The following is a 224,396-nucleotide window of genomic DNA, read 5'->3' on the forward strand; positions in this document are numbered from 1 at the left end:
TTCCGGCATCAGGCTGATGAAGTCCCAGAAATTGTCGTGCGCCGTCTGTGCCTGCGGGAAGGCACGGTCCGGCTCCTGTTTGGCGGCGTGGATCAGATCGGGAAACTTGATGGCGTCCTGGATGAAGAAGACCGGGATGTTGTTGCCGACCAGATCCCAATTGCCCTCCTTGGTGTAGAGCTTGACCGCGAAGCCGCGCACGTCGCGGGCGAGATCGAACGAGCCCTTGTTGCCGGCAACAGTCGAGAAACGAACAAATGCCGGCGTCTTTTCGCCAACTCGCTGGAAAATGTCGGCACGTGTGTATTTGGCAAGTGACTCGTAGGTCTCGAAAAAACCATGCGCGCCATAGCCGCGGGCATGAACGACCCTTTCCGGGATGCGTTCGTGGTCGAAGTGGAAAATCTTCTCGCGAAAGTGAAAGTCTTCGATCAGCGATGGTCCGCGCTCACCGATCCGCAATGTGTTTTGGTCGTCGGAGACAGGCGTTCCGAGCGCCGTCGTGAGCGCAGGCGTTTCGTCCCCCGCGATCTGGTGCAACTCGCCGCCATTTCCGCGCGCGCTATTCTGATCCAGTCCACTTGCCGATTGGCGAGCGGAGGGGCGAGCGGATTTGGCCATGACAGGTCCTCGATCGATACCGGAAGGTTGAAGTGGTCAAGCCATCAAACTGCCGGTGAGCGGCTTTGTTCCCGTAAAAATGGACGCTGAAGACACCGCTGTCGGTGGAGCCGTGACTGCTGCGGCGATGGTGCGCGCCAATCGGATGACAGATATCTCCGCCTGCGCAGAATTTATGAAGAGTTGCCTCCAGCAGGAGGAACGAACCAAACTTCCATGCATTTAGCTGGGGCTGCGTTCACACACTCTTTCTTCTGGGAGCTGGACCATTGTCATCCGGAGGCTGCCTTTTGGCCGACCAGGAAACCAATGAAGTTTCCATCGTTGACCTGATACCTGCTCTGCGGGCATTCGCGCGCACCTTCTGCCGCGTCCCCGACGACGCCGACGATCTCGTGCAGGAGACACTGACCAAGGGTCTCGCCAACATCGACAAGTTCGAACCCGGTACGCGCATGAAGTCGTGGCTCTTCACCATCATGCGCAACACTTATTATACCCGGGTCAAGATCGCTGCCCGGGAATCGCCAGGCTTGCTCGACTGCGCGTCTTCGAGACCAATTTCGGAAGCCACCCAGGAATGGACCGTTCAGAGCAAGGAAGTTCACGGCGCCATTCAAAGGCTGCCTGAACACCAACGCGAGGTCCTGATGCTGATCGGCGTTTTGGGAGTGAGCTACGAGGAAACCGCCGACATATGCGGTTGCGCGGTCGGGACGGTCAAAAGCCGCCTGAACCGTGCGCGCGCCAACATCCTTGAATTCCTGGGGGAGAGTTCGCTGCAGACATTGATGGAAAGACGAAACCAGCTGTCGGATGGTCAGCTCGATGTCGAGGTCGACGGCCGGAGATAGTCAGTTCTTCACGTCGCGCCGACGTTTCCCGACGAGCGCGTTCTGCAATTCGATCGCCAGCTTGGTCAGGCGGTCTGGAATTTTTTCCTGCTCTATGGCGGCCAGCAGGGAAGCAATCTCCTGATCCACAGCCATCTCGACATGCGGATCCGGGGTATCGTCGCTCGAACGAGACATCACATTCTCTTGATAGCGGGTCCCTTGATCCTAGTGTGGTGATAAGCGCCTGGCATTACAAGGCGGTGTCCGCCGCCAAGAAGCTCACCAGCGGCCCCTTGCACAGATTTATTTCCTTGCTGCTCCTTCGTCGTCCCGGGCCATGGACGCGCGGCGGTGGCGTTCAATCCCTAGGCAATCGGTCAGCGGCGTGATCCTGATATTGATCGGGCTTGATCCGATTGCCGTCCAGCCCGCGCTCCTGGCCATGCTGCTTCTTGTTGCGATGCGACAAGACCGCGTTTTCTTCGATCTTGTCCCTCTCCAGGGAGGTCATCGCGCCGGCGCCGGCACTCTTGCCTGGCTGCTGCGGCCGAATTGTTTTTTACCGCCGGATGCCATGATTATCCTCCTTCAAATAGGGTACACTCGTCGGTGCCCGTTGTTCGACGTCCGAACTGGCATCGCGCTGTAATGTTCCGCTTCACCCAGCGAGCAGAAAGGCGCTGCCATCCCACGACCGAAACGGCTTCTCGCCGTCGATGAGGACCCGCAATTGATGAGCTTGCGCCAGACGGCCGATATCATCGCGGTCTGAGAGAAGTGATCCGCGATAGGAATAGTTCAGCAAGGCGAGCCAGCCCGGCCGTTTCAGAACGCGCGCAATTTCGTCGAAATGCCGATCAGCCATGCCGGCCAGAACCAGATAGGGAAAGCTGTCCACCGCCAGCACGCAATCGAAACTGGCATCGGCGAATTCGGACAGATCGAGACCGGAGGTTTGTCGCAACTCGACATTGCCGAGTGCGGCGCATTGCTCGGAGGCGATGGAGATCATCCGCGGCGATATGTCGATGCCGACCATCCACTTGAAGGATTTGCACAGCGCGCGCTCGAAACGGCCGATGCCGCAACCGATGTCGAGAATGCTCCGTTCCCTTCCGGTGAATCCTCGCGCTTCCAGCCATGCGACGATTTCGTTGGTCGTGACTGTGAGCCTTGCCTCATCGCCGAGGGATGCCAGTTGGACACTCGCGGCTCCCGAAATCGCTGCCGCGGCATCGAAGCTGGAGGCCAGCCGCATGACGACAGCGACATTCGTCTCGTCCTCATCGCGCTCATGCCGAACGGCGCCACCCGTTGCCCGCAACATGGCGAAGACGTCTGGTTTGCAGCGCAGCAGTCCGGCGACCTTTCGCAGCCTTGCTGCGTCGCCGGCATCCGCCGGCTGGACCTTCAGCACGACCTCCGCCAATTCCGCCGCTCCAATTGTGGGCGGCAGGTGGAGCGCCAGCCTGACGAGAACACCTTCGGCGCAAATGCCATCGGCCATGCAGTCTTCAACCGCCAGCCTGACCGATGTCGTGCGCCGGGCGGCTTTCGGTGCGGTTACACTCATGCATCAACTCCGCGTCCAGACCCTGCGCATCGTCCACCTGTCGACGGCGCCCCAGCCATATTTATAGGCCTCCTGGCCGCGCAGAAAATCGAACTCGCGCGCATCTTCGCGGATCGCTTCCGCGATTGCGTGGCCAATCAGGATCGCACCTGGGCTCTCCTCGGCATAAGCAGGGTCGAAACCACCGAGATAAGCATAGGCACGGCCGCGGTGGTGAAATCCGTAATAGGCGCCGACGGTTCCGCCATCGATCGCGAACAGCCAGCATCGCACCAGACCGTGAGCGTCGAGCAAGGGAAGTGAGAGCCGATGGAATTGCTCGACGGCGGCGTTGGCCAACACACCGCCTCCTTGTTCGGCCCAGCGCATATTGTGCAGGCGGATCAATTGATCGAGGAAAGTTTGCGGACTGCCGCTTGCCGACAACAGCGCGATCCGGCCGCATCTTGATGCGGCTTGACGCGCCCGACGCAACTGGCGTCTGCGTCTTGCGGGGACGCAGCCTGCAAGCGTTTCGTCGCCGGCGAGGGCGAGCACGGGGCAGGCGGCATGGGCGGTCGGCCAATCGATCTCGGGATGCGTCATCGCAAGGGAGAGGCTGTCCTGCGGCAAGTCCGACAAGATCCATTGCGCCCACCCGATCGAGAGGATCGACTCGGCGACAATGTCGACGACCTCGGCTTCGCTCCCAGGGACAGCCAGAATGTCCAGATAATCGCTGAGCGAAATGCCGACCGGAAGCAGCTTCGAACCGGATATCCCATGCTCGAGGTAGAATGGCGCCAGCCCGACCAGATCGTCGCCACGCCAGACCGCGACCGTCGCCAGTTCACCAGGTGCGAATGCGTGCCACCACGGCACCAGCCAGGCGGGAGATTGAAACGGAGTCGCCGAGGGACTCTGCTGCCACAGTTTCCACCAGTGCGGCGTCAAGGCGTCCAATTGTGCGAGGTCACCGATGATTTCGCTGCGCAGCACAGTTTAGCTCACGGCGTCGCCGCGAAGCGCCGGCGACCAGTGCCAAGCTGTGCCAGCGCCTGATAGGCGTCCATGTAAGACGAGATCATCCGTTCCAGCGAAAACCGCCGTCGCGCTTCGGCCCTGCATGTCTCGGCATCCAAGCTGGGCGCCGCAAGAATGGCTTGGGCCATCTCGTCGACCGTGTCGACGAGAAAGCCCGTTCTGCCGTGCTCTATGACATCGGGAAGCGCACCATTTGGAAAGGCGACCACCGGGGTACCGCAGGCGAGGGCCTCCATGGCCACAAGCGAGCTGGTCTCGGCTGCGAGACTCGGAATGACCAGACAGCGCGCTGCATTGAGAATGCGTCGCTTGGCGATGAAGCCGAGCGGACCAAGGAAGCGGCGGCGGCCATCGAGGCGAGGTTGGACCTCATCGCGAAAGTACCGCGTATGCATTTCATAGGGATAGACCTTGCCGCCGATGACCAGTTGCACATCTGCCTGTTTGGCTGCGTCGAGCGCCAGGTGGACGCCCTTTTCCGGACAAACCCGGCTTAGAACAAGGGCAAAGTCGCGCTTCGACTGCAGCAGGGTCAGTGCTTCGATGTCAACGCCGTTCGGAATCGGCGCCGTCAGCCGGGCGTCTGATGGCGCGGTTTTCTGCTGGGTGGGCGAGACCGCATGGAGCCAGAGGTCACCGCGCGTCGGGCGCAATGCCGCGGCCGGATACCAATCCAATGGCAGGTGGAGGGTCACCAAGGTCGGACCATCGTCGGGCAGATAAGCGTCGAAATCTATGCCGTGCAGATGAACCACGTCGATGGGCCATCGGGCACGGGCAGCCGCGATCGCCTCGCGATGGGCCTGTTGCGCGCGGCTCTTCGCCGCCTCGTCGAGTACGCCGTTTTCGGCCGGTATTTCCACAAGCGTGCCGCTCGTTCTGGAGCCTCGGCAGCCAATGACGATAGATCGATGACCGGCCTGAACCAGTGCCCGATCGAGCATCGACAGAACCTGTTCGGCACCGCCGACAGCGTCGGGGCCGACGGGCGCGAGAGGGTAGGCAACATTGAGGACGGTGAGTGTCTCGCCTGGGCACGTCTCGTTGCCCTGCGCCGTATCCCCACCCGTCAACGGCGTCGCGAAGTCCTGCATCTGATGCATGGGCAGCATGACATTTCACGCGGCCGAGGCCCGCTGCGTGGGGAGCGAGGCGGATGTCATGCCAGGCGCATAGCGGCGGATCATGGTTGAACAGAATTCAGCGAACTCCTCCGGCACCAGGGGCGGGCTGGTGTGGTGGGGCATCATTCCGCGGTGCTGAGGTGTGAAGCAGAAGGTGACCGTCACATCGAAATCGGCGAGTGCTTCCATCTGCCGGTCGAACCAGTCCAGCGCATTCGGCCGAAAACTGTCCGCCCAGGAAAGCCCGGTACGCATATTGGTGACACCCAGCCGCTTCATCCAGGCGACGGCATCGTCCAGCCGCGGGTCTTCGAAATGAAACCACTGCACCAGGCCCATTGCGGGTGTATGGCGCAGGAATTCCTCCAGCGCGGGCTTTGGCGTGCCGTCCTGGCGTAGCAGCCCCATATGGAAATGCCGGTAATAAGAGGAGCCCTCGGCTTCGCGGTGACGCGTCGTTGCTTCCCATTCACGCGGAAGATCGTAGAGGCTGTACCATTGGATGCGTGGCGCATTGCCGAGCAGCAATTCAGCTGTGCGCTTGAGCCCCCAGACTTGGATTTCCTCGGCGCCGAAGGTCGATACGCCGACTTCGCTGACCCAGATGGGAAGATCGGTGACGGTCGCGATCTCGCCGATCTTCTGCGGCCATTCCTGGATCTGCCACAGATTCCAGTCGAGGGGAAAGCCGTGCACGGCGACGGCATCGACATGATCCAGCACGCCGAATTCCTTCATGCGGGTGATGAACCCCGGATCTATCGGCGAGATGCCACCGAGCACTTTGGTCAAAGCCGGGTTTTCAGATGCGATTGCGTCCGCCGCCAGGATTGCCATCCTGGCGAAGCGGCTCCAATCTGGATCGAGCTCGGGATCCCAATGCGATTTGTTGTTGGGCTCGTTCCAGATCATCGCGGCTTCAATCATGGCGCTGTCCTTTCGAGGGGTAGACGGGACCCCCACTGGCCGCGCCGCCGGCGGCGCGGCAGAAATAGACCTCCTGCTCCGGATGCAGGACGATTTCAAAGCCGGCGCTGCGCAGCATCGCTTCGGTGCAGGCGCGGTTGGGTATCCACCAGTTGGTCGGGTCATCGGCATAGCGGTGCTCGATGAAATGGAGCTTGGGAAATTCCGGCCGGTCGAACAGGTCATGCGTCCAGAAATGATAGTTCTCTTCCATCTCGGGCAGATCTGTGCTGCCGCGCTGCATGGACTGGAAGATCATCAGGTCACCGGCGACGTGCTCACGGATAAGGTCGAGCGCGAGCAAGGGGTGGCGCAGGTGATAAAGCACCCCCATGAACAGCACGACATCGAACGTTTCACTCAGGGCGCCGACGTCGTAGACCGAAAGTTTCTGGAATTCGATCTCGCAATCGGCGATCTCGGCGGCAAAGCGGGCCTGCGCCAGATAGGCCTCATCGAAATCGATGCCGAGGACACGGGCAGCACCTCGCCGTTTCATCTCGATGGAATAGAAACCGGCATTGCAACCAATATCCAACACCGTCTTGCCTGTCAGATCGGCGGGAATGGCCTCGGCGAATTTGCGCCATTTGATCAGCGGATAATTGCCGAGAAAATGGTTGGGAGCGGTTTCGACGCCCGCCGCGGGTTGGTGATGGACGGGTGCGGCGCCGTCCTCGAGCAGCCGCAGGGCCGTGCGATAGCCGTTGAAAGTGCCGACATCGACATAGGCGGACCCAGCCTTGATGCCGGAGGCTTGACCTCCGGCCGCAAGGTAGGCGTTGACCAACGTGCCGATATATTCGTCACGGCATTCCCGTTCACGCCAGAGTGCCGCAAGCTGATGCAGGATCTGGCCCGGCATCTTGAACGCACCCCAAACCCAGTTCGTGGCGGCGTCCTGTTGCTTGACCTGGATTTCGATCACGCGCTCGTGGTCATCGACAACGACGGCGTCGAAGAATTCGGGACGATCCACCGGGAAGAGCAGAAATGAAAGCTGATCGTCAGGCAAATGACAGAAGCCGTCCTCGGGAAACCAGATCGTGTCGGGAAGGCCGACCAGGACGACCTCATCGGACGCGACGAGAGGCGCTGCCCGAAAAATCGCATCGCAAAGTCCAACGGGAATGGGCTGCACCACGAAGAGAGCCGCGGCCTCACCATAGCCGGCAGCGTAATATTCGAGGATGTCGGATTTGCCCGATCCAATGATGAAACAGATCTTGTCGACGCCAGCGCGCACCATCCGCCGCACCAGATACTCGCTCACGGCGCAGGGACGCTCGGTCTGTCCATCGATCCGGCTGCCGACCGGCAGCAGCTCTTTCGAGAAGCCGAGCGGTTGAATGCGGCTGCCGCGCCCGGCAGCGGGCACAATGCCCAACATCAGACTGCTTCCATCATCGGTTCGCCGGGAGATCTTTGAAAGGCGTCGTTTAGAATCTGGTCCAGCTCCGCCGCGCGCCGGCCAGAAGTGTGTTCGTCGAGAACCCGTTGGCGCGCACGGGTTTTGATAGCATCGAGTTCTCCTGCGGGTAAGGCGAGCGCCGCGACCACGTCATCGGTGTCGTGGGCCAGCAGGATCTCGCTGCCGGGTTCGAAGAAGCTGCTTAGGCCCGGCCATGTGTCGGTTACGATAGGCACTCCACATGCCGCTGCTTCGAACAACCGGCCCGAAGGGCACCAGCCCTTTTGCGCCATCGCCTCGCGGGTCACATTCAGTGTCAGACGAGAGGATGAGAAAAACGCCGGGTGATCGGCCGGCGGAAGGTGCCTGACGAAGAAGATGTTGTCGCTCCACGGGAATTCCTGCGGATATTGTGCGCCGCCGATGATGAAGCGCTGGTCCGCCAAGCGCGCAGCTGGGCGAACCAGCAGATTCTCGACGGCCGCCTGGCGATCGGGCGCGTAGGTTCCGAGATAGGAGAGATCGGCCTTGAACTCGGCCCGCGGCGTAGCCGGCCGGTGTTGATCCGGATCGACATGCCCATAGAGCGGCACCACGTGACGCGCGCCCAGAACCGCCTTCAGCGCGTCGACCGCCGAGCCGCCTGTGTAGCTCAGGACGAGGTCGAAATCGGCAAGACCCTCGGGGCCGAAATAGGGTGGACGCTCACCTTGTTCGATGCGGGCAAGCGTGACCGGAGTGTCCAGATCGTAGAAGACCCGCAGTCCGCGCCCTGCCTGCTGCGCCAGCCGCGAGGCGTCCACGGCATCGGGACAATAAGAGGTGACGATAACGACATCCGATCGTTTGATCGTTTGCTCCGCGACCCGGCGGATATCCTCCCAGTCCGGATAGAGCACGATGTTGCCGCCGTCCAGATGATCAACATCGCGCGTTCCGGCATAGTAGGGTGTGTCGCGTTCGAAGAAGGTGATGGACCAGCCGCGCCGGGCGAGGGCTCTGATCAGTCCCCTCCATAAGGTGGCATGGCCGTTACCCCATGAAGACGTGACGGTAAGACCGAAAATGACCATCTGCATCCGGCAAATCCTCGTCAGGCAACTTCGTTCAATCGGATCAGCTTCGCCCCCCAGTCGCCCGACACGATCGTGGTGATCGAGGCGGGATCGATGTCGAAGCGAAAGCAGTCGCCGGCCGGCAAGCCAAGGACTTTGCAAACGGCGGCCTTGATCACATCGGCGTGGCTGACCAGGGCGACACACTGATTCTGATGCTGCTCGTGGACAGCGTTCATCACCGCGACGACGCGCTGCTGGACATCCAGCATGGTTTCGCCGTTTGGTGTCCTGGCCTCCTGCCGCTGGTCGTTCCAGGCTCGCCAGCCGGCGTTGCCGCTCAACTCATCGAAGGTCTTTCCCGACCAGTCGCCGAAGTCGATCTCGTCGAGTTCGGCACAGATCGCGATTTCCCCGACGCCGCAGGCGAGCGCGATTGGCAGGGCCGTCTCCCGGGTCCGCTCGCGCGGGCTGCACAAGATCGCTGCAATCGGCTCCCGGGCCATGCGGCAGCCAAGCTGCGTTGCCTGCGCCTTACCAGCATCCCCGAGGCAAACGCCGTCCATACGGCCTGCCAGATAGGAGCCGACATTGTCGTGTGCCGCATGGCGGATCAGAAAGAAGGTCGTCGTCGTCATTCCGCGGCATCGAGCAAAGGCTCGTCCTTGCCGGCGATGAACGCAAGCGTGCGCTGCCGCGCTTCGGCGTCGGTGAACTGTTCGGGAGGCGACTTCATGAAATAACTGCAGGGACCGGTCAGCGCTCCGGCCATGCCGCGATCGAGCGCCAGTTTGGCGCAGCGTACCGCATCGATCACCACGCCGGCCGAGTTGGGCGAATCCCAGACTTCCAGCTTGAGCTCGGCGTTGAGCGGCACGCCGCCGAAAGTCGTGCCTTCCACCCTTATATAGGCCCACTTGCGATCGGTCAGCCACGGTACGTGGTCGCTGGGCCCAACGTGGATATTGCCTGGCTCCAGGGGAACATCGAACTGGCTGGCCACGGACTGTGTCTTCGAGATTTTCTTCGATTCCAGCCGCTCGCGTTCCAGCATGTTGAGAAAATCGGTGTTGCCGCCGAAATTCAGCTGATAGGTGCGGTCGATGCGTACGCCGCGTTCGCGGAAGAGATTGGCCAGCAGCCGGTGCACGATGGTCGCGCCGACCTGGCTCTTGATATCGTCGCCGACCAGCGGCAGTCCTCGCTGCTCAAAGCGCCGGCGCCATTCCGGGCGTGAGGCGATGAAAACTGGTATGCAATTGACGAAGGCGCAGCCGGCCTCGAGCGCGCATTCGGCATAGAAGCAAGTTGCCTCCTCAGAACCCACCGGCAGGTAGGAAACCAGCACGTCAGCGTTGCTGTCGCGCAGGATCTCGCTGACATTGGCTACGGGATCCGGAGCTTCTTCAATCTCGTCGCGCAGATATTTACCGATCCCGTCCAACGTCGGCCCGCGCTCGACGCGAACGCCGGTTGTCAGCGCGTCGGCGAAGCGGAACGTGTTGTTCGGGGCGGCGTAGATCGCTTCCGCGACGTCGCGGCCAACCTTGCTCCTGGCGACATCGAATGCGCAGACAATCTCAATGTCGTCGACATGATAGCCGCCTAGGTCGGCATGCATCAGCCCAGGGATTGGTTCGTTGCTTTTCGCGTGACGATAAAAGGAGAGGCCCTGCACCAGGGAGGATGCGCAGTTGCCGACCCCAACGATACCAACACGAACCTTTTTCGATCCCACGAAACCGCCACCCTATGTTGTTCAAAGGTAAGTTCCTGGCGCCGAACCATCAGCGTGCCGGAATGTTCCTCCGCCCATCGAAAAATTGCGCGAGACTGCATGGATCGAAGCTGCATTCGATGCGTTGCCGCACGGCAACATTGGAAAACCGATCGATGATCGTCTACGGCGACCACAGGCAGACCGAGAGCGCAGAGCAGCTTCGGGAAGCAGCAAACGAAATGGCCGAAAGCCTGGATCGGATGTCTCATGGCGTCCAACGCCATGCTGCATTGGTCGGACTATTCATCAGCGTGTCGGAGCTGGTTCAGGCGCTTGCCGATGTCGATTTCCAAACCAGCGGCATCGACATCTTTTCGCCGCGACAACAGCAAGGCGCCAGGTTGTTGGTCGGACTTGCGGCAGAGGTGGCGAAGTCGTGGCAAAGCGGTTTCGGCGTCGGCGGTGGCATCGATCCGGGACTTCTCAAACAGCTGGCCGGGCTCGACTGCAAGGCCGAGGTTGTGACCGGCTCTGCCGAGGGTTATGCGCACTATGCGCTTTATCCCGAAAGCTATTTGGACGCGGCGCAGAAGTCGGGTCTCGATGCGAACACATGTGTGATCGGCGTCCGCAGCATCGGCCTCGGGCTGGCAGCTATGGTGGCGGCCTCGATTGGTGCGCCGGCACCGTTCAGCGTTCGCCCGATCGGCCATCCCTTCCGCAGGTATATCAACGCCGATCCGCAGTCGATCGCCACTTGGATGAACAATCCGTCGGCGCGTTTCGCCGTTGTCGACGAGGGTCCTGGCCTGTCCGGCAGTTCGATGCATGCGGTTATCATGTGGCTGCGTGAACTGGGTATCGATACGGACCGCATTCACCTGTTTCCCAGCCATTCAGGCGGCCCGGGCATCGAAGCGTCGCGGGAGGCTCGGGAGACATGGTCGCGCTGTCCGAAGCATGTGGCGACGGCGTTTGAATGCACCTTCTCCGAAAGCTCGAAAATTCCCACGTTGCGCGATTGGGTGGCCGAGGCGGTCGGCAGGCCGGAATTAGGCCTGACCGAGCTATCTGGCGGCGAGTGGCGGGCCGCCCACTACGCCGACGAAGGGCGCTGGCCGCCGAGCCCTCGCGGTACCGAGCGGCGTAAATTCCTGGCGTCCGCCGGGCGTGACCGCTGGCTCGTCAAATTCGCGGGCCTCGGCGAAACCGGACGGCGCAAGAAACGAACCGCGACGATGTTGCATGAAGCCGAGTTCGGATCGCAAGTTGTCGCGCTTTGCCATGGCTTTCTGGTTGAACGGTGGATTGACGGCACCACGATGGATCAGGCGCCGCTACCCAGGGAAAGACTGATCGCGGAGTTCACAAATTACCTGGCCTGGCGTGCGCTCAATCTTCGAACTTGCGAACCGGGTGCATCATTGCTTGCACTCGCGGAGATGGCTGTTTCCAATACGTCGGAAGCCTTGGGCGAAAAACGCGCGGCAGCCTTGCGCGGTTGGCTCTCGAAACAGGCCCCCGCGAGCGGGCTGCAGCGCGTTGAAATCGATGGAAAGCTCCAACCATGGGAGTTTCTCGTTCGCGCCGACGGCAGGGTGCTTAAGACAGATGCCGTCGACCATTGCCGGGCACACGATTTGATCGGCTGCCAGCCAATAGAGTGGGACATTGCCGGCGCCCGTGTCGAGTACGGGCTATCCGACAGCGATGTGAGGACCCTGGTCCAAGGAATGAAGCTTGCCATCGACAACTGCCACATCGGCTTTTTCGAACCGTGCTATTTGGCATTCCAGCTCGGGCTCTGGAGCACGGCTGCGCAATCCGAAAATGGCCGGGAAAAAGCAAGGCTCGCCGCGACGGCAGACCGATATAGGATGCGACTGATAGGATTCCTGGACGAATGCCTGATATGATCGTTCCGATCAGTCCAGCCTTCGCAGCATGTCTGCTTCCTTCTCGAGAATAGCGGCCACTTCCTCGCGCTGCAGATGCGTCATCATCAAGCTGACGCAGCACTCGAGATAGGTGATCGAGGCGCGCCGCAGATAGGCAGCCGTCTCGCGTTCGGCCATCTGGTCGATATCCCTCGTGGGTCGCTTGGGTTGCATGAGGATGATCCTCCGTATCTGGTCCTCCCACCGAACCACAAGCTGGGGCGGATGTTCCGCGCGATCTCGGGAAAGATTCGGCGGCCGTCTCGCATCACGCCGGAAGGTTCTGTAGCCCGCCGGATGCCGGCCTCGCTCTTTTGGCAAAGCCTGTCATCTGATCGCCGATGCGACTGCCTTCGAGCGCCGCGAAATAATCGATCGTCAGCTTGAGCCCTTCATTGAGGGGCACCTTCGGCGTCCAGCCGAGCAGCGCTTTTGCACGCGAAATATCGGGCTGCCTGCGCCGAGGATCGTCTTGCGGCAGCGGCAGAAATCTCAAATCCGATTTGGTGCCGGTCATCGCCTTCACCAGTGCCGCCAGTCGCACGATGGTGAATTCTCCGGGATTGCCCAGATTGACCGGCTTGCCCGGATTGGGATCGATATCCATCAGTCGCCTCAATCCATCGATCTGATCGGAGACATAGCAGAAGGACCGCGTTTGCAAGCCGTCGCCGAAGATCGTCAGAGGACGTTTTTCTAACGCCTGCATGATCAGGTTTGAGACGATGCGGCCGTCCGCCGGATCCATTCTCGGACCGTAGGTGTTGAAGATGCGCGCGACGCGCACGTCGGCTTTGCCGGCTCTAAGATAGTCGAAGCAAAGCGTTTCGGCGGTGCGCTTGCCCTCGTCGTAGCAGGCGCGTGGGCCGGTGCAGTTCACATGGCCAACATAGTCCTCCCTCTGGGGATGTTGCTCCGGATCGCCATACACTTCGCTCGTCGAGGCCTGTAGCAGCCGCGCGCCATATCGGACAGCGAGTTCGAGCAGGTTGAGCGTGCCGATCACGCAGGTTCGCGTGGTGTGTATCGGGTCGGCCTGGTAACGCGGCGGCGAGGCAGCGCATGCCAGGTTGTAGATGCGATCCACGGGCTCGCCGAGATCCAATGGCCGGCAGATGTCCTGCTCGATCAATCGGAAACCCGGCTGATCCATGATCGAGATGATGTTTTCCATGCGCCCAGTCAGGAAATTGTCGGCGCAGATCACGCGCCAGCCGTCGCGGAGCAATGCTTCGCAAAGATGCGAACCGAGGAATCCCGCACCGCCGGCAACAAGCACTGCCTTTGCCCTTTGCGCGTTTCTTTTTTGTCGCATCGTCGTTTTCTCCTGTATGCCGGTCATGCTGCGCTTCCGATGTCGAAATTGAGGGCCGCCGCCCTTGGCTGTGTCAACGCCGTCACGAATTCGCGGGCTCTGGCCGCACCGGTGTGGGATGCGAGGACGCGTTCGCGGGCCCGGCGGGCCATGGCGAGGCGTGTGCGCTCGGACTCGCCGAAGAGGATTTCGATGACATCGTCCGTTTCCCCGGCGTTGTGGATCGCCGATGCGGGAAAGAAGCTGTCGAGCCCTGGCCAGCGATCGCTGATGATGGGCGTGCCGCAAGCAGCCGCTTCGAACAGGCGCACACTGGGTGACCATCCGGCAGCGATCATGGAACTGCGTGTGACGTTCAGCGTGTAACGCTGACGGCTGTAGAACGCGGCATGATCGGCCGGCGGCAAATGTTCGATGCGTTCGACATTGTCCGGCCAGATGATGTCGGATGGGTATTGCGAGCCGGCTACGACGAAACGGCGGTCCGGCATATGCCGTGCTGGTTCGAGCAGCAGCGCGTTCAGCGTTGCCTGCCGGTCGGCACTGTAGGTGCCGAGATAGCCGAGATCCCAGCGGATCGGATCGCCGGTCCGGTGGTGCCGTTCCGGGTCGACCGAGCAGTAGAGCGGTTCGGCGCGGCGCGCGCCGAACTCCTCCACCAGACGGCCAAGCATCGGCCCGCCGGTGAACGAGAAGTAGACGTCGAAATACGGAATCTGCCGCCAGCTCAGGTAATCGCAATCATCGGCTGAAAGCTGCGCCACGGTTACCGGCGTGTCGATGTCGTAGAAGCAGAAGCGCCCCTTGCAAAATGAAGCGACGATGTCGATGACCACGCGCCCTTCCGGCACGAAGGAGCCGATGACGACGATGTCGGCCTGCTCCAGGCACCGGGCGTAGTCGCGTTGCAATTCCGCTGTGGTTTCGTAGTAGCGCAAGGCGCAGAAATCCGGATCGCGCAGATCGCGGTGGTTGGCGTACCACGGCACGTCGCGCTCCAGAAAGGTCACGCGGTGGCCGAGTTCGTGCAGACCTTTCAGCAGGCCTCGAAACGTCGTGGCGTGGCCGTTTCCCCAGGACGAGGACAGCGACAGGCCGAGAAAGACGATGTCCAATTGCTTGGTCATTCCGCTGCCTCCACGGTCCCCTGCTCGAAATGACGTTTGAAGACGGCATCGGCCACGTCCGCCCGCAGCGCGTAGGTATGGTCGGCCAGCACGCGGCAAAGTGCGGCCTGGCCGATTGCTTTTGCGCGACTGGAGGTCAGCGAGTGCATGATCTCGGCGACATCGCCGCCGTCGCGCGCCACCAGGATCTCCTCGCCTGGTTTCAGGAACAGTTCCACGCCCAGCCACGCATCGGTGATGAGGCAGGCACCGGCGCCGGCTGCCTCGAAGACACGCGTGGCCGGTGAAAAACCGTTTACGGCCATGCTGTCGCGACTGATGTTCAGCACGGCCTTGGGAGTGACGTTGAAGGCATTATGATCGCGGGTGCCAACGTGACCGAGCCAGCCGACATTGGCGGGAAGCGGCTTGTCCCCCCAGCCCGATCCACCGAGCAGAAAGCGCTGTTTCGGCAACTGGCTTGCGGGATCGAGGAAGAATGCTTCGACACGCGCCTCACGATCCGGCAGCCGGTTGCCGAGGAACGCCAGATCGCAAGCGAAACGCGCATTGCTGGCGACCGGGTGATGCGTTTGAGGATCGAGCGCATTGTAAATCGGCACGCATTCGTTCGCCCCCATGGCACGGTAGGCCCAGACGACGGGGTCGCCGCCGCCATAGGTCAGCACAAGGTCGATTTCTTGCAGGGCGCCATGGAGCGGATGGTCCGGTTCGTCGCGCAACTGGGCAAGGGTTGCCGGAGCGTCCACGTCCCAGAATACCACCAGCGCGTCGCTGCGGGCATGGTCGAGAACGGCGCGCAGCAGCGCCTCGTCCTCGAAACCGACGCCACTCGCCTTGACGACGATGTCGGCGCTGGCGGCGCGTGCCGCGACCTGCATCAACGCGTGCTGGGTCGCTTCATAAACTACCACAGTGCACCAGTCAGGGGCCTCGATGTCGCGGTTCTTCTGCCGGTCGTAGACGTCGGGCTCATAGAAGGTGATTTCGTAGCCCAGTTGGGCAAGCGCCTTCAGCAAGCCGCGATAGTAGGTCGCGGCACCGTTCCAGTAGGACGACAAGAGGCTCGATCCATAGAATGCCATCTTCATGCGGCGGCTTCCTTTGCGGTGGTCTTGTTGATGGTATGTTCGGTTGTGCATTCCATGAGCACGCCGAACAACTCGTCGACGCGGTGCTGGCAGGTGTGCCGCGAGCGGATGGTCTCGAGACCCGAAGTCACCAGGGAAGCCGCGAAATCCGCATCGGCCAACACCGCCCGCAGGTGTTGCCGCATTTGCGAGCCATTGTGGGCGAACAGGAAGTCGACGCCGGGCCTGAACAGCTGCTCGACATCGGACCATGGTGCTGAAATCAGCGGAATGCCGCAGGCGAGTGCCTCGAACATGCGGATCGTCGGAATTCCAGGCAAACCCTCACGATAGGGGCGCCGCGGGATGTGGACGGTGACACGATGCGCGGCGAACGCCTTCGGCACGTCGGCATTGGCGATCCATCCGTCATAGCGCAGTCCGGCGGTGGCCAGATCCGCAAGTGCGGGCTTGGGGTAGCGTACTCCGTGCACGGTGGCATCGAGACCGAGATCGTGTACCGGCTCGATTAGAAACTCCTTGAGTTCGGCGGTCCTCTCATCGTCGCCCCAGTTTCCAATCCAGACCAGATCGGACGTGGGGTGGATCTCCGGGTGTGGCTTGAACAGGCGATCGTCCGCGGCTTCATGCCAAGTGAAGACGCGCTTGCCCCAGCCGGCGCGCAGATAGCTCTCGCGCAAGGCCTCGCCAAAGGCGAGAACGCCGTCATAGTGCTCCAACCGCAGCGCCGAGATTGCCTCGGTCGCCGATACCGCCCGGTGGTGGGTGTCATGAAACAGAAGGATGAAGTTGCCGCCAGCGGCCCTGGCACGGCCGATGCGTGCGACAAGCTCCGGATCCGTCCACTCATGAACGATCACAACGTCGGCCTCAGCGATCCAGGCCTCGTGATCGAACCCGGCATCGTAGGTCACCGGCATCAGTTCTGGGAAATCCTTGCGGAAGCGTTCGATGGCGAAGGATCCCTTCTCAGCCAGCAGGTTCGAACGGCTCCAGCTGTCGGACGGCTCCAGCGCGACCGCCTGGTGCCGGCGCGCGACCAGTTCCCGCATGATACCGCGCAGGAAATGGGCATTGCCGTGGTTCCAGTCGGAAACGACCGAGTGGGTGTAGAACAGAAAGCGCATGGTCAGCGCCCCGCCATGGCCAGGGCCGCCTTGTCGTAGACGCCTCGCATGGCCGCCGCTTGCCTGGCCAGTGTAAACCGGCGGCTTCGTCGCATGGCTGCCTGACCGAGCTCTCGCCTGAGCTCGGCATCGCTGGAGAGACGATTGAGGCAGGCAGCGAGGTCGTGGGGATTGCGCGCGTCAAAGAACATCGCGGCCCCATCCCATAGTTCGCGATAGGTTGCGATGTCGGAAAGCACCAGGGGCGTCGCCGACATGGCAGCTTCCAGCGCGGCCAGACCGAATGGCTCATAGATTGATGGCGACACGAAAATGCCGGCGCGCGCCATCAAGGAGCGCACCTCGTGAGACGGCAGTGCTCCCAGAGGAACAGCATAGCTGAAGCTGGTACGCCCGCCGTTGGGACCGTGCATCGAACCGGCGGCAAAAACGGGCCATTGCGTCAGCGACGCGGCCTGGTCGATCACCGCCGCATTCTTGCCCTCGTCCCACCAGCGGGCAGCGGCGAAGACGAGCGGTTGGCGCTTTTCGGTCTTCGGCACCGGACTTGCACTATTTCCGACCACACTCAGACGCGCGATCGGGCCATAGCAGGTCTCAAGCATGTCGGCATGGCTGCGGCTCGGCACGATGACTGCGTCGGCCCGATCCAAGCCGCGCCTGTTGCGCTCCTTCTGCCAGGCCCATGCGCCATCCACCGCCTGTTTCCTGACGGCGTGGAACCATGTCGTCACGCAGGAATGGGAGACCACCACGGCTGGGCATGGCGCATCGAATCCCGATGCCTGCGTCGGCGCGTTGAAATGGACTAGGTCGATGGCGTGGTCGCGCATGGGCGCAAGCAATTCCCGCGGCAGCGCGTCGAGGTCGCCGCCGCTGCTGGTCATCCAATCCGGCGGCGTATTCAACCAGATCAGCGTCGTGAAAGCCTCCGCCTCCTCGGCCTGCTGCCTTGACGGTTGCGGACCGAGGCCGGCAAGCACCACGCTGTCGCCGCCGTTCACAAGTTCCCCTGCCAGATCAAGGGCATAGCGCCATACGCCGCCCACGGCATCGACGGTCATCAGGATGCGCCGCGAGCGCGGCGTCAGTGTCCGCAACATGTCGCCTCCAGTTCCGCCAGCGGCCGCGGCCGCCTCTCCTGGATGTCACTGAATTTCTGGAAAGATGCGAGGTAGTGGTCATGGGCGCGTTCCCAAGCAAGGTCGTCGGGTTCGCCCCAAAGCTCGCGGTAGCTGGGCGAACTCGGATACGGATAAAGCGGCACAGGTTCGTTAGCCCATACGCCGTGGTCGATCAGGTGGGTTCGCCAGTGCTCGACCAGGGCGGGATCATCCTCGACCACGCCGATCAGATTGGCCTGAACGAATGGAACGTGACGTCTGGCATCGACGAGCAGCGCGGCGAGTTCCTCGGTACCCAGCCGGCAGCGCTTGGCCAGCATTGCCCGACCTTCGACGGTCAGGCTTTCGAGACCGGCCTCGATGGAGACGCAGCCTGCGGCGCCCAGCAATTCCAGTAGCTCGGGCTTCCACAGATCGATGCGGGTCTGTACGCCGAATTTCACATCGCGATCGACCAAGGCTTCCAGCAACGCTTTTTGCGGCAGGAAGATCTCGTCGATGAAGTAGATGTAGCCGACACCTTGGGCAATCAGCCGATCGATCTCCGCTACCACCGCTTCGTGGTTTCGACGGCGATAGGCATCACGGAAATCGATCTTGGCGCAGAAACTGCAGTTATAGGGACAGCCGCGCGATGCCTCGACTTCCGCACCGAACCCCACCTGATTGTCATCGAACCTGTGATGGTGGTGCGAATGGGCTGCGATCCAGTCCGCTGGCCATTCGAGTGGCGGATGATCGACAAACGAGCTGGCGTGGACGCCTCCGTTCGAAACCACCCTGGCATCCCGCAGATAAGCGGTTGAGGGCACGGCGCTCCAATCGTCGCGCCGGGCAAGTTGCTCGACGACTTCTTCACATTCGCCGCGCACGACGATGTCGACGCCGAGCTTGCGCAAGGTCGGCGCGGGCGTCGCCGAGCCGTGCGGCCCGACCGCGACCGTGCGTCCACCGCGCCCGGCGAGACGGTTGAGGAAATCGGCCGGCACACGCAATTCCGGCGGTGCGCAGCGCCAGAACAGATAGGTCGGGGCGGTACTGACGACGGTCATAGCCGGGGCGAAATCAGCCACCCGCTCGCAGAGACCGGAATTGTCGAGCTTCTGCAACTGCCCATCCAGCATCAGCACCTCATGTCCGGCGGCTTCGAGCAGGGCCTTCGAATAGCCGAGTTCCAGCGGCAGATGCGGTTGGCGGCAGCCGAAATAAATGCTGTCGTCATACGTCCAGGACGGGTTCACCAGGGCGATTTTCATGCAACGTACCTCACGGCTTCAGGGCGAGGCTCGAGCCGATGGCGCTGCAGCCAGTCGGCGAGGTCGCGGATGCCTTCGCGCCATGAAACATGGGCCATCCACCCAAGCGCGGTTTTGATCTTGCGGGTGTCGGCGACGAAGAAGGGCTGGTCGCCGGTGCGTTCCCCATCATGGCGAATCGAGAGCTCAAGGCCGGTCAGGCTACGGATCTCGCTCAACAGCCTGCGCAGGCTGACCGCATTTTCCGGGCCGCCGCCAAGATTGAATGCCTGGCCTTTGGTGGTCTCGATGCGATCGAGCACGGCCCTGTAGGCGGCGACGGCATCGGAGACATGCAGGATATCGCGCACTTGCCTGCCGTCGCCGTAAATGGTGATTGGGCGTCGCGTCAGCGCGCTGAGCAGGAAGTGTGCGACCCAGCCCTGGTCCTCGGTTCCGAACTGGCGCGGTCCATAGATGCAGCTCATCCGCAGCACCGCCGTCGGCATGCCGTAAGATTTGGCATAGTCGAGCACATACTGATCCGCCGCGCCTTTGGAGCAACCGTAGGGCGTGCAGAAGTCCAGGCCCCGAGCCTCATCGATGCCGTGCGCTTGGATGACGCTGTCGCAAGGCACATAGCGATCGCCGTCCTCGCGGACCGCGACGTCAGGCAGGCTGCCATAGACCTTGTTGGTGCTGGCGAAGATCACCGGGATACGCTCGCCGCTCAGTCGTGCCGCCTCCAGAACGTTGAACGTTCCCCGAAGGTTGATGTCGAAATCCTCGCCCGGCTGGACCAGGCTTGTGGTGACGGCGGTTTGCGCGGCCAGATGGAAAATTGCCTTCGAAACCATCAAGACAGGCGCCAGGGCGTTGGCGTCTCGCACGTCGATCGTCTCCACCGTGAGGCGACCGCCGTGTTTTTGCGCCAGCCATTCAAGGTTCTGCTCGACGCCCGGACGGCTGAGATTGTCGATCACCAGTACCGGCTCGCCATCCGACAACAGGCTGTCGGCGAGGTTCGATCCTATGAAGCCGCTGCCGCCGATGATGGCGACCGGCGCGTCGCGTCGATTGCGTGTGTTCATGAGACCAACCCGCGTTCTTCGAGCTCGCGCTTCATGTCGGCGCCGCGGTCGACGGCGGACGTGTTACGCACCCAGGAAACGAACTCGCCGAGCGAATTCTCCAGTTGCCGCACCGGCTCGAAACCGAGCAACTCACGGGCCTTGGAAATATCGGCGAAGCAGTTGCGGATGTCGCCGGAGCGGGCTTTGCCGAGCAGTTCCGGCGAGCGATTCGGTGTCCCCATGGCCTCGGCCAGCAATCGCGCGACTTCGCTGATCGCATAGGCGCGGCCGCTGCCGATGTTGATGACATGACCCTTTGCCTGGCGTTGCTGCAGAGCAAGGCGAAAGGCGCGGGCGACGTCCTGCACATGGACGAAATCGCGCTTCTGTTCGCCATCCTCGAAGATCATTGGCCGTTGGCCGTTGGCGAGACGCGAAGCGAAGTTGGCCAGCACGCCGGTATAGGGATTCGACAACGCCTGGCCGGCGCCGAAGACATTGAACAGGCGCAGCGCGACCGCATCGATGCCATAGGCCTCGCCGAAGATCAGCACGGCGCGTTCCTGGGCGTATTTTGTCAGCGCATAGATGGAGGCGAGATCGACCGGCTTTTCTTCGTCCGTCGGCAGCGGCGAGAGGGCGTCTCCACCTGGCGACAGCGGGTTCCATTGCCCGCTCCTGATGTCGCTCGCCTTGCGCCGAGCATTGTCGATACGCCGGCCGTCTGGCGTTGCATAGAGCCCTTCGCCATAGACGCTCATCGACGAGGCGACGACGATCCGTTCGACCGGGTGTTTGATCAGCGCCTCGAGCAGCGTTGCGGTGCCGAGATCGTTGGCGCCGACATAGCGCGCGATCTCATACATCGATTGCCCGACGCCGACTTCCGCCGCCAGATGAATGACCGCGTCAACGCCTTCCAGCGCATTGGCGACCGCCTCCCGGTCCCGGACATCGCCCTTGATCAGCTCGGTCCCGGCGGGAAGCGCGACGGCTTCGCCCGCATGCACCTGCTCCAGCAAGGCATCGAGGATGCGAACCGAATAATCCTGCTCGACGAGTTCCTGTGCGACATGCCGGCCGATGAAGCCGCAGCCTCCTGTAACCAATATGCGTTTCACGACGACTCCTCAGACAAGCAACCTCGGCGCCCCGAACTTTTCGGCAAAAGGTTTGTTCCCTTTGCTTCAACAAAGTTCCTTTGGCCGGCTTCGTTGGGAGCCGGCGCCGCGATCACCGCGCTGTGCTGGAACATTGACGCCCTTGTGCTGTTAGGACGCCCGACAGCCCGCGCGTCCCATGTGGCAACGCCGATCAAAGGAGATTTCAATGTCTCAGTCGCAAACGACCACCAACCATGACGAAATTCGCAAATGGGCCGAGGAGCGGGACGGCCGGCCGGCGGTGGTGCGCACCAAAGGCGAGGGCGGTATACTGCGGATCGACTTCGGCGAGCCCGAGGAAGCATTCGAGCCCATCGAATGGGACGAGTTCTTCCGGATATTCGACGAGAATGATCTGGCCTTTCTGTATCAGGCCAAGACCGGTGAGGGGAAAGCCAGCCGTTTCAACAAATTCGTCGAGCGCAATCAGAAGGGCTGATGACGCCGGTCAAGCGGCCTATCTGTACGGCCAAGTTTTCGAGATGTGGTGAACGATGTGGTGAACAATGACGGCCCCGCGGCTTGGAACTTCAGCCTGAGAGGCCTTGGAAGGTAAAATTAATGCATCAGTTTTGCGCCGCGGGTTTTCGCCATCTCTCGCATGATGCCGTTGAGCCAGTTTTCAGTGGATTGACCAAGCTGTCTGCGGTCGACATCCAGGATCGCTTGCTCGAGCGTCCTCTCGACGAGCCGATCCGATGCGTCGACGTCTCCCAGCAAAAGGCGCGCCGCAAGTCGCAGTTTGGGCAAAAGCGCGAAGACGTCGTCGGACGGGTCCGGTCCGGGGGTCGCCCGTCCCGATGCCGGCGGGGGAAAGAGTGCGTTGAACACCGCCTGGCTGCCCGAGGATTTCCGCAAATTGCTGGCGTAGCGGAGATGATCGGGAATGGCGATGTCGTCATCGCCACTGAAGAACACGAAGGGGACACCCCGGCGCATCAACTCATCGGCGATTGGAAACACGCGTCGGCCATTGAGATTGACGTCGAGAATTGCAGCTTCGGCCGTCCCGGTGTGTTTGGAAGCCTGTTCGACGGTCGCTGCGGGACCAAGGATTATGGCGCCCATATTGCTGAAAAACCGCGCAAGATCTCCCGCCATCGTCCATTCGTCTTCGACTATCAGAATATGCAGCCCCCGCAGGTCGCGCACGTCGTCATCCTTTCTTGGAACGGAGGTTAGAATGCAGCGGATTTGCTTTCCGAATTCTGTCATCCAAGGCCGCCTGCAACCGTTTCGCAAGCGTCAGCATGCGATCCGGGACGGGCCCCGCATGGGAAGCTTCGAGCGATCCAGGCGCTCCTGATACCACCGGCGTCGGGAGTTTTATGTCAGCAGATCGTTTTGCCATTGAACCACCATTGATATCGGGTTCAACGTCATCCCTGACGTCTTGTTCCATCCGTCTTGCGCGCTATATGGTTGTGTCCTGTTCGATCCGGCCTTGAGGAGACTTCATGTCGGGTCGGCGAAAGGGGGACATGCCGTGACTGCCCGATCGACTAGATTTCCCATCGTGGGCATAGGCGCGTCCGCGGGCGGCATTCCCGCGATGGAGGGCCTTTTCAAGGGCGTGACCGGCCAGCCCGGCATGGCGTTCGTCATCATCACGCATCTCAGCCCCAACAGGGAGAGTCTGTTGCATGAGGTTGTCAGCCGCTACACCGAGATGCCTGTTTCGGTGGTCGAGGATGGCACGGTGGTTCAACCTGACCACGTCTATGTGATGCCGCAAAACGTGACATTGGCCATTGAATCGGGGGTGCTGCACCTGCGTCGGCCCAATGGGCTTACCCAGGAGCGCAAGCCCATCGATATCTTCTTCAGCGCACTGGGTGAAGACCAGGGCGAATATGCCGTCGGCGTTATCCTGTCGGGCGGTGATTCCGATGGAACCCTGGGCGCCAAGGCCATCAAGGAGCGGGGCGGGTTTATCGTCGCGCAAGCGCCGGACGGCTACGGGCCGCGCAATCCCGACATGCCGCAGAGCGCTATTGCCAGTGGGCTCGTCGATGTCGCAGTGACTGCCGAGGAGATCGGGGCGAAGCTGGAGGCTTTCGCCCGCGGCTTCGACACGCTGAACGGGTTGGCGGAAGACGATGGCGATGAAACGCCCGACATCGACAAGGTGCGAGAACAAATCTACGCCATTCTGCGCAGCCACTCCGGCCATGACTTCTCGGGCTATAAGACCAAGACGTTCCTGCGCCGCGTGAAGCGACGCATGCAGATCGCCCAGGTCCATTCCATCAGCGGCTATATAGACTGGCTGAAAAAGGATGCTCGCGAGGTGATGAACCTTTTTCGCGATTTGCTGATCAATGTCACCAACTTCTTTCGCGACCCCGATGCCTTCGAGTTGCTCGAGCGAAAAATCGTACCACAACTGTTCGAAGGCAAGACAGCCAGCGACACTGTCCGGGTCTGGGTTCCCGGATGCGCCACGGGCGAGGAGGTGTTCTCCATCGGCATGCTGCTGCGCGAACACATGGAGACGCTTACGGTCGTTCCGCGCGTCCAGATATTCGCCACCGACATAGACGAGCCGGCGCTGGCGGTGGCGCGGGCGGCACGCTATCCGGAAGCCTTGCTGCAAGGTCTTTCTCCCGAACGCAAACAGCGGTTTTTCAACGGCGATGGCGAAAGCTATGTCCTCAGCAATGAGATACGCGAACTGTGCATCTTCTCGCCGCACAGCGTCATTCGCGATCCACCCTTCTCGCGCATGGACTTGGTCTCCTGCCGCAATCTGCTGATCTATTTCGGCCCGATCATCCAAAGCCGCGTCATCCCTGTCTTCCATTATGCGCTGAAGCCGGGCGGTTACCTTTTCCTCGGCACCTCAGAAAGCGTCGGGCAGCACGACGATCTGTTCGCCACCATCGACAAGAAACATCGCATCTTCCAAGCGCGGGAGCATGCCTCACCGCACATCAGACTGCCGGCCCTGCTCGGGGAGAGCCATTCCAACCTCTTCCCATCGGAAAGCGCCGGCTCGAAGAAGGGACTTGTCGGCTATCCCATGCGGCAGGCGGTCGAGGCGCAGGTGCTGGAACGATTCGCGCCGCCGCATGTCCTGGTCAACGCCGACGGCGATGTCGTCTATTATTCGGCCAGAACCGGCAGATATCTCGAAGCGTCACAAGGGATTCCCAGCCGGCAGTTGCTGACGATGGCAAGGCGTGGGCTGCGGCTGGACCTCCGCGCCGCACTGCGCGAAGCGACGACCACACGCCGCACAGTGGTGCGGGAAAACCTGACCGTGGAGGAAGACGACGAACGGGTCCAGCCGATCAGGCTGACGATCGAGCCCCTCGCCGAACGCGGCAATGGCGAGCCGCTTTATCTCGTCCTGTTCGAACCGTCGGGGCCGACCCAGGCCCGGTCCAACGAAGGTGGCGGCAGCCGTGACAGTGACACCACCGCCGATCTCGAGAGGGAACTGCGCGACACCAGAGAGCGCCTGCAATCGACGATCGAGGAATACGAGACCGCGCTGGAGGAGGTCAAATCGTCGAACGAGGAACTCGTCTCCGTCAATGAGGAGGCGCAATCCACCAATGAGGAACTCGAAGCCTCGAAGGAGGAGATGCAGTCGCTCAACGAGGAGCTCAACACGATCAACGCCGAGTTGACGGCCAAGATAGAAGAGCTCGACCACGCCAACGGCGATCTGCGCAACCTGTTCGAAAGCACCGACATCGCGACTATTTTCCTCGACCGCAGCCTTGTAGTCCGCACCTTCACGCCGGCGGCGTCATCCTTCTTCAGCCTGCGCCCCTCCGATGTCGGCCGGCCGCTGACGGATCTGTCGAGCCAACTCGACTATCCCGAGTTGAAGCAGCACATCGACAAGGTGTTCGAGACGGGCGAGGTCCTGAATCACCATCTGGCACGCGATGCCAGGGGCCTGTTCCACATGGTCCGCATCAATCCCTATCGCGACAAGGGAAACAGGATCCAGGGCGTGGTGGTGACACTTGTCGATGTCACCACGCTGGCACAGGCGGAAGAGCATCAACAGGTGCTCATCTCGGAACTCAACCACCGGGTCAAGAACATGCTTGCGGTGATCGCCAGCATTGCAAGCCGCACGCGGGAAAGTTCTGATACGAAGGAGGAGTTCGCGGACGCGCTGATCGGTCGCCTGCATGCCATGTCGCGGGCCTACGGCCTGCTGACCCGGGAGAGATGGAAGGAAGCCTCGGTCAGGGAATTGCTCCAGCAGGAGCTCGAACCATTCGGCATCGAGCGGATCGAACTCGATGGCGAGGATGTCAAACTAGGTCCGCAACAGGGGCTTTCCCTGAGTATGGCCATTCATGAACTGGCCACCAACGCGGCCAAGTACGGCGCTTTGTCAAAAACCGATGGCAAGGTCAGTGTGCAATGGTCGATCGAGGACGACAGTTTCACATTTGGCTGGCGAGAAAAGGACGGCCCTCTTGTCAAGGCGCCGTTGGAGAACGGCTTTGGCCTGACCCTGCTGCAGGGAGAAATCGGTTACAGGCTCGGCGGCAATGTCGAGACCGTGTTCCACAAGGACGGCCTCAGTGTCCAGATCGCGTTTCCAGCAAACCACAAGGAGGCGCCGTGAGCGACGACAGGCCGCGCGTTCTGGTGGTCGAGGACGAATGGCTGATCGCCGAAGACATCGCGTCACGCCTGCGTGCGGCGGGTTATCCGGTGATCGGCCCGGTCTCGTCGGCCGCCGCGGCTCGTCAGCTTATCGATGCAGGCAAAGCCGACGTGGCGCTGCTGGACATTCAATTGAACGGTGAAACAAGTCTGCCCGTGGCCGAAACATTGCTGGCTCGCGGCATCCCCTTCGCCTTCATGACCGGATTTGGGCCGCGCGACGTTCCCACACCCTTCCGAAACTGCAAATTCGTGCCGAAGCCGGCAGGCGACGCTGCACTTCTCAACACCCTGGCCGACCTGGCATCGCTTCGTCCCGACAAACACTCGCTGTGATTTCAAGAGGCCGGTTTCGATCAGTCCAGGGGCTTGTCCGTCGGCCTAGGCGTGGTGCTCGCCTGACGCGGCCGCCCCGCGTTTCGATTGGCAACCGGATTGTCCAGCGGCGGAGCCGATGGCCGGGACGTGCCGGCGGTTTTCGGCGTCAGCGGCTTGGCACCGGCATCCGTGTCACTGGCGTCCCGTCTCGGGTGCGGCAGAGCATCGGGGTTTGGCGACCGGACGCTGGGTTTCGATGTGGAATTCTCATTGCTCATGGCGATAGCTTCCTTCGCAGCGGGCGGGCACGACAGTCTCGTCGCCCTGAGTTTATTCTGCGGGTCAACCGCCGCCACGGTCGAAAGTTCCAGGTTCCTCGGCGTCGGTGCTATCCTTGGCGGGGAATCCGCGCAAGGTGGACCCCGTGCAAGATGCCGACATCTCAGCCATGCGGTCGCATTACCACCTTGATGCAGCCATCCTGCTTGTCACGGAACGTCTTGTAGAGGTCTGGTCCCGCTTCGAGGTCTGCCCGGTGCGTGATCACGAAGGAGGGATCGATGTCGCCCTTCTGCACCATGGCCAGGAGCGGTTCGAGATAGCGTTGAGTGTGCGTCTGACCCATCCGGAAGGTCAGGCCCTTGTTCATGGCGGCGCCGAACGGGATATGGTCGACGAGGCCGATATAGACGCCGGGGACCGAGATGGTGCCGCCTTTGCGGCACGAGTAGATTGCTTCGCGCAGCACATGCGGTCGGTCGGTGCCGAGGTAGACCGCGGCCTTGACCTTGTCGAGCATGGAGTCCGCACTGGCGCCGGGATCGGACTCCGTACCGACACAGTCTATGCAGCGATCCGGACCGCGGCCATCGGTCATCGCCATCAAGGCGTCGTAGATATCGGAGTTGCTGAAGTCGAGCGTCTCGGCCTTGCCGTGCTCGCGCGCCATCGCCAGCCGCTCCGGCACCTTGTCTATAGCAATGACGCGGCCGGCGCCGAGCATCCATGCGCTCTGGATGGCGAACTGGCCGACCGGACCGCAGCCCCATATAGCGACGGTATCGCCTGGCTCGATGCCGGCATTTTCGGCCGCCATATAGCCGGTTGGGAAGATGTCGGAGAGGAACAGCACCTGTTCGTCGTCCATTCCGTCCGGCACCTTTATCGGACCGACATCGGCGAAGGGCACGCGCAGATATTCGGCTTGCCCTCCCCAATAGCCGCCGACCAGATGCGAATAGCCGAACAGGCCAGCCGGGGATTGTCCCATCACTTCGGCAGCCTGTTTGGCATTGGGATTGGACCTGTCGCAAAGCGAGAACAGCCCCTTCTGGCAAAACCAGCACTCGCCGCATGAGATGTTGAAAGGCACCACGATGCGGTCGCCCTTTCTAAATTTCGAATGGCCGCTGCCGACTTCGACGACCTCGCCCATCGTCTCGTGTCCGAGCACATCGCCAGATTCCATGGTCGGCATATATCCGTTCATCAGATGCAGGTCCGAGCCGCATATAGCGCAACAGGTGACTTTGATGATGACGTCGCGATCATCCTCGATGGCGGGATCAGCCACCTGATCGCATCGAATGTCGCCTTTGCCGTGCCATGTGAGCGCTTTCATGATGGTGCTCCTGTCTTGGAAGAAGATCGCCGGACTTTTTTGGGGTTGGCGTGAAGGCCGAAGGTCAGTCTTTGGACGCCGAACCCGGCTCGGCCATCTTGCGGTGCTGTTCGGCCAGCGTGCCTGCCGGCGTCACATGCGCTGCGGCGACCTGCAGCTTGTTCTTCCAACCGCTGATGACCTGTTCCTCACCGTCCATCATCGCCTCGTAGCCGGCCTCGGCGACATCGGCGGGATTGTCCTTCTCGTCGGTGCCGACCTTGGTATCCATCATTTCGGCGCGTTCGAAGAACCGCGTCTGCGTTGCCCCGGGCATCAGCACGGAGCCTGTGACTCCTGTGTCCCGCAATTCATGACGCAGTGCGATCGAGAAGGAATCGATGAATGCCTTGGTGCCGTTGTAGACCGCCTGGAAAGTGCCGGGCATGAAACCAGCGATCGATCCTGTGAAGAGGATGCGGCCTCGGCCGCGGCGTGCCATCCTGGCTCCGAGTTGATGCGCGAGATAGACGGTCCCGGTGATGTTGGTGTCGATGATGCGGCGGACTTTTTTCCAATCCTGATCGACGAAACCACGGCCGAGCCCACGTCCGGCATTCAGGAACAACAGGTCGACATCGCGATCGCCGATCCCGGCGATCAAACGATCGACACCTTCCTCGGTCGCCAGATCGGCCTCGATGGCTTCGACAGTCACACCATGCGAACCGAGCGCCTCGGCGGCCTGCTGGATCGCAGGTTCGTCAGCGGCTATGATCAGATGGTAGCCGTCCCTTGCGCACAGTTTGGCAAGTTCCTTCCCAATGCCGCTTGAGGCGCCCGTCACCACGGACAACTTTTCATTCTTCATCACGTCCTCCGAACCTCGCTTCGGCCGAACCACTATCGGGGTTGATTGTTCCGTGCGGGTTGATGCGCGGCCATCCGAGCCATGAACGATGCGGCGTGGAGAGGTGGAACAACTCAGGTCGATGCGAGTTCGATGTCCGTGCAGCGTCGTTGCTCCCCCTTTTTGATGCTGCATGATCGGGTCCCCTCAGCCTGGTCCAGCCCGCGCGTGCCCTGTCCGGGAGGCGCGGGCTTTTCGTGATGGCGACGGTGATGTTTTGAGATCCAGGAGGGAACAACAAACCCGTTCGGCAGTTCGGGGCGCAGGAGGAATAAAATGCAATACGCCGAAGAAATCGCGCTCAGGCGCGTAAAGATGCTGGTCGAACAATATGTTGTCGCCAGGAGCAGGAGATATGATTTCGTCTCGACGGAACTTGCCTGCAAGGCCATTCGCCAGGTCGTACGAAGCCCGATCGAAGACGCCGAACTGGACCATTTGCTGGCTAGAAGCGCGGTCAAACAAGGGCTCTCGGTGCGGTTCGACCGGATAGGTCATTGGCAGGCGGCTTCGCCCGGACTCAGCCAGGAGAAATCAGCATGAGGGCAGTGCTTTTGATGTCGGCGGCATTGCTCGCCTTGGCGGGGTGCAACGACAATGCCGATCCAGTCAAGTCCAAGACGGATACTACCAACAGCCAGCCGGTCGACAAGAATCCCACGACGGACACCAACCCAACACCGCAGACCAGCACCGGCGGCGACCAGCAAGGTACGCAGCCAACCCAGCCGGCATCTCCCAAGCCAAGTGGTGGCTAGGCCTATGGAGCGGCGCAACGCAATAATCTCGCTGGTGATAGCGGCGGTCATCATTGTCGGTTTCGTCGTCGGCTTTTTCTACGTTGATATGGGCTGGCAGACCTCGCCGCTGAAACGTGCGCCGGAGCAGAACCAGGGCGGCAATGCTCCGGCGGATACCGCCCCAGCCGCGGGCGTCCAGAAAAATCCCAGGGAAAACACGGAAATGCCGGGGCAGCAGTGATCGACGGCCGGCAGCAACAGGCGAGGCGACGTCGCGGTGACGGTGCCGAAGTGAGTTCGATACAGCACGGATCTGGAGTGTGGATGATGGGCATCCTTTCCGACCTCGACAAGAAACTGACGGACAACATGTACGAGCATGGCAGCGAATTCACCGATGCGGGTTCGGATCTGCCCGAAGCAGTCGTTGAAGCGGTCGAACGGCTGATGTTTTTCATCCAGCCCGACGCGCGCGACACAGTCAGAACTCAGGTTCTCGGCCTCATTCACGAATACAGAATCCAAGACGCTCCGAACGGGGATCGCCCCGCCTGACCTTCAGCTTACGCTGATGCGGCAATTGAAACCGATCGGGACCTGGCTCGCCGCCTCGTGCTCCGGATCGGCGGGCGCGGTCGTTGACGGACCCGACGAGCGCTCTAGATCAGATTTACGCCGGCCACGGCTTTGTTGGGTCCCGGGAGACTATTCGGTGGCGCACCAAACGCCTGATTTGATCGTTAGACACCGCTATCTCAGGCTCGAGTGCTTGTGCTTGCTGTCGATGATGTTGTCGGCATGCTCATCTTCCGATCAGATCGAGCAGCAATCACGAACAGCGGCCTCCGCATCGCAGACCGTGTTGATGGCGCTGGACGCCTGGGCGGCAGGGGCGGCGCCGACCGCATACACGGCGGGTACGCTGCAATCGATCGGCAAGACGCTTGCCGATGCCGGGGCGCAAATCCGGTCCGCCGAAACCAGCGAACCCGCCGAGCAAGCTTCGCTGACGAAGGCAGTCAACGATTTGTCGGTCGCGGTGGCACGTGCAGAGGCCGGATTGCAGGCGGGCGACCGGCCGGAAGTCCAAGATGCGCAACAGGATCTACGGCTGGCGTCGCGTTCGCTCGCTACCGCCTACGCCAACTATTTCGCGCCAAAGCCATGAAGAAGCTCATGGAAATATCCCTCGGCGTCGTCACCAGCGTCGGCGGCTTCCTCGAAGTTGGGTCCATGGCGACGGCGGCGCAGGCAGGCGCGATGTTTGGCTTCCAGTTGATCTGGGCGGTGGTGCTCGGCACCATCTGCATCATCTTCCTTGTCGAAATGTCCGGCCGGTTCGCGGCCGTGAGCCATCACACAATCTCCGACGGTATCCGCGAGAGATTCGGCTTCAACGTCTTTCTATGGCCGTTGCTTGCCGCCCTGCTGGTCAATTTCCTGGTGCTGTCCGCCGAGATCGGCGGCGTCGCCATTGCACTCGAATTTGCCACCGGCATAGGCTTCCAGTGGTGGGCACTGCCGGTGGCTTTGTTGGCGTGGCTGCTGCTTTGGAAAGGCACGTTCGGCTTCATCGAGAAGGGCGTATCTATTCTCGGTCTGGTGACGCTGTGTTTCGTCGTCGGAGCGGTGATGCTGAGACCCGATTGGACGGCAGTCGCAAGGGGCGCCGTGCCTTCGCTGCCGGTCCACGATGCCGCCAATTACTGGTTCATGGCGGTCAGCATTCTCGGCGCCTCGATATCGCCCTACCTCTTCATGTTCTATTCCTCGGGGGCCATCGAGGACCGGTGGGACAAAAGCTATCTCGGAGCCAATCGGGCCATAGCGGGGTTGGGCATGACTTTCGGGGGGACCATCTCGATCGGCGTGTTGATCGTGGCCGCTCTCGTGCTCGCCACGCATGGCGTCACCCAAGTGGATGACTATCACCAGTTGCCGTTGATGCTGATACCTATATTCGGCTTCTGGGGCTTCGTGCTGTTTGTTGCCTCCCTCGCCATTGCCTGCTTCGGCGCCGCACTCGAGGTCGGGTTGCAACAGGCCTATCTTGTGGCCCAGGGTTTCGGCTGGAATTGGGGCGAGGATCGCAAGCCGCGCGACGATCCGGGTTTCAGCGCCACCTACACGATATCATTGCTTTTGGCGGCTATTCCCATCGCGCTTGGTCTCGATCCGCTGAGGCTCACCATCTTCTCCATGGCGCTGACGGCAGCCAGCCTGCCGCTGACGGTCGTTCCTTTCCTGTTTCTGCTGAACGACAAACGTTATGTCGGCGAGCATCGCAATGGCATTTTGTCGAATGCCGCCGTCATCTTCATCATCGCGCTCGGCTTCGTACTGGCGGTGGTGACCATCCCGCTGCAGATATTCGGAGGCACATGATGAAGTTGCTGCGTGATCTCCTGGACAAGCAGGTGGTCGACCGCGAGCAGGTCAAGATCGGCAAGGTCGACGGGTTGGTGGCGGAGTTGCGGCCCGGCAAGCCGCCTCGGATCATTGCGATCGAGCTCGGCTCCATCACCCTGGCGCGTCGTCTCGGCGCACGGCCTGGGCGCTGGATAGCGCGGCTCGCGGTCAAGCTGGGTGGCAGGCAACATGGCGAGCCGCATCGGATCGCCTGGCAGAAGGTGAAAGATATCGGCATCGATATCGAGTTCGACATCGACGTGCGAGAAACGTCGATCTTCGCCTGGCAGGACTGGTTGCGCGACCATGTCATCGGGCGCATTCCGGGAGCTTGATGATGACCACGGTCAATCTCGAGCATCTGTCAGGGCGACGCGTACTCTCGCAACGCGGCAAGAATGTCGGCTATATCGAGGAGATCCGCGCCGAACGGGACGGTGACGATTTCGTCGTCACCGAATTCCACGTCGGGGTCTACGCCGCTTTCGAGCGTCTTTCGGCCTCGGCCATAGGTGTGGCGGTGCTGGATCTTTTCCGATTGCGCCGCCGCGACGGTCTATACCGCATCCCTTGGGACAAGCTCGACATCTCCGATCCCGCGCGACCGCGGCTGCTGTGCCCAATGACCGAACTCTCAGGCATGAAGGGCGCACCAGACCTCCAGGAATAGGTCGTGGAGCCGCATCGTCGGGATCATTCTCAGCGCAGCATGCTTGCCGTCAGGAAAACCACGGCTGCTATCAAAACGACAGCTGCAATTACCAACACCGGCCAGTTGCCGCCGGGCCGCAGTTCCGGCTCGCCTTCGACCGGGCGCATGGCATTGGCAAAGCTGGCATCGTTTTCGAAATTTGGGCGAGTGCGCGGCGGACTTGTCCCAGCGACCGGATTTTGCGTGTCCGCGGCTTCGGCGTCTGTCTCAAGCGGGGCAATGGCGGGATCGAACCCCGGCGTTTTGTCCTGCGTTGCTCCTGCCTGCACTTCGCTTCTGGCCGCGGCAGGCGTGGGACTTGAAACCTTGATCATGATTTCTCCCTTTCGAACCAATCTCGGCAGAGTCGCACTTGCAGGCACCGGCGAGGCGACCCACCACGGTCAGACTTGCTCGCTCAGCAGAATCTTGGCGTCCTTGGCCGCAACGATGAACGCCTGTCGTGCGGTCTTTGTAGGCTTTTCGCCTCGCATGACGGCAAGGCACGCTCTGATCGCGGCAAGACGCCTCTCGGATGTCGGCTTTGGCCAGTCCCGCAGCAGCACTTCGGCTGCGTCCGACACCGAAACCACAACCCTGTCGCGGTCTATCCGGCCAGGTTGAATGATAATCGGCTTTCTGAAATGTCCAGTACGCACATTGCCTCTCCGGCGGGATGCACTCTATTCGACACGTCGCTGCAAGACTGCGCGTCGCGACGCGTTTAACTCCGCACTCGTCGATTTGTTCCAGAGCATCTGGCGTTTGAAACAACTAGCCGATGGCCATCCGTGCGCCCTGTCCCAAGACTTACAGCAGATCTTTCCGAAGGAAGACTCGGGCATGTCCAGGGATCCCGAATTCGACTTTGCCGAATTCCTCGAACCCGTGCTGCATGTAGAATAGCGGCGCCTGGAAACTGCTCGTCTCCACGACGGCCTTCTTGCAGCCCCGCCGGATGGCTTCTTCCTCGATCGTCGTGAGAAGTTGTGAGCCAAAGGATTGGCCACGCAACTGCTCAGGCAGGAAGAACATGTCGAGAAACAGGAGCCCAAGCTCCGTCCTGCCCCAAAGCCCGCCCCAGGTCTTTCCTGACTGGTCGCGAAGCTCCGCTCCGATATCAGCTCGGTCGTCGATCCCGGTCTGTGCGATGTTGTATCGATAGAGCGCTGCGGCGGACTGCGCTCTTTCATCGTCGCTATAGGTCAAAGTGGTTGTAAATCTCTCGGATCGGAATGACATGCATTTTCCTCCTGGTGGGCACAGGCATGAGATCCGCCGGCAACGTCGGTCACGGCCAAGATGAACTCGTTGCCAACGCCAGAAATAAATCCGGCATCCATCTCGGGCGCCTTCGAACGCCGTGGGCTTTGTCTGATGGTCTTCACAAAATATTACGTGAGGGAACGTTCGCGCCTGACTCGTCTTAGGCAATCGAGGCGGTTGTCGCCTCGCGGATTGTGAAGGAGAAGAACAATGCCTAATCAAGGTGGTAGCCACGAACAGCACGTGAAGGCAGGCCAGCAGAGCCACAAGAACGCCGACAACAAAAACCGTCAGCAACAGCAGGCCTCTGGTGGTGGTCAACGGCAGCAGGGCGATGGATCCGGCATGCGTGGTGGAACCCACGAACAGCATGTGAAAGCTGGCGAACAAAGCCACAAAAACCGCTGATCGCGTGTGATTTCAGCAGACCCACCCCGAAGTATCGGGGTGGGTCTGATTGCATCTGAAGGGTACCGACGAAGAGGGCGCGAGGCCGGGTCGCGAAGTCGCCCGGCGGCTTGGCGCCGGCGCGACGACGCCCAGTCAGGCAGCTTGCTGCAGGGCGCGCTCATTGACACCGCCTTCGCCCAGCCCGGAAAGCGCTTCGTCCGTCGCGACCTCCTCTTTCAATGTCTCGTTGAGGAGCTTGACCACGTCGCTCTTGCCAAGCTGTTCAGCCCACGCGACCAACGTGCCATAACGCGCGATTTCATAGTGCTCGACGGCCTGTGCCGCGCCGACCAGTCCTGCATCCAGCGCCGGGTCACCCTTGTATTCGTCGAGAATTTCCGACCCTTCCTCAAGAATGCCGTCGATCGCCGGACAGGTCTTGCCGCGGGCCGGTTTGTCCATAAGTTCGAACACTTGCTCGAGCCGATCGACCTGGCCTTCGGTTTCCATGCGATGTTTCTCAAAGGCCGCGGCCACCTCCTCGGATTCGGCGCCCTTTGCCATCTTCGGCAAGGCTTTGAGTATTTTCTTTTCAGCGTAGTAAATGTCCTTCAGCCCATCGAGGAACAAAGCCTCCAGTCCTTTTGTCGTCGCTCTTTTTGCAGTCGCCATGATTTGTCTCCCTTGGATTGTCATGAAAGCTCACCGGCGGTGTAGCCATGGACTAACTTTCCATGGAAGCAGTTGTTCCCTGGGCGCGACTCGGAAGGGGCAGCACGCCAAATACCGCTTTTGTCGAGAGCCGATCGCTATCAAAAGGCGATGGACGATGACGGTGTGAGAATCGCCGGCAGTGACGGAGAGCACCGGGGTTCGTCGCGCCATATGGAGTAGATGGGAGTTCATATACGAAATCATATTTACATATAAAACAAATCATGATGATCTTGCAGTCGTGCAGCGCGGCTAAGGTGGTTGGCTCCGGCGTACATCGCTGAGCCTGAATGCCAGCAGATGATCGTGCGCAAATGAAATCAACATGATGTCGCGGTCGAGTCAGCCGTGCATTGATCGGATGTAGGGAGTGCGGCATGCCCTTTGATGTCATCGTTATCGGAGCCGGCGCAGCCGGAGCTGTTCTTGCTGCCCGGCTAACCGAAGATGCTGCCACGAACGTGCTTTTGCTGGAAGCGGGGCCGGACTACCGGAGCGGCGAGCAACCTGCCGAGATGGCGAGCCCAAATCCCTTCAACCTGCTTCTTCCCGACCATTTTCAGCAACAATACATGTATCCCGACCTGATGGCTCGTCGCACGAAGCGGCAGGAACACCGGGTCTACTGGCGCGGCAAGGGGCTTGGCGGTTCGACGGCCGTCAATGGGCAGATTGCCATTCGCGGTGTGCTCCATGCATTCGACCGCTGGGAGGAAATCGGATGCAAGGGCTGGTCGGGAGCCGACGTGCTGCCCTTCTTCTGCCGCCTGGAGGATGACCCGATCGCGGCCAATTTTCACGGCAGCGGCGGCCCGATTCCGATCTACCGCGCGCCTGTCGAAAGCTGGGGCAGCGTCGACAAGGCCATGCGCCAAAGCGCGATGGCTCTCGGCCATCCCTGGCATGACGATCTCAATGCTCCGGATGCCGAAGGGGCTTGCACCTATCCCATCAACAGTCGAGCCGGCAAGCGCGTGTCGGTCAATGACGGCTATCTGGAAGCTGCCCGCGACCGGCCGAACCTTACCATCATCGGGCAGGCGACGGTGGACAAGGTGCTTTTCGATGGCAGGAAAGCGATCGGCGTTTTGGCCATCGTGGCCGGGCTAGTTCGCAAATTCGAGGCGCCGCTGGTCATCGTCTCGGCCGGCGCCATCCACTCTCCGGTCATCCTGCAGCGCTCGGGCATCGGTCCTGCGGCTCTCTTGAAACGAAAGGACATCGAGGTGCTTGCCGACCTGCCGGTCGGCGAAGGTTTCTTCGACCATCCTTATTGCCGCATCGAACTGAAGCTGAAGCCGGGATTCAAGGCGACCGATGTCGACGCGCGGCATACCAACTGCTGTGTGCGGATGAGTTCGGGCGTGCCGGGCGCTGAGCGCGACGACATTCTCTACGTCGCCATGAACCATGGCGGCATCGGCGTGGAGTCCGACAGCGCCCAGTTCGGCGAGGCGATGGTCAATCTGATCCTGATGGAGGCCAAGAGCCGCGGCACCGTGCAACTGCGTTCCGCCAACCCTTTCGACCAGCCGCTCGTGGAAGAGAACATGCTGGACGATCCAATGGATCTCCAGCGCATGCGTATCGCCTATCGCCACCTTGGCGAGATTGCCCGGCAGGCGCCGATCCAGGCGATCGCCGAGCGCGTCCTGCTGGGGGATTCCGATCTGCCTTTGTCATGGCTCGAAACGGCAAGCGACGAGGAGGTCGACAATTTCCTGCTGGCGCAGTCTTCCGATGCGCAGCATGGGATCGGAGGCTGTTGCATGGGAAGGCCCGGCGAGGCCGTGGTCGATCCGGAATGCCGGGTCTACGGTTTGGAAGGACTGCGGGTTATCGATGCGTCGATCATGCCGCTCGATTGCCAGGCAAACACCAATCTCACCTCGATCATGATTGGCGAGAAAATGGCCGACAGCCTGCGCCGGTCCACCTGACAGCTCGAGGGCAAGCCCGCGCACAAGGCGCGGGCCTTGGAGTCAGCGGGTGATATCCACGGTAATCGTCTTCAGGTCGCACATTTCCATCAGCGTGTGCCGACCCCCGGTGCGGCCGAGGCCGCTCTGCGTCCCGGCGGCGCCGCCGGCAGGAATATGCGGCTCCCAATAACAGCTCATCTCGTTGATGTTGACGATGCCGACCTTCAGGCTTTCAGCAAAGGCAAAGGCGTTCTTGATGGTGCTGGTGAAGACCGCGGCCGACAGGCCGTAGGGGCTGGACGCCGCAAGTTCCATCGCCTCCTCATCGGTCTCGAAGATCAGCACGGGTGCGATCGGCCCGAAGGATTCCTCGACATTGAGCAGGCTTTCCCGGGTCAGTCCTGTGACGATCGACGGCTCGAAATAGAGATTGGTGGCAAAACCCGACGCCACATTGCCGCCGGTGACGATCTCGGCGCCACGCGCGCGGGCGTCCGCGATGTGGCTGAGTACCTTGTCGACGGCCACCGCATTGTTGATCGGACCCATCGTCGTCGCGGGATCGAAAGGGTCGCCCATTTTCACCTGCGCGGCCGCTTTCACGAGACCTTCTATGAAACGGTCATGGACGGATTTATGCACCAGCACGCGTTCGGTGGCCGTGCAGATCTGCCCGGCATTGGCAAAGCAGCCGGCCCCGACCTGGGCGGCGGCCATGTCGATATCGGCATCGGCCAGCACGATGGTCGGACCGTTGCCGCCCATTTCGAGCAGAAGCGGCTTGCCCGCTCCACGCCGGGCGATCGTCGCGCCTGTGACAGAACTGCCGGTGAAGCCGATGGCATGGGTGCCCGGATGAACGACCGCCTCGTCGCCCACCTCCGCACCGTCACCCAGAACGAGATTGATGGCGCCGTCCGGCAGGCCCGCCTCGATGAAGCATTCGACAAGTGCCGTGGCAATCAGCGACGTCGTCGGCGCCGGCACCCAGACGACGGTGTTGCCCGTTGCGATGGCCGGTCCGAGATAATAGAGGCAGGGCAGGGCGAGCGGGAAATTCCAAGGTGTGATGATGGCAAAGACACCCTTCGGCTGCAGGAAGCTGAAGGCGCGCTTGTTGGCATCGGCAAGCGGAAACGCCGCCGTCTCCAGCCACTTCATCTGCTCTGCCGCATTGCGGAAACCGAGAGCTGCCGCCGATGCTTCGGCCTTTGCCTCGCTGTGGAAGGGTTTACCCTGTTCCAGGCAGAGCAGGCGCGCGAGTTCCTCGGCGCGCCTGTCGATCGCGTCGGCGATGCGCATGCACAGTTGAGCGCGTGCGAAGGTTCCCATCTTGCGCATGGCCTCGCGTGCGCCTTCGGCGGCTTTCACCGCGCGGCCGACATCGGCGCGGGTGGAAAGTGAGAGATAGCCGAGGTGCTCGCCCGTCGACGGACTGTCGATTTTCAGGAACTTGCCGGAGCTGCCGGCAATCCACTCGCCGCCGATACGGTTGATGCCGATGCGGGCGGCTGCTTCCGGCTCCGAGACGATCGCCATGCCGCGCAGGTTGGGGCCTTCGAGAGAAGATTTGAAATGGACTGTCATCATGCGTTCCTTTGGCCGAATTCGGATTGGATGTTCAAAATGGCGGCGCGGCTGCGTTCCACGGCTGCGATGAAAAGTCTGCTGCCGGCCTCCGCGCCCGCCTGCGACGGCGTACCGATGACGCCGTTGCCGCGGATGGCTTCGAAACGGCGCCAGACGGTGACGGCCGGCGCGGCGTAAAGGTGAGGATCCGGCCAGGATGGCGGGGTGCCGCCCGGCGGGATGAGATCGCGGCGAACGCTGTCGCCAAGCACATGCATCATCAACGAGGTTTCAAGCGCGCAAGCGTGACCGGTGCCTGTAGCGGCATCGGGCAGGGCCTCCGCCGCCACGTCGGCGATGAGATCGAAATACGAGAAACCCGCGGTGACGATGCCACGCTGGCCAAGGGTGGTGATCGCCACCTGGATCGCGGCGCGGTTTCCGCCATGGCCGTTCAGCATGACCGGCAGGAAGCCGTCTTCGGCAAGGCAGGTGCAGAGATCGACGAGAACGGCGATGAAGGTCTGCGGGCTGAGGCTCATGGTGCCGGAGAAGGAGCGATGATGCTCGGACGAGCCATAGGCGAAAGGTTCGGCGACACGCATGGAGGCCTGTCCTTCCGCCGCGGCGAGCGCAACCGCTTCCGCAAGCCAGCAATCGACGCCGAGCGGCAGATGGGGGCCATGTTGCTCGACAGCGCCGAGCGGCAGAATGACGACGGGTTTATGCACGCCGGCTGTCGCGTGTCTTTCCGTATCCGGCGAGGTCATCAGCGCAAAGCTGGACCCAGGCGGGATCGGCAATGCCGGAACTGGCTCGCTCATCGTGCTGCCTCGACAAGCCGGGCCTTGGCGTAGGTCATGCCGGAATCGGCCAGGAGAGCGACCATGATGATTGCCCCCTTGTAGAGTTCGAGGCTGGACGGGTCCGTGCCGAACACCCGAAGCGCCGTCGTCAGCAGGCTGACGATCAGGGCGCCGACGACCGCGCCCCACACCGTTCCCCGTCCGCCGAAGATACTGGTGCCGCCGAGCACGGCAGCGGCGATCGCGTCCAGAAGCAGCGAGGTACCACCGATATTGGGCGTCACGACAGGCACCCGGCTGATCATGATCACAGCCGTCAGGAAGACGAAGATACTGGAGGCGCAATAGACGAGGATCGTGTGTTTCGTCACCGGGATGCCGGCAAGTTCCGCGGCCCCGGCATCCGACCCGAGCGCATAGGTACGCAGCCCGAAACGGCTGTGCCGCATCAGGATTGCTGCTACGGCGACGATCAGCAGTGTTGCGAAGATGACATTGGGAATGCCGAAGCTGCGCTCGATGCCGACCGCGCGAAGCGTCGGATCCTTCAGCATCAGGACGCCTTTGGAGGCAACCGCAAGCGTTGCGCCCTGCAGCGCGACCATTGTGGCCAGTGTCGTCACGAAGGGCGGTATCTTCAACAATGCGATAACGGCGCCGTTCGCGAGGCCGATCACCACCATCACGGCAAAGCCGACGAGCAGGGCAAGCGGCAGGCCGGCGCCGCCGTCGATCAGGCTGGCGATGAAGACGGCGCAGAAGGCGACGCCGACGCCGGCGGACAGGTCGATGCCCGCCGTCAGCAGAACGATCAGAGCCCCAAGCGCCAGGATGGCGATCGGGGTCGCCTGGGCGACGATGTTGATGAGGCTGGCGGTTGAAACGATGCGGGCGTCGATGAGCGCGAAGATCGCCAGCAGGATGACCAGCAGGATCAACGGCGAGAGGTCGAGAAAGCGCCTGCACCAGATGTTCTGTTGGCGGGTCATGAGGATCCTCTCATCGGATGTGCCAATCTTCGACCGGTTCGCGCAGGCCTGATTTGACGCTGCGCAGGATGGCATCATTGACGGCGACGGCGCGCAGGGCGTCGCCGACCGGCATCACGAAAGGGGTGTCGTCGCGAACCGCCGAAATGAAATGGTGGACCTCCTCGAAGAGATCCCCGGTGATACGGCCATTGACGGTCGGCCAGTGCAGGGCGTCGGGTTGCGACCACTGTCCACGCGACAGGATGCGTAGACCGTGGTCGCGCACGTCGAGGTCGATCATGCCTTCCGTGCCGATGATTTCCGTGCGTGCCCAGATGCCGGTCGGAACGGTCGGTGGCAGCGTCCAGCCGAAATAGAGCTGTCCGCTCATTCCGTTCGACAGCTCGACGGTGGAGAAGATCGCGTCTTCGGAGCGAACCCCGAGCGAAGGCATGAGCTTGGCGACGGGCCGAGAGTAGACGGCGATGATGTCCGAACCTGAGATCCATTGCAGCGCATCGACGTCGTGCACGCCGAGGTAGAAGCAGACGCTCGAGTTTCCGTTCATGCGAAGACCGACTTCGCGATTGGTGAAACGGCCGCTGCTGCCGTGGATCGGCTCGCCGATCCGCCCGGATTTCACCGCTGCCGCGGCCTCGCAATAGCGCGGGTCGAACCGCAGGATGTGGCCGACCAACAGGCGCGCGCCGTTTCTCTCCGCCGCTCTGGCAATCGCCTTGGCAGCGGAAAGATCGTGAGCCATCGGTTTTTCGAGCAGCACCGGCTTGCCGGCATCGAGCAGCGTGCGGCAGACGTCTTCATGCAGCGCGTCGGGTGCCGCCACGATATAGGCGTCGGCGGCATTGGCGGCCAGCGCGGTGGCGGCATCGCGGAAATGCCGGGCACCGAAATCCGACGCGGCCTTGCTCCCCGTGGCAGCATTCGGATCAACGAATGCCGACAGTTCCGCGACAGGGCTCGCGGCAACCACCTGCGCATGCAGGAGACCCATGTAGCCGGCACCGACGATGGCGATCTTCAGCTTGCTCAAAGGGTTCTCCTTACAGGCATGGTGCAAGGTTGGATGCTGGCCGGGGTGCGCAGGCTGGTGGCGTGATCGTGCGATCACCGAAGGCCAGCGTCATCACGTCTTCTTCCGTCGCCCCACGAGCCAGCGTGCCGACAGAGTGGCCTTCGCGCATGACGACGATGCGGTCGGCAACGCCGAGAACCTCGGGCAACTCGCTCGACACCATGAGGATCGCCGCGCCCTCGGCCTTCAATCTTGCGATCAGGTGATGGAGTTCGGACTTCGCGCCGACGTCGACGCCCCGTGTCGGCTCGTCGAGCAGGATGATCTTCGGTTTGGTGGCAAGCCATTTGCCGATGACGACCTTCTGCTGATTGCCGCCCGAAAGCTCGATGGTCATTTTGTCGGGCTGGGCCGGCCGCACGCCGAGTGAGCCGATGAGATCGCGGGCGAGTGCCAGGATGCGGCGAGGTCTCAGCAGGCCGAAGTGACTGTTGTCGCGAATCCAGGCGAGGGACAGGTTGTCCCTGATCGACATCGTGCCGACGAATCCTTCCAGGTGCCGGTCTTCCGGTATGTAGACGATGCCGGCGCGATTGGCGGCCTTGGTGTCGCCGCCGGTCTGCTGCCCGCCGAAAATTCTGAGCGTGCCGCCATGCATGGTCTCGAGGCCGGCAATCAGCCTGAGCACCTCGGAGCGGCCGCTTCCCATCAGGCCGGCGAGCGCGACGATTTCGCCCCTGCACACGCTGAGCGTGGCCGACTTCAAGAGCTTGCCATCGGAGATGTTGCTGATTTCGATCGCGGTTTCGCCGACTTGCGCTTCGAGATAGGGGAAGATGTCGCCGACATCGCGCCCGACCATCATCGAGACGATCTCGGCCTCGCTGGTCTGGCGGGTCTGGCGCTCGCCGATGAAGCGCCCGTCACGCAGAACGACGACGCGGTCGCACTGGCTGAAGATCTCTTCCATCTTGTGCGAGATGTAGAGGATGCCGGCGCCGCGAGCTCTCAGCCTGTCGATCAGGTCGTAGAGCTGGTCGCGCTCGCGGTTGGAGAGCGCGCTGGTCGGCTCGTCCATGATGAAGAACCAGGCATCGGACAGAACGGCACGGGCAATTTCCACCATCTGCCGGTGCCCGACGGAAAGTGTTCGCAGCTCCGCGCCAATGTCGATATCGAGCGACAGCTCGTCCATGATGGATTTTGCATCGCGCCGCATCCGAGCCCGGTCGAGAAATCCCAGGCGGGTATGCGGTTCGCGGCCGATGAAGAGATTCTCGGCCACCGTCAGGTCCGGCGAAAGGCTGAAATGCTGATGGATGACGCTGATGCCCCTGGCGTCGCTGGGGGAGTGGAACTGGACGGCGTTGCCGTCGATGATGATCTCACCCTCGTCCGGGCGATGCAGACCGGAAATGCACTTCACCAGCGTCGATTTCCCGGCCCCGTTCTCGCCGGCAAGTCCCACCACCTCACCGGCCGAGACGGCAAAGCTGACACCGTCGAGTGCTTTGACGCCCGGAAAAGACTTGCCAAGCCCGCGCAAGGCGATGCTGTGTTTGCCGACCGGTGTTGCGGCGATGTTGCGGGGCGACGGGGTGGACTTGCGGCCACCGGTCTTGAACAGGGCGGCGACACTCTCCGGCTGGCTGGTAAGAACGGCCACCAGAATGAGGCTCGCGGTCACGAAATAGATCAGGATCTGCGGCACCTGCAGGAAGGACAGGCCGGTGTTGATGACGCCCAGCAGCAGCGCCCCGATCGCCGTTCCCCAGATGGAGCCCTGGCCGCCGGACAGTTTCGTGCCGCCGATGATCGCGGCTGTAATGGCTGTAAATTCGAGCCCGGTGCCGGCAAGCGGCTGTGCCGAACCGAGACGACCGATGGTGAGTATCGCGCCGAGCCCGGCCGTCGCACCGGCAATCAGGTAGACGGAGATGCGCACGAGGTCGACGGGAACCAGTGAGGCCCGCGCCGCGCCCGCATTGCCGCCGACCGCATAGATCCAGCGTCCGTAGACCGTACGATTGAGCACGAACCACCAGAGGCCCAGGCAGATGGCGGCGATGATGACGGAGACCGGCAGGAGGCCGATCGTCTCGCGTCCCGCGAAAAGCAGGACCGGATCGGCGACCGCGATGCTGGATGCGCCGGAGAGGCTGAGCGCCAGGCCGCGCGCAAACGCCATGGTGGCGAGCGTTGCGATGAATGGGGAGATGCCGGCAAAGCCGATCAACGTTCCATTGAGCAGACCGATTGCGGCACCGCCACCGATCGCGGCGAGAAGGCTCAAGCTCGCCGAGCCGGTTGCCGTGTAGGCAAGACCCGCGGCGATGCCGGAACAGGCAAGATTGCTGCCGACGGAAATATCAATGCCGCGCGCGATGATCACGGCCGTCATGGCAAAAGAGATGAGGGCGATGACCGCACTCTGCTGCGCGATGCTGACAAGATTGCCGGTCGACAGAAAACGCGGATCGATCCAGCCGAAGACGGCGATGGCGACCAGCAGCACCGCGATGAGAACCGGTTCGTTGCGCCGCAGTAACGGAGAGGTCCAGGACTGGAACATGGGTCGGTCCTCTTATCGAGCATCATGCGCGGTCACCACGGAGCGGCGACGGCGATCGTCAGGAAAAGGGGACGCCGGATGATACGTCATCCGGCGCTTGAGCCGCTCTAGGCTGTTACTTTGCCAGGGTCATGGCGGTCGCCGGAACCTTGGGACCGAGTTGCTCGGTATAGTTCTTGGCTTCCACCGCCTCTTTGTCGGTGTTGATGTATTCGAAGGTGAGGCCATCCGCCTTGAGCTTCGCGGCCGTCGCATCCGAGGTCACGAAATAGGTCGGCATGTAGAGATCCTGCGGCAGCTTTTCGCCGTTGGCCAGACGAGCGGCAACGGCGATGTTCCAGTAGCCGACACGATAGGCGCCGGTCAGCACGTCCATCACCATCTTGCCGTCGTCGATCAGCGGCTTCATCTCGGCGTCGCCGTCATAGCCGCCGTAGAGCAACTGAGTTCCCATCGAGCTGGCAACGGAATCGGCGGCCAGGCAAAGGCTGTCGGAGATGCAGCCGATGGCCTTCAGATCCGGATAGGTGGTGAGCCAGGTCTGGGCGGCATTGGTTGCCTTGGCTGCGTCCCAGCCGGTCGGCTCGATGCCGACAACCTTGATGTCCGGAAACTCCTTTTTCAGGGTTTCGACAAAGCCTTTTTCGCGCGTGTCGGACACGAAGTTGCCACGCGAACCGACGAGCAGGGCGACTTCGCCCTTGCCGCCAAGCGACTTGCCGAGCGCGCGGGCAACCATCGACATGTTGTCGTAGTCCGGATAGAGCGTCGAGTAGTTCGAGCCGGCCTCGACCTTGTTGCCCATGGTGATCACCGGAATGCCGGCGGCGGTGGCTTTCTGGATGACCGGAATGACCGCGTTCTTGTCGATCGGATCGATCAGGATCGCGCTGACGCCCTGATTGATGAAATTCTCGATGATGCTGACCTGTTTTTCCAGACTGCCCTCGGCGCTCTGCCAGGTGGATTTCACCCCATAGTCGGCAGCAGCCACGTCGCCCGCTTCCTTCATGCGGACGAAGAAGGAGTTCTGCAGGTCGATTGCCGCAAGCCCCAAAACCTTTTCCGCGGCAAGCGAGGGCGTCGCGATGGCGAGTGCGAGCAGAGCAATGGATGCTTTCAGGGAAATGCGCATGTATCAGTTCTCCTCTTGTTGCGACAGGACGATTCTTCGCCTCTTTTTCATGTCCCGCACGACGACCGTCCCAGTGACAGGCATTCCGGCGGTATTTCGCGGCACTCGTGCCGTATCCATGTCAGGGCCGCGTCTGCGTGGACCGGCCTTGCTCAACCTCAGCCATTCAGGCCCTCGACACCGGCGCCACAGACAAGCCCGGCGATGCGAGCGCCGCGCGGTGGCTTGAAAGCGCCGCTCATCAAGGCGGCCAGCGATGCCGCGCCGCTGAGGTCGGCGGCGATGCCGAATTCGAACCAGAGCAATTCAGCGGCCTTCTGCATGTCCGCATCCTCGACAAGGACGATGTCGTCGACGTGCTTGGCGACGATCTCGTAGATGCTTTCGTCCGTGCGGCCGCAGGCCATGGTCGCCACCTTCGTCGTTATCTCGGGCAAGCGAACCACACGGCCGGCAGCCAGGGAGGCGTGAAGGGTCGGTGAACCGGTCGGCTCGACACCGATGATCCTGGCTTCGGGTTTGACGTGCTTCAGGGCTTCGGACATGCCGCTGATGAGCCCGCCACCGCCGATCGCGACGATATAGATGTCGGCATCGGGCATCTGATCGACCATCTCCAGCGCCACGGTTCCCTGACCGGACACGATCTGCGCATCGGCGAAGGGATGCATGTAGAAGGCGCCGCTCGCCTTTGCCTCGGCCAATGCCGCCTCATGCGCTTCATCCCAGACATTGCCTTCGAAGCGAACGTCAGCCCCCCATTTGCGCAGCTTTTCCGCCTTCAGCGGGCTTGCATTGTTCGGCAGGTAGATGGTGGCGGGAACGCCGGCCCGGGCAGCCACATAGGCGGTGGCCAGGCCGTGATTGCCACCGGATGCGGCGATCAGTCCGTTTTCGATCCGGCTTGGCTCGAGCGTTTTCACCCGGTTCGTGGCGCCCCTGATCTTGAAGGAGCCGCTCACCTGGAGGCATTCGAGTTTCAAATAGACATCATTTTGAAGGTTTGCCCCCGTGGCATGGTCGAGCTTGACGACCGGGGTGCGCCGTATGAAGGGGGCAATGCGCCGGGCAGCCGCTTCGATGTCCTTATGGCCCATCGGTCAGTGCCTCCGGATATTCGTTGGCAAGCACGAAACAGCAATTCCCCGGGCGCACGCGGCCGGGCTGACGCTTGGCGAAAACGATACCGTCGATGGGGTGAAGGAGATCGATGGGCGCGCGTGACGGCGTGTGGAGGAAGTGAATGCGTCCGGCAAGGTCGCCCTTGCTGACGGCACTGCCGAGCGGGCTCAAGGGCTCGAAGACACCGTCCTCCTCGGAAAGCAGATAGCCTTCGCTTCCGGGAACCTTGAGCACGCGTGCGTTGGCGCCAGGGGCGATGTCAGGCGCGCCCGTCAGAACGCCTGCATGTTTCAGCACATTGCGGATGCCCCTGCGGCAGATGGCCAGCGCATCCGGACTGACAAGGCCGCCGCCGGCCATCTCACTGCCGATGACGATCAGCCCCTGGTGGTTGGCGGACGCGGTCGAGGTCCGGGTTTCACCGAGATTGTCGACCATGACAACGGTCGGCGCCCCGAAGGCGAGCGTCGCCTTGATGTTCTTGCGATGCCCTTGCGCGGTCGGGGAGGGCTCGATGATCGCGCTCGGCAGGATCATCAGGGACGAACCGCCGGAATGGAGATCCAGGAAGTAGTCGGCCATCGGAAACAGGACGTCATGCACGTAAGCCGCGATCTGGCTTGTCAGCGTGCCGTTGAAATCGCCCGGGAAACTGCGGTTGAAATTCAACCCGTCGACCGGGGAGGTGCGGGTGCCGGCCTCGACGGCCCGAATGTTGATGGCCGGAATCGCAATGATGCGTCCGGCAATATCCCGTGGATCGATCTCGCGCAGAAGCTCGCCGAGCGCGATCGGCCCCTCATATTCGTCGCCGTGGTTGCCACCCTCGATCAGGACCGTCGGACCGTCACCGTTCTTGATGACGGCGAGCGGAACGCGGACCGTGCCCCAGGCATCGTCGTGCGGCGATTGAGGCACATGGAAGAAACCGATCTGCTTGCCCTCGCGATCGAAATCGACCGACGTGTAAACACTGTTGTTCCGGGGAATGATGGTTGCGCGCACAGTGTTTGCAGGTCTCTGGACGGTCATCGGGTCGGCCTCGAAATTCATTGTCCCCGTCATCATGTCAGTTTTATATATGGTGTCAAGTTTGGATATAAAACCAATGGCAATTCCGATTTCTTGTCTCTATCGTGCGGGACCACCGGGGATTCTTCGAATGGCAGATGATGCAAAAGAGAGTGGCAAACCGACCTATTCGGCCCCGGCGCTGACCAAGGGTCTGGATGTCCTGGAACTGCTGGCGGAGGCGCGGGCGCCCCTGACGATGAAGGAGATCGCGGAAGGCCTCGGCCGTTCGAAGAATGAGATTTTCCGGATGCTGATCGCGCTGCAGGAGCGTCAATATATCGAGCGCAACGCCGAGACCGACGCCTATTCGTTGACCGACAAGCTTTTCAAGCTGGGGCTGCACACGCCGAGCGCTCAGGATCTCATGTCCGCCGCCATGCCCGAGCTGACGCAGATTGCCGGGGACTCAAATCAGTCGCCGCACCTGGTCGTCTTCAATCATGGCTTGACCGTCGTGACCGCGGCCGCTCCCGGCGGCGAGGACATGGCGTTCACGCTGCGCCTCGGCTACGGCCGCCTGGCCACCGACGCGACCTCCGGCCATGTGATACTTGCCTTCCAGTCACCAAAGGTCGCAGCGCGGATGATCGATGAATGTGCGGCGCATTCACCGGCGCCGCTGGATCGTGACGCGCTGGAAAAGCAGCTTCGTACCATCCGCGCGGACGGCTACTGGATGCGCGAGAGCCGTGACTTCGTCGGCATCACCGATATCTGCTGTCCGGTCATCGGGCCGGACGGCAGTGCCGTCGCCTCCATCATCGTCGCCTATATCAATCGCCATACGCGTGAAAGCCGCCATGCCTATACTCTGGAGGTCCTGCGGGCTGCCTGCGATCGCATCTCCATGAAGCTGTCACCGAGGGTTCGCTAAGGGATCGTGATGCGCTGAGGGCGCGGCGAAGCACCGTCCGCTGGCCGTTTGCACCGGATTGATAATACCAGTATAGGTCCAGTCAGGAATGTTTTGATCCTGGGTGCTTCTCGCGCGGGAGGAAGGGCAATGACAACCGTGAACCTGATCGGGCTTGTCAGTCGGGAAATGGAAGCGACAGCGTCCGATGTGCCGCTTTACAGACGGTTGAAATCGGCGATCGAGGCGGCGATCCGCTCCAACGCGTTGAAAGCCGGCGCGGTTCTGCCAGGCGAGCGGGTTCTGGCGGAAGCCCTGTCGATCTCGCGAGTCACTGTGAGAAAGGCCCTGGCGCTGCTCGAAGAGGAAGGGCAGCTCAATCGCCGGCACGGTTCCAAAACCGAGATCGGGTCGCGGGTCGAGAAATCGCTTTCGACGCTGACGAGCTTTTCGGAGGACATTCTGGCGCGCGGCCTGAAGCCTGGATGTCTATGGCTTTCCAAGCAGATAAGCCGTCCATCCCCGGCCGAAATGATGGCCCTGGGTATTGCGGGCAATACCAATGTGGTTCGCATGCGTCGTGTGAGGACGGCCGATGGCGCGCCGATCGCCGTCGAGGTCTCGGCCGTGCCGGTTCGCTTCCTTCCTTCGCCCGAGATGGTTCAGGATTCCCTTTATGAAGCGCTTGATGCACGCGGCTTCCTGCCTCAGAGGGCAATCCAGCGCATGCGCTCGCGCGGCGCGTCGCTGGAGGATGCAAAGCACCTTCATTGTGACGCGGGCGCACCGCTGCTGATGACCGAGCGCCGCTGCTTTCTCGCCGACGGACAGATCGTGGAATACTGCGAGACACGCTACAAAGGCGACGTCTACGATTTCGTCTTCGAGCTGCAAAGATAATACCAGTTATGAACTGGTTGTAATCTGGTATTTTCCATTTATCGTGATGGCGACAAGGGAGTGCCGACGTGCAGCGGGAAGACATCGCCAACAGTCTCATCGTGTCCTGCCAGCCGGTTCCCGGCGGCCCGATGGACAGTGCGCAATTCGTGACGGGCTTTGCCAGGGCCGCTGTTGAAGCCGGAGCCAAGGCCCTCCGCATCGAATCCGTGCCCTATGTCGCGGCCGCCCGCCTGGCCGTCCGCGTGCCGATCATCGGTATCGTCAAGCGCGATCTCACCGACAGCCCCGTGCGCATCACACCCTATCCGGCCGATGTCGAGGCCCTGGCCGAGGCGGGCGCCGATATCATCGCTTTCGATGCGACGGAGCGTGTCCGTCCCGTTCCTGTCGAAGCGCTTGTGAAAGCCGTCAAGGCCAGGAACAAGCTGACCATGGCCGATTGCTCTTGCCTTGACGATGCGCGCCGGGCCCTTGCCGCGGGTGTCGATTTCGTCGGCACGACGCTTTCCGGCTATGTCGGCGGGCCGGAGCCGCAGGATCCGGATATCGCCCTCATCGCTGAAATGCGAACCCTGACCCCCTACGTCATTGCCGAAGGGCGTATCCGGTCGCCTGAGCAGGCGGCTGCCGCCGCGCGCGCCGGCGCCTGTGCCGTGGTTGTCGGCTCGGCGATCACCCGTACCGAGCACGTCACCTCATGGTTCCACCAGGCGCTTTCCGACGCCTATGCGGCGAGGGGCGCGCAAACCGCCCTTGGCACAAGTGTCCTGGGCCCAACCGTTCTGGGCCCATCCGTCCTGGGCATCGACATCGGGGGAACCAAGACGATGGCCGCGCTGGTCAACGATGGCACGGTGGTCGAGGACATGATCGTGCCGACTGCGCGAGAGGCTGGACCCGAGGCCTGGCTTGCGTCCTTGGCGCAAAGTACGTCGGCCTGGTCGAGCCGCTTCAGCCGCATCGGCATTGCGGTGACCGGACTGGTGCAGGATGGACGCTGGTCGGCATTGAATCCGGCAACCCTTGGCATTCCCGACGGCTACCCGCTGGTCGAAAGAGCATCCGCTGTTTTCGGCAAGCCGGTCTGTGCGTTCAACGATGCCCAGGCGGCTGCCTGGGGCGAATACAAATTCGGCGCCGGGCAAGGTCGCGACATCGTCTTTCTGACCATCTCTACCGGAATTGGCGGCGGCATCGTTTGCAACGGCCGATTGCTGTCCGGTCTAGCCGGTCACTTCGGTCTGATCCGTGGTCTGTCTGAAGACCGGGCTCCGCTCGAAGACAGCACGTCCGGCCGCTGGATCGCTTCGGAGGCCCTCAAGGCCGGTTCCAAGGCGGACGCCGCCGATGTGTTCGGACACGCGCTGAAGGGCGAGGACTGGGCCGGCGCCATCGTCTCGCGAAGCGCCTCGCGGGTCGCGGCGCTGTGCCGGGACATTCAGATGATGTTCGATCCGAAATTGATCGTCATCGGTGGCAGCATCGGTCTTGCAGAAGGCTATCTCGACCGGGTGCGCGCACATCTGAGCGAGGTCCCGCCGCGCCTTTCCCCCCATCTCGTGGCGGCGAAGCTCGGAGGCCACGCCGGCGTCATCGGTGTTGCCGATCTTGCCGAATGGGCAAGGTAACGGCGCCCCGGTCGTGTCATGCAAAAATCATCAAAAAAGAAGGGAACGATCATGAAATTGAGCAGGACATCTTTTGCGCTTATGGCCACCCTCCTTGCGGGGACGGCTTTGCCGACCTTTGCCAACGCAACCGTGACCGTGCTCGGCTGGCCTGGCGGCTCCGAGGAAACCGCACTGCGGGCAACCGTGGAAACCTACAACAAGCAGGCCAGCGATGCCGACAAGGTGGAACTGCTGTTCTTCAACCGGGAAGGCTTTTACGACAAGCTGCAGGCTGACATGGCGGCCGGATCCAGTGCCTTCGACGTGAACCTCGTCGCCACCTACTCGCTCGGTCGCTACGCGCCCTATATGGAGCCGGTCGATCTTGGCGCGGACGCGGCCAAGATTTTCGGCGAATCCGTTCTCAAGACGATGCAGTTCGACGGCAAGCAATACGGCGTCCCGACAGACCTTTCGTTGCACTTCATGTACCACCGCAAGGATCTCATCGACGCCTTGATCAGGGATGACGCCGCCAGGAAGACCTATGGTGAAATCGCCCGGAAATATCTCGGCAAGCCCCTGCAGCCGAAAGACCCGGATAGCTGGACCTGGGACGACTGGGCGGCCACCGCCCTCTATTTCACCAAGCAGGTGAACCCCGACAGCCCGGTGCGTTATGGCACGGTCCTGCAGATGAAGAACCTGCTGTTCAACATGATGGTCTTCCAGTCCCTGCCGCGTTCCTACGGCGGCGACTGGATGGACAAGGACGGCAATGTCACGGTGGATTCCGATGCCTACAAGACCGGCCTCGAACTCTACAAGAAGCTCTATGATGCCGGTTCTTCGCCCAAGGATTCGCTGAGCTACGAATATGCGGAAACCAACGCGGCCTTCGCATCCGGCCAGGCCGCGACGGCGCTGCAGTGGAATGCCGCGGCGGCGGATCTGACCAGCACCGAAAAATCCCCGGCCGTCGCCGAGGTGACCGGGATCGTCGCGCCACCGGCAGGTCCCGACGGACGCGCCGATCACATCCACGGCCTTGGTTTGGGCCTTAACAAGAACGCCAAGAACAAGGAAGGCGCCGTCAAGTTCCTGAAGTGGCTCGCCACCGAGGATGCGGCCTTGCTCTATGCGCGCAGCGGCGGTTCGCCGGCATTGTCTCCCGATGTCGTCGCCAAGGTTGCGAAGGAACGTCCCGACCTCGTCAAGCTCGGCGAATTCGCCAGCAAGTACGGCTATGTCATGACCGGAGCGACGTCCGCGAGTGCGCTCCCGGTCTATGAGCTGCAGGCAAAGGAGTTCACCGGCTACTGGTCCGGCCAGCAGAGCCTCGAGGATGCGCTCGCCCACACCAAGGCGGGCATGCAGGACCTTCTGAAGAAATAAATTATTGGCCGGATGCCGGGCCGAGGCCCGGTATCCGGCGCGTTTGGCGGATCGACATGGCCCTTGTGACACGTGCCGAAGGCAGGATGTATCTGACGCCGCTGGTCGGCTTCTTGCTTCTGTTCCTCGGCTTTCCGGCGATCGTCAATCTGATCTATTCCGTTTCGACCGTCACATTCGAGACCTTGCGCAGTCCGGTGTTGAGCGGTTTCGGTAACTATGTCGCGGTGTTGAACGACCGCGAATTCTGGAGCTCGGCCTGGTTCTCGCTGCGCTTCGGTATTCTTACCGCATCGGCGGAATGTCTGATCGGCCTTTTCCTTGCCATCTTCCTGGCGCCGCTTCTGAGCAAGCGTCCAGTCCTGATGGCGCCGTTGATGCTGCCGCTGATGGTCGCACCGGCCATGGTCGGTCTCATGTACCGGCTGGTGCTGCATGAATTCGCGGGCCCCGTCCCCTACTATCTCTTCGAATGGTTTGGCGACAGCCCGGCCTTCCTCGACATCAACAATGCCTTCCGCACCCTTGTCGTCGTGGAGACGCTACAATGGACGCCTTTCGCCTTCCTGCTCTTCTACATGGCCTATTCGGCCATACCGCTCGACGTGCGCGAAGCCTCCTCGCTCGATGGCGCATCACCGTTTGAGATCGTCCGCTGGATCGATCTGCCCTTGATGAAGCCGACGCTGGTCATCGCGTTTTTCATCCGTTTCATCGACGGTTTCCGGGTGTTCGACAATGTCTATGCGCTGACCGGCAGTGGCGCTGGCGGTTCAACGACGTCCTTGTCGATCTACATCTATCAGGCCTTCTTCAAGGAAGGGGCTATCGGCAAGGCGGTCGCCGCTTCGGTTATCCTGTTCCTGGCGTCGTTCATCGTTCTCCACGGCCTTAACCGGCTTGCCGGCCGCAGGAAGCGTTGACGATGGTCAGGGCACTGCGCTGGATCGTTTTTGCCATCGCCGTGCTGGCGATGAATTTCCCCATTATCGTGACGCTGATCACATCGCTCAAAAGCCAGCGCGAGCTTTCGACGAACCCCGGTTTGTGGATCAGCCAACCGACGCTCGACAACTATCTGGAGGTTCTGACGCAGACCAGCCGCTTCAACATCTATGCCTACCTGCTGAACAGCACCGTGGCGGCGCTGATCGGAACCGGCCTTGCGATCGTGCTCGCGTTCCCGGCTGCCTATGCGATCGCGCGTAGCGAGGCGGGAAAGCGCTTGGTCCTGCCGATCGTCATCAATCTTCGCGCCGTGCCGCTGATCATCTTCGCGATCCCGCTTTACATGATGTACCAGTGGCTGGGCCTGCTCGATACGCGGATCGGGCTCGGGCTCATCCTGACCATCGTCAACGCGCCGCTTGCGCTCGTCATCCTGGTGAACGCGATTTCAGATGTACCGGTCGAACTCGACGAGGCGGCGAAAGTCGATGGCGCAAGTTCCTTGCAGGTGATGATGATGATCGTCCGGCCCGTCATCCGACCGGCGCTGGTCACGACCCTCATCTTCGGCTTCATCACCGCCTGGAACGAATTCCTCTTCGGCCTCATGCTGACAACCAGCCGTGCCGTCCCGATGACGGTCGGCGCATCGTTTTTTTTCGCCGCAAGCGGCGGCGGCGTAAAATGGGGAACCGCTTCCGCGGTCATGATGCTGGGCGCCTTGCCGCCGGCCTTGCTGGGTCTTGTGATGTATCGGCAGATATCAGGATCCATGACCGCTGGAGCGGTCAAAGGCTAAAGCAAGACGAAGTTCGTCGTTCTGACTAGTTGGGCAACCCTATCCGACAGGGCGAGCGCACTTGTCAGGCCAGGTGACTCGATTCCGAAAAGACTGATCAGCCGTCCGGACTGATCTGCCAGAATGTCGAAATCGCCGAACTGCAACCCGTTCGTTTTAGGCCGCAGCCCGCAATAGCTCGGCTCCAGTTCCCCGTCCCTCAGCCCCGGCCAATAGCGTCGGATGGCCGCGTAAAATGGTGTGGCCCGAGTTGCGTCGACCGCGTAGCCGACCTCATCGACGGGCTCGACGTCCGGCCCGAAACGAACCGATCCGGCCATATCCAGCGTCAGGTGAACTCCGAGGCCGCCTGGTTCCGGAACCGGATAAACAAGATGGTTGAAGGACGGGCGGCGTCCAAGCGCAAAGTAATTGCCTTTGACGTAGGTGACATCTGGGATTTTGCCGCCATGCCCGCCCGCAAGGCTCCGGGCAACCAGATGGGCTAACAATCCGGCCGCATTGATGACCAGATTTGCGGCGATCCTATAGCCTTCCATATCGCCGCCAAACTGGAGCTCGCAGCCCGTTTCGGCGACGCTGCCGCCGAGAACCGGCGCGCGAAACGCAAAGGTGGCACCGGCATTCTCGGCATCGCCCTGTAGCCCCAGCATCAGCGCGCGGCTGTCGACGATCCCCGTGCTTGGGGACAAAAGCGCGCCGGCAACCTCCAGTTCAGGCTCAAGCCGTTCCACATCCGCGCGGCTGAGCATCTCCAGGTCCGCAACACCATCGTCCGCAGCCTTGGTCCGGATCCCCTCCAGGATCGGCAATTCCGCGTCGCTGGTAGCGACGATCAGCTTGCCGATGCGTTGGTGCGGAATCCCGCGCGCTTCGCAATAGCGGTAAAGCGCGTTCTTTCCTTCGACGCATAGCTGCGCTTTCAGGCTGCCCTTAGGATAGTAGATGCCGGCATGGATGACCTCGCTGTTGCGGCTCGACGTGCCCAGCCCGGGGCTGTCCTCGGCCTCCACGACAAGAACTTCGCGTCCCTCGAGCGCCAGCCGCCGCGCAATCGCCAGGCCGACGACGCCGGCGCCGATGACGATGCAATCGACTTTCTCGTCGGGGACCCCCATCGTCATTCGCCAGCCCCTGGGGCACAATGCAGGACGTGCAAGCAGGCCTCACCAGAATTCCGGCCCGCCGAAAGCACCACAAGCATGACATGTCACTCCATCGGCCGTTTCTGTCCGAGCGTGCAACGAAATAAGCACCGCGATTGCGGCAAATACCATAATGTTGGTGATCGACGAAGCGCATAGAGCTCCGGCTTGACGCCATAGCGCAGTGCGCTCCAGGCGACCGATGGCATGGTAGGCGTGGCGCCGGGTAGAACGAGATATTCGGGCCATTGAGCGACAGCACGAAGGCTACGATCAGGCTGCCAAATAAGCCCGACCATGCAGGAATGCGTCATCGCCATCGATTATCGAGGCACGCCGAGGAAGGCCGCTGCACGCCTTTCCTGGAGGTGCGCTACAGAAACTATCCCCGGCCCAGGATCATCTCCGCTGCCCGCTGCCCGATCATCATGCTGGGGGCATTGGTGTTGCCGCCGATCAGCTTCGGCATCACGGACGCATCCGCGACCCGCAAGCCACCGATGCCGCGCACCTTGAGCGTTGCCGGGTCGACGACGGCCATCGCGTCGGTCCCCATCTTGCACGTCCCCACCGGATGATAGACGGTGAGCGCTTCGGCACGCAGATAGGCGAGGATCTCGTCATCGCTGCGAACATCCTTGCCCGGCAGCATCTCCGTCCCCCTGATCGGGTCGAACTCGGATGCGGCAAAGATTTGACGCGCGATCTTGATGCCTTCGACCAACACCCTGGCGTCCTCGTCGCTCGAGAAGAAGCGATGATCGATCAGCACATCCCGGTTCGATGCCTGGCCTGACAGTTTGAGTTCGCCGACGCTTTTGGGCCTGAGCACGCAGGTGTGGATTGCGTAGCCATGGCCGTACTCCACCAGCCTGCCGCGATGGCTGCGATAGCCGGGCACGAAGTGGAACTGGATGTCGGGAATGCCGTTCGCATACTTCGTCCGGGCAAAGCCGCCGGCTTCGACGTAGTTGGTGGTGAGCATGCCCTTGCGGCCGGCAAAATACCGGAAGGGCGCAGCCAGCACGCGGGGCAAGTTGGGCAGCGACAGGCCGAGCGTCTTCGTGCTCGAGGAGCGGACCGTGATCATGCCGTCGATATGGTCCTGAAGGTTCTTGCCCACGCCCGGCAGATCGACAACCGGCTTTATACCGATCGCCTGCAGCTCGGCGGCTGCGCCGATGCCGGACGCCAGCAAGATCTTCGGTGAATTGATCGCCCCGGCCGAAAGCACGATTTCGCGGCGGGCCGACAGCGTCTTCTGCTCGCCCTTGTACCGCACCCGTACCCCTGTCGCGCGCCCCTCGGCTATATCGAGGTCGATCACTTCGCATTCGCTGAGGATTGTGAGATTCTTGCGATCGAGCACCGGGCGCATGAAGGCGGTGAAACTGCTGAAGCGCTGGCCGCGATCCTGGGTGACATTGTAGATGCCGAGGCCGAACTGGCTTTCGGCATTGAAGTCGCTGTTGGCCGGAAGACCGGCATTGTTGCCGGCCTTGACGAACATCGACGACAGCACATTCGGATCGCGCGGCTTGTCGACCAGCAGTTCCCCGCCTGTACCGTGGTAGTGCGGGTCCTGGCCAAGCAGGTTGCGCTCGAGCTTCTTGAAGACGGGAAGCACGTCGCTGAATGCCCAGCCTGCGCAGCCGAGTCGCGACCACTCGTCATAGTCCTGCGCGGCGCCCCTGATGTAGACCATCGAGTTGATGGAACTGGAGCCGCCCAGCGCCTTGCCGCGATTGACCGGAATCCTGCGGCCGTTGAGGTTGGGCTGAGGCACGCCGACATAGCAGTAGTCATAGTTCGGATTGCCGTAGAGCGAGAGGATGCCGGCAGGCACCTTGACCCGCAGCCCGCTATCGCTGCCGCCGGCTTCGATCAGGCACACTTTGTGGGACGGGTTGGCGCTCAGGCGATTGGCAAGGACACAACCGGCCGAGCCTGCGCCGATGACGATATAATCGTAGTCAAGATTTTCGGTCTGCATGGCCAGCCCCTTTGAGAATGGAGATGCCGGGGCGGCGCGCGCCCCGGCTGAGCGGCTCATTGCAGAAGCTGCGTCCAGACCTTGGTGACGAGTTCCTGCGCCGCCGGCGAGCAGGCCTGGCCCATCTTGACGGGAACGGTCGGGAACAGCTCCGGAGCGTTCTCCTTGTTGTAGAGCGCCTTGCTCTCGTCGATCTTCACCGGCGAAGAGTGGCCGTAATAATTGTACTGCGCCGTCGCGTTGTCGATCTGGGTCATGAAATCGATGAACTTCTTGGCGTTCTCGATATTGGCCGCGCCCTTCGGCACGACATAGGAATCCAGCCAGCCGACCAGACCTTCTTTCGGCATCGCGTATTCGACATTGGCCTTGTCGTTGCGGCGAAGCCTCATGGTGTTGCCGTCCCACCAGAAATGGGCGGCAACCTCGCCGCTGCCGATGCGGTTTTCGATGTTGTCGCTGGAATAGGCCGCCACGAATGGCTTCTGCGCCAGCAAGAGGTCGAGCACGCGCTTCATCTCCTGCGGGTCTTCGCTGCAATATTTGATGCCGAGATAGTTTTCCGCTGCCGGAATGACTTCGTCGGGCTGCGCCAGGCTGGCGATCTTGCCGCGCAGCTCCGCCGGTGGCTCGAAGTAGGTCTTCCAGCTGTCGACCGGGCCTTTGTAGAGGTCGCGGTTGACGGTGTAGCCGGCATTGCCGAAGGCGAGCGGGATCGAATGATTGCCTGTCGCATCCCACCACGGTTTCTGCCAGTCCGGCAGGACTTGGCTGTAGGCCGCCATCGAGCTGGCGCCGAAATCCTCAAGCAGCCCGCTGTCGATCATGATCTTCACGAAGTGCTGCGAAGGCGTGACGATGTCGTAGCCCGACGAGCCGGCCTGCAGCTTGGTCAGCAGGTCCTCGTTGGATGAGAAGGCGTCGACCGTGACCTTTATGCCGGTTTCCTTCTCGAATTTCGTGACCATCTCGGGCGAGATGGAATCCGCCCATGCGTAGATGGCCAGGCTGCCCTCGGCGACAGCGGGCACGCTAAAGGCGAGGCTCATGGCACCGGCCATGGCGAGCGCTGCAATTTTGGTCGTCATGTCATTCCCCTGTTTGTTGTTCTCCCAGGGGCGACGATAACAAACCGTCGGGTTCGATAAATTCGATTTGCCCGACGCCTTGATTAGGAAAAACTACGCCGCTGCTACTGCCGTCGCTGAAGCAGGAAGGCCACGGTCGCCAGCACCACCGAAACAATCATGATCAAGGTCGAGATTGCGTTGAGCTGCGGCGACACGCCCTGCTTGATCAGCGAGAAAATGTAGACCGGCAGCGTGGTGGCGCCGCCGGAATTCAACAGGTTGCTGGTGATGAAATCATCCATCGAGATGACGAAGGCGAGCATGGCGCCGGCGAAAACACCCGGCAGGATGAGCGGCAGCGTGACGCGACGAAAGGCGACCCAACCGGTTGCATAGAGATCGCGGGCGGCTTCCTCCAGATCGAAGTCCATTCCCTGCAGGCGGGCGCGTATCGGCAGGAAGGCGAACGGGATGCAGAAGGTGGTGTGGGCGATCATCAGCTTCACCATTCCGTTGGCGAGCCCGATCTCGGAGAAGAGGATCAGGACGGCGACAGCAACGACGATTTCGGGCAGGAGCAGCGGCAGGTTCACCACCGCTTCGGAGATGCGGCGGAACCGGACATCGCGGCCGCGCACCAGCACCAATGCCGCCATCAACGCGACAAGGGTCGAGGCGACTGTGGCGACCGTGGCGACGAGCAGGGAGGTCTTCACCGCTGTCATCAGGTTGGCGTTGGACAAAGCGGTGGCGTACCAGTGCAATGAGAAGCCGCCCCAATTGGAGACGATCCGGTTCGCATTGAAAGAGTAGAACACCACGACGGCGATGGGCAAATAGAGATAGGCGAAGAAGATCGCGCTGAAGAGACCGAAGCCCGGATAGCGCCTGACATCATCGTCCGCGTTCATGCCGCACGCTCCAGGCCTTCGGTGCGCATCGAGCGCAGACCCTGGAAAATCAGGAAGACCATGACCGCGGCCATCAGCACGATGGCGACGGCGGCGCCGAGCGGCCAGTTGCGGGCGCCACCGAACTGCAGCTGGATGAGATTGCCCATCATCATTGTCTTGCCGCCGCCGAGCAGGGTCGGCTCCAGGACCGCGCCGAGGCTTGGAACGAACACCAGGATCGCGCCGGCGATCATGCCGGGCCGGGTGAGGGGCAGGATAACGCGGCGCAATGTGGTGACGCGGTTGCCATAGAGATCATGCGACGCCTCGATGAGCGCAGGGTCGAGTTTCTCGATAGAGGCGAAGATCGGCAGGATCATCAGCGGAATGTAGCTGTAGACGAGACCGAGCAGCATGGCGGTGTTGCCGAACAGCAGCGAGTCCATGTTGTCGACGAGGCCGAGACCGCGAAGGGTCTTTTCGACGACACCATCCTTGCCAAGGATGATGATCCAGGAATAGACGCGCACGATCATCGAAACCCAGAATGGCAGCGTGACGAGATAGATCAGCAGCACTTTGATCGCCGGCCGCTGCAGCGCGATGAAATAGGCGACCGGGAAGCTCAGAAGCAGGCAGATCGATGTTGTCACGGCCGACAGGACCAGCGTTCTGGCAACAACGATGAGATATTGCGGATTGAACTCCATCTCGCCGGTCCAGCCTTCGTTGAACAAAAGCTGCTTGTAGGGCGCTGTGGTGAACACATATTCGAACCCGCCGTAAGGTCCGCGCGTCGAGAACGACACCACGATGATGATACCGATCGGGATGATCAGCGTCAGCAGCATGATGAGATGGGCCGGCAGCAGGCCGAGGACATTCCAGTCAGGACTTTTTGTGCGTGCCTTCATGCGCCGAGGATCCGCACGGATTCGGCGGCAAAGCCGACTTTTACCGATTGCCCGATTTCGAACATCTGGCCGCGGCTGACGCTGTTGCGCTTGGAGATGCGCAGCTTGGTGCCGCCCGCTTCAATCAGATAGTATGTGTAGCCGCCAAGATAATTGGTGCTCATGATCGTGCCATCGACAGCGATCGGGTTGTCCTGGGCGGGCAGGCTAATTTTCTCCGGACGTATTGAGATGAAGGCCTTCTGGCCGGCGACCGCTTTCTTGTGAGAGGCCGTCAAAGTCATGCCGAGCTGCGTTTTCACGGTTGCCTGCTCGCCGTCCACGGCAATCACGTCAGCATCGAGGAAGTTGGTCTCGCCGATGAAATCGGCGACGAAGCGGTTCGACGGCTCCTCGTAGATCGCCGCGGGTGTGCCAAGCTGCTGGATCTCGCCATCGCCGAGAACGCAGATGCGATCCGACATGTCGAGCGCTTCTTCCTGGTCGTGGGTGACGAAGACGAAGGTGATGCCGGTCTTGCGCTGCAGGATGCGCAGCTCGTCGCGCATGGCCTGGCGCAGCTTCAGGTCGAGTGCGGAGAGCGGTTCGTCGAGCAGCAGCACTTCCGGTTCCGGCGCCAGGGCGCGGGCGAGCGCGACGCGCTGGCGCTGGCCGCCCGACAATTGCTGCGGCTTGCGCCCGGCAAAGGCCTCCATATGGACGAGACGAAGCATATCGGCGACGCGCGCATCGCGGCGGCCCTTTGACCAGCCGAGGTTTTCGAGCCCGAAGCCGATGTTCTGTTCGACGCTCATATGCGGAAACAGGGCGTAGCTCTGGAAGACGGTGTTGACCCGCCGCTTATGCGGGGGGAGTCCCTGTATGTCCGAGCCGTGCAGGAAAATCTGCCCCGCCGTCGGCTGCTCGAAACCGGCGATCATGCGCAGCAGGGTGGTCTTGCCGCAGCCGCTCGGGCCGAGCAGCGTGAAGAACTCGTTGTCGTAGATGTCGAAGGAAACAGGCTTCAGCGCCTGATAGGTGCCGAACACCTTGGAGACGCCCTTGATCTCGACGGCCTTTCGAGGTGCGCCGTGGCCAGCCTCGTCATTCATGGTCAGGCGCTCCGGTCAGGACTTTTGCGAGCTCGGCGATGAAGGTGATCGACGCCGCGCCACTGAGAACGGGCGCGGCGTCGGTCAGGTGGTTACATCTTCTCCCATTTGCCGCTGCGGACGACGAACATGTCGATGTCGATGGCCATGTTGGTCTGTCCGTTGGCATCGAACGAGACGTCTCCCAGAATGCCGTCGTGGTGGATGTCACGAATGGCCTTGCTCAGCGCCTCCTTGTCGTCGAGGCCTTTTTCCTTGATGACCTGAAGCAGGATCTGCGTCGCCTCGTAGGCATATTTCGCATAGGAGCCGGCAGGATCGGGATAAGCCTTGGTTTCATAGGCCTTGTTGAATTCCTCGAGCTTGGGGTTCGACTGGACGGCCGGAGTTCCGGCGATGGTGCCCTCGGCGGCAGCTCCCGCGATCTCGATGAATTTCGGGTCGTAGATGCCTGAAATTCCGTACATCGGCAGATTGCCCATGCCGAGGTCGGCCATCTGGCTGCGCACCAGCGCTGCTTCGGTGACGACGCCGCCGAAATAGACCGCGTCGGGCGACGCTGCCTTCGCGGTAGTCAGCATGGCGCGGAAATCGGTCGTGCCGACAGCCGCGGCATCCGAAGAAACGACCTCGCCGCCGGCCGCCTTGAAGAAATCGCCGAACCATTTGGTGTTGGCCGCACCGTAGTCGGTGGTGTCGGAGATGATGGCGATCTTCTTGATCTTGCCTTGCTTGGCGATGGCTTCGGCCAGCGGTTTGTTCTCGTTGACCAGCGTCGGCGTCACGCGGGTCACGTTGGGGAAGTTCTGTTCGGTAATCTTCGGGCTGACCGCGCCCCAGACGATGAACGGCATCTGCGAGCGGTTGAAGACCGGGATCGTCGCCAACGCGACCGAGCTGTTCCAATGCCCCGTTGCCGCGACCACCGCGGGATCGTTGACCAGCTTCTGCGCCGCCGAAACGCCGACGGCCGGATCGGAGGCGTCATCGAGCACGACGCCTTCCACCTGGTGCGGGTAGCCGCTGGCATTGGCCTGCTCGATGGCGAGCAGGAAGCCGTTGCGGGCGCCGAGGCCCTGCTGGGCGTTGCCGCCGGAGAGCGGCCCGATGAAGCCGAGCTTGATCTGGTCGGCCTGCGCCTGGGCGGCGCCCAGGGCAATGGCAAACAGAGAGCCGGCCAGAATTGACGATACGCGGATAAGCGCACTGCGCCTGTTTTGCATGGTTCCACCTCAAACAGAATTATCTGCCGCCGTCGTAGCGACCCGGCCGATCGTGATCGTCGGCTGATCATCAGTGTACGGGCGCGTATTCAGTGACGAAATTCGGAAATTGTGACTCGTGAGTTCGGAGATTCGTTCTGTCCGCCCGGGATGGCGGTTGATACCTGTCGGCTTCAATCGAGAGACGGACCGCATGGCGGAACTGCTTGTCCAGCAACTGGTGAACTGGATAACCCTTGGCTGCATCTATGCCTTGCTGGCGATCGGATTCAGCCTGATCTTCGGTGTCTTGAACGTCATTCATTTCTCGCATGGCGATGTCGCGATGACGGCGCCGTTCATCACGCTGGCGCTTGCCCAGGCGTTGGCGACCGCTCTTGGCGCCTCGGGCCCCGCCTGGCTGGTGCTTGCGGTTCCGGTCGCCGTGCTCGCCGTCGGTTTGATCGGCGTCCTGCTGGACAAGGTGGTCATCAGGCGCTTCCGCGATGCGCCCGCCATAATGGCGCTGGTGGCGACCGTGGCGCTCGGCATCGTCATCCGCGAGCTGATCCGCCATCTCTATCCGCAGGGATCGAACCCGCATGCCTTCCCGCGCCTGGTGTCGGGCATGGCTTTCGAAATCTCCGGCGTTGCCATCAGCTGGTTCGCGCTGCTGGTGGTGGTGCTGACCGTCGCGCTGGTTGCCATGCTGTTTGTCTTCCTGCGCATGACCCCGCTCGGGCTGCGCATCCGGGCGGCCTCGGAGGACCGGGTCGTGGCGCGCATGATGGGCATCCGCGATGCACGCGTCTTCCGTGCGACGTTCTTCATTGCCTCGGCTATCGGCGCCATCGCAGGACTTCTGTTCGCAAGCTATGCCGGCGTGACACGGTTCGACTTCGGCGTCATGGCCGGCCTGCTCGGCTTTTCCGCCGCGGTCATCGGCGGCCTCGGCTCGATGCCGGGCGCCATACTGGGCGGACTGATCATTGCCGGCATCGAAGTGCTGGCGCAGACATTCGTGCCGGACGGCGCTTCCTACCGGCTGGTCTTCGTCTTCCTGCTGGTCATCGCCGTGCTCATCTTCCGCCCCGCCGGCCTGCTTGGGCGCACCGTCATGGAGAAAGTCTAGCATGCAGGGTCGTGCTTCACCCGACGTGCCGGGCATAGCCGCGGCCACGGTCTTCGCCATCGCCTCGCAAATCATCGGGGCAGCGTTCCTGTACCTCATCCTCAGAGTCGACGGCGGCTGGCAGGTGGTCGGCCTGCTGGCCTTGCTCGGCCTCGGTTTCTACCTGCTGGAGAGGCTGCCGTGGATCGCCGACTATGCGTTGGCGAGCTTTGCCCGGGTTCCGCTCGTGGCGATGATCACTGCGGCGGTCATCGTCCTGGCCTTTCCGTTCTTCGTCGGATCCAACACCTATATCCTCCATCTGCTGATCGTCGCCGAGCTTTATGCGGTGCTGGCGCTGGCGCTCAATTTCCAGCTCGGCAGCGCCAACATTCCGAACTTCGCCACCGGCGCTTCCTACGGCATCGGCGCCTACGTGTCGGCGCTGCTGGCGATCAATTTCGGCGTCAGCTTCTGGCTGACGCTGCCGGTCGCGGCGCTGGCGGCGACCCTGTTCGGTTTCATCATCGGCATCCCGTCGATGCGCACGCGCGACACTTATCTGGCGCTTGTCACCATCGCCTTCGGTGTCGTGGTCCAGCAATTGCTGAACAATTTCAGCTGGACCGGCGGACCCAACGGACTGGTCGGCATTCCGGCGCCCAGCCTGTTCGGCCATTCCTTTGCCGATCCGCTGGTGATCTTCGGCTGGAAGCTGCCGAGCCAGGCGAATTTCTATTATCTGTCGGCCGCACTGGTCGTCGTCGCCATCGTCACCGCGCACCGGCTGCACGGCTCGCGCATCGGTCTGGCCTGGAACGCGCTGCGCGCCGACGAGATCGCCGCCAAGGCGCAAGGCATCAATGTGGCGTGGTTCAAAGTGCTGGCCTTCGCCGTCGACGCCTTTCTCGCCGCCTTCGCCGGCACGATCTACGCCTTCTACGTCTCCTACATTTCTCCCGACAATTTCACCTTCCTGGTCTCCGTCACCATCATGACCATGGTCATCGTCGGCGGCATGGACAATATTTTCGGTGTCATCGTCGGTGCGTTCCTGCTGACCATCCTGCCGGAGAAATTGCGCGCGTTCGCCGACTACCGCCTGCTGTTCTTCGGCGTCGTCATCATCGGCTTCCTGATGATCCGGCCGCAAGGTCTGTTCCCGCAACGCATGCGGCGCTACGGAGGCGAGCCGTGAGCGCGCTTCTCAAGGTCGAGAATTTGACGATGCGCTTCGGCGGCCTGGTCGCGCTCAACGATGTCAGCCTGTCGATCGACAAGGGCGCGGTGCTCGCCGTCATCGGCCCGAACGGCGCCGGCAAGTCGACGCTGTTCAATGTCGTGACCGGCGTCTACCGGCCAACCTCCGGTCGCGTGACCTTCGACGGTGCCGAGATCACCGGCCGCCCGTCCTACGAAGTTGTCGACCGCGGCATCGCCCGCACATTCCAGTCGTCGCGTCTGTTCTCCGACCTCAGTGTCCTCGACAACGTCATCATCGGCATGCACACCCGCACCAGGACCGGCGTGCTGACCGCGCTGTTTAGGCCTGGCGCATCGCGCCGCGAGATGGCGGCTTGCGTGGAAAAGGCCGAAACCCTGCTCAAGCTCGGCTCCGGCGACCTGTTCGAACAACGCTACCGGCCAGCGGGTACACTGGCCCAAGCCGACAGGCGGCGCCTGGAAATTGCCCGAGCGCTCGCATCGCAGCCCAAGCTCTTGCTGCTCGACGAACCTTCGGTCGGCATGGACGATACGGAAACCGACGCGCTGGTGGCCGACATCACGCGGCTGCGCGTACAAAACCCTGCTCTGTCGGTGGTCCTGATCGAGCACGACATGCGGGTGGTCGAAGCGTTCCCGCAGCATGTCACCTGCATCGACTATGGCAGCAAGATCGCCGAGGGCGACTTCGCGGCGGTGCGCGCCGACCCGCGCGTCCAGGAAGCCTATCTCGGGAAGGCGGTCGCCCATGCTTGAACTCAGGGATGTCGATACTTCCTATGGCGCGGTGCCGATGCTGCGCGGCGTGGCGATGAGCGTGCGCCCCGGCGAACTGGTCTGCCTGCTGGGGCCGAACGGCGCCGGCAAGACGACAACCTTCATGACCGTCTGCGGCGTCGTGCGGGCGCAGCGCGGCAAGGTCGAGGTGATGGGCAGGGACATGGCGACGCTCGGCACGGAAAACCTGGCGTCGCTCGGCGTCGGGCTCGTTCCCGAAGGGCGCCGGCTGTTCCCCGGCCTGACCGTGATGGAGAATTTGCGTCTGGGCTATGATGCGGTGTCGGGCAGGGGACCCAATTTCAGGGTGCAACTGGACAAGATGTGCAAGCTGTTTCCGCGCATCCATGAGCGTTTGCGCCAAGTCGCCGGCACGCTGTCCGGCGGCGAACAGGCGATGGTGGCGCTGGCGCGCGCGCTGATCGGCGAACCCAGACTGGTGATCATGGACGAGCCGTCGCTCGGTCTCTCGCCAAAACTCATCGGCGAGTATTTCGAGATCACAAGGGAGATCCATCGCCAAGGCACGACCATCCTGTTGATCGAACAGAATGCCGAAATGGGGCTGGGCATCGCCGATCGCGGCTATGTGCTGGTCAAGGGTAGGGTCGCCCAGGAGGGGCCGGCAAAGGAGTTGCTCTCGTCCAAGGCGGCCAGAAGCCTTTATCTCTGAGCCGTCCGTTTCTTCTGACTCAACAGTGATGATCCACGCCCCGCGCTCCACATCTTCGGCCATGCTTCCCGGCATTTAGGGACAAGCTAACCACTGCCACATGAAATCATAATTTTCGCTGCCCGGTGCCTCCAGTAAACCAAACGATCAGATCTCCGCCACATCCGCAGACACTCCCGGGGAGAGCCAGAAAGGGCCGCTGAAATGCCAGTCGAAACGGTAGACACGCTTGTTGTTGGCGGCGGCCAGGCGGGGCTGGCCATGAGCGAGCATCTGAGCAAGTGCGGGGTGCCGCATCTCGTGCTCGAGCGGAGCCGCATCGCCGAACGCTGGCGTACCGAAAGATGGGACTCGCTGGTTGCCAATGGTCCCGCCTGGCATGATCGTTTTCCCGGCATGGAATTTCCGGACGCCGGTCCCGACGCCTTTGTCGGCAAGGAGAAGGTCGCCGACTATTTTGTCGCTTACGCCGGCATGATCGCTGCCCCCATCCGCTGCGGCGTGGAGGTCAGGAGCGTGGAAAGGCTTGTCGGCCGTCCCGGCTTCCGGGTCGAAACCTCGGATGGCGTGATCGAGGCCAGGAGCGTGGTTGCCGCTACCGGGGCTTTCCAGCATCCGGTCATTCCGGCGGTTGTCCCCGGGGATGCCGGAGCGATGCAGATCCATTCCAGCGCCTATCGCAATCCGGGCCAGTTGCCCGAAGGTGCGGTGCTGGTGGTCGGCTCCGGGTCCTCGGGGGTGCAGATCGCCGACGAACTCCAGCGCGCGGGACGGCGCGTCTACCTCTCGGTCGGGCCGCATGATCGGCCGCCGCGGGCGTATCGCGAGCGTGACTTCTGCTGGTGGCTGGGGGTTTTGGGCAAATGGGACGCCCAAGCGCCGGCGCCTGGCACCGAACACGTCACCATCGCGGTGAGCGGCGCGCGGGGCGGCCAGACGATCGACTTCCGGCGTCTTGCCGCGCAAGGGATGACGCTGGTTGGCCGGACGGAATCCTACAAGGAAGGGGTCATGACCTTCGCTCCGGATCTGGCTAAAAATATCGCGCGCGGCGATGCGAACTACATGTCGGTGCTGGACGAGGCCGACGCCTATGTCGCTCGCAACGGCCTCGACCTTCCCGAGGAGCCCGCGGCCCGCGAGATCGGACCGGACCCGCAATGCATGACTGATCCCATTCTCGAGCTGAACCTGGCGGAAGCCGGGATAGGTTCGATCATCTGGGCAACGGGATTCACCGTCGATTACAACTGGCTGAAGGTCGATGTGTTTGACGAAAAGGGCAAGCCGAAGCACCAGCGCGGCGTGTCGACCGAGCCGGGAATCTATTTCCTGGGACTGCCGTGGCAATCGCGGCGGGGGTCGAGCTTCATCTGGGGCGTCTGGCACGACGCCCAGCATGTGGCGGACCATATCTCCACGCAGCGCAAGTACCTGGCCTACCATGCGTCCGCAAAGCGCGAGACCAAAGTGGCATAGAAACGGACGTCCCGACCTCGAGCCGACTGACGGAGACCAAGATGGCCCATACAAGAATTCGCAAGTTCAACACCAAGGACACCTATCCCGAGCAGAAGCTCGACAATGATCTGTGCCAGGCGGTCGTTACGCGGGGCGGCAGGACCGTCTACCTGCGCGGCCAATGCCCGCAGGACCTCGACACGGCCAAGAATATCGAAAGCCATGATCCGGTCGAACAGACGCACAAGGTCATGCAGAACATCCGCCAGCTGATCGAGGAGTGCGGCGGCACCATCGAGCATTTGGTCAAGGTGGTGGTCTACATTACCGATGTCCGCCATCGCGAGGCGGTCTACCGCACCATGGGCGAGTATATCAAAGGCGTGCATCCCGTCTCGACCGGCCTTGTCGTGCAGGCCCTGGCGCGGCCGGACTGGCTGGTCGAGATCGACGGCACCGCAGTTATCCCGGATTAAAGTCATGACATTCTCCATCGTCGCGCGGTGCAGCCGCACCGGCATGTTCGGGGTCGCGGTGTCCTCCTCGTCGCCTGCTGTGGCGGCGCGCTGCGCCTATGCGCAGGCGGGCGCCGGCGCCATTGCCAGCCAGAACGTCACCGATCCCACGCTGGGACTGCGCGGTCTCGAATTGCTGGCGCGCGGCGCGTCGGCGGCAGAGGCGATAGCCATATTGAAGCGCACCGGCGCCTATCCCGAATACCGGCAGGTGCTGGCTGTCGATGCCGCCGGGACGACCGCTATCCACTCAGGGCCCAAGGCGCTTGGCATCTGGGCGGAGGCGCGTGCGGACAATGTCGCCTGCGGCGGCAACATGCTGGCCCATGACGGCGTTCCGCAAGCCATGGTCGAGGCGTTCCTGGCGTCGGAAGGGCATCTCGGCGACCGCCTCATCGCGACCATGCGCGCCGCGCTGAAAGCGGGCGGCGAGGCCGGCCCGGTCCATTCGGCTGGCATGAAGCTGGTGCGCGAGGTGGCGTGGCCAGTCGCCGATCTGCGCTGCGACTGGACCGACGACTGCCCGATCGAGCAATTGGCGACGCTGTGGGAACTCTACAAACCGCAGCTCGATGCCTATGTGACCCGCGCGATAAACCCATCCGATGCGCCGAGCTACGGCGTGCCGGGCGACGAATAGTCAAGACAGGGGTCACCTGCGATGAGCGAACTCAGTCACAAGGACTGGATCGGCAAGGCGTCCGCGATCCGTTTTCGCGACAAGGCGTTCATCGACGGCAAGACGGTCGCAGCGCGTTCGGGCCGGACTTTTGCCAGCGTCAATCCGGCAACAGGCGAGGTGCTGGCCGAAGTGGCGTCCTGCGGTGAGGAAGACATCGATCTGGCGGTTGCCGCAGCGCGGCGCAGTTTCAACGCCGGCGTCTGGTCGCGGACCAGCCCGGCGCACCGTAAGGAGGTGCTGCTGCGGCTGGCGCAATTGCTGCGCGAAAACCTGCATGACCTGGCTCTGCTGGAATCGCTCGACATGGGCAAACTGGTCAGGGATGCGGCCGCGGTCGACGTTCCCGGCTCGGCAGCGATCTTCCAATGGTATGGCGAGGCCATCGACAAGATCTATGGCGAAGTGGCGCCGACCGGCGAAGGCGATCTGGTGCTGGTGCGGCGCGAACCGCTTGGCGTGGTCGGCGCGGTGGTACCGTGGAATTTCCCGCTCGACATGGCGACCTGGAAATGCGCGCCGGCACTGGCGGCAGGCAATTCGGTGGTGCTGAAACCCGCCGAGCAGTCGCCCTTGTCGGCCCTGCTTCTGGCGGAACTGGCAATGGAAGCGGGCCTGCCTGCAGGCGTGCTCAATGTCGTGCCCGGCCTTGGCGAAACCGCCGGCCAGGCGCTTGGCCGTCACATGGATGTGGACTGCCTTGCCTTCACCGGTTCGACCGCCGTCGGTAAGCTGTTCCTGCAATATTCCGGTCAGTCGAACATGAAGCAGGTCTGGTTGGAAACCGGCGGCAAGAGCCCGAACCTCATCTTTGCCGATTGCGGCGATCTCGGCGCGGCAGCCGATATGGCGGCCTTCGGCATCTTCTTCAACCAGGGCGAGGTCTGTTCGGCCAATTCACGCGTGCTCGTCCAGCGCGGCATCAAGGATGCCCTGGTGGAGAAACTGGTGCAGCGTGCGGCGGCCACGCAGCCCGGCGATCCGCTCGATCCGGCTTCGAAAATGGGCGCGATGGTCGATGCCCGCCACGCGGCCAATGTCATGCGGTTCGTCGAGGCCGGCAAGAAAACCGCGCGCCTGGTCGCGGGCGGCGACCTGGTCACGGTCAATGGGCGCGGCAGCTTTGTCCAGCCGACCATCTTCGACGATGTCGCACCTGCCGATCCGATTGCTCGCGACGAGATCTTCGGGCCGGTGCTTTCGGTCATCGCCTTCGACGACGAGGCCGACGCGATCCGCATCGCCAATGACAGCCCTTATGGGCTGGCCGCATCGCTCTGGACCGACAGCCTGTCGCGCGCGCATCGTATCGCCGGCCGGCTGCATGCCGGCACGGTTTCCGTCAACACGGTCGACGCGCTGAGCCCGATGACGCCGTTCGGCGGTTTCAAGCAATCCGGCTTCGGCCGCGACCTGTCGCTGCATGCGCTCGACAAATACACCGCGCTCAAAACGACATGGATCAAATACTGATGGGCGCCTAAAGCGCATCGCGATTGAACGGATTCAAGCGATGCGCTTTAGGCTTTTGCTCTATGCATGTCATTTGCGCAAAACCGGGGCCACTTTTGCGCGACATGCATTAGGCTTGATCGAAGCCCTCAAACCAGCAACATAGCCAGCCATGCCGCTACGCTTCACGCTCAGACAGCTGGAATATTTCGTCGCCGTGGGCGAAGCCGGCTCCATCGCCAAGGCGGCCGAACAGGTCAATGTGTCGCCGCCGTCGATTTCGGCCTCCATCGCACAACTGGAAACCGAGTTCGGCGTCCAGCTTTTTGTCCGCAAGCATTCGCACGGCCTGTCGCTGACAGCCGGCGGCCGCATCTTCCTCAAGGAAGCCGCAAGGCTGCTCAACGATGCCGACGCCTTGCATGACGTCGCCGGCGATTTTGCCGAAAAGGTGCGCGGCCCGCTGGCGGTGGGATGTCTGCTGACGTTCGCGCAGATCGTGCTGCCGGCGCTGCGCATGCGGTTCGAGCGTGCCTATCCCGATGTGCGGGTGCGCCAGTTCGAGCGCAATCAGGGGCAATTGCTCGAGATGCTGCAGCGCGGTGAAATCGACCTTGCCTTGACCTACGATCTCGAACTGTCGCAGGACATGACCTTCGAGCCGCTGATGCTGGTGCCGGCGTACGTCATGCTGCCGGCGGGGCATCGCTTCGCGGCAAAGGCGTCGATCACGACGGAGGAGCTGGCCGACGAGCCGATGGTGCTGCTCGACCTGCCGTTCAGCCGCGAATATTTTCTGTCGGCATTCCACCAGCGGGGAATCCGCCCCAACATTGCCGAGCGTACCGGCGACATCGCCGTCATGCGTTCCATGGTGGCCAACGGCTTCGGCTACGGCATCGCCAATATGCGGCCGCTCAACACGCTGGCGCCGGACGGCAAGCCGCTGGTCTTCGTGCCGCTGGACGGCGATCTGCGGCCGCTGACCATGGGCGTCGCCTTGCCCAGTTCCGAACACCGCACGCAAACCGTCCAGGCGTTCATCGACCACTGCCGGCATTTCGTCGTCGAGCAAGGCGTGTTCGGCGCCGAGCGGGCTGTCGGCCAGGCAGCACTTCCACAGAAGTAGCCCCGGTTAAGCCAACTGCTGGTCGGCAAGCCGCTGCAGCAATTTTTCCAGCATGCCATCGCAACGGCGCATCTGCTCGACGCTGACGAACTCATCCGGCTTGTGTCCCTGCGCCATCGATCCCGGTCCGCACACGACCGTCGGCGTGCCGAGATCGCGGCTGAACAGGCCGCCCTCCGTGCCGTAGGCAACCTTGATGGTGTTGTTGGCGCCGGTCAGCGATTTGATGAAAGCGACGGCTTGCGAACTGGCCGGCGTGTCCAGGCCGGGATAGGTGTTGGTGATGTCGATGTCGATTGCCGCCTCAGGCGCGATAGCCGAGGCTTCGGTGGAAATGCGCGCGGCCTCCACGCGCAGGCGCTCGAGAATCTCATGCGGGTCGTCGGCCGCGACATTGCGGATCTCGAAGTCGACCTGGCAGAGGTTCGGCACGATGTTCAGCGCCACGCCGGCGTTGATCTTGCCGACATGGACGGTTGTGTAGGCAATGTCGTAGTCGCCGTCGCGGGCGCCATCGCGCACCAGCCGGTCCTGCTCGCGGCGCAAGGCGGCGACGAAGTCGCAGCCGAGATGGATGGCGTTGAGCGCCAACGGGGCTAGCGCCGAATGGCCCTCGCGTCCCTTGCAAAGCGCGCGTGCGGCAAGCTTGCCCTTGTGGCCCGTCGCCACCTGCATGTCGGTGGGCTCGCCCACGATGCACAGCAAGGGCCGCTGCGGGGCCGCTTGCAGCATGTCGATCAGACTGCGCACACCAATGCAGCCGATCTCCTCGTCGTAGGAGAGTGCCAAATGCAACGGCGTCTTCAGCGTCATTTTCGCGGCCTTGAGGCACGTGGCGAGCGCGCAGGCGACGAAGCCCTTCATGTCGGCCGCGCCGCGTCCGTAAAGCTTGCCGTCGCGGTTGGTCATCTCGAAGGGCGGCAGCGTCCAGGCCTGGCCGTCGACCGGAACGACGTCGGTGTGGCCGGACAGCATGATGCCGGAAGCATCAGTCGGTCCGATGGTGGCAAACAAATTGGCTTTATGGCCGTCCTCGCTGCGGATGATCTGGCAAGCAATGCCATGCGCCTCCAGCAGCTCCGCCACATAACCGATGAGGACGAGGTTCGAGTCGCGGCTCACCGTCGGGAAGGCGATCAGCTTTTCTAGGATCTGGATGCTGTCCATGCGTTTATGTCTCGTTGGCCGTGGGCGCTATCTAACATCGCGCAGCGGCGGCCTTGAAGTCGCATTTGGCTCAGCCGAAATTCAGCGGATGCTAATCCGGGTGAACGCGATTAGGCGCGGCCTAACCGGCACAGAAGAAATCTGTTGTTTTCCGGCGCTTGCCGCAACTTATGAATGGTCTCACGGCATCAACCCACTGGGCTGGCCGGCTTGCGCCTTGGCTCGAACCATGATCGGGCAAGTTGCAAGGCTGAGCTGGCAGGAAGGCACGTTCCATGCGCGATCCGCGCTACGACATTCTGTTCGAGCCCGTGAAGATCGGTCCGGTGACCGCCAAGAACCGCTTCTATCAGGTGCCGCATTGCAATGGCGGGGGCTATCGCGATCCTTCGGCCGCGGCCGAGATGCGCCGCATCAAGTCGGAAGGCGGCTGGGGCGTCATCTTCACCGAGCAGACCGAGATGCACCACACATCGGAGATCACGCCCTTCATCGAGCTCAGGCTGTGGGACGACGCCGATATCCCGGCGCTGGCGAAGATGGCAGAGGCCATGCACCAGCATGGCGCGCTGGCCGGCATCCAGCTGGCCTATTCGGGCATCAACGGTCCCAACCTCTACACCAAGGAGGTACCGCGCGGACCCTCGGCCCTGCCGATCCGAACCTTCACCAACGATCCGGTCCAAGCGCGCGCCATGGACAAGCAGGATATACGCGACCTGCGCCGCTGGCACCGCAATGCCTTCAAACGGGCCAGGCTGGCGGGCTTCGATCTGGTCTGCCTCTACGGCGCGCATGGCTTCGGCATCATCCAGCACTTCCTGTCCACCGCCACCAACCAGCGCAGCGACGAATATGGGGGCTCGCTGGAGAACCGCTCGCGGTTGATGCGTGAGCTGATCGAAGAGGGCAGGGACGCCATCGGCGACACGTGCGGCCTGACGCTGCGGCTGTCGCTGGACGAGATGATCGGCGAGCTCGGCTTTGCCAATTCCGAAGTGCGCGACATGATCGAGATGCATGCCGATCTGCCCGACCTCTGGGACCTGGCGCATGGCGCCTGGGAGGACTGCTCGGGGCCGTCGCGGTTCAAGGAGGAGGGCGCGCAGGAGAGCCTGGTGTCCGGAATCAAGACGCTGACCTCCAAGCCGGTCGTCGGTGTCGGCCGCTTCACCTCGCCGGATGTGATGGTGAAGATGATCAAGTCCGGCACGCTGGACTTCATTGGCTGCGCGCGGCCGTCGATCGCTGATCCCTTCCTGCCGAAGAAGGTGGAAGAGGGGCGGATCGAGGACATTCGCGAATGCATCGGCTGCAACATCTGCATCACCGGCGACATGACCATGTCGATCTCGCGCTGCACGCAGAACCCGACCTTCATGGAGGAGTGGCGCAAGGGTTGGCATCCCGAACGCATGCAGGCCAAGGGCGACAGCGACAGCGTGCTGATCGTCGGAGCCGGCCCCGCCGGGCTGGAAGCCGCCAGGGCACTCGGCCTGCGCGGCTACCAGGTGGCCATCGCCGAAGCCGGAACCGAACTCGGCGGCCGCGTGGCGCGCGAGTGCCGCTTGCCTGGTCTCTCGGCATGGGGGCGTGTGCGCGACTACCGCCAGTACCAGATCAGCCAGATGTCCAATGTCGACGTCTATTTCGAAAGCCGGCTGTCGGCCGAGGAAATCCTCGCCTTCGGCTTCCAGAACATTGCCATCGCCACCGGCTCGACATGGCGCCGCGATGGCGTGGCGCGCGCGCATGTCGTGCCGATGCCGGCGGACCGGGCCATGCCGGTCTACACGCCGGACGATTTGATGGGCGGCAATGTGCCGACCGGAACTGTCGTGCTGTTCGACGACGATCACTATTACATGGGCGGCGTTCTGGCCGAGCTGATGGCGCGCCAGGGCGCGAGGGTGACGCTGGTGACACCGTCGGCCTATGTGTCCGACTGGACCCGCAACACGCTGGAGCAGGGCGCCATCCACCGCCGGCTGGCCGAACTCGGCGTCGATATCGTGCTGAACCGGACCGTGACCCGCATCGTGGCGGGTGGGGTTGTCACTGCGTGCGCCTATACGGGCGCCCGAAGCGACATTGCCGCGGACGCCGTGGTGCTGGTGACGTCGCGCCAACAGGACGACGGCGTCTGGCGCGAGTTGAAGGCGCGGCGGGACGAATGGGCCGATAGCGGCATCCGCTCGATCAAGGTCATCGGCGACGCCGAAGCGCCGGGTCCGATCGCCTGGGCAACCTATGCCGGCCACCGCTTTGCGCGCGAGCTGGATGAAGCCGATATCGGCGACGCACTGCCCTTCCGCCGCGAGGTCACGGCGCTGGCGGTGGATTAGGCGCCTGCGGCGCGGTCAGCGAATATTGGGTTGTTCAACCATACTGCATTGCACAATTCCTTCGCTTGGTCACAATGCAGGCATGGTTCGAACCGCACTCGCCGTCCTGGTGATCGATGAAAACCGCATCCGCGCCGCGATCATCGAGGCGGGGTTGCGCGAGGCCGGCCATGAGCGAGTCACCGTCATTCATGACGTGACCGGCATTGCGCGGCGGATCGCCGAGGTCGAGCCCGACGTCATCGTCATCGATCTCGAGAATCCGAACCGGGACATGCTGGAAAACATGTTCCAGCTGTCGCGCGCCGTGAAACGGCCGATCGCCATGTTCGTCGACCGCTCCGACCAGGCCTCGATCGAGGCGGCGGTCGATGCCGGCGTTTCGGCCTATGTCGTCGACGGTCTGCGGCAAGAGCGCGTCAAGCCGATCCTCGACATGGCGGTCAGCCGTTTCAACGCTTTTTCGCGCATGGCGCGCGAACTGGAAGAGGTTCGCGGCGAACTCGAGAGCCGCAAGGTGATCGACCGCGCCAAGGGCATCCTGATGAAGTCGCGCGGCCTCTCCGAAGAGGCCGCCTACACGCTGCTGCGCAAGACGGCGATGAACCAGAACCGCAAGATCGGCGACATCGCCCAGAGCCTGGTGACTGCCGCCGGGCTGCTCGGACCGGCGGAGGATGAATGAGCATGGGCGCCGCGCACCAGATCACCGCCGGTTTCATGCCGCTTTTCGACAGCGCCGTGCTGGTCGCGGCCGGGGAGCTTGGCTTTGCCGCACGAGAAGGCATCGACCTCACCCTACACCGCGAGACGTCCTGGGCCAACATCCGCGACCGCATCGCCATCGGTCACTTTCATCTCGCGCATATGCTGGGACCGATGCCGCTCGCCTGCAATCTCGGGCTGACGCCACTCGCTTCGGAAACCATCGTGCCGTTCTCGCTCGGGCTCGGCGGCAATTGCGTCACCGTCTCCAACACCGTCTGGGCCGGAATGGTGGCGCACGGCGCCGAAGCCGATCTTGATCCGGCGCGCGCCGGTGCGGCGTTGCGCGCGCTCATTCGCGAGCGCGCTGCGGCCGGTGGCGACCCGCTGCGCTTCGCCGTGGTGCATCCGCATTCCGGGCACAATTACGAACTCCGCTACTGGCTCGCCGCCTGCGGCATCGATCCGGGGCGCGAAATCGAGATCGTCATCGTGCCGCCGCCCTTCATGGCGGATGCGCTGGCCACCGGCCGCATCGACGGGTACTGCGCAGGCGAACCTTGGAACAGTGCTGCGGTTGCCGCCGGCACCGGGCATATCGTCACCGTCAAGGCGCGGATATGGCGTAACAGCCCGGAGAAGGTGATCGGCGTGCGCAAGGCGTGGGCAGACGAAAACCCCGAGGCACTGGCGGCGCTGCTGCGTGCGCTGCATCACTCGGCGCGCTGGTGCCAGGATCCGGCCAACCGTGGCGAATTGGCAGCTGTGATGGCGCAGGCCGGCTTTCTCGGCCTGCCGCCGGCCGTGCAGATGCCGATCCTGACCGGTCATCTCCGACTGGGCGGCGGCGCGGAGCGGACCATCGACGACTTCTTCCTCCCGTTCGACAAGGCAGCGAACTTTCCATGGAAGAGCCATGCGCTGTGGTTCTACACGCAGATGGTGCGCTGGGGGCACGTGGCGCACACGCCGGAAAACCTTGCCATCGCCCGCAACTGCTACCGGCCCGACCTCTACCGTTCGGCTCTGAAGCCGCTTGGTGTGGCGCTTCCCGGCGCCAATTCGAAAGTCGAGGGTGCGCTCCAAGTTGCCACCGCAGTCGGCGCGACAGGCGCCGGCCTTGTGCTCGGTCCGGACGGTTTCTTCGACGGCCAGATCTTCGATCCGGACGAGGTCGACGCGTACATTACCGGCCAGAAATCGGCTCGCGCGGAAGCCTGATCATTTCCGCGTCATTCTTGTGCATTGCACAAAAATTGTGCGCGCGATTGCCCGAATGAACAATCTTTGGCCTTCCGGCTATACGACCCGGTGCGTCCGCGATCGGCGCGGGTTGCTGATTTAATTGATCTTTTTCACCTCTCTCAAAACTGGCACGGTTCCTGCTTTGAAATAGACAGGCCCTTCGCGGGTCACGGAACAGGCGTCCAACGACGGGCGCCACAGGCAAAGCTGCCGCTCAGGTTAATGCGCGCTCCCGGTCACCCGGACGCGAAGACCTGGCTGGCGGCTTTTTTGTTTTGATCAACACGCAATCGACGACGCGGATCCCAAGCCGCGCCCAACCGGAGACGACGATGACGAAACGGATCAGGACTGGAACGACCCTCAAGGACATGACGCGCCGCGATTTTCTCGTCAGCAGCGCGATGACGGCCGGCCTGTTCGTGGCGGCCCGCAAGCTCTTCCCTTCCGGCGCCTATGCTGCGACCGCCACTCCGGAGGTCACCGGGGCCAAGCTCGGCTTCATTGCCCTCACCGATGCGGCACCGCTGATGATCGCCAAGGAGAAGGGGCTGTTCGCCAAGTTCGGCATGCCCGATGTCGAGGTGCTCAAGCAGGCCTCCTGGGGTGCGACACGCGACAATCTGATGCTCGGCGGCGCGGCCAACGGCATCGACGGCGCCCATATCCTGACGCCGCTGCCTTACCTCATGCACACGGGCAAGGTGACGCAGAACAACCAGCCGATGCCGATGGCGATCGTGGCGCGGCTCAACTACGACTGCCAAGGCATTTCGGTCGCCCAGGAATATGCCGGCACCGGTGTCGGTCTCGACGCCTCGAAGCTGAAAGACGCTTTTGCCGCCAAGAAAGCGGCTGGCAAGGAAATCAAGGCCGCCATGACCTTCCCGGGCGGCACGCATGATTTGTGGCTGCGCTACTGGCTGGCGGCCGGTGGCATCGATCCCGACAAAGACGTCTCGACCATCGTCGTGCCGCCGCCGCAGATGGTGGCCAACATGAAGGTCGGCAACATGGACGTGTTCTGCGTCGGCGAGCCGTGGAACGAGCAGCTCGTCCATCAGGGCGTCGGCTTCACCGCCGCCACGACGGGCGAATTGTGGAAGGGCCATCCGGAAAAGGCGCTCGGCCTGCGTGCCGAATTCATCGAGAAAAACCCGAACGCCACCAAGGCGATCCTGATGGCCGTCATGGAAGCCCAGCAATGGTGCGAGGCCAGCGACAACAAGGACGAGATGGCCGCCATCATCGGCAAGCGGCAATGGATGAACGTGCCCGTCGCCGACATCATCGGCCGCCTCAAGGGCGACATCAACTACGGCAATGGCCGCGTCGCCAACGGCACCGATCTTTCCATGAAGTTCTGGAAGGGCGGCGTCTCCTATCCGTTCAAGAGCCACGATACGTGGTTCCTCGCCGAGAACATCCGTTGGGGCAAGTTCGCGCCGACCACCGACATCAAGGCGGTGGTCGATCAGGTCAACCGCGAGGATCTGTGGCGCGAGGCGGCCAAGGATCTCGGCGTTGCGGCTGCCGACGTTCCGGCGTCGTCGTCGCGCGGCGTCGAGACCTTCTTCGACGGCAAGATCTTCGATCCGGCCAACCCGTCCGCCTATCTCGATAGCCTGAAGATCAAGGCATCGGCCTGAACCCCTGCGCAAACGGCGCATTGCGCCGTTTGTCGCTCGAATTATCTGCCCCACGGAGTTTTCCCCAGACATGTCGATCCAGACTATCGAGGACACCAAGGTGAAGGCCTTTCCTGCCAAGCCGGCGGAGGTCATCGCCTTCACTGCCAAGGCACGGCGTCGCTTCGAGCCGCTAGCCATCGCCGGCAAACTGGCAAGCGCGCTGGTGCCGCCCATCATCGTGATCGCGCTGATGCTGGTCGTCTGGCAGATCGCCTGTTCGTCGCCGACATCAAGCCTGCCGCCGCCGACCCAGGTGTGGAACGAGGCCTACGATTTGATCGCGCATCCGTTCTTCGACAATGGCCCGCAGGATATCGGTCTGGCATGGCGCGTGCTGATCTCGCTGCAGCGTGTTGCCATCGGCTTCGGCCTGGCGGCGGTGGTCGGCGTCGCGCTCGGCGCGCTGGTCGGCCAGTCGATCTGGGCGATGCGCGGCCTCGACCCAGTGTTCCAGATCCTGCGCACGGTGCCGCCGCTGGCCTGGCTGCCGCTGTCGCTGGCGGCGTTCCGCGATTCCAGCCCGTCGGCGATCTTCGTCATCTTCATCACGTCGATCTGGCCAATCATCATCAACACTGCGGTTGGCGTGCGTAACATCCCAGAGGATTATCGCAACGTCTCGCGCATCCTGCGGCTCAACCAGTTCGAGTTCTTCGTGAAGATCATGGTGCCGGCCGCCGCGCCTTACATCTTTACCGGCCTGAGGATCGGCATCGGCCTGTCCTGGCTTGCCATCGTCGCCGCCGAAATGCTGACCGGCGGCGTCGGCATCGGCTTCTTCATCTGGGACGCGTGGAACTCGTCGCGGCTGCCCGACATCATCGTCGCGCTCGCCTATATCGGCGTCACCGGCTTCTGCCTCGACCGTCTGGTCGCGGCGGTCGGCGCCTTCGTCACCCGCGGCACAACGGCAAAGTGAGGAGAGGGGCGATGACGGCCTATCTGAAGCTCGACCATATCGACAAATCCTTCACGCGTGGTGCCCAGGTCAGCGAGGTGTTGAAGGACATCAGGCTGACCATCGACAACGGCGAATTCGTCTCCATCATCGGCCATTCCGGCTGTGGCAAGTCGACCTTGCTCAATCTGATCGCCGGGCTGACCAAGGTGTCCGCCGGCGCCGTGCTGCTCGAGGACAAGGAGGTCGACAGCCCAGGACCGGAACGCGCCGTGGTGTTCCAGAACCACAGCCTTTTGCCGTGGCTGACCGTCTACGAAAACATCAATCTGGCGGTGTCGAAGGTCTTCGGTCGTTCGAAGAGCAAGGCCGAGCGGCATGACTGGATCATGCGCAATCTTGACCTCGTGCAGATGGCGCATGCCAAGGATAAACGCCCGGCAGAAATATCGGGCGGCATGAAGCAGCGCGTCGGCATCGCCCGGGCGCTGGCCATGGAGCCGAAGATCCTGCTGCTCGACGAGCCGTTCGGCGCGCTCGATGCGCTGACGCGCGCCCATCTGCAGGACGCGGTGATGGACATCCACTCCAGGCTCGGCTCGACGACGATCATGATCACCCACGATGTCGACGAGGCGGTGCTGCTTTCCGACCGCATCGTCATGATGACCAATGGCCCGGCGGCAACCATCGGCGAAGTGCTTCCCGTGCCGCTGGCGCGGCCGCGCCGGCGCGTCGAACTCTCTTCCGACCGGACCTTCCTGCGCTGCCGCGAGGCGGTGCTGAAGTTCCTCTACGAACGCCACCGCTTCGTCGAAGCCGCGGAGTAGCACCATGAGCGAAAGACTTGTCATCATCGGCAATGGCATGGCCCCCGGGCGCATGCTCGAGCACCTGCTGGAACAGGCGCCGGGCCGCTACACCGTCACCATCTTCAACGCCGAGCCGCGCGTCAATTACGACCGCATCATGCTGTCGCCGGTTCTGTCGGGCGAGAAAGCCTATGAGGAGATCATCATCCACGGCGACGGCTGGTACATCGCCAACAACATCACCCTCTACAAGGGCCACAAGATCATTGCCATCGACCGGACGGCAAAGACCGTCACGTCAGATCATGGCGTCACCGAGCCTTACGACAAGCTCGTCATCGCCACCGGTTCGGTGCCGTTCATCATTCCGGTGCCCGGCCATGATCTGCCGGGCGTGCTGACCTATCGCGACCTCGATGACGTCCAGGCGATGATGCTTGCCGCCCAGTCGCGCGCCAAGGCGGTGGTCATCGGCGGCGGCCTGCTCGGGCTGGAGGCGGCAGCAGGGCTGAACGCGCAAGGCATGGACGTCACCGTGCTGCATGTCATGCCGACGCTGATGGAGCGCCAGCTCGATCCCGCGGCCGGCTATCTGCTGCAGCGTGCCGTGGAGCAGCGCGGCATCAAGGTGATCACCAAGGCTAACACACAGGCGATCACAGGCAACGGCAAGGTCGGGCAGGTGGAGCTTGCTGACGGCACCATCATTCCGGCGACGCTTGTGGTGATGGCTGTCGGCATCAGGCCGAATTCGGCGCTGGCGAAACAGGCGGGCATCGCCGTCAATAGGGGCATCGTCGTCGACGCCGGCATGCGCAGCAACGATCCCGACATCTACGCGCTCGGCGAATGTGCCGAGGTCAACGGCCAGGTCTATGGCCTCGTCGCGCCGCTCTACGAGATGGCGCGCGTCACCGCCAGCCAGCTTGCCGGCAACGAGGCGACGGCCTTCGTCCATATGGACACGCCAACCAAGCTCAAGGTCACCGGCATCGACCTGTTCTCGCTCGGCGACTTCGCCGAGGGCGAGGACCGCCAGGAGATCGTGCTGCGCGACGCGGCGGCCGGCGTCTACAAGCGCCTGGTGCTGAAGGACGACCGCATCATCGGCACCGTGCTCTATGGCGAGACGGCCGATGGAGCCTGGTTCAACGACCTGAAGAAGAAGCAGACCGATATTTCCGAAATGCGCGACACGCTCATCTTCGGCCAGTCCTACCAGGGGGGTGCCCCGCTGGACCCTATGGCGGCCGTTGCAGCCTTGCCGGATGATGCGGAAATCTGCGGCTGCAACGGCGTTTGCAAGGGAAAGATCACTGGTGCAATCACGGCCAAGGGCCTGACCTCGCTGGACGACGTGCGCGCCCACACCAAGGCATCGGCCTCCTGCGGCTCCTGCACCGGGCTGGTCGAGAAGCTGATGGTGCTGACCATCGGCGACAAATACAATCCGGCGGCAGTGCAGCCGATGTGCGGCTGCACGACGCTCGGCCATGACGAGGTGCGCCGGCTGATCATCGCCAAGAGCCTGAAGACGATTCCGGCGGTTATGCAGGAACTGGAGTGGACGACCTCCTGCGGCTGCGCCAAATGCCGGCCGGCGCTGAACTACTACCTCGTCTGCGACTGGCCGGACGACTATGCCGACGACTACCAGTCGCGCTTCATCAATGAGCGCGTCCATGCCAACATCCAGAAGGATGGCACCTATTCTGTGGTGCCGCGCATGTGGGGCGGCGTCACCAATGCGGCGGAGTTGCGCGCCATCGCCGACGTCGTCGACAAGTTCGAAATCCCGATGGTTAAGGTCACCGGCGGCCAGCGCATCGACATGCTCGGCATCCGCAAGGAGGACCTGCCGGCAGTGTGGGCCGATCTCGGTCAGGCCGGCTTCGTCTCCGGCCACGCCTATGCCAAGGGGTTGCGCACGGTGAAGACCTGCGTCGGCTCGGACTGGTGCCGCTTCGGCACGCAGGATTCGACAGGGCTTGGCGTCCGCATCGAAAAATTCATGTGGGGCTCGTGGACGCCGGCCAAGGTCAAGATGGCGGTGTCGGGCTGTCCGCGCAACTGCGCCGAGGCGACCTGCAAGGATGTCGGCGTGATCTGTGTCGACAGTGGTTACGAGATCCATTTTGCCGGCGCGGCCGGCCTCGACATCAAGGGCACCGAGGTGCTCGGCCTGGTCAAGACCGAGGATGAGGCGCTGGAGCATATCGTGGCGCTGACGCAGATGTATCGCGAGCAGGGCCGCTATCTCGAGCGCATCTACAAATGGGCCAAGCGCATCGGCATCCCCGAGATCAAGCGTCAGATCATGGACGATGGCGAGAAGCGCAAGGCTTATTACGACCGCTTCGTCTTCAGCCAGAAATTCGCCCAGGTCGATCCGTGGTCGGAACGCGTTTCCGGCAAGGACAAGCATGAATTCAGGCCGATGGCCTCTGTCGGGTTTGCGCAGGCGGCGGAGTGACAATCATGAACTGGGTATCAATCGGCTCTATCTCGGACATCCCCCGCCGCGGCGCGCGCTGCGTCGCCACCCCGGAAGGCAAGATCGCAGTGTTCCGCACCGCCGACGATCAGGTCTATGCCATCGACGACCATTGCCCGCACAAGGGTGGACCGCTCAGCCAGGGCATCGTGCACGGTGCGGCGGTGACCTGTCCCTTGCACAACTGGGTGATTTCGCTGGAGACGGGCAAAGCGCTCGGCGCCGACGAGGGCGCGGTGCGCACCATTCCGGTGCGGGTCGAAGGCGAGCATCTGTTCATTGCGCTGGAAGCGCTGGCCAGCCGCGCGGCCTGACCAATGGAGATCGACGAAGCGCGCGAGGTGAGGACCACCTGCCCCTATTGCGGGGTGGGCTGCGGCGTGCTGGCGAAGGTCGCCGCGGACGGTGAGGTGTCCGTGCGTGGCGACCCCGACCACCCGGCCAATTTCGGCCGGCTCTGCTCCAAGGGCTCGGCACTGGCCGAGACCATCGACCTCGACGGCAGGCTGCTTCGTCCGGAGATCCATGGCCGCCGCGCCGGCTGGGACGAGGCGCTCGACCTGGTCGCTTCGACCTTCTCGCAGACCATCGCCGAGCATGGGCCCGATGCGGTCGCCTTCTATGTCTCCGGCCAGTTGCTGACCGAGGACTATTATGTCGCCAACAAACTGATGAAGGGTTTTGTCGGCTCGGCTAACATCGACACCAATTCGCGCCTGTGCATGGCCTCCTCGGTCGCCGGCCACCGCCGCGCTTTCGGCTCCGACACCGTGCCGGGAACCTATGAGGATCTGGAGCTGGCCGACCTGATCGTGCTGGTCGGCTCCAACCTCGCCTGGTGCCATCCGGTGCTCTACCAGCGCATCGCGGCTGCCCGGGAAAAGCGGCCGGAGGTGAAGATCGTCCTGGTCGACCCGCGTCGCACCATGACCGCTGACATCGCCGACATGCATCTGGCGATCGCGCCGGATGGCGACGTCGCCCTGTTCACCGGGCTGCTCGCCTATCTCGGCCAGCACAACGCGCTCGACCGTGCCTATATCACGACGCACACGACCGGCTTCGGGCAAGCACTTTTCGCCGCATCGGCGCTCGACCTGGCCGACGTCGCCGCCGCCGCGGGCCTTAGCGAGGACGAGCTTGGCCGGTTCTACAGCCTGTTCGCGGCGACGCCGAAAACGGTGACGGTTTACAGCCAGGGTGTGAACCAGTCGTCTTCGGGCACCGACAAGGTCAACGCCATCATCAACTGCCATCTCGCGACCGGCCGCATCGGCAAACCCGGCGCAGGGCCGTTTTCGGTGACCGGCCAGCCCAACGCGATGGGCGGGCGTGAGGTCGGTGGCATGGCCAACATGCTGGCCGCGCATATGGAGATCGAAAACCCCGATCATCGCGACCGCGTGCAGCGCTTCTGGAACGCGCCGACTGTGGCCGAAAAAACCGGCCTGAAGGCGGTTGAGATGTTTCAGGCCGTGGCCGACGGGCGCATCAAGGCGCTGTGGATTATGGCCACCAACCCGGTCGATTCGATGCCGGACGCCGATGCCGTCGAAGCGGCGATCAAGGCGTGCCCCTTCGTCGTGGTGTCGGACGTGCTGGCCCGGACCGACACCGTCCGCCACGCCCATGTCCGGCTGCCCGCCGCCGCCTGGGGCGAGAAGGATGGCACCGTCACCAATTCCGAACGCCGGGTGTCGCGCCAGCGCGCGTTTTTGGAGCTGCCCGGCGAGGTGCTGCCCGACTGGCGGATCGTCGCCGAGGTGGGCAAGCGGATGGGGTTCGGCGAGGCGTTTTCCTATGCGACGCCAGGGGAGGTGTTTGCCGAGCATGCCGCGCTGTCGGGGTTCGAGAATGATGGTGCGCGGGATTTCGATATTGGCGTCTACGGCGGAGTTGATGGCGAGACCTACGCAATGCTTGAGCCGTTCCAGTGGCCGGCGCCCGGTCGTGCCGACCCCTTCTGGCCTGCCGGCCATCTCCCCCTCAAGGGGGGAGATGAGCCTGCCGCTCGGCTTTCGCCAATCGCCAACGCTGCGGAAGAAGCGCCGGTGTCAAAGCTGCTAGTCTCCCCCCTTTGGGGGGAGATGGCCGGCAGGCCAGAAGGGGTCGGCACGACTGGGCTCCAGGTTCGCTTCTTCGCCGACGGCAATTTCTACACACCCGATCGCAAGGCGCGCTTCATCGCCATCCGCCCGACCACGGAAGTCCGCACCAGTCCCGACTATCCGCTGATCCTCAACACCGGCCGTATCCGCGACCATTGGCACACCATGACGCGGACCGGCAAAAGCCCGCGGCTTTCGCAGCACATCGCCGAGCCCTTCGTCGAGATCCACCCGGTGGATGCGCAGCGCTTCGGCATCGGTGACGCCGACATCGTGCGCGTTTCCAGCCCGCGCGGTGACGTGCTGGTGCGCGCGCTGGTGACGATACGCCAGCGCCAGGGCAGCCTGTTTGCGCCGATGCACTGGACCGATCAGTTCTCGGCAAAGGGCCGGCTCGACACGCTGACCGCGCCGCTGACCGATCCCATTTCCGGCCAGCCGGCGCTGAAACATGTCGCCGCCCGCATCGAGAAATTCGCCGCAAAAGCCTTCGGCTTTGCGGTGACGCGGCATAGGCTGTCGCCCGATGCCGCGGCCTATTGGGCCGTGGCCAAATGCAAGGGCGGCTGGCGGGTCGAGCTTGCCTTTGCCGAAGACGACATCGACTGGGCCGGCTTTGCCGGGTCACTGTTCGGCGCGTCACCGGGTGCGGAAATGCTCGCCTATCATGACCGCGACGCCGGCCAGTATCGCATCGCCGCCTTCGACGGCGATCAACTGTCAGGCGCCTTGTTCGTCGCGCCCGGCCCGGTCGCCGTGTCGCGCGGCTGGGCGGCGGAACAGTTAAGTGCCGATCATGTCGACCGGCGCGGAAGGCTGGCGATCGTGGCCGGACGGCCGGGCGGGGTCGACGTCGATCGCGGCGCCATTGTCTGCTCCTGTTTCGGCGTCGGCGCCAACCAGATCGTCGAAGCGGTGCGCCGCGGCTGCGGCAGCGTCGCGGCAATCGGCGCTGCCCTGCATGCCGGCACGAATTGCGGCTCCTGCCGCGCCGAGATCAGGGTCATCATCGAGGCGCAGAGTCTTCAAGCAGCCGAGTGATTGTCCCGACCAAATGGGCCTGCGCGACGGCGCTGGTTGGGCTATGGTGGCGCAAGCGTGCTGCGCACGAATCGTCTTCAGTCAGGGTCATCCCAATGGCAAATCCCCCGCGCCGACCGACAAATCCGATGGCGGCCGCCGAGGCGGCTTTCAAGCCGGTGAAGAAGCCGGCCGCGCCGGTTCGTGAGCCCTCCGCCGCTCCAGGCGTCAGGGAGCTTGTTTCGATCCGGATCGACCGCGCCGTGCTGGACCACTTCCAGGAGGATGGGCCGGGCTGGCAGGACCGCATCAACGACGCCTTGCGGCAGGCGATAGAAGGCAAGCCGACGGCCGGCGGTTTGGACGACGAGTAGCGCCCATCGCTTCGTCATCCACGGGCGGAGCAAGGAGCGTAGCGACGCGGCGCAGACCCCTGGAGCTGCTCCGCAGCCCAAAGGATACATGCCGCGACCTCAAAGCGCTGCAGCGGTGCAGAATTCTGTTCCGCTGCATTCCTCGATGGCTGTCGCAGAATGGATCCCAGGGTCTCCGCGACGGAGCTTCGCTCCTGCTTCGCCCTAGGATGACGAAGTTGGGGAGGCTTCGGCCAAAGCGGACGTCGCTCACGCCTCGAAGTGCAGGATATAGAGCTTCCGCGTCTTCTCGTGGATCGTCCATTCGCCTTTCCACCCTTTCGGCAGCACCAGCATTTCGCCCGGGCCGACGTCCTTGCCGCGGCCATTGGGACCATGCAGCGAGACCCGGCCTGACACGATGTGGCACGTTTCGGAATTGCTGTCGCGCGATGCGGTGAAGCGGCCCGGCGTGCACTCCCAGACGCCGACTTCCAACGTGCCGTCGGGCGAGGTCCACAGCGTCTTCGCTGCTTCGAACTGATTGCCGCTGATCGAGGTCGGCTTGGGCTCGGGCTCGCCGAGATCGATCGAGGCGAGATGGGCGAAGGTCTGGAAATCGGTCATGGCAGTCTCCGGGCAGGCACTGAAAAAGCAGAAAGTTTTGGAGTCGCTCCGAGGCTCAATGCCCGGTGATGCGGTCGGCGATCGCGGCGAGTTTCGACGTGTGCTGGAGGCCGGCCTCCTCGCGTTCGTCGGCGACGCGATAGAGTTGATACATTGAGTGGACTCCGAGCCAGCGCATCGGCTCGGGCTCCCACTTGCTGACCTGGCGGTTGACCCAGGGCAGTCGGGTCAGTTCGGTGTCGCGCCGCAGGATGAGGTCGCGCAGCGTGCGGCCCGACAGGTTGGAACTGGATACGCCGAGCCCGACATAGCCGCCGGCCCAGCCGATGCCGGTCTCAGGGTCGAGACCGGCCGTCGTGCACCAGTCGCGAGGCACGCCCAGCACGCCGCACCAGGCGTGGTCGATGCGAAGCTTGGCTGTCTGTGGCAGAAGGCGGATGAGGATCGCGTGCAGGCTTTCGATCGTCGCCTGCTGCGTCTGGCCGCGCACGTCGGTCTGCGAGCCGTAGCGGTAGGGCACGCCGCGTCCGCCCATGGTGATGCGGCCTTCCCTGGTGCGCTGTGCATAGCAATAGGCGTGCGCGGCGTCGCCGAGAAGCTCATGGCCCTCCCAGCCGATCTCGTCCCATAGCGATTGCGGCAGCGGCTCGGTGATGATCTGCGCGCTGTTGAGCGCCAGCCAGAGCCGCTCATTGCCTGGTATGCCGGCCGTGAACCCTTCCGTGGCACGGATGATGATTGGCGCGCGCACGGTGCCGCGGCTCGTCGTGACCTTGCCCTTCTCGATGCCGGTCACGGTGGTCTGCTCGTAGATCGGCACGCCAATGCGTTCGACGGCTTCGGACAGGCCGCGCACCAGCTTGGCCGGCTGCACGCGCGCGGTGCCGTGGTGGATATAGCCGCCAAGCACATTTCTGATGTTGATGCGGGCTCTGGCCTCTTCCTGACCGATCAGGCTGACACGCTCGCTCGGCACGCTCCAGCCGATCGCATCGGCATAGGCGGCCTTGATCCGTTCGAGCTGCGGCGGGTTGGTGGCGACCGTCAGATTGTCGACCCGGCGGATGTCGGCATCGATGCCTTCGGTCTCGGTCACCGCGATCACTTCGTCGACCGTGCCATGCATGGCGGTTTCCATGTCGATGACGGCGCCGCGCGTCGAGGTCTGCAGATATTTTTCGCGCGACCAGCTGAAGCCGCCGGACAGCCAGCCGCCATTTCGGCCCGACGCGCCGAAGCCGGCGAACTCCCTCTCGACGATGGCGATGCGGATCGAAGGATCGGCCTTCTTCAGATAATAAGCCGTCCACAAGCCGGTGTAGCCGGCGCCGACGATGCAGACATCGGCTTCGAGATCACCTGGAAGCGGCGCGCGGTAGGCCGGCAGACCGATGTCGGCATACCAGAACGAGACGTTGCCGTTGACTTTGGCGTCCATGTCTAAAAACCCTGCGGGGAAAAGCGGTCAGGTCATCGTCATGTCGGCGCGGTCGTCGTCGGCAAGAAGTTTTGCATCGACGACGGACCAGCGCAGATCGACCGTGTCACCAATCGAGAACGGTGTGGCTTCCAGCGACGAGCGCACGATGGCGACCGAGCCGTCGCGAAGCGTCACCTGGTATTTCGAACCCGACCCCAGATAGATCGCTTCGCTGACCTCACCAGTGAGGCTGTTCTGCCCGGCGGCGGGAGGCGTGTTGGTGCCGGCAAGCGACAGCTTCTCCGGCCGCAGCAGGACCACCGGTTTGCGGCCGCCGGCGAGCTTGCCGTAGGCCACGATCTTCTGGCCGGCGATCGTCAGGCTGGTCTGGTCTCCGGACGCCTGGGCCTCGCCGCGCAAACTGGTCGATTCGCCGATGAACTTCGCCACGAACAAGGTCGTCGGCTCGTCGTAGAGCTGGCGGCCGGTTCCGACCTGTTCGATGCGGCCCTGATTGAACACAGCGATGCGGTCGGAGAGCACCAGCGCTTCTTCCTGGTCGTGCGTCACATAGACGAAGGTGGTGCCGAGTTCGCGGTGGATCCGCTTGATCTCCAGCTGCAGCCATTCGCGCAGTTTCTTGTCGAGCGCGCCGAGCGGTTCGTCCATCAACAGCAGCGGCGGATCGAAGACGATGGCACGCGCCAGCGCCACGCGCTGCTGCTGGCCGCCGGAAAGTTCGGAGGGATAGCGATGCGCGAAATCGGCCATCTTGACCATGTCCAGTGCTCGTACGACGAGACGGTCGCGCGCCTGCTTGTCCATGCCGCGCAAGGTGAGGGGATAGGCGACGTTCTTGCCGACCGTCATGTGCGGAAACAGCGCGTAGTGCTGGAAGACGACGCCGATGTTGCGCTTGTGCGCCGGCAGGGCGACGATGCTCTTGCCGCCGACGGCAAGATCGCCTGCGGTGAGGTCGGTGAAGCCCGCAACGACGTTGAGCGTGGTCGTCTTGCCGGAGCCGCTGGGCCCCAGCAGCGTCATGAACTCGCCCGGCTCGATATGCAGGCTGACATCGTCGAGCGCGGTGAAATTGCCGTAACGCTTGGTTGCGCCCTTGATGTCGATGGCCGCGCCACGTTCCCTCGCAGTCATCTCAACTCCTCGTCGATTTCGAGCTGATGATCAGCCCGGCGCTGATGATCAGCGTCGTGGCAATGAAGATGATGGTTCCGACGGCCGTCACCGTCGGGTCGGCGTCGCGGGTGATGCTGGTGAAGATCTGCACCGGCAAGGTCTTGAGGTAGGGACTGGTGATGAACAGCGCGACGATGATTTCATCGAAGGAGGTGACGAAGGCAAACAAAAGCCCGGACAGGATACCGGGCGCGATCAGCGGCAAGGTCACGGTGCGGAATGTGGTGAAGCGGTTGGCGCCGAGGCTGGCCGCCGCCGTTTCCAGCCGCACGTCGAAGACTTCGAGGCTTGCCGATACGGCGATGATGACGAAGGGGATCGCCAGCATCGTGTGCGCGATGACGAAGCCGGTGGTGGTGCCGACAAGCTGGTAGTCGAGGTAAACGGCATAGATGCCGATCGCCAGCACCACGCCGGGCACGATCATCGGCGTGATCAGGATAGCGCGCAGCAGGCCGGCGCCGGAATGTTTCATGCGGCTGAGGCCAAGCGACGCCAGCGTGCCGATCAGCGTGGCGGCAACGGCGACGAGGCCCGCGACCCTCAGCGAATTGAAGAAGCTCGACAGCCAATCGGGATTGGTGAAGAAATTCGCGTACCACTGCCAGGAGAAGCCGGAGGGCGGGAAGGCAAGCGACTTCTTCTCGTTGAACGACATCGGGATGATGACCAGCGTCGGCATCACCAGCCAGACGGCGACCAGCAGGCAGAACAGGCCGAGCAGAATGCGGAACGGCGTTTGTCTCATGATCTGGACGCCTGCTTGTGGCGCTGGCGTATCAGCGGGGCGGCGAGTGCCAGAAGCACGAAGGTCGCGACCAGCAGGACGACCCCCATGGCGCCGCCGCGTCCCCAGTTGAGCAGGCTGAGCACCTGGCTCTGCACCAGCGTCGACAGCATGGTGCTGCGCGGGCCGCCGAGCAGGGCAGGGGTGATGTAGAAGCCGAGCGACAGGATGAAGACGATGATGGCGCCGGCGAAGACGCCTGGCAGCGACAGCGGCAGATAGATCTGCAGGAAGGCACGTGCGGGCCGCGCGCCGAGGCTGCGCGCCGCCTGCACGAGGCGCAAATCGATGCCGCGCATGACAGAATAGAGCGGCAGGATCATGAACGGCAGCAACACCTGCGCCATGCCGATGACGACTCCGGTCTGCGTGCGGATCAGCTTCACGCCGTCAAAGCCGAGCAGCCTGATGACCGAATTGATGATGCCGGAATCCTGCAGCAGGATGACCCAGGCCAGGGTACGCACCACGCCGCTGACCCAGAACGGTACGAGCACGCACAGGATGAGGACCAGCCGCAGGCGCGGCCCGACCGCCGTCATGAGATAGGCGTAGGGATAGGCTGCGATGACGCAGACGATGGTGACCCAGGCGGCGATGGAAAAGGTGCGCCACAGGACGGTGACGTTCACCGGCGTGGAGAAGAACCAGACGTAGTTCTGCAGGCCCCAGGCCGGGTCCGAAAAACTGCGCAGCGTGACGGTCAGCAAGGGATAGCCCATAGCCGCGACAAGCAGGAGCAGGGCCGGCATCGCCAGCAGCGACGGATAGGCGGCAAGGCGCAGGCGCCGCTGCGGCCCCTGCACGGCACCTGACGGCCGGGGATAATCACCCCCGGCCGTCGGCGTATGCGATGTCTGGCTCACGCCGTCACCTCAGTGGTAGCCGGCTCAGTTGCCGGCCATCAGCGCCGTCCACTTGTCGGACGCAGCGGCGAAGTTGGCGACCCAGAACTTGATGTTCTGCTGATAGCCGAGCTTGGCGTGGTCCGGCGTGTTGGTCAGGAAGGCGGCGACGGACGCGTCGACCTTTGGCTGTGCCTCGTTGTTGATCGGCGAGTAGGAGGTCTGCTCGGTCAGGATCTCCTGCGACTTCTTGCCGAGATAGGCGTTGATCAGCGCGTAGGAGGCATCGGGGTCCTTGGCGCCGACCGGGATGGTCAGCTGATCCATGACGACCAGCCAGTCCTTCCACACCGGCGTGTAGGCAGCGCCATTCTTGACCGCCGTCATGGCGCGGCCGGTCCACATGATGATCATGTCGGCCTCGCCGGATTCGGCAAGCTGCTGGGATTCGGCGCCGGTTTTCCAGAAGATGGTGTCGGGGCCGATCGCCTTGATCTTGGCGATGCCCTTGTCGATATCGGCAGGCGTCATGGCGTCGACCTTGCCGCCGTCGGCCAGGATGGCCTGTTCGATCAGGCCGCCGAGCGGGCTGCCGCTGCCGTCGATGGCGCGGGTGCCGGGGAATTTCGCGGTGTCGAAGAAATCCTTCCAGTCCTTTGGCGGATTGTCCTTGTAGGTGTCGTTCTTGTACATCAGGACCATGCCGTAATTCATCGCCGGCACGCTGCATTCGCCGACCTGTCCGGGCGGGATGTGCGAGATATCGAGCTTGGTCAGATCGAGTTTCTGGAACAGTTTTCCGCAATGCACGAAGGGCGGAAAATCGTCCGTGTCGACGACATCCCAGGTCACATTGCCTGATTCGACCTGCGCCTGAAGCTTGGCGATTTCGGTCGGTCCGTCGTTCAAAAGCTTGACGCCGCTCTTGTCGACGAACTCCTTGAGCGCGGCAACCTGGCCGTCCTGGTAGATGCCGCCATAGGAGACGAAGGTCAGCGTCTTGCCCTTCAGCGACCCGTCCACCACGGTCCCGGCCGGCGGCGCGTTCTGCGCGTGAGCGGCGGCCGCAAGCAAGGCCAGTGCGGCGGCGCCGAAAAACCCGGCCAATCTTGATCTGCTTCCCATTTTCTAACCCTCCGATGGCTCGCTGTTTGATTTTGGCAGACCGGGCGCGAGCGTTTTCCGGGCTACATATTGGTCGAGGTCGACGGCGCCGCTTGTCGGCGGCGCGATGATCCACAGCACTTCGGCCACCGTATCGCCGACATTGATCGTCCGGTGCGGCGTCGAGGTCGAATATTCGATGCTGTCGCCCTCTTCGAGCGTGAAGCTCTCGTCGCCGAGCGTCAGTTGCACGCGTCCGCGCAGCACGAGGAACATCTCGTTCGCGTTGCCATGCGTGTAGGGCACGTCGCCGGTGGAGCCGCCGACGGCGAACTCGCCGCAATAGACTTCCATCTCGCGGATCGGCCGGCGCGACAGCAGCGTCTTGCGGTAGCCTTCGCTGGTCGGCAGCGCCGGCCGTTCGGCCCGTGTCAGCACCGCGTGCGGCGACACCTCGCGTTCGTCGAAAAGATCGGCGAGGCTGATGCCGAGCGCGTTGGCGATCAGTATCAGCGTGCTGGTGTTGGCACCCGAAAGGCCGCGCTCGAGCTGGCTCAGGAAGCTGGCGGTGGTGCCGATCATGTCGCCGAGCTGGCGCAGCGTCAGGCGCCGCGTGGTGCGATAGGCCTTGATGCGATCGCCCAATACCGTCGAGCGGCGCGCTTCGGCGCTGGTTGCGGCATTGTCGTTGAGTGCGTGATCCGCAGCGATTTTCATGGCGATCTCAGGGTTCACTTAACATGCTATTAAGTGAGGCGTCCTGGCAAGCGGAATCGCCTTGTCATTTGAAAATCATCGATGGACCTGCAGAGAGCCCGTAATCGGCCGACCGGCAACGCCGGTTCGGCTCGATCACTGGATCATGAAGCGCGAACTGAATGGCAGGCTTGCCGCGCCGACGGCCTTCGGGCTGATGCTGACCCGCGCGGGCAGCGCTTCGATGCCGGGGAATTCCCGGCCGATGTCGGCGCACAAGGCCTTGGCGATCTTCTGCGGCGCGTAGCTGGACAGGACGACCGTCCTGAATTCGACAAACTGGGTCAGTGCGGAAATAGAGGCTTTCAGGCGGTTGGAGCATTCCCCTAGCCATTCGCTGTAGGCCTCGCCAAGGTCAGGCCACTCGGGGCTGCTGCTCCAGATGATTTCGGACGGGCGCCCGCGCATGGTCAGTTCGCTTTCCAGGCGCACAAGGCCATGATCGAAGCTGGCGCTGGAGTTTCCCTTGTAGATCTGGTGGTTGAGGATGAGCCTGCTCTGCAGCCGTGCTCCCAGATAGAAGAACAAATAGTCGTTGAGCGGCTTGGCGACGCCGAACATGCTCTCGCCGCCGGCCGCCGCGGTGATGTCGTTCTGCACGAAAACCGGCAGCTTGATCTGTTCCTCGATCTCCCCCTGCAAGGCTTTCAGCGAGGTGCTCGATCCGTTGCGGGTTGCAGCCATCGTGTCGACATCGTCGGGAACGGCCAGGCCGATGCCGGCAACCCGGCTGCGCGCCTCGACCGGCAGGCTGGTCATGGCTTGCCTGATCGCGCCGAACAGATCGCTGCTTTGCGGAAAGGGATTGGCTTCATCCGCCGGCAATTGCGTGTGGAAGCGCACGGTGCCGATGAAATCGATGAGTGCGATGTCGATCCTGCGCCGGCTGAAGCCGACGCCAACCGCATAGGCGCCCTCCGGATTGAGTGAAAGCGGGATGGTGGGCGGCCCGACGCGGCCGCGCTGCGCTTCGCCTTGCGAGACCAGGCCTTCCTGCTCGAGCGAACGGACGATGACCGAGGCCGTCTGCGCCGACAGGCCGGTCTTTTCGCCGATTTCCATCCGCGAAATGCCCTCGTTCTGAAGCAGCAGCGACAGCACCAGCCGCTCATTGTAGCTGCGGACGCTCAACGCATTCAGCCCGCTTGCACGATCGGCGATGCGCAAGGGATTAGGTGGTGCGAACCTCATGTCAGGCAAGGGTCGCCCCGTCGGTAAGAGCGCGCTGCCTCGCGGCGGTATGGTTGCTCATGTCGAGCGGCTCCAGCCGATGGCATCGACCGCGCGGGCAAGTGCGGTGCCCAGCAATCTGTGCGCCTCGGCATCGATGTGAAAGCCGTCCGCTTCGCTGCACGAGACCACCGAGCCGGCATCGAAAAAGTGGAGTTCGAGCGAGTCCGCTAGAACCTCGAACTCGAGCGCGAGCAGGCGCGATTTCTCCGGCGCACCGGCGAAGATGGACTTCCATTCCTTGACGTCGTCCTGCATCGGCGGCGGCGCCACGATCATGATCTCGGGCGTCGAGCCGCCTGGCCCAGGCGCCAGCTCCTTGATGTCGTAGACGAGGCAGCCGATCCCCATCGCCACTTCCGACGGCGGCTTGTTGAAGCGGATCTTTAAATCGTTAGTGCCGAGCATGATGATGACGAGGTCGAGCGTCGCATGGCTCTGCAGGCAGGGGCGAAGATAGGTTCTGCCGTTTTTGTGGGCGCCCTCGATCGGGTCGTCGTGGACGGTGGTGCGGCCGCTCAATCCTTCCTCGATGACATACCAGTCGGGGCCTAGCTGAGAACGCAATATCCCCGGCCAGCGTTCACCCGGCCCATAGCGCTCGAGCGGCCCCCTGCCGGGGATCTGGCCGTGCGTGTTGGAGTCGCCGTAGCACAAGACTGATCGCATGTTTTTCCCGCCGGGACTGACAGCGCGCCGAAGCCGGCGAGCGCCAATCATGATGGATAGAGGAGCGATGAAAGGCAAGCAAGGGAATAGTCATTCAACATGACTAACTATTGACAGGGCGAATCCGCTGTGCTTCTAAAGTGCCCGGAGGAGTTCTCGACCGTCATCATCGTCCAGCAGGAATTGGGCTTCGGCACGCATGTGTTCGGGGGCGGGAGAATTGCGTGCATCGGTCGGTTTGCGACAACGAGCATGCATTGGGAGAGCGTCTCATGGCCGTACGCATTCGTACGGCCGGCCATACGAATTCGTAGGCCGGGGCAACCACAAGGAGGAGAGTTTAATGTTAGGATTGCTGAAAACCGTCGGCCTGGGGATGCTCGTTGCGTCCACGCTTGCCGTGACGTCGCTGGCGCATGCGGAAGACATCAAGCTGATGGACGGCGTGGCGCCGCGCCCCGACGACACGCGCATGACCGCGGCCGGTGCGTTCAAGAAGGACCCGCCCTGGGTCATCGGCATGAGCGACTTCGGCGTCAACGCCAACACCTGGACAGTACAGGTGGCGCATGAGGCGGAGAACGCCGCGGCCAAGGACAAGCGCATCTCGAAATTCATCCTGCTCGATGCCGGCTTCGACCAGAAAAAGCAGGTGGCCGACATCGAGGACCTGATCGCGCAGCATGTCGACGCGATCATCGTTCAGCCGGTGACCAGCACATCGGCCAATGCCAGCATCGCCAAGGCGGTCGCCGCCGGCATCCCGGTCATCCTTCACACCGGCCGCATCGATTCCGACGCCTACACCACCGAAATCCAGGGCGGCGCCGAGCATTTCGGCAAGGTGATGGGCGACTGGCTGGTCAAGACCGTCGGCGACAACGGCAAGATCTGGGTCCTGCGTGGCCTGGCCGGCCATCCGGAAGACACCAACCGCTACAACGGCTTACTGGAATCACTTAAAGGCACCCATGTGCAGATCATCGCCGAGGAGCATGGTGACTGGCAGTACGACAAGGCCAAGAAGCTGTGCGAGACGCTTTATCTGAACAACCCACAGGTTGACGGCATCTGGTCGTCCGGCGCTGACATGACGCGCGCCTGCGTCGATGTCTTCAAGCAGTTCGGCACGCCCGTTCCGCCGATTTCGGGCGAGGGCAACAATGGCTATTTCGGCCAGTGGATCACGGACGGGTTCAAGTCGATCTCGCCGGAATACAGCCCCGCCCAAGGTGCGGCCGGCGTGCGCGCCGCCGTTGCCCTTCTGGAAGGCAATCAGCTCTACAAACGCTATGTCTATAATCCCGACGGATGGGACCAGGACAAGGCCAAAAAATACTATCGCGACGACCTCACCGCCAATGTCTGGTGGCCGAGCGAACTGCCAGAAGACAAGCTCAAGGAATATTACGGCAAGAAGTGACGGCGCCGTGGCTGGCGGGAGTGGACAAGCATTCCCCGCAGGCCATTCCATCTGTCGAATCCGGTTCGTTCGAGGGTTTCGTGACCAATCTTATCGAGATGTCCCACATTTCGAAGGCGTTCGGAGGGAGCAGGGCGCTCCATTCCGTTTCCCTCGATCTCAAGGCAGGCAGCGTCCACGCCCTGATGGGCGAGAACGGCGCCGGCAAATCGACGTTGATGAAGATCCTGGCGGGCGTGCATCAGCCCGATTCCGGTGAGATCTTCATGAACGGGGAGAAGCTCGATCTGAAATCGCCGCGAGCCGCACTCGATGCCGGCATTTCGACCGTTTTCCAGGAGCACTCGCTGCTGCCCAATCTGTCGATCGCCGAAAACATGTTTCTGGGCCGGGAGCCGACGACCCGGTTCGGCTCGATCGATTATCGGGTGATGAGCAGCCAGACCGCCAAGGCGCTTGGCGAACTCGGCCTCACGCTCGACCCGTCGCAACTCGTTTCAAACCTGGCCATAGCCGAGCGGCAATTCGTCGAGATCGCGCATTGCATCCAGGCCGACGCCGGCGTGCTCATCCTCGATGAACCGACGGCGGCGCTCAACGCGGCCGATGTCGATGTGCTCAACCGCAACATCCGCCGGCTGCGCGATAAGGGGAAGGCTGTCGTCTACATCTCGCATCGCATGGAGGAGATCTTCGAGCTGTGCGACACGGTGACGGTGCTGAAGGACGGCGCACTGGTCGGCACCAGAATGGTGTCCGAGATCACCACCGACGACCTCATCACCATGATGGTCGGACGCGAGCTTCAGGACCTTTTTCCCGATCGTACTGATAACAAAGGCGACGAGATCCTGCGCGTCGAGAACCTGAGGATCACCGAGACATCGCGGCCGCTGTCGCTGACATTGCACAAGGGCGAGATCGTCGCCCTGGCCGGCCTGGAGGGACAGGGCCAGCAGCGCTTCCTGAGATCGCTGATCGGCCGCTATCATCCCTCCGCCGGGACGATTTCCGTCAACGGCAAAGCGCTGAAAATGCCGCTCCCGCCATCATCAGGCGTTCGCCATTTGCAGCAGCTGAGGGTCGGCTTCGTTCCCGAGGACCGCAAGGAAGAGGGGCTCTTCCTCGCTTTGCCAATCGCCCACAACATCGCCATCGGATTGCATTCGAGGCGATCCGAGCTCGCGCCGGCGCGGCCGTATCGAAACGTGATCGCTCGCATGATGGAGGTCATGAACATAAAGGCGGCAGGGCCGTCCGCGCCGGTCGGCTCCCTGTCCGGCGGCAACCAGCAAAAGGTTCTGCTCGGCCGCTACCTGGCCGCCGATCTCGATCTTCTGCTGGTCGAGGAGCCGACCCGCGGCGTCGACATCGGCGCCAAGTCCGAGATCTACCACCTGCTGCGCGACTTTATCGCCAAGGGCGGCGCCGTGCTGGTGCTGTCGCGCGAGACGATCGAATTGATCGGGCTCTGCGACCGCATCTACGTCGTCCATGACGACACCATCGTTGCCGAAATGCCGGCAGCGCAGGCGACAGAACACAAGATCCTCGACGCGGCCCTGACGGGCGGCTCCGCGCGCCAGCATTAGGGGCCTCCATGCATCGTTCGCTTTTCAACATCCTGAGTGGCCGGAACACGCGGCAAGGCCTGTGGGGCCTGCCACTGCTGGTCGCCTTGCTCATTTCGCTGTGGCTGACCGTCGAGACGACGCAGTTCGCCACGGCCGAGAACCTCTTCAACCTGGTTGCCCAGGCGATGCCGCTGATCATCGCGGCGATAGGACAGCTCGTCGTCGTGCTCATCGGCGGGCTCGACCTGTCGGTCGGCTCGGTCATCAGCTTCACCACCGCGGTGCTGGCGCTCGACCAGCCGGCGATCGTGCTGATCCCGGCGGTCTTCGTGCTGGCGGCACTCATCGGGCTGATCAACGGCATGGCGATCACCCGCTTCAACGTCCATCCGATCATCGCGACGCTGTCGACGCAGTACATCGTGCTCGGCATCACGCGCATCCTGCGGCCCGTCTCCGGCGGCACCGTGCCGGAGATCGTCATCGATGCCGTCTCGGGCAGTTTCCTCGGCATTCCCTATCCGGTTTTCTGGGGCATCATCGTGATCCTGGCAGCGTGGAAACTGCTCTACGGATCCCGGTACGGGCTGCATCTGTTTGCGATCGGCGGCGGCATCGCGTCCGGCGCCGAAAGCGCTGCCCGCAATTTCGGCGTCTCCGACCGCCGCAACATTATCCTTGCCTATGTGGTCTGCTCCTGTTTCGCGGCCGCTGCCGGTGTCTTCCTGGCCGGGCGCATCGTGTCGGGCGATCCGAATGTCGGTCTGCTTTTCGAACTCGATACCGTCACCGCCGTGGCGCTCGGAGGCACCCAGCTCTCCGGCGGCATCGGCAGCCTGCACGGCACAGTGATCGGCGCGCTGGTCATGGCGCTGCTGGCTAACGGCATGAACCTCGCCAACGTCTCGCCCTTTGTTCAGACAGCGATCAAGGGCGGCATCCTGCTGGCGGTGGTCGGGTTGCAATCCCGCAAGAAAATGGGGCTCTGAGCGATGGCCGCCGTTCTCGCAAATCCGATCGCCCGGCGTCTGCTGCGCATCCCGCCGTCCTATTTTGTCTTCATCGTGCTGCTGGCGACGCTGTGGATCGCGCGGCCGAACATGCTCAACCTCAACATCATGGGCATCTTCGTCAGGCAGATCGTGCCGCTCGGCATCCTGGTGCTGGGGCAGCTCGTCGTCATGCGGGTGAAGTCGATCGACCTCTCTGGCGGCGGCATCATCCTGCTCATCAACTATTTCATCTCGTCGGGCACTTTCCCCGGCGCGTCGATGCCTTTCTTCGTCGTGCTGGCGCTCGCCACCGGCCTCGTCATCGGCCTGTTCAACGGCTTCATGATCGGCAACCGGCGGGTGTCGGCGGTCATCGTCACGCTGGCGGTCAGCATCATCCTGGTCGGGCTGGTGCAGTTCCTGTCGAGCGGCAATCCGCCCGGCGATGTGCCGAAGCTGTTCAACGACCTATACAACACGAAATTCCTGTCGGTTCCGACGCCGGTGCTGTTCTGGGTCCTGCTGACCGCTTCGGTGTGGCTGCTTCTGTCGCGGACCATCTTTGGCCGCTACGTCGCTTCGGTCGGGGAGAATGCCGAAGCCGCGCATTTTTCCGGCGTGCCGGTCCAGCGCACGGTCATCCTGGCGCATACGCTCGCCGGCCTGATAGCGGCGATCGCCGCCCTGGTGCAGACCGGTTCCATCGCCGTCGGCAGCGTCCGTATCGGCCTCGACCTGCCGATCCTGGCGGTCGCGGCAACGATCCTCGGCGGCGTCGTCTTCGGTCGTGGCGACGGCGGCGTCTGGGGGCCTTTCTTCGGGGCGCTGTGTTTTGCGCTGCTGTTCGTGGTGATGACGGTGCTCGGCATCGACGAGCCCGGCAAGCTCATCGCGCAGGGCGTCATCATCCTCGGCGCGGCGATCTTCTACGGAGTGCGCGTGCGAAACCCCTGATTTGAAACGGCGAAGAGCAAGTGCGCCGGCGTTCAGACAATTGCAAACAGATGGAGAAACATGGATGTCACCGCCAAAAAACATCATGTGCTACGGCGACTCGCTGACCTGGGGCTGGGTTCCGGTCAAGGAAGGGTCGCCGACCTACCGCTACCCTTATGATCAGCGCTGGACCGGTGTGATGGCGGCGGCGCTGGGGGCGGGCTACCACATCATCGAAGAAGGCCTGAGCGCGCGCACGACCTGTCTCGACGACCCCAACGATCCGCGCCTGAACGGGGCGAACTATCTGCCCTCGGCCATCGCCAGCCATCTGCCGCTCGACCTGGTCATCGTCATGCTCGGCACCAACGACACCAAGTCTTATTTCCGCCGGACGCCTTATGAGATCGCCAATGGAATGGCGAAACTGGTCGGGCAGATCCTGACCAGTGCCGGCGGCATCGGCACCCCTTATCCGGCTCCCAAGGCGCTGGTCATTGCGCCGCCGCCGCTGACCCCGATGCCCGATCCGTGGTTCGAGGGCATGTTTGGTGGCGGGCACGAAAAATCCAGGGATCTGGCCAGGCAGTACAAGGCGATGGCGGATTTCATGAAGATCGATTTCCTCAATGCCGGCGATTACCTCACCACGGATGGTGTTGACGGCATCCATTTTACTGCCGGAAACAACGCCGATCTGGGACGCGCCGTCGCCGACAAGGTCAAGTCGATCCTTGAGCCGGGCAAGGTCAGCACTGCCGCCTGAAGCCGCCACGCCCGTCGGCTCGCGGCACACAGGCCTACGGCGCGGGTGTATCGCTCGTTGCTCCGGCGATGCACATCGATACGGGGCCGTTTGGCCCCGTATCGATGTGGCGCTCGACGCCTGCAGACCTGCGTTGATCTAGGGCCTTGTGCCCCGAGGAACATGATCGGCAGACGATTTGGTTTGGCGGTCGAAAACGACCGCCAGGCCGTTCTTCACGGCAAGCGAGGCGACCATGTCGTCGAGTTCGCGATCGGGAATGGCGGGTTTGAGGACCTGCCGGATGGCCCGATAGGCCTGCTCGGTCGACACATAGTCGTAGCGCTTTTTGCGCGCTTCCACATATTGCTCGATGAGAATGCTCAATCGGCGGGCGGCGATGCCATCTGGTTGCTGCAAGGGAGCCTCCTCAGCGTCGATCGTTTGCAGACCCCCGAGATGTAAAAACCCACGCCGCGAAAGTTAAGGCCTGCTGTCGGCTTGAAGCCCAAAAAATCTATTGCCTTCGTTCAACGAACTGCACCGCAGAGTGACATCGTGTCCGAACTGGCACATCGCAGCCGCAAGGCGCGGGTCAACTTGCCCGTCCGAATCCCGACCAAAGCGTGTATTCACAACAGCTCCGACAGAACGGCCATGAAATGGTCGTTCTCCGCTGTCGAGCCGATGCTGACTCGCACATAGGTGTCAAAACCCTGCTGCTTCCACGGCTTGACGATGACGCCGTGACGCAGCAGGCCTTCGACGAAGGCGGAAGCATCTTGCCGGCAGTTGAAGAACAGGAAGTTGCCCCTGGAGGCAGCGACATCGAGGCCCTTGCTCGCCAGGAAAGTCTCGACGCGTTTTCTCTCTGCATTGGCCAGCGCGACGACCCTGGCAAGGTGTTCGTCGTCGGCCAGTGCCGCGAGTGCGGCCGCCTGGGCCATCGCGTTGGCGTTGAAAGGCGTGCGGACGCGATCGAGCAGCGCGCGCAGCTCCGGGTCACCGACGATGCCGAAGCCGATCCGCAATCCGGCCAGACCGAACGCCTTGGAAAAGGTCCGCAGCACGATCCAGGGCCGGCCCAGCTTTTCGAGATAGGGCAGGGACGATGCATAATCGTCGCCCTTGGCATATTCGGCATAGGCTTCGTCGATGACGATCAGCGTCTCGTCGCCGACCGCATCCAGAACCCTCGACAGATCGCCGCCGGAGAGCCAGCTGCCGACCGGGTTCATCGGGTTCGAAAACAGCAGCATGCGCGGCCGCTCGCGCACCGCCTCGACCAGCGCATCGACATTGATGGTGAGATCGTCGTTGACGACAACGCGTTTGACGGTCGCCCCCATCAGCGTTGCGTAGTCCTCATGCAGCGGGAACGACGGATAGAGCGTGACGACCGCGTCGCCCGGCCGCAACACGGCACGGCTGATGACGGAGAGAAGGTCTTCGGAACCGTTGCCGAGGATGATCTGGCCCTCGGCGACGGCATATTTGTCGCCGATCGCCTGGCGCAGCTTGCGCCCGGCGGGGTCGGGATAGAGGCGGAACATCTCGGAGCCGGCATGCATCGTCGTGGCTAGCTTCGGGCTGGGCCCGAGCGGGTTTTCGTTGGAGCCCAGTTTGGCGATCCTGGCCGGTGCGTATCGCTCCATGACCTCGTCAATGGTGAGCCCGGAATTGTAGGGCGACAAACGGTTGACTTCGGTGCGGACCATATCCGAGGCTTTCGACACGGGTGGGCTCCTTTGCAGCGGATTTCGTCATCAGTACCGCAGCTGAAATGCTTTGTATATGCTTGTATATGTAACCTGCGATCTGATAGCATTGATACCGGCGCCGAGGCCAACACCGATCAGGAGGATCACATGCGCAACGCTTCTCTCTTCGATCTGTCCGGCAGGAAGGCGCTTGTCACCGGTGCAAGCCGGGGCATCGGGCGCAGCATCGCCGAGGCGCTGAGTGCTGCCGGCGCCGACGTCGCGGTCACGGCGCGCAGCCTGGCCTCGCTGGAGGCCACCACGGCAGCCATCCGCGCCGCCGGCGGAGTGGCGCACGCCATCGCTCTCGACGTCACCGATGTCGGCCGCTGCCGCGCAGCCACCAACGAGGCTGCCGGCCTGCTTGGCGGTCTCGACATTCTCGTAAACAATGCCGGGATGGAGGAGGTGCGGCCCTCGCTCGATGTCGACGAGGCGCTGTGGGACAGGATCGTCGACACGAATCTCAAGGGAGCGTTCTTCTGCGCCCAGGCCGCCGCGCGGCAGATGCGCGATGCCGGCCGTCCTGGTGCCATCATCAATCTGTGCTCGCTGACATCCGAAGTCGGAATCCCCACCGCGGTGCCGTATGGCTCGTCGAAGTCGGGCCTGCTCGGCATGACCCGCGCCCTTGCGGCGGAGTGGGCGGAGCTCGGCATAAGGGTCAATGCAATCGCGCCGGGCTATTTCAGGACGGCGATGACCGATGTTTTCTACAGCAACGAGGCATGGCAGCACTCCATGCTGGCCAAGATCCCGCAGCGGCGTTTCGGTGATCTCTCCGATTTGCACGGCATCGCAGTGTTCCTCGCTTCGGATGCGGCGGCTTACATAACCGGCCAGTCCATTCCGGTCGATGGCGGCTTTCTCGCCTCGATCTGAGGAGGCAGGTTTGTCTCCGCAGTTTCGAAGGGAAGGACGATAGAAAAACTGCTGGCGACTGTCATACATACATGTATATACTTTTGCCCGGGTGAAGCCTCTCGACGGCTTTGATCCTTGCCCCGGTCGGCCTGTCGACCCGCAGAACTATGGCCATCCACGGGCCAACCGTCATTGCGTTCCAAGAGTTCCAGGAGACGAGCAACCATGTCCGACATCAGCTTCCACGATTTGTCATCCATCGATGCCGACCAGCGCGCCAGTCTGCTGAAGCGCGCCGAGGCCGATCTGACGGTCTTCGTCGAGAAGGTCCGGCCGATCATCCAGGCCGTCAAGGACGAAGGCGACGCCGCCTTGATCCGCTTCGCCAGGGAACTCGACAAGGCCAATGTCGCCGAGGGCGAACTGCAGGTGTCGGAAGCCGAGTTCGAAGCGGCGTTCGACAAGGTGGAAAAGGATGTGGTCGAGAGCATCCAGTTCGGCATCGACAACATCAGGCATTTCCATGAGGAGCAGAAGCCGGAGACGATGTGGCTCAAGGAAGTCCGGCCGGGCGCCTATGCCGGCGACCGGTACACGCCGATCGCGTCCGTTGCGCTCTACGTTCCGCGCGGCAAGGGCGCCTTTCCTTCGGTGACGATGATGACGTCGGTGCCGGCGGTGATTGCCGGTGTGCCGCAGATCGCCATCGTGACGCCGCCGACACCGGATGGGTCGGTGGACGCGGCAACGCTGGTCGCCGCGCGCCTCGCCGGCGTGGGAACCGTCTACAAATGCGGCGGCGCGCAAGCGGTCGCCGCCGTCGCCTACGGCACGGAGACGGTGAAGCCCGCGCTCAAGATCGTCGGCCCCGGCAGCCCGTGGGTGGTGGCGGCCAAGAGCGTGCTGTCCTCGGTCATCAACACAGGCCTTCCGGCCGGCCCGTCGGAAGCGATCATCTTTGCCGATGACAGCGTCGACGGCGGCCTTGCCGCGCTCGACCTGTTGATCGAAGCCGAGCACGGGCCGGATTCCTCGGCCTATCTGGTGACGCACAGCCGCAAAGTTGCAGAAGCAGCGCTCGCTGCACTTCCCGAGCATTGGTCGCGGATGACCGAGCAGCGTGTCGAGTTTTCGCGCGCCGTGCTGACCGGCAAGCGCGGCGGCATGGTGCTGACCGCGTCGCTGGAAGACAGCTACCGCTTCATCAACGACTATGCGCCCGAACATCTCGAGATCCTGTCGAAGGAGCCGTTCGCGCATCTCGGGCGCATCACCGAGGCGGCCGAGATACTGATGGGTCCGCACACGCCGGTGACGCTTGCCAACTTCGTCCTCGGTCCCAATGCTGTACTGCCGACCAGCCGCTGGGCGCGAACCTACGGGCCGCTTTCGGTAACGGATTTCGTCAAACGCTCGTCGATCGGCTATGTCACCTCGGTGGCCTATCCGGAACTCGCTCTGCACGCCCGCAGGCTCGCCCGCTACGAGGGCTTCAGCTCGCATGAGAACGCGGTCTCGGAAATCCGCGACCGCTATCTCGCCGGCTGAGCGGAAGCGATCGCGATGAAGGCCGCACGACTGTATGGACCTGGTGACCTGCGTGTCGAGGACATCGCCCCGCCAGGCGTGCCGGGTGCGGGCTGGGTGAAGCTCAGGGTCGACGCCGCCGGCATTTGCGGTTCGGACCTGCACAATTTCCGCACGGGACGGTGGATAAGCCGGTCGCCTTCGACGGCCGGCCATGAGCTGACCGGCACGGTGACTGCCATCGGCGCGGGCGTGGACGCCTTCGCCGTCGGCGACAGGGTGGTCGCTGATTCTCGGTTCTGGTGCGGAGACTGCGCGCAATGTCATGGCGGCAGGCGGCAGCTCTGCGCGTCACTGGGCTTCGTCGGAGAGGTCTGCGACGGCGGGTTTGCCGAACAGGCGGTGCTGCCCGCACGGCTCTTGCATATCATCGATGCCGGGCTCGACGAGCGGGTCGCGGCGATGGCCGAGCCGCTGGCGGTGGCGCTGCACGCGGTGCGGCGCCTGCCGAAAACGGCCGGCTCGGTGCTGGTCGTCGGCTGCGGGCCGATCGGCGGTCTTGCCGCGCTATTGCTGTCGCGAACCTTCGCCGGCACCGTGCTCGTCGCCGACCGCAACCAAGCTCGCAGCGCCCGCGTGTCGCAGGTGACGGGTGCCAGGATCGTCGATCTGAACCGAGATGCCGTTGCCGCCGCAACCGCCAATGCCCCGCTGCTCGCGGCCATTGAGGCGACCGGCAGCGTCGCGGCGCTCAACCAGTTGCTTGGCGTTGTCGATCCCGGCGGCACGATCGCCATGGTGGGCATCTTCCATGGCCGCCTCGACATTGATCCCAATACGCTGGTCGAACGCGAAATCGGCTTGCTGGGATGCCACGCCTTTGCCGATGAGCTGCCCGAGGCGGTGCGGATGCTAGGTGAACTCAGCGAACCGCTGTTGGCGCTGATCGACCAGGAGATCGGCCTGGATGACATTCCGGCTGCCTATGAGCGGCTGTTGGCGGGACACAGCGACGGCTTGAAAACAATCATCCGCATGCGGCAACCTGTCGAGCAGTCGTGATTTCCGATGAATCGCCGGAAAGGACTTTTGAAATGATCACTTTGCCCGACACGGCCAGCCCTCTTTACGAGAAGGTGAAGGACTACATCCTGGCGAACATCGGAACGGGCCGGTGGGGCAAGGATCGCAAGCTGCCGTCCGAGAACGAGTTGGTGGCGTCGCTCGGCGTGTCGCGGATGACGGTTCACCGGGCGCTCAGAGAGTTGACCTCGGCCGGGTTCCTGATCCGCCTGCAAGGTGTGGGAACCTTCATCGCGCCGCCGCGGCCGCAATCGACGCTGATCGAGATCAACAACATCGCAGCCGAGATCGTCGAGCGCGGCAACAGGCATCGTTCCGAAGTCCTCGTCCTCGAAACCATCATGCCGACAAAGGAGCTGGCGCTGTCGTTCGAGTTTCCAAAGCGCGTCTCGATCTATCATTCCGTCGTCGTCAATTTCGAGAATGATCTGCCGGTGCAGCTGGAAGAGCGCTTCGTCAATCCGAGCCTCATTCCCGATTACGACAAGCAGGATTTTTCGAAGACGGCGACCTACGACTATCTCATGCAGAAAACCCCGGTGACCGAAGTCGAGCATATCATCTCGGCGATCCCGGCCGACGCCGAGACGGCGCGGCATCTGGGCATCGATGTCGGCGCCTGCTGCCTTTTCCTGCACCGCCGGACATGGACAGGCGCGGTGGTGGCCACCATCAGCAAGCTGACTTATGCCGGCAGCCGCTACTCGCTCGGCAGCCGCTATTCCCCTTCAAAAAGCAGCTAACGGAAGCAGGACGAATGCAAGTCGGAGCGGTTTCGTTGTCAATGTATATACATGTGCTGACGAGAACGCTTTCGCTCTCGAATGGACGGGCCAAGAAGGACAACAGATGACGCAGACACCGAGTCGCACGGCGCAGATCCGGGCACTCGCGCAGCATGATGTTGCCGAAGCACAAAGCGCGCTGGCGGCATTGCTGGGCGACCTGTTCGCGATGAGTCCCCGCAATGTGCGCATCAACTTCGACAAATACAGCCTCAATTCCCTGAACGGCTTCTTCGAAGACGACGGCAAGGCCTACTTCTTCAAGTTCCATCAGGAGGAGCGGGAGGAGGCGATGACGGGCGAGTATTACCGCGCCGAGATTCTGTCGCGCGCCGGCCTGCCGGTCGACCAACCCGTACACATGTCGGCGCAGCCCGGCGAGCAGATCCTTGTCTACCGCCGCCGCACGGATCCGAGGTTTTCGGATGTGCTGTTCGCGCTGGATGCGCAGGACGATGCCGGCAAGCGGCAAGAAGCCGTTCTTGCCGAGCGCGGCCTGTCGGCCAGGCTGCTCAAGGTCTATCTCGAGACGCTGCATCCGGTGACTGTCGCGGAGGTCTCGGCGGAGCCGATCCACAGGCTGTTTCATGAGCGGCTGATCGATGCAAACACACGCTTGTCGCCAGGCGGCCGGCTGGCCGATTTCTATGTCGGCAAGCCGTTCGTCTTTCCCGGTGCCGAGCTGGATTGGGATCGGTTTTCCCGGCTGAAATTCGTCATCAACGGCCAGCAGTACACCCACAGCGTCGGTGAGCTTTTCGATGCCGCCGCGGTGCGCTTGCGGCCCGACCGGCTTGCCGATGCCGGCGGCGTGGTCGCGCATGGCGACGCCCACAACGCCAATGTCTGGTACACGGCTAAGGCGGGGAGGGCGGAACTGTCCTTCTTCGATCCCGCCTTTGCCGGCTCGCATATCCCGACGCTGCTGGCGGAGGTGAAGGCGACGTTCCACAACATCTTTGCCCATCCGTTCTGGCTCTATGATCCGGCGACCGCGACAGAGGCTTTTCGCGCCCAGGCGCGGCTGGACGGAAATCTGCTCCATGTCGACACGGACTGGGACCTGAGCCCCGTCCGCCGCGACCTGCTGGAGGTCAAGGCGACAGCGCTGTGGCGGCCATTGCTGCTGGAGCTCAAACGGCGCGGCATGCTGCCGGCCGATTGGCGCGCGGTGCTGCGGGCCGGTCTTTTCCTGTCGCCGACGCTGGTCATGAACCTGCGGGCCGACGCGCGCAGCCATACGCGGGTCTCCTCCCTCATTGCCTTCTCAGTCGCGGTCATGGTCGGCAGCGAACCCGTTGCCGGAGCCGATCGGGTGACGGGTTTCCTCGATCGGATCGATCCGGAAAAGCGTGAAAATTGAGTCTTTCCAACTTGTATATGCATGTATGTATTTTAGCCTTGACATCCGCTCCCGCTGACGCTGAAATATCCTCGCACTTCACCATGAAGTGGCAGGTAAGACGCCGAGGCACAGTGCCGCAAGAGCAGAAACCCGCAGTCTCACCAGACCGGCTGCCTGGGTTAGAAAAAGCGGTCTGATCATCAAGGGGAACAAAGATGATGCGTAACCTAACAGGACAATTTCGCGCGCTCGTGATGGCCGCCGCCATCGGGCTGGCCACCGCCCCGGCAGCCTACGCAGCCGACGCGGCCATTCCCACCACGCCCGAGGCAGGAGCGTTCAAGATCGGCATCGAGCCCTGGCTTGGCTATGGCCAATGGCATGTCGCCGAGGCCAAGGGCCTGTTCAAGACAAACGGGCTGAGCGACGTCCAGATCGTCAATTTCGCCGAGGACAAGGACATCAACGCAGCACTTGCAAGCGGCCAGCTCGACGCCGCCAACATCGCGACCCACACAGCGATGGGCATGGTTGCGGCCGGCCTGCCGGTGAAGATCGTGCTGCTGCTCGACGTCTCCATGACCGCCGACGCCATCATCGCCGGCAAGGACGTCACCTCCATCGCGGACCTCAAGGGCAAGCAGGTGGCCTTCGAGGAAGGCACGACGAGCGACATCCTGCTCAAATACGCGCTCGCCAGGAACGGCATGTCGATCGACGATGTGAAGCCGGTTCCGATGCCGGCGTCCGATGCCGGCAGCGCCTTGATCGCCGGCCAGGTGCCGGTTGCGGTGACCTATGAACCGTACCTCACCGTCGCCATGGCGCAGAACAAGGACCTCAAGCTGCTGTTCACCGCCGGCGAGGATCCCGGCCTGATCAGCGACGTGCTGGTGGTGCGTGACGAGGTGATCAAGTCGCGGCCCGGCCAGGTGCTGGCCATGATCAAGAGCTGGGACGCGGCGCTCAAGAACTACAATGCCGACACGCCCGGTGGACGCGCCATCATCGCCAAGGCCGTCGGTTCGGACGTCAAGGACCTCAACACCGCCTTTGACGGCGTACGCTACTACTCACTCGCCGAAAACAAGACGGCGCTGACAGGCGACTTCACCACCAAGACCTTCGCCGATGTCGAAGCCGCCGCCAAGAACGCCAAGCTGCTGCAGGCCGATGTGACGCCGGAGCAGATGATCGACCCGGCCTTCGTCAAGGCAGCGGAATGACCAAGGCCGGATCGCGGTGGTGACACAGATGCCCCGGGAGCGACCGGCGGCAGGACCGGTCACGAAACCGGCGAGGCGCCGCCGATCCTCCGGGATCGGCGTGCCCATCGCCAGGTCGCGCTTCCTGGTCATCGCGGTGGCCGTGTTCATCGGGCTCGGCCTTGCCTGGTGGGCGGCGACCGGACTGGGGTTGGTAAAGCCGATCTTCCTGCCGTCGCCGGGCAGCGTAGCTATGCAGATCGCCAAGCTCGCGACCGACGGCACGTTGTGGCTGGACCTCAAAGCCTCGATGTATCGTATCTCCATCGGCTTCCTCATCGCCTCGGCACTGTCGATACCGATCGGCGTGCTGATCGGCAGTTTCCGGTCCTGGGAAGCGGCCATCGAGCCGCTGGTTGATTTCATCCGCTACATGCCGGTCGTAGCCTTCGTGCCGCTCTCCATCCTGTGGGCGGGCACCGGCGATTCGCAGAAGTTCCTGATCATCTTCATCGGCACCTTCTTCCAGCAGGTGCTGATGATCATGGACAATGTGAAACGGGTTCCAGCCGATTTCATTGGCCTTGGGCGTACACTCGGCTTGCCGGATCGCAAGATCCTGACGCGCATCGTCGTTCCCAGCGCCTTGCCGGGCATCTGGGATACGCTGCGCATCAGCCTGGGCTGGGCATGGACCTGGCTGGTGCTGGCCGAACTTGTCGCCGCGACTTCGGGGCTCGGCTATCGCATCACCGTGTCGCAGCGGTATTTCCAGACCAACACGATCATCGGCTACATCCTGCTGCTTGGCCTGCTCGGCCTCATCACCGACCAGGTGATGAAGGCGCTGGAAAAGGTGCTGTTCAAGCAAGAGGGCCGCTCGCAATGAGGTCCAGCCGATGAGCCCCCCCAAATTGCGGATCGCCGGCCTCCACAAGAGCTTCGGCACCGGCGAGCGGCGCACGGAAGTGCTGCGCGACATCAATCTCGATCTTGCCGACAACGAGTTTGTCTCCCTGGTCGGCACGTCGGGCTGCGGCAAGAGCACGCTGCTGTCGATCGTGGCCGGACTGCAGGACTTCGACGCCGGCGATCTCAGCATCGATGGCGCGCCGATCCTGCAGCCGGGTCTCGACCGTGGCGTCGTCTTCCAGTCCTACACGCTGCTTCCCTGGCTGACGGCGCGGCAGAACATCGAATTTGCCCTCAAGGCCGCCGGTTACGATCGCCCGACCTGCCGCAGGATCGCGCTGGAACATCTCGAACTCGTCAAGCTGTCCGACAGCGCCGACCGCTATCCGGCCGAACTCTCGGGCGGCATGAAACAGCGCGTCGCCATTGCGCGCGCGCTTTCCTACCGGCCCAAGATGCTGTTGATGGACGAGCCCTTCGGCGCGCTCGATGCCTTGACCCGGCATCAGATGCAGGAACTGCTCACCCAGATCTGGGAGGAACACAGGTTGACCGTCCTGTTTGTCACTCATGATGTGGAGGAGGCCGTCTATCTGTCGGACCGCATCGTCGTCATGGGGATCGGCCCGGGACGCATCACGCAGACCTTCAACGTCGATATCGAGCGCCCGCGCCGCGAAGAGGTGATGGAAAGCCCTGCATTCATGGATCTGCAGCGCGGCGTGCACAAGGCCATCCGCGAAGGTTCAAAACGCCCCGAAATGGCGTAGGCGCCTGTGGTCATCAGTAGGCCCAATCACGTCGCCTTGCCGACCGCCGCATCCAACTCCAGCTCGCCTTCGGAAATATCGTCGAACGAGGCGTAGTTCATGTTGTAGAGGCGGGCGTAGAGGCCTTTTCGGCCCATCAATTGGTCGTGGTTGCCGCTTTCGACGATCTCGCCGTTCTGCAGCACGATGATGCGGTCGGCGCCGCGGATGGTCGCAAGACGGTGGGCGATGACCAGCCCGGTGCGGCCTTCCAGCAGCGTGATCAGCGCCTTCTGGATCAGCATTTCGGTGTAGGAATCGATGCTGGCCGTGGCTTCGTCGAGCACCAGGATCTTGGCATCCGCCACCAGCGCGCGCGCAAAACTGATCAGCTGGCGCTGGCCGAGCGAGAGATTGCCGCCGCGCTGCTCGAGTTCGGCATCGTAGCCATCTGGCAGGTTCTCGATGAAATCGTGCGCGCCGACGGCCTGTGCGGCGCGCACCACCTCTTCGCGGCTGGCTGATGTCTTGTGGTAGCGGATGTTTTCCAGCACCGAGCCGGAGAACAGGAACGGCTCCTGCAGAACCATCGCCACCTGATCGCCGAGCGAATCCTGGGTCAGGTCACGCACATCATGGCCGCCGACCAGAACCTCGCCCGACCAGACATCATAGAAGCGGTGCACCAGCGCCATAGAGCTGGACTTGCCCGATCCGGTAGGGCCGACAAGGGCCACGGTCTCGCCCGGATTGACGCGAAAGGAGATGTTCTTCAGCACCGACTGGTTCGGCCTATAGCCGAAGGTGACGTTCCTGAACTCGACCGAGCCGTCCATGTCGCGCGACAGCGCGATAGCACCGTCCTTGTCGCTGACGTCGACCGGCACGTCGAGCACTTCGGAGATGCGCTGGCCCGAAGCCATGGCGCGCTGCATGACGCTGTATTGCATGGTCAGCGAGCGGATCGGGTCGAAGAAGCGCTGGATGTAGAACAGGAACGCCACCATGACGCCGATGTCGAGGCTGTGCGACAGCACCATCGAACCGCCGACGACGATGACGGTCGCCATGGCGATGCCGGTCAGCGTGTCGACGATCGGCACCATCACCTGCGCGTATTTCGCCGAGGTCAGATGGGCATTGAGATTGGCCAGCACCTTCTCGTCGTAGAGGTCGAAATTGACGTGCTGGCGCTCCAGGCTCTGCACCGTGCGCACGCCATGGATGCCTTCGGCCAGCGCGCCATTGGCGATCGAGTTGGTTTCGTGCGCGGCCATGAAGGCGACCTTGGCGCGCGGCAGCCAGAACAGGCGCACGATGAACAGCACCGGCATGGTCGACAGCGTCAGCAGGCCGAGCCGGAAATCCAGCCACAAAAGCACGCTGACGATGCCGAACAGCAGCACGATGTCGCCCACCGACATGACCGACGTTTCGAGGAATTCCTGCATCGAATTGACGTCGCCCTGCAGGCGCGACATCAGCCGCCCGACCTCGGTCTTGTCCATGAAGCTCAGCGAGACACGCTGCAGATGGCTGAACATGGCGCGGCGCAAATCGGAGAGCACGTTCTCGGCCACCTTGCCGACGACGCTTTCCTGCACATAGCTTGCGGCATAGTTGATCAGGATGATGACGGTGAAAGTGATGATCGCTGCGATCATCACCGATTGATCGAGCTTGCCTGCCGTCATGCCGTGGTCGATGGCGTAGCGGATGACCAGCGGGATCGCCAACTGCGTCAGCGTGAACACAAGCACCGCGGCGACCGAGATGAAGATCCGGCTCTGATACGGTTTCACGAAGCTCCAGATGCGCCTGACGATGCGCGGGTCGTAGGCTTTGCCGAAAACCTCTTCGTCGTCGCGGTGCGAGCCTACGACCGCCTTCGTCGGCCGGCCGTTGGTGTCTTCCTTGTCGTCGTCGCTCTGTGTCGACATCACGCGGCTCCCATGGCCGCAGGCCGGTCGTCTTCCGGCCGCAGCTGCAGGTCGTACAGCGCGCGATAGCGTCCACCCAGCGCCAGCAATTCCTCATGCGTGCCGCGCTCGACGATCCGGCCGCCTTCGACGAACAGGATCTGGTCGGCATGCATCAGGGAGCTCAGCCGGTGCGAGATGATGAGTGTGACGCGGTCCCTGGCGAAGCGCTTCATCGCCGCCCGGATGCGCTGTTCGGTACCGGCATCTATTGCCGCGGTCGAATCGTCGAAGACCAGCACCGATGGCCGCAGCATCAGGCTCCGCGCAATGGTCAGGCGCTGCCGCTGGCCACCGGAAAGCGACGCGCCGCGCTCGCCGACAACCGTGGTGTAACCGGCCGGGAGGCCCATGATGTAATTGTGCAGCTGGGCGTACTCGGCTGCCTGCCCGATGCGGGTCTCGCGCGCCCAGGGATTGCCATAGGCGATGTTGTTCTCGATCGAGGTGGTGAACAGGAACGCATCCTGCTGCACGACGCCGACGGCCTTGCGCAGCGATTTCAGCGTCACCTCACGAATGTCCTGGCCGTCGATGGTGATCGAACCCGAAGTGACGTCGTAGAAACGCGGGATCAGATGCGCGATGGTCGACTTGCCGCTGCCCGGTGGGCCGACAATGCCGATGGTCTCGCCAGACCGGGCCTCGAAGGAGATGCCGGACAGTGTCGACCGGCCGCCCGCGCCCTCATAGCGAAAGCCGACATTGTCGAAGCGCAGCACGCCGTCGCTGACGACGAGATCCCTGGCGCCGGGCGCGTCCTCGATGTCGAGTTCGGCGTCGAGCAGTTCGAACAGGCGGGTGCCGCAGGTCGAGGCGCGGGCGAAGGAATTGACCATCAGCCCGAGCTGGCGCACCGGCATCTGCAGGATGGTCATGAAGGTGAGGAACTGCGCCAGCGTGCCGACGCTGATCTGGCCTGCGATCACCTTCTGACCGCCGAACCACAGGACCAGCCCCATGGCAGCCAGGAACGAGAAGTTCATGGCGCTGGTGTTGGCGACGCGGATGTCGACGCGCTGATTGGCGAGGTCCAGTGCATCGCGCTTGGCGCGATCGAATTTTTCCAGCTCATGCCGCTGCGCTGCGAAAGCGCGCACGACACGGATACCGCCGAGGTTCTCATCCATCACCCGGCTCAGCACCGAGAGGCGCTCCTGCAACGTCAGCCAGGTGCTGCGCAGTTTGAGCTGGGTGACCGAGGACCGCCAGGCGACGAAGGGCACGAAACTCAGGCTGAGCAGCCCGAGCATGGGATCGGTGCTGATCAGGAGATAGGCGCCGACGCCGATCAGCACGCCGAGCAGCACCACGCGCAAAATGCCAGTGGAAAAGAACATGCGCACGCCGTCGAGATCGAGCAGGCCGAGCGTGATGAGATCGCCGGTGTGGACCCTGTCGTGGTAGGCGAAGCTCAGGCGCTGGATCTTCTCGTAGAAAGCCAGGCGCAGTTCATAGCCGGTGCGGTGGCCGACGGCCTCGCCATAGTAGTTCTGCGCCATTGTGAAGAGGCCGCGCAGGATCGAGACAACGAGCAGCGTCAGCGCCGTATTCCACAGCGCCTGTTCCGCGGCAGCGCCGGCACCCGCGGCCATGACGCCCTGCGCCTGGTCGATGGCGCGGCCCAGCAGGCGGGGAATGAAAAGCTGCAAGGTCGCGGCAATAAAGGTCGAGACGATGGTGATGGCGACCTGCCAGGGATGGCGCAGCGTCATGCGCACGATGCGGAGCAAGGTGCTGAGGCCCTTGCCCCAAGAGGCTTCCGCCACATGGGCAAACGATTTGCCGCGCTCCGGCGCGCCGCCGATTGCTTGCGTGTTCAAGGGAAATATCCAAACCAATCCGGAGGTTAGTCCGGACTAATAAAGCAGACTCAATTCAGATGGCGCGATGTTACGCGTGTCCGACTTGGCCGTTCAAGAGCCAATTCCGGTATCGCACTGTGCCTGAACGGAAAGCGAGCATGCGACTGCGATCCGGCTGGCACCAGCGACGGAATCCTCTTGCTGAAGGGCGTTGGCCGGACGAGGCCAGCATCCGGCTGTACGCAAGCGACGGCCGGACGGCGTGCGATCTTCCATCCGGCCGGAATCCGGTCTGCTAGAGCCGGATGATTTCAGGTCGAATCGAGCTGAAATCTGAATCCGTCTCTAAATCAAAGAGATAGAGTATGATGTCGTCCGAAAACCGCTTCACACTTTTCGGCATCATGCTCTAGGCAGGTATCAGGACGGCGATACGATGGACGCCGACCTCCTTGCTTGTATTCGTCGCCTCGTCGGTCTTGCCCTTGGCGCAGGTGTACATGTCGCCTTCCTTGAGCTTGAATTCCTTGTCGGCTTTCTTGATCGTGAACGCGCCTGAAGTAATGGTGCAGACCATGTCATTGTCCATCACCATCTGAGGCGCGTGTGCGCCGGGCTGGAACACCACGTCGACGATTGCGATGCTCTTGTAGGCGGGAATGTCGGAGTCGCCGGTGCTGACCTCAACCACCCTGACACCGGGCGCAATCTCCTTGCCTTCCTTCGGGCCGTATTTCTTGACCTTCGCTGACGCCGCCAGGGTGAACAGAGGCGTTATCGCGGCAGCCGTCACACCCAGAGCAATTGCAGACCTGCGATTCATGGTTTTCATCGCATCCTCCCACATGTTCGTCACGAACGAATGTGCATGACCGCAATATATTAGCACAGACGAATATATTTGTATGCGAGGAAGCGCCCAACTAAAGCATGGCCGCGTGAACTTCGCAGTAGCCGTCGGAGAGGTTCCATACATCGACGATTTGCTTGCCGCTAAACCCCGCTGCTGCGGACCTTCGTACTGCTGTTGAGCCGTTCAAAAACCCTGGCCGTGCCGCCAGCAGGCGATCCGGTGGCCGGGCGCGACCTCGTTGGCGGGCGGTTCTGCCTTTCTGCAGTCGGGCAGGACCAGGGGGCAGCGATCGGCGAAGGCGCATCCGGTGTTCGGGACACCGGTGGCCTCGATCTCGGCTGGAGCGGATAGTTTCGGCTCGGCCTCATCGGAAGAAGCGGCCAGCAGCAGGGCCGTATAGGGGTGGTTGGGACCTTTGAAAATCTGGTCGGATGAACCGGTTTCGACCAGGCGTCCGCGATAGAGCACGCCGATCCTGTCGGCCATGTAGCGCACCACCCTGAGGTCGTGGCTGATGAACAGATAGGTCGTGTCCTTGTCGCGCTGCAGGTCGTTGAGCAGGTTGAGAACGGTCGCCTGGACGGAGACGTCGAGCGCGGAGGTCGGTTCATCGAGCACGACGACCTTCGGCACGCCGGCGAAGGCGCGCGCGATCGCCGCCCGCTGCCGCTGGCCGCCGGACAGCGAGCGCGACTTCTGCTCGGCGGTAGTGCCGGCGAGGCGAACCGAGCCCAGCAGGTCGCCGACGCGGGCTCTCACCTCGCTGCGGCGCAGGCCGGCGAGCCGGCGCAGCGGGCGGCCGAGGATGCGGCCGATCCGCTGGCGCGGGTTGAGCGTGCGATCCGGCGACTGGAAGACCATCTGCACGTCGCGGCGTTCGGCAAGGTTTCTCTTCTCGACGCGCGGCGCGACCGTCCTGCCGAACAGCTCGACCGATCCGGCATTGGGCATCTGCAGGCCGGTGACGATGCGTGCCAGGGTCGACTTGCCCGAACCGGACTCACCTATCAGCCCGAAGGTTTCGCCCTGGCCGATGTCGAGATCGATGCCGTGCAGCACTGGCTGGCTGCCGAAGACATGGCTGATGCCTTTGCAGGCGATCGCGATCCGGCGTTCTTTTGGCAAGCCGGCGTCTTCGCCTTGCGCTGTGGGGTGCGCTGGCATGCCGTCCTCCGCCAGTCTTCCGTCCCGCTTGGTGTAGTTGAGCGCCGGGATCGAGGCGATGAGCGCCTTGGTGTAGGCGTGAGAGGGGTTGTCGAAGACATCGCCCGCAACGCCGCTTTCGACCACGGTTCCCGCCTGCATCACCGCCACCCGGTCGCAGGAGCGGCGGATCATGTTGATGTCGTGGCTGATCAGCAGGATGCTGGTTTTGTGATCCTTGCGCAGGTCGGAGAGGATGGCGATGATCTCGGACTGGACGCTGGCGTCGAGCGCCGTCGTCGGCTCATCCAGCACCAGCAGCGACGGGTCGAGCGCAATCGCGATGGCGATGTTGGCGCGCTGCTGCATGCCGCCGGAGAGTTCGTGCGGATAGAGATCCAGCACACGCTCCGGATGGCTGACGCGGACCCGGCCGAGCAGTTCGGCCGCACGCTCGCGCGCCTCGTCGAGGCGAACCGGGCGGTGCCGCATGATCGTCTCGGTGATCTGCCGGCCGATCGTCATGCTTGGATTGAGCGCCGCGCCCGGATGCTGGTAGACGGCCGCGATTTGATTTCCCCTGAGCCGGCGGAGCTGCTCGGCGGAAAGGTCGCGGATTTCGCGGCCCTGGAATTCAAGCGCTGAGGCCGCGATACGGGCGTTCTTCGGCAGATAACGCAGGATGGCGAGCGCCACAGAGCTTTTGCCCGATCCTGACTCGCCGACCAGGCCGAGCGCCTCGCCTTGGCCTATGTGCAGCGACACGCCGCTGACGGCGGGATGTGATCCCTTGCGCCCGTCATAGGCGACGGACAGCTGGTCTACGTTCAGAACCGAGGAGGACATGGGGACTTGAAACCACTTTCTTCCAGCGCCGCCATCGAGGGCAATCGCTTCCGCTTTCGGAGTGCATTATCTCTATAAAATTACTCGGATTAAGCCGAAGCGCAATCTACCTTTCATGCCTCAGGAGAGATTGTCGCCGTCTGCCGAGGCAGCGCGACGGTCTCCGGAGCAGATCTGGAAGGAGGCCGTCATGGCTCGAGACCACATGATCCTCAGCGCATTCTTCTTCAACCCGCAGGGCGATCACCGGATGTCGTGGCGCCATCCCAGGGCGCCGGAACGGGAGGTGCTGGACTTCGAATTCTACCGCGATCTCGTGCAGGCGGCCGAGCGCGCCAGGATCGACACCATCTTCGTCGCCGACCACGTTTCGATTTGGGATTCGGTCAAGAGCGGCGTCGCCCACTACGCCAATGCGCGCCTCGAACCGCTGACGCTGCTCTCGGCGCTGGCGGGCGTGACCAAGCATATCGGCCTGATCACCACGGCATCGAGTTCCTACAGCGAGCCCTACAATGTGGCGCGCATGTTCGCCTCGCTCGACCACATCAGCAAGGGCAGGGCGTCGTGGAACGTCGTCACCTCGGCGATGGACGAGGAGGCGCGCAATTTCGGCCGCGACGGCAATATCGAACATGCGTTCCGCTACGAGCGTGCGGCCGAATTCCTCGATATCGTCAAAGCGCTGTGGGACAGCTGGGAAGACGAGGCGCTGCTGATCGACAAGGCGTCGGGCTATTTCGCCGACCCCGACAAGGTCCACCCCGTCGACCACAAGGGCAAGCATTTCAAGGTGCGCGGGCCGCTCAACGTCTCGCGGCCGCCGCAAGGCCATCCGCTGATCGTCCAGGCCGGATCCTCCGAAGACGGCAAGAACTTCGCCACCGCACAGGCCGATGCGCACTTCGCCATCTACAGCACCAAGGAGGATGGCATCAAATACCGTCAGGATATCAACGAGCGGCTGGCCCGCCACGGCAGGCGGCCGGAGAGCTTCAAGATCCTGCCCGGCATCCTGCCTGTTGTCGCCGCCTCCGAAGCAGAAGGCCGGGAAAAGCAGGAATACCTGCAGACCTTGCTGCCGGATCAGGTCGGCATCGACCTTCTGTCCAGCTGGAGCGGGTTGGACCTGTCGCTGTTCCCGCCGGACGGGCCATTGCCGCCGCTGCCGGACGAGAGCACGTTCAACGGCGGACGCACGTCGCTCAACCGGGTCAAGCAATGGGCGAAGCAGAATCTCAGCCTGCGCGAGATCGCCCGCAAACTCGCCAACAGCGGTTCGGTGCCGACCGTCGCCGGCACGCCGGTACAGATCGCCGACCAGTTGCAGGACTGGTTCGTTTCCGGTGCCGCCGACGGCTTCAACCTGATGTTCCCACTGCTGCCCGAGGACTGGGTGAATTTCGCCGAACAGGTGGTTCCGGAGCTGCAGCGGCGCGGCGTGTTCCCGACCGAATACGCGCCGGGAACGTTGCGCGACCGCTTCGGCCTGGCGCGACCAGCCAATCGCTTCGCCGAACAACGCGACAATGCGCGCGCGGTGTCCTGACGTCAGGCCGGGAGAACGATCATGACCGTTGCACCAAGATTGCAGCCCCGCGAAGCCACCGCGCCGCAGCTCGTCAATGTCCTGCACAGCCCCAAGCGCGTGCGCGTCAAGTTCGGCGGCCGCACCATCGCCGACAGCCGCAACGTGCTCGTGCTGCGCTCCAACCATTTCCTGCCGATCTATTTCTTCCCGCCGTCAGCGGTCGACCCGTCGGTGCTGAGACCCTCACTGCATCGCGAACCGCACCCGGTCGGTGGCGAAACCGCCTATTGGGATATCGACAGCGGTGACAGGCGCAGCGCCAACGCGGCCTGGGCGTTCGTGTCGCCACCGGATGAAAACCTGGCGCCTCTGGCCGGCCGCATCGCCTTCACCTGGAAAGCCGTCGACCAATGGTTCGAGGAGGAAGAGGAAGTCTTCGTCCACGCCCGCGATCCCTACGCACGCATCGATGTGCTGCAGAGCTCCAGCCATGTGCAGGTCTGGTTCGACGGCGAGCCGATCGCCGACAGCCACCGCCCGGTTCTGCTGTTCGAGACGCATCTGCCAACGCGTTTTTATCTGCCCGCGGAAGACATCCGGCTGGAGCGGCTGACGGCGTCCGTCACAACGACGCGATGTCCTTACAAGGGCATCGCCTCCTATTGGTCCGGCCTGCTGAGCGACGGCTCGGTGCGCCCTGACATCGCCTGGAGCTACCGGGATCCCATAGAGGAAATACCCAAGATCAAGGGCCTCATCGCCTTCTATCCGCAGGCCGTCGACCGCATCCATCTCGACGGCGAACCCGTCGCATAGGTTTTCAATCTTCATTTCAGAGCAGGGGTTTGACATGACCAAACGCAGAGATATCGACGCAGTTCGCAACCTGTCGGGGGACATCTGGAATGTCGCCGTCGATGAATATCAGGGCGGCTTTCTCAAACGCCGCGATCTCCTGAAATATGCAGCACTGCTCGGCTTGACCGGCTTTGCCGCCTCGCAGGGGCTTGGAGGTGCGCGCGCCGCGGCCGCTGCCGGCGGCACGGTTCGCGTCGGGCTCGGCCAGCCGACCAAGGCGATCGATCCGGTTTCGGTCACCGATCCGGCCAGCATCGGGGTGATCAGCCAGGTCGGCGAGTATCTGATCCTCGACGATCCGAAGGATGGTCTGCAGCCGAAGCTGGCTCTGTCCTGGGAAGCAAACGAGACGGCCAGTCGCTGGACCTTCAAATTGCGGCCAGGGGTGAAATTCCACGATGGCCGCGCGGTCACCGCTAGGGATGTTGTGGCGAGCTTCGAGCGGCTGGTCGATCCGGCCAGCGGCTCGTCGGCGCTGTCCGCCTACAAGGGCATCCTGTCCAAGGGCGGCGCCAAGCTGGTCGACGACGAAACCGTCGCCTTCGACCTCGATGGCCCAAACAGCAACTTCCCCTTCTATGTCTCCTCAGACGTCTACAACGCCGTCATCCTGCCGGCCGACTATGCCGGCGATTTCGAGAAGAATTTCAACGGCACGGGTCCGTTCAAGCTAAAATCCTTTCGTCCCAAGCAAGGCGCCAGCTTCGTTCGCAATGAAGACTACTGGGGCGACAAGGCGCTGCCCGACCGGGTCGAGATCAAGTTTTTCGACGACGAGCAGGCGCAGGTGCTGGCGCTGCAGGCCGGCCAGCTCGACGTCATCCCGAGCACGACGCGCCTGGAGCTGGCGATCGAGGGCAATCCCAATTTCAAGCTGCTGAGCGTGCAGGCAAGCTCGCATGACCAGGTGCATCTCAGAACCGACCAGGCGCCGTTCACCGACAAGCGCATCCGCCGCGCGCTGGCGCTCACCATCGACCGCGAGGCGGTGGTCAAGGGCCTGCTGAAGGGCCGCGCCATCGTCGGCAACGACACCCCGTTCGCGCCGATCTTCCCATCGGCGGATCCGTCGGTGCCGCAGCGCAAGCAGGACATTGCGGAAGCCAAGCGGCTGCTCGGCGAGGCGGGTGTGCCGAACGGCTTCGAGGTGACGCTGACCACCGAGCGCGCCTATGACATTCCCGACTATGCGGTGATCATCCAGAACTTCGCCAAAAAGGCCGGCATCGACGTCAAGCTCAATGTCCTGCCACAGGACGCCTATTACGGCTCGGCCACCTTCGGCAGCTCGCCCTGGCTGGATTCGGTGCTCGGCATCACCGACTACGGCCATCGCGGCACGCCCGACATCTTCCTCAACGCCACGCTGAAGAGTTCGGGAGCTTGGAACGCGGCGCATTTCAACAACCCGGCCTATGATGCGCTGCTGCTCGACTACTCTAAGGCGCGTGATCTGCAGGCACAGCGCCTCGTTGCCGGCAAGATCCAGACCTTGCTGCTTGACGAGACGCCGGCGATCATCAGCTACTTCTCGCAATACAGCCGGATCGTCAGCTCGAAGGTCGAGGGCGTGCGCTTCACCGCGATCTCGCATCTGCTGCTCGACCGCGTTTCCTTCGTCCAGGCATGATCGCGACATGCTGACCGGTCGCATTCTGTCAGCGCGTCTGGGCACACTTGTCCTCACGCTGTGGCTGGTCAGCATCCTGGTGTTCTTCGCCGGGCAGGTCCTGCCCGGCGATGTCGGCCGTGTGATGCTCGGGCCTTTTGCCGATGCGCAGGCGGTGGCGGAACTGAACAAGCGGCTGGGCGCCGATCAGCCGGTTCTCGTCCAGTACTGGCTCTGGTTCAGCAAGGCCGTCACCGGTGACTTCGGCACCTCGCTGTCGATGCGCGGGCCGGTGGCGCCCTTCGTGCTGGAAAGCCTCAAGCGCTCCGCCGCCCTTGCCGGCATTATTCTGATTTTTCTCATTCCGCTTGGCGTTGGTGCCGGCGTCGTTGCCGGTCTCAATGCGGGCCGCTTGATCGACCGGCTGATCGTGATGGCAGGCGTCTCCTTCGGCATTGTGCCTGATTTCGTTTCTGGCCTGATGCTGCTCATCGTTTTCGGCCTGTGGCTGAACTGGTTCCCGATCTCCGGTGTTGCGCCCGATGGCGCGGGCTTCTGGACGCATGGCTATTATCTGATCCTGCCGGCGCTGCCGCTGGTGCTGAACCTTGCCGGCTACATCGCCCGGATGACGCGGGCAGGGGTGATCGAGGCAATGGCCGCCGATTATACGCGCACCGCCGTCCTGAAAGGGCTCGAGCGGCGCGAGATCATCTTTCGGCACGTGCTGCGCAACGCGCTGACGCCGACCATCGCGGTGCTGGCGACGCAGACCGGCTACATGCTTGGCGGGCTGGTGGTGATCGAGGCGCTGTTCGGCATCCAGGGGCTTGGCAATCTGGTTCTGAATGCGGCCAAGGCACGCGATTTCCCGATGCTCGAGGCCGGGGTGCTGGTGATGGCGGCAATCTTCGTGCTGTCGGCGGCGGCCGGCGACCTCGTACTGGCGCTGCTCGATCCGCGGCAACGCCGCCGGACCTCGCCATGACAGATCTGGCGGAGTTTCCCGCACCACCGCGCTCCGTGGCCGGCTTTCCGGCAGTGCGCCGGATACGCAGTGCTTTCGCCGGATTGCCGCCGTCGGTCGTGGTCGGATCGCTGCTGCTTCTGTTCTGGGTCGTGTGCGCCATAGCAGGCAACCTCTTCGTTCCCTACGATCCCTATGCCGAGGATTTCCTGGCGATGCTGACGCCGCCCGACGCGCTGCACTGGTTCGGGACCGATCAGCTCGGCCGCGACGTGCTGTCCCGCATAGTCGTCGGATCGCGCGACATCCTGCTGGTTGCGCCGCTGGCGACGCTGGCCGGTGTCGCCGCCGGCAGCATCATCGGGTTGGTGCTCGGCTATTTCGACGGCCTGGTCGATGCCATCGGCGCGCGGCTGCTCGATACGCTGATGGCGTTTCCGTTCATCGTTCTCGTCACCATGACGCTGGTGGCCATCGGCCCGTCCAATCTAACGGTCATCCTGGTGATCGGCATCGCCTACGCGCCGCTGGTGGCGCGCACCGTCCGCGCCGCCGTGCGCGAGCAGAAGGAGCGCGACTATGTCAGCGCTGCGCGGCTTGGCGGCGAGGGCCCGCTCGCCATCATGTTTCTGGAGATACTGCCCAACATCAGGGAAACGATCTTGATCGAGCTGGTCACAAGGCTGGGCTACGCGTTCTTCTCGATCGCGACGCTGAGCTTTCTCGGCCTCGGCATTCAGCCGCCATCGGCCGATTGGGGGCTGGCCGTCGCCGACGGCTATGGTTTCCTGACCGGCGGCAAATGGTGGGTCGTCGTCTTCAATTCCGCGGCAATCGTCTCGCTGGTGATGGCAACCAATCTGATCGCACAAGGCATCGGCGCCTTCGAGAATAGCGATGCATGAGCCTTGATCGGGCGTGTCGAAAAATCTCTTTTGTATTGAAGCCTGACGCGCATCCTTATATCGCATGGCTATGAAGAAAATCGGTTTCCTGTCATTCGGGCACTGGACGCCCTCGTCGCAATCGCAAGTGCGCTCGGCTTCGGACGCGCTTTTGCAATCCATCGAGCTGGCGATCGCCGCCGAGCAACTGGGGGCGGATGGCGCCTATTTCCGCGTGCATCATTTCGCCCGCCAGCTCGCGTCGCCGTTCCCGTTGCTGGCAGCCGTCGGCGCCAAGACCAGCCGCATCGAGATCGGCACCGCCGTCATCGACATGCGCTACGAGAACCCGCTCTACATGGCCGAGGATGCGGGCGCTGCCGACATCATCGCCGGCGGCCGCCTGCAGCTTGGCATCAGCCGTGGCTCGCCCGAGCAGGTGATCGATGGCTGGCGCCATTTCGGCTACGCGCCGCCGGAAGGCCAGAGCGACGCCGACATGGCGCGGCATCACGCCGAGGTCTTCCTCGAGACGCTGCGGGGCGAGGGGTTCGCCCAACCCAATCCGCGGCCGATGTTCCCCAATCCGCCCGGCCTCTTACGCCTCGAGCCGCATTCGGAGGGTTTGCGCGAGCGGATCTGGTGGGGTGCGGCCACCAACGCCACGTCGGAATGGGCGGCCAAGCTCGGCATGAACCTGCAGAGTTCGACGCTCAAATTCGACGAGAGCGGCAAGCCGTTCCATATCCAGCAGGCCGAGCAGATCCGCATCTATCGCGAGGCCTGGAAAGCGGCCGGTCACAGTCGCGAGCCGCGCGTCTCGGTCAGCCGCAGCATCTTTGCGCTGGTCGACGATCGCGACCGTGCCTATTTCGGCCACGGCAATGAGAGCCGCGACCAGATCGGCTTCATCGAGGAGAACACCAAGGCGATCTTCGGGCGCAGCTACGCGGCCGAGCCGGATGTGCTGATCAAGGAATTGGCGCAGGACGAGGCGATCGCCGAGGCCGACACGCTGCTGCTCACCGTTCCGAACCAACTTGGCGTCGACTACAATGCGCATGTCATCGAGGCGATCCTGACCCATGTCGCGCCGGCGCTTGGCTGGCGCTGACGCCGGATCGATCAGGGCGGAGTTCCAGGGAGGTACACAATGCCAAAGAAGGCCTTGATCGCCTGGGGCGGCTGGGAGGGCCACACGCCGGAGCAGAGCGCGAATATCGTTCGCACCTTGCTTGAGCGAAACGGCTTCGACGTCACGCTCGGCCAAGGCACCGCGATTTTCGCCGATCCGGAGCTTGCTTCCTTCGATCTCATCGTGCCCGTCATCACGATGTCGACGATCGAAAAGGCCGAGTTGCAGAACCTGACGCTTGCCGTTCGCGGGGGAAGCGGGCTCGGCGGTTTCCACGGCACTATGGGCGACAGTTTTCGCAACGAGCCCGACTATCAGTTCATGACCGGCGGCCAATGGGTGGCGCATCCCGGCAACATCATCGACTATACTGTCGCGATCACCCGGCCGGACGATCCGATCACAAAAGGCATCAGCGATTTCGCCTACCGGTCGGAGCAATATTACATGCATGTCGACCCAAGCAATGAGGTGCTGGCGACCACCACCTTTACCGACGCGCATTTTCCGGGCATCGGCGGCGTTGTCATGCCGGTCGTCTGGAAACGGCGCTATGGAGCGGGGAAGGTTTTCTACAGTTCCCTTGGTCACACGGCGGATGAGTTCGCGGTGCCGGAAATGGCGCTGATGGTGGAGCGGGGTTTGCTTTGGGCGGCGCGGGGGTAGCCTCTGTCAGTCACCAATTGCGAAAGGCGAGCGGCGAACTGCGGAGGCAGCGAGGTCTGAATTCCTGCAATGGCTAGAAAGTCGGCCGCTGTCGAACTACCATCCGGTGAACAGCAAAGGGGGGTGGAATGGATCATCAGCGGACAGTATTCTTGGTCGGAGGGGGCACGGGCGGAGACGAGGAAGCCGTGTTTACGCTGCATGTAGAGGGCGCCGTCTGCAGCCTGACATGCGGCTACCGGGACAAGGTGATCAGGGCCGAAGAGGAAGATTTTTTCGAAGCTCTGTTCCAGATCCGTCAGGGGCTCGAAGCCGATGGTTTGCTGCCCTTCTGCTACGGGGCGAGTGCCAATGTTTATCCCGAAAATACCGTGATGGAGAAGAGTCGCGGATTGATGGCCTGCAAGGTGACGATGGGGCGATTTCCCCAAGAGACGGATCTGGTCGACATATTTGACGATGGCGTCGACGTGGTTCCGGTTTTCGTCCACATTCAGCAGGAATTTTGGGAAGAATGGCTGGCCTCTCTGCCCTCCTAGTGCCCAGCACTCATTTTATCCCGCCGGTGACCGCAAAGGCGCCAGCGGTGCGCCCATCCTCCAGCCGCACCACCGCCGTCACGATCGAACCGTAGGAGCCACGCCAGACGCTGTGGAAGCGCTGATGCTCGGCGGCCGGAATGAGGGCATGCCCGCTGAGGCGCGCACCGCTTCGCTGCAGCACGACGACCTCTCCGTTGACATGCACCTGGATGTTGGCCGTTTCGGCGGCCTCGCCGGGCAGTTCGAGCGTGATGACGATCTCGTCCTGATCGCCGGAAGGCCGCGTCTCGGCGGCAAGCGTGATCGCGAACGCTGGCACCTTGCTGTCGCCGGCTCGGGCAGGACGGCCTGAAAACACATCGTCGTCAAGTTCCGGCGTGCGCGGCGGGCGGGTGCGGCGCTGCGTGGAGCGTTCGAAGTCGCCGGCCATGCGCAGCAGTCTCTCATCGTCATAGGCCTTGCCGGCAAAGGTGAGGCCGACCGGCATGCCGATATCGGCCATGGTTCCCATCGGCACGGTGACGGTGGGGATGCCGAAATGGCGCCAGACCAGATTGCCGTTGGCGACCCAGGTGCCATTGCGCCAGGCAAGGGCGGCGGACGCCTCGTCGATGTCTGCATCGGCCGGTCCGACATCGGCGGCCGCGGGCAGCACCACGGCGTCGATGCCATGGGCGTCCAGCCAGTCCTCGAAATCGATCCGCCTTGTCGCTTCGAGGCCCTTCAGGCCTTCTTCAATCGTCGGGATTTCCGTGACGGGCGTGACGCCGGACCGCGCCCGCTCGACATATTCCCTCAGGTCGAAGCCGCCCTCATAGCGGTCGGGCAGCGTGCCCGGCGGCTGCGGGAAGATCTTTGGGCCGTCGACCGAGACGAGATCGGGCAAAGACGGGTCGGCATTGGCGCGCAAAAAGTCGTCCCAGCCCCAGATGCTGAGATCCCAGAGCTCGCGGTCGGCGAACTCTGGGGGCACCAGCCCGCGCTCGACCATGGTGCGCGTGCCGGGGCGGTCGCGCTCATAGTTGGAAACGACGGGAAAATCGACCTCGACCACCTCGGCGCCAAGCCGCGTGAGATCGGCCGCGGCCCGCTCCCACAGGGCAAGCACCGAGGCGCGGGTTTCGATCGGCGCATCGGCCTCGCTGTCGCGGCCGATATACATTCTGGGCACGCCGAGCCGCTTGCCTTTCAACGACCCCGCCAGTGCGAGATCGGTATAGCGGGGCGGCCGCACAGCGGAGCTTTTCGGCAGCTCGACCCAGGGCTGCGCGCGCCAGAAATCGCCTCGCGTCTCGGGATCGTCGGCGACGATCACATCGAGCAGTTCGAGCATGTCGGGCATTGTCCGCGCGTGCGGCACCACGACATCCATGGTCGGCACCAGGGGCCAGTTGCCGCGCACCGAAATGACGCCGCGCGACGGGGTGTAGGCGACCACTGCATTGTTGGTGGCCGGCGCGCGGCCGGACGACCAGGTTTCTTCGCCAAGCCCGAAGGCGCAGAAGCTGGCCGCCGTCGCCGTGCCGGAGCCATTGGACGAGCCCGACGCGAAGGCGGCGGTCAGATAGTCGCCATTGTAGGGGCTCTCGGCGCGACCGTAGACGCCGCGCTGCATGCCGCCATTGGCCATTGGCGGCATGTTGGTCAGCCCGATCAGCACGGCGCCGCCGGCGCGCAGCCGGGCGATGGTGAAGGCGTCCTCATTGGCGATGAGATGCTCGAAGGCGGGCGAACCGGCGGCCACCGTCACGCCTGACACCTTGTAACTGTCCTTGGCGGTGTAGGGGATGCCGTCGAGCGGTCCGAGCACGGCGCCGTTGCGGCGGCGCTGGTCGGAGGCCACCGCCTCCTCAAACATGTCAGGGTTGAGCACTGGGACGGCATTAAGGCTGATGCCGTGGCGGTCAAAATGCGCGATGCGCCTCAGATACGCCCCGACCAGTTCGACGCTGGTGGCGGTGCCGTCATCGAGCGCTCGGCGCAGTTGGTCTATCGTCGCTTCGACGAGGTGAAGGCTGGCGTCGGTCATCACTGGTTCCAGGCTTTCGTTACAATCCTATGGATGAGCGAGGCAGCTGGCTTCGGCAAGAGCCTATCGCGGTCTTCTCGGAACTTTTGTCCGGCTGGCGGTTTTGGATGTATGGTGTGATTCTGGAATGGCCAGGAGGGTATTGGCGATGACCATGAAATGCGTTGCGATCCTAGCTCTCGCTGTCGCCATGGGCTCAAGCGTTTGCGCCGCGGCGTTCGCTGGCGACCGGCATCACGACCGCCGGGTCCACTCCGAACGCTACGTTCCCGCCGAAGGCGATCTCATCGACATCCTGTTCGGCGGCCCGCGCTACTACGATCAGCAGTTGGTGACGACGGCGGCCGGCGCGTGCTCCTACCATCGCGTCGGACCCGACGCGAATGCGGTGAACAAGATCAACGATCATCACTGTGGGAAGTAGGCGGCAGGCAGCGCCTCAGCGCCCGTCACTCTCCTTCATCCGCTCGATGATCTCGGCCATCAGCGCCAGGTCGCGGCGTGAATCGGCGAGGTCGGTCAGAGGCTTTGTGCCTTCGGTGATGTGGCGGTGGAAAATCTCGAGTTCATTCGAGAAAGCATCGCCGTAGAGAGGCCCGAAGGTTTTCGTCACCGGGCCGAGCGGGCCGGCATCGGTGACCTCCAGCCGCGTCGGCAGGCTTCGGATGTAGGGCGTGTCGTAGAGAATGCGCACACGCCTGGTGTTCGAGCGCACCTCGATCATGGCGTCGAACAGGCCGAGATCGTCGACCACCGCGTCGTAGAGACAAGCGAAATGGCCGTAGTCGAAGGTGACTGATGTGTTGGCGCCGCCATTGGTGCGGTGCGCGGCCAGCACGCGCGCCGGCTCGCCGATCAGCCCGCGCATCGCCGAAATGTGATGCGAGGAAAGTGCCGTCAGCCCGCGATAGGCGCGCACCAGATCGGCCGGCGCGTCGGCGCCGACCACCTCGCGGATCAGCGCGTCGCGTTCGCTTGCGCCACGCGCCAGCAGGGTAGGGTCTATGTCGTTGGGATAGAGGACGTTCTGGCTCTTCTTGAGAAAGTGCCGGCCTTCCGAGATCAGGTCGAAGATTCGGACATGGGTGATGTCGGCGTATGCCGGCAGTTCGTCCCTGGCCGCCAGATAGGCCGGCGCGTAGCGGCGCATATAGCCGACGAACAGGGTCTTGTCGTAGCCCGGCATCAGCGCCAGCAGATCGTCGATTTCGCGCACCGTCAGGCAGGCGGGCTTTTCCAGCAGGATATGCTTGTTGGCTGCAATCGCCGCCCGCACGAAGCGGCTGTGGGTGTCGTCGGACGACAGCACGAACACCGCGTCGATGTCGGGCGAACTAATCAGCGCCTCGGCCGTGTCGAAGGCCTTTGCCGTCGTAAATTCAGAGGTGACGAGTGACACCAGGCTGGGCGACACGTCGTACACGCCCGCGATCACCCAGCGGTCGCGCTGATCGCCCAGCACAGGCAGATGGATCGACTGCGCGACCTCTCCAAGACCTATCAGTCCGACACGAATTGGTGCCACAGGCGAACTCCCTTTGATTTCAAGTCTGATGCTGCAGGACTATGCCGCGCCGGTTACCAGCGCGACGAGCTCGTTTCCGGACGTTTCGGAAGCGCGCACGGTCGCCGCCATCTTTCCCGCCCGCATCACCCAGATCTGGTCGGACAGGCGGCGGACCTGATCGAAATTGTGGCTGACCAGGATGACTGAGACCGACTGCTCGCGCAGACGCCGGATCAGAGCCTCGACATTGGCGGTCTCCTGCACGCCGAGTGCTGCCGTCGGTTCGTCCATCACCACCAGCTTGGCGCCGGAGCCGACAGCGCGGCAGATCGAGATCGCCTGCCGCTGGCCGCCCGACAAGCGCCGCACACGCTGGTTGATCGACGGCACGTTGATCGACAGCCGCGACAGCATGGAACGGGCCTCGCGCTTCATCGCCTTGCGATCGAGGAAAGCGAACGGCCCGATGCGGCGCACGATCTCGCGGTTGAGGAACAGGTTCTGCGCGACCGTCAATTCGTCGATCAGCGCCAGGTTCTGGTGCACGGTCTCGATGCCGGCCTTGCGTGCCTCGTCGGGGTTGGCGAAGGGCCGCGCCCGGCCGTCGAAGAACAAATTGCCGGTGTCCGGCTGATGCACGCCGACCAGGCTGCGGATCAGCGTCGACTTGCCGGCGCCATTGTCGCCGATGACGGCGGTGACCTCGCCGCGACGGGCCTGGAAGGCGACGTCGGTGAAGGCGCGGATGCCGCCGAAATGCTTGCTCAGCCCTTCGCAGGCGATGATCGCCTCAGCGGCGGGGATGTGATGGGGCGCGCTCATTTCTGATACCGCATGATCAGGGCCGCCAGCACCACGATGGCGCCCACGGCAAGCGGTTGGTAGAAGGCCGAGACGTTGAGCAAGGTCAGGCCGTTGACGAGTGCTGTGAGCATCAGCGCGCCGATCGCCGGTCCCAGAATGCTGGCGCGGCCGCCGAACAGGCTGACGCCGCCCAGCACCACCGCCGCCACCGAGTTCAAGAGCAGGCTGGTGTTGATCTGCGGTTCGGCCGAGCCGATGCGGGCGACCAGAAGAATGGCCGCGATGCCGGCGCAGAAGCCCGAGATTGTATAGGCGGCGATCTTGACCCGGTTGGTGCGGATGCCCAGCGCGCCGGCACTTTCGGTCTGGCCGCCGGTCGCCAGCAGATGCACGCCGAAGCGTGTGTGGTAGAGTGCGATATGCGCGACGATGACGGCTGCGATTGCTACCCAGACCGGATAACCGAACGGTCCGAGCGAGCCGGAAGCGAGCCTGAGCAGGAAGGTCGAGCCGACCATGGTCGGTTCGCCGCCCGACAGGATGAGGCCAAGGCCGGTGATGCCTGACAGCGTGCCGAGCGTCACCACGAAGTCGGGGATCTTGCCTGCGGTGATGATCAGCCCGTTGAGGAAACCGACGGCGCTGGTGGCGAGAACCGCGAGCCCGCAGGCGACGAAGATGCCGTAGCCGGCGGCGTTGACGAGGCCGAGGATGATGGCGCCGAGCATGACGGCTGCCGCCAGCGACAGGTCGATGCCCGAGGTGGCGATGACGAAGGTCTGGCCGATCGACAGCACCACCAGGATCGCCGCCGCCAACAGCAGCGCCTGCAGATTGGCGACGCTGAGAAAGACCGGCTGGGCGATGCCGAAGACGATGACGAGGCCGACCAGGCCGACGACGGATGCCCAGTCGGCCCAGAAGGACGGATCGAGGAGGAGAGCCGCCAGGGAGGGACGGCTCTCCTCAGCACCCGCCGAATGGGCGGCGGGTGCGTTGTCTGCTGGTGTGCTCACTTCAGCATCTCGCGGAAGGGATCGGGATAGTCGCCGCCCGGCCGCGGGAAGTTCTTCAGCGAGGCTTCGGCATTGTCCTTGTTGATCAACAGCACCGGCGCCGGCACGTTGGCCGGCAGTTCCTTGCCCTTGGCGGCCACTGCACAGGCCTCGAGGCCCATGGCGCCGACAACATAGGGATATTGGGCGACGGTGGCGGTGAGTTCGCCTGCCGCAATCGACTTGAGCGCGTCGACGATGCCGTCGAGGCCGATCACCTTGACGTCCTTGCCCGAGGTCCGCACGGCGCGCTCGACGCCGAGCGCCATGATGTCGTTGGCGGCGAAGAAGCCGGCGAGATCCGGGTGCGCGGCGAGAATATCGGTGGCGGCGGTCAGCGCCTTTTCGCGATCCCAGTCGGCGCTGACCATCACCACGATGTCGAGTTTGCCTTCCACCGCCTGCTTGAAGCCCTTGATGCGGGCGTTGGAGCCGACATCGCCGATGATGCCGGCGACCAGCGCGACCTTGGAGCCCTTCGGCACCAGCTTCAGCATCTCTTCGCCGGCCAGCGCGCCGGCGGCGACATTGTCGGTGCCGATATAGGTCGAGACGGCAAAGCCGGCGGCCTTGGCCTGTTCGGGGTCTATGGTCGAGTCGATGTTGACGATCGGCTTCTTCTTCTGGGCGACCGGCACCAGCGCCTGGACGAGATTGGAGACGCTGATCGGGTTGACCAGGTAGCAATCGAAATCCTGCATGGCCATGGCGGTCAGGCGGTCGGCCTGGCCGGTGGCGTCACCCATATTGGCGGCGGCCTGGACGCTGACATTCACGCCGTTTGCCTTGGCCTGTTCCTCGATGCCCTTCTGCATGGTCTGGAAGAACGGATTGTCGAGGCCTTTGACGATGGCCGCGACTTTCGCCGTATCCTCGGCATGGGCGGGCGCTGCGACGATGGCTGCAAGCATGCCTGCGCCAAGCAGGTTCGTGCCAAGCTTCAGGCAATTGAACATACGCATGGTTTTTCCTCCTCCTGATTGTTTTATGGGCTGCATCAATGTCGCTGTCCGGTGACTGCAATGTTAGACGGCGCGCAAGCGACCCCGGCGCCTGGCGCGATGGTCCCGCCAACAGATTGCTGCCCGCTTTGGAATGTGCGGACTGCAGCCGAGGTTTGGGCACTTTTCGATGTCAGGCATTGCTCCTCCCAGAGCGCCGGCCGATGCCAATCCGGCGTTTGCGCATGTTTTATAAAAAATTGACACGCGTCAAGATTTAAAAGTGGTGCGTACCGATTTTGACGATGCACCCTGGGGGCATGACTGTCCTACCGGCATGCGCTACAACCAAGGCGCGAAAAAATGTGCCGGCCTAGGGAACCACTTGGGGATAGCGGCGTTAGTCGCTACTTTTGCGCAAGAGGAGGTTTCGGGTGGGGCGTTTCGAGAACCTGGAAGAACCAACGGGTACATTTCCGATTTTCGACGCAATCACGGAATTGCCGGCAAGGGTCGAAGGGGGCGTATGCACCGGGCTTTATCGGCAGGAAGTGCCGCAGGAGCTGCTTGCAGCGGTTGAAACGGTCCAACCCGGCCATTTTTCGCTGCTGCCTTCATTGGCGGCTTTGAACGACTGCCAGGTCGATAAAGACGATCTGCTGGCGTGAGCAAAGCCGCCCGCGATCGCATCAAAAAACATACCGTATGGGAAAATCACGCACGTTGTCGAAAGCGGCGGTGAGGCATGGAAAGCAAGGAGAGGTTGCAGTGCGTCGGGAGGTGAAGCATGTCTGATCAGGACGAGCTGATCCGGGCTGCCATCGGACGGCTGCTCGCCGAGAAGACAGGCGCCGCCGTCATATCGATGAGAGAGAGCATTACCGAGCTTCTGGCGCTGACCGGTGCCGCGCTGGACGACAGACTGCAGGACCTGCTGCTGGAAATGGCCGAAGTCCGTGGCATGATGGTTGCTCTCGACTTCTGAGCAATATCGGCTGAGGTCGATGCGCATCAGTCCGCTACGCCCGCAACGCCTTCACCGGCAGTTCAACACACTTACTGCGCCGGCTTCAATGCTGAACCAAGCACCCGGGGTTAAAGATCGAGCGAAACCGCGCCCTTAGGGTGGCTGCAGCATGCCAGGACATAGCCGGCCGACTTCTCTTCAGGGGCCAGCCCGCCGAGATCCTCCATGGCGACTTCGCCGGACAGCTTGGCGATGCGGCATGTGCCGCAAACTCCCTGCTGGCAGGCGGTTGGGACGTAGACGCCACATTGGCGCGCCGCCTCCAGCAGCGTCTCTCCGGGCAAGCAGTTATGCACGATCCCGGAGCGGACGAAACGGACCGAAGATAGTATTGTCGGGGCCGGTTCCAACTGGGGGCTGCTGCCGCCGCCGAAGCTCTCCTGGTGGTACCGTGACGGAGCCACGCCAATCGCATCCAGGCAGGCACGTGCGGCTTTCATGTACGCTTCAGGGCCACAGGCAAAGATAGTGCGGTTGTGGAGATCGGGAACGAGGGTCAGCAGCATCTGACTGTCTATTCTGCCAGTCGGCCCCCTCCAGGTGGGATCTTCCTGGCTACAAACGCACGTTACTTTTACGTTGGGAAAGCGAGAGGCAAGTGCGTCCAATTCCCGTCGAAAGACTATATCACCAGGCGTTCTGGCACTATGAACGAATGAGATATCCTGGTCGGCCGCGCGGTCGGTAAGCGCACGCAGCATGGACATCACCGGCGTTATCCCGCTGCCGCCCGAAAGGAAGAGCGGCTTTTCATAGGGTAGGTCATCGAGATTGAATGAGCCGAGCGGCCCTTCGATCTCGATCTCGTCGCCCGCCCCCAAATTGTCGTGGAGCCAATTCGAAACCAGGCCGCCCGGTGTTCGCTTCACCGTGATCTGCAGGTCGAGCGGTCGCGTCGGTGGTGACGAAACAGAGTAGGAGCGCGTCACCGCGGCACCCTCGATCTTGAGGTGCACGAGTACATACTGGCCCGCGCTGAAGCAGAACATCCGATCCGTCGGGGATGTGAAAACGAAAGTTTTCACATCGGGCGTTTCCTCGATTACACGACGGCAGAGTACAAGCTGCGATGTGGTTTGTGCCCATTGCCGATGATGCCTCATCGGCAGGAGGTCGGGGGCCCCCAAGGAAACGTGTGCGTTCATCATTCATCTCGGTTCGAAGTCGAACCCAAGATGCCAGTTCCAGGCCCCCCGCAACAGAAGCATCCCTCCCGAGTTATGATCGATTATTTCGATTACATATCCAGTGACATCACGGCAACGTGAAGGGCACGGATTCCCTTGCGGATGATCGGTTCGTGTTTGCGGCGCGCCAGGATGGCCGTATGGACCGGCTGATGCAGCGTCGGAGCGCCTTCGACGATGAACGATGGGCGTTCGAGGGCGAACCTGCGCGCATCGTCACTTCTCATATAGCAGGTGCCGCCCGTGCGCCGTAGCATCATCTCCGCCAAGGTTTCCGATCCCATGGAAAGGCGACAGATCGCCAACTCGCCGAGCAATTCGGCATGGGCCTTCTCCAGCAGGACCGTATAGCCCGGACGAATGTAGGTTTCGGGATCGACCTCGGAGAGGGTTCTGGCCACCGTGGAAACCATCACATATTCCTCAACCATCAAATGCTCATAGGAGATTTCGGGTAGGTATCGCGGGGCATAAAGCACTGCGATATCGAGATTTCCCATGCTCAGGTCGCTGACCATCTGGTTTGAATAATCCGACTCGACATGGATCGACGATTTGGGAAGAGCCTGACACAGCGTCTCCACCCAACCCGGCAAAACCGAGCGGGTCATCCCGACCTGCGCGGCGACGCGCAAGGTGCCTTCGAAACGATTGAACGCCCGGACATCGTGGCGAGCCTGCGACCATGTGGACAGCAAGGATCTTGCATAAGCTTCGAACCGGCGCCCTGCGGCGGTCGGCTCCGCCCCGGCGCGTCCGCGCTGGAACAGTTCGGACCCGATTGCGCTCTCGAGGTTCTTGATGCGGGTGCTGATCGTCGACTGGGTCAATCCTAGCCGATCCGCGGTGCGATTGAAGTTTCTCGATTCGATGATGTCGAGAAAGGTCTCGATGTGATCAAGTTGCATGAAATCTCCAATCGAAAAACTCGATCATATTCCACGTATCATAAGCTTGATCAAACAATACTCAAGGCGGAAGCTGCAGCAGATCAACGGCCGGCAGCGCCGCCGGGACGAGATACGGATACGGAGCGGAAGAAGTGTTCATAGTCGACTGCGACTGTCATAATTACTGGTCAAGCGCCACCGTGTTGGAGCCCTATCTCTCCGGCTTGTGGAAAGACATGTTCATCGAGGGCGAGAAAACAGGTCCCGTTGGCGCCTTTCCGCATGGCCATCGGCCCTGGTTCCACCCGCAGGACTTCTCCCGCAAGGACATCCGTCCGAAAACGGAAGCCGACAACTATCTCATCATGAAAGAGAAGCACCTCGACAAATACAAAGTCGACGTGGCGATCCTGACCGGCGATGAGCCTATCGAGGCGTCGACCCTGGCTAACCCTTACTATGCCAGCGCTCTGGTCAGCGCGTACAACGATTATCAGATCGATCAGTGGTTGCCGAAAGACGATCGTTTCATGGGCTCGATCATCATCGCGCCACAGGATCCGAAGCTCGCTGCCGCCGAGATTCGCCGTCTTGGCAGTCATCCGCGCATGGTCCAGGTTCTCGCCTCCCAGGGGTCCGTCAAGCCGTATGGCGACCCGTTTTACCACCCGATCTACGAAGCCTGCGCGGAAGTGGGGTTGCCATTCGCCATTCATCTGGGCGGGCATGGCGGCGTGAATTCAACTGCCATTGCTCCCGCCCCGACAACATTCTTCTGGGAAACGCATGCCATTCTGCACATGTCGGCGATGTCGCACGTGGCAAGCATGATCGCCCATGGCGTCTTCGAGAAATGGCCGGACCTCTACTTCGTGATCATCGAATGCGGCGTCGCCTGGGTTCCGTCGGTCCTTTGGCGCCTGGACGCCGACTACAAAGCGCTGCGCAAGGAGACGCCATGGCTGAAGATGCTGCCGTCTGAATATTGCCGGCGCAACATCCGCTTTTCCACGCAGCCGCTGGAGCAGCCTGCAAACATCCAACATCTCTGGTCCACGCTCGAAGCGATGGACGGAGAAAACACGCTGATGTTTGCATCGGACTATCCGCACTGGGATTACGACGATGCCAACACGCTGCAAATCCCTCCTGCCTGGAGGAGCAAGATCATGGGACTGAACGCGCTGGAAGTCTACAAACGCATCCCCCGCGCGCAAGCCGCGAATGCCGCCTGAGGAAGCATACGATGCCCGAGAAGACATATATCTGCCGCGTCGACGAGATCGAAACAGGGTCTCCGTTCATCGCCAAGATCCGCAGCCTTTCGGTCGGGATTTTCCGCATCGGAGATTCATTCCACGCGCTGCTGAATGTCTGTCCGCACCGTGGCGCTCCGCTTTGCGAGGGGCCGCAATGCGGCACAACCGCGCCCGTTGAACAGGCGCAATTCATCTATCATCGCGAAAACGAGATCGTTCGATGCGCCTGGCACGGCTGGGAGTTCGACATCAAGTCAGGCGCGGCCTTGGTCGATCCGTCCGTTCGCGCGCGCACATTTCCAGTCACCGTCGAAGCCGGTGGCATCTACGTGACGGCCTGATTGGCGCAAGCCGATTGGGATTGGAAAAATTCGAAGGAAAGGTGGCGGGAGCCGATAAGCAGATTTGTTCGCCGGTGCTTGACGAGAAATAACGCGGAGAACTCCGCAATGGGAGAGTCAAATGTCAGAATCTGAATACAAGCTTGGTATCGCGCAAAGCCTGATCGGAGGCGGCAAGGTTTCCCGTCGCGATTTCATTCATCTTGGGCTGGCCGCGGGCCTGACCGTTGCCGCCGCCGACCGGCTGTTCGTGAGCACGGCGCGGGCCGAACCGATGCAGGGCGGCTTCGCCAAGCTCGGCATGGCTCATGGCGCGACGACGGATTCGATCGATCCGGCCGGCTACCCCGACACGTTCACACAAACCGCATTTTCGGGCTCGCTGTCCAACAGCCTCACTGAGGTCGACGCCAAAGGCAATGTCCAACCGGACCTCGCCGAGAGCTTTGAAACTTCGGATGGGGCCAAAACCTGGGCCTTCAAGCTGCGCAAAGGCGCAACCTTTCACAACGGCAAGACCGTGACGGCGGATGACGTCGTGACCTCCTTGCAATATCACATGGGCAAGGACACCAAATCGGCGGCGAAATCGCTGTTGGACTCCGTCGCCGACATCAAGGCGGATGGCCCGGAAACGGTGGTTTTCACGCTCAAGAGCGGCAACGCCGATTTCCCTTACATTATGAGTGACTACCATCTGGTCATCATGCCGGCCAAGGATGGCAAGGCGGATTGGGCTTCAGGCGTTCGCACCGGTGCTTTCGTCGTCGAGAATTTCCAGCCCGGCGTTTCGGCCAAGCTCAAGCGCAATCCAAACTACTTCAAGAACGGCAAGCCCTATCTCGATGAGGTGGAGTTCATCGCCATCACGGATCTTGCCGCTCGCATGGCGGCGCTGTCGACGGGGGAGGTGGACTATATCGGCCGCGCCGACCTGAAGACCCTCGGCATGTTGAAACGCAATCCCAAGGTGGAGATCGTCGAAGTCACTGGTTATGGGCACTATACCTTGCCGATGAATGTCACGATGGCGCCATTTGATAATCCAGACGTGCGAATGGCATTGAAATGGGCGATCAATCGCCAAGAAATCGTCGACAAGATCTTTCTTGGCCACGCCACTGTGGCCAACGACAACCCGATCGCGCCGGCCATCAAATTCGCCAAGGATCCGCAACCGCAACACAGCTTCGATCCGGAAAAAGCCAAGCACTACCTGAAAAAGGCCGGAATGGAGAACCTGAAGGTGGACCTCTCGGTCGCCGATGCCGCTTTTGCCGGCGCCGTGGACGCGGCTTCGCTCATTCGCGAAACGGCAGCCCAATGCGGCATCGACGTCAATGTCGTGCGTGAGGCCGAGGACGCTTATTGGGACAATGTCTGGCTGAAGAAACCCTGGTGCGCTTCCTATTGGAGCGGTCGGGCGACGGCCGACTGGATGTTCACGCAAGCCTTCGCCGCCGACTCCAGTTGGAATGAATCCTTCTGGAAAAATCCCCATTTCAACGAACTACTTGTCCAGGCGCGCGCCGAGACGGACGAGGCCAAGCGAGCGGCGATGTATGCCGAGATGCAGCAGTTAACCCACGATGACGGCGGCAGCATCGTGCTGGTCTTCAACAATTTCGTCAGCGCCCAATCCAAAAAGCTCGCACACGGTGATGTGGCGCCCAACTGGGAGAACGATGGACTGAAAATGGCCGAACGCTGGTGGATCGCCACGGCATGAGATGGCGGGCCGGAGCCGCGATGGTTTTGAGGCTCCGGCCAGCTGGCTCCGAGTGCAGGGCTGCCGCCCAAAGGGAAACGCCACGCACATGAACCCCGTCGCAAGAACGGTCCTGCAGCGCCTTGGCCTCGGCCTGGTCACTTTGTTCATCGTGTCCATCATTATCTTCTCTGCGATCGCGATGCTTCCAGGCGACTTCGCCAAGGCCACGCTCGGGCAATCGGCGACGCCCGAAACGGTCGCCGCGTTCCAGCGGGAAATCGGCATCGATCGCCCGCCTGTCGAGCGCTACTTCGTTTGGGTCGCCCAGATGCTCCATGGCGATTTCGGCTCTTCGTTTGCGAGCCGCACCGGATATCGGCGTACCGTGGCCGAGATCATCGCACCACGCCTCTACAACACGATGTTCCTTGCAGCGGTGACTGCGCTGATAGCTGTTCCTCTGGCCTTGGGGCTTGGCATTCTGGCTGCGCTGTACCGCAACGGCTGGTTCGACCGGCTGGTGAATGTCGCGACACTGACAACCATTTCATTCCCGGAATTTTTCGTCGCCTATATGCTCGCCTACCTGGTGATCTCGCGCGACACGTTCATCGGATCCGATTTCGCTCAAACGCTGCCTCATTGGCTCACTGTCTTGCTGAACTGGATGCTCAATGCGGTTCCCAAATTTCCGACATTGTCGAATGTGAACGGTCAGACGCCATTTTGGGAGCATCTCTGGAAAATCGCCCTGCCGGCAATCACGCTTACGCTCGTAATCGTGGCCCACATGATGCGCATGACCCGAGCGGCCATCATCAACATGCTGGCAAGCCCCTACATCGATATGGCGCGCCTCAAGGGAATGTCCCCGATGGTGATCGTGCTGAGGCATGCCCTGCCCAATGCCTGGGCTCCGATCGTCACTGTGGTGGCGTTCAACCTGGCGTATCTCATCGTCGGAGTGGTCGTGGTCGAGGTCGTTTTCGTCTACCCCGGCATCGGCCAGCTGATGGTTGACGCGGTGAAATCCAGGGATGTTCCGGTTGTCCAGGCCTGCGCCCTGATTTTCGCCGCGACTTACATCCTTCTCAACCTGCTAGCCGACATTATTTCCATCGCCACCAATCCCAGGCTCTTGCACCCGCGATGACCAGATCCGAATCTGTCGCGGCGGTTCAAAGGCTGAGGCGCTCGCGTGCCACCCGGGCGAAAACTGCGCTGAAGAAGGCACCGTTCAGCGCATGGTTCGGCATCGTCGTGATCCTCGGCTACGTCTTTGTTGCGGTCTTCGCGCACTGGATAGCCCCATATGGCGAGACGCAGGTTTTCAGCGAAGCCTTCGCGCCGTGGAGCCAGGAGTTCAAATTGGGAACCGATCAGCTCGGCCGCGACATGCTCACCCGCTTGATCTACGGTGCGCGCAACACCATCGCTATCGCGGTCGCGACCACGTTGCTGTCCTTCGCGGTCGGCGTCTCGCTCGGCCTTCTTGCCGCATTGTACAGGGGGTGGCTCGACCAGATCTTGTCGCGTGCGGTGGACGTGCTGATGTCAATCCCGAGTCTGATCTTCGCGCTGGTGCTGCTGACGATCTTCGGCTCGTCGATCACGAGCCTGATTGTCATCATTGCGCTTCTGGATTCCACCCGGGTCTTTCGGCTTTCTCGCGCCGTCGGGCTTAACGTGGCGGTGATGGAATATGTCGAGGTGGCACGATTACGCGGCGAGGGACCGAAATGGATCATCGCCAGGGAAATCCTTCCCAATGTCATGCCGCCACTGGTCGCCGAGTTCGGCTTGCGATTCTGCTTCGTGTTCCTGACAGTCGCGGCGCTGTCGTTTCTCGGCGTCGGTATTCAGCCGCCGACGGCCGATTGGGGATCAATGGTGCGCGAGAACGCGACCCTAATCACCTACGGCGATGTCACCCCGCTACTTCCGGCCGGCGCGATTGCTCTCCTTACCGTGTCCGTGAATTTCGTGGTGGACTGGTTCCTGCAAGCAACAAGCGGGTTGCGGGATGAAAAGTAGCGGCCCAGGCCCACGCGAAAAAGGAAAGGATCTGCTTCAAATCCGCAATCTGCATGTGGAGGGGTTCTCGGATGAGCGGTGGCATCCCATTGTCCACGGGGTCGATCTGACGCTGAAGCGGGGCCAGGTTCTTGGGCTGATCGGAGAGTCAGGCGCCGGCAAGTCCACCATTGGCCTTGCCGCAATGGGTTATGCCAAGCCGGGCTGCCGGATCATGCAAGGCTCGGTCCTGTTCGACGGGATTGATCTTCTGGCAGTCAATGAAAAAGGGCGCCGTCGCCTCAGGGGCTCCCGCATTGCCTATGTCGCGCAAAGCGCGGCTGCCTCTTTCAATCCGGCACATCGGCTCTTGGAACAAACCGTCGAAACCGCGGTGGCGCATGGAATTGCCGGCCGGGAAGAGGCGAACCGGAGCGCCGTCGATCTTTATCGACGCCTTCAGCTCCCAGAACCGGAGACCATAGGCTTTCGTTATCCTCATCAGGTCTCCGGCGGGCAGTTGCAACGGGCAATGACAGCGATGGCAATGGCTTGTCGTCCGGACCTCATAATATTCGACGAGCCAACAACGGCGCTCGACGTGACCACGCAGGTTGAAGTTCTAGCTTCCATTCGCAACATCGTGGAGGAATTCAGCACCGCTGCAATCTACGTGACGCATGACCTGGCGGTGGTGGCGCAAATGGCGGATCGTATCATGGTTCTGCGCCACGGACGTACCGTGGAGGAGGCTGATACACGCCAGATGCTGGCCTCGCCCAGCCAGGAATATACAAAAACGCTCTGGGCCGTACGCAAGCTCGCCAAGCCCGAAGTTCCAGCCGATGACTATCTGCTGACGATAGACAACGTTACCGCGGCCTATGCAGGAAAGGTCAAGGTGCTCCAGGATGTCTCCATCAAGGTTCCGCGCGGAAGAACCGTGGCTGTGGTCGGCGAATCCGGTTCGGGGAAATCGACGCTCGCTCGAGTCGTCACCGGCCTTTTGCCGCCAATTTCAGGTTCGATTTCTTTTGCCGGCCAGCTTCTTTCTACGAGCCTGAAGACGCGGCCGAAAGAGGTCCTGCGCCGCATACAGATGATCTATCAGATGCCCGACAACGCCCTTAATCCGCGCCAAACGGTCGAAGAAGTCATCGCTCGGCCGCTCGAATTCTACCTCGGCCTTAAGGGCGCGCGGAGGGATCGCCGGATCGGCGAACTTATGCACATGGTCGAGATGAGCGAGGATTTTCTGGAACGCCTGCCTGGCGAGCTGTCGGGTGGCCAAAAACAGCGCGTCTGCATTGCCCGGGCGTTGGCTGCCGATCCGGAGCTTATCATCTGCGACGAGATCACGTCCGCGCTCGACCAGATCGTCCAAGAGGAAATTCTCAAGCTTCTCATACGTCTCCAACGTGAACTCGGAATGAGCTACATCTTCATTACCCATGACATTGCTACCGTGCGCGCGATAGCCGACGAAATCGTCGTGATGCACCGCGGCAAAGTCGTCGAGCAGGGATTGAAGAGCGAAGTTCTCACGCCACCGCACGCGGCCTATACCGAACGGCTTTTGTCCTCTGTTCCGGAAATGAATCCGGACTGGCTGACAAGGCTGCTGGCCAGCCGGAAGATCTGACGGATCGGCTATCCGCGCCCGGCATGTTCCTCACTGTCAGCTTCCTGGAGCGCTAACGCTGCTCGATCAGCGTCTTCGCCGCATCTTTCCCCACCGAGAGGATGCGATCGGACAATTCCGTTCCGCCCACGGCGCGGGCCATTTGCAGCGTGCCGAGGAGCGTTGCGAAGACAGCCAGCGCCACGCCCTCCGGATCCTTGGCCTGCGGTAGCGCTTGCGCCAACTGGCGCACCAAAGCCAGCAGGTGGTCTGTATAGGCTTCACGCGTCTCAGGCGGCTGACGGGCGAGCTCCGGCAGCAGCGCGGCTGACGCGCAGCCCTTTCCGGGATTGTCCCGGTGCTCGGCCGACAGATACGTGCCGATGGCCATCTCCACGCCCGAAGCCAATGCTTCTGCCAGTTGCTGCGCCTGAAGCTCCATCGCCGCCGCCACGCTTTCGCGGACAAGCTGCGCCTTGGAATGAAAGTGCGGATAGAAGGCGCCGTTCGTCAGCCCGGCGTCGCTCATGATGGTCGCCAGTCCGGACGCGGCGATGCCGTCGCCGCGAAAGCGTTCTGCCGCGACCTCCAGGATCCGTCCGCGCGAGGCGTCCTTCCGGCCCTTTTCGTAGCGCATGGCTGCTATTCCTTTCTGCTATTGCATTATGAGTGTAATCTGATATTACGACTGTAATTCAACGGGCGCAAAAAAGCTAGCCCTCATGATTTTGGAGCACGAAATGAATGCGAATTCCGAAAAAACCGCTGTTGTGACGGGAGCCTCTTCGGGCATTGGCCGCGCCAGTGCCGAGGCTCTGGCAAAGGCGGGGTTCACTGTCTTCGGAACCAGCCGGCGCAAGGCCGACAACGGCCCGGACGGGGTGACCATGCTGGTTTGCGACGTGACCGACGGTGAGGCCGTTGCCGCACTCGTTTCGACGGTGCTGTCGCAGACCGGCCGGATCGACCTCTTGGTCAACAATGCCGGCGTCGGCCAGCTTGGAGGCGCCGAGGAATTCTCGATTGCACAGGTGCAGGCCTTGTTCGACGTCAATCTGTTCGGCGTCATCCGCATGACCAATGCGGTGCTGCCGTCGATGCGGCGGCGTGGCGAGGGGCGCATCGTCAATATCGGCTCTGTGCTGGGACTGGTGCCGGCGCCGTATTCAGCGCATTATTCGGCGGTCAAGCACGCGCTCGAGGGCTATTCGGAATCGCTCGACCACGAGGTTCGTGCCTTCAATATCCGCGTCTCGGTCATCGAGCCGGCATTCGTTCGCACTGTCTTCGACCAGAACGGGATCCAACCGGATTCGCCGTTGCAGGAATACGATCAGGCTCGAGCTACGCTGGAAGCGCTGCTTCGCGATGTGATGCCCGTAGCCGATCGGCCCGAAGTGGTGGCGCAGGTGGTCGTCAAAGCAGCGACCGATGCCCGTCCGCAACGGCGCTACACCGCCGGCAGGGCAGCGCACCAAGTCAGCCTGCTGCGTCGCTTTGCTCCCGCGGGGATATTCGACAAGAGCCTGCGCAAACAGTTCCGCCTGCCGGTTTGACCAAAAGCGAGCAGAGGATTTTACGCACATGCGACTGGCAACGACAACACGATTGGCCAGCCCCCGCAAGGCGGAGGTGCCAAGCATGACACATGGGTTCAAGCGGTCGCCCCACTTACGGGCATCGTTCCAGGACACGCCAACGCACTCCGTCGATGTCGGCGGCACGGCATTCGTCTATCGGCAGCTCGGACCAAGGACGGGCGTGCCGGTAATCCTGCTGAACCATCTCGGCGCTCAACTGGACAATTTCGATCCACGCATCGTCGATGGCCTCGCCGCGACCCGGTGGGTGATTGCCTTCGACAACAGGGGCGTTGGTGCTTCAGGCGGCAAAACGCCGTCACGCATCGCCGAGATGGCACGGGATGCGGTCGCCTTTGTCCGGGCGCTGGGGTTCGATCAAGTCGATCTCTTCGGTTTCTCACTCGGCGGCTTCGTGGCGCAGGAGATCGTGCTGACCGAGCCCGGGCTTGTGCGCAAGCTCATCCTGGCCGGCACCGGGCCGGCCGGCGGCCAAGGCATCGACAAGATGACGCCACTGACGATCGTGGACATGATCAAGGGTGCGCTGACTTTTCGGGATCCGAAATACTATCTGTTTTTCACCAGAACGGTGAACGGGCGCCGCGCCGCGAAGGCGTTCCTGCAGCGGCTGACAGAGCGCAAGGCCGACCGCGACAGGCCGATATCGCTTAGCGCGTTCGGCGCGCAACTCCGGGCGGTGAAGGCTTATGGACTACAGGCGCCGCAAGATTTGAGCGCCATCCGCGTCCCTGCGCTGATCGCAAATGGCGATCACGACAGGATGGTGCCGAGCGTCAATACCCACGATCTCGCCCGCCGCATTCCGGGGGCGCAATTGGTGATCTATGCGGATGCCGGCCATGGCGGGGTGTTCCAGAACCACGCGAATTTCGTTCCGAAAGCATTGGCCTTTCTCGAGGCCTGACACCTCTCACCGGGCGGCTTTCGTCCCGAACATCAACAATCTCTCAGAAAGTCACTGCCATGAAGGCATTCGTCGTCGACAAATACAGCAAGAACGGCACGCTGCGGCTGGCCGAAATGCCGGAGCCGAAACTCGGGGACAGCGATGTCCTGGTCGAGGTCCACGCCGCGGCGGTGAACCTGCTCGATTCCAAGGTCAAAACCGGAGAGTTCAAGCTGATCCTGCCCTATCGCCGGCCGTTCATCCTGGGTCACGACGTGGCCGGGAGGGTTGTCCGCGTGGGATCGAAAGTCCGCAAGTTCAAACTCGGCGACGACGTCTATGCGCGGCCGCGCGATGGCCGGATCGGGACGTTCGCCGAGTTCATAGCCATGGATGAAGCCGACGTGGCCCTGAAGCCCGGGAACCTCAGCATGGAGGAGGCGGCCTCGATCCCGCTGGTCGGCCTGACCGCCTGGCAGGCGCTCATCGAAAGGGCCAACCTGAAGAGGGGACAGAAGGTCTTCATTCAAGCCGGATCCGGCGGCGTTGGGACATTCGCCATCCAACTGGCAAAGCATCTCGGCGCGACCGTTGCGACCACCGCCAGCGCGGCGAGTGCCGGCCTGGTCAAGGGGCTCGGCGCCGATGTCGTCGTCGACTACAGGAAAGACGATTTCGAAAAAGTCCTGTCGGGCTACGACGTCGTCTTGAACAGCCAGGACGCCAAGACACTTGAAAAGTCACTGAATGTGCTGAAACCGGGAGGCAAGCTCATCTCCATCTCCGGCCCACCGGATCCGGACTTCGCCAGGGAAAAGGGACTGAACATGGTGCTGAGGCTGGTGCTTCGCCTGCTGAGCCGCGGTATTCGAGCGAGAGCCAAGCGCCGTGGCGTGACGTTCTCGTTTCTCTTCATGTGGGCGCAGGGCGAGCAGTTGAGCAAGATCGCATCGCTCATCGAAGCCGGCGCGATCCGCCCGGTCGTCGATCGGGTCTTTCCCTTCGAGGCGACCAACGAGGCGCTGGCCTATGTCGAAACAGGACGCGCCAAGGGCAAGGTCGTCATCAAGGTCCGATAGCAACTCAGCTGCGATCGAGGTCAGCCGCGCCGGGCTGCATCGATCGCCGCAACGTCGATCTTCGTCATCTCCATCATTGCATCAAAGGCGCGTTTGGCTTCCTCGCCGCCGGCCGCCATGGCCTCGGTCAACGTGCGCGGCGTGATTTGCCAGGACACGCCCCATTTGTCCTTGCACCAGCCGCACGCGCTCTCCTGGCCGCCATTGCCGACGATGGCATTCCAGTAGCGGTCGGTTTCCTGCTGATCGTCTGTGGCGATCTGGAACGAGAAGGCCTCGCTCTGCTTGAATGTGGAGCCGCCGTTCAATCCGATGCAGGGAATGCCGGCAACGGTAAATTCGACCGTCAACACGTCGCCTTTCTTGCCGGACGGAAAGTCGCTCGGCGCACGGTGAACGGCGCCCACCCTGGTGTCGGGAAAGGTCTCCGCGTAGAAGCGCGCCGCAGCCTCGGCGTCCTTGTCGAACCAGAGGCAAATCGTGTTCTTTGGCATCTTTGGCATTGCGTGTTCCTTTCGGCGTTGGAATTGGCGGAGGTCAGCCCAGGAGATTGCGTGCCGTGCGCATGAAGATCCTTGACCCGATCGGGATCAGGTCATCGGGAAAGTCATAGTCGGGATTGTGCAAGGCAGGATGCCGCTCGCCTGCACCGAGGAAGAACATCGCCGATTTGGCACTACGGCCGAACAGGCCGAAATCTTCCGAGGCGCGCATCGGCAGGGCTTCTTCGCCGTGCGCGACGCCCTCTTCATCGAGCGCGCGCCGCAGATGCTCCACCGCGTCCGGCGCGTTGACGCTGGCGACGAAGATCTCGTGATAGTCCCAGCGGGCGGAAAGGCGATGCTCGCCCGCGATCCTGGCGACCAGTGCTTCGGCAGCAGCGCAAAGGTTCGCCATGCGCTCGTCACGCCGGGTGCGCAGCGTGGCCCACACCTCGGCGTGAGCCGGCGCGATGCCGAACACGGCTTCGCCCATCGCGGCATGGGTGACCGTCAGCATGGAGAAGCCGTCGTCGGCGAAGGTCCCGCGCCCGAGCGCCGGCAGCGCCGGCATCAGCTCACTGATCGCCAGCATCGGCGAAATGCCGGTCTCCGGCATGGACGAATGGGCGGTCTTGCCCTCCAGCACGATGCGCATGCCGCGTGAAGCACAGTTGACCACGCCGGCTTTGAGCCGCACCTCGCCAAATGGCACGCCGGGCAGGTTGTGCAATGAGAAAGCGAAATCCGGCGCGATCTCGCCGAAGCGCGGATCGGCGACGACGCCTGCCGCGCCATTGCCGGTTTCCTCCGCCGGCTGGAACATCAGCACGACGCGGCCGCTCGCAGGCCTTTCGCGCCCCAACTGACGGCCGAGGGATGCCAGGATCGCGGTGTGTCCGTCATGGCCGCACATATGCGACTTGCCCGGCACGCGCGACGAATGCGGTACGCCTGAAAGTTCTTCGATAGGCAAGGCATCGAGTTCCGAACGGAACAGCACCGTCGGCCCCGCTTTGCCGCTGTCATATATGGCCGCGACGCCGTGCCCGCCGAGTTGTGTCAGCACCTTGTCCGGCCCCGTATCGGCGAGGAAGGCGACAACCTCCTTTGCCGTCTTTTCCTCTTCATTCGAGATTTCCGGGGCCTGGTGCAGCTGGCGTCGCCACGCGGTCAACTCGATGATGTCTCGGTTGGTCAGAGTCATGCTTTTTCAGCCTCCGCTGCATTCTTCATTGACACGTCCAGTCACAGGGGATGTCGATGATGAATTGCTAGCGACAAAGGGCAGTTCCCGCCACAGTCCAAGTCTCACGCTTCGGCAGGCCAGAAACGACCCGTTCTTCCGGCCCCAGCCTATTGATTGATTTCGGGTTCGACGAGCTTTGCCAGGTTTCTGAGCGACTCCTGCCAGCCGAGATAGCAGGCCTCGACCGGAATGACGTCCGGAATGCCGGCCTGGGTGATGTCGATTTCGGTGCCGACCGACACCTTTTTCAAGATCACGGTCACCCGGATCTCGCCGGGCAGGTTGGGATCGTCGAACCTGTCGGTGTAGAGCAGGCGCTCGCCCGGAACGAGTTCGAGATACTCGCCGCCGAAGGAGTGGCTGTCGCCCGTGGTGAAATTGCGGAACGACATCTTGAACGTGCCGCCGACCTTTGCCTCGAAATTATGAACCGTGCAAGTGAAGCCGTTTGGCGGAAGCCACTTGGCCAGCGCGTCCGCTTCAACGAAGGCGCGATAGACCTTTTCCGGGCTGGTCGTCAGGACGCGGTGCAAACGTACGGTGCCGGGCATTGCTGGATCCTTTCATGAATGCCTGTTCGATACCCCAAGGACGGACGAAGCCTGGCCAGTCCGACATTGGTTTGCGAATTTTTTGACAGCGTGCGGCCTGTGTACGCCGCGGGCCTGCCGTTCGACCAGCGCTTATCAACACCAGGCTCGGGCGAGGCGGCTCTGGAGCTGGCGTCATCTGCTAAATTGAGCTCCTGAGCCATCTTGTTGTTCAGGCGCGGTTTTCCCGATTGGCGCGAACAGGCAGCGCGTCCCGGCCAATGCTTCGAACGCCGCTAAATAGGGCAGCGCGTCTTTGCCGTCCATGTGCCGATCATTCGAATTTGCATCTGATCAGAGTTGATTTCCTATCAGGCCGTTAACGCGGCCATGCTGTTAATCAGCATTTGCTAATGAGTCTTTCGAACCCGAGGCAAGCAATGACCAAGAATCTCGGCAATGCACGTCATACGCCGGCGAAGGACCTGCAGGTCTCCCTTCTAGGCAAAGCCGCGCCGGCACTGTTTCCGCTGGTCGTAGCGGCGCTGGGCTACATGGTTGGCAAGCAGTTCTTCGGCATCTAGGCGCGCAGTTCCGTTCTCCCAAACGTTTCGGCGGACCGACCATGTCAACGCGCGGACCGCCGTTTGCATTGCAGCGGCGTGTCGCCGGACATCAACGTCAAACATGCACGTCGCCAAAGGACAGTTCGCCGTCGTCATCGGCCGTGAAAAAGACGATGGCAAGCAACCCGACATAGAATGCGGCCACGACAACCACGATCGCCACACCGGGAACGGGGCCAAGGGCGGCGCTGTCCACGGCTTGGCGAAGCGAGCCGGCAAAGCCGGTCCTGACGCCCACGGTTTGAAGGCTGGGTGTGGATATCTTGAGCACCCAGGCCAGCCAGAGGATCAAGAACAGGTAGATGTAATTCCGCCGCAGCCGACGGGCTAGCGCGACGCGCTGCGACAGCAGGAATTTCGGCGCGCGCAGGCCTTCGCCGACGATGAGCAGCCAGTCCGAGGCGAAGTCGGGCTGTGGGGAAAAGATCTGCGCGAAATAGTGGCGTTCGAACTGGCGTACGCGCGCCCGATAGAAATCGAAGAACCGATAGCGGCGCGCCTCGATCCACAGCAGCAGCAGGATCAGCAGCATGGCGAACAGCAGCACGCCGTGATGCGCACTGGCCGTCGAGAGTGATACCGAAAGCAGCGCCGCCACCACCGTGATTGCCCAATTGGTCGTCAGGTCGAGCCGGTCGCGCCATCCCGCCATGCGAGCGATCTCGGCGCGGTGGAAATGGGACAGCGTGTTGACGCGCTCCGCCGATGAAAGGACGGGGCCAGCGGGCTGTGCCGACGCGTCGTTCATGGCATCCTCCGGCAAGGAACAGAACAGTTTGCCGGCAACATCGTTCCAAGACGCATCACGCAAGAGCGGCATCGGCCACTCGTGATCTATCTCGGCTGCACGGCCCTTGAGAATCCTTCAGCCTTCGGCAACATGGCGGTAGGGCTGGGAGTTCGAAGATGAGCAAGGCCATTTCCACCGCATCGTCGAGGGTCCCGCGCAACACGCCGATGGCGCTGACCGAGGCGTTGGTCGCGCGCACCATGCGTGCTGTCGAGGATGCCGGGCCGACGCCGGGCATGGTTCACATGACCGATGCCGACTATGCGCGCATCCGCGACGAGGTGCTGGCCGGCGCTCCGGCCGGGCCGCTGAAATTATTTGCCTATGGCTCGCTGTTGTGGAAGCCCGCCGGCGAGGTGAGGGGCGGAGAACGCGCGGTGGCCAGCGGCTGGCATCGTTCGTTCTGCTTCACGGTGCAGCGTTTTCGCGGCACGGTCGAGCAGCCCGGCCTGATGATGGCGCTCGATCGCGGCGGCCAGTGCCAGGGCATGGTGTTCGAGATCGCGGAACCGGTGGCGGCTAACCTCGAAGCGCTCCTGCGCCGCGAAATGACCATCCTGCCCGCCGTCAACGTGCCGCGCTGGCTGCAGGTCAGGACCGAAGGCGGCCCATGTCGCGCGCTTGGCTTCGTCGTCGATCCCGCCAATCCGCGTTATGCCGGCAACCTCGACAAGCAGGCGATCGCGGCGACGCTGGTGACAGCCGTTGGTCATTGGGGCTCGGGCGCGCAATATCTTTTCGAGACGATCCGCCACCTCGAAGCCTGCGGCATCCGCGACCGCAATTTGTGGCGGCTGCAGGAACTGGTGGCCGAAGAGATCGGGCTGACCGTCGCCCAGAAGTGATCCGCTCAGGCGCGGCACGCTTCAGTCGTGTTTGGCCCCGGATGCTTGCAGGCCACAGCACCTTGCGAAGCAAATCTCTGATTTCGGAAGTCTCTGCAGTGAGGATTTAATGAATTGAAAACAGTTCTGGCCCAACGATGACCTGAACACCGGCGCAGGACACGGTGCGCGTGGGCCAATCATGAAATCCTCGACCGGAGAGCATTACCCAGCGCTAGATCAGGTTCGTGGCCTGGCGGCCTTTCTTGTCTTTACCTGGCATTTCCTTCATGCGTCTCCTGCAGGCCCCGTGCCTTATGACTTTGTGCCGGCTCTTCCTATCTTCAGCGTTCTGGATGAAGGGCATACTGGCGTTTCCCTGTTCATGGCGCTTTCCGGCTACCTGTTCGCCAAGCTGCTCGATGGAAAACAGATCAGCTATCTGCCCTTCTTTGCCAACAGGGCCCTCAGGCTGCTTCCGCTTCTCCTGGTCGTGATATGTATCGAGGCTTGCCGCAGGTACCTGGCCGGCCAGTCCCTCGACGGGTATTTCACGAGCGTCGGATTGGGGGTTCTTTTTCCCGCCCTCCCGAATGGCGGCTGGTCGGTAACGATCGAAGCGCACTTCTACCTGTTGCTGCCGTTCTTGCTGATGGCATCCAAGCGGTTTGTGTTCGCGCCCTTGCTGTTCATCGCGGCAGCCATTGTGCTGAGGTCTGTCCTGTATGTGCAGATCGGCGAAGTGCAGTCGGCGGGGTCCGTAACCATCATAGGCCATGCGGATCAGTTCCTGGCCGGCATTCTTGCCTTCCACCTGCGTGCCCGCGCGAAGAACCAGCACTGGCTGGCGCTGGCCGTTCTCATGGCTTTTTCCGGGTTCTTCTGGTGGTTCGATGCAGCCGGCGGATTTTACCAACTGGGCGGCTATCCGTCGCCTCATTGGATATGGATCATCCTGCCGACCCTGGAGGCGGCAGCCTATTCATTCGGCATCGCCTACTACGACACGAGCTTTTCGAAAAAGCGAACAAGCCCGCCGTTCAGGATACTGGAGAAGGCGGGGGCCTACAGCTATTCGATCTATCTTCTGCACCTGTTCTTCGTCATGCAATTGGCGGCGTTCATAGACACGCATGTCATGAGCATCAGCAATTTTTACGTCGCATGCCTCTGGTCCGCATTGTGCTTCGTGGCGACGATCCCGATCGGTTATCTCAGCTACACCTGCGTCGAGGCGCCATTCCTGCGCCTGCGCCAGCGCTATGTGGACCGAGAGCCCGAAACCGCGGCATCGACCGCGGCTGAGCTTGGATCGGCCATCGCCGATAGACCGACCTCCTTCAGCCGTCCCTGAGCCATACCAGCATCTCGCCGGGCTCGCGGTTGTCCCAGGCGAAATAAGGAATGGCGGTCAGGCGCGTCTCGGCGGTGGCCGGCGGCTCGGGCCTGTACAGCCCGTCCCGCCACCCGTCGGCGGCATCGGCAAGTGCCGCGGTCGACAGCGTCACCACACCGCCGAGAAGTTCCGGCCGGTGCTGCGCTTCGATGGTGGCCGTCCGCGGCAGCGTCAGGCGATGCGGCTGGCTGTCATTGTCTGATGCCTCGACGCAATAGATCAGCGGGCCGCGCGACAGCGCGACGCGGCCGGCATCCTGGCGCACCTGCGGGTTGGCATAGAGCCGCTCGATCGGCATTTCGAGATCGAGCCGGATATTGTCGCCCTTCTTCCATGTCCGCTTGATCGCGGCGTAGCCGTCGCTGGTGATCTCAGCCAGCTTGATGGCCTCGCCGTTCACCTTCAACTGGGCACTGGCGCTCCAGGCTGGAATGCGCAGGTGCAAGGTGAATTCGACCGGCGCCTGCGGTTCGAGCGCGATCTCGACGGCGCCGTCCCAGGGATAGCGGCTCGTCTGCGTCACGCCGACCGGGACGCCCGATATGTCGAAACGGGCGCTCGAGTCGCCATAGAGGTGGATGGCCAACGCGTCGTCGGCCAGGCTGTAGAAATAGCTGCCGATCGAGGCGACCATGCGCCCGATATTGGGTGGGCAGCACGGGCAGCGGTGCCATTTCCACCTGTTGTGCTTGCCCCGGCTTTCCAATGGATTCTCGTAGAAAAACAGCGAGCCGTCGAGCGACAGCCCCGAGATCGAACCGTTGTAGAGGGCGCGTTCCATCATGTCGGCGTAGCGCGCATTCGGCCCCATGCCGAGCATGCGGCTGGCCCAGAACACCAGGCCCACCGCTGCACAGGTCTCGGCATAGGCGCTCTCGTTGGGCAGGTCATAGTCGCTGGTGAACCCCTCATTGTGCGCCGATGGCCCGAGCCCGCCGGTGATATAGAGGCTCTTGGTGGTGAGATCGTCCCACAGAAGGTCGAGCGCCGACCGCAGCGTGTCGTCGCCATATTCGGTGGCGATGTCGGCCATGCCGGAATAGAGGTACATCGCTCTGACCGCGTGGCCGACGACCTTGTCCTGCTCGCGCACCGGGATGTGCGACTGGCTGTATTCATAGGTCTTGAAATGATAGGCCTTCGGGTCGGCGCCGCGGGCGCGGGCCTCCTCGTCGAAATAATGCGGCTGCTGCCCGCGCTGGTCGATGAAGTATTTGGCCAGCTCCATGTATTTCCGCTCGCCTGTCACCCGCGCCAGCTTGACCAGCGCCAGCTCGATCTCCTCATGTCCGCAATAGCCCTTCTTCTTGCCGGGCTCGGGGCCGAGCACCGACGCGATATGGTCGGCATAGCGGCACATGATGTCGAGCAGCTTGCGTTTTCCCGTCGCCTGGTAATAGGCGACCGCGCCCTCGATCAGGTGGCCGGCGCAATAGAGCTCGTGGCAGTCGCGCAGATTGGTCCAGCGCTTGCCGGGCTGGATGCGCTGATACCAGCTCGAGAGATAGCCGTCCTCCTGCTGCAGCTTGCCATACATGTCGATGACGGCATCGATCTTCTTCTCCAGTTCGGGGTTCTTGCGCCGGTAAAGCGAATAGGCCGCGGTCTCGATCGTCTTGCCGAGATCGGAATCCCAGAACATCTGCGTGGTCACCGTCGATCCGGTGAATTCCGCGCCCTGGCGGTCGGCTTCGTCGGGAGAGGGCGAGTGGAAGGGGATGACTATGCCGGGCGAGGGGCGGTCCGGATCGATCTGCTCCAGCATGCGGGCCTCGACGCAGCGCTCGTAGAGGATGTCGGCGGTGCGGGTGGCGACAGCGTCGGCGCGGTCGCCCCAGAAGCCGTGCACGTCGACCTGCGGCACCGGCAGCGGGCGGAAGGCGAGCTTCGGTTTTCCGGTTTTTGCGGATGGCGATGCGGTCATGAACTTACTCCATTCTATTTGACGGCCCCGGCCATCAGGCCGCGGATGTAGAAGCGCTGCAGCGCCAGGAAGAGGATGAGGCACGGCACCATCATCACGGTGACGCCCGCCTGCACCGCGCCCCAGTCGATGGCGCCGAAGCGGCCCGACTGCAGTGCGGTCATCATCACCGGCAGCGTGAACTTGGACTGGTCGGTCATCAGCACGAGGGCGGCGAGGAATTCGTTCCAGGCGCCGAGGAAGGCAAACAGGGCGATGGTGACCACGCCCGGCCAGACCAGCGGCAGCATCACTTTCAAAAGCATGGTGAGATTGCTGGCGCCGTCCATGCGGGCGGCCTCCTCGATTTCGCGCGGCACCGCGTCGAAGGCGTTGCGCATCATGAAGATCGAGAACGGCAGTTGCAGCGTCACATAGACGCCGACCAGGCCGGTCAGGGTGTTGTGCAGGCCAAGCTTGGTCAGCACCAGGAAGATCGGCGTCAGGATCGACTGGAACGGGATCATGATCGTCGACAGGATGAGGATGAAGAACAGGTCCTTGAACGGAAACCGGAACCGCGAAAAGCCGTAGCCGGCCAGCACGCTGACGGCGACCGACAGCACCACCGTCATCACCGAGACATAGATGCTGTTTTGCGCCGAGACCCACAGCCCGTCGCCGAAGCTGTTGAGCGTGGCGTAATTCTCCAGCGAGAAGCCTGATGTCGGCCAGGGCGGCAGCGGCGGCAGGCGTGCTTCGGCCGCCGGCTTGAACGCCGACAGCACCGCCCAAACAATCGGCGCGGCGAACAGCACCGAGGCGATGATGCCGATAGAATGCTCTGCGACGCGGCTCAGGAGCCGGCGGCTACGGGAGGCGGCCTGCGCCATCAGTCGAGACCCTCCGGCTTGCGCAACAACCATAGCTGGACGAGGCTGAGCGCCACCAGGATGACCAGCAGCACCATGGAAAGTGCCGCGCCATAGCCGAGCTTGAACGACACAAAGGACTGGTTGAAGATCCAGTAGACCGCCGTCAGCGTCTGGTTGCGCGGGCCGCCACGCAGGATGATGTAGAACTGGTCGAAGGCGAGGATCGAGCCGGCGACCGACAGGATCAGCGCCAGCGCCAGCGTGCGGCGCATCAGCGGCAAGGTGATCGCCCTGAACCTGGCGAAAGGCCCGGCACCGTCGATGACGGCCGCCTCCTGCAGGTCCTGCGGGATCGATTGCAGGCCGGCCATCAGGATGATCATGGTGAAGCCGGCGACCTTCCAGACGACCATGGCGATGATCGACCAGAAGGCCGGCTGGAAGGTGGCCAGAAGGTTGAACTTCCTGTCGATCAGTCCGAGGTCGTAGGCAGCCGGGCTGAACAGGCCGGAATCGACATTCAGCAACCACGACCAGAGCAGGCTGGCCGAGGCGAAACCGACAACCGCCGGCATGAAGAACATGGTGCGGTAGAGATTGGTCAGCGGCCGCGGCCGTTCGACGAACAGCGCCAGCGGAAAGGCCACCACGAAGATCGCGATGGTGACGATCACCGTGTAGAAGGCGGTGAAGCGCAGCGCGTTCCAGAACCTGGTGTCGCGCAGGATGGCGACGTAATTGCCGAGGCCGATAAAGCTGTGCTCGCCCATCAGCGGCCAGTTGTGCAGCGACATCCACGCCGTCATGCCGAGCGGGATCAGGAAAAAGACGACGACCAGCGCGACAGCCGGCGCGACATAGAGCAGGCCGATCCATTGTTGGCGGCTGGCGACCCTGCGGGCGCGGGGCGGGGCAGGGGTTGCTGCGGTGATGACGGTCATGGCTGCTCCCTTGGCGCTGCGTCCCCCTCCCCCTTGAGGGGAGGGTCCGGCCGTAGGCCGGGGGTGGGGTCCTCTGCGGAGCGCGCCGACATCAAGAAACGTCGAGCACTGCGGTGGCGACCCCACCCGGACCTGCGGTCCGACCTCCCCTCGAGGGGGAGGTGGGGTTGGCGCTTATTTCTGCGGCGCCTGGTCGATGATCGATTGCATCGTCTCTTGTGCGTTGGCTATGGCGCCGTCGACATCGTCGCCGAAGAAGACCTCGTTGATCATCTGCGTCCACGGCCCGTTGGCGGAGTTGATCAGGTCGTTGAACACCACCGAATAGGGCGTCTTGCCCTTGGTCATGGCCTCGGCGGCGACCTGGTAGCGCGGATCGAGATCCTTCAGCGCCTCCTTGGCGATGTCGCCGCGCACCGGCAGGCTGCCGTATTTGGCAAGGATGGTCTGGCCTTCGAGCGAATAGGCGAAGTCGAGGAACTCCTTCACCACGGGCAGTTTCGTGGTGCCCTTGGTGACGACGAAATTGTCGCCGCCGGCAAAGGACGACCAGCCGCGGTCCTTGCCCGGCAGGAAGGTGACGCCGTAGTCGATATCGGGATACTGGGTGTTGAGCGCGCCGATGGCGAAGGCGCCGGACGGCGAGATGCCGATATTGCCGGCGGCAAATGCCGCAAAGAAGTTGGCGCCGGTATCGGTCTGCGCGCCCGCCGGCACCAGGTCCTTCTTGACCATCGAGCGGTAGAGATCGATGGCGCCGCGCAGTTGCGGGCTGTCCAGCGTCGCCTTCGAGCCGTCTTCGCTCAGGATGTCGCCGCCCGACGCCCAGATCAGGGGCGTGAAGGTGAAGATGTTGCAGCCGCCGCAATTGCCGGAGAAGTAGAAGCCCTTGATGTTGCCGCCGAGCGCGTTGACCTTCTCGGCATCGGCCGCGATCTCGGCCCAGTTGGCCGGGCCTTTTTCAGGGTCGAGGCCGGCCTGCTTGAACAGCTTCTTGTTCCAGATCAGCACCGAGGCGTCGGCGGAGAAGGGCAGGCCGTAGATGTGGCCCTTGTAGGTGCCGGTCTTCACATGCGCAGGCGACAGGCTGGCAAAATAGGGCAGGGACTTTGCCCAGTCGGTAATGTCCTCCAATTGGCCGGCTGCGGCGAATGAGGGCGTGTAGATCAAGTCGAGCGACAGCGCGTCGGGCGCCGTGCCGCCGGCGGCCGCGGCGCCGTATTTCGGGATGATCTCGGCATTGGGAATGATGTCGAGTTTGACCTGGTTGGTGTGCGCCTTGTTGTAGGCATCGACGATCCTCGGCATGAAATTCGAGCCGTCGGCGCGCACCCAGATGTTGGCCGTCTCGGCGGCGGCAGTGCCGAGACCGCCACCCAGAACGGCAGCGGCCAGGGTCAGTTTGGCAATCAGGTTCCTCATGTTCTCCTCCTCCAAGGTTGGCCGCGGTCCGCGGCTTGGCGCCGATTGCGCGGCGCTTCGTTTTCAGCCACCCGGCGGATGGCCGCATGACTGCCGCACCACCAGCCGGCACGGCAGTTTTCGAATGCCCGGCGCGGCGGGCTTGCCGCCGACCAGCGAAAGCAGGGTCAACCCGGCCTCGCGCCCGAGCGCGACAAGGTTCATGTCGACAGAGGTCAGCGGCGGGCGCGTCGCCTCGGCCACGATCTCCCAATTGTCGAAACCGATGACGCCGACATCACTGGGGACGTCGAGGCCGCGTTCGCGCAGCGCATCGATGACGCCGCGCGCGATCTGGTCGTTGCCGCAGAAGACCGCGTCCGGCCTTTCGCTTTTGCCGTCGAACAGTTGCGCAACCGCCTGGTGACCCCAGGCTTCCGACCAGGAGCCGAGCAGCGGCTCGCTGACCGTCAGGCCGTTTTCGACCAGCACGTCGCGGTAAGCCTGGACGCGCGCGTGCACCACGGCAAAGCTCGCCGGCCCGGTGACATGGGCGATGCGCTTGCGGCCCAGCCGGCAGAAATGCTCGACGGCCAGCCGGGCGCCGCCAACATCGTCCGAGACGAAGGCGACGGCGTCGGGATCTGGCTGCGTGAAGGCATAGATCACCGGGACGCGCAGATTGGAGAGGTCGACGGGCAGATGGCGATCGATGCGCTTGCCGGTGGCGATGATGCCATCAACGCGCTTGTCGAGCATGGCGTCGACATGCATCTGGCCCAGCCGCGGATCCTCCTCGACATTGCACAGGAACACCGAGACGCCATTGTCGACCAGCGCGTCCGAAATGCCCGACATCAGCGGCAGCGAGAAGCGGCCATAGGTATCGTTGGTGAGTAGGCCGACGGTGAAGCTGCGCCGCCGGAGCAGGCTTTGCGCCAGGCTGTTGGGCCGGAAGCCAAGCCGCCGGGCGGTCTCGCGAATGCGCTCGCGCGTCTCGGCTGTCATCCGGCCCTGGCCATTGAGTGCCTTGGATGCGGTGGCGACACTGACTCCGGCCTGGGCGGCCACGTCACGCAAGGTGACTGGCTTGGAAAAGACCGGAACAGGCAGATCGTCCGATGGCATCGCGCCGAGATCCTTGGTTGGGAAAAGGTTTTCTCTTACCGAGCCGGATGAGGCCCGGCTGGTGGCCGAGCCCAACGACAATTGCTTGGGAAAACCTTTTCTCAGATGAAGCTAAGCCAGATCGAATCGCTGTTCAAGGGGAAAGTTGGTTGGCCTCCGCTCCTCTCCTCCGAAATGCAACCCGGGGTATAAAGCAGCCTCGGAAGCGCGTAGCTCAGGGGAAGAACGTCAGTCGCAGTGCTGGAGGCCCTCGGTCGAGACGGGGCGGGCTGCCGCTTGGGCGTGAGGGATCGCAACTCTGTGCCGGAAGCTAGGCCCGGCAAGGTTGGCTGGCGAACACTCTGAAACTCGATCCCGAAAATTCTGAACAATCCCCTCGGGATTAACCTTTCCGTAAATATTTGGCCGCTACTTCGACAGCCATGGCCTCGTGGCGGAGCGGCTACGCTGGAGACGGCAAATCTCTGAAGCCTCGGTTCGATCCCGAGGCGAGGCCTCCAGAATTTGGCGTCCCAATCTGCCCCGAGCGCAGTCAGGTCCCACGAATAGATTGTGTGTTGCGAAGGCAGTACGGACCGGCCGTCAAAGCAGTCCTGTCTTGAATTTGGCATGCAGGCGCTCGCGAAAAGAGTGCTATGGAAGGGAGGCGAGCGTTGTTGCTTCGCTTTTTCCTGACATTCGAGGCCTTTCGTGCGTGAACCGTCGCTGCTGCCCGTTTTTGGAAAACTTGGCCTCAAGACCCCTGTCGCCTTGGCGGCGGCACCAATCTCGCCGGCAGGTGTGCCGCACCTGCGGAAGCTTCTGGCCGCGCATGGCGGCATGGTGCTGAAACTGTCGGTCGTCGCCTGGACGGTGCTGATCCTGGGCGCCGTGTTTTTCAGGATGCAAGGCTGACCGGCATGGCCAACCGCTACACGGTGCGCATGGAGCTTCCCCAGAGTTGGAGCATCATCGATGTCTTCACCGGCCAGCCTGCGGTTGTCCGGCAAAAGGTGATGGTCGGGATGGGGCCGCGCGAGGCCGAGGACATGGTCGTGCAGATGAATGTCCGCGACGTCAAACGCCGCGAAAGGGCCGAGCGCAAGACCTGATCGCGGTCAGCGCCAACTCGCCGGCATTTCAGCCGAAATCGGCCGCCGTCAGCACATACATGCTCTTGCGGGTGCGGTCGTAGGCCTTCGACGCCACCTCGCGGATGGCGCTGCTCTCGGTGTCGAATGTCTGGAGATAACCGGCTTCATCGGCAGCAGTGCCCGGCCGCATCTTGGCCATGGCGTCGGCAGCGACGGAAAATGAGATCTGGAACATGCCGTCATGGCCGACGAAACGAATGCGCTGGCCCGCTTCGTCATAGCTGCGGCTGGGGTTGGGGAAGGTGAGGCTCATGTCTTGGCCTCCGTGGCTTTCTTGGTCGCCCGCTTCTTCTTCGGCGTAGGATTGAGGGCCTCGGCGACACGATCGGCCTCTTCCTTGGCCAGCCGAAGCTCCCTCAGCCTTGCCGTCTTGATCTCCCTGGCTCTTGCCTCGGACATATATTCGGCGGTCGCCTTGTTTTTCTCCGCTGTCTTCTTCTGCTTGTCGACAAAGCGGGCTTCAGCTTTTTCCATGATCGTCTGATTGCCTTCGGCCATCGAAGAAATCTCCCTTGTGCCTGAAATCGTGAAAGTGAACTTGTCCGATAAATAGGCACTCGATCGGCAAAATTCAATCTTTTGAATTATTTGACATTCTGCGGATATCACGAAACGGCCAGCTGAAATAATACTTTTGAATATTTAATTTGGCCCGCGAATAATTTTTGGCACTCCTATCTATCGAGTGCCAACGCGTCTATAGAGGAGGGGCGTGGCCGCCTGTGCCGGCCCCAGAAAGAAAGTTCCCATGAAATTTCGGCCACTCCACGACCGCGTCGTCATTCGTCGCGCCGAAGGCGATATCAAATCCAAGGGCGGGATCATCATCCCCGACACTGCCAAGGAAAAGCCGCAGGAGGGCGAAGTCATCGCCGTCGGCCCTGGCGCACGCGACGAAAACGGCACGCTTGTTCCGCTCGACGTCAAGGCCGGCGACTTCATCCTGTTCGGCAAATGGTCGGGCACCGAGGTCAAGATCGACGGCGAGGACCTTCTGATCATGAAGGAAGCCGACATCATGGGCGTCATCGACAAGAGCGAGACTGGCATCATCGACAAGAGCGAGACGGCCGCAACCGACAAGACCGTGGCCGCCAAGAAAGCTGCCTGACCTCATTTTCTCCGAACGAACTGGATAAAAATCATGTCTGCCAAGGAAATCAAATTCTCCACCGACGCGCGCGACCGCATGCTGCGCGGCGTCGAGATCCTCACCAATGCGGTGAAGGTCACGCTCGGCCCCAAGGGCCGCAACGTCATCATCGACAAGGCCTATGGCGCGCCGCGCATCACCAAGGACGGCGTCACCGTCGCCAAGGAAATCGAGCTTGCCGACAAGTTCGAGAACATGGGCGCCCAGATGGTGCGCGAAGTGGCCTCGAAGACCAACGACCTCGCCGGTGACGGCACCACCACCGCCACGGTGCTGGCCGCCTCGATCCTGCGCGAAGGCGCCAAGCTGGTCGCCGCCGGCATGAACCCCATGGATTTGAAGCGCGGCATCGACCAGGCGGTTTCCGCCGTGGTCAAGGAAATCCAGGCGCGCGCCAAGAAGGTCAAGTCGTCGGCCGAGATCGCACAGGTCGGCACCATCGCCGCCAATGGCGATGCCAGCGTCGGCGAGATGATCGCCAAAGCGATGGACAAGGTCGGCAATGACGGCGTCATCACCGTCGAGGAAGCCAAGACCGCCGAGACCGAACTCGACGTCGTCGAAGGCATGCAGTTCGACCGCGGCTATCTCTCGCCCTATTTCGTCACCAATGCCGACAAGATGCGCGTCGAGCTGGAAGAGCCCTACATCCTCATCCACGAGAAGAAGCTCGGCAATCTGCAGGCGATGCTGCCGATCCTCGAAGCGGTGGTGCAGAGCGGCAGGCCGCTGCTGATCATCTCCGAGGACGTCGAGGGCGAGGCTCTGGCGACGCTGGTCGTCAACAAGCTGCGCGGCGGCCTCAAGGTCGCGGCCGTCAAGGCGCCGGGCTTCGGCGATCGCCGCAAGGCAATGCTGGAAGACATCGCCGTGCTGACATCAGGCCAGATGATCTCGGAAGACCTCGGCATCAAGCTCGAAAACGTCACCATCGAGATGCTCGGCCGCGCCAAGCGTGTGCTGATCGAGAAGGACACCACCACGATCATCGACGGGGCCGGCACCAAGGCGACCATCCAGGCGCGCGTCGCCCAGATCAAGGGCCAGATCGAGGAGACGACCTCCGACTACGACAAGGAAAAGCTGCAGGAGCGGCTGGCCAAGCTCTCCGGCGGCGTTGCCGTCATCCGCGTCGGCGGCGTCACCGAGTCGGAAGTCAAGGAAAAGAAGGACCGCATCGACGATGCGCTGAACGCCACCCGCGCGGCGGTCGAAGAAGGCATCGTGCCCGGCGGCGGCGTGGCTCTGCTGCGTGCCCGCTCGGTGCTTGGCGGCCTGACCGGCGCCAATGCCGATGTCACGGCCGGCATTACGATCGTGCTGCGGGCGCTTGAAGCGCCGATCCGCCAGATCGCCGAGAATTCCGGCGTCGAGGGCTCCATCGTCGTCGGCAAGCTCACCGACAGCAAGGACCACAATCAGGGTTTTGACGCCCAGAACGAGGTCTATGTCGACATGATCAAGGCAGGCATCGTCGATCCGGCGAAAGTGGTGCGTACCGCACTGCAGGATGCCGGTTCGATCGCAGCCCTCCTGATCACCGCCGAAGCGATGATCACCGACATCCCGGCCAAGGATGCCGCGCCTGCGGGTGGCGGCGGTGGCGGCATGGGCGGCTACTAAAACCCAGGACTTGTTCGACCTGTTTGAGATGTGAATGGCGGCCCCCGATCGGGGCCGTCATGATTCTCAAGATGATCCATCGCAAAGTTTACGCATAGCTGCCTTGCCGACCGGCTCAGCGCCGGGAGGCAATCCTTATCTCGCGGCTTTCGGAGGGGACGCAATCCACGCTAGACTGTCCAGGCGGCCGTCTGGTTGCGGAGCTCGCCGGACTTTGGCAAGCGATCGGACGAACCGCCACCCCCTATACGGAGACACGTTCATGTTTGCGGCCAAGGCCATCGACACCTCAGACAAGGCCGCGTTCTACCGCGACCTCGCCACTCAGCTTAAGGCGCTGCTCGACGGCGAGCGCGATTCGATCGCCAACGCCGCCAACACCGCAGCACTCATCTTCCAGATGGTGCCGGACCTCAACTGGGCCGGGTTCTATTTCCTGCAATCGGACGAGGAAATGGTGCTCGGGCCGTTCCAGGGCAAGCCGGCCTGCGTGCGCATCGCCGTCGGCAAGGGCGTGTGCGGAACGGCGGTCGAACTCGGCACCTCGATGCTGATCAAGGACGTGCATGATTTTCCCGGCCACATCGCCTGCGATGCGGACTCGCGCTCGGAACTGGTGGTGCTGCTCGAGGACGATGAAGGCGTCTTCGGCGTGCTCGATCTCGACAGCCCGCTGCCAGGCCGCTTCGACAAGGCCGACCAGGCCGGCATCGAGACGCTGGCGGCGATCTATGCCGCGTCGAGTTCGTTCGAGGACTGAGGCCCGGTTTAGACTAGGTGAATTTCACCAGCATCAGACTGAAGCAGCCGATGAACAGGAAGGCCGAGAAGGCGAGCGCCAGCGGGAGCAGGCCGCGCGAGCGCAGCTGCGAGATGTCGGCCTGCAGGCCCATGGCGGCCAGCCCCATGGTCAGCATGATGGTGGTGGCGAGCGCCATTGCCGACTTCACCTCGGCTGGCACCGTGACGAGGCTGTTCAGCGCTACGATTGCGACAAAGGCGGCGACGAACCACGGCATGGGCGGCCGCGCCGCTACCTCACTGCTGCTCCTGCGGCGCGCCATCAGGCCGAGCGCGACGACCATCGGCGCCAGCATGGCGACGCGGGTCAGCTTGGCGACGGTAGCGATCTCGCCGGACTGGGTGCCGTTCTGGAAGCCAGCGCCGATGACTTGCGCCACTTCATGGATCGAGGCGCCGGCCCACAGGCCGAAAGCGTGCTGGTCGAGGCCGAGCAGGGGCGCCATGATCGGGAAGCCGAGCATGGCGACGGTGCCGAACAAGGTGATCGAGGCGACGGCGTAGGTGACGTCCTCGTCGCGCGCATCGGTGACGATATTGGTGGCGACGATGGCCGAGGCGCCGCAGATCGAGGTGCCGGCGGCGATCAGCTGCGCCAGCTTGGCGTCGACGCCGATCAGCCGACCGAGCGTGATGGTGAAAACGAAGGTGGCGCCAAGCGTCGCCGCGACAATGCCGACGCCGCCGGCGCCGATCGAGACGACCTGGCCCAGCGTCAGCTGGAAGCCGAGCAGAACGATGGCGAAGCGCAGCAGGCGCTTTTGCGAGAATGCGATCCCGGCTTTGGCGTGCACCGGTGTGCCCAGCACGTTGGAGTAGATCATGCCGGCAACGACGGCCAGGATCATCGGGCTGAACAGCGCGAAGCCCGAAACATTGCGGGCCGAGAAGGCGACGGCAGTAATCATCGTGACAAGGACGATGCCGGGGACGATGCCATTCCAGTTGAGGGATTTCCGCCCTCGTGTCAGATCGGCAGGAAAAGCGCTTTTCGGAATATCGTTCGCGAAGTGGGAAACGGAAGACAAAGCAATGCTCCAGACGGGTGTGCCGGAGGAATGCCATTCCTCAAATAATCTTTCCAACGAATTATTTTCGTCATAATGATCGATTTTTACGAACGATCGGCGTCATCTTCTGGCCGGCCTGAATTAAAGCTGCGCTTCGATGGCCGCCTTGTCGATCACCGACCAGACGTTCCTGATCCTGTCGTCGAGGAATTCATAGAAGACGTTCTCGCTGAAGGACACCTTCCTGCCGTTGATGGGCAGGCCGAAGAAGGTTCCCTTCGGCGTGCAGTTGAACTGGAGCCGGCTGGCTATGAACGGCGGTTCGGCGATCAGCAGCTGGATGTCGAAATAGAGGTCCGGGATTTCCCGGAAATCGCGCTCCAGCATTTCCTGGTAACCCGACAGTCCGACGCGGTCGCCATTGTAGTGCACGTCTTCATGAACGAAGCGATGCAGCTTCTGCCAGTCCTGATTGTTGAGGCAGGCGATGTAGCCTCGATAGAGGTCGGTCACGGTCACGGCGATGGCTCCGGATTTCGTCATATCTGCTCGATCCGGAAGATAGAACGACGGCGGGCGCAGTCCAGATGGAGAGCCTGTTCCCGAATCCGGATGGGGCTCTATCTGCTCGTTTTGAGCTGATCTTTTCCGGAACCCGGTTTCCTGTTCTAGCCTCGGTAGCGCAGCGCGTCGACCAGCAGCGAGAAGGCCGTCGTCGCTTGCCGGCGGCTGGGGTAATAGAGGTGATAGCCGGGGAAAGGCGCGCACCAGTCGGCGAGCACCCGCACCAGTCGGCCGTCGGCCAGATGAGCCGTCAACTGTTCCTCCGGCAGATAGGCAAGACCGAGGCCGGCGAGCACCGCGTTCATGCGCAGCGCGGACGTATTGAACACCAACTGGCCCTCGACCCGCACCTTCAGCTCGCGCCCGGCCTTCTCGAACTCCCAGGCGTAGAGCCCGCCATAGGTCGGCAGCCGCAGATTGATGCAATTGTGGGTGGTCAGGTCCTGCGGCGTGCGCGGCTTAGGCCGGGTGGCGAAATAGGCCGGCGATCCGACCACCGCCATGCGCATGTCGGGAGCGATGCGCACCGCGATCATGTCGCGCGCCACCTGTTCGCCCAGCCGCACGCCGGCGTCGTAGCGCTCGGCGACGATGTCGGTCAGGCTGTAGTCGACGATGATCTCGACTTTGATGTCGGGATAGTCGGGCAGGAATTTCGCCAGCGCAGGCCACAGGATCGCATCGGCGGCATGCTCACCGGCGGTGATGCGGATGGTGCCGGCGGGTTTGTCGCGCAAGTCGCTGAGTGCGGCGATCTCGGCCTCGATCTCATCGAGCCGCGGCCCCACGGTGCGAGCCAGCCGCTCGCCGGCTTCGGTGGGCGATACACTGCGCGTGGTGCGGGTCAGGAGCCGTACGCCCAGCCGCTCCTCCAGCGCCCGCACCGTGTGGCTGAGCGCCGATTGGGAAACCCCGAGCTTGGCCGCCGCCCTGGTGAAGCTTTCCTCGCGCGCGACGGCGAGGAAGGCGGTTAGCTCATTCAGATTGTCTCGCGGCATTCATGAGCCCTTTTCATAAGATCATGCTGGATATAGCGCCTAATCGGCACCAATCGCAGACCCTAGATAGGCGTCATCACACCGGGCGCCTCTACCGGCCGCCTCTGAAGACCGGCGGTCGCGTCACGCCTGTTGCCAGGAAGGGACAAACCATGGACATCACGCGAAACGGCTCTCAAGCCTCGGCCAGAGGATCGACCGACTATTTCACCGGCGCGGTGCGCATCGACGCGCCCTTCAAGGGCAGCGAGCCCGCCCGGGTCGGCGGCGCCACCGTGACTTTCGAGCCCGGCGCGCGCACCGCTTGGCACACGCATCCCCTTGGCCAGACGCTGATCGTCCTCTCGGGCGCCGGCCTGGTGCAGCGCGAGGGCGGCCCGATCGAACCGATCCTGCCCGGCGACATCGTCTGGTTCGCGCCCGGAGAGAAGCATTGGCATGGCGCCGCGCCGACCACCGCGATGAGCCACATCGCTGTCGCCGAAGCGCTCGACGGCAAGGTCGTCGACTGGCTGGAGCATGTCAGCGACGAACAATACGGGGTTTGACCAAGTATCGGCGCGTGGCGCCGAGTTCAACGCCCGAACTCTTCGAAGGAGACCACCATGACCAATGTTCCAAGGCTGAAAAGCCCATTCTCCGATATCGCTCCCGCGCTTGGCAGATACACAGACGAGGTGTTGTTCGGCGACGTTTGGGAGCGCCCCGGCCTATCGCCGCGGGACCGCAGCCTCGTCACCGTCACCAGCCTGATTTCGGGCTACCGGATAAATGAGATGCCTTTCCACATGAAGCGCGCGCTCGACAATGGGGTCACCCGCGACGAACTCATCGAAACCATTACGCATCTCGCCTTCTACGCCGGATGGCCAACGGCAGCCACGGCTCTGGGCATTGCCCGCAAGGTCTTCGAACAAGCCGACGCCGAGAAGAAGGGATAACGACAATGCAGAAGCGCACACTTGGAAACAGCGGTCTCGACGTTTCGGCCATCGGGCTCGGCTGCATGGGGATGAGCCAGTCATACGGGAAGCCGATGGAGACGGCGGATGCAGTCCACCTGATCAGGGCGGCGTTCGAAAGTGGCATCACCTTCTTCGACACCGCGGAGGTCTATGGACCGTTCACGAACGAGGAGGTCGTCGGCGAGGCGCTGCAGCCGATCCGCGACCAGGTGGTGATCGCCACCAAATTCGGCATCGACATCGCCGGGACAGCCGGACATGATGGCATGGACAGCCGGCCGCAGCATATTCGTGACGTCGTCGAGGCCTCGCTCAGGCGGCTGAGGACCGACCACATAGACCTCCTATACCAGCACCGCGTCGATCCGGTCGTGCCGATCGAAGAGGTGGCGGGCGCTGTGAAGGACTTGATTAGCCAAGGCAAGGTGAAGCATTTCGGTCTCTCCGAGGCGGGCGTACGCACGATCCGGCGCGCGCATGCGGTACAGCCGGTCGCCGCGGTCCAGAGCGAATATTCGCTCTGGTGGCGTGAACCGGAAGAGGCGATCCTGCCGGTGCTTGAAGAACTGGGGATCGGCTTCGTGCCCTTCAGCCCGCTGGGCAAGGGGTTCCTCACCGGCGCCATCGATGCCAGCACGACGTTCGACAGCAGCGACTTCCGCAACACCGTGCCGCGTTTTGCAGAAGACGCCCGCAAGGCGAATCAGGCGCTGGTCGACGCGATCGGCGTGATCGCTGCCGAGAAGAGGGCGACATCAGCACAGGTCGCGCTGGCCTGGTTGCTGGCGCAGAAGCCCTGGATCGTTCCGATCCCCGGCACCACCAAGCTCGATCGCCTCGAAGAGAACATCGCGTCGGCCACCATCGCGCTGACGGCGAACGATCTTGCCGACATCGAGAACGCGGTCTCGGCGATTGCCGTACAGGGAGCGCGCTATTCTCCGCAACAGGAAGCAAGGATCGATCGCTAGAGCCATGCGCAGGAGAGCCATATGCGTCAACCGGTCTCAAGACGAGGTGCACTGATGACCATGCTTGCACTGCCTTTGGGCGCCGGATTGAGTCCCGGATCGAGCCGGCCCGCCAGTGCGTCGAGCGCGCGACTGGCGGGCGGCGCCAAAGTGCTGGTGGCCTACTACACCCGCACCGGCAACACGCGGGTCATCGCGGCCCAGATCAGCAGGGCTCTGGGAGCGGATATTTTCGAGATCGCGACCGTCGATCCCTACCCGGAAGACTACAAGCAGCAGGTTGCGGTGGCGGAGCAGCAGCGGGAGCCGGTTTCGAACCGGCGCTGGCCGCCACGGTGCCTGATATCGGAACCTACGAGACGGTGTTCCTCGGATTTCCGATCTGGGGCATGACCGCGCCTTCGGTGATCCGCTCCTTCCTGTCGAAACACGATCTGTCCGGCAAGACCTTGGTGCCGTTCATCACCCATGGCGGCTACGGAACAGGGCAGAGCCTGAAAGTCCTCGCAGATCATGCATCAGGGGCTCGGCTCATCGAGGGTTTTTCCAAGCAGTGCGACCAGGAACGCCAGACGCTTGAAGAGGTCACCGGCTGGCTCGGTCGGGTCGAATTGCCCGGCTGAGCCGCCAACGCGACCGCCCAGGCTGCCGGGGGCAGCGAAGCCAAAGATCAGAAGGAAAAGAATCATGGCCGAGAACATCAGGGACAAAGTCGTCGTCATCACTGGCGCCAGCAGCGGGCTGGGCGAAGCCGCCGCACGGCTTCTGGCCAGGGAGGGCGCGAAACTGGTGCTGGGCGCACGCCGCCTCGACCGGTTGCAGGCGCTGGCCGGCGCGCTTTCACTTGGCGAGGGCGCCATCCTTCAGACCGACGTCACCGATGTCGGCCAGGTCCGGCGTCTGGTCGACCATGCGGTCGAGACGCACGGCCGCGTCGACGTCGTCATCAACAATGCCGGCCTGATGCCGCACTCGCCACTGGAGCGCGGCAAGGTCGAGGACTGGGACCGGATGATCGACGTCAATATCAAGGGCGTGCTCTACGGCATTGCCGCCGCGCTGCCGCACATGAAGACGCAGAAAAGCGGCCACATCATCAACGTCTCGTCGGTCGCCGGCCACAAGGTCGGGCCGGGCGGAGCGGTCTATGCCGCGACCAAGCACGCGGTGCGCATCATCTCGGAAGGTCTGCGCCAGGAAGTGAAACCCTACAACGTCCGCACCACCATCATCTCGCCCGGTGCCGTGGCGACCGAGCTGCCGGACAGCGTCACCGAGGCCGATGTCGCCGAAGGCGTGCGCGCGCTCTACGATCGGGTGGCTATCCCCGCCGATTCCTTCGCCAGGACGGTGGTGTTCGCCATGAGCCAGCCTGACGAGGTTGACATCAACGAAATCCTGTTCAGGCCGACGGCGCAGGAATACTGAAGCCGTTGTAGGTGTCTTGACGCGCCGCGCTTCCTGTTCCAGCTTGGCGCCATGTTCGTCCTCGCGCCCACCAAGCGACGCCGCCCCTGCACAGTGCGGAGCGGCAGACTGATTGCGCGACGACAAAGACCGGCAGGATAGACCCGGTTCGTTCGTTTCCAGCCCCGCCCGCGACACCGCCGGCGGGGTTTTTCATATCTGGAGCACTTTGATGACCAACAATTCTTCCATCCGGCTTCGGCCGGCCGTGCCTGCTGACGCCGCCGCGATCCGGGATATCGTTCGTGCCGCCTATGCCAAATGGGTGCCGGTGATCGGCCGCGAGCCGCTGCCTATGCGCGCCGACTATGACAAGGCCGTTGCCGAGCATCCGTTCGATCTCGCCGTGGAGGATGATCGGATCGTCGGGCTGATCGAAACCGTGCTGGCCGAGGATCACCTGTGGATCGAGAATGTCTGCGTCGCACCGCAGGCGCAGGGCAGGGGGATCGGCCGGCTGCTGCTGGAGCTGGCCGAGCGCAAGGCGATCGAAGCAGGACGTGCCGAGCTTCGCCTGCTGACCAATGGCGCCTTCGAGGCGAATGTGTCGCTCTACAAGAGGCAGGGCTATGTCATCGATAGGGAAGAGCCGTTCATGAACGGTATGACGGTCCACATGAGCAAGAAGCTGGCGGGATCACCGGCGATCTGAGGGAGGGGTTCGACAATGGCCATCTGCGTCAGGCTCAAACAACTCTCAGGGTTTTACGCGGTTGCCCGGCTGGCGGCGGGCGAGACCATCCCCGGTTGGGCGGACGGGCCAGGCTTCGTCAGCATCACAAGGACTGACGACGAGCTTTCGATCGTTTGCCTGCAGGATCGTGTGCCGGATAGTGTCAGGCAGGACGGTGACTGGGTGGCCTTCAAGCTTCAGGGGCCGTTTGCCTTCGACGAAACCGGTATCGTGCTCTCGGTCATCAGGCCGTTGTCGGAAAACGGGCTGGGCATCTTCGTGGTGTCCACTTTCGATGGCGACCATCTGTTGGTGAAAGCGACGGATCAGGCTGCGGCGAGGCGATTTCTGGTCGAGGCCGGGCATATCTTGCTGTAGTCCATCCTCACCAAGCCGGTTGCTGGCCCAACCGGTCTGGCTCAATCACTGCCGCACTGGCTCAACCACTTCGGGGGTTGCGTTTGACAGCGGCGTTTGTGCATCGTTATCTCCAGCCAGATATGACGGCCCGGCGCGACGATGCGGTCAAGGAGAAAACCATGTCACACAATCTGCAGTTCTATATCGATGGCGCGTGGGTCGATCCTGTTGTGCCCAACGCTTTCGATGTCATCGATCCCTCGAATGAGGACGCCTTTGCGCAGATTTCGCTCGGCTCCAAGGCCGATGTCGACAAGGCGGTCGCCGCCGCCAAGCGCGCCTTCAACAGCTTTGGTTTCACCGAGGTTGGCGAGCGGCTCGACCTGTTGAACCGCATCATCGCGGTCTACAAGAAGCGCAGTGGCGATCTTGCCGTCGCTGTGTCACGCGAGATGGGCGCGCCGCGCCAGATGGCGTTGGACAGCCAGGTCGGCATCGGTCTTGCGCATCTGCAGAAGATGGCCGACGTGCTGAAGACTTTCGAATTCCGCCGCGTCAAGGGCAACCATCTCGTGGTCAAGGAGCCGATCGGCGTCGTCGGGCTGATCACGCCGTGGAACTGGCCGCTCAACCAGATCACCTGCAAGGTCGGCCCGGCGCTTGCTGCCGGCTGCACCATGGTGCTGAAGCCCTCCGAGATCGCGCCGCTCGACGCCATCATCTTCGCCGAAATCCTCGACGAGGCCGGCGTGCCGAAGGGCGTCTTCAACCTCGTCAATGGCGACGGTCCGGGTGTCGGCCAGGCGCTGTCCAGCCACCCCGACATCGACATGATGTCGTTCACCGGTTCGACCCGCGCCGGCATCCTGGTGGCCAAGGCCGCCGCCGACACGGTCAAGCGCGTGCATCAGGAGCTTGGCGGCAAGTCGGCCAACATCCTGTTCGGGGATGTCGACCTCGCAAGCGCCGTCAGCAAGGGCGTCGCCGGCTGCTTCAGCAACAGCGGCCAGTCCTGCAACGCGCCGACGCGCATGTTCGTGCCGCGCGACCGTCATGACGAGGCAGCCGGCTATGCCAAGGCGGCTGCGGAAAAGTTCACCGTCGGCCCCGCCGACGCCGCCGGCACCAAGCTCGGCCCGGTCGTCAGCCAGGTCCAGTTCGACAAGATCCAGGACCTGATCCAGGCCGGCATCGATGAAGGTGCGACGCTGGTCGCCGGCGGCCCCGGCCGTCCGGCCGAACTCAACCGCGGCTATTACGTCAGGCCGACGGTGTTCGCCGACGTCACCCACGACATGCGCATCGCGCGCGAGGAGATCTTTGGGCCGGTGCTGGCGATCATGCCTTATGACAGCGTCGACGACGTGGTGAACACCGCCAACGACACCGTCTATGGCCTCGCTTCCTACATCCAGGCCAAGGACATGAAGAAGGCGCGCGAAGTCGCGGCGCGCATGCGCACCGGCAATGTCTACATCAACTATCCCCAGTGGGACGCCGGCCTGCCGTTCGGCGGCTACAAGCAGTCCGGCAATGGCCGCGAATATGCCGAATACGGGCTCGAGGATTTTTTGGAGATCAAGGGCATCGCGGGGTATGAGGCGGCGGAGTAAAATTGGTCAGGGCGCGCCACGATATGTGGCGCGCTGTCCGTCCGGTATCGCCGAGGTCAGCGCCGCCCCTCATTGCCCTGCCGGGCATTTCTCCCCGTATAGTGACGGGGAGAAAGACGCCGTCATGGACGGTTTCGCCAATCTCCAATGTTGCAGAATAGGCGCCAGCGATGCGGCCATCTCCCTTCTCCCCGTCACTATACGGGGAGAAGGTGCCGGCAGGCGGATGAGCGGCGGCGCCGACTTTGGCGATTGGTGGCCTTCACAAGACGGAAGCCGTCATTGGGCCTGAAAGCGATTGGCCCTGCCTTGCTGATCTCCTTGCCAATTGGCAAATACATGTTATATATCTGCCAATAGAGAGGCAACAAAATGCAGCTTCAGTCCATTGTCACGACACCGGCCACGGTTGGCAGCGTCATATCGGATGACGAGGCCGGCGCGCTGGCGCGCACCACGGTCAATCTGTTCAAGGCCTGGAACCTCACCGACCTGGAGGCCTGCATCCTGCTCGGCGGCATGTCGGCGCGGACCTGGGCGCGTTGGAAGACTGGGGCGAAAGAAGGCGGCGTCGGCAGGATCGACCGTGACCTGCGCACCCGCATGGCGCACCTGATGGGCATCCATAAGGGCCTGCGCTATCTGTTCACGGAGCCGGCACGGGGCTACGCCTGGATCCGCAAGCCCAATGCCACCTTCGGCGGCCAGTCGGCCCTCGACCTGATGCTGCGCGGCGAAATCTCCGATCTCTCGGCGATGCGCGAATGGCTCGATGCGGAGCGTGGTGCATGGTGAGTGGACTTGCGGTCAGGCGCCCCGTCGACTGGCACCAGACCTTCCGCATCATCCGCTCCATCCATCCGCCCATCGACCTCTTCGAGGACATTGCCGACCCGCGCGACTGGGAGGCGCTAGCCGCCGTCGAGGCGAAGACCAACCCGCGCATAAGGTTCGAGATCGGCGATCTCGGCAAGGTGTCGGCTGCAAGGCGGGTTTCCGGCCCCGGCGCCAGCTTCGTGATGGCGCCCTTCGTGCACTGTTCGACGCTGCGGCCGGGACGCTTCTCGGATGGCAGCTACGGCATCTACTATGCCGGCGACAGTGAGGATGTCGCTCTGGCCGAGACCATCCACCATCATCAGAAGTTCATGCGCGCCACCAACGAGGGGCCGGGCTGGACGGCGGATTTCCGCGTGCTGATCGGCAGCGTCGACCGCGACCTCGATGACGTCAACGCCGTGCCCGGCGTGCTCGACCCGGACGACTATTCCGCCTCGCAGGCGGAAGGGCGGGCGCTGCGGGCAGCAGACAGCGACGGACTGGTATGGAACAGCGTGCGCATGCCGGGCGGCGGCTGCATCGGCATCTTCTGGCCCGATGTCATTACCATTCCAGTGCAGGGTCGCCACTACAGCTACCATTGGGACGGCGCCCGCGTGGACTTCGTGCGCCAGCACGATACGGGAAAGGTGCTTGCCGTCACATGATGGCGGCGGACACGCTTTACAGATCGCTGGGAAGCCGATATCCATAAATCCAAGGATTCGGATATATGGATAAGAAAAGCACTTTGAACGCGCTGGCCGCACTTGGCCAGGAGACGCGGCTGGATGTCTTCCGGCTGCTCGTGCGTGCCGGTCCGGAAGGCATTCCGGCGGGCGAGATCGCAACGAGGCTGGACACGGTCCAGAACACCATGTCGGCGCATCTGAAGGTGCTCGCCCATGCCGGGCTGATCCGTCCCGAACGCGACGGAAGGACCGTGCGCTATGTCGCCGACATGACCGGCCTGCGCGACCTGCTGGCCTATCTGATGGAAGATTGCTGCAATGGCGCGCCGGAGCTCTGCCGTCCGGTCATCAATGCCGTGACCTGTGACTGCTGAGGGGCTTGTGACTGTCCGCCGCGCGCGTTCGAACAAGGAAAGCCATCATGACCGATCATGCTCTGAACGCAGCTGAGGCGGTGCGGCCCGGCATCGGCTTCGTCGAGAAATATCTGACGGTGTGGGTGGCATTGTGCATCGTCGCGGGCATCGCGCTTGGCCATCTGCTGCCAGGCGTGTTCGGCGCCATCGCGTCGGCCGAGATCGCCAGGGTCAACATTCCTGTCGCCGTGCTGATCTGGCTGATGATCGTGCCGATGCTCTTGCGCGTCGATTTCGCCTCGCTGGCCAGGGTCGGCACCTATTGGCGCGGCATCGGCGTGACGCTGTTCATCAATTGGGCGGTGAAGCCGTTCTCGATGGCGCTGCTGGGCTGGCTCTTTATCGGCTGGCTGTTCCGGCCGTGGCTGCCCGCCGTGCAGATTGATTCCTACATTGCCGGACTGATCATCCTTGCTGCGGCGCCCTGCACGGCGATGGTTTTCGTCTGGTCGAACCTGACGCGCGGCGAGCCGAATTTCACACTTTCGCAAGTAGCGCTCAACGACGCGATCATGATCGTCGCTTTCGCGCCCATCGTCGGCCTGCTGCTCGGCCTGTCGGCGATCACCGTCCCATGGGGCACGCTGATGCTGTCGGTCGCACTCTACATCGTCGCGCCGGTGATCGTCGCGCAGCTGGTTCGTGGCCGGCTGCTGGCAGCGAGGGGACAGGCCGGGCTCGATGCCCTGCTTGCCACGCTGCAGCCCTTGTCGCTGATTGCCTTGCTGGCCACGCTGGTGCTGCTGTTCGGCTTCCAGGGCGAGCAGATCATTGCGCAGCCGCTGGTGATCGTGCTGCTGGCAGTGCCGATCCTGATCCAGGTCTATTTCAACTCCGGTCTTGCCTATCTGCTCAACCGCCTCAGCGGCGAGCGGCACTGCGTGGCTGGACCATCGGCGCTGATCGGCGCGTCGAACTTCTTCGAGCTGGCGGTGGCCGCCGCGATCGCGCTGTTCGGGCTGAATTCGGGCGCGGCCCTTGCCACCGTGGTCGGGGTGCTCATCGAGGTTCCGGTCATGCTGTCGGTGGTGTGGATCGTGAACCGCAGCAAGGGCTGGTACGAGAAGGGCGGCGCCGTCCGGAATACCATGTCGACCGGGAAGGCCTCGAAATGACTATCACCATCTATCACAATCCCGATTGCGGCACGTCGCGCAACACGCTGGCCATCATCCGGCAGTCGGGCGAGGAGCCGGAGGTGATCGAATATCTGAAGACGCCGCCGTCGCGACAAAGGCTGGTCGAACTGATCGCCGCGATGGGCATCATACCGCGAGACCTGCTGCGCGAGAAGGGCACCCCCTATGCCGAACTCGGCCTTGCCGACCCGAAATGGTCCGACGAGCAGATCCTCGATTTCATGCTGGCACATCCGATCCTGATCAACCGGCCGATCGTGGTCAGCCCGCTCGGCGTCGTCCTTGCACGGCCGTCGGAAAAGGTGCTGGACATCCTGCCCAACCCGGAGATCGGCGCGTTCACCAAGGAGGATGGCGAGGTGGTCACAGGCGCCTTGGGCAAACGCGCCGGCTGATGCTATTTCCATAATTTTCGAAATTAAGTTGACGGCGCGAAAAGTGCCGCGTAGTTTATTTCCATGAAACTCGAAAAAGCAGCCGTCCAGCTTGAAGCACTCGGCAATCCGACGCGGCTTCAGCTCTATCGTATCCTGGTGCGCGCCGGTGATGACGGGCTTGCCGTCGGCAGCGTCCAGGAAAAACTGGACATCCCGTCATCGACGCTGTCGCATCACCTCAAGCGGCTGGTCGACACCGGCTTGGTGACGCAGGAGCGGCAGGCGACGACGCTGATCTGCCGCGCCAACTATCCCGGCATGAATGCGCTGATCGGCTATCTCGCCGACGAGTGCTGCGCCGATGCCGCCTGCGCACCCGCCGTCGGCAAAGCACTGGCTTGATTTTTTTGCGCTTATAATTCGAACATACCGGAAGGATGGAACCTATGGACGTGATGGCAAACCTTCCCGTCGCGGTGATCGGCGCCGGCCCGGTCGGACTGGCAGCCGCGGCGCATCTGGTCGAGCGCGGCATCACTCCGCTCGTCCTGGAACGCGGCGAAAGCGTGGGTGCGGCGCTGCTCGAATGGGAACATGTGCGGGTGTTTTCGCCATGGAAATACAACATCGATACGGCGGCGCGAGCGCTGCTCGACCGCTCCGGCTGGACAGCGCCGGACAGCCAGCGCCTGCCGACCGGCGGCGAGATCGTGCGCGATTATCTGGCGCCGCTTAGCCGGCTTCCCGCGATCGCCGCCAATTTGAAGCTCGGCGCCGAGGTCACCGCGATCACCCGTCAGGGGCACGACAAGGTCGCCAATGATGGCCGCAAGGACGCGCCCTTCGTTATCCGCTATCGCGATGCCGGCGGCGAACACCGCGTTCTCGCGCGCGCGGTCATCGACGCGTCCGGAACATGGTGGCGGCCAAATCCGATCGGCGTCGACGGGCTGCCGGTTGCCGGCGAAGGCGAGGCGTCGGCACGCATCGCCTATGGTATTCCCGACGTGGTCGGCAAGGCGAGAGAAGACTATGCGGGCAAGCGCATCCTGGTCATCGGCGGCGGGCACTCGGCCATCAACGTCGCTTTGGCGCTGATGGAGTTGCAGGATGCGGCACCGGGCACCGAAGTCTTCTGGGCGCTGCGCCACGCCAGCATCGAGAGACTGCTCGGCGGCGGGCTGAACGACCAGTTGCCGGAACGCGGCGCGCTTGGATTGGCGGCCAGGCAGGCCATGGCGGATGGCAGGCTGAACATGCTGGCGCCCTTCGCCGCCAACGGCATCGAGAGACAAGGCGAGGGCCTCGTGGTCGACGCCAACCTGGGTGGCAAGCCGTTCAACCTGGTCATCGACCGCATCGTCGTCACCACCGGCTTCAGGCCAGACCTGTCGTTCCTGAGCGAAATCCGCATCGCGCTCGATCCCGCCGTCGAAGCGCCGCCGGCGCTGGCGCCGCTGATCGATCCAAACTTCCACTCATGTGGCACGGTTCCGGCGCATGGCATTGCAGAGCTCGCGCACCCCGAACCGGGCTTCACCATCGTCGGCTCGAAATCCTACGGCCGTGCCCCGACCTTCCTGATGGCGACCGGCTACGAGCAAGTCCGCTCGGTGGTGGCCGATATTGCCGGAGACCATGCCGCGGCCCGCGAAGTCCGGCTGGTGCTGCCGGAGACCGGCGTGTGCAGCGCCGTCGGTGTCGTGACGGCATCGGAAAGCGCCGGCTGCTGCGGCGGGCCTGCGCCCGCCGCTGTCGATGCCTGCTGTGTCAGGGATGCGGACGCCAAGGCAACCGGCGCATCGGGTTGCGGCTGCGCAACCGCGCCAGCCACCGAGACGCGAGAGAATGGCGTCGATGCCTGAACGATCTGTCCTGCGCAAGGCAATCTGGGCGCTTGGGCTGACCCAGATCATCGGCTACGGCACGCTCTATTACAGCTTCTCGATCCTCGCGCCGGCAATGGCTGGGGAGTTCGGGCTCACGGAAGGCTGGGTATTCGGCGCGCTGTCGGCCTCGCTCTTTGCCGGCAGCCTGTTCGCGCCGACTGCCGGGCGGTGGGCCGACCGCTTCGGCGCCGGCCGCATCATGACCGTCGGCTCGGTGGCGGCAGCCGTGGCGCTGGCGCTGTGCGCCGTCGCGCCCGACCGCGTGAGCTTCGTTCTGGCATTGCTGGCAATGGAACTGGCCTCCAGCTTCGTCCTCTACAGCGCTGCCTTCGTCGCGATCGTGCAGATCGGGGTTCCCCGGCCGCAACGCAGCATCACCCATCTGACGCTGATCGCCGGGTTTGCCTCGACCCTGTTCTGGCCACTGACCTCGGCGCTGCATGCGCATCTGACATGGCGCGAGGTCTATTTCTTGTTCGCCGCTCTCAATCTCGGGCTCTGCCTGCCGATCCACGCCTGGCTGATGCGCCTGTCGCGCCGCCACGCAACGGCCAGAAGCCAAGAACGCGAGCCGATCCCTGAAGCGGGCGCGCCGCTCGATCCGCGGCGTGGCCGGGCCGTGTTCCTGTTCATGCTGGCGGGGTTCGCCACCGAGGGCTTCGTGCTGTCGGCGATCCTCATCCACATGGTGCCGCTGACGGCGGCGCTGGGGCTCGGAACCGCAGGCCTCTTCGTCTCGACCCTGTTCGGACCGGCGCAGGTCGCCAGCCGGCTGATCAACATGCTGTTTGGCGGCCGCCTGCAGCAGACGCACCTCGCCGTCATCGCCGCATCGCTGATCACAGCCGGGCTGTGCGCACTGCTGCTGACCACGCCATGGCTGCCCGGCGCCTTCCTGTTCGTGTTGCTGTTCGGCCTCGGCTCCGGCCTCACCAGCATCGTCGGCGGCACCTTGCCGCTCGAACTCTTCGGCCGCGAAGGCTATGGCGCGCGGCTCGGATGGGCGAGCGCTGCCCGTCAGTTCACCTCGGCCTTCGCGCCGTTCGCGCTCGCCTTCATGATGGCGCGGACATCCGTCGCCAATTCCCTGTGGGTCCTGGTGGTCGTCGCCGCGAGCGGCGTCATCGCCTTCCTCGCCATCGTGTTGCTGAGGCGCCGCGGCCGGGTTGCGTTCGCCATTGGCGGCAATCCGGAAGAGGCGGCCTGACCGCGCCTCAATGCCTGAGAATCTTGCTCAGAAAAGCGCGGCTGCGGTCGGTCTTGGGGTGTGAGAAGAACTCGTCCGGCGTGCCGCTTTCGACGATGGCGCCGGCGTCCATGAACACCACGCGCTGGGCTACCTTGCGGGCAAAGCCCATCTCGTGCGTCACCACCATCATGGTCATGCCTTCCTCGGCGACCGCCACCATGACGTCGAGCACTTCGGAAATCATCTCGGGATCGAGCGCCGAGGTCGGCTCGTCGAACAGCATGATCTTGGGCCGCATGCCGAGGCAACGCGCGATCGCCACGCGCTGCTGCTGGCCGCCGGAGAGCTGTGCGGGATAGGCATTGACCTTGTCGGCGAGGCCAACCTTGGCCAGCAATTCGCGGCCTGCTTTTTCAGCCTCGGCGCGCGGGATCTTGCGGACATGGATTGGGGCGAGCGTGACGTTTTCGAGTGCCGTCTTATGCGGGTAGAGGTTGAACGACTGGAAGACGAAGCCGATCTCGGTGCGCAGCTGCGTCATGTTGGTGGCGGGGTCGCCCAGGCGTTGGCCGTCGACGACGAGGTCGCCGTCCTTGATCGCCTCCAGGCCGTTGACGCAGCGGATCAGCGTGCTCTTGCCCGAGCCGCTCGGGCCGCAGACGACGACCACTTCGCGCGGCTCGACGCTGAGCGTGATATCCTTGAGCACATTGAGCGTGCCGAACCATTTGTTGACGCCGCGAAAGTCGATCATGCCGGTTTTGGCAAGACCCGTTTTGGTCATGTTTTCTGGACCTTTGGGGTTGGAAGTCACAACTGCACCTCGCCATGCGCCGCGCCCATGCGCTGCTCCAGCCGGCGGGCCAGCATGATCAGCGGATAGCAAACGATGAAATAGCCGACGCCGACGAGGAAGAAGACCAGCAGGCCGTTGGGCACACGCTGCACCACCAGCCAGCCAACCCGGGTGAGGTCGGTGAGCCCGATCGCTGAGACGACAGAAGAATCCTTGATCAGCAGCACATACTGCCCGACCAGCGGCGGCAGCACGATGCGCATCGCCTGTGGGAGGACCACCTGGCGCATGCGCTGCAAGCGCGACAGGCCGGACGCCAGCGCCGCCTCGACCTGACCTGTCGGCACCGAGCGGATGCCGGCGACGACGATCTCGCAGATGAAGCAGGCGGCGAGGTTGGTCAGCGCGATGATGCCGGCGGTGAAGGCATCGAGTTCGATACCGAACTCAGGCAGGATGAAGAAGATCAGGAAGATCTGCACCAGGAACGGCGTGCCGCGAATCAGGTCGACCCAGGCCCCGATCAAGCCCGAGATCAGCCGGTTGCCGCCGGTCCGCAGGATGCCGAGGCCGAAGCCGAGCAGGGTGCCGAGCACAAGGCTGATCAGTGACAGCATCACGGTCATGCCGAGGCCGCGCAGGGCCAGCGGATAGGAGCCGGCGAGGCTTTGCAGTTGTTGCCAGATCATGTCCGCGCCCCCGCCGTGCCGAGCCAGCGGCTGGAGACGCCAGCCAGTCCTTTCAGTCCGTAATACAGCAGCAAATAGAAAGCAGCGATGGTGAGGAAACCTTCGGCCGGCATGAAGCGGTCGGAGGCGAGCAATTGGCCGGCGCGCGTCAGTTCGGAAACCGAGATCAGCGACAGAAGGGCGGAATCCTTGACCAGCACGATCGCCTGGCCAAGCAGCGGCGGGATCGTCACCTTGAAGGCCTGCGGCAGGACGACCAAGCGCATGCGTTGGACATAGGTCATGCCCGAAGCGACGCTGGCTTCGACCTGGCCGCGCGGGATCGACAGGATGCCGGCGCGAATGATTTCAGCGATATAGGCGCCGCTGTTCAGCGACAGCGCGAGGATGCCGACGACGAGTTCCGGCAGCACGAAGCCGAGCCGGGGCAGGCCGAAATAGAGAAAATAGAGCTGCGCTAGCAAGGGCGTGGCACGCACCGCATCGATATAGGCCTTGGCCGGCACACGAAACAGCCAGCCGCGCTGCAGGTTCATGGCGCACAGCACGATGCCGACGATGAGCGCGCCGACAAAGGACAGCGCCGACAGCCAGACGGTCGTGATCAGGCCCTGTCCGAACAGCGGCAGGTATTCGACGATGGTGCGGAAACTGAAATTTTCGAGCATCGTTGGGTGCAATCCCCAGAGTGCAGGAAGGGCGAGTAGCGAATAGCGAATAGCGAGTAGAGAATTAGGGAGCAGCAAAGCATGGCCGGAACGGCCATTCCCTATTCGCTACTCCCTATTCGCTACTCGCTAATTCAATTCCTCAGTGATCCTTCTTCCAGGCGTCGGAATTGACCCAGTAGTCGAGGTTCTTCTGCAGGCGTCCGTCGATGGTGACCTGGTTGAGGAACAGGTTCATCCAGATCAACAGGTCCGGCTCGTCATAGCGGGTGGCGAAGGCAAGCGGCTCCTTCGACAACAGGTCCGGCATGATGGTGAAGCTGCCGGCCGGATAGGCGGTCGACTGGCCCTTGACCGCCGAGACGTCGTTGACGCCGCAATCGGCCTGGCCGTTGTTGACGGCGTCGAGCAGCAGCGGACCGCCGCCCTTGTAGCTCTTGATGTCCGCATCGGGGAAGGCGTTCTTGGCTTCCTTCTCGCCGGTGGCGCCGAGCAGCACGGCGATCTTAGTGCCCTTGGCCTTGCAGTCCTCGGTGGTCTTGAACTTGCTGTCGGCCTTGGTGAAGACAGTGCTGCCCGTATACATGTAAGGCGTGGTGAAGGCGACCTTCATGCCACGCGCCAGCGTCGGTGTCATGTCGGCGACCAGAAGGTCGGCCTTACCCGACAACAGCGCCGGAATCAGACCATCCCAGTCGAAGTCGAGGAACGTGATTTTCACACCCATTTCCTTGGCCATCAGTTCGGCCAGTTCGACCGAACTGCCGGTGCGTTCGCCGTTGGCGCCAACCAGCGAGAAGGGCGGTCCTTGAGTCTGCACGGCGACGCGCAACTCGCCGCGCTTGGTGATGTCGTCGAGCGTACCGGCACTGGCAGCGGCAGTGAGCCCGGCGAGTGCAAGCCCGGCGATGAAAAGTCTGGCAATCTTCATTTCGGTATTCCTCCTTGTTTTATTGTTCCACGTTGTTTTTCACCCTTTGGGGTGCTTTTTGAGCGGCAGCGCCGTTGCCGACGGCAGCCACCGTTCGAAAATCTTCCTGCCTCAGTCCCGTGCCACCGTCTCGGAAACTGTGATGCCACGCTTGGCCAGTTCATCGAAGAACCTGATGTCGGGCACGTCCAGCAGCGGGTTCAAAAGGCCCGGTCTGGTGATCTCACGCCGCGCGAGCATCTGCGCCACGATGCTGGCGGGATAGCCGACGCCGAGGCTCATGCCGAACAGGCCCGAAGCCAGGTCCCGCTCGATGATCAGGTCCGACGTCACCGTCTTGGCGCGGCCGTCTTCGAGGCCGGAAAAGACATTGCGCATCACGCACAGGTCCTTCTCGCCGGGACCATATTGCAGTTGCGGGCCGAGCAGACGGCCGAGGAATTCGCGCGGGCTGTTGCCGGTGCCGGGCACCTTGTCTTCGGAGAGGAAGCCAAGCTCCTTCAGCGGCGCCCAGAAGGCCGACCATCCCGGCCAGCGCAGCGTGTAGCGGCCGGAGCGGCGCAATCCCTTGGCGGCGTCCAGCATCTCGACATAATGCAGCGCATCGCCATTGGGGAAGGCTTCGAGCTTGCCCAGACCCGCAACCTCGATTTCATGGATGAACGGATTGTCGTGCTGCTGGCCGGCCGGCACCGCGACGCGTTTCCCGTCCTCGATCATCACGCTGTCGCGATTCTGGCTGACCAGGACCATGTCGAAATTCCAGCTCACCTTGTAGCACAGCGGCTTGGCCATCGCCTTCGGCTCGGGGATGCCGCCGCAATAGGAATCGATCGAGGAAATCGAGTCGAACTGCCTGGCGGCGCGCGCGTACAGCACGAGGTCGATGCCGGGGTCGAGCCCGCATTCGGTCATGATCGAGACGCCGGCCTGTTCGGCGGCTGGCGCCAGGTCGGCGATCGACTTGGCGTAATTGGTGGTGACCAGCGGCGTGCGCGTGGCGATCGCGGCCTGCACCGCCTGGCGCATCAGCGGCTGAGGCAACAGGTCGATGACGGCGTCGACATCATCAAGCACAGTGGCCAGCGCCGGGCCGATCGCGCCTTCAGGCACCACGAAGCGCACGCGGGCAAGATCGGTCAGGCCGGCAAGCCGGGCCGGGCCATCCGCCGCGGTATCGACGCAGACGATTTGCTCGACGCCGACGCTGGCGACGAGGTCGGCGATTGCCGCCCGACCTTGCAGGCCGAGGCCGCCTAGTACCGCGATCTTCATGCCGGCTCCTTGCGGTCGTCCGACCAGCAGCCTTCCGGCAGGCTGACCCATTTGTTGCAGGACGCCATGACGACGAAGGTTTCGCTGCGCACGACTTCGCCGGGCTCGCCGGCGCCGGGGATCAGTTCGCTGGTGACGCGGTAGAGATCGGCGACATCACCGGCCACCGTCACGTCGACGATGATGTCGAAGCGCCCGGTGACCACCGAAGCCGAGTTGACGAAGGGCAGTTCGGAAATGCGCTGTGCCAGTTCGCGGGCCCGGCCGCGCCCCTGGGCATTGATGCCGACAATGGCCGAGATCAACTCGGGGCGCTCGGTCAGGTTCAGCAGGCCGACGATCTTGAGCAGGTTGCGGTCGAGCAGGTTGCGCAGCCGCGTGCGCACCGTCGGCACCGAAATCGCCAACATCTCGGCGATGCGGTTGATGCCCGGCTGCGCATCCTGCGACAGCTGTTTGACCAGCCGCCGATCGGTCAGATCGAGATGTTCCCGCAAAGTCCCAGTCTTTCACAAAAGGAAAAAACTTTGGCTATTTTTTTGCCAATGTGTAAACAAGCTACGTCACGGATATTTGAAAAGCAAGGCAATGATTCAGCGCTGCCGGGGATAGGTGGTCGCTGTCGGGGCTCAGACCAGCGCTGCCGCCAACAGTTTTGCCTGTGGCGTCAACTCATCGAAGCGGCGGGCACAGAGGTTCAGCTGGCGCGTCGCCCAGTCGTCGGTCAGCCGCAGGCTTCGCAGCGAGCGTGCCGAGCGGCGCGCGGCACTTTCGGGCACGATGGCGATGCCGGCGCCCTGGGCGACCAGCCGGCAGACATTGTCGAGGCCGGGCACGCGGATGCGGAAGTGCAGATGGCCGCCAAGGCGGGCGGCCTGACGGGTGATGTGCTCCTGCAAGGGATGGCCGGCGCTCAGGCCGACAAAGGCTTCGCCGAGCAGGTCGCCGAGGTTGGTCGTATTGCCTTCGAGGTCGGGCCAGTCTCGCGCGGCGATCACCATGAGCCTGTCGATGAAGAACGGCTTCTGCTCCAGATGCGAAAGGCCGGCCCAGGTCGCGGCGATGCCGAGATCGGCGGCACCGCTTGCCACCGCCTCTGCGATCTCGTGGCTGGGGCGCTCGTCGAGGTCGATGTCGATGCCGGGATGCGCGACGAGGAAGGCCGGCAGCATGTCGCGCAGCAGCGCGCTGGTGGCGGCCGTGTTGGCCATCAGCCGCACGCGGGCGCGCAAGCCCGTGGCATAGGCGCCGAGGTCGCCGGTCATCGCCTCGATCTGGTTCTGCACCGCCCGCGCATGGTGCAGCAGCGCCTGCCCGGCGGCCGTCGGCACCACGCCGCGCCGCCGCCGCTCTAAAAGCGGCGCGCCGAGGCTTTCCTCCATGCCCTTGATGCGGGCGCTGGCGGAGGCGAGCGCCAGCCCCGCAAGTTCGGCACCATGGGTGATGCTGCCGCGCTCGGCGACCAGCAGGAACAGCCGGAGATCGGTAAGATCGAAGCGCATCTTTCTTCTCCTGCAGGGTTTCAGCCTTCGGCGTAGGCGAAGGCTGACGGCGTAACTTCCACATTGTGGGCGGCCGGCATGTCAGTCAAATCTTTTGCGATGGAGATGCGCGATGAGCGAAAAGGCGCCAGGCCGGCATGGACCCGGCATACTTGAAAGCGCGGCGATCGTGCTTGCGATCGCGGTGGCCTCGCTTGCCATGGCGCGAGCGGAGCCCGGCCAGTGCGGTTGCATGGCGATGGCTGCCCCTGTCCACCATGAAGCAACGCCTGCAAAACCCGCACCCGACGATCATGCGGCGGACATGCTGTTGCATGACTGATCGAAGCGGCACCCCGAAGGAACGACCGTGCTGAGCGTCGGCGTCATCGCCTGGATCGGCGCGGTCTTCCTTGCCGCGGGCTTCGTCAAGGGTGCCGTCGGCATGGGGCTGCCGACCGTGGCGATGGGGCTGCTGGCGGTAACGATGCCGCCGGCGCAGGCGGCTGCCCTGCTCTTGATCCCGTCGCTGGTCACCAATCTTTGGCAGTTGTTCACCGGCCCATCCTTCGGCGGGCTGTGCAATCGGTTGTGGACGATGATGGCCGGCGTCGTGCTTGGCACCGTCGCCGGGACCGGCCTGCTCACCGGCACACACTCTGGCGTTGCCTCGGCCGGGCTCGGTGCGGCGCTGGTGCTTTACGCCATTCTCGGCCTGCTCAAGCTTGGCTTCACCACGCCGGCGCACCACGAGGCGTTGGTATCACCGCTGGTCGGTGTGGCGACCGGGCTGGTCACCGGCGCCACCGGGGTCTTCGTCATCCCGGCCGTGCCCTATCTGCAATCGCTGCGGCTGGGCCGGGAAGACCTCATCCAAGCGCTCGGCCTGTCCTTCACCGTGTCGACGGCGGCTCTTGCCCTTGGGTTGTTCAAGGCAGGCGCGTTCGCATCGCCGACAATGCAACTGGCGGGATCGGTCCTGGCGCTTGCGCCGGCGCTCGCCGGCATGTTCGCCGGCCAGGCGCTGCGCCAGGCGATGAGCGTCGAGACGTTTCGCACGGTGTTCTTCGCCGGGCTGCTGATGCTGGGCGGGTATCTGGTCTTGGAGGCCGCGCTCTGGTCTTCGGCATCCTAAGCGGCCGGTGGGGATTGGCGCGGAGCGTGATCATCAGCGTCATGCAGCGTCCCATGGAGGCTTTGTCGTCATGGTGCGGCGCAACCGGTGGTTCGGATGCTGCGGCGCGTCGAGACGTTCCAGAAAAGCGGCGTAGACATCCGGCTCGACAGTAAAGATGTCGCGGTTGAGCAACGTGTCTTCAGTGGCACGCTGCAACGCTTCAAGCATGAAGTCCTTGCGCATGAATGGGCTCCTTCCCTGCGTTAACAGCATAGCATAGCGACGATGTCACTACGATCTGTCGGTCCGGCCGCCCGATGAAAAGTCGCGCCCTCATTCGGCAATCGACCTGATGACGTTGGCCGGGTTTCCCCCGACAAGCGTGTTCGGGGGAACGTTCCTAGTGACCACGGAACCCGCCGCGACAACCGAGTTTTCGCCCACCGTCACGCCGCCGATGACCGTCGCGCCGGCCGCGATCCAGACATTGCGTTCGATCACGATCGGCTTTGCGGTCGTGAAGGCGCGACGCCGCGACGGTTCGAGGGGATGGCCCGAGGTGATGAGGCTGACATTCGGCCCGATCATGACATCGTCGGCGATGTCGAGCCCGCCAAGATCATAAAAGGTGCAGTTCTGATTGATGAAGACATTGCGCCCGACGCGGATATCGGATCCGCCGGTCGTGTAGAAGGGCGGGATCAGCAGGAAGCTGTCGTCGACCTTCCTGCCAATGAGTTCGCTGAACAGGGTCCGGACTTCAGCCGCGTCGTTGAAGGTCAAGCGGTTGAGGCTTGCGGTGGTCGCCATCGCCCGTTTGACGTCGGCCAGCATGGCGGCCGACTGCGGCATTCCGCTGGGAATTATCCTGGTGCGACCCTCGTCCGCCATTCGTCAATTTTCTCCGGCGCGGTCGAACAATGTTGGCGCACGACAGCCGCGCCGGGATGGTCTCCGGCTGTTATTTGAGCATGATTCCGAAAGTCAGTTCCAGCCCGGGAAAACGCCCTAGCGGACGACCAGCACCGGGATTTCCGTGTAGGACAGCACTTCCGCCGTCTGGCTGCCGAGAAGCAGCTTGCCCAGTCCGCGGCGGCCGTGCGAAGCCATGACGATCAGGTCGCAGCCCAGGGCCCGCGACAGTTCCAGGATGGCTTCGGCGGGCCGCTTGTCCTCGACATGCACGACCTCCGCGGATACGCCGACGGCGTTCGCCGACGCCTTGCACTTGTCGAGCACTTCCTTAGCGTGTCGTCCCGCCTCTTCCTTGTAGGCAGCCAGTTCGTTGCCGGCGGCATAGCCGGCCATGGCACCGCCCAAGGCGAAGATCGGGAATGGTTCCGAGACGGTGACGAAGGTGACAGCAGCGCCGAGGCCCTTGGCCAACGTTAGGCCGTGAGTAACGCCCTTGTCGGCCAGTTCCGATCCGTCCGTGGCGATGAGCAGATGTTTGTACATGACGATCTCGACTTGTTGTGCAAGGGCCCGTGCCCTTGTGGTGGCGGGAGCCTTGTGGAGGCTGGCCTTGATATAGTTGCGGCCTCGGGCCGATCACAGGGCCGGCCTGCCGCGGATCAAGGCCAGGCGACCACGCAGTTTTGTGCCAAGCGGATTCCCCTTTGCCGCATCGTCGCTTAAGGTGCCGGACCACATCGAAAGGCATCCCATGAGCAGCGTGTATCCCCAAATCCATCTGGTCCGGCATGGCGAGACGGCGTGGAGCCTTTCGGGGCAGCATACCGGCCGCACCGACATGCCGTTGACCCCGGTTGGCGAGGCCGCGGCGCGGGGTGTCGCCGATAGGCTCAAGGGGCTGTCTTTTTCGGCCGTATGGTCGAGCCCGTCGCAGCGCGCCTACAACACCAGCGTACTGGCCGGCTTCGGCGCGCAGAGCGCCAAGAAGGACGATCTGCAGGAATGGGACTACGGCGCCTATGAGGGGCTGACGACAAAACAGATCCTGGCCGAGCGCCCCGGCTGGAATGTGTTTCGCGATGGTTGTCCAAAGGGCGAGATGGCGGCCGATGTCGGCGTGCGGGCCGACAGGATTATCGCCGGGCTGCGCGAGGCCAATGCCGGCATATTGGTGTTTTCCAGCGCGCATTTCTTGCGCGTGCTGGCGGCGCGCTGGATTGGCCTGCCGCCCGAAGGCGGCGCGCTGCTTGTGCTCGAAACAGCCAGCATCAGCGTGCTCGGCTACGAGCATGATTTGAGCGAGCCGGTCATCCGGAAATGGAACCAGAAGTAGGGCGGCTTTGGCCAGCGGCGCCGCTTCCGCCCTATCTGTCGAATTTCTTGATCGCTTCGGCGGTCACCGGCGTGAAGAAATTCACCAGATTGCCATCGGGGTCGCGAAACAGCAGCGAGCGGTTGCCCCAGGGCATGGTGGTCGGCTTCTGCACAGTGATATTCCTGAGGAGGTCCGAGAGCCTGGCGAATTCAGCATCGACGTCGCCGACGCGGAACTCGATGATGACGGTGTGGTTGTCGGCGGGGCGGGCGATGTCGCCGCCGAACAGCATCAAGGTGCGCGTGCTGCCAATCGCCAGCGTGCAGGCCGGTGTCGCCAGTTCCGCGAAGTCTTCCGTGTAGACCGTCACGGGCATGCCCGTGATCTCGCCGTAGAAGCGCACGAGGCGCTGAACGTCCGAAGTGATGATGCGGACAGAGACGAAATTCATTGCTTTGGCTCCTGATCGTTGAAGCCGTGGCCGGCTCCCATCCGACCTATAGGCCAGGCCTCCTGACAGCTTTCCGTCAGGAAGGATTGCTGTGAGCCTGCACCAGCGCACGCGCTGCTCACCCCGCCAGCAGCGCCAGTTCCTCCGGTGTCAAATGCCGTGCCGTGCCCTTGGCGAGGTCGCCGAGCGGCAGGCGGCCGATGGCGATGCGGATGAGGCGCAGGACCTCGACGCCGTGCGCGGCGAGCAGGCGGCGGATGTGGCGGTTGCGGCCTTCGTCGAGCACGATCTCCAGCCAGGCGGTGCGGCCACCGCTGCGCAGCAATTCGATCGAGCTGGCGCTCAGGATCTCGCCGTCGACGCTCACGCCCGCGCGCAACGTCTTCAACATCGCCGCGTCCGGCACCGTGCCGACCTGCACGTGATAGGTTTTCGGCAAATGCGAAGCCGGGTCCATCAGCCGGTTGGCAAATCGGGTGTCGTTGGTCATCAGCAGCAGGCCTTCGCTGGCCTTGTCGAGGCGGCCGACCGGCGAGACGAAGGGCAGGTCGAGCCCTTCGAGGCAGGCATAGACGGTGTCGCGCTGTTGCGGGTCGTCGCGGGTGGTGACCAGCCCGCGCGGCTTGTTGAGCATGAGATAGACCTTGCGCTCGGCAACCACCGGCCTGTCGTCGACGACGATGCGGTCGCGGTCGAGGTCGACCCGCAGGGCTGCATTGCGCACGACCTTGCCGCCGACACGCACACGGCCTTCGGCGATCAGCACCTCGGCCTGCGTGCGTGAGCACAGGCCAAGCTTCGACAGCGCCCGGTTCAGGCTGACGCCGGGCGCCGCCTGCCTGCCGCTCTGCCGTGTCTGCCGTGGTGTCATGCTGCCCGTCTGCGCTGGTGGAGCCGACAGATGCCACGGGCCACGATCGCTTCGCAAGCCGCGCTGCTGCCTTCGCATGCGCCGCACCGCCCGAACGACGATATTGTCGTCGCCGCATCCGCGATAAATTGCAGCGCATGAGTGAGTCTGCCGCACCGATCATCAAGACCGTCGTCATCGCTGCAACGCCTGCCAAGATTTGGCAGGTGCTGACGACGCCCGCGATGATCCCGCAATGGATGTCCGACGAGGCGCTGACCGTCAGCCTCGAGAGACTTGTCGGCGGCGCGATCTTGATACAGGGAGTGCTGCACGGAATGCCGTTCGAAAACCACGGAACTATCCGGGCTTTCGCGCAGGAGAGGGCGTTCGCCTACAGCTACTGGAGCACGTTGTCGGCCCCGCGTCTGGCGGACGTGCCCGAAAACCACACGGTGGTCAGCTTCGATCTGGCGCCGGCGGATGGGGCAACGCTGCTGACGCTGACGCTCAGCGACTTCGCCGAACCGGCGATCCGTCCGCATGCCGATCTCTACTGGGGTCCGACCTTGCAGATCCTGAAGGCGGTCTGCGAGCGCGTTTGAGGGCGGGCGTCATCCCCGTGGACGGGTTATCAGGCCCTTACTCTTTGGGGTGTCGGGCGAGAGTCAGCGCGCGGATGCGGTCGGCGACGGCGCTGTCGACCGGGTTGTAGACGGTCAGGCTCAAATCCGGCCGGCCGTCGACCGCGAAGCCCGAATATTCAAGCTCGATATCGCCGAGTTCCGGGTGTTTCAGGCGCTTTGTCCCGTCGCCATGGCTGAGCACGTCGTTTGCCCGCCACAGGGCGGCAAACTCGGGGCTGGCGCTGCAAAGCTCGTCGACGAGTTCGCGCACCTCGGAGACAGCGCCGGCGCGTGCCGCATCGGCACGGAACGAGCCGACCACGAAACGAGCGAGGTTTTGCCAGTCGTGCTGCCTGGCGCGGATATGGGGACTGAGGAACATGAAGCGCAGGATGTTGCGCTCGCCCTCGGGCAGGGCGCTGTAGTCGGTCAGCACGACCCGCGCGGCGCGGTTCCAGGCAACGACATCCCAGGTGGCGGTCCTGACTATGGCGGGGCTGGCATCGAGCGTGTCGATAAGGCGCTGCAGCCGCGGGCTAACACCCTCGGCACCGGTGTAGCGGACCTCGGGCGGGCGCCCCAGCCCGAGCATGAAAAGATGTTCACGCTCCGCCTCGGTCAGCAGCAGCCCCTTGGCGATGCGATTGAGGACATCGGCCGAGGGCGCACCGCCGCGGCCCTGTTCCAGCCATGTGTACCAGGTCGGGCTGATGTTGGCGCGCTGGGCGACCTCTTCGCGGCGCAGTCCCGGCGTGCGTCGGCGCCCCGAGAAGCCGAAGGACGCCGGATCGAGCCGGGTGCGCCGGTCTTTCAGGAACGCTGCCAGTGAGCCGGCGGAATTGGAGGGCATCCTGTTAGCCATTATACCATGATAAGATCACTACTTTAATAGAATAATAGACCAGCAATATTACGCAGGCAACTGTGCAGGAGATTTTGCATGCGTATCTTTCTCACCGGCGCGACCGGTTTCATCGGTTCGGCCATCGTTCCCGAACTCATCAAGGCGGGTCATCAGGTGATCGGCGTGACCCGCTCGGATGCCGGCGCCGAGGCGCTGGCCGCCGCTGGCGCCGAGGTGCATCGGGGAACGCTCGAGGATCCCGAGGGGCTGCGCGACGGCGCGGCGAAGGCGGAGGCTGTGATCCATACGGCGTTCGACCACGACTTTTCGCGGTTTGCCGAGAATTGCGAAAAGGACAAGCGCGTCATCGCCGCTCTTGGCTCGGCACTGGCCGGCTCCGACCGGCCGCTGGTGATCACCTCCGGCGTCGGCATGGGCAGCCCGGGACATCGCGAACTGGCGATCGAAGACGTCTTCAACCCTAGCCATCCCAATCCGCGCATTGCCTCCGAACTGGCCGGCAATGCCTTGCTGGACGCCGGCGTCAACGTGTCGGTGGTGCGCCTGCCGCAGGTCCACAATCCGGTCAAGCAAGGCCTCATCACGCCGCTCATCGAAATCGCACGTGAAAAAGGCGTCTCGGCCTATGTCGGCGAAGGTCGGAACCGCTTCTCCGCGGGCCACCTCCTCGACGCCGCGCGCCTTTACCGGCTCGCCGTGGAGAAGCGGCAGCCGGGCGCGCGCTATCACGCGGTCGGCGAGGAAGGCGTCGAGGTGCGCGCTATCGCCGAGGCGCTTGGCCGGGGCCTGAAATTGCCCGTCGTTTCCATCGCGCCGGAAAAGGCTGCGGAGCATTTCGGCTGGATGGCGATGTTCGCGCCGATGGATCTGCCGGCCTCCAGCGCGCTGACACAGGCACGGCTGGGCTGGCACCCGACCGGCCCGACGCTGATCGCCGATCTCGATGCCATGCGGTATTGATGCGCTGACAAAGCGGCGCCAGCCGGGCTGCATAGCGGCTAGGATTCCGGTTATGCAGGGCTGACCGCGTAGCGCAGATGGACGAGCCCATGCGCCAAGGCCTTGCAGCTTTTCAGTGACAACTGCGTCTTGCCCGCCAGGCCGCTCTCGCCGAATTCGACGAAGGCCTGGTTTGCTGCGCGTCCATCGATCGCGGGCGCGACGAGAAGGCTCAGCTCATCGACGAGTCCGCCTGCGAGGAAGGAGCCGTTGATGCCGGCGCCGCCCTCCAACAGCAACCGGCTTATGCCGAGTTCGCTGCCGAGCACCTCAAGCATCGCCGCGAGATCGATGTCCGCCGCTTCCGACACGATATAGGACACGCCGTCGGCGGCAAGCTCGGCCAAATGGCTGTCGGTAACGTCACGCCCAAGCAGCACCACGACGTGGTCGCCGCCGATGTCGGGTTTGGAAAAATGGAGCTTGCCCGAGGCATCGAGCGCCACGGCATAACTGCCCGCATCCATTTGCGCGAAATGATAGGGCCGGTCGACCTTGCCGACATTGGCTGGTGGGTGCGCGGCGGCCTTGCTCATCTCGGCCATGGTGACGCGGCCGACGATCCAGGCGTCAGCCGCGAGATCACTGTGGATATGTTCGTAGAGGCTCGACCACTCCGCCCGGGTCCCGTCCGGACTTGTCGTGTAGCGGCTTGGATGAAGGCTGCCGTCGAGTGATGCGAGCATATGGCAGATGATTTGCGGCTTCATACGGGTCACGCCGCTTCCAGCGCCATCACTTTTTCAGCGGCCTTTGCGAGAAACCCGGATCGGGTATAGCCATGAGCTTCGGCAAAGGCATCGATCCTTTGGAGAATGTCGTCGGAAAGCGTCACGTTGATACGCACTGTTTTCCTGGTCTGGGTCTGGGCCGAGACCAGGATTGCAACACCGTCGCGATTATCGGCGTCCGCCATCACAGCCTCCAAACTGGAGGGTTCAGGAACAGCCCCGCCATCCTCGACCAACCCTTCGATGTGGAGGGCGAGGGCCTCTTCAGCCATGGACCGGGCGTCATCCAGATCCTTGCCGGCGGTAATCACGCCTGGGAAATCAGGGAAAGACACACCGAAGTCGCTGTCGGCATCCTTATGGATAAGTCCGATATACTGCTTCATGGCCGTCACCTCAGTTTCAGTCCAGATTGTTTTTCGATGCTGCGCAGGGTGCCTATTGGAATAGCGCGCTTGGGATGAGGGACGGTGACCCGCCCTAGCCTGTCGCGGTGTTTGAATTGCGCATGACTGCCCCTTCGGGCAACTTCAACCCACCCATCAGCTTCCAACAGGCGGATAATGTCGGCGCTTTTCATGTGTATTTATACACATTTAATGGTGGCCTTTCAATAAGGAATATGAAGTCAGTCAACGCCAAATAGGCCGCAGGAGGCGATGCGCCGTGTCTATTGTGCTGGGAAGCATGCCCACGATCCAGAAATCCGACAATTCCGATAATTTGCCGAACAGCGCTGTTATATCGAGGTTGCACAAATGGTTGACCCTGGGTTAGCATCCCCAGGCAGGCGTCGGTGGGAGGCTCTTTTTACAGCGGCGGCCAGCTGGAGCGGCATGCGTTTTCGGGCGCAGGGAGGATGCTCCAACACTTTGAACCGATGCATGATCCTTCCTGAAACCGATCCCGGTTTTCGGGGTCGTGCGTTTTTGTGGAGGAGGATCCCATGAACAGACGTGAATTCCTGCTGTCGTCCGCGGCTTTCGGCGCCATGATGGTCGCCGCGCCCTCGGTGTTTGCGCAGGACAAGCTCACCATCCTTGGCTCGGTGCCCAGTCTCGGCTTTCCGTTCTTCGTGCACATGCTGAACGAGATCAAGGCGGAAGCCGCCACGCAAGGCGTCAATTTGACCGAAAGCGACGGCCAGAACTCGGCCACCAAGCAGACCGCCGACATCGAGGCGGCCCTGGTGCAGAAGGTCAACGCCATTGTCATCTCGCCGCTCGACGTCAACGCGCTGGCGCCGGCCATCGAGGAAGCGGTCAAGGCCGGCGTTCCGGTGGTGACGATCGACCGCCGCGTCGACGGCGTCGAGGGCATCCTGGCCCATGTCGGCGCCGACAACGTCAAGGGCGGCGAGGCGGAAGCCAACGCGGTGGTGGCGGCATTTCCCAATGGCGCCAAACTCTTCCACCTTCAGGGCCAGCCCGGCGCCGGCCCGGCGATCGACCGCAACAAGGGCGTTCACAACGTTCTCGATCCGCTGAAGGACAAGTACCAGATCGTCTTCGAGCAGACCGCCAACTTCGCCCGCGCCGAGGCGCTGTCGGTGACCGAGGCCGGCCTTGCCGCCAACGGCAAGCCGGACGCCATCGTCTGCGCCAATGACGACATGGCGCTGGGCGCCATGGAGGCTTGTGCCGCGCGCAACTTCACCGACGTCAAGATCTACGGCTTCGATGCACTGCCGGAAGCGCTGGTCGCGGTGCGTGACGGCAAGCTTGCGGGCACCGTCGAGCAGTTTCCCGGCGAGCAGTCGCGCACCGCGGTGCGCATCGCGGTGGCCTTTGCCAAGGACAAGACCGAGCCGAAGGAGAAGCTGGTGCTGCTGACGCCGATCGTCATAGGCAAGGACAATCTCGACAAGGCGGAGCGGATTGGCGAGACGAAGTAGGGGTTTGGCGGGGATCGGCCGATTGGCAAAGCCGGCGGGACAGCGCTCCCCTCTGTCCTGCCGGACAGAGGGGGGCGTTCAAGCGCTGACAGGCGACATCAACTGCATGGAAGGAGCCACCCTTGCCGCCAGCCGCTGAAGCCGCATCGTCCGAACCCATCCTGCTTGCCGTCGAAGGCATCACCAAGCATTTCTCGGGCGTCACCGCGCTCAGCGACGTCTCGCTCGATATCCGCCCCGGCGAGATCCTCGGCCTGCTCGGCGAAAACGGGGCCGGCAAGTCGACGCTCTTGAAAATCCTCTCGGGCGTCATGCCGCCGTCGGGCGGCCGCATCACTTTCGACGGTGCCGATTATCATCCATCCAGCCCGCAGGATGCCAAGCGGCTCGGCATCGTCACCATCTACCAGGAGCTCAGCCTGATCCCGACGCTGACGGTGGCGGAAAACATCTTTATCGGCCGCGCGCCGACCGGTCCGCTCGGGCTGGTCAGTTGGAGGCGGATGGAGCAGGACTCCCGCACGATCATCGCCCGCGTCGGCCTCTCCATCGATCCGATGACGCCGGTGTCGGCGCTGTCGGTGGCCGAACAGCAACTGGTCGAGATTGCCCGCGCCCTGTCGCTGAAAAGCCGGCTGATCATCATGGACGAACCGACCTCGGCGCTGACCGAGACCGAGGTGCAGCGGTTGCTGTCGATCATGGACCGGCTGCGCAAGGACAAGGTCGCCATCATGTTCGTCACCCACCGGCTGGAGGAAGCCTCCGCCATCTGCGACCGCATGACGGTGCTGCGCGACGGTAGGCTGGCCGGGCATCTCGACCGTGAGGGTGGACCGATCGCCCTGCCCAAAATCATCGAGAAGATGGTTGGCCGCGCGGCGTCCGAGCTCTACGCCCGGCCGGCGCAACGCGCGGTGGCCGGCGATGTCGTGCTGTCGGTGCGCGGCCTGCGCACCGTGCGCGATCCCGAAGCGCCGCACGCCATCGTGCTCGACGGCGTCGACATCGACCTCAAGGCCGGTGAAATCCTCGGCGTTGCCGGGCTTGTCGGCTCGGGCCGCACCGAGCTGGCGCGCGCCATCTTCGGCGCCGATCGTATCGCGGCCGGCACCATCACGCTCGATGGCAAGCCGATCGCCCCGGCATCGCCCGCAGACGCCATTGCGCTCGGCATCGGCCTGCTGCCGGAGGACCGCAAGCACCAGGCGATCTTTGCCGCGCTGGGCATCCTGCCGAATTTCTCCATCGCTTCGCTAGGCAGCTTCAGCAACGGTTTCGGCTTCATGGCCGAGCGGCGCGAGCGCGATGCGCTGTCCGGGTTTCGCAAAATGCTGTCGATCCGCATGGCTTCGGCCGAGCAGGCTATCGAAGGCCTGTCGGGCGGCAACCAGCAGAAGGTGATCCTGGCGCGCTGGCTGGCGCGCGATCCGAAAGTGCTGATCGTCGACGAGCCGACGCGCGGCGTCGATGTCGGCGCCAAGACCGAGGTGCACCAGATCCTGGTGCAGCTTGCGGCGCGCGGCATTGCGGTGATGATGATTTCGTCCGAGCTGCCCGAGGTGCTTGCGGTGTCGGACCGCATCGTGACCATGCGCCGGGGACGCATCACCGGCCAGATGCCGGGCGTCGAGGCAAACGAGGAAAGACTGATGGAACTGATGGCACTCGACCGCAAGGAGACACTATGAGCGTGGCGGGGGAACAGGATCAGCGCGGCGGCATCAACTTCGCGCGGCTTTTGATGAGCTTCGGGCCGCTGCTGTTCCTGGTGGCGCTGATCATCGTCTTCACCGTGCTGAAGCCGAGCTTCATGGACCCGATCAACCTGTTCAACATCACAAGGCAGATCTCGATCACCGGGCTGATCGCGCTCGGCATGACCTTCGTCATCCTCACCGCCGGCATCGACCTGTCGGTCGGTTCGCTGCTCGCCTTCTGCGGTATGGTCGCCGCCGTGGTCGCCAAGGGTGGCTCCGCCAACACGCTGTCGCTGTCGACGAGCGGCACGCAAGGATTCGGCTGGTTCGCAGCACTCTTGGCCGCCGTCGTTGTGGGCGCTGCTGCCGGCGGGGTGCAAGGGCTTGTCATCACCCGGCTGAAAGTGCCGCCCTTCGTCGTTACGCTGGGCGGGCTGACGGTGTTTCGCGGGCTGACGCTGACCATCTCAAACGGCGGCCCGATCTCGGGCTTCGACGCCTCGATGCGCTGGTTCGGCACCGGGCTGATCGGCCCCGTGCCGGTGCCGGCGCTGATCTTCGCCGCGGCCGCCATCCTGTGCCATATCGTGCTGCGCTACACGCGCTACGGGCGCGCTGTCTACGCCGTCGGCGGCAATGCCGAGGCGGCAAGGCTGTCGGGCCTGCGCGTCGACCGTATTCTGGTCTCGGTTTATGTCATCGTCGGCTTCTTCGCCGGCCTCGCGGCCTTCGTGCTGTCGGCGCGGCTGAATTCCTCGGAAGCGGTCGCCGGTATCGGCTACGAGCTGACGGTCATTTCGGCCGTCGTCATCGGCGGCACCTCGCTGTTCGGCGGCATCGGCTCGGTCGGCGGTACGGTGGTCGGCGCGGCGCTCATCGGCGTGCTGCAGAACGGGCTGCAGTTCAACAACGTCTCGTCCTATACGCAAAGCATCGTCATCGGGCTCATCCTGATCCTGGCGGTGGCGTTCGACCGGTGGCTGAAATCGCGGGTGAGAAGGTGAGGGGGACGGTTCTCCCTTCTCCCCCTGTGGGAGAAGGTGGCCTCGCGAAGCGAGGTCGGATGAGGGGTGTTCCAGGGAACGCCAACGCCCCATTCCGTCACGCACCCCTCATCCGTCTCGGCGCTATCGCGCCGATCCACCTTCTCCCACAAGGGGAGAAGGGGAGCCCCCTTTCTTGCAAAACAGCCGTCCTTTGCTAGAAAGGTTTTGGCGGGTGGCATCGTGAGAGAACCTCATGTTTGCCGATATCATCAGACCGATCACCCTAGGTTTTTCGCTGCTGCGGCGGTTCTGGCCGCAACTCGTGGCACTCGTGCTGGCCGGCGTGCTGGTCGGCGATCTCCTCATGCAGCTCGCGGCGAAGGTGGCGCTGGCCAATCACTTCGCCGGGCGCGGCTGACATAGGCGCGCGCCGGCTGGACCCGCCAGCGCCCGGCGTCGATGGCGGCATTGGACGGCAATTGCGGCGGGGCGTGGGCGGGCAGGGCGCCGAACGCACCCATCAGGCCGGCGACGAGCAGGGCGGCGGTGGTTCCCGCGCCGGCCGTTATCCAGGTTTGGAATTTTGGGCGGGCAGTCTTGAACATCCCAAACTATGCACGTCGACGATCAGCCACCCCTGCGCAGTCTAGAAAGAAAAAATTGCTGATGGAACCCGCAAATGGCTGGTCCAGCCTCACGCTGCTTCGCGCGCCCATAGAAGATGGCCATGGCGACGAAAATACCGTGCCACCAGCCGTTGTTGCTTGGCCCTGATCAGGTCTGGCAAGCGCCGCTCCTGGCGCCAGCGCGGTACGTTGCGCCAGCAGGCTATGAAGCGGGCGGCGTCCTCAATGGCCTCTTCCGCCGAGAGCGCCGGGCTTATCGCGGCCAGGAACAGCGCTTGCGACGGTTTCAACTCGTCGATCACCGCCTTGCGCCTGACGTGATCCTGACGGGCGTGGGCGATGCCGTTGCGGCGGATGGCTTCGAAGGCTTCAAGCAGGGCCAGGCTGTCGCCGGCGTAACCGCAGGAGCGGGCAAAATCGGCGGCAAAAGCGTCCATTATCGCTCCCGGGTCTGATGCAGTGGGCAGGTTCGTGTCCGACTCACATTTTTATATATATATGAAAGCATAACTCAAATTACACTAGAAGAAAACTTCTGCGAAAGTTTGAAAACTGCGACTCGACTCCCGGCTCAAAACGCAGGAATATGCGAACAAATCAGGAACAAAAAGGATGGGGAGGGGCGATGGCATTACCAGGCAAGGAGCCGACAATCGCGCATGTCGCCTCGATCTCGGTCGAGTGCGCCGATTGCGGCCGCAACAGGTGGTGGCGACCCGATCAGCTGAAGCGGTTCGGGGTGACGGGGAATACGCCGCTGTCCGCTCTGTCGGGCCGCATCGTCTGTTCGGCCTGCCGTGCCGACGGACTGCCGGGGGCGACGGTTACGATCCAGGCGGCGTTTGTCGACGAGCGCCAGCGCGTGCGCAGCGAAGCGCGGATGCTGAATGAGCGCGAGGTGCCGCTGGAGGGATCACGGCGGGCTTGAGTTTTGTCGAAGGAAGGGTGCCAGCGCTGGTTCTTCCTTCTCGCAGGGGGGAGAAGGAAGAACGCCCCGTCCTCAATACCCCAGCAATTCCTTCAGCGGAATCACGCGCCAGACATGTTTGATGGCGTAGCGGTTGAAGGTCAGCGTCTTCGGCGGATTGTACTGCTCGACCACCAGCTCGCCCGCCGTGCGCTTGACCAGCTTCTTGATGAAAGCCTTGCCGTTGCGCTCGTTTTCTTCGGGGAAGGTCTCGATCACCACATGGTCGCCCGGTACGGCGTCGCGGCCGCCGCAATAGATCAGGTCGCCGGGCTCATAACGCGGCACCATGGAATCCGAGAGCACGTGCAGGGCGAACACCTTCGGCAGGTTGCGCACCCCCGGCGGGCGCTGGACGTAACCCGCCGGCTCGCCGTTGAAGGTGAAATCGCCATCGTCGCCGCCGACGGCCGCGCCCAGCACCTCGATATCCATCGACCCCGCGGGTAGCGGACCGGTATCGGTGACGATCTCCGCATCGGCGACCGGTCCGGCATCGTCGAGAAACACGACCTGCCCTTGACCTAGCGCCACCGGGTCGACGCGCAGGAAGGCGGCGGTCTTCAGGAGGTTCTCGGTCTTGGGCAGATTGCGGCCGGTTTCCCAATTGCCGACGGCGGCGACATCAGTGTCGTTGTGCTCGGCGATGTGGCGCATGACCAGGCCGCGCTGCTTGCGCGCCTTGCGGATCGCCGCCCCGACCTTGATCGACAGTTCCGTTCTTGCCATGGCGACCATGTGAGTGATGAAAGTGGCTCTCGTCTATGGAAGAATGGCTTGCATAAATTTGTGAGTTATGCTTATATATGGTTATGCAAAACCTGTCCACCTTTGATGGCGCAATGGCGCCGGCCCCGTGCGCGGTGTGCCCGGCGGCTGTCGCCCCCCTTTCATCCCGGCTGTCCTCCTCCCCGGCCAGGATGAAGCCCGAGGCTCGGTGCTTGACTGCACCAGCCCCGGGTCCGGTCCGCCCGTCTCCGGCGACCGGAACGGCCGGAGACGCCGCTCCCAGCGGCTCCGGCCCCCAATCCGACCGGCATGGCGCCGGCGCTGTTTTTTCGGCTGGCCGCTCCTGCATCCGCACCGATGACGGCACCGTCATCCTGTTCGACAGGCCAACGGGCAGGGCGGTTTCCGCCCTGGATAGGAACACGGCCGAGGCGCGGCTTCTGCACCTTGCCGGCGGGAAATCTACCCAATCCGGCTGAGGCTGGTCGGCTGACAGCCGGCTTTTGAAAAACAACCTGACTGCGACCCGGCCACCGGGTCGAACCTTGACGCTGCCCGACGGCGCGCGGCCGAACTTTGGATGGAGCTGGATATGGCAAGCTATAGCGACGCGGAATTGCACGAGATCGGCCGCTGGCTGAAGGACGGGCTTTCAGCCTCCAGGATTGCAGTCGCGTTCAGCGCGTTGCGCGGCAGCCCGGTGTCGCGCGACGCCATCATCGGCATCGTGCACCGTAACGCCATGCTGGGCGCGATCGGTTTTGCCAATGGCAAGGGGCCGCCGCCGCGAGCCGGACAGGCGGTGGGCAAGCGCGCTGAAAGCAAGCGGGCGACTGGCGCCCCGGGGACTGCGACGCCTGTCGTCGGCAAGATGCATGGCGTGCTTGCCACCAAGGACGGGCGTGAAGTGGCCCGGCCCAGGCGCCATTCGTTCGTGCGCGAGGTAGGCGTGCTGATCGCCGACGGCGTAGCCTATCGCCTGGAGACGCCGGCGCCGCCGCGCGCGGCCATCGGCCGGCAGCCGCATGGCGTGGCGATGCGTTTCATCGATTGCCTGTTTTCACGCTGCCGCGCGCCGCTGGATTTGACGGTGGAGGAGGATTCTGAAAACGATGCGCCAGGCAGCCGGCCGGGCGCCGACATGCTGTGCTGCGGCATGCGCACCAGGGCGCTGAAAAGCTATTGCACCTACCACCAGGCGCGGTTTCAGCGCCGCGTATTTGTGGCGGGATGAGCCCGCTCTCCCATTGCTGCGCCAGCCCCCTCATCCGGCCCTTCGGGCCACCTTCTCCCCGCTGGGGAGAAGAGGAGGGCACCGACGGCTGCAAGTCTCCTCTCCCCTCGGGGGTCCGAAGGACGGGCGAGACACGTGGCTCGCCCCGGAATGGTCAGCCGAGCGAAGCGGAGGCTGGGTGAAAGGGCTGCCTCGCTGCACAGAGGTGGAGGATCTGAGATGAATCAAGCCCGGAGCAAAATCGCCAAAACCTTATTTCGGCATTTGCCGGCCTTGCTTGGGCGTGCGGCTCTGCATGCTCCTTGCGTCCATCGCCATCGCCGGGTTGCCCTCGTCGACCAATATGCCGGTCACCCGGGCAAAGCCGGTAAACACCTTCATGGCGTCGGCTTCGGAAATCTGCGCGGCGATCGCCGCGCTGCAGGCGTTCAGCGCACTGCGGTAGACATGGCCGCGTCGCTCGAGCGGCCAACGCTGCAGAAAATCGGCGGCTTCGCTGACGCTGTCGATCTCTTCGATCTCATCTTCCACCCGCACTTTGAGCGGCACTCCGGTTTTCATCGTACCCACGGCGTTCACCTTCGCTTTGCGCGCGGCTCCAACTACCGCATCGATAAACGCGCCCCGCTGGCGGCCGGTTGCATCAATTTTTCGGCCGGCGCGCGATCCTCATGGGCTAGCCACCGCGTTCAGCCAGTCATGGGCGCGGCTTTTGGGCCTGGCCACCAGTATGTTCTGTTGCTTGGCCGCCCTGGTGAAGGCGTCGAACGCAATGCGCTGGCAGCAGATGCCTTCGACGGCGAGCGTAACCAGCCGCGTCGCCTCGAGATAACCAGGTGCTGTCTTGTCGGGCCATTGGTGGCGCAATGCCTCGGCTGCGCCGGCCACCGAACTGACCAGCATGGTTTTGTTATCGCAAAAGCGCACGGTAACCGGCATGAAGGCTGTCATCGGCGAACCTCCCCTTGGCATGGACGCGACATAACGTCGAAAGCTCGCGCCGGTTCCATCAGCCTGGATGCCGGGCGGCAAGGATGCTGGCGCAGCGGCGAGGAGGCGACGACCTCCGATTCAATGAAGGCCAACCGAACGGCGGCTCTCTCCGCCCTGCCGACCATGTGGGGAGATGCCCAACTGCGCGAAGGATCGCCGCGCTTTGCCGTTCTCCATCATCCCGAGCCAACCAGGAGCCTCCCATGAGCAAAAGGACCAGACCCGTCAAACCGCAGGCGCCGAAATTGCCGAAGGGCGAGGCCGAGCAGGTGCGCATACGCCGCGAGATCGGCCATGATTTCGCGCTCAGGGATGACGCCTTCGGCCGCAAGCGGCTGGCGGCGGGCACGCTGGAGGCTGCTCGTGTCTACGAGGTGTCGAATGACGGCTACGCCGCCACCGGCGGCATCGTGCGGGTGCGCGCCATCGATGCGCTTATCGGCATCACCTCGCTGTCGCGCCAGCAGCGCGAGGCAGGTCTGCGCTACCGCGAGGATTTCCGCTGCAGCCAGCAGGCTGATGTCAAGCCGATGCGCTGGACCGAGCGCGTCGACGGCGGCCGCGATGGCGGCGGCATCGCCGACAGTGTGCTCGACGCCGGCAGGGCCTATGCCGCCGCCACAAGAGCGCTAGGCCATTGGGAGGTGGCCGCCGTGGTGCGACAAGTCTGCTGCGCGGACGGTTCCCTCAAGCGCCTGTCCGAGCAGACCGGCGAAGGCCGGAACGTGGTGACGAAGCTGCTGAAGGTGGGGCTGGATTTGTTGGCAGTGCATTACGGGATGATGATGAGGCGGTGAGGGGTGAAATGGATCCGACCGGCGATGCCTGCCGGATCGGTGATCAAGCCCGTTCCACAGATTCGCAATATGTGATGAACAATGCGGACCGGGCGCAGATACCCAGGCGCCTAAAACAGCGCCCGCTCCAGCGGCCCCGCCAGCGTCTCTGCAAAGCCCGTCGCCAGATGGTGCCTGTCACGAAACGCCAGCTTGCCTGATATGACGACGTGGCAGGTGGTCGGGCCGCAGAATTGGTTGGTGAGGTCGATGTAGCGGGTGTCGGGCACGCTGGTCACCACGGCGCGCTCGGCGGCGGCGGTGCTATCGTTGGCGGCTTCGGCTCTTGGCGTGTCGCAGTGCGGCGAGGGTGCCTCGCGCCACCACAGGGTGCGCGCCACGCAGGAGCCGGCGAAGCTGGCGTTGATCGGCGTGTCGCGGATAACAGCCGTCTCGACACCGGCCCGGCTGAAGGCCTGCAAGGTCGAGCGCAGGCCGGCCTGCCAGCGCGCTACTTCAGCGGTGCGTTCGGCGGGTGGCAGGTCGCGGATCAGATTGCCGATGGAAAATTCGGAGATCACCACCAGGCGCGGCTTGTGGCGGATGATCTCTGATATGGCCTGCTCGCGCCAGGCGTCGCATTCGGTGTAGTCGCGCTTCAGCACCGTGTTGAAGGTGGAGAGCCGCGAGGCGCGGCACGATGATTTGAGATAGGTGATGATCTTTGTGTCGTTGCGTTTGGCTGCTTCGATCAGCGGCGTCGACCACTGGTCGGCGTGCGAATCGCCGAACAGCACGATGGTGCGGCTGGCATCGGCCGGGCCGAACATGCAGGGTTTCGGCGTCACCGTTTGGAAGTCGGCCAGGCAGTTCTTGTCGACGGCCCGCGCGATGGAAGGTCTTTCGACCGCCTGCTCGATGCCGCGCTGCTCGGGGCCGATATTGCGCGTGGCCAGATGCGCGTTGGCATAGGCGACCGCCACGCCGGTGCCGGTCAGCATCAGCGCGGGAACCAGCACAAGGCCGGGAAAAGCGCGAAGCGGTTTTGCGCCTGGAATGGCCTTGGGAAAGGCGCGGGCGCCCACCGCCATCCAGGCGCCGCGCCGCGCCGGGTCTTCGATCAAATGATAGGTGAGCACCGACAGGGCGAGCGCCAGCACGCCACAGCCAAGCCGCTGCGGCACGGAAAGCTCCGGCGCCAGCATCCCGGCATAGACGATGACCGGCCAATGCCAGAGATAGAGCGAATAGGAGAGCGTGCCGATCCATTGCAAGGGCGGCAGGGACAAAGCGGCGGCCGGGCCAAGGGCTTGCCAGCCGGTCCGCCTATTGGTCTGCGGCCCGCCGACCCCGCTCAGCAGCACCAGCACGGTGCCCGCCACCGGCAGCAACGCGTACCAGCCGGGGAAGGGCAGGTCCTCGCTCAACAGGAGATAGGCGGTCGCGATCAGCGCCAGGCCGAGCCAGCCAAGTGCTGCCCGCAGCCAGATGCGGTGCTGCAGCAAAGCCATGGGGACCAGCGTCGCCAGGCCGCCGGCGGCGAACTCCCAGGCGCGCAGCGGTGAAAAATAGAAGGCCCAGGCCGGCGCCGCGCTGGTCAGCCACTGGCAGGCGGCGAAGGAGGCAAGGCCGGTAACGCCGACCACGGCTGCGGCCGTTCGCCGGCCCGGCCGCAGCCAGGCGGCCAGCAGAAGCAGCGCCGGCCAGACCAGATAGAACTGCTCCTCCACCGACAACGACCAGAAGTGGATGAAGGGATTGCTGGTGGCGTCGGCGGCGAAATAGTCGAACGACCAGCGCAGCAGCCACAGATTGATGGCATAGGCGGAGGCGAACATGGCGCCGCGCGAATAGAGCGCCTGCTCCTGCGGCGCCAGGATGAAGTAGCCGGCGGCCAGCGTAACCAGGATGACTAACAAAGCTGCCGGCAGAAGCCGCCGTGCGCGCCTGGCATAGAAGCGCCAAAGGTCGAGCCGGCCGGTCTCGCCGATTTCCTGCATGAGATGGGTTGTTATCAGCCAGCCCGAGATGACGAAGAAGATGTCGACGCCGGCAAAGCCGCCGGGGAGCGCGGTGAGGCCGAAATGGTAGGCGACGACACCGCCGACGGCGAGCGCGCGCAATCCTTGTATGTCCGGCCGGAACGATGCTGCCACGACGGCTCCTTCGTGCAAGGCCCAGCCCCTGCGCAACGTCGGCCGGGCAGGCTGATATCGCAATGCAACAAATTTATCGCAGTGCAACATAGAGCAATTTTATCGCGGTGCAACATAGCAGGAAGGGAAATGGGCCGGCGCGCCGGCCGGGCTTGATCGTTGCGTGGCGGGCTTGTCCGCGCGCCCCGCGGCAGACGCAAAACAGCCCCGCGAAGGGGCTGTTTCTCATCGGGCCGCTGGATTGCTACTTGCTGCCGCCGTTCGCTTTCACGCTGCTGCAGAATTCCGGATGGCTGTTGGCCGCAGTAGCGTCCTTCGCCTCATCCTCGCAGGCCTTCATCATCGCGGTCTGGTCGTCCGGCGTAAGGGCCTTCCAGGCCTTCACGAAATCGTCGTCGCTGACCATCGTCTTCCTGCTGGAGTCGGTGTAGAAGGGCTGCATCTTGGCCGGATCGTCGAGAGCCGACGTGCCGGTGTCGCTCGCGGCAAGCGCCGTACCGGCAACCATCGAGAGCGTCATCGCGCCGAAACAGATCATCTTGATGTTCATGGCGTACTCCTCCTGTTGCTTGGGATCGTCGAAGCAACGATCAGTTGGAAAACGACAGGTTTGGGTGAAAGTTCCGGGGTTTTTTGCGCAAAAATCCCGAGACGAAGAAAAATATAGTCGAAAAACTTGAAACTTTCCCCGATTTTTCCCGTAAGAAGCTAGTTTATCGGGTCTCTCGTGCGAGACTGACCACCAGGCGATCGACGCTGGGGTCGTCGAGACTGACGATATGGGCCATCTGCAGCGCTCGCCTCATGCTGATCCTGGCGACGTCCTGCCGCATGATGACGGATACAAAGGCCGGCCCTGATCCGGTGAGGACGATCGCCCTGCCCACCAGAACCGGTTCGGAGATGGGAGCCCACTGCACGGTCATGATCGAGGGCTCGGTGGTCTGGCGGCGGTTGATGCCGGTGAAATAAATCCAGTTCAGGCGCGAGATCGCCACGCCGTAATGGTTGCCGGGTATTCTCGAGCCACCCCGGCCATCGCCCGAAGCCCAGCGCGTCACCCGCTTGAAGGTGACGAGATCGGCCTCGCGCCGCACGAAGGTGACCGAGCGCATCAAAAAGTCGGGTCGGCCGGGCATCGAAAAATAGGTAAAATATGTGCCTCCGGCGATGGCGGGCGACGGCGGCCGCACCATGTTTTCGTACAGGGCCTGGCGCAGCGTTGCGTTGCCGTCGCTCTTGGCTGCCGCGGCGGCCGGCTCGCGATACAGCTCATTCTCATCGATCTTGAAATAGTCGCAGATCAGCCTTGCGGTGGCTTTGTTGGGAACCGCCTTGCCTTGCAGATAGCGCTCGAACTGGGTGCGATTGATGCCAAGCTCACGGCACACCGCGCTGACGGAAGCGTGGCGTTGGACCAGCCGCCTGAGATTGGCGGCGAGATTCTCGCGAATTGGCACGACATCTCCCCGACAGACGTACGGACCAGTATTCAAGCGATGGCTTATATACACTTGCATGCCGTGGCGGCGGCGCGAAGATGGACCTTTGGCCAATAGGCAACGACCCGGTGGCGCGTAGACTGTACGATTCTGACAGTCCGGCTATGCAAGCCGTGTAAATGGGCGTATTTCGATGGCAAGAGCGCCTCAGATCGGCCTCTCGACATCCTGCAATGGAGGGCGGTTTGGATCATACCGGCCTGGTCGAGCTTCTGGACTATACGCAAGCCCAATTGACGAAGATCCGCCAGGCGGTCGCGGCCAGCGATCACGCCGGTGCCATGTTCACCATCGACTGCCTTGTCGGAGCGGCGGCCGAACAGACGAAGTGCAAGCTTGCAAGTCTGGAGCATGCCGGGTTGCCGATAGCCAAGGATGGACCGATCGACGGGGATGGGCCGATTGGCCGGGGCGCAATTGAAGGCGGTGCGGCACCGCCCGGCAAAGCGACGTCGGGCAAGCCGGATGCTGGCGGCAACCGCTCCTGATCAGGCCGCGCCGATCTCGCCGATCAGCCTTGCATATTCGGCCTCGGCTTCGCCGTAACTGCCATTGGCGAGTTCCAGCAGCCCGGCGCGGTCGCGAATGACGATCTCGCCCCGACGCGAGCGGATCAACGCGCGGCCTTCGAGCAGTTGGAGGGCGACGGTGACGCCTGGCCGCCTGACACCAAGCATGATGGCCAGGAATTCGTGGGTGATGGCGAGATGCTCGCCCGGCACGCGGTCGTCGCACATGAGCAGCCATCGCGCCAGCCGTTCCTCGAGCTTCAACCGCGCGTTGACGAGCGCGGTGCAGCCGGCCTGGGTCTGTAGCGCGTTGACGAAACGCAGCAGGAACATGCGCAAGGTTGCACTTGCCTCCAATGCTGCCTTGAAAGCGCCAGCTTCGATGCGGATCGCTTCGCCTTCGAGTTGGACATAACAGGCATGCGGCGCACGGTCGTCGCCCATCACCAGGGCGTATCCGGTCATGCCTTCGAAGCCGATGAAGCCCACTTCGGCCTCTTGGCCGCTTGCCGTGCTGGCGACCACCGAACCGATGCCCTGTTCGATGAAGTAGACGGCCTCGATCGGAATATTCGGGGTCACTAGCATCATGCGCAGCGGCAAGTCGCAGCGCTGCATGTCCGGCTCGAGCAACGCCAGATCATCCGCAGGCATGCGCCGCAGCAGCTGATTTCGGTATTGATGGTTTTTGACGAGATCAGACATGGCGTGGCCCAATGCAGGGCAAGAGCCATCCAATCTCCCAGCCGTCCGTGCCCGTAAAAACGTACGGACGATCGCCTATGTATAGGGGCTCTGAACGAAGAAAGATATCAATGCGATATGAAATTCGAAGCACGGCGCCCCCCAACGCCCGTTCGCATATGAAAAGATCGGCCTGAATGTTAGTGTCGGAAACGTACCAAGCGCCACTTGGTACAAAACCGACATATTTCATGAGAGCGCCGGATCACGGTGAGGGTCGATGAAATCCGCCGGCTAACGACAAGGGCGCCATGCCGCGCCGGGCCCGAGAACCGTTCGAAAAAGGGGCGGACCGGCGGGAGAATTGTACGATACTTACTGTGATGAAGGCCGATGTTGACTCTTGCTCAGCCCGATTTCATTTTTTGACCCACAGCGTCAAGGAAGTGGTCGCTGCTCCGAAAGGGGCTTCTTATGTCGAGCCTTCATAAGCGCAATCCTGGTTTCCATCCTTCCGATCTGCAACTGTGCCAGCGCGTCTTCGATCGGGTCTGCCTGGAGCGCAAACTCGATCGCATGTCGGGAGAGTCGGACGTGCAGCTTCTGGCGGCCACGGTGTTTTCGCTGTTCCAGAATGGCTGCCGCAATGAAGGCGAGTTGCTTGAGAGTTTCCGGCGGACGCGCCAATGACCAAAGCCAGGATCACGTCCGCAGCACCGGTAGCCGAAAACGAACCTTACGACGCTGCGGTCTTCGCCCGGAAATACGGCATGTCGCGGAAGGCCGCGGAGGTCGTGCTGTCCGCGAACGGACCGTCCAGAACGGCTTGTGACGCTGCCGCCCGCTCTTTTATGGAAGCGGTCGCCCGCAGGGCGAAGAGCAGCCGTGGACACTGAAGCTGCGCCTGGAGCGGCTGCCGTACCGCCCGCCCCGGGTGCGTCCGATGCTAACCTTCATTGGATGCCGCGAGGTGTCAGCCTGCCGGGCCTGTCGGGCCTATTACGCCTGAATTGGCTTGCTGCGCCGTCACGGCGGAGAGTTTCTGCCTTTTGAGCAGAATCGGCTTTTCATAGGTCTTCTTCATGTTCATGGCCTCCCTCCGCAAAGTTCGATTGCGGCAGCGTCATCGCCGGCCGCGCCCTTGTCAAGCCGACCTTGTCGACGGCCGGCCAACCGGGACGAAAACCCACGCCTCAATTCCTGTCGGCCGGCTTGGAACGCATGCGCGAAACCGTCTCGCGCTCGGCGCGCTTGGAGCGCAGCGGCGGCAGGCCGCGGTCGATCAGGTCCATGTCCTCAAGCACCATATCGCCCATGCGCTTGAAGGCGATGTCGAGCGCGCCGGCGCGGTGAGCCGAGCGCAGAAAGCCGGGCAGGGTGCGCACCGGATGGTCCCGCGCCAGCGGTTCTTCGGGGAAAACGTCGCTGGCGGCGACGATGTGGCCGCTCTTCACCGCCGCCATCAGCGCCGGGAAGTCCACCACGCCGGCGCGGCTGAGCAGGATGAAGGCGGCGCCCTTGCGCATGCCGGCAAAGGCCTCGGCACCGAGAAAACCCTGGTTCTCGCTGGTCACCGAGGCAACGACGAAGATGAAGTCGCTGGTCGACAGCACCTCGTCGAGAGAGGCCGGCTCGACGCCATTGTCGATGAGGATCGATGGCGGCAGCCAGGGATCGAAGACTTTGGTGCGGGTGCGGAAGCCCGACAGCAGCCGGTTGAGCGCCCGGCCGAGATCGCCGAAACCGATGATCCCGACATCCGCGCCGGACAGGAGCCGCGCCGTCTGGTTGCCGTCGCCGCCCCACAGTTCCTGTCCCTGGCGGAAGGCGAGGTCGGCATCGACGATGTCGCGGGCGAGGTTGAGCGCCATGGCAAGGCCAAGCTCTGCGACCGGCTCGGCGAACACCAGGCCGGTGGTGACGACATGGATACCGCGCGCGAACAAGGTCTCGTAGGGCATGTTGTTGATGAGGTTGGTCTCGACATTGAAGACGCAGCGCAGCGCCTCCATCCGGTCGAGCGTTTCGGGCGATATGGGCGGCTGGCCGATGATGTAGCGCGCCTCGGCCAGCACGTCGGCCGGCAGTTTCGCGACGCCGTCAGCGGTCGTCTCGACAATGCGATAGTGCGCCTTGAGCCGCGCCAGCTGCCGGGCTGTGAAGATCAGCTCGAGCGTGCGTGGTTCCGGCGCACTGATAACCAGCGGCAAGGCGCTGTTGGACATGGCTATTCCCTCTGTTCCCGATGGCCAAAATACCTTGGATGAAACGATTTACAACATCGCGCGGGGAGGCGAGTAGAGCGGGATTGGCGCTGGGATGAGGTGTCCTGTTGGAGCCGATATGTGCCGGCAATGCAACAGTGAAGAATCGTTTGACTACGATGGCGAGGAGACGACGTAAGAACCAGTAATGACGCAATTGACACGGGGCAGGGAATTGGTTCTGCTGGCGCCGTACCAATTTGGAGGGCACTTCACAGTGAAGAAATACGAGAAACCAACCTTGCAGAAGCGCGACAGGCTTTCGGGCGTCACGGCCCAGACTACCCCATCGGCACCTCCGTCGACGGCAACCTGAGCGGTTGGCGTCTGACGCATTCGCCTTATAAGGCAATCAATATTGGCAATCGATAGGGCGCGACTGGTCGCGCCCTATTGAATATTGGCCATGGGCGCCTGCCGTTTTCCCAGATGCCGGACCTTGCGGCCGATGATCATCAGCCGGCGCGCGGTGTTGTTGCGCAGGCGCCTTGCGCGCCATTCCAGTCCGGTGCCGGCGGTGATCGACTTGGCATAGTAGCTCACCCGCATGCCATCCTCATCGGCAGCCACCTTGACCGGGTCGTCATAGAAGGCGTTGATCTTGTCAGCCGCCATGCCTGGTGTTTCGAGCCATCGCGGAATGTGAACCGAATGGAGCTGATCGACGTCGGTCATCACCCGGCCGATGCCGACGCCCGGTGTTGGACACGTGGTACAGAAAGCATCGCCGATGAAGATGACCCCGTCGCGGCGATGGCCTTGCGTGGTGCTCAGGCTGATCTGCCTGACCTCGACAGGGCCTGCGACTTCGAAGTTGCCGCATCGCGCCGCTATTTCGGGCATCAGCTCGCAGAGCATCTTTTGCGGTTCCTGGCGAAACGCCCGCGTCCACGGCTCGGCCACTTGCCGATAGCCGAACATGTTCGCCCGCATCTTGTCGCCGAGGGGAAAGATGCTGATGTAGGCGATACGGTCGGCAGCCCGCCTGCTGTAGCAGGTGACGGCCTGATGACCGAAATCACGCGGGGAGATGGCGAGGTCGAATCCCATCGACAGTGAATGCGCCTTCGATTGCTCGATACGCTCGACGCCGACGGCGCGCCGCACCGCCTCGCCGTGGCCGGTTGCCACCACCAGCAGGCGGGCATCGATGACGGCGCCGTCGGCCAGCACAAGCCGCTGCCGGTCCGGTCCAGTCGAGACCTCGGTCACCTTGCCGACCGTCAGCGGTACTTGCGCAGGCAAGGCGTCGCGCAGGCCATTGATCAACGCGCCATAGGAGAATGTGAATTCAGCCTTCTTCTCATGCGCGAAGAACTGGCCGAGGCGGAAGATATGCGTGTCGGTCGTCGAGGTGACGAGGCTCTTGAGTGTCGCATCGAGGCCGAGCTTTTCGAACAGAAGCATCTGATCCATGCCGATCTTCTCGGCCCGGAATTCCTCGTGGTGGACGCGGTGCGGATCAATCAGCGCCACCTTGCGCCCGGCTTGTCCCAACAGCATTGCCAAGGTGGTGCCGGCCATTCCGGCGCCGACGATCGCCACATCGACTTGGGCCGGGCCAGCCTCTGAGATACTCATTTTGCTGCCTTTCTGGTGGCAACTGCACGTTTCACAATCTCCGGTAGAAAATATCTTCCGGACCTAAATCAACCGCAAGCAACCGGAGCGCGTGCCTGGTAGTAACCAATGTTTAGGTTAATCGCGGGTCCGCTGCTTCCAGCGCGGTGCGATCGCCGAGCCATCGATGAACTCAAAGCCGCCAGCCTCGTTGAGCGTGTGAAGTTTACGCCCGCTCCATAGCGCACCTGGATTTAAGATGGTTTCAACGACCTGCTCCATGCCGATCAAATCAAGGTGAGAAATGCGTGCGATGCCAAGCGCCGCGCCATAGCTCCTGCGGCAGTCCTGCACCGGGCGCAGCAGGTCGTTGCCGCGCCTGACGATGCGGCCGGCCGGCCGCGCGGAGGCGATGTCGATCAGCACGGGATTTTTGGGATGCGGCGTCCAGGGGCCGCGAAAATCCGGCGCCGACCATAGATGCAGGGCGTCGGAGAAGGCGCCGCCGCCGTCGCGGACGGTGGCGAACAGCCACCAGGCGCCGCCATGCTCGACAAGCGTGGCGTCGCTGGCCACGACACCGGACAGAAGCGTCGCTTCCTTGACCCATCCACCGGGGAAGGCGGTAGCGCGGTAGAGATCGACGGTGCCGTTGGCGCAGCTTTCCGGCACCATCCAGACCTCGCCGTCGCGCTCGAAGACAAAGGGGTAGGAGAGATGGTAGGGCAGATCCAGCACCGGTTCAGGCCGTCCGAGCGGGCCTGCCGGGCCGAAGGTCACGGCGGAGATGATGGCTTTGCCGAGCCGGTGGATATAGTCCTCGACGAACAGGGTCAGCTGGCCCTGGTAGAGGATGGGGAACGGATCGGCGTAGAAGCGGCTGCCATCGTCCGGCAGCTCTTGCCAACCCGACGCCGGATGGGCACGCAGGTCGAACAGATCGGAGCCCCCGGTTTGCCGCCAGCCGACCTTCCAATGCGGCGCGTTGTAGCAAAGGTGATAGATCTTCTGGACGATCCGCCGCGCCAGCGCCTTGCCGGCTCTGACCCCAAGCTTGCCGGCCGAGGGCATTGGCGGCGGGCTGCCTGCCTGCGCCGGCTCTGGCAGATCGGGCACCGACTTTGCCGCGCCTGACATGGCAGCGACGATCAGGCTTGCTGTGCGCGGCAGCATATCCTGGAAGGACGCCAGCGCGATGCCGCCATATTCTGTGCCCAGACGCCCGGCCGCGATCGCAACGCCGTTCTCCTCGATGCGGGCAAGTGGCGTGCGGCCGGCGAGGATCGAGGCCAGCAAGGCCGCTTCGCCGCTGGCGCCGTCATAGGTGACGTGCCAGACGCGTGTGCTTTCCAGCCTGACATCGCCGCAGAGGTCGATGACCAGGTCGGGCGAAGCGGGGGACTGCCGATAGGGCGCGAGCGCCGAAAGCGGCACACGCTTGGCCAGTCCATCATGGGCCAGTCCATCATGGGGCAGTCCGTGGATCGCCGTTTCGAGTTGAAACAGGGCTGCGGCGCTGCGCGGAATGCCGCCGCCCGCCGGCCTGACATCGACGGACAGTTCGTCGCCGAGCGCGGCAAGGCGCTCCAGCAGCGTGAGATGAAAGGCGCGGACGCAGTCTCCGTCCAGGCGTAGACTTATCTGCATGGTGGAGGCCCGAAAACGCGGTGCCCGGCCTTGCCGGCCAGGCCGGTCCGGTCAAATTGTAACCCCATCTGCATCCGTCTCCGCTCGCCGCGTAGTCAACACCCCGATATGTATATTTTTAAGCAAACCGCGTGCCAAAATTCACGTCACCTCTCAACATAATTAACAATGTTTTAACAGTTGGAGGAATAGCTAGGTTAGCGCCGCAACTGACCTTGCCGGCATATGGAGTATTGTCGGAGGCAGCCATGCAATCATCCCTGCCCATGGTTCCTCAGCAACACTCTCCGGATGCGGCACGCGCGGGATCATACGCAGCTTCGACTGTCGAACTGGGCGACCTGAAGCGCATCCTGGTGCGCCGCCGGTTCTGGATCTTCGGCACTGTCGCGCTGCTGACGCTGGTCGCCCTTCTCTACGGTCTTTTCACACCCGCGCTCTACAGCTCGGCGGCGGAAATCCTCATCGATCCGCAGGACCTGCAGGTGGTCACCAACGACGTCAATCCCAGCCGTATCTCACCCGATGGCGGCATCACGCAGGTCGAGAGCCAGGTCAGCGTGGTCCAGTCGACAGGCGTGCTGATGCGGGCGATCGCGGCGACAAACCTGACGCAGGATCCGGAATTCAACGGGCAGGGCTTGCTGTCGCGCGTGCTCGGTTCGGCATCGGCCGAAGGCGACAGGTCGGTGCAGACACTCGACGCGCTGCGCCGGCGCCTGGCGGTGAAGCGGGCCGACAAGGTCCTGGTCCTCGACGTCATCGTCACCGCCAAGAGCGCCGACAAGGCCGCCCTCCTGGCCAACGCCATCGCGCAGGCCTACCTGGTCGATCAGGCGAGCGCGCGCGCGAAAATGGCCAGGGACGCCTCCGAGTCGATCACCGCCCGGCTGGACGAGCAGCGCAAACGCGTCCAGCAGGCCGAGAATGCCGTCGAGGCCTATAAGTCCGCCAACAACATGGTGATGGCGGCAGGGAACCTGGTCAGCGACCAGGAACTGACCGAGATCAACACGCAGCTTGCGGCGGCGCAGAGCCGCACCGCGGCGCTGAAGGCGCAGGTCGACCAGATGCGCCGGCAGAGCGGCACGGCGGACGCAACCTCGGAAGCGATGCGCTCGGCGGTGATCTCGAGCCTGCGGGCACAGGAGGCGACGCTGGTCGACCAGGTCTCGCAGCTCGGCACGGAGCTGGGGCCGCGTCATCCTTCGCTGATCGCAGCCCAGCAGCAGCTGCGCGACACGCGCCAGCTGATCGCGCGCGAGCTCGGCCGCATCGCCACCGCCACCGAGACGGACTACGAGCGGGCGCTGGCCAACCAGCAGGCGCTGGAAGCCAAGGTCGCCGGCATGAAGAGCAAGTCGCTCGACACCGACCAGGCCTCGGTGCGGCTGCGCGAATTGCAGCGCGATCTCGAGGCGCTACGCTCCGTGTACTCGAACTATCTCCAGCGCGCCCAGGAGACGCGCGAGCAGATCAATGTCGACAGCACCAATGCGCGCATCATCTCCAATGCCATGCCCGCGTTGAAGAAAAGCTGGCCGCCTTTGCCGCTGCTGTTGCTGGGCGCGATATTCGGCGGCCTCGGGCTCGGCACCGGTCTGGCGCTGATCGCCGAATATTCCTCGCCGACGGTGCTTTCCAGCGCGCAGATGCAGTCGGCCATCGACGCGCCGGTGCTGGGCGTGGTGCCGGCAAATTCAGGCACTGGGTGGCGCTGGTGGCCTTTCGGCGCAAGTTCGGCCGCCGCCTCCAGCCAGAAGACCGACGCCGTTGTCGGCCTTGCGCTGAGGCGCATGTTCAGTTCGGGCCAGCGTCCGGCGGACTGGCCGCTGGTGCCTTCCATCCTGGTGACATCGTCGCCGGGCGAGGGCGCGCAGCGCAGCCGGGTGGCGCGGCTGCTGGCCAATGCCGCGGCGTCCGGGGGCAGCCGGGTGCTGTTCATCGATGCCAATGCCGGCGGCGGCGACCAGAAGGATCCGCAGCCGGGGATCCTCGATGTGCTGCGCGGCGAGTACGCCTTTGAGGCCGTCAGCCATTACGCCGCCGGCAGCAACGTTGCCGTGCTGGGCAGGGGCCGCTCAAAGGCGGTTTTCCAGGAAGCGCATGGCATCTATTTTGCGCAGCAGATGCTGGCCCGGGCCAGCCGGAGCTTCGAACTCGTCGTCATCGACGGCGGCGCGCTGGCCGACAATCTCAATGCCTCGCCGCTGGTTGCCATGGCCGACGAGATCGTACTCGTCGCCACGCTGAACGCCACCCCGATGCGCGACGTCACGACGACCGCGCAGGCGGTTTCCGTCATGGGGCGGTTGCCGACGGCGGCCTTGCTGGTCGACGAGGCCGCCTGATATGGCTGCCGGTTGGAGCGCAAGCGCTTCGAACCATGGTGCTGCCGCACCCCGCGCCGGCACGTCGCTCGATGCGCTGACGCGCTTCGGACTGATCGCGGCGGTAGCGGTGCTGTTCGGCATCTCGGGCGGCATGCTGTGGCTGGTCGGCTACAATTATGATGGCCTGTTCGGCAACCCGGCGACCAAGATCCACCCGTCCACCTATCTCATCGTCCTCTTGTTTGCCTGGCGCTCCTGTGCGTCAGGCAATCCGGTCGGCTATATCGTCCATCTCGCCGACAGGCGGCCGGCCAGCGCGCTGATGGCCGCCATATCGATCGTGCTTTTGTTCGTCGTCATCGCCAGGCAGCGGCCCGGCATGGCTGGCATGATCGATACGTTCGTGGCCGCGGCACTTCTGGTGCTGATGCTCAGCGAGGACGACGAACGGACATTCGCCGGGCTGCAGACCGTCGTTCACGTTGTCATGACGGCGAATGCGCTGCTTGCCCTTTTCGAGTTCGCCACCAAGACGCTTATCTTCCCCTATCGCCTCGACGGCGTGGCGTTTACCACCGATCTGCGCTCGAGCGCTCTGCAGGGACATCCGCTCGCCAATGCCATGGTGACGTCGATCTACGTGCTTGCGCTGCTCTCCGGTGCCAGATCCCTGTCGACGCCTGTGCGGATAGGATTGATCGGCCTGCAATGCGCGGCACTTGTCGCGTTCGGCGGCCGTTCGGCGATGGTGATGACGATTGTGCTGGGCGGTTGCTACCTGCTTTCCAAGGGCATCAGCAAATTGCGCCGGGGACGCGTCAATCTCCTGGGTGCGGCACTCGGCTTCATGCTTGCCGCGCTGCTGCCGGTCGTCATCATCGTGGCGGCATATTATGGCTTTTTCGACGCGCTGCTGGAGCGCTTCGTGTCGGACAGCGGCAGCGCCAATGCCCGCGTCGAGATGTTCGAGCTCTTCAAGCACCTGGAATTACGCGATCTGATCGTGGGGCCGGATGTCGACCTAATCGACAGCCTGCGCCGCATCAACGGTCTCGAACAGGGCATCGAGAACCCGATTATCCGCACCGTCCTCTATCAGGGCGCCTTCTTCACCCTTTTGCTGACGTTCGGCTTCGTGCTGTTCCTGTTCGAGGTGGCGCGCCGCTGCCATCCCGGCATCTGGTTGCCGATGCTGGGCTGGGTCATTCTGATCAACACCTCGGAAAGCGTCGCGTCGAAGACGACGCTGCTGACCAAGTTCGTGGTGCTGGCGCTGGTGCTTTACCGGCCGACGCGGGCAGCGTTCAGGCCCGTCAGTCCGCCGGCATGGTCAGGCCAAGCGCCGCGATGATATCGGGGTCCAGTGCCCGGGTGGTGTCGTCCATCATGCCCATGCCATCGAAGAGATTCCACAGTGCCCAGGCGAGGCCGAGTTCCTCGGCGCTTCGCCTGACATCGGCGATGTAGCGCGCTCGATCCGGATTGGGGGCGGCGACATAGCGGGCGTCGGTGCGCAGCGCGCCGAACTCGCCCATGATGATGCGTTCCGGCGCAAGGCCGTGGCCGTCGGCCCAGTCGCGAACCTGGCGAAGATATTTGTCGACAAACCAGCGGTCGGGCCGGGCGTCGAAATAGACTTTCAGCACACGCTCGGTCTCGGCATAGGCTGCCTGCTTGGCGTCTTCAGGGGTTTCGGTGTCCTGCGCCATGCGCGCCCTGACCGATGCCAGCGTCGGTTCCAGCGAGCCGGCGGATGCCGGCCACGGCACATTGTTGAGCGACCGGTAGACGGGCTCGCGCATCCAGGGTGCCCCCTGATGGCTGAACAGATAGGGCTCATAGAAGTGGAAGGTGAACAGGATCGGCTCGAACGGGGACAGCGGTGCCGGATCGAGCGCGGTCAGTCCGCTCACCATCGAGCCGCAGCCGCCGGTGACGATCAGCGGCAGGGTCGCGGCCGATGCTCTCGCCGCCGTCAGAAGTGAAAGCTGGATCTGCGACCAGACGTTCGACGCGCAGGCCTGCGCCGGCTCGTTGACCGGCTCGAGCGCCACCCTGCCGGGCTGGAACCGCGCCAGCCTGCCGGCAAGCTCGCCGACCAGCCCGCGGTAGAGATCGAACGCGGGTGCGGCGGTGCTGGAGACCATGCGGTCGGGGTTCCAGTAATGGGTGGCGGCATTGGCCTGGATGTTGACGATGATGCCGAGACCGGCGTGGAGGGTGGCCGTGACGGCGGCATCCAGCATGTCCAGCAACCGGCCGCGCGTGGTGGCGTCGGCGGCCAGGAAAGGGCCGGGATCAACAGGCAGACGGATGAAATCGAGCCCGGTCCTGCGCAGCCGACGCAGGTCGTCCGGGGTCGGCACCGGCCGTTGCGACTGGAAGGGCGGCCAGCCATAGTCGGTGCGCGGAGCGGGAAATTCGCGCGTCAGCGAGAACCAGGGCCAGGCGTTGACGCCACGCCGAAATCGCGGCCCGGCGGCTGCGCGAGCGATTGGTGCGACCGGGAGCGAGCCGAGCGCCGCCGCGGTGGACAGCGCCGTCCGCAGCACCCGCCGGCGCGACCAGCCTGTCATACGGTTCCTGGCGATGCGTGATCCATCGCGGTGGTCTTGGCGGCGGTCACGCCGAGCAAATGATAGGCCTCATTTTCATAGGCAAGCAGGACATCGTCCCAGCGGAAGGCTTCGCGGGCGCGCGCGCTGGCGGCAACGCCGCAGGCCTGGACCAAGGCATCATCGTCCAGCGCCTGCTGCATCCGCTTGGCGCAACTGTCCTTGTCGGTGAAGTAGATCGCCGCAGCCCCGGCGGTCCATCTGTTGTAGGGATTGTCGTGGGCGATCACCATGTTGCCGGCCGCCAGCGCCTCGACCAGCGAGGGGTTGGTGCCGCCGACCGTGTGGCCATGCAGATAGGCGCGGGCGTGGTATCTGAGCGCCTTGACCGTCGCCTGGTCGTAGATGGCGCCCGGCAGGACCACCGAGTCATTCGCCGCCTTGCGGATGGCGGCATGATAGGGGATGTCGTCGGACAGCGTTCCCAGCACCACCAGCTTCATGTCGCGCTTGGCAGAGCAAAAAGCTTCGACGATCGGCAGGATGTTGTTGTCGGGTTCGATGCGGGCGATCGAGATGAGATAGCGCCCGGGCTCGAGGCCGAGCGCCCGGACCGGCGCCTCGGGCGCCGATGTCACCGGATCGGCGCCATAGGCAATGGTGGCGATGGCGCTGCGCGGCCGGCGCGTCGCCAGGTGATCTGCGATGGCGGGATGATCGGCGACCAGCCGATGCGAGGCCCATGCGCCGATCCATTCGTTGAGCCAGAACCAGGTTCGCGCCGCCATTCCCCATTTTGGGCGGCGCCACTCGATGCCGTCCATGTTGGTGAAGATCTTGCGTCGCTTCAGCCTGAGCCAAGTCAGGAAGACCGCGCCATTGTAGCCGAGCACCAGGCAAACGCCCGGTCGCCGGGCGGCGTCGCGGGCGCATTGCCAGTCGAATTCCAGCGTCGCGCGCGGTCCCTTGGAGGCGACCTGGATGTGAATGAGCTCGATGCCGCGCCAGGTTTCGTTGCGCACCCTCTGGTCGATCCGCTCGACCTCATCCTGGCAATAGACGCCGACCTTCCAACCGCGCCCGACAAGAAATAGCGCCAGTTTTTCGGCAAAGGTTTCAAAGCCGCCATGGGCCGCGGGTATGCCGCGGGTCCCCAGGATCAGAATGGCGGGCGTTTCTGGTTTCATGGCCGGCGGCACTTTCACATGTCTCATACATTAGATATTGCTTAATTTATAATGGGCAGATGGCAACTTCCGTGCCAGCTCCCGATTTCGGTATCCTGCGAGGGATCATCGCGCGGGGTTGTAAAAAAACGGTGTTGAAGCCGATGGTTGTTTCATTCTCGGTCAACCCTTCTGTGCGTAGCTGTATCGAAACGAAGCAATGCCTGGGGCGTACGGCCGGCAGTCGGGCGTATCGAACCAGGCATGATTCTTGCGGACGGGCTTCTGCCACAATCGCCCAGCGCGATGGTTGTAGCACCCGGCGGGATATAAAGATGCGGATTGCCTGCGTTCATCAGGGTTATGAACTCTATGGTTCTGACCGCAGCTTTGCGGAGAGCGTTGCCGCGTTGCGCGCCGCGTTTCCGTCGGCCGACATCGAAGTGGTTTTGCCACGTAGCGGGCCGATCGTGCGGATTCTGGAAGCGCATGCCAGCCGGATCGTCTTCGAACCGCTGTGGGTGCTGAGGCGCCAGGCCATTGCGCGCCTTGCGACCGTCGAGATGGCGCGATTGCCGGTTGCCGTGTTCAGGGCGTGGCGGCGGCTCAAGGATTGCGACCTCGTCTATGTCAACACCTCGATCGTGGCCGACTACGCGCTGGCCGCACGCCTTCTTCCCCAAAAGGCCGTCCTGCACATCCACGAAATCCCCGAAGGCGCCATGCGCAGGATACTCGTCGGCCTGATGCGCTGGAGCCATGCCGATCTGATCTTCAATTCACACGCGACACGCGCCGCGTTTGGTGATCCCAAGGCGGCGCGTGCGTATGTCGTCTACAACGGTGTTGCCGGGCCGGCGGCGGTCGAACCGATGACGTATGATGGCAAGCGCCCATTGCGGGTGCTGCTGCTTGGCCGTATCAACCGGATCAAGGGGCAGGAGATCCTGCTGGAGGCGATCGCCTCGATGCCGGCGGAACTCCAGGCGAGGATCGAGGTGCGACTGGTCGGCGGCGCCTTCGAAAGCACTGAGCGCGAGCATGCGCTTGCCGAACTGGTCGAAACCATGGGGCTTACCGGGCGCGTCAGAGTCCTGCCTTTCATTCCCGAACCTTCGGAGCATTATCGATGGGCCGATATCGTCACCGTGCCGTCGCGGCGTCCGGAATCGCTGGGCCGCGTCGCCATTGAGGCGATGGCATACGGCCGGCCGCCGCTTGTGTCGGCGATAGGCGGGCTGGTGGAAGTGGTCAGCGACGGGGAGACCGGCTGGCATGTTCCGCCCGGCGACGCAGCAGCTCTTGGCGCGAAATTGCAGGAGATCATCCTCGCCCCTCAGGCCTGGCGCGGGTTTGTCGCTGCCGGGCGCGCGCGCTACGAGGCAATCTTCAGCGAGCCGGTCGCGGCCGCGGCGATCACCGCGATCGCCGCCGACAAGCTGAAGACGACCATCGCGCGGCCGGGCAGGGTGCCTGCTGCCCGCGAAGCGGAGACGCGGCCGTGAAGTTAGCGTTTCCGAGCCATCTGGTTCGACGCCTCGTGCTGATGATCGGCGGCGAGGCGATGCAGAGCGGCTTTCATTTTGCCCTCAACATCATGCTGTTGCACATGCTGTCGGCGCAGGGCTACGGCCTCTTCGCCATCGGCATGGTGATGGGCGGTGTCGGCCTGTCCTATATCAGGTCACTCACCGCCGTTCCCGCCAGCATCTGGATGAGCAAGAGCACCAACAGCGCCGGCGTCGATACCTATGACGTGGCGTTCGGAACGGCGGCGCTGATCGTGGCGTTGCTGATGGCCGTCGGCACGGCAGTCCTGATGCATGTCCTTGGCGATCCAAGCGGAATTGCCGCCGGCTGCTTCGTCGGTGCCTGGTCGTTGCGCAGCCATATGCGCACGGCTTTCTTCGCACGGCGCCAGCAGGTTGTCGTCTCCATCAGCGATGGCGCGTTTACAGTCGCCGGCTGTGTCCTGACCGGGCTGTCGATCTGGTTGGTCCAAGACCCGCTGCAGACCGTGTTCTATGCACTAGCCGCGGCAAATGTATTCGGCATTTTCGTCCTGGTCCGGCTGGCGCGGCGCTCGCTTCGCATCAGCTTCCGCATGCCGACGCGGCGACGCTATGTCAGACTGTGGCCCCAGCTGCGCTGGTCGGCATTCAGCGCGACCACCACCAACATCCAGGGTCAATGTCTGGCGCTGCTGGTCGCCGGCATTGCCGGTCCTGCCGCCTACGCACCGCTGGCGGCGGTTCTGGTGCTGTTTGCCCCGCTGCGCATCATCAGCCTTGCTTTCGTCAACATGACGCAGCCGGATCTCGCCAGGCTGATGCGGAACAATGAAACAGGCCGTGTCTGGACGCAGGCCAAGATCTGGGCGCTCGTCATGGGGTTTGGCGGCCTTGCATATGGATGCGCCATCATGTTCGTCCTGCCGATGATAAAATCCCAGGCTCTCCAGGACGCTTCGACCTGGTTCATCGGACTTTTCGTGATCGCGAATTTTGTCCCGATCATGCTCTATATCATGCCCCGTATCGTGCTTGAGATACTCGGCGATTTTCGGATCGTCGCGTTCACCACGACGGGCGGCGCGGTCGTCGGGCTGGCACTGATCGCGGCCCTGCTGGCAATCGCGTCTCCGCCGTGGGCGTTGTTGGGTTCCGCCGTCTCGGAGATGTTCGTGCTCGTGGCATCATGGTATTTCGCGCATCACCGCATGTGGAATATCGAGCATCCCGACGAGGCGCGCGACAGCCGGTTGGGCGCGTGGCGGCGCACGCTGTCGTTCGCCACGGCAAAGCGATAGGAAAAAATATGGCAGTCCAGGCGGTGCAAATTGCTGCGGCGACCGGCTCGCCCGATGGCCAGTCCTCCCATCCGGCCACCGTCGTCGCCAACGATGCATACACGGCGCGGCTCCACACCAGCCTGGAAGCGGTGAGGCCGCTCTGGCTGCGCCTCCAGGCGGACGGTGTGTGCACCGCCCACCAGAATTATGCCTGGGCCGAGGGGATCGCAGCGCGGCTGATGCCGGAAGGTGCCGAACTGCTCATCGTGGAGGTAAACGACGCCGTGACGGGCGTGCCGCGAATGCTGGTGCCGTTGATACGGCGACCGGCTTTCCGCCATCGGGTGATCGAGTGGCTGAGCTGTGGCGTTTGCGACTATTCGGCACCGTTGCTGGCCGATGCGAGCCCGTGGACGACGCAGTCGGCGCAGGCCGCGTGGGCCGCGGTGCGTTCCGTGCTGCCGCCGGCGGACCGTATCCAGATCAGGGGAATTCCGCAATCGATCAGCGGTGTCGCCAATCCGCTGGCCTTGTTGGCGGCCACGCGCGATTCCCTGCATACCAGCTTCGGCCTCACCATCGACGGCGATCCGGAGACCGTCCTCAAGCGACTATGCCGGCCATCCTTCGTCAAGGCTTTCAACAAGGACTGGCGTCGCCTCGAACGGCTTGGCGGCGTGGAACTGGTCGAAGCCAACACGCCGGCCCTGGTGGAGGTCATCTTCGCCGGCCTGGTCCGGATGCGGCTCAGCCGCTTTCGCGAACTGGGCCGCTTCGACCTGCTGACGCAGGCGGCGGTTGTCGATTTCTATCGAAACGCTGCTCTCGAGGGCCTGTCGGATGGGTCGGTGCGGCTCTTCGGGTTGCGTGTGGGTGAAGCTCTTATCGCGGTCCAATACCTGCTGATCCATCAAGTCACCGTTCATGCTCTGCTGATCTCAATCGATCAGGGCGCGGTGCCCAATGTCTCGCCGGGACTTCTGATCATGGGCAAGTTGATGAGCTGGGCGCGCGGGCGCGATTTCAATTATTTCGACCTGTCGGTAGGCAACCAGAGTTATAAGGAACATATGGGTGCCTTGGGTTCGGGTCTGCGCGAGCTTTGCCACGGGATTACGGTGCGAGGCAGCGCCGTGAGCGCAGCCATCGAGATCCGCAACCGGGCCGAGGTGTTCGTGCGCTCCAAACCTCGGCTGCTGAACAGGCTCCAGGGACTGATGCGGGGTTTGCGGCGCCTGCGCGGGGGATCAGAATGACGGGAGAAGCATGTGGCAAGCTACGCGGCGGGAACGACTCCGATAAAGGATTTGCCCGGTGGGCCGGTTTCCCCTGCTGTCGCCAACGTTGATGCAACCGCGCACTTCACGGCTCGGCTGCACACCAGCTTCGACACCGTAAGGCTGCTATGGCTGCTCCTTGAAGCTCACGGCGTCTGCACTGCCCACCAGCATTATGCCTGGGTCGAAGGAATCGCCGCACGGCTGATGCCCAAAGAAGCGGATCTGGTCCTCGTCGAGGTGAGTGACGCCGTGACCGGCGCGCCGGCCATGCTGCTGCCGCTGATGCGGCGGCGGGCTCTCGGCCACCACGTGATCGAATGGCTGAGCTGTCGCGTGTGCGACTACTCAGTGCCGCTGCTGGCGGATGGGAGAGCGTGGACCAGGCAGAGTGCCGACGCCATGTGGGCGGCGGTCCGTGCCGTGCTGCCACCGGCGGATCGCATCCATATCGCGGGAATTCCGCAGCAGGTCCACGGCGTGGCCAATCCGCTGGCATTGCTTTCGGTGGCGCGGGACTCCATCCAGGTCAGCTCCGGCCTCGTCCTGCATGGTGATCCGGAGACGCTCATCAAGCGGATCTGCAAGCCGTCCTTCGCCAAGGCCTTCCGCAAGCATTGTCGCGGCTTCGAACAGCTTGGTGGCCTCGCTCTGATCGAGGCCGACACGCCTGATCTGGCCGAGGAGCTCCTGGATGCGCTGTTGGAACTGCGGCTCAAGCGTTTCCGTGAGCTCGGGCGTTTCGACCTCCTGACTGAGGCGCCGGTCGTCGATTTCTACCGCGCCGCGGCGCTGCGAGGCCTGTCCAATGGATCGGTGCGGCTCTTCGGACTACGCGTCGGTGAAGCCTGGCTCGCCTCCATCTATGTGCTGGTCAGAAAAGGCACACTTCACGCCCTCCTGCTCGGCATCGACCAGAATGCGGTCGCCAATGTCTCACCCGGCCTGACGACGATGGGCAAGCTGATGATGTGGGGATGCGAGCGGGGCTTCGACTATTTCGACCTGTCGGTCGGCGGCCAGGGCTACAAGCAACATATCGGCGCCTCGAGCTCGGTACTGGCCGAGATTTGCGAACCGGTGACGGTGCGGGGCAGGGCTGCGAACGCAGCCATTTTGCTGCGCAGCCGGGTCGAAGGCATGACGCGGTCGCGTCCCCGGCTGCTCAAGGCCGTCCAGGGCCTGACGCGCCGCTTGCGGCGATTGAAGGACTGAGGACGAACGTTTGCCGGTCCTGCGATGCAGAGCACCAAGGCCGGCAGGCAAGCTTGTTGACAGGGTCGGTTAACTCTATATCTGAAAGCGCGGCTTGACGTTCAGAAATGAGTGTCCTCGGCAGATTTTTTTAAGTTAGCGTTTTCGGCAGATCATCTCGATGAATGCAAGTTTAGGAGATGGGATTCGTTCCATCCTCATTATCCAAACGAAGTACATTGGAGATGTCGTTCTGACATCTGCTTTGGTTCGCAATCTACGTCTTTCTTATCCACAAGCATCGGTGACCATGCTTTGTGCGCCGGGTCTCAAGGAGTTCATCGTCGCGCAAGGGATCGCCGATGTTGCCGTTGGCTTTGAATCCCGTGGCAGAGGAAGGACTCTGCGCAAGCGTTTGAGCGACTATCGTGGCGTCATCTCTGATTTGCGGCGTCGAAGATTTGATCTTAGCATCGACCTTACCGATTCAAAAACCTCGCGGATCATGCATCGTTTGATCGGCGCTCCACTTCGCGTCGGCTTCGATCCTTCCGAGCATCCGATGAAGTTCTGGGAAATCCAGCTTGCAAACGTTCTCGCCGCGACCTTCGGACATGGCGGACCGCATTATCTCTACAGGAACCTGTCTCCACTCCGCGCCCTTGGGCTGGATTGTGAGGACCCAACACCTCGGCTGCAGCTGACCAGTACTGCCCAGGAAGAGTGTGCCAGGCTTCTTGCGGAAAACGCTTTGGCGAAGAAGTCTTACGTGGCCGTGCATGCCGGCGCGAGGTTCGAAGGCCGTTGTTGGCCGCCGCAACATTTTGCTGCGGTCATCGACGAAGTATACGCCAAAACCGGGCTGCGATCCCTCCTTGTTGGCGGGCCGGATGAAGGGCTTGCCGCGCAAAGGATCCTTGAAGTGGCAGCATCGCCGGTCGCAAGTGTCGTCGGAAAAGCCTCGCTTGAGGTCCTGACGGCATTGTTGGCCGAAGCGTCGATCTTTCTTGGCAATGAGAGCGGCCCGATGCACATCGCGGCCTCTGTCGGAACTCCAGCGGTGGGGCTGTACGGTCTGACGTCGCCAGAGCAATGGGGCCCGTTCGGTGTTCCCAACCGGACGCTCCAGCCGCCCATGCCTTGCCCATGCATCGCTCCAGGTGTGTGTAAAGAAAACAACGCCGGTGGGGTCTATTGCGTCCAGCGGCTCCAGGTTGCCGATGTTGCGGCGGTGACACTCGATCTCATCGGCACGGAAGTTCAAAAATCTGCTCATTCGGGCATGCCGGCCGCGTAGCAGGGCGGCAGCGACGGGCGATTGTTTGGCGGCGCGCTTCACGTCTTGATTCAGGCCGAGGCTCAAACATCTTCAAAAGATTGGCAAATTTGACCGGGCCGCATCCTGCGCTGTCCGCGAAATTGACAGGACGGCGCGTCTCCGCCATCCTTGACCCCAGTCGTCAGGCTGCCGGCAGCGGCCGCGTTGTGTGTCTGGGGCGACCGAGGGCAGTGTCATGTTCAGTCCCGTCACAGGTCAGAATTCCAAGCGCGCCGCGGTGCGCAAGGCGCTCGATCGTCACAAGGTCTACATCACCGCGCAGCGTTTTTCGGCAGGCAGCTACCAGGCCAGGGTTCTGGTCGACGGCGAGGCCTATTGGGTCGACGAATTCCGGCTGAGCCAGCTGCAGCAGGGACTGTCGCCGGCGGAGCTCGAGTTGACGCCGGCTGCTGACGATTGAGCGCGACTGGCTTGTTCCTGGCCTACGT

229 protein-coding genes, 1 tRNA gene and 2 pseudogenes (1 of these 232 only partly in view) are annotated in these 224,396 nt (G+C 63.0%); 122 read left to right on the forward strand and 110 right to left on the reverse strand.

Annotation, left to right across the window (positions count from 1 at the left end):
- Positions 1–621: the start of a catalase gene (locus EJ079_RS17745; RefSeq protein ID WP_127809652.1), read on the reverse strand. 1,491 nt of this gene lie to the left of the window's left edge; 621 of the gene's 2,112 nt are visible here — the first part of the coding sequence; its start codon is at positions 619–621; its stop codon lies off the left edge, out of view.
- 290 nt (positions 622–911) lie between these two features.
- On the opposite strand from EJ079_RS17745, the gene EJ079_RS17750 reads away from it, so the two are divergent.
- On the forward strand, positions 912–1,475 hold the full coding sequence (locus EJ079_RS17750; RefSeq protein WP_127326434.1) for a sigma-70 family RNA polymerase sigma factor: 564 nt from the start codon (positions 912–914) through the stop codon (positions 1,473–1,475).
- Here the strand turns inward: EJ079_RS17750 and EJ079_RS17755 are convergent, their stop codons facing one another.
- The 10 genes and pseudogenes from EJ079_RS17755 to EJ079_RS17800 form a co-directional block, all read right to left on the reverse strand.
- The gene (locus tag EJ079_RS17755) at positions 1,476–1,652 is read right to left on the reverse strand and encodes a hypothetical protein (protein WP_127809653.1); all 177 of its coding nucleotides are present in this window, start codon (positions 1,650–1,652) and stop codon (positions 1,476–1,478) included.
- A gap of 463 nt (positions 1,653–2,115) precedes the next feature.
- Positions 2,116–3,030, reverse strand: a complete 915-nt coding sequence (locus EJ079_RS17765) for a class I SAM-dependent methyltransferase (protein WP_127809654.1) — start codon at positions 3,028–3,030, stop codon at positions 2,116–2,118.
- Between the two features lie 3 nt (positions 3,031–3,033).
- On the reverse strand, positions 3,034–4,008 hold the full coding sequence (locus tag EJ079_RS17770) for a GNAT family N-acetyltransferase (protein WP_164873812.1): 975 nt from the start codon (positions 4,006–4,008) through the stop codon (positions 3,034–3,036).
- A gap of 8 nt (positions 4,009–4,016) precedes the next feature.
- Positions 4,017–5,165, reverse strand: a complete 1,149-nt coding sequence (locus tag EJ079_RS17775) for a glycosyltransferase (protein ID WP_127809655.1) — start codon at positions 5,163–5,165, stop codon at positions 4,017–4,019.
- A 6-nt stretch (positions 5,166–5,171) separates the two neighbouring features.
- A complete protein-coding gene (locus EJ079_RS17780; RefSeq protein WP_127380957.1) occupies positions 5,172–6,104 on the reverse strand; it encodes a beta-xylosidase in 933 nt (310 codons plus the stop codon).
- Positions 6,097–6,783 (reverse strand): annotated as a pseudogene (locus EJ079_RS33500) (TIGR04290 family methyltransferase); the annotation flags it as partial. The gene EJ079_RS17780 and the pseudogene EJ079_RS33500, both read right to left, overlap by 8 nt.
- A 33-nt stretch (positions 6,784–6,816) precedes the next feature.
- Positions 6,817–7,533, reverse strand: a pseudogene (locus tag EJ079_RS33505) (sugar phosphate nucleotidyltransferase); the annotation flags it as partial.
- Positions 7,533–8,633 carry a glycosyltransferase gene (locus tag EJ079_RS17790; RefSeq protein ID WP_127398006.1) on the reverse strand — a complete coding sequence of 367 codons (1,101 nt, stop codon included), beginning with the start codon at positions 8,631–8,633 and terminating at the stop codon, positions 7,533–7,535. The pseudogene EJ079_RS33505 and the gene EJ079_RS17790, both read right to left, overlap by 1 nt.
- A gap of 14 nt (positions 8,634–8,647) precedes the next feature.
- A complete protein-coding gene (locus tag EJ079_RS17795) occupies positions 8,648–9,247 on the reverse strand; it encodes a histidine phosphatase family protein (RefSeq protein WP_127809657.1) in 600 nt (199 codons plus the stop codon).
- Positions 9,244–10,347, reverse strand: coding sequence for an inositol-3-phosphate synthase (locus EJ079_RS17800; protein WP_127809658.1), 1,104 nt, complete (start codon positions 10,345–10,347; stop codon positions 9,244–9,246). Before EJ079_RS17800 ends, EJ079_RS17795 begins: the two co-directional genes overlap by 4 nt.
- A gap of 155 nt (positions 10,348–10,502) precedes the next feature.
- Between EJ079_RS17800 and EJ079_RS17805 the strand changes: the two genes are divergently transcribed.
- Positions 10,503–12,245, forward strand: coding sequence for a hypothetical protein (locus EJ079_RS17805; protein ID WP_127399008.1), 1,743 nt, complete (start codon positions 10,503–10,505; stop codon positions 12,243–12,245).
- 9 nt (positions 12,246–12,254) lie between these two features.
- On the opposite strand, the gene EJ079_RS17810 is transcribed toward EJ079_RS17805, so the two are convergent.
- The 9 genes from EJ079_RS17810 to EJ079_RS17850 all read right to left on the reverse strand — a co-directional run bounded on the left by EJ079_RS17810 (position 12,255) and on the right by EJ079_RS17850 (position 21,479).
- Positions 12,255–12,440 carry a hypothetical protein gene (locus tag EJ079_RS17810; protein ID WP_127809659.1) on the reverse strand — a complete coding sequence of 62 codons (186 nt, stop codon included), beginning with the start codon at positions 12,438–12,440 and terminating at the stop codon, positions 12,255–12,257.
- Between the two features lie 94 nt (positions 12,441–12,534).
- On the reverse strand, positions 12,535–13,581 hold the full coding sequence (locus tag EJ079_RS17815) for a UDP-glucuronic acid decarboxylase family protein (RefSeq protein WP_127398875.1): 1,047 nt from the start codon (positions 13,579–13,581) through the stop codon (positions 12,535–12,537).
- Between the two features lie 23 nt (positions 13,582–13,604).
- On the reverse strand, positions 13,605–14,708 hold the full coding sequence (locus EJ079_RS17820; protein WP_127809660.1) for a glycosyltransferase: 1,104 nt from the start codon (positions 14,706–14,708) through the stop codon (positions 13,605–13,607).
- Positions 14,705–15,799, reverse strand: a complete 1,095-nt coding sequence (locus tag EJ079_RS17825) for a glycosyltransferase (RefSeq protein ID WP_127809661.1) — start codon at positions 15,797–15,799, stop codon at positions 14,705–14,707. The genes EJ079_RS17820 and EJ079_RS17825 overlap by 4 nt, the downstream gene beginning before the upstream one ends.
- Positions 15,796–16,926: a glycosyltransferase gene (locus tag EJ079_RS17830; protein WP_127396819.1), complete on the reverse strand. Its 1,131-nt coding sequence runs from the start codon at positions 16,924–16,926 to the stop codon at positions 15,796–15,798. The genes EJ079_RS17825 and EJ079_RS17830 overlap by 4 nt, the downstream gene beginning before the upstream one ends.
- Positions 16,927–16,928: 2 nt before the next feature.
- Positions 16,929–18,029 carry a glycosyltransferase family 4 protein gene (locus EJ079_RS17835; RefSeq protein WP_127396820.1) on the reverse strand — a complete coding sequence of 367 codons (1,101 nt, stop codon included), beginning with the start codon at positions 18,027–18,029 and terminating at the stop codon, positions 16,929–16,931.
- The gene (locus EJ079_RS17840; RefSeq protein ID WP_127809662.1) at positions 18,014–19,306 is read right to left on the reverse strand and encodes a TIGR04295 family B12-binding domain-containing radical SAM protein; all 1,293 of its coding nucleotides are present in this window, start codon (positions 19,304–19,306) and stop codon (positions 18,014–18,016) included. The genes EJ079_RS17835 and EJ079_RS17840 overlap by 16 nt, the downstream gene beginning before the upstream one ends.
- The gene (locus EJ079_RS17845) at positions 19,303–20,376 is read right to left on the reverse strand and encodes an NAD-dependent epimerase/dehydratase family protein (protein ID WP_127809663.1); all 1,074 of its coding nucleotides are present in this window, start codon (positions 20,374–20,376) and stop codon (positions 19,303–19,305) included. Before EJ079_RS17845 ends, EJ079_RS17840 begins: the two co-directional genes overlap by 4 nt.
- Complete coding sequence (locus EJ079_RS17850) at positions 20,373–21,479, reverse strand: SDR family NAD(P)-dependent oxidoreductase (RefSeq protein WP_127809664.1); 1,107 nt, start codon at positions 21,477–21,479, stop codon at positions 20,373–20,375. Before EJ079_RS17850 ends, EJ079_RS17845 begins: the two co-directional genes overlap by 4 nt.
- Positions 21,480–21,687: 208 nt before the next feature.
- Here EJ079_RS17850 and EJ079_RS17855 point away from each other — a divergent pair, with 208 nt between their 5' ends.
- Positions 21,688–21,960 (forward strand): hypothetical protein, encoded by a 273-nt coding sequence (locus tag EJ079_RS17855; protein ID WP_023809470.1) that lies wholly within the window; start codon positions 21,688–21,690, stop codon positions 21,958–21,960.
- 119 nt (positions 21,961–22,079) lie between these two features.
- Here the strand turns inward: EJ079_RS17855 and EJ079_RS17860 are convergent, their stop codons facing one another.
- On the reverse strand, positions 22,080–22,736 hold the full coding sequence (locus EJ079_RS17860) for a response regulator (protein WP_127398479.1): 657 nt from the start codon (positions 22,734–22,736) through the stop codon (positions 22,080–22,082).
- A gap of 271 nt (positions 22,737–23,007) precedes the next feature.
- On the opposite strand from EJ079_RS17860, the gene EJ079_RS17865 reads away from it, so the two are divergent.
- Together EJ079_RS17865 and EJ079_RS17870 are read left to right on the forward strand one after the other, a co-directional pair.
- Positions 23,008–26,118, forward strand: coding sequence for a CheR family methyltransferase (locus EJ079_RS17865; RefSeq protein WP_127809665.1), 3,111 nt, complete (start codon positions 23,008–23,010; stop codon positions 26,116–26,118).
- The gene (locus EJ079_RS17870) at positions 26,115–26,495 is read left to right on the forward strand and encodes a response regulator (protein WP_127397418.1); all 381 of its coding nucleotides are present in this window, start codon (positions 26,115–26,117) and stop codon (positions 26,493–26,495) included. Before EJ079_RS17865 ends, EJ079_RS17870 begins: the two co-directional genes overlap by 4 nt.
- Before the next feature lie 424 nt (positions 26,496–26,919).
- On the opposite strand, the gene EJ079_RS17875 is transcribed toward EJ079_RS17870, so the two are convergent.
- Together EJ079_RS17875 and EJ079_RS17880 are read right to left on the reverse strand one after the other, a co-directional pair.
- Entirely contained in the window at positions 26,920–28,098 is a 1,179-nt protein-coding gene (locus EJ079_RS17875; protein ID WP_127809666.1) for a zinc-dependent alcohol dehydrogenase, read from the reverse strand.
- A 64-nt stretch (positions 28,099–28,162) separates the two neighbouring features.
- The gene (locus EJ079_RS17880; RefSeq protein ID WP_127809667.1) at positions 28,163–28,948 is read right to left on the reverse strand and encodes an SDR family NAD(P)-dependent oxidoreductase; all 786 of its coding nucleotides are present in this window, start codon (positions 28,946–28,948) and stop codon (positions 28,163–28,165) included.
- 315 nt (positions 28,949–29,263) lie between these two features.
- On the opposite strand from EJ079_RS17880, the gene EJ079_RS17885 reads away from it, so the two are divergent.
- The 8 genes from EJ079_RS17885 (at position 29,264) to EJ079_RS17920 (ending at position 32,806) form a co-directional block, all read left to right on the forward strand.
- Positions 29,264–29,530, forward strand: a complete 267-nt coding sequence (locus EJ079_RS17885) for a hypothetical protein (RefSeq protein ID WP_027036323.1) — start codon at positions 29,264–29,266, stop codon at positions 29,528–29,530.
- Positions 29,527–29,745 (forward strand): hypothetical protein, encoded by a 219-nt coding sequence (locus EJ079_RS17890; protein ID WP_127380969.1) that lies wholly within the window; start codon positions 29,527–29,529, stop codon positions 29,743–29,745. Before EJ079_RS17885 ends, EJ079_RS17890 begins: the two co-directional genes overlap by 4 nt.
- Positions 29,746–29,749: 4 nt before the next feature.
- On the forward strand, positions 29,750–29,968 hold the full coding sequence (locus tag EJ079_RS17895; RefSeq protein WP_013533184.1) for a hypothetical protein: 219 nt from the start codon (positions 29,750–29,752) through the stop codon (positions 29,966–29,968).
- A gap of 83 nt (positions 29,969–30,051) precedes the next feature.
- The gene (locus tag EJ079_RS17900) at positions 30,052–30,282 is read left to right on the forward strand and encodes a hypothetical protein (protein ID WP_127395836.1); all 231 of its coding nucleotides are present in this window, start codon (positions 30,052–30,054) and stop codon (positions 30,280–30,282) included.
- A 229-nt stretch (positions 30,283–30,511) separates the two neighbouring features.
- Positions 30,512–30,895, forward strand: coding sequence for a hypothetical protein (locus tag EJ079_RS17905; RefSeq protein WP_245481900.1), 384 nt, complete (start codon positions 30,512–30,514; stop codon positions 30,893–30,895).
- Positions 30,892–32,112, forward strand: a complete 1,221-nt coding sequence (locus EJ079_RS17910; RefSeq protein WP_127268251.1) for a divalent metal cation transporter — start codon at positions 30,892–30,894, stop codon at positions 32,110–32,112. The genes EJ079_RS17905 and EJ079_RS17910 overlap by 4 nt, the downstream gene beginning before the upstream one ends.
- Positions 32,112–32,471, forward strand: coding sequence for a hypothetical protein (locus EJ079_RS17915; protein ID WP_127809669.1), 360 nt, complete (start codon positions 32,112–32,114; stop codon positions 32,469–32,471). Before EJ079_RS17910 ends, EJ079_RS17915 begins: the two co-directional genes overlap by 1 nt.
- The gene (locus EJ079_RS17920) at positions 32,471–32,806 is read left to right on the forward strand and encodes a hypothetical protein (RefSeq protein WP_245481688.1); all 336 of its coding nucleotides are present in this window, start codon (positions 32,471–32,473) and stop codon (positions 32,804–32,806) included. The genes EJ079_RS17915 and EJ079_RS17920 overlap by 1 nt, the downstream gene beginning before the upstream one ends.
- A gap of 29 nt (positions 32,807–32,835) precedes the next feature.
- Here EJ079_RS17920 and EJ079_RS17925 read toward each other — a convergent pair whose 3' ends face one another.
- From EJ079_RS17925 to EJ079_RS17935, 3 genes are all read right to left on the reverse strand, one after another.
- Complete coding sequence (locus EJ079_RS17925) at positions 32,836–33,162, reverse strand: hypothetical protein (RefSeq protein WP_127809671.1); 327 nt, start codon at positions 33,160–33,162, stop codon at positions 32,836–32,838.
- 69 nt (positions 33,163–33,231) lie between these two features.
- Positions 33,232–33,486 carry a DUF982 domain-containing protein gene (locus EJ079_RS17930; protein ID WP_127809672.1) on the reverse strand — a complete coding sequence of 85 codons (255 nt, stop codon included), beginning with the start codon at positions 33,484–33,486 and terminating at the stop codon, positions 33,232–33,234.
- Positions 33,487–33,637: 151 nt separating this feature from the next.
- Positions 33,638–34,036, reverse strand: a complete 399-nt coding sequence (locus tag EJ079_RS17935) for a GNAT family N-acetyltransferase (RefSeq protein WP_245481690.1) — start codon at positions 34,034–34,036, stop codon at positions 33,638–33,640.
- Between the two features lie 267 nt (positions 34,037–34,303).
- Between EJ079_RS17935 and EJ079_RS17940 the strand changes: the two genes are divergently transcribed.
- Positions 34,304–34,501 (forward strand): hypothetical protein, encoded by a 198-nt coding sequence (locus EJ079_RS17940; protein WP_127268256.1) that lies wholly within the window; start codon positions 34,304–34,306, stop codon positions 34,499–34,501.
- Positions 34,502–34,636: 135 nt separating this feature from the next.
- Here the strand turns inward: EJ079_RS17940 and EJ079_RS17945 are convergent, their stop codons facing one another.
- The gene (locus EJ079_RS17945; RefSeq protein ID WP_127268257.1) at positions 34,637–35,155 is read right to left on the reverse strand and encodes a ferritin-like domain-containing protein; all 519 of its coding nucleotides are present in this window, start codon (positions 35,153–35,155) and stop codon (positions 34,637–34,639) included.
- 419 nt (positions 35,156–35,574) lie between these two features.
- On the opposite strand from EJ079_RS17945, the gene EJ079_RS17950 reads away from it, so the two are divergent.
- Entirely contained in the window at positions 35,575–37,137 is a 1,563-nt protein-coding gene (locus tag EJ079_RS17950) for a GMC family oxidoreductase N-terminal domain-containing protein (RefSeq protein ID WP_127380972.1), read from the forward strand.
- Positions 37,138–37,179: 42 nt separating this feature from the next.
- On the opposite strand, the gene EJ079_RS17955 is transcribed toward EJ079_RS17950, so the two are convergent.
- The 8 genes from EJ079_RS17955 to EJ079_RS17990 all read right to left on the reverse strand — a co-directional run bounded on the left by EJ079_RS17955 (position 37,180) and on the right by EJ079_RS17990 (position 47,395).
- Complete coding sequence (locus EJ079_RS17955; protein ID WP_245481691.1) at positions 37,180–38,709, reverse strand: aldehyde dehydrogenase family protein; 1,530 nt, start codon at positions 38,707–38,709, stop codon at positions 37,180–37,182.
- The gene (locus EJ079_RS17960; protein ID WP_127271522.1) at positions 38,706–39,512 is read right to left on the reverse strand and encodes a creatininase family protein; all 807 of its coding nucleotides are present in this window, start codon (positions 39,510–39,512) and stop codon (positions 38,706–38,708) included. The genes EJ079_RS17955 and EJ079_RS17960 overlap by 4 nt, the downstream gene beginning before the upstream one ends.
- The gene (locus EJ079_RS17965; RefSeq protein WP_023809451.1) at positions 39,509–40,483 is read right to left on the reverse strand and encodes an ABC transporter permease; all 975 of its coding nucleotides are present in this window, start codon (positions 40,481–40,483) and stop codon (positions 39,509–39,511) included. Before EJ079_RS17965 ends, EJ079_RS17960 begins: the two co-directional genes overlap by 4 nt.
- A 10-nt stretch (positions 40,484–40,493) precedes the next feature.
- Complete coding sequence (locus tag EJ079_RS17970; protein ID WP_127809674.1) at positions 40,494–41,516, reverse strand: Gfo/Idh/MocA family oxidoreductase; 1,023 nt, start codon at positions 41,514–41,516, stop codon at positions 40,494–40,496.
- A gap of 10 nt (positions 41,517–41,526) precedes the next feature.
- Positions 41,527–44,070 (reverse strand): ATP-binding cassette domain-containing protein, encoded by a 2,544-nt coding sequence (locus tag EJ079_RS17975; RefSeq protein ID WP_127809675.1) that lies wholly within the window; start codon positions 44,068–44,070, stop codon positions 41,527–41,529.
- Between the two features lie 115 nt (positions 44,071–44,185).
- A complete protein-coding gene (locus tag EJ079_RS17980; RefSeq protein ID WP_013530435.1) occupies positions 44,186–45,205 on the reverse strand; it encodes a sugar ABC transporter substrate-binding protein in 1,020 nt (339 codons plus the stop codon).
- A 158-nt stretch (positions 45,206–45,363) separates the two neighbouring features.
- Positions 45,364–46,302 (reverse strand): threonine/serine dehydratase, encoded by a 939-nt coding sequence (locus tag EJ079_RS17985; protein WP_127396151.1) that lies wholly within the window; start codon positions 46,300–46,302, stop codon positions 45,364–45,366.
- Positions 46,292–47,395 (reverse strand): succinylglutamate desuccinylase/aspartoacylase family protein, encoded by a 1,104-nt coding sequence (locus EJ079_RS17990; protein WP_245481692.1) that lies wholly within the window; start codon positions 47,393–47,395, stop codon positions 46,292–46,294. The genes EJ079_RS17985 and EJ079_RS17990 overlap by 11 nt, the downstream gene beginning before the upstream one ends.
- A gap of 94 nt (positions 47,396–47,489) precedes the next feature.
- Between EJ079_RS17990 and EJ079_RS17995 the strand changes: the two genes are divergently transcribed.
- The 6 genes from EJ079_RS17995 (at position 47,490) to EJ079_RS18020 (ending at position 53,909) form a co-directional block, all read left to right on the forward strand.
- Positions 47,490–48,275, forward strand: coding sequence for an IclR family transcriptional regulator (locus tag EJ079_RS17995; RefSeq protein ID WP_127267085.1), 786 nt, complete (start codon positions 47,490–47,492; stop codon positions 48,273–48,275).
- Between the two features lie 129 nt (positions 48,276–48,404).
- Positions 48,405–49,154 (forward strand): GntR family transcriptional regulator, encoded by a 750-nt coding sequence (locus EJ079_RS18000; protein WP_127326625.1) that lies wholly within the window; start codon positions 48,405–48,407, stop codon positions 49,152–49,154.
- A gap of 68 nt (positions 49,155–49,222) precedes the next feature.
- The gene (locus EJ079_RS18005; protein ID WP_127396150.1) at positions 49,223–50,785 is read left to right on the forward strand and encodes a putative N-acetylmannosamine-6-phosphate 2-epimerase; all 1,563 of its coding nucleotides are present in this window, start codon (positions 49,223–49,225) and stop codon (positions 50,783–50,785) included.
- Between the two features lie 81 nt (positions 50,786–50,866).
- Positions 50,867–52,162 carry a sugar ABC transporter substrate-binding protein gene (locus tag EJ079_RS18010; protein ID WP_245481693.1) on the forward strand — a complete coding sequence of 432 codons (1,296 nt, stop codon included), beginning with the start codon at positions 50,867–50,869 and terminating at the stop codon, positions 52,160–52,162.
- A 56-nt stretch (positions 52,163–52,218) separates the two neighbouring features.
- Positions 52,219–53,085: a sugar ABC transporter permease gene (locus tag EJ079_RS18015; RefSeq protein ID WP_127809677.1), complete on the forward strand. Its 867-nt coding sequence runs from the start codon at positions 52,219–52,221 to the stop codon at positions 53,083–53,085.
- 2 nt (positions 53,086–53,087) lie between these two features.
- Positions 53,088–53,909: a carbohydrate ABC transporter permease gene (locus EJ079_RS18020; RefSeq protein ID WP_127809678.1), complete on the forward strand. Its 822-nt coding sequence runs from the start codon at positions 53,088–53,090 to the stop codon at positions 53,907–53,909.
- Here EJ079_RS18020 and EJ079_RS18025 read toward each other — a convergent pair.
- The 7 genes from EJ079_RS18025 to EJ079_RS18055 all read right to left on the reverse strand — a co-directional run bounded on the left by EJ079_RS18025 (position 53,906) and on the right by EJ079_RS18055 (position 62,238).
- On the reverse strand, positions 53,906–55,033 hold the full coding sequence (locus EJ079_RS18025) for an NAD(P)/FAD-dependent oxidoreductase (protein WP_245481694.1): 1,128 nt from the start codon (positions 55,031–55,033) through the stop codon (positions 53,906–53,908). The two genes, EJ079_RS18020 and EJ079_RS18025, sit on opposite strands and share 4 nt — an antisense overlap.
- A 403-nt stretch (positions 55,034–55,436) precedes the next feature.
- The gene (locus tag EJ079_RS18030) at positions 55,437–57,047 is read right to left on the reverse strand and encodes a GMC family oxidoreductase N-terminal domain-containing protein (protein ID WP_127809679.1); all 1,611 of its coding nucleotides are present in this window, start codon (positions 57,045–57,047) and stop codon (positions 55,437–55,439) included.
- Positions 57,048–57,103: 56 nt separating this feature from the next.
- A complete protein-coding gene (locus EJ079_RS18035; RefSeq protein WP_127809680.1) occupies positions 57,104–58,135 on the reverse strand; it encodes an extracellular solute-binding protein in 1,032 nt (343 codons plus the stop codon).
- 104 nt (positions 58,136–58,239) lie between these two features.
- Complete coding sequence (locus tag EJ079_RS18040) at positions 58,240–59,028, reverse strand: ABC transporter permease (protein WP_127271529.1); 789 nt, start codon at positions 59,026–59,028, stop codon at positions 58,240–58,242.
- Positions 59,025–59,924 carry an ABC transporter permease gene (locus EJ079_RS18045; protein ID WP_127809681.1) on the reverse strand — a complete coding sequence of 300 codons (900 nt, stop codon included), beginning with the start codon at positions 59,922–59,924 and terminating at the stop codon, positions 59,025–59,027. The genes EJ079_RS18040 and EJ079_RS18045 overlap by 4 nt, the downstream gene beginning before the upstream one ends.
- On the reverse strand, positions 59,921–61,015 hold the full coding sequence (locus tag EJ079_RS18050; RefSeq protein ID WP_127809682.1) for an ABC transporter ATP-binding protein: 1,095 nt from the start codon (positions 61,013–61,015) through the stop codon (positions 59,921–59,923). The genes EJ079_RS18045 and EJ079_RS18050 overlap by 4 nt, the downstream gene beginning before the upstream one ends.
- Before the next feature lie 92 nt (positions 61,016–61,107).
- Positions 61,108–62,238 (reverse strand): branched-chain amino acid ABC transporter substrate-binding protein, encoded by a 1,131-nt coding sequence (locus tag EJ079_RS18055; RefSeq protein WP_127271535.1) that lies wholly within the window; start codon positions 62,236–62,238, stop codon positions 61,108–61,110.
- A gap of 193 nt (positions 62,239–62,431) precedes the next feature.
- Between EJ079_RS18055 and EJ079_RS18060 the strand changes: the two genes are divergently transcribed.
- From EJ079_RS18060 to EJ079_RS18100, 9 genes are all read left to right on the forward strand, one after another.
- Positions 62,432–63,349, forward strand: a complete 918-nt coding sequence (locus EJ079_RS18060) for a branched-chain amino acid ABC transporter permease (RefSeq protein ID WP_127809683.1) — start codon at positions 62,432–62,434, stop codon at positions 63,347–63,349.
- A gap of 1 nt (position 63,350) precedes the next feature.
- Entirely contained in the window at positions 63,351–64,526 is a 1,176-nt protein-coding gene (locus EJ079_RS18065) for a branched-chain amino acid ABC transporter permease (RefSeq protein WP_023809430.1), read from the forward strand.
- Positions 64,523–65,308 (forward strand): ABC transporter ATP-binding protein, encoded by a 786-nt coding sequence (locus EJ079_RS18070; RefSeq protein ID WP_236382713.1) that lies wholly within the window; start codon positions 64,523–64,525, stop codon positions 65,306–65,308. The genes EJ079_RS18065 and EJ079_RS18070 overlap by 4 nt, the downstream gene beginning before the upstream one ends.
- The gene (locus EJ079_RS18075; protein ID WP_127809684.1) at positions 65,301–66,002 is read left to right on the forward strand and encodes an ABC transporter ATP-binding protein; all 702 of its coding nucleotides are present in this window, start codon (positions 65,301–65,303) and stop codon (positions 66,000–66,002) included. The genes EJ079_RS18070 and EJ079_RS18075 overlap by 8 nt, the downstream gene beginning before the upstream one ends.
- A 204-nt stretch (positions 66,003–66,206) precedes the next feature.
- A complete protein-coding gene (locus tag EJ079_RS18080; protein WP_127380985.1) occupies positions 66,207–67,481 on the forward strand; it encodes an NAD(P)/FAD-dependent oxidoreductase in 1,275 nt (424 codons plus the stop codon).
- 41 nt (positions 67,482–67,522) lie between these two features.
- Entirely contained in the window at positions 67,523–67,939 is a 417-nt protein-coding gene (locus EJ079_RS18085; protein WP_127380986.1) for a RidA family protein, read from the forward strand.
- A gap of 4 nt (positions 67,940–67,943) precedes the next feature.
- Positions 67,944–68,618, forward strand: coding sequence for a DUF1028 domain-containing protein (locus EJ079_RS18090; RefSeq protein WP_127320625.1), 675 nt, complete (start codon positions 67,944–67,946; stop codon positions 68,616–68,618).
- A gap of 21 nt (positions 68,619–68,639) precedes the next feature.
- A complete protein-coding gene (locus EJ079_RS18095; protein ID WP_127809685.1) occupies positions 68,640–70,130 on the forward strand; it encodes an aldehyde dehydrogenase in 1,491 nt (496 codons plus the stop codon).
- A 151-nt stretch (positions 70,131–70,281) separates the two neighbouring features.
- Positions 70,282–71,238 carry a LysR family transcriptional regulator gene (locus EJ079_RS18100; RefSeq protein WP_127267113.1) on the forward strand — a complete coding sequence of 319 codons (957 nt, stop codon included), beginning with the start codon at positions 70,282–70,284 and terminating at the stop codon, positions 71,236–71,238.
- A gap of 6 nt (positions 71,239–71,244) precedes the next feature.
- On the opposite strand, the gene argE is transcribed toward EJ079_RS18100, so the two are convergent.
- Complete coding sequence (gene argE / locus EJ079_RS18105; protein ID WP_127809686.1) at positions 71,245–72,405, reverse strand: acetylornithine deacetylase; 1,161 nt, start codon at positions 72,403–72,405, stop codon at positions 71,245–71,247.
- A 275-nt stretch (positions 72,406–72,680) separates the two neighbouring features.
- Here argE and EJ079_RS18110 point away from each other — a divergent pair, with 275 nt between their 5' ends.
- The 10 genes from EJ079_RS18110 to EJ079_RS18155 all read left to right on the forward strand — a co-directional run bounded on the left by EJ079_RS18110 (position 72,681) and on the right by EJ079_RS18155 (position 86,097).
- The gene (locus tag EJ079_RS18110) at positions 72,681–74,750 is read left to right on the forward strand and encodes an NAD(P)-binding protein (RefSeq protein ID WP_127809687.1); all 2,070 of its coding nucleotides are present in this window, start codon (positions 72,681–72,683) and stop codon (positions 74,748–74,750) included.
- An 82-nt stretch (positions 74,751–74,832) separates the two neighbouring features.
- The gene (locus tag EJ079_RS18115) at positions 74,833–75,435 is read left to right on the forward strand and encodes an ANTAR domain-containing response regulator (protein ID WP_127809688.1); all 603 of its coding nucleotides are present in this window, start codon (positions 74,833–74,835) and stop codon (positions 75,433–75,435) included.
- Positions 75,436–75,437: 2 nt separating this feature from the next.
- Positions 75,438–76,676, forward strand: coding sequence for a CmpA/NrtA family ABC transporter substrate-binding protein (locus tag EJ079_RS18120; RefSeq protein WP_164873963.1), 1,239 nt, complete (start codon positions 75,438–75,440; stop codon positions 76,674–76,676).
- 356 nt (positions 76,677–77,032) lie between these two features.
- Complete coding sequence (locus tag EJ079_RS18125; RefSeq protein ID WP_127809690.1) at positions 77,033–78,349, forward strand: CmpA/NrtA family ABC transporter substrate-binding protein; 1,317 nt, start codon at positions 77,033–77,035, stop codon at positions 78,347–78,349.
- Between the two features lie 70 nt (positions 78,350–78,419).
- Positions 78,420–79,310, forward strand: a complete 891-nt coding sequence (gene ntrB / locus EJ079_RS18130) for a nitrate ABC transporter permease (protein ID WP_127326483.1) — start codon at positions 78,420–78,422, stop codon at positions 79,308–79,310.
- A gap of 11 nt (positions 79,311–79,321) precedes the next feature.
- Positions 79,322–80,119 carry an ABC transporter ATP-binding protein gene (locus tag EJ079_RS18135; protein WP_127396612.1) on the forward strand — a complete coding sequence of 266 codons (798 nt, stop codon included), beginning with the start codon at positions 79,322–79,324 and terminating at the stop codon, positions 80,117–80,119.
- Between the two features lie 4 nt (positions 80,120–80,123).
- On the forward strand, positions 80,124–82,574 hold the full coding sequence (gene nirB, locus EJ079_RS18140) for a nitrite reductase large subunit NirB (protein WP_127809691.1): 2,451 nt from the start codon (positions 80,124–80,126) through the stop codon (positions 82,572–82,574).
- A 5-nt stretch (positions 82,575–82,579) separates the two neighbouring features.
- On the forward strand, positions 82,580–82,909 hold the full coding sequence (gene nirD / locus EJ079_RS18145; protein WP_127809692.1) for a nitrite reductase small subunit NirD: 330 nt from the start codon (positions 82,580–82,582) through the stop codon (positions 82,907–82,909).
- A gap of 3 nt (positions 82,910–82,912) precedes the next feature.
- Positions 82,913–85,744, forward strand: coding sequence for a nitrate reductase (locus tag EJ079_RS18150; protein WP_127809693.1), 2,832 nt, complete (start codon positions 82,913–82,915; stop codon positions 85,742–85,744).
- Positions 85,745–85,839: 95 nt separating this feature from the next.
- Positions 85,840–86,097, forward strand: coding sequence for a BrnA antitoxin family protein (locus EJ079_RS18155; protein WP_127383392.1), 258 nt, complete (start codon positions 85,840–85,842; stop codon positions 86,095–86,097).
- A gap of 249 nt (positions 86,098–86,346) precedes the next feature.
- On the opposite strand, the gene EJ079_RS18160 is transcribed toward EJ079_RS18155, so the two are convergent.
- The 9 genes from EJ079_RS18160 to EJ079_RS18200 form a co-directional block, all read right to left on the reverse strand.
- Positions 86,347–86,703 (reverse strand): cupin domain-containing protein, encoded by a 357-nt coding sequence (locus tag EJ079_RS18160; protein ID WP_127809694.1) that lies wholly within the window; start codon positions 86,701–86,703, stop codon positions 86,347–86,349.
- A gap of 55 nt (positions 86,704–86,758) precedes the next feature.
- Positions 86,759–88,141 carry an FAD-binding oxidoreductase gene (locus tag EJ079_RS18165; protein ID WP_127809695.1) on the reverse strand — a complete coding sequence of 461 codons (1,383 nt, stop codon included), beginning with the start codon at positions 88,139–88,141 and terminating at the stop codon, positions 86,759–86,761.
- A gap of 27 nt (positions 88,142–88,168) precedes the next feature.
- Positions 88,169–89,278 (reverse strand): ABC transporter ATP-binding protein, encoded by a 1,110-nt coding sequence (locus tag EJ079_RS18170; RefSeq protein WP_127267128.1) that lies wholly within the window; start codon positions 89,276–89,278, stop codon positions 88,169–88,171.
- 1 nt (position 89,279) lies between these two features.
- On the reverse strand, positions 89,280–90,068 hold the full coding sequence (locus tag EJ079_RS18175; RefSeq protein ID WP_023809409.1) for an ABC transporter permease: 789 nt from the start codon (positions 90,066–90,068) through the stop codon (positions 89,280–89,282).
- The gene (locus EJ079_RS18180; protein ID WP_127809696.1) at positions 90,065–90,973 is read right to left on the reverse strand and encodes an ABC transporter permease; all 909 of its coding nucleotides are present in this window, start codon (positions 90,971–90,973) and stop codon (positions 90,065–90,067) included. The genes EJ079_RS18175 and EJ079_RS18180 overlap by 4 nt, the downstream gene beginning before the upstream one ends.
- Before the next feature lie 24 nt (positions 90,974–90,997).
- Positions 90,998–92,077 carry an extracellular solute-binding protein gene (locus EJ079_RS18185; RefSeq protein WP_127319889.1) on the reverse strand — a complete coding sequence of 360 codons (1,080 nt, stop codon included), beginning with the start codon at positions 92,075–92,077 and terminating at the stop codon, positions 90,998–91,000.
- A 3-nt stretch (positions 92,078–92,080) separates the two neighbouring features.
- Positions 92,081–92,773: an XRE family transcriptional regulator gene (locus tag EJ079_RS18190; RefSeq protein WP_127809697.1), complete on the reverse strand. Its 693-nt coding sequence runs from the start codon at positions 92,771–92,773 to the stop codon at positions 92,081–92,083.
- A gap of 135 nt (positions 92,774–92,908) precedes the next feature.
- Entirely contained in the window at positions 92,909–94,003 is a 1,095-nt protein-coding gene (locus EJ079_RS18195; RefSeq protein WP_127811357.1) for an ROK family transcriptional regulator, read from the reverse strand.
- A gap of 57 nt (positions 94,004–94,060) precedes the next feature.
- A complete protein-coding gene (locus EJ079_RS18200) occupies positions 94,061–94,711 on the reverse strand; it encodes an SGNH/GDSL hydrolase family protein (protein WP_023809404.1) in 651 nt (216 codons plus the stop codon).
- Between the two features lie 343 nt (positions 94,712–95,054).
- On the opposite strand from EJ079_RS18200, the gene EJ079_RS18205 reads away from it, so the two are divergent.
- The 5 genes from EJ079_RS18205 to EJ079_RS18225 all read left to right on the forward strand — a co-directional run bounded on the left by EJ079_RS18205 (position 95,055) and on the right by EJ079_RS18225 (position 100,402).
- Positions 95,055–96,134 (forward strand): substrate-binding domain-containing protein, encoded by a 1,080-nt coding sequence (locus tag EJ079_RS18205; RefSeq protein ID WP_127271056.1) that lies wholly within the window; start codon positions 95,055–95,057, stop codon positions 96,132–96,134.
- An 80-nt stretch (positions 96,135–96,214) separates the two neighbouring features.
- Entirely contained in the window at positions 96,215–97,726 is a 1,512-nt protein-coding gene (locus tag EJ079_RS18210) for a sugar ABC transporter ATP-binding protein (RefSeq protein ID WP_127811358.1), read from the forward strand.
- Between the two features lie 8 nt (positions 97,727–97,734).
- Entirely contained in the window at positions 97,735–98,697 is a 963-nt protein-coding gene (locus EJ079_RS18215; RefSeq protein ID WP_127382428.1) for an ABC transporter permease, read from the forward strand.
- 3 nt (positions 98,698–98,700) lie between these two features.
- Entirely contained in the window at positions 98,701–99,654 is a 954-nt protein-coding gene (locus EJ079_RS18220) for an ABC transporter permease (RefSeq protein WP_127272456.1), read from the forward strand.
- Between the two features lie 64 nt (positions 99,655–99,718).
- Positions 99,719–100,402, forward strand: coding sequence for an SGNH/GDSL hydrolase family protein (locus EJ079_RS18225; protein ID WP_127271777.1), 684 nt, complete (start codon positions 99,719–99,721; stop codon positions 100,400–100,402).
- Between the two features lie 138 nt (positions 100,403–100,540).
- Here the strand turns inward: EJ079_RS18225 and EJ079_RS18230 are convergent, their stop codons facing one another.
- Both EJ079_RS18230 and EJ079_RS18235 read right to left on the reverse strand, forming a co-directional pair.
- Positions 100,541–100,801: a hypothetical protein gene (locus tag EJ079_RS18230; protein ID WP_127809698.1), complete on the reverse strand. Its 261-nt coding sequence runs from the start codon at positions 100,799–100,801 to the stop codon at positions 100,541–100,543.
- 212 nt (positions 100,802–101,013) lie between these two features.
- Positions 101,014–102,117, reverse strand: coding sequence for a histidinol-phosphate transaminase (locus EJ079_RS18235; protein WP_127809699.1), 1,104 nt, complete (start codon positions 102,115–102,117; stop codon positions 101,014–101,016).
- Positions 102,118–102,249: 132 nt separating this feature from the next.
- Between EJ079_RS18235 and EJ079_RS18240 the strand changes: the two genes are divergently transcribed.
- From EJ079_RS18240 to EJ079_RS18280, 8 genes are all read left to right on the forward strand, one after another.
- Positions 102,250–103,023 carry a 3-oxoacyl-ACP reductase family protein gene (locus EJ079_RS18240; protein WP_127809700.1) on the forward strand — a complete coding sequence of 258 codons (774 nt, stop codon included), beginning with the start codon at positions 102,250–102,252 and terminating at the stop codon, positions 103,021–103,023.
- 207 nt (positions 103,024–103,230) lie between these two features.
- A complete protein-coding gene (gene hisD / locus EJ079_RS18250; protein WP_127809701.1) occupies positions 103,231–104,553 on the forward strand; it encodes a histidinol dehydrogenase in 1,323 nt (440 codons plus the stop codon).
- Between the two features lie 15 nt (positions 104,554–104,568).
- Positions 104,569–105,594: a zinc-binding dehydrogenase gene (locus EJ079_RS18255; RefSeq protein WP_127809702.1), complete on the forward strand. Its 1,026-nt coding sequence runs from the start codon at positions 104,569–104,571 to the stop codon at positions 105,592–105,594.
- A gap of 32 nt (positions 105,595–105,626) precedes the next feature.
- Complete coding sequence (hutC, locus tag EJ079_RS18260) at positions 105,627–106,358, forward strand: histidine utilization repressor (protein ID WP_013530484.1); 732 nt, start codon at positions 105,627–105,629, stop codon at positions 106,356–106,358.
- A 106-nt stretch (positions 106,359–106,464) separates the two neighbouring features.
- A complete protein-coding gene (locus tag EJ079_RS18265) occupies positions 106,465–107,763 on the forward strand; it encodes a hypothetical protein (protein ID WP_127809703.1) in 1,299 nt (432 codons plus the stop codon).
- A gap of 200 nt (positions 107,764–107,963) precedes the next feature.
- Positions 107,964–108,971 carry an ABC transporter substrate-binding protein gene (locus tag EJ079_RS18270; protein WP_127811360.1) on the forward strand — a complete coding sequence of 336 codons (1,008 nt, stop codon included), beginning with the start codon at positions 107,964–107,966 and terminating at the stop codon, positions 108,969–108,971.
- Between the two features lie 100 nt (positions 108,972–109,071).
- On the forward strand, positions 109,072–109,839 hold the full coding sequence (locus tag EJ079_RS18275; RefSeq protein ID WP_174800314.1) for an ABC transporter permease: 768 nt from the start codon (positions 109,072–109,074) through the stop codon (positions 109,837–109,839).
- A gap of 10 nt (positions 109,840–109,849) precedes the next feature.
- Positions 109,850–110,632, forward strand: coding sequence for an ABC transporter ATP-binding protein (locus EJ079_RS18280; RefSeq protein ID WP_127269920.1), 783 nt, complete (start codon positions 109,850–109,852; stop codon positions 110,630–110,632).
- A 26-nt stretch (positions 110,633–110,658) separates the two neighbouring features.
- Here the strand turns inward: EJ079_RS18280 and EJ079_RS18285 are convergent, their stop codons facing one another.
- From EJ079_RS18285 to EJ079_RS18305, 4 genes are all read right to left on the reverse strand, one after another.
- A complete protein-coding gene (locus EJ079_RS18285; RefSeq protein WP_127809704.1) occupies positions 110,659–112,551 on the reverse strand; it encodes an ABC transporter ATP-binding protein in 1,893 nt (630 codons plus the stop codon).
- Positions 112,551–114,413: an ABC transporter ATP-binding protein gene (locus tag EJ079_RS18290; RefSeq protein ID WP_127809705.1), complete on the reverse strand. Its 1,863-nt coding sequence runs from the start codon at positions 114,411–114,413 to the stop codon at positions 112,551–112,553. Before EJ079_RS18290 ends, EJ079_RS18285 begins: the two co-directional genes overlap by 1 nt.
- A 391-nt stretch (positions 114,414–114,804) precedes the next feature.
- Positions 114,805–115,227 carry a hypothetical protein gene (locus EJ079_RS18300; RefSeq protein ID WP_127809706.1) on the reverse strand — a complete coding sequence of 141 codons (423 nt, stop codon included), beginning with the start codon at positions 115,225–115,227 and terminating at the stop codon, positions 114,805–114,807.
- Between the two features lie 204 nt (positions 115,228–115,431).
- Positions 115,432–117,237, reverse strand: coding sequence for an ABC transporter ATP-binding protein (locus EJ079_RS18305; protein ID WP_127809707.1), 1,806 nt, complete (start codon positions 117,235–117,237; stop codon positions 115,432–115,434).
- 190 nt (positions 117,238–117,427) lie between these two features.
- Between EJ079_RS18305 and EJ079_RS18310 the strand changes: the two genes are divergently transcribed.
- The 8 genes from EJ079_RS18310 (at position 117,428) to EJ079_RS18345 (ending at position 125,426) form a co-directional block, all read left to right on the forward strand.
- Positions 117,428–118,786, forward strand: coding sequence for an LLM class flavin-dependent oxidoreductase (locus EJ079_RS18310; protein WP_127809708.1), 1,359 nt, complete (start codon positions 117,428–117,430; stop codon positions 118,784–118,786).
- A gap of 21 nt (positions 118,787–118,807) precedes the next feature.
- Positions 118,808–119,584 carry a DUF427 domain-containing protein gene (locus tag EJ079_RS18315; protein WP_127809709.1) on the forward strand — a complete coding sequence of 259 codons (777 nt, stop codon included), beginning with the start codon at positions 118,808–118,810 and terminating at the stop codon, positions 119,582–119,584.
- Between the two features lie 34 nt (positions 119,585–119,618).
- Positions 119,619–121,256: an ABC transporter substrate-binding protein gene (locus EJ079_RS18320; RefSeq protein WP_127809710.1), complete on the forward strand. Its 1,638-nt coding sequence runs from the start codon at positions 119,619–119,621 to the stop codon at positions 121,254–121,256.
- A gap of 7 nt (positions 121,257–121,263) precedes the next feature.
- Positions 121,264–122,223 (forward strand): ABC transporter permease, encoded by a 960-nt coding sequence (locus tag EJ079_RS18325; RefSeq protein ID WP_127269148.1) that lies wholly within the window; start codon positions 121,264–121,266, stop codon positions 122,221–122,223.
- Positions 122,220–123,107 (forward strand): ABC transporter permease, encoded by an 888-nt coding sequence (locus tag EJ079_RS18330; RefSeq protein ID WP_127326506.1) that lies wholly within the window; start codon positions 122,220–122,222, stop codon positions 123,105–123,107. The genes EJ079_RS18325 and EJ079_RS18330 overlap by 4 nt, the downstream gene beginning before the upstream one ends.
- A 70-nt stretch (positions 123,108–123,177) precedes the next feature.
- Positions 123,178–124,200, forward strand: coding sequence for an LLM class flavin-dependent oxidoreductase (locus tag EJ079_RS18335; RefSeq protein WP_164873964.1), 1,023 nt, complete (start codon positions 123,178–123,180; stop codon positions 124,198–124,200).
- Positions 124,201–124,239: 39 nt separating this feature from the next.
- On the forward strand, positions 124,240–124,887 hold the full coding sequence (locus EJ079_RS18340) for a ThuA domain-containing protein (RefSeq protein ID WP_127396570.1): 648 nt from the start codon (positions 124,240–124,242) through the stop codon (positions 124,885–124,887).
- A gap of 128 nt (positions 124,888–125,015) precedes the next feature.
- Positions 125,016–125,426, forward strand: a complete 411-nt coding sequence (locus EJ079_RS18345) for a hypothetical protein (RefSeq protein WP_127396571.1) — start codon at positions 125,016–125,018, stop codon at positions 125,424–125,426.
- 10 nt (positions 125,427–125,436) lie between these two features.
- Here EJ079_RS18345 and EJ079_RS18350 read toward each other — a convergent pair whose 3' ends face one another.
- Positions 125,437–127,458, reverse strand: a complete 2,022-nt coding sequence (locus EJ079_RS18350; RefSeq protein ID WP_127809712.1) for an amidase — start codon at positions 127,456–127,458, stop codon at positions 125,437–125,439.
- A 148-nt stretch (positions 127,459–127,606) separates the two neighbouring features.
- Between EJ079_RS18350 and EJ079_RS18355 the strand changes: the two genes are divergently transcribed.
- On the forward strand, positions 127,607–127,882 hold the full coding sequence (locus EJ079_RS18355) for a hypothetical protein (protein ID WP_127396573.1): 276 nt from the start codon (positions 127,607–127,609) through the stop codon (positions 127,880–127,882).
- A gap of 15 nt (positions 127,883–127,897) precedes the next feature.
- Here EJ079_RS18355 and EJ079_RS18360 read toward each other — a convergent pair whose 3' ends face one another.
- Genes EJ079_RS18360 through EJ079_RS18375 form a run of 4 tightly spaced genes read right to left on the reverse strand, consistent with a single transcriptional unit; the run spans position 127,898 to position 131,786 of the window.
- Positions 127,898–128,983 carry a Gfo/Idh/MocA family oxidoreductase gene (locus EJ079_RS18360; RefSeq protein WP_127809713.1) on the reverse strand — a complete coding sequence of 362 codons (1,086 nt, stop codon included), beginning with the start codon at positions 128,981–128,983 and terminating at the stop codon, positions 127,898–127,900.
- Between the two features lie 39 nt (positions 128,984–129,022).
- Entirely contained in the window at positions 129,023–129,787 is a 765-nt protein-coding gene (locus tag EJ079_RS18365; RefSeq protein ID WP_127396575.1) for an ATP-binding cassette domain-containing protein, read from the reverse strand.
- Complete coding sequence (locus tag EJ079_RS18370) at positions 129,784–130,785, reverse strand: ABC transporter permease (protein ID WP_127809714.1); 1,002 nt, start codon at positions 130,783–130,785, stop codon at positions 129,784–129,786. Before EJ079_RS18370 ends, EJ079_RS18365 begins: the two co-directional genes overlap by 4 nt.
- Complete coding sequence (locus EJ079_RS18375; protein ID WP_127381869.1) at positions 130,782–131,786, reverse strand: substrate-binding domain-containing protein; 1,005 nt, start codon at positions 131,784–131,786, stop codon at positions 130,782–130,784. The genes EJ079_RS18370 and EJ079_RS18375 overlap by 4 nt, the downstream gene beginning before the upstream one ends.
- A gap of 413 nt (positions 131,787–132,199) precedes the next feature.
- On the opposite strand from EJ079_RS18375, the gene EJ079_RS18380 reads away from it, so the two are divergent.
- Together EJ079_RS18380 and EJ079_RS18385 are read left to right on the forward strand one after the other, a co-directional pair.
- Complete coding sequence (locus EJ079_RS18380; RefSeq protein WP_127395712.1) at positions 132,200–132,433, forward strand: hypothetical protein; 234 nt, start codon at positions 132,200–132,202, stop codon at positions 132,431–132,433.
- 119 nt (positions 132,434–132,552) lie between these two features.
- Entirely contained in the window at positions 132,553–132,750 is a 198-nt protein-coding gene (locus tag EJ079_RS18385; RefSeq protein WP_127270219.1) for a hypothetical protein, read from the forward strand.
- A 110-nt stretch (positions 132,751–132,860) separates the two neighbouring features.
- Here the strand turns inward: EJ079_RS18385 and EJ079_RS18390 are convergent, their stop codons facing one another.
- Positions 132,861–133,817 (reverse strand): hybrid-cluster NAD(P)-dependent oxidoreductase, encoded by a 957-nt coding sequence (locus EJ079_RS18390; protein WP_164873814.1) that lies wholly within the window; start codon positions 133,815–133,817, stop codon positions 132,861–132,863.
- Positions 133,818–134,029: 212 nt separating this feature from the next.
- On the reverse strand, positions 134,030–134,887 hold the full coding sequence (locus EJ079_RS18395) for a LysR family transcriptional regulator (RefSeq protein WP_023809366.1): 858 nt from the start codon (positions 134,885–134,887) through the stop codon (positions 134,030–134,032).
- Positions 134,888–135,021: 134 nt separating this feature from the next.
- Between EJ079_RS18395 and EJ079_RS18400 the strand changes: the two genes are divergently transcribed.
- The 6 genes from EJ079_RS18400 to EJ079_RS18425 all read left to right on the forward strand — a co-directional run bounded on the left by EJ079_RS18400 (position 135,022) and on the right by EJ079_RS18425 (position 141,835).
- Complete coding sequence (locus EJ079_RS18400) at positions 135,022–136,104, forward strand: amidohydrolase family protein (protein WP_127381872.1); 1,083 nt, start codon at positions 135,022–135,024, stop codon at positions 136,102–136,104.
- A gap of 11 nt (positions 136,105–136,115) precedes the next feature.
- Entirely contained in the window at positions 136,116–136,469 is a 354-nt protein-coding gene (locus EJ079_RS18405) for a Rieske (2Fe-2S) protein (RefSeq protein WP_023809364.1), read from the forward strand.
- Between the two features lie 121 nt (positions 136,470–136,590).
- Complete coding sequence (locus EJ079_RS18410; RefSeq protein WP_127809716.1) at positions 136,591–138,198, forward strand: ABC transporter substrate-binding protein; 1,608 nt, start codon at positions 136,591–136,593, stop codon at positions 138,196–138,198.
- An 88-nt stretch (positions 138,199–138,286) separates the two neighbouring features.
- Positions 138,287–139,333, forward strand: a complete 1,047-nt coding sequence (locus tag EJ079_RS18415; RefSeq protein ID WP_127809717.1) for an ABC transporter permease — start codon at positions 138,287–138,289, stop codon at positions 139,331–139,333.
- Positions 139,330–140,214 (forward strand): ABC transporter permease, encoded by an 885-nt coding sequence (locus EJ079_RS18420; RefSeq protein ID WP_127326516.1) that lies wholly within the window; start codon positions 139,330–139,332, stop codon positions 140,212–140,214. Before EJ079_RS18415 ends, EJ079_RS18420 begins: the two co-directional genes overlap by 4 nt.
- A complete protein-coding gene (locus tag EJ079_RS18425) occupies positions 140,204–141,835 on the forward strand; it encodes an ABC transporter ATP-binding protein (RefSeq protein WP_127809718.1) in 1,632 nt (543 codons plus the stop codon). Before EJ079_RS18420 ends, EJ079_RS18425 begins: the two co-directional genes overlap by 11 nt.
- Positions 141,836–141,887: 52 nt before the next feature.
- On the opposite strand, the gene EJ079_RS18430 is transcribed toward EJ079_RS18425, so the two are convergent.
- Positions 141,888–142,451 (reverse strand): TetR/AcrR family transcriptional regulator, encoded by a 564-nt coding sequence (locus tag EJ079_RS18430; protein ID WP_127809719.1) that lies wholly within the window; start codon positions 142,449–142,451, stop codon positions 141,888–141,890.
- Between the two features lie 103 nt (positions 142,452–142,554).
- On the opposite strand from EJ079_RS18430, the gene EJ079_RS18435 reads away from it, so the two are divergent.
- The 3 genes from EJ079_RS18435 (at position 142,555) to EJ079_RS18445 (ending at position 145,383) form a co-directional block, all read left to right on the forward strand.
- Positions 142,555–143,370 carry an oxidoreductase gene (locus EJ079_RS18435; protein ID WP_127809720.1) on the forward strand — a complete coding sequence of 272 codons (816 nt, stop codon included), beginning with the start codon at positions 142,555–142,557 and terminating at the stop codon, positions 143,368–143,370.
- A gap of 85 nt (positions 143,371–143,455) precedes the next feature.
- Entirely contained in the window at positions 143,456–144,322 is an 867-nt protein-coding gene (locus EJ079_RS18440) for an alpha/beta hydrolase (RefSeq protein WP_127319346.1), read from the forward strand.
- Between the two features lie 59 nt (positions 144,323–144,381).
- Positions 144,382–145,383, forward strand: coding sequence for an NADP-dependent oxidoreductase (locus tag EJ079_RS18445; RefSeq protein ID WP_127398931.1), 1,002 nt, complete (start codon positions 144,382–144,384; stop codon positions 145,381–145,383).
- A gap of 20 nt (positions 145,384–145,403) precedes the next feature.
- Here EJ079_RS18445 and EJ079_RS18450 read toward each other — a convergent pair whose 3' ends face one another.
- The 3 genes from EJ079_RS18450 to EJ079_RS18460 all read right to left on the reverse strand — a co-directional run bounded on the left by EJ079_RS18450 (position 145,404) and on the right by EJ079_RS18460 (position 147,662).
- Complete coding sequence (locus EJ079_RS18450; RefSeq protein ID WP_174800353.1) at positions 145,404–145,877, reverse strand: VOC family protein; 474 nt, start codon at positions 145,875–145,877, stop codon at positions 145,404–145,406.
- A gap of 43 nt (positions 145,878–145,920) precedes the next feature.
- Positions 145,921–147,069, reverse strand: coding sequence for an amidohydrolase (locus EJ079_RS18455; protein ID WP_127809722.1), 1,149 nt, complete (start codon positions 147,067–147,069; stop codon positions 145,921–145,923).
- Between the two features lie 149 nt (positions 147,070–147,218).
- On the reverse strand, positions 147,219–147,662 hold the full coding sequence (locus EJ079_RS18460; protein WP_127272572.1) for an SRPBCC family protein: 444 nt from the start codon (positions 147,660–147,662) through the stop codon (positions 147,219–147,221).
- Between the two features lie 419 nt (positions 147,663–148,081).
- Here EJ079_RS18460 and EJ079_RS18465 point away from each other — a divergent pair, with 419 nt between their 5' ends.
- Positions 148,082–148,225 (forward strand): hypothetical protein, encoded by a 144-nt coding sequence (locus EJ079_RS18465; protein ID WP_127271038.1) that lies wholly within the window; start codon positions 148,082–148,084, stop codon positions 148,223–148,225.
- 97 nt (positions 148,226–148,322) lie between these two features.
- On the opposite strand, the gene EJ079_RS18470 is transcribed toward EJ079_RS18465, so the two are convergent.
- A complete protein-coding gene (locus tag EJ079_RS18470) occupies positions 148,323–149,015 on the reverse strand; it encodes a DUF2270 domain-containing protein (protein WP_127271036.1) in 693 nt (230 codons plus the stop codon).
- A 158-nt stretch (positions 149,016–149,173) separates the two neighbouring features.
- On the opposite strand from EJ079_RS18470, the gene EJ079_RS18475 reads away from it, so the two are divergent.
- Positions 149,174–149,902 (forward strand): gamma-glutamylcyclotransferase, encoded by a 729-nt coding sequence (locus tag EJ079_RS18475; RefSeq protein ID WP_127809723.1) that lies wholly within the window; start codon positions 149,174–149,176, stop codon positions 149,900–149,902.
- A 181-nt stretch (positions 149,903–150,083) separates the two neighbouring features.
- Positions 150,084–151,235 (forward strand): acyltransferase, encoded by a 1,152-nt coding sequence (locus EJ079_RS18480; protein ID WP_127809724.1) that lies wholly within the window; start codon positions 150,084–150,086, stop codon positions 151,233–151,235.
- On the opposite strand, the gene EJ079_RS18485 is transcribed toward EJ079_RS18480, so the two are convergent.
- The 5 genes from EJ079_RS18485 to EJ079_RS18505 all read right to left on the reverse strand — a co-directional run bounded on the left by EJ079_RS18485 (position 151,222) and on the right by EJ079_RS18505 (position 157,525).
- The gene (locus EJ079_RS18485; RefSeq protein WP_127809725.1) at positions 151,222–153,201 is read right to left on the reverse strand and encodes a glycoside hydrolase family 127 protein; all 1,980 of its coding nucleotides are present in this window, start codon (positions 153,199–153,201) and stop codon (positions 151,222–151,224) included. The two genes, EJ079_RS18480 and EJ079_RS18485, sit on opposite strands and share 14 nt — an antisense overlap.
- Positions 153,202–153,215: 14 nt before the next feature.
- Positions 153,216–154,073, reverse strand: a complete 858-nt coding sequence (locus EJ079_RS18490; protein ID WP_127809726.1) for a carbohydrate ABC transporter permease — start codon at positions 154,071–154,073, stop codon at positions 153,216–153,218.
- Positions 154,073–154,996, reverse strand: a complete 924-nt coding sequence (locus EJ079_RS18495; protein ID WP_127321089.1) for a sugar ABC transporter permease — start codon at positions 154,994–154,996, stop codon at positions 154,073–154,075. The genes EJ079_RS18490 and EJ079_RS18495 overlap by 1 nt, the downstream gene beginning before the upstream one ends.
- Before the next feature lie 174 nt (positions 154,997–155,170).
- Positions 155,171–156,418 carry a sugar ABC transporter substrate-binding protein gene (locus EJ079_RS18500; protein WP_127809727.1) on the reverse strand — a complete coding sequence of 416 codons (1,248 nt, stop codon included), beginning with the start codon at positions 156,416–156,418 and terminating at the stop codon, positions 155,171–155,173.
- 63 nt (positions 156,419–156,481) lie between these two features.
- Positions 156,482–157,525, reverse strand: a complete 1,044-nt coding sequence (locus tag EJ079_RS18505) for a LacI family DNA-binding transcriptional regulator (protein ID WP_127272522.1) — start codon at positions 157,523–157,525, stop codon at positions 156,482–156,484.
- Between the two features lie 424 nt (positions 157,526–157,949).
- Between EJ079_RS18505 and EJ079_RS33350 the strand changes: the two genes are divergently transcribed.
- The 3 genes from EJ079_RS33350 (at position 157,950) to EJ079_RS18515 (ending at position 158,616) form a co-directional block, all read left to right on the forward strand.
- Positions 157,950–158,025, forward strand: a tRNA-Cys gene (locus EJ079_RS33350).
- A 190-nt stretch (positions 158,026–158,215) separates the two neighbouring features.
- On the forward strand, positions 158,216–158,419 hold the full coding sequence (locus tag EJ079_RS18510; protein WP_127399473.1) for a hypothetical protein: 204 nt from the start codon (positions 158,216–158,218) through the stop codon (positions 158,417–158,419).
- 5 nt (positions 158,420–158,424) lie between these two features.
- Entirely contained in the window at positions 158,425–158,616 is a 192-nt protein-coding gene (locus tag EJ079_RS18515; RefSeq protein WP_127269694.1) for a hypothetical protein, read from the forward strand.
- Between the two features lie 28 nt (positions 158,617–158,644).
- Here the strand turns inward: EJ079_RS18515 and EJ079_RS18520 are convergent, their stop codons facing one another.
- Both EJ079_RS18520 and EJ079_RS18525 read right to left on the reverse strand, forming a co-directional pair.
- Positions 158,645–158,911, reverse strand: a complete 267-nt coding sequence (locus tag EJ079_RS18520) for a DUF1488 domain-containing protein (protein ID WP_127269692.1) — start codon at positions 158,909–158,911, stop codon at positions 158,645–158,647.
- Positions 158,908–159,156 carry a hypothetical protein gene (locus EJ079_RS18525; protein ID WP_127269690.1) on the reverse strand — a complete coding sequence of 83 codons (249 nt, stop codon included), beginning with the start codon at positions 159,154–159,156 and terminating at the stop codon, positions 158,908–158,910. The genes EJ079_RS18520 and EJ079_RS18525 overlap by 4 nt, the downstream gene beginning before the upstream one ends.
- A gap of 250 nt (positions 159,157–159,406) precedes the next feature.
- Between EJ079_RS18525 and EJ079_RS18530 the strand changes: the two genes are divergently transcribed.
- From EJ079_RS18530 to EJ079_RS18540, 3 genes are all read left to right on the forward strand, one after another.
- Positions 159,407–159,769 (forward strand): co-chaperone GroES, encoded by a 363-nt coding sequence (locus EJ079_RS18530; RefSeq protein WP_127809728.1) that lies wholly within the window; start codon positions 159,407–159,409, stop codon positions 159,767–159,769.
- A 33-nt stretch (positions 159,770–159,802) separates the two neighbouring features.
- A complete protein-coding gene (gene groL, locus EJ079_RS18535) occupies positions 159,803–161,434 on the forward strand; it encodes a chaperonin GroEL (RefSeq protein WP_127255944.1) in 1,632 nt (543 codons plus the stop codon).
- A 262-nt stretch (positions 161,435–161,696) separates the two neighbouring features.
- On the forward strand, positions 161,697–162,194 hold the full coding sequence (locus EJ079_RS18540; protein WP_127271638.1) for a GAF domain-containing protein: 498 nt from the start codon (positions 161,697–161,699) through the stop codon (positions 162,192–162,194).
- Positions 162,195–162,207: 13 nt separating this feature from the next.
- Here the strand turns inward: EJ079_RS18540 and EJ079_RS18545 are convergent, their stop codons facing one another.
- From EJ079_RS18545 to EJ079_RS18555, 3 genes are all read right to left on the reverse strand, one after another.
- Positions 162,208–163,263, reverse strand: coding sequence for a YeiH family protein (locus EJ079_RS18545; RefSeq protein ID WP_127809729.1), 1,056 nt, complete (start codon positions 163,261–163,263; stop codon positions 162,208–162,210).
- Positions 163,264–163,386: 123 nt separating this feature from the next.
- The gene (locus EJ079_RS18550; protein ID WP_127809730.1) at positions 163,387–163,788 is read right to left on the reverse strand and encodes an ester cyclase; all 402 of its coding nucleotides are present in this window, start codon (positions 163,786–163,788) and stop codon (positions 163,387–163,389) included.
- Positions 163,789–163,913: 125 nt separating this feature from the next.
- The gene (locus EJ079_RS18555; RefSeq protein ID WP_127809731.1) at positions 163,914–164,807 is read right to left on the reverse strand and encodes a LysR family transcriptional regulator; all 894 of its coding nucleotides are present in this window, start codon (positions 164,805–164,807) and stop codon (positions 163,914–163,916) included.
- 152 nt (positions 164,808–164,959) lie between these two features.
- On the opposite strand from EJ079_RS18555, the gene EJ079_RS18560 reads away from it, so the two are divergent.
- From EJ079_RS18560 to arsK, 17 genes are all read left to right on the forward strand, one after another.
- Positions 164,960–165,355 (forward strand): cupin domain-containing protein, encoded by a 396-nt coding sequence (locus tag EJ079_RS18560; RefSeq protein WP_127809732.1) that lies wholly within the window; start codon positions 164,960–164,962, stop codon positions 165,353–165,355.
- A gap of 57 nt (positions 165,356–165,412) precedes the next feature.
- Positions 165,413–165,748 (forward strand): carboxymuconolactone decarboxylase family protein, encoded by a 336-nt coding sequence (locus EJ079_RS18565; RefSeq protein WP_127398022.1) that lies wholly within the window; start codon positions 165,413–165,415, stop codon positions 165,746–165,748.
- Positions 165,749–165,753: 5 nt separating this feature from the next.
- Positions 165,754–166,743 carry an aldo/keto reductase gene (locus EJ079_RS18570; protein WP_127809733.1) on the forward strand — a complete coding sequence of 330 codons (990 nt, stop codon included), beginning with the start codon at positions 165,754–165,756 and terminating at the stop codon, positions 166,741–166,743.
- Positions 166,744–166,797: 54 nt separating this feature from the next.
- Complete coding sequence (locus EJ079_RS33925) at positions 166,798–167,136, forward strand: hypothetical protein (RefSeq protein ID WP_245481695.1); 339 nt, start codon at positions 166,798–166,800, stop codon at positions 167,134–167,136.
- Entirely contained in the window at positions 167,106–167,366 is a 261-nt protein-coding gene (locus tag EJ079_RS33930) for a flavodoxin (protein ID WP_245481696.1), read from the forward strand. The genes EJ079_RS33925 and EJ079_RS33930 overlap by 31 nt, the downstream gene beginning before the upstream one ends.
- 64 nt (positions 167,367–167,430) lie before the next feature.
- The gene (locus tag EJ079_RS18580; protein WP_127809734.1) at positions 167,431–168,171 is read left to right on the forward strand and encodes an SDR family oxidoreductase; all 741 of its coding nucleotides are present in this window, start codon (positions 167,431–167,433) and stop codon (positions 168,169–168,171) included.
- A gap of 211 nt (positions 168,172–168,382) precedes the next feature.
- The gene (locus EJ079_RS18585) at positions 168,383–168,862 is read left to right on the forward strand and encodes a GNAT family N-acetyltransferase (RefSeq protein ID WP_127809735.1); all 480 of its coding nucleotides are present in this window, start codon (positions 168,383–168,385) and stop codon (positions 168,860–168,862) included.
- A gap of 15 nt (positions 168,863–168,877) precedes the next feature.
- Positions 168,878–169,261, forward strand: coding sequence for an ACT domain-containing protein (locus tag EJ079_RS18590; RefSeq protein ID WP_127809736.1), 384 nt, complete (start codon positions 168,878–168,880; stop codon positions 169,259–169,261).
- A 161-nt stretch (positions 169,262–169,422) separates the two neighbouring features.
- Complete coding sequence (locus EJ079_RS18595; RefSeq protein ID WP_127398685.1) at positions 169,423–170,856, forward strand: aldehyde dehydrogenase family protein; 1,434 nt, start codon at positions 169,423–169,425, stop codon at positions 170,854–170,856.
- Positions 170,857–171,228: 372 nt separating this feature from the next.
- The gene (locus EJ079_RS18605) at positions 171,229–171,651 is read left to right on the forward strand and encodes an MbcA/ParS/Xre antitoxin family protein (RefSeq protein WP_127271235.1); all 423 of its coding nucleotides are present in this window, start codon (positions 171,229–171,231) and stop codon (positions 171,649–171,651) included.
- Positions 171,645–172,343, forward strand: coding sequence for an RES family NAD+ phosphorylase (locus EJ079_RS18610; RefSeq protein ID WP_127809737.1), 699 nt, complete (start codon positions 171,645–171,647; stop codon positions 172,341–172,343). Before EJ079_RS18605 ends, EJ079_RS18610 begins: the two co-directional genes overlap by 7 nt.
- Positions 172,344–172,408: 65 nt before the next feature.
- On the forward strand, positions 172,409–172,741 hold the full coding sequence (locus tag EJ079_RS18615; RefSeq protein ID WP_023809328.1) for a metalloregulator ArsR/SmtB family transcription factor: 333 nt from the start codon (positions 172,409–172,411) through the stop codon (positions 172,739–172,741).
- Positions 172,742–172,833: 92 nt separating this feature from the next.
- Complete coding sequence (arsB, locus tag EJ079_RS18620; RefSeq protein WP_164781883.1) at positions 172,834–173,898, forward strand: ACR3 family arsenite efflux transporter; 1,065 nt, start codon at positions 172,834–172,836, stop codon at positions 173,896–173,898.
- Positions 173,895–174,317, forward strand: a complete 423-nt coding sequence (gene arsC, locus EJ079_RS18625; RefSeq protein WP_127399389.1) for an arsenate reductase (glutaredoxin) — start codon at positions 173,895–173,897, stop codon at positions 174,315–174,317. Before arsB ends, arsC begins: the two co-directional genes overlap by 4 nt.
- 63 nt (positions 174,318–174,380) lie before the next feature.
- A complete protein-coding gene (locus EJ079_RS18630) occupies positions 174,381–174,701 on the forward strand; it encodes a metalloregulator ArsR/SmtB family transcription factor (RefSeq protein WP_127383332.1) in 321 nt (106 codons plus the stop codon).
- A 44-nt stretch (positions 174,702–174,745) separates the two neighbouring features.
- The gene (locus EJ079_RS18635) at positions 174,746–176,164 is read left to right on the forward strand and encodes an NAD(P)-binding domain-containing protein (RefSeq protein WP_127809738.1); all 1,419 of its coding nucleotides are present in this window, start codon (positions 174,746–174,748) and stop codon (positions 176,162–176,164) included.
- A complete protein-coding gene (gene arsK / locus EJ079_RS18640) occupies positions 176,157–177,395 on the forward strand; it encodes an arsenite efflux MFS transporter ArsK (protein WP_127809739.1) in 1,239 nt (412 codons plus the stop codon). The genes EJ079_RS18635 and arsK overlap by 8 nt, the downstream gene beginning before the upstream one ends.
- Before the next feature lie 7 nt (positions 177,396–177,402).
- Here the strand turns inward: arsK and EJ079_RS18645 are convergent, their stop codons facing one another.
- From EJ079_RS18645 to EJ079_RS18675, 7 genes are all read right to left on the reverse strand, one after another.
- Positions 177,403–178,131, reverse strand: a complete 729-nt coding sequence (locus EJ079_RS18645; RefSeq protein WP_027160865.1) for an amino acid ABC transporter ATP-binding protein — start codon at positions 178,129–178,131, stop codon at positions 177,403–177,405.
- Between the two features lie 56 nt (positions 178,132–178,187).
- Complete coding sequence (locus tag EJ079_RS18650; RefSeq protein WP_127272108.1) at positions 178,188–178,862, reverse strand: amino acid ABC transporter permease; 675 nt, start codon at positions 178,860–178,862, stop codon at positions 178,188–178,190.
- Positions 178,859–179,530, reverse strand: a complete 672-nt coding sequence (locus EJ079_RS18655; protein ID WP_127271796.1) for an amino acid ABC transporter permease — start codon at positions 179,528–179,530, stop codon at positions 178,859–178,861. Before EJ079_RS18655 ends, EJ079_RS18650 begins: the two co-directional genes overlap by 4 nt.
- Before the next feature lie 142 nt (positions 179,531–179,672).
- Complete coding sequence (locus tag EJ079_RS18660; protein WP_127255904.1) at positions 179,673–180,461, reverse strand: ABC transporter substrate-binding protein; 789 nt, start codon at positions 180,459–180,461, stop codon at positions 179,673–179,675.
- A 111-nt stretch (positions 180,462–180,572) separates the two neighbouring features.
- Positions 180,573–181,736 (reverse strand): saccharopine dehydrogenase family protein, encoded by a 1,164-nt coding sequence (locus EJ079_RS18665; RefSeq protein ID WP_127809740.1) that lies wholly within the window; start codon positions 181,734–181,736, stop codon positions 180,573–180,575.
- Positions 181,733–182,233 (reverse strand): Lrp/AsnC family transcriptional regulator, encoded by a 501-nt coding sequence (locus tag EJ079_RS18670; RefSeq protein ID WP_127271168.1) that lies wholly within the window; start codon positions 182,231–182,233, stop codon positions 181,733–181,735. Before EJ079_RS18670 ends, EJ079_RS18665 begins: the two co-directional genes overlap by 4 nt.
- A gap of 132 nt (positions 182,234–182,365) precedes the next feature.
- Positions 182,366–183,238: a LysR substrate-binding domain-containing protein gene (locus EJ079_RS18675; protein ID WP_127809741.1), complete on the reverse strand. Its 873-nt coding sequence runs from the start codon at positions 183,236–183,238 to the stop codon at positions 182,366–182,368.
- Positions 183,239–183,350: 112 nt separating this feature from the next.
- On the opposite strand from EJ079_RS18675, the gene EJ079_RS18680 reads away from it, so the two are divergent.
- Together EJ079_RS18680 and EJ079_RS18685 are read left to right on the forward strand one after the other, a co-directional pair.
- Complete coding sequence (locus tag EJ079_RS18680; protein WP_127809742.1) at positions 183,351–183,560, forward strand: hypothetical protein; 210 nt, start codon at positions 183,351–183,353, stop codon at positions 183,558–183,560.
- 27 nt (positions 183,561–183,587) lie between these two features.
- The gene (locus EJ079_RS18685) at positions 183,588–184,352 is read left to right on the forward strand and encodes a sulfite exporter TauE/SafE family protein (protein ID WP_127809743.1); all 765 of its coding nucleotides are present in this window, start codon (positions 183,588–183,590) and stop codon (positions 184,350–184,352) included.
- A 39-nt stretch (positions 184,353–184,391) separates the two neighbouring features.
- Here EJ079_RS18685 and EJ079_RS18690 read toward each other — a convergent pair whose 3' ends face one another.
- From EJ079_RS18690 to EJ079_RS18700, 3 genes are all read right to left on the reverse strand, one after another.
- Positions 184,392–184,577 carry a DUF1778 domain-containing protein gene (locus EJ079_RS18690; protein WP_245463733.1) on the reverse strand — a complete coding sequence of 62 codons (186 nt, stop codon included), beginning with the start codon at positions 184,575–184,577 and terminating at the stop codon, positions 184,392–184,394.
- Positions 184,578–184,667: 90 nt separating this feature from the next.
- A complete protein-coding gene (locus EJ079_RS18695; RefSeq protein ID WP_127408821.1) occupies positions 184,668–185,186 on the reverse strand; it encodes a sugar O-acetyltransferase in 519 nt (172 codons plus the stop codon).
- A 156-nt stretch (positions 185,187–185,342) separates the two neighbouring features.
- On the reverse strand, positions 185,343–185,792 hold the full coding sequence (locus EJ079_RS18700) for a universal stress protein (RefSeq protein ID WP_127809744.1): 450 nt from the start codon (positions 185,790–185,792) through the stop codon (positions 185,343–185,345).
- Positions 185,793–186,000: 208 nt separating this feature from the next.
- Here EJ079_RS18700 and EJ079_RS18705 point away from each other — a divergent pair, with 208 nt between their 5' ends.
- A complete protein-coding gene (locus EJ079_RS18705; RefSeq protein WP_127809745.1) occupies positions 186,001–186,582 on the forward strand; it encodes a histidine phosphatase family protein in 582 nt (193 codons plus the stop codon).
- A gap of 31 nt (positions 186,583–186,613) precedes the next feature.
- On the opposite strand, the gene EJ079_RS18710 is transcribed toward EJ079_RS18705, so the two are convergent.
- On the reverse strand, positions 186,614–187,015 hold the full coding sequence (locus EJ079_RS18710) for a VOC family protein (protein ID WP_127809746.1): 402 nt from the start codon (positions 187,013–187,015) through the stop codon (positions 186,614–186,616).
- Positions 187,016–187,133: 118 nt separating this feature from the next.
- The gene (locus EJ079_RS18715; RefSeq protein ID WP_127809747.1) at positions 187,134–187,886 is read right to left on the reverse strand and encodes a pseudouridine synthase; all 753 of its coding nucleotides are present in this window, start codon (positions 187,884–187,886) and stop codon (positions 187,134–187,136) included.
- A gap of 137 nt (positions 187,887–188,023) precedes the next feature.
- Here EJ079_RS18715 and EJ079_RS18720 point away from each other — a divergent pair, with 137 nt between their 5' ends.
- Positions 188,024–188,470, forward strand: coding sequence for an SRPBCC domain-containing protein (locus EJ079_RS18720; protein WP_127809748.1), 447 nt, complete (start codon positions 188,024–188,026; stop codon positions 188,468–188,470).
- 37 nt (positions 188,471–188,507) lie between these two features.
- On the opposite strand, the gene EJ079_RS18725 is transcribed toward EJ079_RS18720, so the two are convergent.
- Positions 188,508–189,341: a helix-turn-helix transcriptional regulator gene (locus EJ079_RS18725; RefSeq protein WP_164873815.1), complete on the reverse strand. Its 834-nt coding sequence runs from the start codon at positions 189,339–189,341 to the stop codon at positions 188,508–188,510.
- A gap of 90 nt (positions 189,342–189,431) precedes the next feature.
- Between EJ079_RS18725 and EJ079_RS18730 the strand changes: the two genes are divergently transcribed.
- Positions 189,432–190,316, forward strand: coding sequence for an SDR family oxidoreductase (locus tag EJ079_RS18730; protein WP_127809750.1), 885 nt, complete (start codon positions 189,432–189,434; stop codon positions 190,314–190,316).
- Positions 190,317–190,366: 50 nt separating this feature from the next.
- Here the strand turns inward: EJ079_RS18730 and EJ079_RS18735 are convergent, their stop codons facing one another.
- Genes EJ079_RS18735 through EJ079_RS18745 form a run of 3 tightly spaced genes read right to left on the reverse strand, consistent with a single transcriptional unit; the run spans position 190,367 to position 191,666 of the window.
- Complete coding sequence (locus EJ079_RS18735; RefSeq protein WP_127811363.1) at positions 190,367–191,065, reverse strand: RibD family protein; 699 nt, start codon at positions 191,063–191,065, stop codon at positions 190,367–190,369.
- A 5-nt stretch (positions 191,066–191,070) separates the two neighbouring features.
- The gene (locus EJ079_RS18740; RefSeq protein WP_127322197.1) at positions 191,071–191,472 is read right to left on the reverse strand and encodes a type II toxin-antitoxin system HicB family antitoxin; all 402 of its coding nucleotides are present in this window, start codon (positions 191,470–191,472) and stop codon (positions 191,071–191,073) included.
- A 5-nt stretch (positions 191,473–191,477) separates the two neighbouring features.
- Positions 191,478–191,666 (reverse strand): type II toxin-antitoxin system HicA family toxin, encoded by a 189-nt coding sequence (locus tag EJ079_RS18745; protein ID WP_127322198.1) that lies wholly within the window; start codon positions 191,664–191,666, stop codon positions 191,478–191,480.
- 366 nt (positions 191,667–192,032) lie between these two features.
- Here EJ079_RS18745 and EJ079_RS18750 point away from each other — a divergent pair, with 366 nt between their 5' ends.
- The 4 genes from EJ079_RS18750 to EJ079_RS33355 all read left to right on the forward strand — a co-directional run bounded on the left by EJ079_RS18750 (position 192,033) and on the right by EJ079_RS33355 (position 196,084).
- On the forward strand, positions 192,033–192,980 hold the full coding sequence (locus EJ079_RS18750) for a substrate-binding domain-containing protein (protein WP_013530574.1): 948 nt from the start codon (positions 192,033–192,035) through the stop codon (positions 192,978–192,980).
- Between the two features lie 122 nt (positions 192,981–193,102).
- Positions 193,103–194,671 carry a sugar ABC transporter ATP-binding protein gene (locus EJ079_RS18755; protein WP_127809751.1) on the forward strand — a complete coding sequence of 523 codons (1,569 nt, stop codon included), beginning with the start codon at positions 193,103–193,105 and terminating at the stop codon, positions 194,669–194,671.
- A complete protein-coding gene (locus EJ079_RS18760) occupies positions 194,668–195,684 on the forward strand; it encodes an ABC transporter permease (RefSeq protein ID WP_027035281.1) in 1,017 nt (338 codons plus the stop codon). Before EJ079_RS18755 ends, EJ079_RS18760 begins: the two co-directional genes overlap by 4 nt.
- Positions 195,685–195,919: 235 nt before the next feature.
- Positions 195,920–196,084 carry a hypothetical protein gene (locus tag EJ079_RS33355; RefSeq protein WP_164873689.1) on the forward strand — a complete coding sequence of 55 codons (165 nt, stop codon included), beginning with the start codon at positions 195,920–195,922 and terminating at the stop codon, positions 196,082–196,084.
- Positions 196,085–196,360: 276 nt separating this feature from the next.
- Here EJ079_RS33355 and EJ079_RS18770 read toward each other — a convergent pair whose 3' ends face one another.
- Positions 196,361–196,729, reverse strand: coding sequence for a hypothetical protein (locus tag EJ079_RS18770; protein WP_127809752.1), 369 nt, complete (start codon positions 196,727–196,729; stop codon positions 196,361–196,363).
- Positions 196,730–196,917: 188 nt separating this feature from the next.
- Here EJ079_RS18770 and EJ079_RS18775 point away from each other — a divergent pair, with 188 nt between their 5' ends.
- Complete coding sequence (locus EJ079_RS18775) at positions 196,918–197,220, forward strand: hypothetical protein (protein WP_127383501.1); 303 nt, start codon at positions 196,918–196,920, stop codon at positions 197,218–197,220.
- 72 nt (positions 197,221–197,292) lie between these two features.
- Here the strand turns inward: EJ079_RS18775 and EJ079_RS18780 are convergent, their stop codons facing one another.
- The gene (locus EJ079_RS18780; RefSeq protein ID WP_127268739.1) at positions 197,293–197,997 is read right to left on the reverse strand and encodes a helix-turn-helix transcriptional regulator; all 705 of its coding nucleotides are present in this window, start codon (positions 197,995–197,997) and stop codon (positions 197,293–197,295) included.
- A 203-nt stretch (positions 197,998–198,200) separates the two neighbouring features.
- Between EJ079_RS18780 and EJ079_RS18785 the strand changes: the two genes are divergently transcribed.
- The gene (locus tag EJ079_RS18785; protein ID WP_245481697.1) at positions 198,201–198,467 is read left to right on the forward strand and encodes a hypothetical protein; all 267 of its coding nucleotides are present in this window, start codon (positions 198,201–198,203) and stop codon (positions 198,465–198,467) included.
- 113 nt (positions 198,468–198,580) lie between these two features.
- Positions 198,581–199,222: a GcrA cell cycle regulator gene (locus EJ079_RS18790; protein WP_127321052.1), complete on the forward strand. Its 642-nt coding sequence runs from the start codon at positions 198,581–198,583 to the stop codon at positions 199,220–199,222.
- A gap of 252 nt (positions 199,223–199,474) precedes the next feature.
- On the opposite strand, the gene EJ079_RS18795 is transcribed toward EJ079_RS18790, so the two are convergent.
- Positions 199,475–199,783 carry a DUF982 domain-containing protein gene (locus tag EJ079_RS18795; RefSeq protein WP_164749149.1) on the reverse strand — a complete coding sequence of 103 codons (309 nt, stop codon included), beginning with the start codon at positions 199,781–199,783 and terminating at the stop codon, positions 199,475–199,477.
- Between the two features lie 108 nt (positions 199,784–199,891).
- The gene (locus EJ079_RS18800; RefSeq protein ID WP_127268742.1) at positions 199,892–200,173 is read right to left on the reverse strand and encodes a DUF982 domain-containing protein; all 282 of its coding nucleotides are present in this window, start codon (positions 200,171–200,173) and stop codon (positions 199,892–199,894) included.
- A 245-nt stretch (positions 200,174–200,418) separates the two neighbouring features.
- Between EJ079_RS18800 and EJ079_RS18805 the strand changes: the two genes are divergently transcribed.
- A complete protein-coding gene (locus EJ079_RS18805) occupies positions 200,419–201,012 on the forward strand; it encodes a DUF6456 domain-containing protein (RefSeq protein ID WP_127268743.1) in 594 nt (197 codons plus the stop codon).
- Between the two features lie 110 nt (positions 201,013–201,122).
- Here EJ079_RS18805 and EJ079_RS18810 read toward each other — a convergent pair whose 3' ends face one another.
- The 3 genes from EJ079_RS18810 to EJ079_RS18820 form a co-directional block, all read right to left on the reverse strand.
- Positions 201,123–203,147 (reverse strand): acyltransferase family protein, encoded by a 2,025-nt coding sequence (locus EJ079_RS18810; protein WP_127809753.1) that lies wholly within the window; start codon positions 203,145–203,147, stop codon positions 201,123–201,125.
- Positions 203,148–203,391: 244 nt separating this feature from the next.
- Complete coding sequence (locus EJ079_RS18815) at positions 203,392–203,697, reverse strand: hypothetical protein (protein ID WP_127270646.1); 306 nt, start codon at positions 203,695–203,697, stop codon at positions 203,392–203,394.
- Between the two features lie 163 nt (positions 203,698–203,860).
- Complete coding sequence (locus tag EJ079_RS18820) at positions 203,861–204,607, reverse strand: helix-turn-helix transcriptional regulator (protein ID WP_127809754.1); 747 nt, start codon at positions 204,605–204,607, stop codon at positions 203,861–203,863.
- Positions 204,608–204,834: 227 nt separating this feature from the next.
- Between EJ079_RS18820 and EJ079_RS18825 the strand changes: the two genes are divergently transcribed.
- On the forward strand, positions 204,835–205,137 hold the full coding sequence (locus EJ079_RS18825; protein ID WP_127809755.1) for a hypothetical protein: 303 nt from the start codon (positions 204,835–204,837) through the stop codon (positions 205,135–205,137).
- On the opposite strand, the gene EJ079_RS18830 is transcribed toward EJ079_RS18825, so the two are convergent.
- On the reverse strand, positions 205,138–205,863 hold the full coding sequence (locus tag EJ079_RS18830; protein ID WP_127809756.1) for a Crp/Fnr family transcriptional regulator: 726 nt from the start codon (positions 205,861–205,863) through the stop codon (positions 205,138–205,140). It lies immediately after the preceding gene.
- A gap of 453 nt (positions 205,864–206,316) precedes the next feature.
- Between EJ079_RS18830 and EJ079_RS18835 the strand changes: the two genes are divergently transcribed.
- Positions 206,317–206,532, forward strand: a complete 216-nt coding sequence (locus tag EJ079_RS18835; protein WP_127321045.1) for a hypothetical protein — start codon at positions 206,317–206,319, stop codon at positions 206,530–206,532.
- Between the two features lie 283 nt (positions 206,533–206,815).
- On the opposite strand, the gene EJ079_RS18845 is transcribed toward EJ079_RS18835, so the two are convergent.
- From EJ079_RS18845 to EJ079_RS18860, 4 genes are all read right to left on the reverse strand, one after another.
- The gene (locus EJ079_RS18845) at positions 206,816–206,932 is read right to left on the reverse strand and encodes a putative RiPP precursor (protein WP_348629717.1); all 117 of its coding nucleotides are present in this window, start codon (positions 206,930–206,932) and stop codon (positions 206,816–206,818) included.
- Positions 206,933–207,035: 103 nt separating this feature from the next.
- Positions 207,036–208,067, reverse strand: coding sequence for a hydroxyacid dehydrogenase (locus EJ079_RS18850; RefSeq protein WP_127809757.1), 1,032 nt, complete (start codon positions 208,065–208,067; stop codon positions 207,036–207,038).
- Positions 208,068–208,496: 429 nt separating this feature from the next.
- Entirely contained in the window at positions 208,497–209,687 is a 1,191-nt protein-coding gene (locus EJ079_RS18855) for an NAD(P)/FAD-dependent oxidoreductase (RefSeq protein WP_127396508.1), read from the reverse strand.
- 117 nt (positions 209,688–209,804) lie between these two features.
- Entirely contained in the window at positions 209,805–211,313 is a 1,509-nt protein-coding gene (locus EJ079_RS18860; protein ID WP_127809758.1) for a formyl transferase, read from the reverse strand.
- 248 nt (positions 211,314–211,561) lie between these two features.
- Here EJ079_RS18860 and EJ079_RS18865 point away from each other — a divergent pair, with 248 nt between their 5' ends.
- Together EJ079_RS18865 and EJ079_RS18870 are read left to right on the forward strand one after the other, a co-directional pair.
- On the forward strand, positions 211,562–213,664 hold the full coding sequence (locus EJ079_RS18865) for a Wzz/FepE/Etk N-terminal domain-containing protein (RefSeq protein ID WP_127809759.1): 2,103 nt from the start codon (positions 211,562–211,564) through the stop codon (positions 213,662–213,664).
- Between the two features lies 1 nt (position 213,665).
- On the forward strand, positions 213,666–214,997 hold the full coding sequence (locus tag EJ079_RS18870) for a VpsF family polysaccharide biosynthesis protein (RefSeq protein WP_127809760.1): 1,332 nt from the start codon (positions 213,666–213,668) through the stop codon (positions 214,995–214,997).
- Here EJ079_RS18870 and EJ079_RS18875 read toward each other — a convergent pair.
- Together EJ079_RS18875 and EJ079_RS18880 are read right to left on the reverse strand one after the other, a co-directional pair.
- Positions 214,960–216,222, reverse strand: a complete 1,263-nt coding sequence (locus EJ079_RS18875) for a cellulase family glycosylhydrolase (protein WP_127809761.1) — start codon at positions 216,220–216,222, stop codon at positions 214,960–214,962. The genes EJ079_RS18870 and EJ079_RS18875 overlap by 38 nt on opposite strands.
- Positions 216,219–217,388: a DUF1972 domain-containing protein gene (locus tag EJ079_RS18880; RefSeq protein ID WP_164873816.1), complete on the reverse strand. Its 1,170-nt coding sequence runs from the start codon at positions 217,386–217,388 to the stop codon at positions 216,219–216,221. Before EJ079_RS18880 ends, EJ079_RS18875 begins: the two co-directional genes overlap by 4 nt.
- Positions 217,389–217,702: 314 nt before the next feature.
- Here EJ079_RS18880 and EJ079_RS18885 point away from each other — a divergent pair, with 314 nt between their 5' ends.
- The 6 genes from EJ079_RS18885 (at position 217,703) to EJ079_RS18910 (ending at position 224,368) form a co-directional block, all read left to right on the forward strand.
- Positions 217,703–218,872, forward strand: a complete 1,170-nt coding sequence (locus tag EJ079_RS18885) for a glycosyltransferase (RefSeq protein ID WP_127809763.1) — start codon at positions 217,703–217,705, stop codon at positions 218,870–218,872.
- Positions 218,869–220,176, forward strand: a complete 1,308-nt coding sequence (locus EJ079_RS18890; RefSeq protein ID WP_127397079.1) for a hypothetical protein — start codon at positions 218,869–218,871, stop codon at positions 220,174–220,176. Before EJ079_RS18885 ends, EJ079_RS18890 begins: the two co-directional genes overlap by 4 nt.
- A gap of 8 nt (positions 220,177–220,184) precedes the next feature.
- On the forward strand, positions 220,185–221,414 hold the full coding sequence (locus EJ079_RS18895) for a GNAT family N-acetyltransferase (protein ID WP_127809764.1): 1,230 nt from the start codon (positions 220,185–220,187) through the stop codon (positions 221,412–221,414).
- A 12-nt stretch (positions 221,415–221,426) separates the two neighbouring features.
- Entirely contained in the window at positions 221,427–222,650 is a 1,224-nt protein-coding gene (locus tag EJ079_RS18900; RefSeq protein ID WP_127809765.1) for a GNAT family N-acetyltransferase, read from the forward strand.
- 160 nt (positions 222,651–222,810) lie between these two features.
- Positions 222,811–223,926 carry a glycosyltransferase family 9 protein gene (locus EJ079_RS18905; RefSeq protein ID WP_127809766.1) on the forward strand — a complete coding sequence of 372 codons (1,116 nt, stop codon included), beginning with the start codon at positions 222,811–222,813 and terminating at the stop codon, positions 223,924–223,926.
- Between the two features lie 217 nt (positions 223,927–224,143).
- On the forward strand, positions 224,144–224,368 hold the full coding sequence (locus EJ079_RS18910) for a hypothetical protein (RefSeq protein WP_127317999.1): 225 nt from the start codon (positions 224,144–224,146) through the stop codon (positions 224,366–224,368).
- Positions 224,369–224,396 lie beyond the last annotated feature (28 nt).

Origin of the sequence: Mesorhizobium sp. M7A.F.Ce.TU.012.03.2.1 (assembly GCF_004006095.1) — a bacterium.
Classification (GTDB): Bacteria; Pseudomonadota; Alphaproteobacteria; order Rhizobiales; family Rhizobiaceae; genus Mesorhizobium.

Coding starts and splice junctions, on each gene's coding strand:
- EJ079_RS17845 (WP_127809663.1), bottom strand. CDS start 20,376: ATGAACACACGCAATCGACGCGACGCGCCGGTCGCCATCATCGGCGGC.
- EJ079_RS17920 (WP_245481688.1), top strand. CDS start 32,471: ATGATGACCACGGTCAATCTCGAGCATCTGTCAGGGCGACGCGTACTC.
- EJ079_RS18885 (WP_127809763.1), top strand. CDS start 217,703: ATGCGGATTGCCTGCGTTCATCAGGGTTATGAACTCTATGGTTCTGAC.
- EJ079_RS18015 (WP_127809677.1), top strand. CDS start 52,219: ATGGCCCTTGTGACACGTGCCGAAGGCAGGATGTATCTGACGCCGCTG.
- EJ079_RS17875 (WP_127809666.1), bottom strand. CDS start 28,098: ATGAAAGCGCTCACATGGCACGGCAAAGGCGACATTCGATGCGATCAG.
- EJ079_RS18165 (WP_127809695.1), bottom strand. CDS start 88,141: ATGGACGCCAAAGTCAACGGCAACGTCTCGTTCTGGTATGCCGACATC.
- EJ079_RS18185 (WP_127319889.1), bottom strand. CDS start 92,077: ATGGGAAGCAGATCAAGATTGGCCGGGTTTTTCGGCGCCGCCGCACTG.
- EJ079_RS18555 (WP_127809731.1), bottom strand. CDS start 164,807: ATGCCGCGAGACAATCTGAATGAGCTAACCGCCTTCCTCGCCGTCGCG.
- EJ079_RS17825 (WP_127809661.1), bottom strand. CDS start 15,799: ATGAAGATGGCATTCTATGGATCGAGCCTCTTGTCGTCCTACTGGAAC.
- EJ079_RS18000 (WP_127326625.1), top strand. CDS start 48,405: ATGACAACCGTGAACCTGATCGGGCTTGTCAGTCGGGAAATGGAAGCG.
- EJ079_RS18590 (WP_127809736.1), top strand. CDS start 168,878: ATGGCCATCTGCGTCAGGCTCAAACAACTCTCAGGGTTTTACGCGGTT.
- EJ079_RS18010 (WP_245481693.1), top strand. CDS start 50,867: ATGGCCACCCTCCTTGCGGGGACGGCTTTGCCGACCTTTGCCAACGCA.
- EJ079_RS17985 (WP_127396151.1), bottom strand. CDS start 46,302: ATGGGCCATAAGGACATCGAAGCGGCTGCCCGGCGCATTGCCCCCTTC.
- EJ079_RS18585 (WP_127809735.1), top strand. CDS start 168,383: ATGACCAACAATTCTTCCATCCGGCTTCGGCCGGCCGTGCCTGCTGAC.
- EJ079_RS17895 (WP_013533184.1), top strand. CDS start 29,750: ATGGAGCGGCGCAACGCAATAATCTCGCTGGTGATAGCGGCGGTCATC.
- EJ079_RS18045 (WP_127809681.1), bottom strand. CDS start 59,924: ATGAAGGCACGCACAAAAAGTCCTGACTGGAATGTCCTCGGCCTGCTG.
- EJ079_RS17965 (WP_023809451.1), bottom strand. CDS start 40,483: ATGACCCGCCAACAGAACATCTGGTGCAGGCGCTTTCTCGACCTCTCG.
- EJ079_RS17950 (WP_127380972.1), top strand. CDS start 35,575: ATGCCCTTTGATGTCATCGTTATCGGAGCCGGCGCAGCCGGAGCTGTT.
- EJ079_RS18455 (WP_127809722.1), bottom strand. CDS start 147,069: ATGACTCTGACCAACCGAGACATCATCGAGTTGACCGCGTGGCGACGC.
- EJ079_RS18255 (WP_127809702.1), top strand. CDS start 104,569: ATGAAGGCCGCACGACTGTATGGACCTGGTGACCTGCGTGTCGAGGAC.
- EJ079_RS18055 (WP_127271535.1), bottom strand. CDS start 62,238: ATGCAAAACAGGCGCAGTGCGCTTATCCGCGTATCGTCAATTCTGGCC.
- EJ079_RS18190 (WP_127809697.1), bottom strand. CDS start 92,773: ATGAAAATCGCTGCGGATCACGCACTCAACGACAATGCCGCAACCAGC.
- EJ079_RS17790 (WP_127398006.1), bottom strand. CDS start 8,633: ATGCAGATGGTCATTTTCGGTCTTACCGTCACGTCTTCATGGGGTAAC.
- EJ079_RS18595 (WP_127398685.1), top strand. CDS start 169,423: ATGTCACACAATCTGCAGTTCTATATCGATGGCGCGTGGGTCGATCCT.
- EJ079_RS18800 (WP_127268742.1), bottom strand. CDS start 200,173: ATGACAGCCTTCATGCCGGTTACCGTGCGCTTTTGCGATAACAAAACC.
- hutC (WP_013530484.1), top strand. CDS start 105,627: ATGATCACTTTGCCCGACACGGCCAGCCCTCTTTACGAGAAGGTGAAG.
- EJ079_RS18340 (WP_127396570.1), top strand. CDS start 124,240: ATGCCAAAGAAGGCCTTGATCGCCTGGGGCGGCTGGGAGGGCCACACG.
- EJ079_RS18645 (WP_027160865.1), bottom strand. CDS start 178,131: ATGATCGACTTTCGCGGCGTCAACAAATGGTTCGGCACGCTCAATGTG.
- EJ079_RS17960 (WP_127271522.1), bottom strand. CDS start 39,512: ATGAGCGAGCCAGTTCCGGCATTGCCGATCCCGCCTGGGTCCAGCTTT.
- EJ079_RS18110 (WP_127809687.1), top strand. CDS start 72,681: ATGCGCGATCCGCGCTACGACATTCTGTTCGAGCCCGTGAAGATCGGT.
- argE (WP_127809686.1), bottom strand. CDS start 72,405: ATGGACAGCATCCAGATCCTAGAAAAGCTGATCGCCTTCCCGACGGTG.
- EJ079_RS17860 (WP_127398479.1), bottom strand. CDS start 22,736: ATGACAGAATTCGGAAAGCAAATCCGCTGCATTCTAACCTCCGTTCCA.
- ntrB (WP_127326483.1), top strand. CDS start 78,420: ATGTCGATCCAGACTATCGAGGACACCAAGGTGAAGGCCTTTCCTGCC.
- EJ079_RS33925 (WP_245481695.1), top strand. CDS start 166,798: ATGACCATGCTTGCACTGCCTTTGGGCGCCGGATTGAGTCCCGGATCG.
- EJ079_RS18205 (WP_127271056.1), top strand. CDS start 95,055: ATGTTAGGATTGCTGAAAACCGTCGGCCTGGGGATGCTCGTTGCGTCC.
- EJ079_RS18660 (WP_127255904.1), bottom strand. CDS start 180,461: ATGAAGATTGCCAGACTTTTCATCGCCGGGCTTGCACTCGCCGGGCTC.
- EJ079_RS18795 (WP_164749149.1), bottom strand. CDS start 199,783: ATGAAAACCGGAGTGCCGCTCAAAGTGCGGGTGGAAGATGAGATCGAA.
- EJ079_RS18790 (WP_127321052.1), top strand. CDS start 198,581: ATGGCAAGCTATAGCGACGCGGAATTGCACGAGATCGGCCGCTGGCTG.
- EJ079_RS18910 (WP_127317999.1), top strand. CDS start 224,144: ATGTTCAGTCCCGTCACAGGTCAGAATTCCAAGCGCGCCGCGGTGCGC.
- EJ079_RS18095 (WP_127809685.1), top strand. CDS start 68,640: ATGAGCGAACTCAGTCACAAGGACTGGATCGGCAAGGCGTCCGCGATC.
- EJ079_RS17840 (WP_127809662.1), bottom strand. CDS start 19,306: ATGAAAATCGCCCTGGTGAACCCGTCCTGGACGTATGACGACAGCATT.
- EJ079_RS18375 (WP_127381869.1), bottom strand. CDS start 131,786: ATGCGTATGTTCAATTGCCTGAAGCTTGGCACGAACCTGCTTGGCGCA.
- EJ079_RS18215 (WP_127382428.1), top strand. CDS start 97,735: ATGCATCGTTCGCTTTTCAACATCCTGAGTGGCCGGAACACGCGGCAA.
- EJ079_RS18570 (WP_127809733.1), top strand. CDS start 165,754: ATGCAGAAGCGCACACTTGGAAACAGCGGTCTCGACGTTTCGGCCATC.
- EJ079_RS17995 (WP_127267085.1), top strand. CDS start 47,490: ATGGCAGATGATGCAAAAGAGAGTGGCAAACCGACCTATTCGGCCCCG.
- EJ079_RS18845 (WP_348629717.1), bottom strand. CDS start 206,932: ATGAACATGAAGAAGACCTATGAAAAGCCGATTCTGCTCAAAAGGCAG.
- EJ079_RS18270 (WP_127811360.1), top strand. CDS start 107,964: ATGCGTAACCTAACAGGACAATTTCGCGCGCTCGTGATGGCCGCCGCC.
- EJ079_RS18020 (WP_127809678.1), top strand. CDS start 53,088: ATGGTCAGGGCACTGCGCTGGATCGTTTTTGCCATCGCCGTGCTGGCG.
- EJ079_RS18905 (WP_127809766.1), top strand. CDS start 222,811: ATGAATGCAAGTTTAGGAGATGGGATTCGTTCCATCCTCATTATCCAA.
- EJ079_RS17990 (WP_245481692.1), bottom strand. CDS start 47,395: ATGATGACGGGGACAATGAATTTCGAGGCCGACCCGATGACCGTCCAG.
- EJ079_RS18420 (WP_127326516.1), top strand. CDS start 139,330: ATGACCAGATCCGAATCTGTCGCGGCGGTTCAAAGGCTGAGGCGCTCG.
- EJ079_RS18880 (WP_164873816.1), bottom strand. CDS start 217,388: ATGAAACCAGAAACGCCCGCCATTCTGATCCTGGGGACCCGCGGCATA.
- EJ079_RS17765 (WP_127809654.1), bottom strand. CDS start 3,030: ATGAGTGTAACCGCACCGAAAGCCGCCCGGCGCACGACATCGGTCAGG.
- EJ079_RS17955 (WP_245481691.1), bottom strand. CDS start 38,709: ATGATGACAGTCCATTTCAAATCTTCTCTCGAAGGCCCCAACCTGCGC.
- EJ079_RS17980 (WP_013530435.1), bottom strand. CDS start 45,205: ATGCGCATTTCCCTGAAAGCATCCATTGCTCTGCTCGCACTCGCCATC.
- EJ079_RS18405 (WP_023809364.1), top strand. CDS start 136,116: ATGCCCGAGAAGACATATATCTGCCGCGTCGACGAGATCGAAACAGGG.
- EJ079_RS18760 (WP_027035281.1), top strand. CDS start 194,668: ATGAGCGTGGCGGGGGAACAGGATCAGCGCGGCGGCATCAACTTCGCG.
- EJ079_RS18610 (WP_127809737.1), top strand. CDS start 171,645: ATGGTGAGTGGACTTGCGGTCAGGCGCCCCGTCGACTGGCACCAGACC.
- EJ079_RS18895 (WP_127809764.1), top strand. CDS start 220,185: ATGGCAGTCCAGGCGGTGCAAATTGCTGCGGCGACCGGCTCGCCCGAT.
- EJ079_RS18870 (WP_127809760.1), top strand. CDS start 213,666: ATGGCTGCCGGTTGGAGCGCAAGCGCTTCGAACCATGGTGCTGCCGCA.
- EJ079_RS18385 (WP_127270219.1), top strand. CDS start 132,553: ATGTCTGATCAGGACGAGCTGATCCGGGCTGCCATCGGACGGCTGCTC.
- EJ079_RS18415 (WP_127809717.1), top strand. CDS start 138,287: ATGAACCCCGTCGCAAGAACGGTCCTGCAGCGCCTTGGCCTCGGCCTG.
- EJ079_RS18720 (WP_127809748.1), top strand. CDS start 188,024: ATGAGTGAGTCTGCCGCACCGATCATCAAGACCGTCGTCATCGCTGCA.
- EJ079_RS17795 (WP_127809657.1), bottom strand. CDS start 9,247: ATGACGACGACGACCTTCTTTCTGATCCGCCATGCGGCACACGACAAT.
- hisD (WP_127809701.1), top strand. CDS start 103,231: ATGTCCGACATCAGCTTCCACGATTTGTCATCCATCGATGCCGACCAG.
- EJ079_RS18440 (WP_127319346.1), top strand. CDS start 143,456: ATGACACATGGGTTCAAGCGGTCGCCCCACTTACGGGCATCGTTCCAG.
- EJ079_RS18175 (WP_023809409.1), bottom strand. CDS start 90,068: ATGAGACAAACGCCGTTCCGCATTCTGCTCGGCCTGTTCTGCCTGCTG.
- EJ079_RS18680 (WP_127809742.1), top strand. CDS start 183,351: ATGAGCGAAAAGGCGCCAGGCCGGCATGGACCCGGCATACTTGAAAGC.
- EJ079_RS18860 (WP_127809758.1), bottom strand. CDS start 211,313: ATGCAGATAAGTCTACGCCTGGACGGAGACTGCGTCCGCGCCTTTCAT.
- EJ079_RS18305 (WP_127809707.1), bottom strand. CDS start 117,237: ATGTCCTCCTCGGTTCTGAACGTAGACCAGCTGTCCGTCGCCTATGAC.
- EJ079_RS18500 (WP_127809727.1), bottom strand. CDS start 156,418: ATGAGGAACCTGATTGCCAAACTGACCCTGGCCGCTGCCGTTCTGGGT.
- EJ079_RS17900 (WP_127395836.1), top strand. CDS start 30,052: ATGATGGGCATCCTTTCCGACCTCGACAAGAAACTGACGGACAACATG.
- EJ079_RS18335 (WP_164873964.1), top strand. CDS start 123,178: ATGAAGAAAATCGGTTTCCTGTCATTCGGGCACTGGACGCCCTCGTCG.
- EJ079_RS18690 (WP_245463733.1), bottom strand. CDS start 184,577: ATGCGCAAGGACTTCATGCTTGAAGCGTTGCAGCGTGCCACTGAAGAC.
- EJ079_RS17910 (WP_127268251.1), top strand. CDS start 30,892: ATGAAGAAGCTCATGGAAATATCCCTCGGCGTCGTCACCAGCGTCGGC.
- EJ079_RS18040 (WP_127271529.1), bottom strand. CDS start 59,028: ATGAACGCGGACGATGATGTCAGGCGCTATCCGGGCTTCGGTCTCTTC.
- EJ079_RS18770 (WP_127809752.1), bottom strand. CDS start 196,729: ATGGACGCTTTTGCCGCCGATTTTGCCCGCTCCTGCGGTTACGCCGGC.
- EJ079_RS17905 (WP_245481900.1), top strand. CDS start 30,512: ATGATGTTGTCGGCATGCTCATCTTCCGATCAGATCGAGCAGCAATCA.
- EJ079_RS18530 (WP_127809728.1), top strand. CDS start 159,407: ATGAAATTTCGGCCACTCCACGACCGCGTCGTCATTCGTCGCGCCGAA.
- EJ079_RS18730 (WP_127809750.1), top strand. CDS start 189,432: ATGCGTATCTTTCTCACCGGCGCGACCGGTTTCATCGGTTCGGCCATC.
- EJ079_RS18060 (WP_127809683.1), top strand. CDS start 62,432: ATGGCGGAACTGCTTGTCCAGCAACTGGTGAACTGGATAACCCTTGGC.
- EJ079_RS18220 (WP_127272456.1), top strand. CDS start 98,701: ATGGCCGCCGTTCTCGCAAATCCGATCGCCCGGCGTCTGCTGCGCATC.
- EJ079_RS17940 (WP_127268256.1), top strand. CDS start 34,304: ATGCCTAATCAAGGTGGTAGCCACGAACAGCACGTGAAGGCAGGCCAG.
- EJ079_RS18035 (WP_127809680.1), bottom strand. CDS start 58,135: ATGACGACCAAAATTGCAGCGCTCGCCATGGCCGGTGCCATGAGCCTC.
- EJ079_RS18090 (WP_127320625.1), top strand. CDS start 67,944: ATGACATTCTCCATCGTCGCGCGGTGCAGCCGCACCGGCATGTTCGGG.
- EJ079_RS18300 (WP_127809706.1), bottom strand. CDS start 115,227: ATGAAAACCATGAATCGCAGGTCTGCAATTGCTCTGGGTGTGACGGCT.
- EJ079_RS17810 (WP_127809659.1), bottom strand. CDS start 12,440: ATGCAACCCAAGCGACCCACGAGGGATATCGACCAGATGGCCGAACGC.
- EJ079_RS18540 (WP_127271638.1), top strand. CDS start 161,697: ATGTTTGCGGCCAAGGCCATCGACACCTCAGACAAGGCCGCGTTCTAC.
- EJ079_RS18515 (WP_127269694.1), top strand. CDS start 158,425: ATGGCCAACCGCTACACGGTGCGCATGGAGCTTCCCCAGAGTTGGAGC.
- EJ079_RS17820 (WP_127809660.1), bottom strand. CDS start 14,708: ATGACCAAGCAATTGGACATCGTCTTTCTCGGCCTGTCGCTGTCCTCG.
- EJ079_RS18125 (WP_127809690.1), top strand. CDS start 77,033: ATGACGAAACGGATCAGGACTGGAACGACCCTCAAGGACATGACGCGC.
- EJ079_RS18780 (WP_127268739.1), bottom strand. CDS start 197,997: ATGGTCGCCATGGCAAGAACGGAACTGTCGATCAAGGTCGGGGCGGCG.
- EJ079_RS18615 (WP_023809328.1), top strand. CDS start 172,409: ATGGATAAGAAAAGCACTTTGAACGCGCTGGCCGCACTTGGCCAGGAG.
- EJ079_RS18735 (WP_127811363.1), bottom strand. CDS start 191,065: ATGAAGCCGCAAATCATCTGCCATATGCTCGCATCACTCGACGGCAGC.
- EJ079_RS18865 (WP_127809759.1), top strand. CDS start 211,562: ATGCAATCATCCCTGCCCATGGTTCCTCAGCAACACTCTCCGGATGCG.
- EJ079_RS17915 (WP_127809669.1), top strand. CDS start 32,112: ATGAAGTTGCTGCGTGATCTCCTGGACAAGCAGGTGGTCGACCGCGAG.
- EJ079_RS18150 (WP_127809693.1), top strand. CDS start 82,913: ATGGAGATCGACGAAGCGCGCGAGGTGAGGACCACCTGCCCCTATTGC.
- EJ079_RS17815 (WP_127398875.1), bottom strand. CDS start 13,581: ATGCGACAAAAAAGAAACGCGCAAAGGGCAAAGGCAGTGCTTGTTGCC.
- EJ079_RS18560 (WP_127809732.1), top strand. CDS start 164,960: ATGGACATCACGCGAAACGGCTCTCAAGCCTCGGCCAGAGGATCGACC.
- EJ079_RS18120 (WP_164873963.1), top strand. CDS start 75,438: ATGGGCGCCGCGCACCAGATCACCGCCGGTTTCATGCCGCTTTTCGAC.
- EJ079_RS18875 (WP_127809761.1), bottom strand. CDS start 216,222: ATGACAGGCTGGTCGCGCCGGCGGGTGCTGCGGACGGCGCTGTCCACC.
- EJ079_RS18135 (WP_127396612.1), top strand. CDS start 79,322: ATGACGGCCTATCTGAAGCTCGACCATATCGACAAATCCTTCACGCGT.
- EJ079_RS18635 (WP_127809738.1), top strand. CDS start 174,746: ATGGACGTGATGGCAAACCTTCCCGTCGCGGTGATCGGCGCCGGCCCG.
- EJ079_RS18465 (WP_127271038.1), top strand. CDS start 148,082: ATGACCAAGAATCTCGGCAATGCACGTCATACGCCGGCGAAGGACCTG.
- EJ079_RS18750 (WP_013530574.1), top strand. CDS start 192,033: ATGAACAGACGTGAATTCCTGCTGTCGTCCGCGGCTTTCGGCGCCATG.
- EJ079_RS18805 (WP_127268743.1), top strand. CDS start 200,419: ATGAGCAAAAGGACCAGACCCGTCAAACCGCAGGCGCCGAAATTGCCG.
- EJ079_RS18675 (WP_127809741.1), bottom strand. CDS start 183,238: ATGCGCTTCGATCTTACCGATCTCCGGCTGTTCCTGCTGGTCGCCGAG.
- EJ079_RS18050 (WP_127809682.1), bottom strand. CDS start 61,015: ATGAATGACGAGGCTGGCCACGGCGCACCTCGAAAGGCCGTCGAGATC.
- EJ079_RS18160 (WP_127809694.1), bottom strand. CDS start 86,703: ATGACCGATTTCCAGACCTTCGCCCATCTCGCCTCGATCGATCTCGGC.
- EJ079_RS18495 (WP_127321089.1), bottom strand. CDS start 154,996: ATGACCGTCATCACCGCAGCAACCCCTGCCCCGCCCCGCGCCCGCAGG.
- EJ079_RS18285 (WP_127809704.1), bottom strand. CDS start 112,551: ATGTCGACACAGAGCGACGACGACAAGGAAGACACCAACGGCCGGCCG.
- EJ079_RS18075 (WP_127809684.1), top strand. CDS start 65,301: ATGCTTGAACTCAGGGATGTCGATACTTCCTATGGCGCGGTGCCGATG.
- EJ079_RS18450 (WP_174800353.1), bottom strand. CDS start 145,877: ATGCCAAAGAACACGATTTGCCTCTGGTTCGACAAGGACGCCGAGGCT.
- EJ079_RS18195 (WP_127811357.1), bottom strand. CDS start 94,003: ATGAGGTTCGCACCACCTAATCCCTTGCGCATCGCCGATCGTGCAAGC.
- EJ079_RS18240 (WP_127809700.1), top strand. CDS start 102,250: ATGCGCAACGCTTCTCTCTTCGATCTGTCCGGCAGGAAGGCGCTTGTC.
- EJ079_RS18550 (WP_127809730.1), bottom strand. CDS start 163,788: ATGACGAAATCCGGAGCCATCGCCGTGACCGTGACCGACCTCTATCGA.
- EJ079_RS18030 (WP_127809679.1), bottom strand. CDS start 57,047: ATGCAGACCGAAAATCTTGACTACGATTATATCGTCATCGGCGCAGGC.
- EJ079_RS18155 (WP_127383392.1), top strand. CDS start 85,840: ATGGCAAATCCCCCGCGCCGACCGACAAATCCGATGGCGGCCGCCGAG.
- EJ079_RS18725 (WP_164873815.1), bottom strand. CDS start 189,341: ATGCCCTCCAATTCCGCCGGCTCACTGGCAGCGTTCCTGAAAGACCGG.
- EJ079_RS18265 (WP_127809703.1), top strand. CDS start 106,465: ATGACGCAGACACCGAGTCGCACGGCGCAGATCCGGGCACTCGCGCAG.
- nirB (WP_127809691.1), top strand. CDS start 80,124: ATGAGCGAAAGACTTGTCATCATCGGCAATGGCATGGCCCCCGGGCGC.
- EJ079_RS18775 (WP_127383501.1), top strand. CDS start 196,918: ATGGCATTACCAGGCAAGGAGCCGACAATCGCGCATGTCGCCTCGATC.
- EJ079_RS18740 (WP_127322197.1), bottom strand. CDS start 191,472: ATGAAGCAGTATATCGGACTTATCCATAAGGATGCCGACAGCGACTTC.
- EJ079_RS18355 (WP_127396573.1), top strand. CDS start 127,607: ATGACCATGAAATGCGTTGCGATCCTAGCTCTCGCTGTCGCCATGGGC.
- EJ079_RS18470 (WP_127271036.1), bottom strand. CDS start 149,015: ATGAACGACGCGTCGGCACAGCCCGCTGGCCCCGTCCTTTCATCGGCG.
- EJ079_RS17975 (WP_127809675.1), bottom strand. CDS start 44,070: ATGTTCCAGTCCTGGACCTCTCCGTTACTGCGGCGCAACGAACCGGTT.
- EJ079_RS17885 (WP_027036323.1), top strand. CDS start 29,264: ATGCAATACGCCGAAGAAATCGCGCTCAGGCGCGTAAAGATGCTGGTC.
- EJ079_RS17755 (WP_127809653.1), bottom strand. CDS start 1,652: ATGTCTCGTTCGAGCGACGATACCCCGGATCCGCATGTCGAGATGGCT.
- EJ079_RS17855 (WP_023809470.1), top strand. CDS start 21,688: ATGTCTCAGTCGCAAACGACCACCAACCATGACGAAATTCGCAAATGG.
- EJ079_RS17780 (WP_127380957.1), bottom strand. CDS start 6,104: ATGATTGAAGCCGCGATGATCTGGAACGAGCCCAACAACAAATCGCAT.
- EJ079_RS18350 (WP_127809712.1), bottom strand. CDS start 127,458: ATGACCGACGCCAGCCTTCACCTCGTCGAAGCGACGATAGACCAACTG.
- EJ079_RS18200 (WP_023809404.1), bottom strand. CDS start 94,711: ATGCGATCAGTCTTGTGCTACGGCGACTCCAACACGCACGGCCAGATC.
- EJ079_RS18365 (WP_127396575.1), bottom strand. CDS start 129,787: ATGAGCGCGCCCCATCACATCCCCGCCGCTGAGGCGATCATCGCCTGC.
- EJ079_RS18460 (WP_127272572.1), bottom strand. CDS start 147,662: ATGCCCGGCACCGTACGTTTGCACCGCGTCCTGACGACCAGCCCGGAA.
- EJ079_RS18345 (WP_127396571.1), top strand. CDS start 125,016: ATGGATCATCAGCGGACAGTATTCTTGGTCGGAGGGGGCACGGGCGGA.
- EJ079_RS18650 (WP_127272108.1), bottom strand. CDS start 178,862: ATGATCTGGCAACAACTGCAAAGCCTCGCCGGCTCCTATCCGCTGGCC.
- EJ079_RS17945 (WP_127268257.1), bottom strand. CDS start 35,155: ATGGCGACTGCAAAAAGAGCGACGACAAAAGGACTGGAGGCTTTGTTC.
- EJ079_RS18080 (WP_127380985.1), top strand. CDS start 66,207: ATGCCAGTCGAAACGGTAGACACGCTTGTTGTTGGCGGCGGCCAGGCG.
- EJ079_RS18395 (WP_023809366.1), bottom strand. CDS start 134,887: ATGCAACTTGATCACATCGAGACCTTTCTCGACATCATCGAATCGAGA.
- EJ079_RS18525 (WP_127269690.1), bottom strand. CDS start 159,156: ATGGCCGAAGGCAATCAGACGATCATGGAAAAAGCTGAAGCCCGCTTT.
- EJ079_RS18565 (WP_127398022.1), top strand. CDS start 165,413: ATGACCAATGTTCCAAGGCTGAAAAGCCCATTCTCCGATATCGCTCCC.
- EJ079_RS18695 (WP_127408821.1), bottom strand. CDS start 185,186: ATGCCGCAGTCGGCCGCCATGCTGGCCGACGTCAAACGGGCGATGGCG.
- EJ079_RS18850 (WP_127809757.1), bottom strand. CDS start 208,067: ATGTCCAACAGCGCCTTGCCGCTGGTTATCAGTGCGCCGGAACCACGC.
- EJ079_RS18480 (WP_127809724.1), top strand. CDS start 150,084: ATGAAATCCTCGACCGGAGAGCATTACCCAGCGCTAGATCAGGTTCGT.
- EJ079_RS18490 (WP_127809726.1), bottom strand. CDS start 154,073: ATGGCGCAGGCCGCCTCCCGTAGCCGCCGGCTCCTGAGCCGCGTCGCA.
- EJ079_RS18280 (WP_127269920.1), top strand. CDS start 109,850: ATGAGCCCCCCCAAATTGCGGATCGCCGGCCTCCACAAGAGCTTCGGC.
- EJ079_RS18225 (WP_127271777.1), top strand. CDS start 99,719: ATGTCACCGCCAAAAAACATCATGTGCTACGGCGACTCGCTGACCTGG.
- EJ079_RS18520 (WP_127269692.1), bottom strand. CDS start 158,911: ATGAGCCTCACCTTCCCCAACCCCAGCCGCAGCTATGACGAAGCGGGC.
- EJ079_RS18830 (WP_127809756.1), bottom strand. CDS start 205,863: ATGTCTGATCTCGTCAAAAACCATCAATACCGAAATCAGCTGCTGCGG.
- EJ079_RS17835 (WP_127396820.1), bottom strand. CDS start 18,029: ATGTTGCGGACACTGACGCCGCGCTCGCGGCGCATCCTGATGACCGTC.
- EJ079_RS18410 (WP_127809716.1), top strand. CDS start 136,591: ATGTCAGAATCTGAATACAAGCTTGGTATCGCGCAAAGCCTGATCGGA.
- EJ079_RS18430 (WP_127809719.1), bottom strand. CDS start 142,451: ATGCGCTACGAAAAGGGCCGGAAGGACGCCTCGCGCGGACGGATCCTG.
- EJ079_RS18835 (WP_127321045.1), top strand. CDS start 206,317: ATGTCGAGCCTTCATAAGCGCAATCCTGGTTTCCATCCTTCCGATCTG.
- EJ079_RS18665 (WP_127809740.1), bottom strand. CDS start 181,736: ATGAAGATCGCGGTACTAGGCGGCCTCGGCCTGCAAGGTCGGGCGGCA.
- EJ079_RS18855 (WP_127396508.1), bottom strand. CDS start 209,687: ATGAGTATCTCAGAGGCTGGCCCGGCCCAAGTCGATGTGGCGATCGTC.
- EJ079_RS17805 (WP_127399008.1), top strand. CDS start 10,503: ATGATCGTCTACGGCGACCACAGGCAGACCGAGAGCGCAGAGCAGCTT.
- EJ079_RS18475 (WP_127809723.1), top strand. CDS start 149,174: ATGAGCAAGGCCATTTCCACCGCATCGTCGAGGGTCCCGCGCAACACG.
- EJ079_RS18085 (WP_127380986.1), top strand. CDS start 67,523: ATGGCCCATACAAGAATTCGCAAGTTCAACACCAAGGACACCTATCCC.
- EJ079_RS18605 (WP_127271235.1), top strand. CDS start 171,229: ATGCAGCTTCAGTCCATTGTCACGACACCGGCCACGGTTGGCAGCGTC.
- EJ079_RS18745 (WP_127322198.1), bottom strand. CDS start 191,666: ATGAAAAGCGCCGACATTATCCGCCTGTTGGAAGCTGATGGGTGGGTT.
- EJ079_RS17880 (WP_127809667.1), bottom strand. CDS start 28,948: ATGAAGAATGAAAAGTTGTCCGTGGTGACGGGCGCCTCAAGCGGCATT.
- groL (WP_127255944.1), top strand. CDS start 159,803: ATGTCTGCCAAGGAAATCAAATTCTCCACCGACGCGCGCGACCGCATG.
- EJ079_RS18815 (WP_127270646.1), bottom strand. CDS start 203,697: ATGAACATCAAGATGATCTGTTTCGGCGCGATGACGCTCTCGATGGTT.
- EJ079_RS17890 (WP_127380969.1), top strand. CDS start 29,527: ATGAGGGCAGTGCTTTTGATGTCGGCGGCATTGCTCGCCTTGGCGGGG.
- EJ079_RS18330 (WP_127326506.1), top strand. CDS start 122,220: ATGACAGATCTGGCGGAGTTTCCCGCACCACCGCGCTCCGTGGCCGGC.
- EJ079_RS18310 (WP_127809708.1), top strand. CDS start 117,428: ATGGCTCGAGACCACATGATCCTCAGCGCATTCTTCTTCAACCCGCAG.
- EJ079_RS17925 (WP_127809671.1), bottom strand. CDS start 33,162: ATGATCAAGGTTTCAAGTCCCACGCCTGCCGCGGCCAGAAGCGAAGTG.
- EJ079_RS18025 (WP_245481694.1), bottom strand. CDS start 55,033: ATGACGATGGGGGTCCCCGACGAGAAAGTCGATTGCATCGTCATCGGC.
- EJ079_RS17830 (WP_127396819.1), bottom strand. CDS start 16,926: ATGCGCTTTCTGTTCTACACCCACTCGGTCGTTTCCGACTGGAACCAC.
- EJ079_RS18710 (WP_127809746.1), bottom strand. CDS start 187,015: ATGAATTTCGTCTCTGTCCGCATCATCACTTCGGACGTTCAGCGCCTC.
- EJ079_RS18320 (WP_127809710.1), top strand. CDS start 119,619: ATGACCAAACGCAGAGATATCGACGCAGTTCGCAACCTGTCGGGGGAC.
- EJ079_RS18170 (WP_127267128.1), bottom strand. CDS start 89,278: ATGACTGCGAGGGAACGTGGCGCGGCCATCGACATCAAGGGCGCAACC.
- EJ079_RS18505 (WP_127272522.1), bottom strand. CDS start 157,525: ATGCCATCGGACGATCTGCCTGTTCCGGTCTTTTCCAAGCCAGTCACC.
- EJ079_RS18065 (WP_023809430.1), top strand. CDS start 63,351: ATGCAGGGTCGTGCTTCACCCGACGTGCCGGGCATAGCCGCGGCCACG.
- EJ079_RS18435 (WP_127809720.1), top strand. CDS start 142,555: ATGAATGCGAATTCCGAAAAAACCGCTGTTGTGACGGGAGCCTCTTCG.
- EJ079_RS18705 (WP_127809745.1), top strand. CDS start 186,001: ATGAGCAGCGTGTATCCCCAAATCCATCTGGTCCGGCATGGCGAGACG.
- EJ079_RS18115 (WP_127809688.1), top strand. CDS start 74,833: ATGGTTCGAACCGCACTCGCCGTCCTGGTGATCGATGAAAACCGCATC.
- EJ079_RS18715 (WP_127809747.1), bottom strand. CDS start 187,886: ATGACACCACGGCAGACACGGCAGAGCGGCAGGCAGGCGGCGCCCGGC.
- nirD (WP_127809692.1), top strand. CDS start 82,580: ATGAACTGGGTATCAATCGGCTCTATCTCGGACATCCCCCGCCGCGGC.
- EJ079_RS33355 (WP_164873689.1), top strand. CDS start 195,920: ATGTTTGCCGATATCATCAGACCGATCACCCTAGGTTTTTCGCTGCTG.
- EJ079_RS17775 (WP_127809655.1), bottom strand. CDS start 5,165: ATGCTGCCCATGCATCAGATGCAGGACTTCGCGACGCCGTTGACGGGT.
- EJ079_RS18580 (WP_127809734.1), top strand. CDS start 167,431: ATGGCCGAGAACATCAGGGACAAAGTCGTCGTCATCACTGGCGCCAGC.
- EJ079_RS18485 (WP_127809725.1), bottom strand. CDS start 153,201: ATGACCGCATCGCCATCCGCAAAAACCGGAAAACCGAAGCTCGCCTTC.
- EJ079_RS18325 (WP_127269148.1), top strand. CDS start 121,264: ATGCTGACCGGTCGCATTCTGTCAGCGCGTCTGGGCACACTTGTCCTC.
- arsC (WP_127399389.1), top strand. CDS start 173,895: ATGACTATCACCATCTATCACAATCCCGATTGCGGCACGTCGCGCAAC.
- EJ079_RS18100 (WP_127267113.1), top strand. CDS start 70,282: ATGCCGCTACGCTTCACGCTCAGACAGCTGGAATATTTCGTCGCCGTG.
- EJ079_RS18315 (WP_127809709.1), top strand. CDS start 118,808: ATGACCGTTGCACCAAGATTGCAGCCCCGCGAAGCCACCGCGCCGCAG.
- EJ079_RS18425 (WP_127809718.1), top strand. CDS start 140,204: ATGAAAAGTAGCGGCCCAGGCCCACGCGAAAAAGGAAAGGATCTGCTT.
- EJ079_RS18700 (WP_127809744.1), bottom strand. CDS start 185,792: ATGTACAAACATCTGCTCATCGCCACGGACGGATCGGAACTGGCCGAC.
- EJ079_RS18630 (WP_127383332.1), top strand. CDS start 174,381: ATGAAACTCGAAAAAGCAGCCGTCCAGCTTGAAGCACTCGGCAATCCG.
- EJ079_RS18655 (WP_127271796.1), bottom strand. CDS start 179,530: ATGCTCGAAAATTTCAGTTTCCGCACCATCGTCGAATACCTGCCGCTG.
- EJ079_RS18445 (WP_127398931.1), top strand. CDS start 144,382: ATGAAGGCATTCGTCGTCGACAAATACAGCAAGAACGGCACGCTGCGG.
- arsK (WP_127809739.1), top strand. CDS start 176,157: ATGCCTGAACGATCTGTCCTGCGCAAGGCAATCTGGGCGCTTGGGCTG.